General features: G+C 63.8%; 221 protein-coding genes, 2 tRNA genes and 1 other RNA gene (2 of these 224 only partly in view). 118 read left to right on the top strand and 106 right to left on the bottom strand.

Annotated elements, in window-relative coordinates; genetic code table 11:
* The 5 genes from P8Q88_RS02515 to P8Q88_RS02495 form a co-directional block, all read left to right on the top strand.
* Positions 1–778 carry the 3' portion of a F0F1 ATP synthase subunit gamma gene (locus P8Q88_RS02515; RefSeq protein ID WP_278322247.1) on the top strand. 98 nt of this gene lie to the left of the window's left edge, so 778 of the gene's 876 nt are visible here — the last part of the coding sequence; its start codon lies off the left edge, out of view; its stop codon occupies positions 776–778.
* Between the two features lie 10 nt (positions 779–788).
* Entirely contained in the window at positions 789–1,127 is a 339-nt protein-coding gene (locus P8Q88_RS02510) for a hypothetical protein (protein WP_278322246.1), read from the top strand.
* A gap of 34 nt (positions 1,128–1,161) precedes the next feature.
* Positions 1,162–2,619, top strand: coding sequence for a F0F1 ATP synthase subunit beta (gene atpD, locus P8Q88_RS02505; RefSeq protein WP_278322245.1), 1,458 nt, complete (start codon positions 1,162–1,164; stop codon positions 2,617–2,619).
* Positions 2,620–2,621: 2 nt separating this feature from the next.
* Positions 2,622–2,879 (top strand): ATP synthase F1 subunit epsilon, encoded by a 258-nt coding sequence (locus P8Q88_RS02500; protein WP_278322244.1) that lies wholly within the window; start codon positions 2,622–2,624, stop codon positions 2,877–2,879.
* Between the two features lie 161 nt (positions 2,880–3,040).
* Positions 3,041–5,179, top strand: a complete 2,139-nt coding sequence (locus P8Q88_RS02495; RefSeq protein WP_347569001.1) for a prolyl oligopeptidase family serine peptidase — start codon at positions 3,041–3,043, stop codon at positions 5,177–5,179.
* Positions 5,180–5,239: 60 nt separating this feature from the next.
* Here P8Q88_RS02495 and P8Q88_RS02490 read toward each other — a convergent pair whose 3' ends face one another.
* The 3 genes from P8Q88_RS02490 to glmU all read right to left on the bottom strand — a co-directional run bounded on the left by P8Q88_RS02490 (position 5,240) and on the right by glmU (position 7,581).
* Positions 5,240–5,872, bottom strand: coding sequence for an SOUL family heme-binding protein (locus P8Q88_RS02490; protein ID WP_278322243.1), 633 nt, complete (start codon positions 5,870–5,872; stop codon positions 5,240–5,242).
* 66 nt (positions 5,873–5,938) lie between these two features.
* A complete protein-coding gene (locus P8Q88_RS02485) occupies positions 5,939–6,145 on the bottom strand; it encodes a hypothetical protein (RefSeq protein WP_347569000.1) in 207 nt (68 codons plus the stop codon).
* Between the two features lie 68 nt (positions 6,146–6,213).
* Positions 6,214–7,581, bottom strand: a complete 1,368-nt coding sequence (gene glmU, locus P8Q88_RS02480; protein WP_278322242.1) for a bifunctional UDP-N-acetylglucosamine diphosphorylase/glucosamine-1-phosphate N-acetyltransferase GlmU — start codon at positions 7,579–7,581, stop codon at positions 6,214–6,216.
* A 59-nt stretch (positions 7,582–7,640) separates the two neighbouring features.
* Between glmU and P8Q88_RS02475 the strand changes: the two genes are divergently transcribed.
* The 3 genes from P8Q88_RS02475 (at position 7,641) to P8Q88_RS02465 (ending at position 10,601) form a co-directional block, all read left to right on the top strand.
* On the top strand, positions 7,641–8,324 hold the full coding sequence (locus P8Q88_RS02475) for an HAD hydrolase-like protein (protein WP_278322241.1): 684 nt from the start codon (positions 7,641–7,643) through the stop codon (positions 8,322–8,324).
* 134 nt (positions 8,325–8,458) lie between these two features.
* Positions 8,459–9,388, top strand: coding sequence for an SDR family NAD(P)-dependent oxidoreductase (locus P8Q88_RS02470; RefSeq protein ID WP_278322240.1), 930 nt, complete (start codon positions 8,459–8,461; stop codon positions 9,386–9,388).
* 70 nt (positions 9,389–9,458) lie between these two features.
* A complete protein-coding gene (locus P8Q88_RS02465; protein WP_278322239.1) occupies positions 9,459–10,601 on the top strand; it encodes a hypothetical protein in 1,143 nt (380 codons plus the stop codon).
* A gap of 4 nt (positions 10,602–10,605) precedes the next feature.
* On the opposite strand, the gene P8Q88_RS02460 is transcribed toward P8Q88_RS02465, so the two are convergent.
* Genes P8Q88_RS02460 through P8Q88_RS02445 form a run of 4 tightly spaced genes read right to left on the bottom strand, consistent with a single transcriptional unit; the run spans position 10,606 to position 13,600 of the window.
* Positions 10,606–10,956: a DUF2794 domain-containing protein gene (locus P8Q88_RS02460; RefSeq protein ID WP_278322238.1), complete on the bottom strand. Its 351-nt coding sequence runs from the start codon at positions 10,954–10,956 to the stop codon at positions 10,606–10,608.
* Entirely contained in the window at positions 10,956–11,648 is a 693-nt protein-coding gene (epsC, locus tag P8Q88_RS02455; protein ID WP_278322756.1) for a serine O-acetyltransferase EpsC, read from the bottom strand. Before epsC ends, P8Q88_RS02460 begins: the two co-directional genes overlap by 1 nt.
* A gap of 27 nt (positions 11,649–11,675) precedes the next feature.
* The gene (locus tag P8Q88_RS02450; protein ID WP_278322237.1) at positions 11,676–12,287 is read right to left on the bottom strand and encodes a P-loop NTPase family protein; all 612 of its coding nucleotides are present in this window, start codon (positions 12,285–12,287) and stop codon (positions 11,676–11,678) included.
* A 17-nt stretch (positions 12,288–12,304) separates the two neighbouring features.
* A complete protein-coding gene (locus P8Q88_RS02445; RefSeq protein WP_278322236.1) occupies positions 12,305–13,600 on the bottom strand; it encodes a heavy-metal-associated domain-containing protein in 1,296 nt (431 codons plus the stop codon).
* 69 nt (positions 13,601–13,669) lie between these two features.
* Here P8Q88_RS02445 and purM point away from each other — a divergent pair, with 69 nt between their 5' ends.
* The 4 genes from purM to P8Q88_RS02425 are packed head-to-tail and all read left to right on the top strand — an operon-like array spanning position 13,670 to position 17,159.
* The gene (purM, locus tag P8Q88_RS02440) at positions 13,670–14,779 is read left to right on the top strand and encodes a phosphoribosylformylglycinamidine cyclo-ligase (protein WP_278322235.1); all 1,110 of its coding nucleotides are present in this window, start codon (positions 13,670–13,672) and stop codon (positions 14,777–14,779) included.
* A complete protein-coding gene (purN, locus tag P8Q88_RS02435; RefSeq protein ID WP_278322234.1) occupies positions 14,772–15,749 on the top strand; it encodes a phosphoribosylglycinamide formyltransferase in 978 nt (325 codons plus the stop codon). Before purM ends, purN begins: the two co-directional genes overlap by 8 nt.
* A 10-nt stretch (positions 15,750–15,759) precedes the next feature.
* Positions 15,760–15,957, top strand: coding sequence for a hypothetical protein (locus tag P8Q88_RS02430; protein ID WP_278322233.1), 198 nt, complete (start codon positions 15,760–15,762; stop codon positions 15,955–15,957).
* On the top strand, positions 15,954–17,159 hold the full coding sequence (locus P8Q88_RS02425; RefSeq protein WP_278322232.1) for a sulfotransferase family protein: 1,206 nt from the start codon (positions 15,954–15,956) through the stop codon (positions 17,157–17,159). The genes P8Q88_RS02430 and P8Q88_RS02425 overlap by 4 nt, the downstream gene beginning before the upstream one ends.
* Before the next feature lie 16 nt (positions 17,160–17,175).
* On the opposite strand, the gene P8Q88_RS02420 is transcribed toward P8Q88_RS02425, so the two are convergent.
* The 7 genes from P8Q88_RS02420 to P8Q88_RS02390 all read right to left on the bottom strand — a co-directional run bounded on the left by P8Q88_RS02420 (position 17,176) and on the right by P8Q88_RS02390 (position 21,341).
* Positions 17,176–17,571 (bottom strand): nuclear transport factor 2 family protein, encoded by a 396-nt coding sequence (locus tag P8Q88_RS02420; protein WP_278322231.1) that lies wholly within the window; start codon positions 17,569–17,571, stop codon positions 17,176–17,178.
* A 92-nt stretch (positions 17,572–17,663) separates the two neighbouring features.
* Positions 17,664–18,062 carry a nuclear transport factor 2 family protein gene (locus tag P8Q88_RS02415; protein ID WP_278322230.1) on the bottom strand — a complete coding sequence of 133 codons (399 nt, stop codon included), beginning with the start codon at positions 18,060–18,062 and terminating at the stop codon, positions 17,664–17,666.
* A 101-nt stretch (positions 18,063–18,163) separates the two neighbouring features.
* Entirely contained in the window at positions 18,164–18,586 is a 423-nt protein-coding gene (gene ndk / locus P8Q88_RS02410; RefSeq protein WP_278322229.1) for a nucleoside-diphosphate kinase, read from the bottom strand.
* A gap of 91 nt (positions 18,587–18,677) precedes the next feature.
* Complete coding sequence (locus P8Q88_RS02405; protein ID WP_278322228.1) at positions 18,678–19,187, bottom strand: hypothetical protein; 510 nt, start codon at positions 19,185–19,187, stop codon at positions 18,678–18,680.
* Between the two features lie 39 nt (positions 19,188–19,226).
* The gene (locus tag P8Q88_RS02400) at positions 19,227–19,670 is read right to left on the bottom strand and encodes a DNA polymerase III subunit chi (RefSeq protein WP_278322227.1); all 444 of its coding nucleotides are present in this window, start codon (positions 19,668–19,670) and stop codon (positions 19,227–19,229) included.
* Positions 19,671–19,706: 36 nt separating this feature from the next.
* Complete coding sequence (locus P8Q88_RS02395) at positions 19,707–19,859, bottom strand: DUF2256 domain-containing protein (RefSeq protein WP_278322226.1); 153 nt, start codon at positions 19,857–19,859, stop codon at positions 19,707–19,709.
* A 24-nt stretch (positions 19,860–19,883) separates the two neighbouring features.
* Entirely contained in the window at positions 19,884–21,341 is a 1,458-nt protein-coding gene (locus tag P8Q88_RS02390) for a leucyl aminopeptidase (protein WP_278322225.1), read from the bottom strand.
* A 100-nt stretch (positions 21,342–21,441) separates the two neighbouring features.
* Here P8Q88_RS02390 and lptD point away from each other — a divergent pair, with 100 nt between their 5' ends.
* The 4 genes from lptD to rsmA all read left to right on the top strand — a co-directional run bounded on the left by lptD (position 21,442) and on the right by rsmA (position 27,166).
* Positions 21,442–23,844 carry an LPS assembly protein LptD gene (gene lptD / locus P8Q88_RS02385; RefSeq protein ID WP_278322224.1) on the top strand — a complete coding sequence of 801 codons (2,403 nt, stop codon included), beginning with the start codon at positions 21,442–21,444 and terminating at the stop codon, positions 23,842–23,844.
* A gap of 154 nt (positions 23,845–23,998) precedes the next feature.
* Positions 23,999–25,342, top strand: coding sequence for a peptidylprolyl isomerase (locus P8Q88_RS02380; protein WP_278322223.1), 1,344 nt, complete (start codon positions 23,999–24,001; stop codon positions 25,340–25,342).
* Between the two features lie 5 nt (positions 25,343–25,347).
* Positions 25,348–26,352, top strand: coding sequence for a 4-hydroxythreonine-4-phosphate dehydrogenase PdxA (pdxA, locus tag P8Q88_RS02375; protein ID WP_278322222.1), 1,005 nt, complete (start codon positions 25,348–25,350; stop codon positions 26,350–26,352).
* A complete protein-coding gene (gene rsmA, locus P8Q88_RS02370) occupies positions 26,345–27,166 on the top strand; it encodes a 16S rRNA (adenine(1518)-N(6)/adenine(1519)-N(6))-dimethyltransferase RsmA (protein ID WP_278322221.1) in 822 nt (273 codons plus the stop codon). The genes pdxA and rsmA overlap by 8 nt, the downstream gene beginning before the upstream one ends.
* Here rsmA and P8Q88_RS02365 read toward each other — a convergent pair.
* Complete coding sequence (locus P8Q88_RS02365; RefSeq protein ID WP_278322220.1) at positions 27,163–27,771, bottom strand: D-Ala-D-Ala carboxypeptidase family metallohydrolase; 609 nt, start codon at positions 27,769–27,771, stop codon at positions 27,163–27,165. The genes rsmA and P8Q88_RS02365 overlap by 4 nt on opposite strands.
* Before the next feature lie 96 nt (positions 27,772–27,867).
* Complete coding sequence (locus tag P8Q88_RS02360; protein WP_278322219.1) at positions 27,868–29,973, bottom strand: malate synthase G; 2,106 nt, start codon at positions 29,971–29,973, stop codon at positions 27,868–27,870.
* Positions 29,974–30,113: 140 nt separating this feature from the next.
* Between P8Q88_RS02360 and P8Q88_RS02355 the strand changes: the two genes are divergently transcribed.
* The 5 genes from P8Q88_RS02355 to P8Q88_RS02335 all read left to right on the top strand — a co-directional run bounded on the left by P8Q88_RS02355 (position 30,114) and on the right by P8Q88_RS02335 (position 34,483).
* On the top strand, positions 30,114–31,322 hold the full coding sequence (locus tag P8Q88_RS02355; protein WP_278322218.1) for a hydrolase: 1,209 nt from the start codon (positions 30,114–30,116) through the stop codon (positions 31,320–31,322).
* A complete protein-coding gene (astA, locus tag P8Q88_RS02350) occupies positions 31,319–32,335 on the top strand; it encodes an arginine N-succinyltransferase (RefSeq protein WP_278322217.1) in 1,017 nt (338 codons plus the stop codon). The genes P8Q88_RS02355 and astA overlap by 4 nt, the downstream gene beginning before the upstream one ends.
* The gene (locus P8Q88_RS02345; protein WP_278322216.1) at positions 32,332–33,585 is read left to right on the top strand and encodes an N-succinylarginine dihydrolase; all 1,254 of its coding nucleotides are present in this window, start codon (positions 32,332–32,334) and stop codon (positions 33,583–33,585) included. The genes astA and P8Q88_RS02345 overlap by 4 nt, the downstream gene beginning before the upstream one ends.
* Before the next feature lie 149 nt (positions 33,586–33,734).
* Positions 33,735–33,986, top strand: coding sequence for a hypothetical protein (locus P8Q88_RS02340; protein WP_278322215.1), 252 nt, complete (start codon positions 33,735–33,737; stop codon positions 33,984–33,986).
* Between the two features lie 41 nt (positions 33,987–34,027).
* Positions 34,028–34,483 (top strand): GNAT family N-acetyltransferase, encoded by a 456-nt coding sequence (locus P8Q88_RS02335; RefSeq protein ID WP_278322214.1) that lies wholly within the window; start codon positions 34,028–34,030, stop codon positions 34,481–34,483.
* Between the two features lie 46 nt (positions 34,484–34,529).
* Here the strand turns inward: P8Q88_RS02335 and ssrA are convergent.
* Positions 34,530–34,874, bottom strand: a transfer-messenger RNA (tmRNA) gene (ssrA, locus tag P8Q88_RS02330).
* A gap of 50 nt (positions 34,875–34,924) precedes the next feature.
* Positions 34,925–35,392, bottom strand: coding sequence for a large conductance mechanosensitive channel protein MscL (gene mscL, locus P8Q88_RS02325; RefSeq protein ID WP_278322213.1), 468 nt, complete (start codon positions 35,390–35,392; stop codon positions 34,925–34,927).
* A gap of 148 nt (positions 35,393–35,540) precedes the next feature.
* On the opposite strand from mscL, the gene P8Q88_RS02320 reads away from it, so the two are divergent.
* From P8Q88_RS02320 to P8Q88_RS02300, 5 genes are read left to right on the top strand one after another with little or no spacing between them, the layout of a single operon-like run.
* Positions 35,541–36,230 (top strand): LemA family protein, encoded by a 690-nt coding sequence (locus tag P8Q88_RS02320; RefSeq protein ID WP_278322212.1) that lies wholly within the window; start codon positions 35,541–35,543, stop codon positions 36,228–36,230.
* 11 nt (positions 36,231–36,241) lie between these two features.
* On the top strand, positions 36,242–37,051 hold the full coding sequence (locus P8Q88_RS02315) for a TPM domain-containing protein (RefSeq protein ID WP_278322211.1): 810 nt from the start codon (positions 36,242–36,244) through the stop codon (positions 37,049–37,051).
* Entirely contained in the window at positions 37,051–37,728 is a 678-nt protein-coding gene (locus P8Q88_RS02310) for a TPM domain-containing protein (protein WP_278322210.1), read from the top strand. The genes P8Q88_RS02315 and P8Q88_RS02310 overlap by 1 nt, the downstream gene beginning before the upstream one ends.
* Before the next feature lie 11 nt (positions 37,729–37,739).
* Positions 37,740–38,318, top strand: a complete 579-nt coding sequence (locus tag P8Q88_RS02305) for an NUDIX hydrolase (RefSeq protein ID WP_278322209.1) — start codon at positions 37,740–37,742, stop codon at positions 38,316–38,318.
* Positions 38,315–39,097 carry an SDR family oxidoreductase gene (locus tag P8Q88_RS02300; RefSeq protein WP_278322208.1) on the top strand — a complete coding sequence of 261 codons (783 nt, stop codon included), beginning with the start codon at positions 38,315–38,317 and terminating at the stop codon, positions 39,095–39,097. Before P8Q88_RS02305 ends, P8Q88_RS02300 begins: the two co-directional genes overlap by 4 nt.
* A 112-nt stretch (positions 39,098–39,209) precedes the next feature.
* Here P8Q88_RS02300 and P8Q88_RS02295 read toward each other — a convergent pair whose 3' ends face one another.
* The 3 genes from P8Q88_RS02295 to P8Q88_RS02290 are packed head-to-tail and all read right to left on the bottom strand — an operon-like array spanning position 39,210 to position 39,699.
* Positions 39,210–39,431, bottom strand: a complete 222-nt coding sequence (locus P8Q88_RS02295; protein ID WP_278322207.1) for a PspC domain-containing protein — start codon at positions 39,429–39,431, stop codon at positions 39,210–39,212.
* Positions 39,428–39,544: a recombination protein F gene (locus tag P8Q88_RS15045; protein WP_446532525.1), complete on the bottom strand. Its 117-nt coding sequence runs from the start codon at positions 39,542–39,544 to the stop codon at positions 39,428–39,430. Before P8Q88_RS15045 ends, P8Q88_RS02295 begins: the two co-directional genes overlap by 4 nt.
* A 35-nt stretch (positions 39,545–39,579) precedes the next feature.
* Positions 39,580–39,699: a recombination protein F gene (locus tag P8Q88_RS02290; RefSeq protein WP_278322206.1), complete on the bottom strand. Its 120-nt coding sequence runs from the start codon at positions 39,697–39,699 to the stop codon at positions 39,580–39,582.
* A 233-nt stretch (positions 39,700–39,932) separates the two neighbouring features.
* Here P8Q88_RS02290 and recF point away from each other — a divergent pair, with 233 nt between their 5' ends.
* Positions 39,933–41,012: a DNA replication/repair protein RecF gene (recF, locus tag P8Q88_RS02285; protein ID WP_278322755.1), complete on the top strand. Its 1,080-nt coding sequence runs from the start codon at positions 39,933–39,935 to the stop codon at positions 41,010–41,012.
* On the opposite strand, the gene P8Q88_RS02280 is transcribed toward recF, so the two are convergent.
* Complete coding sequence (locus tag P8Q88_RS02280) at positions 41,009–41,710, bottom strand: arylesterase (RefSeq protein WP_278322205.1); 702 nt, start codon at positions 41,708–41,710, stop codon at positions 41,009–41,011. The genes recF and P8Q88_RS02280 overlap by 4 nt on opposite strands.
* Before the next feature lie 47 nt (positions 41,711–41,757).
* Here P8Q88_RS02280 and P8Q88_RS02275 point away from each other — a divergent pair, with 47 nt between their 5' ends.
* Both P8Q88_RS02275 and P8Q88_RS02270 read left to right on the top strand, forming a co-directional pair.
* Positions 41,758–42,447 (top strand): ABC transporter ATP-binding protein, encoded by a 690-nt coding sequence (locus P8Q88_RS02275; RefSeq protein WP_278322204.1) that lies wholly within the window; start codon positions 41,758–41,760, stop codon positions 42,445–42,447.
* Entirely contained in the window at positions 42,444–44,966 is a 2,523-nt protein-coding gene (locus tag P8Q88_RS02270; protein WP_278322203.1) for an ABC transporter permease, read from the top strand. The genes P8Q88_RS02275 and P8Q88_RS02270 overlap by 4 nt, the downstream gene beginning before the upstream one ends.
* A 263-nt stretch (positions 44,967–45,229) precedes the next feature.
* Here P8Q88_RS02270 and P8Q88_RS02265 read toward each other — a convergent pair whose 3' ends face one another.
* Complete coding sequence (locus P8Q88_RS02265) at positions 45,230–47,914, bottom strand: TonB-dependent receptor (protein WP_278322202.1); 2,685 nt, start codon at positions 47,912–47,914, stop codon at positions 45,230–45,232.
* Positions 47,915–48,175: 261 nt separating this feature from the next.
* Between P8Q88_RS02265 and typA the strand changes: the two genes are divergently transcribed.
* Positions 48,176–49,996 carry a translational GTPase TypA gene (typA, locus tag P8Q88_RS02260; protein ID WP_278322201.1) on the top strand — a complete coding sequence of 607 codons (1,821 nt, stop codon included), beginning with the start codon at positions 48,176–48,178 and terminating at the stop codon, positions 49,994–49,996.
* A gap of 16 nt (positions 49,997–50,012) precedes the next feature.
* Here the strand turns inward: typA and budC are convergent, their stop codons facing one another.
* Together budC and P8Q88_RS02250 are read right to left on the bottom strand one after the other, a co-directional pair.
* Positions 50,013–50,804, bottom strand: coding sequence for a meso-2,3-butanediol dehydrogenase (budC, locus tag P8Q88_RS02255; RefSeq protein ID WP_278322200.1), 792 nt, complete (start codon positions 50,802–50,804; stop codon positions 50,013–50,015).
* A gap of 66 nt (positions 50,805–50,870) precedes the next feature.
* Positions 50,871–52,040, bottom strand: coding sequence for a glycosyltransferase (locus tag P8Q88_RS02250; RefSeq protein WP_278322199.1), 1,170 nt, complete (start codon positions 52,038–52,040; stop codon positions 50,871–50,873).
* A gap of 98 nt (positions 52,041–52,138) precedes the next feature.
* On the opposite strand from P8Q88_RS02250, the gene putP reads away from it, so the two are divergent.
* Both putP and P8Q88_RS02240 read left to right on the top strand, forming a co-directional pair.
* Positions 52,139–53,617, top strand: a complete 1,479-nt coding sequence (gene putP, locus P8Q88_RS02245; RefSeq protein ID WP_278322198.1) for a sodium/proline symporter PutP — start codon at positions 52,139–52,141, stop codon at positions 53,615–53,617.
* Between the two features lie 55 nt (positions 53,618–53,672).
* Positions 53,673–54,341 carry an extensin-like domain-containing protein gene (locus tag P8Q88_RS02240; RefSeq protein WP_278322197.1) on the top strand — a complete coding sequence of 223 codons (669 nt, stop codon included), beginning with the start codon at positions 53,673–53,675 and terminating at the stop codon, positions 54,339–54,341.
* Between the two features lie 22 nt (positions 54,342–54,363).
* Here P8Q88_RS02240 and P8Q88_RS02235 read toward each other — a convergent pair whose 3' ends face one another.
* From P8Q88_RS02235 to P8Q88_RS02205, 7 genes are all read right to left on the bottom strand, one after another.
* The gene (locus P8Q88_RS02235; RefSeq protein WP_278322196.1) at positions 54,364–54,993 is read right to left on the bottom strand and encodes a response regulator transcription factor; all 630 of its coding nucleotides are present in this window, start codon (positions 54,991–54,993) and stop codon (positions 54,364–54,366) included.
* A gap of 125 nt (positions 54,994–55,118) precedes the next feature.
* Positions 55,119–55,874, bottom strand: a complete 756-nt coding sequence (locus P8Q88_RS02230) for a proteasome-type protease (protein ID WP_278322195.1) — start codon at positions 55,872–55,874, stop codon at positions 55,119–55,121.
* Between the two features lie 19 nt (positions 55,875–55,893).
* Positions 55,894–56,715, bottom strand: a complete 822-nt coding sequence (locus P8Q88_RS02225) for a transglutaminase family protein (RefSeq protein WP_278322194.1) — start codon at positions 56,713–56,715, stop codon at positions 55,894–55,896.
* Positions 56,715–57,659 carry an alpha-E domain-containing protein gene (locus tag P8Q88_RS02220; protein WP_278322193.1) on the bottom strand — a complete coding sequence of 315 codons (945 nt, stop codon included), beginning with the start codon at positions 57,657–57,659 and terminating at the stop codon, positions 56,715–56,717. Before P8Q88_RS02220 ends, P8Q88_RS02225 begins: the two co-directional genes overlap by 1 nt.
* Positions 57,660–57,675: 16 nt before the next feature.
* Positions 57,676–59,103, bottom strand: coding sequence for a circularly permuted type 2 ATP-grasp protein (locus P8Q88_RS02215; RefSeq protein ID WP_278322192.1), 1,428 nt, complete (start codon positions 59,101–59,103; stop codon positions 57,676–57,678).
* Positions 59,104–59,163: 60 nt separating this feature from the next.
* Positions 59,164–59,931 carry an esterase/lipase family protein gene (locus P8Q88_RS02210; protein ID WP_278322191.1) on the bottom strand — a complete coding sequence of 256 codons (768 nt, stop codon included), beginning with the start codon at positions 59,929–59,931 and terminating at the stop codon, positions 59,164–59,166.
* A 74-nt stretch (positions 59,932–60,005) separates the two neighbouring features.
* The gene (locus P8Q88_RS02205) at positions 60,006–60,539 is read right to left on the bottom strand and encodes a DUF3617 domain-containing protein (protein ID WP_278322190.1); all 534 of its coding nucleotides are present in this window, start codon (positions 60,537–60,539) and stop codon (positions 60,006–60,008) included.
* A 98-nt stretch (positions 60,540–60,637) separates the two neighbouring features.
* Between P8Q88_RS02205 and uvrB the strand changes: the two genes are divergently transcribed.
* Positions 60,638–62,845: an excinuclease ABC subunit UvrB gene (gene uvrB, locus P8Q88_RS02200; RefSeq protein ID WP_278322189.1), complete on the top strand. Its 2,208-nt coding sequence runs from the start codon at positions 60,638–60,640 to the stop codon at positions 62,843–62,845.
* Positions 62,846–62,913: 68 nt separating this feature from the next.
* A complete protein-coding gene (locus P8Q88_RS02195; RefSeq protein ID WP_278322188.1) occupies positions 62,914–63,492 on the top strand; it encodes a hypothetical protein in 579 nt (192 codons plus the stop codon).
* Here P8Q88_RS02195 and P8Q88_RS02190 read toward each other — a convergent pair.
* On the bottom strand, positions 63,449–65,524 hold the full coding sequence (locus tag P8Q88_RS02190) for a protein-disulfide reductase DsbD family protein (RefSeq protein WP_278322187.1): 2,076 nt from the start codon (positions 65,522–65,524) through the stop codon (positions 63,449–63,451). The genes P8Q88_RS02195 and P8Q88_RS02190 overlap by 44 nt on opposite strands.
* Positions 65,525–65,592: 68 nt before the next feature.
* Between P8Q88_RS02190 and P8Q88_RS02185 the strand changes: the two genes are divergently transcribed.
* A complete protein-coding gene (locus P8Q88_RS02185; protein ID WP_278322186.1) occupies positions 65,593–66,816 on the top strand; it encodes an FAD-dependent monooxygenase in 1,224 nt (407 codons plus the stop codon).
* Between the two features lies 1 nt (position 66,817).
* Here the strand turns inward: P8Q88_RS02185 and P8Q88_RS02180 are convergent, their stop codons facing one another.
* The 3 genes from P8Q88_RS02180 to hemC are packed head-to-tail and all read right to left on the bottom strand — an operon-like array spanning position 66,818 to position 69,369.
* On the bottom strand, positions 66,818–67,708 hold the full coding sequence (locus P8Q88_RS02180; protein WP_278322185.1) for an MICOS complex subunit MIC60: 891 nt from the start codon (positions 67,706–67,708) through the stop codon (positions 66,818–66,820).
* A gap of 54 nt (positions 67,709–67,762) precedes the next feature.
* Entirely contained in the window at positions 67,763–68,443 is a 681-nt protein-coding gene (locus P8Q88_RS02175) for a uroporphyrinogen-III synthase (RefSeq protein ID WP_278322184.1), read from the bottom strand.
* Positions 68,440–69,369, bottom strand: coding sequence for a hydroxymethylbilane synthase (gene hemC / locus P8Q88_RS02170; RefSeq protein ID WP_278322183.1), 930 nt, complete (start codon positions 69,367–69,369; stop codon positions 68,440–68,442). The genes P8Q88_RS02175 and hemC overlap by 4 nt, the downstream gene beginning before the upstream one ends.
* Positions 69,370–69,415: 46 nt before the next feature.
* Between hemC and tsaD the strand changes: the two genes are divergently transcribed.
* From tsaD to P8Q88_RS02105, 13 genes are all read left to right on the top strand, one after another.
* Positions 69,416–70,456: a tRNA (adenosine(37)-N6)-threonylcarbamoyltransferase complex transferase subunit TsaD gene (gene tsaD / locus P8Q88_RS02165; RefSeq protein ID WP_278322182.1), complete on the top strand. Its 1,041-nt coding sequence runs from the start codon at positions 69,416–69,418 to the stop codon at positions 70,454–70,456.
* Positions 70,453–71,442 carry an NAD(P)H-dependent glycerol-3-phosphate dehydrogenase gene (locus P8Q88_RS02160; RefSeq protein WP_278322181.1) on the top strand — a complete coding sequence of 330 codons (990 nt, stop codon included), beginning with the start codon at positions 70,453–70,455 and terminating at the stop codon, positions 71,440–71,442. The genes tsaD and P8Q88_RS02160 overlap by 4 nt, the downstream gene beginning before the upstream one ends.
* Positions 71,439–72,941: a lipopolysaccharide biosynthesis protein gene (locus tag P8Q88_RS02155; protein ID WP_278322180.1), complete on the top strand. Its 1,503-nt coding sequence runs from the start codon at positions 71,439–71,441 to the stop codon at positions 72,939–72,941. Before P8Q88_RS02160 ends, P8Q88_RS02155 begins: the two co-directional genes overlap by 4 nt.
* 89 nt (positions 72,942–73,030) lie before the next feature.
* The gene (locus P8Q88_RS02150; protein WP_278322179.1) at positions 73,031–74,758 is read left to right on the top strand and encodes a vWA domain-containing protein; all 1,728 of its coding nucleotides are present in this window, start codon (positions 73,031–73,033) and stop codon (positions 74,756–74,758) included.
* 42 nt (positions 74,759–74,800) lie between these two features.
* On the top strand, positions 74,801–75,541 hold the full coding sequence (locus tag P8Q88_RS02145) for an OmpA family protein (RefSeq protein WP_278322178.1): 741 nt from the start codon (positions 74,801–74,803) through the stop codon (positions 75,539–75,541).
* The gene (locus P8Q88_RS02140) at positions 75,541–75,675 is read left to right on the top strand and encodes a hypothetical protein (RefSeq protein ID WP_278322177.1); all 135 of its coding nucleotides are present in this window, start codon (positions 75,541–75,543) and stop codon (positions 75,673–75,675) included. Before P8Q88_RS02145 ends, P8Q88_RS02140 begins: the two co-directional genes overlap by 1 nt.
* A complete protein-coding gene (locus P8Q88_RS02135; protein WP_278322176.1) occupies positions 75,672–76,172 on the top strand; it encodes a helix-hairpin-helix domain-containing protein in 501 nt (166 codons plus the stop codon). Before P8Q88_RS02140 ends, P8Q88_RS02135 begins: the two co-directional genes overlap by 4 nt.
* A 63-nt stretch (positions 76,173–76,235) precedes the next feature.
* Positions 76,236–76,598 carry a response regulator gene (locus P8Q88_RS02130; protein ID WP_278322175.1) on the top strand — a complete coding sequence of 121 codons (363 nt, stop codon included), beginning with the start codon at positions 76,236–76,238 and terminating at the stop codon, positions 76,596–76,598.
* Between the two features lie 52 nt (positions 76,599–76,650).
* The gene (locus tag P8Q88_RS02125) at positions 76,651–77,100 is read left to right on the top strand and encodes a lasso peptide biosynthesis B2 protein (RefSeq protein ID WP_278322174.1); all 450 of its coding nucleotides are present in this window, start codon (positions 76,651–76,653) and stop codon (positions 77,098–77,100) included.
* Between the two features lie 57 nt (positions 77,101–77,157).
* Complete coding sequence (locus tag P8Q88_RS02120; RefSeq protein WP_278322173.1) at positions 77,158–78,342, top strand: acyl-CoA dehydrogenase; 1,185 nt, start codon at positions 77,158–77,160, stop codon at positions 78,340–78,342.
* A gap of 199 nt (positions 78,343–78,541) precedes the next feature.
* Positions 78,542–79,183: a maleylacetoacetate isomerase gene (maiA, locus tag P8Q88_RS02115; RefSeq protein WP_278322754.1), complete on the top strand. Its 642-nt coding sequence runs from the start codon at positions 78,542–78,544 to the stop codon at positions 79,181–79,183.
* A 13-nt stretch (positions 79,184–79,196) separates the two neighbouring features.
* Positions 79,197–80,207 (top strand): fumarylacetoacetate hydrolase family protein, encoded by a 1,011-nt coding sequence (locus P8Q88_RS02110; RefSeq protein WP_278322172.1) that lies wholly within the window; start codon positions 79,197–79,199, stop codon positions 80,205–80,207.
* 2 nt (positions 80,208–80,209) lie between these two features.
* Entirely contained in the window at positions 80,210–81,346 is a 1,137-nt protein-coding gene (locus P8Q88_RS02105; RefSeq protein WP_278322171.1) for a glycosyltransferase, read from the top strand.
* Here P8Q88_RS02105 and P8Q88_RS02100 read toward each other — a convergent pair.
* The 6 genes from P8Q88_RS02100 to P8Q88_RS02075 all read right to left on the bottom strand — a co-directional run bounded on the left by P8Q88_RS02100 (position 81,324) and on the right by P8Q88_RS02075 (position 88,829).
* A complete protein-coding gene (locus P8Q88_RS02100; protein WP_278322170.1) occupies positions 81,324–82,472 on the bottom strand; it encodes a tetratricopeptide repeat protein in 1,149 nt (382 codons plus the stop codon). The two genes, P8Q88_RS02105 and P8Q88_RS02100, sit on opposite strands and share 23 nt — an antisense overlap.
* Complete coding sequence (locus tag P8Q88_RS02095) at positions 82,469–84,685, bottom strand: GumC family protein (protein WP_278322169.1); 2,217 nt, start codon at positions 84,683–84,685, stop codon at positions 82,469–82,471. Before P8Q88_RS02095 ends, P8Q88_RS02100 begins: the two co-directional genes overlap by 4 nt.
* Positions 84,685–85,395, bottom strand: coding sequence for a polysaccharide biosynthesis/export family protein (locus tag P8Q88_RS02090; RefSeq protein ID WP_278322168.1), 711 nt, complete (start codon positions 85,393–85,395; stop codon positions 84,685–84,687). Before P8Q88_RS02090 ends, P8Q88_RS02095 begins: the two co-directional genes overlap by 1 nt.
* A complete protein-coding gene (locus tag P8Q88_RS02085; protein WP_278322167.1) occupies positions 85,392–86,768 on the bottom strand; it encodes an O-antigen ligase family protein in 1,377 nt (458 codons plus the stop codon). The genes P8Q88_RS02090 and P8Q88_RS02085 overlap by 4 nt, the downstream gene beginning before the upstream one ends.
* 93 nt (positions 86,769–86,861) lie before the next feature.
* The gene (locus P8Q88_RS02080) at positions 86,862–88,025 is read right to left on the bottom strand and encodes an acyl-CoA dehydrogenase family protein (protein WP_278322166.1); all 1,164 of its coding nucleotides are present in this window, start codon (positions 88,023–88,025) and stop codon (positions 86,862–86,864) included.
* Between the two features lie 42 nt (positions 88,026–88,067).
* Positions 88,068–88,829, bottom strand: a complete 762-nt coding sequence (locus tag P8Q88_RS02075; RefSeq protein ID WP_278322165.1) for a crotonase/enoyl-CoA hydratase family protein — start codon at positions 88,827–88,829, stop codon at positions 88,068–88,070.
* A gap of 115 nt (positions 88,830–88,944) precedes the next feature.
* On the opposite strand from P8Q88_RS02075, the gene P8Q88_RS02070 reads away from it, so the two are divergent.
* Entirely contained in the window at positions 88,945–90,213 is a 1,269-nt protein-coding gene (locus tag P8Q88_RS02070) for an acetyl-CoA C-acetyltransferase (RefSeq protein WP_278322164.1), read from the top strand.
* 25 nt (positions 90,214–90,238) lie between these two features.
* Here P8Q88_RS02070 and P8Q88_RS02065 read toward each other — a convergent pair whose 3' ends face one another.
* From P8Q88_RS02065 to P8Q88_RS02055, 3 genes are all read right to left on the bottom strand, one after another.
* On the bottom strand, positions 90,239–91,645 hold the full coding sequence (locus tag P8Q88_RS02065; protein ID WP_278322163.1) for an alpha-amylase family glycosyl hydrolase: 1,407 nt from the start codon (positions 91,643–91,645) through the stop codon (positions 90,239–90,241).
* A complete protein-coding gene (locus tag P8Q88_RS02060) occupies positions 91,638–93,188 on the bottom strand; it encodes an MFS transporter (protein WP_278322162.1) in 1,551 nt (516 codons plus the stop codon). The genes P8Q88_RS02065 and P8Q88_RS02060 overlap by 8 nt, the downstream gene beginning before the upstream one ends.
* Positions 93,189–93,305: 117 nt before the next feature.
* Positions 93,306–94,343 (bottom strand): LacI family DNA-binding transcriptional regulator, encoded by a 1,038-nt coding sequence (locus tag P8Q88_RS02055; protein ID WP_278322161.1) that lies wholly within the window; start codon positions 94,341–94,343, stop codon positions 93,306–93,308.
* A 115-nt stretch (positions 94,344–94,458) separates the two neighbouring features.
* On the opposite strand from P8Q88_RS02055, the gene P8Q88_RS02050 reads away from it, so the two are divergent.
* From P8Q88_RS02050 to P8Q88_RS02015, 8 genes are all read left to right on the top strand, one after another.
* Complete coding sequence (locus tag P8Q88_RS02050) at positions 94,459–95,151, top strand: DUF6445 family protein (protein WP_278322160.1); 693 nt, start codon at positions 94,459–94,461, stop codon at positions 95,149–95,151.
* A gap of 191 nt (positions 95,152–95,342) precedes the next feature.
* Positions 95,343–98,150 (top strand): TonB-dependent receptor, encoded by a 2,808-nt coding sequence (locus P8Q88_RS02045; RefSeq protein ID WP_278322159.1) that lies wholly within the window; start codon positions 95,343–95,345, stop codon positions 98,148–98,150.
* A 118-nt stretch (positions 98,151–98,268) separates the two neighbouring features.
* On the top strand, positions 98,269–99,801 hold the full coding sequence (locus P8Q88_RS02040; RefSeq protein ID WP_278322158.1) for a tryptophan halogenase family protein: 1,533 nt from the start codon (positions 98,269–98,271) through the stop codon (positions 99,799–99,801).
* Entirely contained in the window at positions 99,798–101,627 is a 1,830-nt protein-coding gene (locus tag P8Q88_RS02035; RefSeq protein WP_278322157.1) for an alpha-amylase family glycosyl hydrolase, read from the top strand. Before P8Q88_RS02040 ends, P8Q88_RS02035 begins: the two co-directional genes overlap by 4 nt.
* Positions 101,628–101,644: 17 nt before the next feature.
* Positions 101,645–103,249: an alpha-glucosidase gene (locus tag P8Q88_RS02030; RefSeq protein ID WP_278322753.1), complete on the top strand. Its 1,605-nt coding sequence runs from the start codon at positions 101,645–101,647 to the stop codon at positions 103,247–103,249.
* Positions 103,246–105,276: a glycoside hydrolase family 97 protein gene (locus P8Q88_RS02025; protein WP_278322156.1), complete on the top strand. Its 2,031-nt coding sequence runs from the start codon at positions 103,246–103,248 to the stop codon at positions 105,274–105,276. Before P8Q88_RS02030 ends, P8Q88_RS02025 begins: the two co-directional genes overlap by 4 nt.
* A complete protein-coding gene (locus tag P8Q88_RS02020; protein WP_278322155.1) occupies positions 105,273–106,784 on the top strand; it encodes a tryptophan halogenase family protein in 1,512 nt (503 codons plus the stop codon). Before P8Q88_RS02025 ends, P8Q88_RS02020 begins: the two co-directional genes overlap by 4 nt.
* Before the next feature lie 31 nt (positions 106,785–106,815).
* The gene (locus P8Q88_RS02015) at positions 106,816–107,742 is read left to right on the top strand and encodes a TauD/TfdA family dioxygenase (protein WP_278322154.1); all 927 of its coding nucleotides are present in this window, start codon (positions 106,816–106,818) and stop codon (positions 107,740–107,742) included.
* Here the strand turns inward: P8Q88_RS02015 and P8Q88_RS02010 are convergent.
* Together P8Q88_RS02010 and P8Q88_RS02005 are read right to left on the bottom strand one after the other, a co-directional pair.
* Complete coding sequence (locus P8Q88_RS02010; protein WP_278322153.1) at positions 107,739–108,653, bottom strand: aldo/keto reductase; 915 nt, start codon at positions 108,651–108,653, stop codon at positions 107,739–107,741. The genes P8Q88_RS02015 and P8Q88_RS02010 overlap by 4 nt on opposite strands.
* Complete coding sequence (locus P8Q88_RS02005) at positions 108,650–110,680, bottom strand: alpha-glucosidase (RefSeq protein WP_278322152.1); 2,031 nt, start codon at positions 110,678–110,680, stop codon at positions 108,650–108,652. The genes P8Q88_RS02010 and P8Q88_RS02005 overlap by 4 nt, the downstream gene beginning before the upstream one ends.
* A gap of 117 nt (positions 110,681–110,797) precedes the next feature.
* Between P8Q88_RS02005 and P8Q88_RS02000 the strand changes: the two genes are divergently transcribed.
* Entirely contained in the window at positions 110,798–112,342 is a 1,545-nt protein-coding gene (locus P8Q88_RS02000) for a hypothetical protein (RefSeq protein ID WP_278322151.1), read from the top strand.
* Positions 112,339–112,986 (top strand): TetR family transcriptional regulator, encoded by a 648-nt coding sequence (locus P8Q88_RS01995; protein ID WP_278322150.1) that lies wholly within the window; start codon positions 112,339–112,341, stop codon positions 112,984–112,986. The genes P8Q88_RS02000 and P8Q88_RS01995 overlap by 4 nt, the downstream gene beginning before the upstream one ends.
* Here the strand turns inward: P8Q88_RS01995 and P8Q88_RS01990 are convergent.
* The 4 genes from P8Q88_RS01990 to P8Q88_RS01975 all read right to left on the bottom strand — a co-directional run bounded on the left by P8Q88_RS01990 (position 112,983) and on the right by P8Q88_RS01975 (position 117,420).
* Positions 112,983–115,001 carry a TonB-dependent receptor plug domain-containing protein gene (locus P8Q88_RS01990; RefSeq protein WP_278322149.1) on the bottom strand — a complete coding sequence of 673 codons (2,019 nt, stop codon included), beginning with the start codon at positions 114,999–115,001 and terminating at the stop codon, positions 112,983–112,985. The genes P8Q88_RS01995 and P8Q88_RS01990 overlap by 4 nt on opposite strands.
* 58 nt (positions 115,002–115,059) lie before the next feature.
* Positions 115,060–116,244: a molybdopterin molybdotransferase MoeA gene (locus P8Q88_RS01985; protein WP_278322148.1), complete on the bottom strand. Its 1,185-nt coding sequence runs from the start codon at positions 116,242–116,244 to the stop codon at positions 115,060–115,062.
* Positions 116,245–116,255: 11 nt separating this feature from the next.
* Positions 116,256–117,281 carry a GTP 3',8-cyclase MoaA gene (gene moaA, locus P8Q88_RS01980; protein ID WP_278322147.1) on the bottom strand — a complete coding sequence of 342 codons (1,026 nt, stop codon included), beginning with the start codon at positions 117,279–117,281 and terminating at the stop codon, positions 116,256–116,258.
* A gap of 49 nt (positions 117,282–117,330) precedes the next feature.
* Positions 117,331–117,420, bottom strand: a tRNA-Ser gene (locus P8Q88_RS01975).
* 163 nt (positions 117,421–117,583) lie between these two features.
* Here P8Q88_RS01975 and hspQ point away from each other — a divergent pair.
* Positions 117,584–117,964: a heat shock protein HspQ gene (gene hspQ, locus P8Q88_RS01970; protein ID WP_278322146.1), complete on the top strand. Its 381-nt coding sequence runs from the start codon at positions 117,584–117,586 to the stop codon at positions 117,962–117,964.
* 21 nt (positions 117,965–117,985) lie between these two features.
* Here the strand turns inward: hspQ and P8Q88_RS01965 are convergent, their stop codons facing one another.
* Complete coding sequence (locus P8Q88_RS01965) at positions 117,986–118,885, bottom strand: ABC transporter permease (RefSeq protein ID WP_278322145.1); 900 nt, start codon at positions 118,883–118,885, stop codon at positions 117,986–117,988.
* Positions 118,886–118,956: 71 nt separating this feature from the next.
* Here P8Q88_RS01965 and P8Q88_RS01960 point away from each other — a divergent pair, with 71 nt between their 5' ends.
* Both P8Q88_RS01960 and P8Q88_RS01955 read left to right on the top strand, forming a co-directional pair.
* Positions 118,957–119,640: a GcrA family cell cycle regulator gene (locus tag P8Q88_RS01960; protein ID WP_278322144.1), complete on the top strand. Its 684-nt coding sequence runs from the start codon at positions 118,957–118,959 to the stop codon at positions 119,638–119,640.
* Between the two features lie 82 nt (positions 119,641–119,722).
* On the top strand, positions 119,723–120,244 hold the full coding sequence (locus P8Q88_RS01955) for a DUF1993 domain-containing protein (RefSeq protein WP_278322143.1): 522 nt from the start codon (positions 119,723–119,725) through the stop codon (positions 120,242–120,244).
* Here P8Q88_RS01955 and P8Q88_RS01950 read toward each other — a convergent pair.
* A complete protein-coding gene (locus P8Q88_RS01950; protein ID WP_278322142.1) occupies positions 120,234–120,935 on the bottom strand; it encodes a spermidine synthase family protein in 702 nt (233 codons plus the stop codon). The two genes, P8Q88_RS01955 and P8Q88_RS01950, sit on opposite strands and share 11 nt — an antisense overlap.
* A gap of 94 nt (positions 120,936–121,029) precedes the next feature.
* Between P8Q88_RS01950 and P8Q88_RS01945 the strand changes: the two genes are divergently transcribed.
* Positions 121,030–122,133 carry an NAD(P)-dependent alcohol dehydrogenase gene (locus tag P8Q88_RS01945; protein ID WP_278322141.1) on the top strand — a complete coding sequence of 368 codons (1,104 nt, stop codon included), beginning with the start codon at positions 121,030–121,032 and terminating at the stop codon, positions 122,131–122,133.
* A 70-nt stretch (positions 122,134–122,203) separates the two neighbouring features.
* Here P8Q88_RS01945 and pnp read toward each other — a convergent pair whose 3' ends face one another.
* From pnp to P8Q88_RS01915, 6 genes are all read right to left on the bottom strand, one after another.
* Positions 122,204–124,498, bottom strand: coding sequence for a polyribonucleotide nucleotidyltransferase (gene pnp / locus P8Q88_RS01940; RefSeq protein ID WP_278322140.1), 2,295 nt, complete (start codon positions 124,496–124,498; stop codon positions 122,204–122,206).
* Between the two features lie 230 nt (positions 124,499–124,728).
* Positions 124,729–124,998, bottom strand: a complete 270-nt coding sequence (rpsO, locus tag P8Q88_RS01935; RefSeq protein ID WP_278322139.1) for a 30S ribosomal protein S15 — start codon at positions 124,996–124,998, stop codon at positions 124,729–124,731.
* Between the two features lie 5 nt (positions 124,999–125,003).
* Complete coding sequence (gene truB, locus P8Q88_RS01930) at positions 125,004–126,017, bottom strand: tRNA pseudouridine(55) synthase TruB (protein WP_278322138.1); 1,014 nt, start codon at positions 126,015–126,017, stop codon at positions 125,004–125,006.
* Entirely contained in the window at positions 126,014–126,706 is a 693-nt protein-coding gene (locus P8Q88_RS01925) for a site-2 protease family protein (RefSeq protein WP_278322137.1), read from the bottom strand. Before P8Q88_RS01925 ends, truB begins: the two co-directional genes overlap by 4 nt.
* Positions 126,707–126,711: 5 nt before the next feature.
* Complete coding sequence (locus P8Q88_RS01920; RefSeq protein ID WP_278322136.1) at positions 126,712–127,254, bottom strand: GrpB family protein; 543 nt, start codon at positions 127,252–127,254, stop codon at positions 126,712–126,714.
* A gap of 19 nt (positions 127,255–127,273) precedes the next feature.
* On the bottom strand, positions 127,274–127,852 hold the full coding sequence (locus tag P8Q88_RS01915) for a thymidine kinase (protein WP_278322135.1): 579 nt from the start codon (positions 127,850–127,852) through the stop codon (positions 127,274–127,276).
* A 103-nt stretch (positions 127,853–127,955) separates the two neighbouring features.
* On the opposite strand from P8Q88_RS01915, the gene P8Q88_RS01910 reads away from it, so the two are divergent.
* Positions 127,956–129,602, top strand: coding sequence for an AbgT family transporter (locus P8Q88_RS01910; protein WP_278322134.1), 1,647 nt, complete (start codon positions 127,956–127,958; stop codon positions 129,600–129,602).
* Positions 129,603–129,605: 3 nt separating this feature from the next.
* On the opposite strand, the gene rbfA is transcribed toward P8Q88_RS01910, so the two are convergent.
* The 9 genes from rbfA to pspF all read right to left on the bottom strand — a co-directional run bounded on the left by rbfA (position 129,606) and on the right by pspF (position 138,071).
* Positions 129,606–130,007 (bottom strand): 30S ribosome-binding factor RbfA, encoded by a 402-nt coding sequence (rbfA, locus tag P8Q88_RS01905; protein ID WP_278322133.1) that lies wholly within the window; start codon positions 130,005–130,007, stop codon positions 129,606–129,608.
* Positions 130,007–130,549, bottom strand: a complete 543-nt coding sequence (locus P8Q88_RS01900) for a DUF1697 domain-containing protein (protein WP_278322132.1) — start codon at positions 130,547–130,549, stop codon at positions 130,007–130,009. Before P8Q88_RS01900 ends, rbfA begins: the two co-directional genes overlap by 1 nt.
* On the bottom strand, positions 130,546–130,968 hold the full coding sequence (locus tag P8Q88_RS01895; RefSeq protein WP_347568999.1) for a PaaI family thioesterase: 423 nt from the start codon (positions 130,966–130,968) through the stop codon (positions 130,546–130,548). Before P8Q88_RS01895 ends, P8Q88_RS01900 begins: the two co-directional genes overlap by 4 nt.
* Positions 130,965–133,469 carry a translation initiation factor IF-2 gene (gene infB / locus P8Q88_RS01890; RefSeq protein WP_278322131.1) on the bottom strand — a complete coding sequence of 835 codons (2,505 nt, stop codon included), beginning with the start codon at positions 133,467–133,469 and terminating at the stop codon, positions 130,965–130,967. Before infB ends, P8Q88_RS01895 begins: the two co-directional genes overlap by 4 nt.
* A 58-nt stretch (positions 133,470–133,527) precedes the next feature.
* The gene (locus P8Q88_RS01885; protein ID WP_278322130.1) at positions 133,528–134,247 is read right to left on the bottom strand and encodes a DUF448 domain-containing protein; all 720 of its coding nucleotides are present in this window, start codon (positions 134,245–134,247) and stop codon (positions 133,528–133,530) included.
* Complete coding sequence (gene nusA, locus P8Q88_RS01880) at positions 134,228–135,889, bottom strand: transcription termination factor NusA (protein ID WP_278322129.1); 1,662 nt, start codon at positions 135,887–135,889, stop codon at positions 134,228–134,230. The genes P8Q88_RS01885 and nusA overlap by 20 nt, the downstream gene beginning before the upstream one ends.
* Positions 135,889–136,455, bottom strand: a complete 567-nt coding sequence (gene rimP / locus P8Q88_RS01875) for a ribosome maturation protein RimP (protein WP_278322128.1) — start codon at positions 136,453–136,455, stop codon at positions 135,889–135,891. Before rimP ends, nusA begins: the two co-directional genes overlap by 1 nt.
* Before the next feature lie 164 nt (positions 136,456–136,619).
* Positions 136,620–136,967, bottom strand: coding sequence for a hypothetical protein (locus P8Q88_RS01870; RefSeq protein WP_278322127.1), 348 nt, complete (start codon positions 136,965–136,967; stop codon positions 136,620–136,622).
* Positions 136,968–137,033: 66 nt separating this feature from the next.
* Positions 137,034–138,071: a phage shock protein operon transcriptional activator gene (pspF, locus tag P8Q88_RS01865; protein WP_278322126.1), complete on the bottom strand. Its 1,038-nt coding sequence runs from the start codon at positions 138,069–138,071 to the stop codon at positions 137,034–137,036.
* A gap of 175 nt (positions 138,072–138,246) precedes the next feature.
* Between pspF and P8Q88_RS01860 the strand changes: the two genes are divergently transcribed.
* From P8Q88_RS01860 to P8Q88_RS01795, 14 genes are all read left to right on the top strand, one after another.
* The gene (locus tag P8Q88_RS01860) at positions 138,247–138,399 is read left to right on the top strand and encodes a hypothetical protein (RefSeq protein WP_278322125.1); all 153 of its coding nucleotides are present in this window, start codon (positions 138,247–138,249) and stop codon (positions 138,397–138,399) included.
* A 92-nt stretch (positions 138,400–138,491) separates the two neighbouring features.
* Positions 138,492–139,289, top strand: a complete 798-nt coding sequence (pspA, locus tag P8Q88_RS01855; RefSeq protein WP_446532532.1) for a phage shock protein PspA — start codon at positions 138,492–138,494, stop codon at positions 139,287–139,289.
* A 3-nt stretch (positions 139,290–139,292) separates the two neighbouring features.
* Entirely contained in the window at positions 139,293–139,589 is a 297-nt protein-coding gene (gene pspB / locus P8Q88_RS01850; protein WP_278322123.1) for an envelope stress response membrane protein PspB, read from the top strand.
* Positions 139,586–139,960 carry an envelope stress response membrane protein PspC gene (gene pspC, locus P8Q88_RS01845; RefSeq protein ID WP_278322122.1) on the top strand — a complete coding sequence of 125 codons (375 nt, stop codon included), beginning with the start codon at positions 139,586–139,588 and terminating at the stop codon, positions 139,958–139,960. Before pspB ends, pspC begins: the two co-directional genes overlap by 4 nt.
* A 24-nt stretch (positions 139,961–139,984) precedes the next feature.
* Positions 139,985–140,296 (top strand): hypothetical protein, encoded by a 312-nt coding sequence (locus tag P8Q88_RS01840; protein WP_278322121.1) that lies wholly within the window; start codon positions 139,985–139,987, stop codon positions 140,294–140,296.
* On the top strand, positions 140,293–140,628 hold the full coding sequence (locus P8Q88_RS01835; protein ID WP_278322120.1) for a hypothetical protein: 336 nt from the start codon (positions 140,293–140,295) through the stop codon (positions 140,626–140,628). Before P8Q88_RS01840 ends, P8Q88_RS01835 begins: the two co-directional genes overlap by 4 nt.
* Entirely contained in the window at positions 140,628–140,936 is a 309-nt protein-coding gene (locus tag P8Q88_RS01830) for a hypothetical protein (protein ID WP_278322119.1), read from the top strand. Before P8Q88_RS01835 ends, P8Q88_RS01830 begins: the two co-directional genes overlap by 1 nt.
* The gene (locus tag P8Q88_RS01825) at positions 140,936–141,244 is read left to right on the top strand and encodes a hypothetical protein (RefSeq protein WP_278322118.1); all 309 of its coding nucleotides are present in this window, start codon (positions 140,936–140,938) and stop codon (positions 141,242–141,244) included. The genes P8Q88_RS01830 and P8Q88_RS01825 overlap by 1 nt, the downstream gene beginning before the upstream one ends.
* The gene (locus P8Q88_RS01820; RefSeq protein WP_278322117.1) at positions 141,241–141,567 is read left to right on the top strand and encodes a hypothetical protein; all 327 of its coding nucleotides are present in this window, start codon (positions 141,241–141,243) and stop codon (positions 141,565–141,567) included. Before P8Q88_RS01825 ends, P8Q88_RS01820 begins: the two co-directional genes overlap by 4 nt.
* 17 nt (positions 141,568–141,584) lie before the next feature.
* Positions 141,585–141,818 (top strand): hypothetical protein, encoded by a 234-nt coding sequence (locus P8Q88_RS01815; protein WP_278322751.1) that lies wholly within the window; start codon positions 141,585–141,587, stop codon positions 141,816–141,818.
* Entirely contained in the window at positions 141,815–141,991 is a 177-nt protein-coding gene (locus tag P8Q88_RS01810; RefSeq protein ID WP_278322116.1) for a hypothetical protein, read from the top strand. The genes P8Q88_RS01815 and P8Q88_RS01810 overlap by 4 nt, the downstream gene beginning before the upstream one ends.
* A 49-nt stretch (positions 141,992–142,040) precedes the next feature.
* Positions 142,041–142,448: a SufE family protein gene (locus tag P8Q88_RS01805; RefSeq protein ID WP_278322115.1), complete on the top strand. Its 408-nt coding sequence runs from the start codon at positions 142,041–142,043 to the stop codon at positions 142,446–142,448.
* Position 142,449: 1 nt separating this feature from the next.
* A complete protein-coding gene (locus P8Q88_RS01800) occupies positions 142,450–142,800 on the top strand; it encodes a YbaN family protein (RefSeq protein ID WP_278322114.1) in 351 nt (116 codons plus the stop codon).
* A 72-nt stretch (positions 142,801–142,872) separates the two neighbouring features.
* A complete protein-coding gene (locus P8Q88_RS01795; RefSeq protein WP_067788628.1) occupies positions 142,873–143,031 on the top strand; it encodes a YqaE/Pmp3 family membrane protein in 159 nt (52 codons plus the stop codon).
* 9 nt (positions 143,032–143,040) lie between these two features.
* On the opposite strand, the gene P8Q88_RS01790 is transcribed toward P8Q88_RS01795, so the two are convergent.
* The 4 genes from P8Q88_RS01790 to P8Q88_RS01775 all read right to left on the bottom strand — a co-directional run bounded on the left by P8Q88_RS01790 (position 143,041) and on the right by P8Q88_RS01775 (position 145,179).
* Positions 143,041–143,331 (bottom strand): hypothetical protein, encoded by a 291-nt coding sequence (locus tag P8Q88_RS01790; protein ID WP_278322113.1) that lies wholly within the window; start codon positions 143,329–143,331, stop codon positions 143,041–143,043.
* 124 nt (positions 143,332–143,455) lie between these two features.
* Complete coding sequence (locus P8Q88_RS01785; protein WP_278322112.1) at positions 143,456–143,956, bottom strand: sterol desaturase family protein; 501 nt, start codon at positions 143,954–143,956, stop codon at positions 143,456–143,458.
* On the bottom strand, positions 143,953–144,669 hold the full coding sequence (locus tag P8Q88_RS01780) for a fatty acid desaturase (protein ID WP_278322111.1): 717 nt from the start codon (positions 144,667–144,669) through the stop codon (positions 143,953–143,955). Before P8Q88_RS01780 ends, P8Q88_RS01785 begins: the two co-directional genes overlap by 4 nt.
* Positions 144,670–144,759: 90 nt before the next feature.
* On the bottom strand, positions 144,760–145,179 hold the full coding sequence (locus tag P8Q88_RS01775) for an acyl-CoA thioesterase (RefSeq protein ID WP_278322110.1): 420 nt from the start codon (positions 145,177–145,179) through the stop codon (positions 144,760–144,762).
* An 89-nt stretch (positions 145,180–145,268) separates the two neighbouring features.
* Here P8Q88_RS01775 and leuC point away from each other — a divergent pair, with 89 nt between their 5' ends.
* The 8 genes from leuC to P8Q88_RS01735 all read left to right on the top strand — a co-directional run bounded on the left by leuC (position 145,269) and on the right by P8Q88_RS01735 (position 150,597).
* Positions 145,269–146,720, top strand: a complete 1,452-nt coding sequence (leuC, locus tag P8Q88_RS01770) for a 3-isopropylmalate dehydratase large subunit (RefSeq protein ID WP_278322109.1) — start codon at positions 145,269–145,271, stop codon at positions 146,718–146,720.
* Positions 146,721–146,734: 14 nt separating this feature from the next.
* Complete coding sequence (locus P8Q88_RS01765; protein WP_278322108.1) at positions 146,735–146,890, top strand: isopropylmalate isomerase; 156 nt, start codon at positions 146,735–146,737, stop codon at positions 146,888–146,890.
* A complete protein-coding gene (leuD, locus tag P8Q88_RS01760) occupies positions 146,890–147,495 on the top strand; it encodes a 3-isopropylmalate dehydratase small subunit (protein WP_278322107.1) in 606 nt (201 codons plus the stop codon). The genes P8Q88_RS01765 and leuD overlap by 1 nt, the downstream gene beginning before the upstream one ends.
* Positions 147,492–148,490 (top strand): NADPH:quinone oxidoreductase family protein, encoded by a 999-nt coding sequence (locus P8Q88_RS01755; RefSeq protein WP_278322106.1) that lies wholly within the window; start codon positions 147,492–147,494, stop codon positions 148,488–148,490. The genes leuD and P8Q88_RS01755 overlap by 4 nt, the downstream gene beginning before the upstream one ends.
* Positions 148,491–148,559: 69 nt before the next feature.
* The gene (locus P8Q88_RS01750; RefSeq protein ID WP_278322105.1) at positions 148,560–148,883 is read left to right on the top strand and encodes a DUF1476 domain-containing protein; all 324 of its coding nucleotides are present in this window, start codon (positions 148,560–148,562) and stop codon (positions 148,881–148,883) included.
* A gap of 4 nt (positions 148,884–148,887) precedes the next feature.
* Positions 148,888–149,121 (top strand): BolA/IbaG family iron-sulfur metabolism protein, encoded by a 234-nt coding sequence (locus P8Q88_RS01745; RefSeq protein ID WP_278322104.1) that lies wholly within the window; start codon positions 148,888–148,890, stop codon positions 149,119–149,121.
* A 39-nt stretch (positions 149,122–149,160) separates the two neighbouring features.
* Entirely contained in the window at positions 149,161–149,493 is a 333-nt protein-coding gene (grxD, locus tag P8Q88_RS01740) for a Grx4 family monothiol glutaredoxin (RefSeq protein WP_278322103.1), read from the top strand.
* Positions 149,494–149,814: 321 nt separating this feature from the next.
* Complete coding sequence (locus P8Q88_RS01735) at positions 149,815–150,597, top strand: NUDIX hydrolase (protein ID WP_278322102.1); 783 nt, start codon at positions 149,815–149,817, stop codon at positions 150,595–150,597.
* Between the two features lie 314 nt (positions 150,598–150,911).
* Here P8Q88_RS01735 and P8Q88_RS01730 read toward each other — a convergent pair whose 3' ends face one another.
* The 6 genes from P8Q88_RS01730 to P8Q88_RS01705 all read right to left on the bottom strand — a co-directional run bounded on the left by P8Q88_RS01730 (position 150,912) and on the right by P8Q88_RS01705 (position 157,849).
* Positions 150,912–152,774, bottom strand: a complete 1,863-nt coding sequence (locus P8Q88_RS01730; RefSeq protein ID WP_278322101.1) for a hypothetical protein — start codon at positions 152,772–152,774, stop codon at positions 150,912–150,914.
* Positions 152,771–153,841 (bottom strand): ATP-binding protein, encoded by a 1,071-nt coding sequence (locus tag P8Q88_RS01725; RefSeq protein ID WP_278322100.1) that lies wholly within the window; start codon positions 153,839–153,841, stop codon positions 152,771–152,773. The genes P8Q88_RS01730 and P8Q88_RS01725 overlap by 4 nt, the downstream gene beginning before the upstream one ends.
* 47 nt (positions 153,842–153,888) lie before the next feature.
* On the bottom strand, positions 153,889–156,231 hold the full coding sequence (locus tag P8Q88_RS01720; protein ID WP_278322099.1) for an integrase catalytic domain-containing protein: 2,343 nt from the start codon (positions 156,229–156,231) through the stop codon (positions 153,889–153,891).
* A 337-nt stretch (positions 156,232–156,568) separates the two neighbouring features.
* A complete protein-coding gene (locus P8Q88_RS01715; RefSeq protein ID WP_278322098.1) occupies positions 156,569–157,405 on the bottom strand; it encodes a PDDEXK family nuclease in 837 nt (278 codons plus the stop codon).
* Positions 157,402–157,677, bottom strand: a complete 276-nt coding sequence (locus tag P8Q88_RS01710; protein WP_278322097.1) for a hypothetical protein — start codon at positions 157,675–157,677, stop codon at positions 157,402–157,404. Before P8Q88_RS01710 ends, P8Q88_RS01715 begins: the two co-directional genes overlap by 4 nt.
* A complete protein-coding gene (locus tag P8Q88_RS01705; RefSeq protein ID WP_278322096.1) occupies positions 157,667–157,849 on the bottom strand; it encodes a hypothetical protein in 183 nt (60 codons plus the stop codon). The genes P8Q88_RS01710 and P8Q88_RS01705 overlap by 11 nt, the downstream gene beginning before the upstream one ends.
* A gap of 500 nt (positions 157,850–158,349) precedes the next feature.
* On the opposite strand from P8Q88_RS01705, the gene P8Q88_RS01700 reads away from it, so the two are divergent.
* Complete coding sequence (locus tag P8Q88_RS01700; RefSeq protein WP_278322095.1) at positions 158,350–159,213, top strand: hypothetical protein; 864 nt, start codon at positions 158,350–158,352, stop codon at positions 159,211–159,213.
* Here the strand turns inward: P8Q88_RS01700 and P8Q88_RS01695 are convergent.
* From P8Q88_RS01695 to P8Q88_RS01670, 6 genes are all read right to left on the bottom strand, one after another.
* Positions 159,200–160,219, bottom strand: a complete 1,020-nt coding sequence (locus P8Q88_RS01695) for a hypothetical protein (RefSeq protein WP_278322094.1) — start codon at positions 160,217–160,219, stop codon at positions 159,200–159,202. The genes P8Q88_RS01700 and P8Q88_RS01695 overlap by 14 nt on opposite strands.
* Positions 160,220–160,698: 479 nt before the next feature.
* Complete coding sequence (qatD, locus tag P8Q88_RS01690) at positions 160,699–161,448, bottom strand: Qat anti-phage system TatD family nuclease QatD (RefSeq protein ID WP_278322093.1); 750 nt, start codon at positions 161,446–161,448, stop codon at positions 160,699–160,701.
* Positions 161,445–162,695 carry a Qat anti-phage system QueC-like protein QatC gene (gene qatC / locus P8Q88_RS01685; protein ID WP_278322092.1) on the bottom strand — a complete coding sequence of 417 codons (1,251 nt, stop codon included), beginning with the start codon at positions 162,693–162,695 and terminating at the stop codon, positions 161,445–161,447. Before qatC ends, qatD begins: the two co-directional genes overlap by 4 nt.
* Positions 162,696–162,721: 26 nt before the next feature.
* Positions 162,722–163,288: a Qat anti-phage system associated protein QatB gene (qatB, locus tag P8Q88_RS01680; protein ID WP_278322091.1), complete on the bottom strand. Its 567-nt coding sequence runs from the start codon at positions 163,286–163,288 to the stop codon at positions 162,722–162,724.
* Between the two features lie 332 nt (positions 163,289–163,620).
* Entirely contained in the window at positions 163,621–165,516 is a 1,896-nt protein-coding gene (locus tag P8Q88_RS01675) for a KAP family P-loop NTPase fold protein (protein WP_278322090.1), read from the bottom strand.
* Between the two features lie 178 nt (positions 165,517–165,694).
* Positions 165,695–166,090 carry a MerR family transcriptional regulator gene (locus tag P8Q88_RS01670; protein ID WP_278322089.1) on the bottom strand — a complete coding sequence of 132 codons (396 nt, stop codon included), beginning with the start codon at positions 166,088–166,090 and terminating at the stop codon, positions 165,695–165,697.
* 67 nt (positions 166,091–166,157) lie between these two features.
* Between P8Q88_RS01670 and P8Q88_RS01665 the strand changes: the two genes are divergently transcribed.
* The 8 genes from P8Q88_RS01665 to P8Q88_RS01630 all read left to right on the top strand — a co-directional run bounded on the left by P8Q88_RS01665 (position 166,158) and on the right by P8Q88_RS01630 (position 175,353).
* On the top strand, positions 166,158–166,778 hold the full coding sequence (locus tag P8Q88_RS01665; RefSeq protein ID WP_278322088.1) for a cation efflux transmembrane domain-containing protein: 621 nt from the start codon (positions 166,158–166,160) through the stop codon (positions 166,776–166,778).
* Complete coding sequence (locus P8Q88_RS01660) at positions 166,771–167,154, top strand: DUF3703 domain-containing protein (RefSeq protein ID WP_278322087.1); 384 nt, start codon at positions 166,771–166,773, stop codon at positions 167,152–167,154. Before P8Q88_RS01665 ends, P8Q88_RS01660 begins: the two co-directional genes overlap by 8 nt.
* 487 nt (positions 167,155–167,641) lie before the next feature.
* Positions 167,642–168,895: a TolC family protein gene (locus P8Q88_RS01655; RefSeq protein WP_278322086.1), complete on the top strand. Its 1,254-nt coding sequence runs from the start codon at positions 167,642–167,644 to the stop codon at positions 168,893–168,895.
* Between the two features lie 11 nt (positions 168,896–168,906).
* Positions 168,907–170,052 (top strand): efflux RND transporter periplasmic adaptor subunit, encoded by a 1,146-nt coding sequence (locus P8Q88_RS01650; protein WP_278322085.1) that lies wholly within the window; start codon positions 168,907–168,909, stop codon positions 170,050–170,052.
* A gap of 58 nt (positions 170,053–170,110) precedes the next feature.
* A complete protein-coding gene (locus P8Q88_RS01645; protein ID WP_278322750.1) occupies positions 170,111–173,374 on the top strand; it encodes an efflux RND transporter permease subunit in 3,264 nt (1,087 codons plus the stop codon).
* A gap of 22 nt (positions 173,375–173,396) precedes the next feature.
* Positions 173,397–173,768, top strand: coding sequence for a SpoIIAA family protein (locus tag P8Q88_RS01640; protein ID WP_278322084.1), 372 nt, complete (start codon positions 173,397–173,399; stop codon positions 173,766–173,768).
* On the top strand, positions 173,765–174,397 hold the full coding sequence (locus tag P8Q88_RS01635; RefSeq protein ID WP_278322083.1) for a cation diffusion facilitator family transporter: 633 nt from the start codon (positions 173,765–173,767) through the stop codon (positions 174,395–174,397). Before P8Q88_RS01640 ends, P8Q88_RS01635 begins: the two co-directional genes overlap by 4 nt.
* A 2-nt stretch (positions 174,398–174,399) precedes the next feature.
* Positions 174,400–175,353, top strand: coding sequence for a cation diffusion facilitator family transporter (locus tag P8Q88_RS01630; RefSeq protein WP_278322082.1), 954 nt, complete (start codon positions 174,400–174,402; stop codon positions 175,351–175,353).
* 51 nt (positions 175,354–175,404) lie between these two features.
* On the opposite strand, the gene P8Q88_RS01625 is transcribed toward P8Q88_RS01630, so the two are convergent.
* Positions 175,405–175,680: an ArsR/SmtB family transcription factor gene (locus tag P8Q88_RS01625; RefSeq protein ID WP_123639991.1), complete on the bottom strand. Its 276-nt coding sequence runs from the start codon at positions 175,678–175,680 to the stop codon at positions 175,405–175,407.
* A gap of 138 nt (positions 175,681–175,818) precedes the next feature.
* Here P8Q88_RS01625 and P8Q88_RS01620 point away from each other — a divergent pair, with 138 nt between their 5' ends.
* The 4 genes from P8Q88_RS01620 to P8Q88_RS01605 are packed head-to-tail and all read left to right on the top strand — an operon-like array spanning position 175,819 to position 178,673.
* The gene (locus P8Q88_RS01620) at positions 175,819–176,196 is read left to right on the top strand and encodes a hypothetical protein (protein ID WP_278322081.1); all 378 of its coding nucleotides are present in this window, start codon (positions 175,819–175,821) and stop codon (positions 176,194–176,196) included.
* Positions 176,189–177,061, top strand: a complete 873-nt coding sequence (locus P8Q88_RS01615; RefSeq protein WP_278322080.1) for a 3'-5' exonuclease — start codon at positions 176,189–176,191, stop codon at positions 177,059–177,061. Before P8Q88_RS01620 ends, P8Q88_RS01615 begins: the two co-directional genes overlap by 8 nt.
* 44 nt (positions 177,062–177,105) lie before the next feature.
* The gene (locus P8Q88_RS01610; protein ID WP_278322079.1) at positions 177,106–177,840 is read left to right on the top strand and encodes a hypothetical protein; all 735 of its coding nucleotides are present in this window, start codon (positions 177,106–177,108) and stop codon (positions 177,838–177,840) included.
* Complete coding sequence (locus P8Q88_RS01605; protein ID WP_278322078.1) at positions 177,840–178,673, top strand: hypothetical protein; 834 nt, start codon at positions 177,840–177,842, stop codon at positions 178,671–178,673. Before P8Q88_RS01610 ends, P8Q88_RS01605 begins: the two co-directional genes overlap by 1 nt.
* 191 nt (positions 178,674–178,864) lie before the next feature.
* On the opposite strand, the gene P8Q88_RS01600 is transcribed toward P8Q88_RS01605, so the two are convergent.
* The gene (locus P8Q88_RS01600) at positions 178,865–179,254 is read right to left on the bottom strand and encodes a MerR family transcriptional regulator (protein WP_278322077.1); all 390 of its coding nucleotides are present in this window, start codon (positions 179,252–179,254) and stop codon (positions 178,865–178,867) included.
* A 74-nt stretch (positions 179,255–179,328) separates the two neighbouring features.
* Between P8Q88_RS01600 and P8Q88_RS01595 the strand changes: the two genes are divergently transcribed.
* The 3 genes from P8Q88_RS01595 to P8Q88_RS01585 are packed head-to-tail and all read left to right on the top strand — an operon-like array spanning position 179,329 to position 181,205.
* Complete coding sequence (locus tag P8Q88_RS01595; RefSeq protein ID WP_278322076.1) at positions 179,329–179,676, top strand: mercuric transporter MerT family protein; 348 nt, start codon at positions 179,329–179,331, stop codon at positions 179,674–179,676.
* Positions 179,669–179,881, top strand: a complete 213-nt coding sequence (locus P8Q88_RS01590) for a GDCCVxC domain-containing (seleno)protein (protein ID WP_278322075.1) — start codon at positions 179,669–179,671, stop codon at positions 179,879–179,881. Before P8Q88_RS01595 ends, P8Q88_RS01590 begins: the two co-directional genes overlap by 8 nt.
* Positions 179,874–181,205: a dihydrolipoyl dehydrogenase family protein gene (locus tag P8Q88_RS01585; protein WP_278322074.1), complete on the top strand. Its 1,332-nt coding sequence runs from the start codon at positions 179,874–179,876 to the stop codon at positions 181,203–181,205. Before P8Q88_RS01590 ends, P8Q88_RS01585 begins: the two co-directional genes overlap by 8 nt.
* 802 nt (positions 181,206–182,007) lie before the next feature.
* Here the strand turns inward: P8Q88_RS01585 and P8Q88_RS01580 are convergent.
* Positions 182,008–182,084, bottom strand: a tRNA-Arg gene (locus P8Q88_RS01580).
* A gap of 61 nt (positions 182,085–182,145) precedes the next feature.
* On the opposite strand from P8Q88_RS01580, the gene P8Q88_RS01575 reads away from it, so the two are divergent.
* Complete coding sequence (locus P8Q88_RS01575; RefSeq protein WP_278322073.1) at positions 182,146–182,889, top strand: queuosine precursor transporter; 744 nt, start codon at positions 182,146–182,148, stop codon at positions 182,887–182,889.
* A gap of 57 nt (positions 182,890–182,946) precedes the next feature.
* On the opposite strand, the gene P8Q88_RS01570 is transcribed toward P8Q88_RS01575, so the two are convergent.
* From P8Q88_RS01570 to P8Q88_RS01525, 10 genes are all read right to left on the bottom strand, one after another.
* Positions 182,947–185,868: a TonB-dependent receptor gene (locus P8Q88_RS01570; RefSeq protein ID WP_278322072.1), complete on the bottom strand. Its 2,922-nt coding sequence runs from the start codon at positions 185,866–185,868 to the stop codon at positions 182,947–182,949.
* A 157-nt stretch (positions 185,869–186,025) separates the two neighbouring features.
* Complete coding sequence (gene virB11, locus P8Q88_RS01565) at positions 186,026–187,051, bottom strand: P-type DNA transfer ATPase VirB11 (RefSeq protein ID WP_278322071.1); 1,026 nt, start codon at positions 187,049–187,051, stop codon at positions 186,026–186,028.
* A 10-nt stretch (positions 187,052–187,061) separates the two neighbouring features.
* The gene (locus P8Q88_RS01560; RefSeq protein WP_278322070.1) at positions 187,062–188,198 is read right to left on the bottom strand and encodes a TraB/TrbI/VirB10 family type IV secretion system protein; all 1,137 of its coding nucleotides are present in this window, start codon (positions 188,196–188,198) and stop codon (positions 187,062–187,064) included.
* On the bottom strand, positions 188,198–188,968 hold the full coding sequence (locus tag P8Q88_RS01555) for a TrbG/VirB9 family P-type conjugative transfer protein (RefSeq protein ID WP_278322069.1): 771 nt from the start codon (positions 188,966–188,968) through the stop codon (positions 188,198–188,200). The genes P8Q88_RS01560 and P8Q88_RS01555 overlap by 1 nt, the downstream gene beginning before the upstream one ends.
* Positions 188,968–190,137, bottom strand: coding sequence for a TrbL/VirB6 family protein (locus tag P8Q88_RS01550; RefSeq protein WP_278322068.1), 1,170 nt, complete (start codon positions 190,135–190,137; stop codon positions 188,968–188,970). Before P8Q88_RS01550 ends, P8Q88_RS01555 begins: the two co-directional genes overlap by 1 nt.
* On the bottom strand, positions 190,134–192,572 hold the full coding sequence (locus tag P8Q88_RS01545) for a VirB4 family type IV secretion/conjugal transfer ATPase (RefSeq protein ID WP_278322067.1): 2,439 nt from the start codon (positions 192,570–192,572) through the stop codon (positions 190,134–190,136). The genes P8Q88_RS01550 and P8Q88_RS01545 overlap by 4 nt, the downstream gene beginning before the upstream one ends.
* Positions 192,562–192,846, bottom strand: coding sequence for a VirB3 family type IV secretion system protein (locus P8Q88_RS01540; RefSeq protein ID WP_278322066.1), 285 nt, complete (start codon positions 192,844–192,846; stop codon positions 192,562–192,564). Before P8Q88_RS01540 ends, P8Q88_RS01545 begins: the two co-directional genes overlap by 11 nt.
* Before the next feature lie 2 nt (positions 192,847–192,848).
* Complete coding sequence (locus P8Q88_RS01535) at positions 192,849–193,148, bottom strand: TrbC/VirB2 family type IV secretion system protein (protein ID WP_278322065.1); 300 nt, start codon at positions 193,146–193,148, stop codon at positions 192,849–192,851.
* Between the two features lie 6 nt (positions 193,149–193,154).
* Positions 193,155–193,784, bottom strand: coding sequence for a lytic transglycosylase domain-containing protein (locus P8Q88_RS01530; protein WP_278322064.1), 630 nt, complete (start codon positions 193,782–193,784; stop codon positions 193,155–193,157).
* Positions 193,785–193,939: 155 nt separating this feature from the next.
* Positions 193,940–194,323 carry a hypothetical protein gene (locus P8Q88_RS01525; RefSeq protein WP_278322063.1) on the bottom strand — a complete coding sequence of 128 codons (384 nt, stop codon included), beginning with the start codon at positions 194,321–194,323 and terminating at the stop codon, positions 193,940–193,942.
* A 245-nt stretch (positions 194,324–194,568) separates the two neighbouring features.
* Between P8Q88_RS01525 and P8Q88_RS01520 the strand changes: the two genes are divergently transcribed.
* The gene (locus P8Q88_RS01520) at positions 194,569–196,140 is read left to right on the top strand and encodes a beta-helix domain-containing protein (protein WP_278322062.1); all 1,572 of its coding nucleotides are present in this window, start codon (positions 194,569–194,571) and stop codon (positions 196,138–196,140) included.
* 115 nt (positions 196,141–196,255) lie between these two features.
* Positions 196,256–199,024: a TonB-dependent receptor domain-containing protein gene (locus tag P8Q88_RS01515; RefSeq protein ID WP_278322061.1), complete on the top strand. Its 2,769-nt coding sequence runs from the start codon at positions 196,256–196,258 to the stop codon at positions 199,022–199,024.
* A gap of 61 nt (positions 199,025–199,085) precedes the next feature.
* Here P8Q88_RS01515 and P8Q88_RS01510 read toward each other — a convergent pair whose 3' ends face one another.
* The 7 genes from P8Q88_RS01510 to P8Q88_RS01480 all read right to left on the bottom strand — a co-directional run bounded on the left by P8Q88_RS01510 (position 199,086) and on the right by P8Q88_RS01480 (position 204,956).
* Positions 199,086–199,541, bottom strand: a complete 456-nt coding sequence (locus P8Q88_RS01510) for a CHRD domain-containing protein (protein WP_278322060.1) — start codon at positions 199,539–199,541, stop codon at positions 199,086–199,088.
* A gap of 62 nt (positions 199,542–199,603) precedes the next feature.
* The gene (locus tag P8Q88_RS01505; protein WP_278322059.1) at positions 199,604–200,278 is read right to left on the bottom strand and encodes a response regulator transcription factor; all 675 of its coding nucleotides are present in this window, start codon (positions 200,276–200,278) and stop codon (positions 199,604–199,606) included.
* Positions 200,279–200,382: 104 nt separating this feature from the next.
* Positions 200,383–201,405: an aldo/keto reductase gene (locus P8Q88_RS01500; protein ID WP_278322058.1), complete on the bottom strand. Its 1,023-nt coding sequence runs from the start codon at positions 201,403–201,405 to the stop codon at positions 200,383–200,385.
* Between the two features lie 12 nt (positions 201,406–201,417).
* Positions 201,418–202,155, bottom strand: a complete 738-nt coding sequence (locus tag P8Q88_RS01495; RefSeq protein ID WP_278322057.1) for an SDR family NAD(P)-dependent oxidoreductase — start codon at positions 202,153–202,155, stop codon at positions 201,418–201,420.
* Positions 202,156–202,165: 10 nt separating this feature from the next.
* On the bottom strand, positions 202,166–203,308 hold the full coding sequence (locus P8Q88_RS01490; protein WP_278322056.1) for an acyl-CoA dehydrogenase family protein: 1,143 nt from the start codon (positions 203,306–203,308) through the stop codon (positions 202,166–202,168).
* A gap of 3 nt (positions 203,309–203,311) precedes the next feature.
* Positions 203,312–204,295, bottom strand: a complete 984-nt coding sequence (locus tag P8Q88_RS01485; protein WP_512700430.1) for an NAD(P)H-dependent flavin oxidoreductase — start codon at positions 204,293–204,295, stop codon at positions 203,312–203,314.
* A gap of 52 nt (positions 204,296–204,347) precedes the next feature.
* Positions 204,348–204,956 (bottom strand): flavin reductase family protein, encoded by a 609-nt coding sequence (locus tag P8Q88_RS01480; RefSeq protein ID WP_278322054.1) that lies wholly within the window; start codon positions 204,954–204,956, stop codon positions 204,348–204,350.
* Between the two features lie 216 nt (positions 204,957–205,172).
* Here P8Q88_RS01480 and P8Q88_RS01475 point away from each other — a divergent pair, with 216 nt between their 5' ends.
* The 12 genes from P8Q88_RS01475 to P8Q88_RS01420 all read left to right on the top strand — a co-directional run bounded on the left by P8Q88_RS01475 (position 205,173) and on the right by P8Q88_RS01420 (position 222,531).
* Positions 205,173–208,196, top strand: coding sequence for a TonB-dependent receptor (locus tag P8Q88_RS01475; RefSeq protein ID WP_278322053.1), 3,024 nt, complete (start codon positions 205,173–205,175; stop codon positions 208,194–208,196).
* Positions 208,197–208,308: 112 nt separating this feature from the next.
* Complete coding sequence (locus tag P8Q88_RS01470) at positions 208,309–209,871, top strand: tryptophan halogenase family protein (RefSeq protein WP_278322052.1); 1,563 nt, start codon at positions 208,309–208,311, stop codon at positions 209,869–209,871.
* Positions 209,868–210,587: a SapC family protein gene (locus tag P8Q88_RS01465; protein ID WP_278322051.1), complete on the top strand. Its 720-nt coding sequence runs from the start codon at positions 209,868–209,870 to the stop codon at positions 210,585–210,587. Before P8Q88_RS01470 ends, P8Q88_RS01465 begins: the two co-directional genes overlap by 4 nt.
* On the top strand, positions 210,580–211,611 hold the full coding sequence (locus tag P8Q88_RS01460) for a cupin-like domain-containing protein (RefSeq protein ID WP_278322050.1): 1,032 nt from the start codon (positions 210,580–210,582) through the stop codon (positions 211,609–211,611). Before P8Q88_RS01465 ends, P8Q88_RS01460 begins: the two co-directional genes overlap by 8 nt.
* The gene (locus P8Q88_RS01455; protein ID WP_278322049.1) at positions 211,608–213,110 is read left to right on the top strand and encodes a tryptophan halogenase family protein; all 1,503 of its coding nucleotides are present in this window, start codon (positions 211,608–211,610) and stop codon (positions 213,108–213,110) included. The genes P8Q88_RS01460 and P8Q88_RS01455 overlap by 4 nt, the downstream gene beginning before the upstream one ends.
* A gap of 68 nt (positions 213,111–213,178) precedes the next feature.
* Positions 213,179–214,240 (top strand): LacI family DNA-binding transcriptional regulator, encoded by a 1,062-nt coding sequence (locus P8Q88_RS01450; RefSeq protein ID WP_278322048.1) that lies wholly within the window; start codon positions 213,179–213,181, stop codon positions 214,238–214,240.
* The gene (locus P8Q88_RS01445) at positions 214,227–215,423 is read left to right on the top strand and encodes an MFS transporter (RefSeq protein WP_278322047.1); all 1,197 of its coding nucleotides are present in this window, start codon (positions 214,227–214,229) and stop codon (positions 215,421–215,423) included. The genes P8Q88_RS01450 and P8Q88_RS01445 overlap by 14 nt, the downstream gene beginning before the upstream one ends.
* 81 nt (positions 215,424–215,504) lie before the next feature.
* Positions 215,505–217,874, top strand: coding sequence for a glycoside hydrolase family 3 protein (locus P8Q88_RS01440; protein ID WP_278322046.1), 2,370 nt, complete (start codon positions 215,505–215,507; stop codon positions 217,872–217,874).
* 125 nt (positions 217,875–217,999) lie between these two features.
* Positions 218,000–219,295: a sugar MFS transporter gene (locus tag P8Q88_RS01435; RefSeq protein ID WP_278322045.1), complete on the top strand. Its 1,296-nt coding sequence runs from the start codon at positions 218,000–218,002 to the stop codon at positions 219,293–219,295.
* Between the two features lie 94 nt (positions 219,296–219,389).
* A complete protein-coding gene (locus P8Q88_RS01430; RefSeq protein ID WP_278322749.1) occupies positions 219,390–220,124 on the top strand; it encodes a 3'(2'),5'-bisphosphate nucleotidase CysQ in 735 nt (244 codons plus the stop codon).
* Positions 220,125–220,214: 90 nt separating this feature from the next.
* Positions 220,215–221,426 carry an acyl-CoA dehydrogenase family protein gene (locus tag P8Q88_RS01425; protein ID WP_278322044.1) on the top strand — a complete coding sequence of 404 codons (1,212 nt, stop codon included), beginning with the start codon at positions 220,215–220,217 and terminating at the stop codon, positions 221,424–221,426.
* Positions 221,427–221,460: 34 nt separating this feature from the next.
* Entirely contained in the window at positions 221,461–222,531 is a 1,071-nt protein-coding gene (locus P8Q88_RS01420; protein ID WP_278322043.1) for an acyl-CoA dehydrogenase family protein, read from the top strand.
* Between the two features lie 19 nt (positions 222,532–222,550).
* On the opposite strand, the gene P8Q88_RS01415 is transcribed toward P8Q88_RS01420, so the two are convergent.
* A complete protein-coding gene (locus P8Q88_RS01415) occupies positions 222,551–223,777 on the bottom strand; it encodes a TetR/AcrR family transcriptional regulator (RefSeq protein WP_278322042.1) in 1,227 nt (408 codons plus the stop codon).
* Positions 223,774–225,510 (bottom strand): class I adenylate-forming enzyme family protein, encoded by a 1,737-nt coding sequence (locus P8Q88_RS01410; RefSeq protein ID WP_278322041.1) that lies wholly within the window; start codon positions 225,508–225,510, stop codon positions 223,774–223,776. The genes P8Q88_RS01415 and P8Q88_RS01410 overlap by 4 nt, the downstream gene beginning before the upstream one ends.
* 177 nt (positions 225,511–225,687) lie before the next feature.
* Between P8Q88_RS01410 and P8Q88_RS01405 the strand changes: the two genes are divergently transcribed.
* A protein-coding gene (locus P8Q88_RS01405) for a serine hydrolase domain-containing protein (protein WP_278322040.1) crosses the window boundary here: on the top strand, positions 225,688–226,533 show its 5' portion. It continues 390 nt past the right edge of the window; 846 of the gene's 1,236 nt are visible here — the first part of the coding sequence; its start codon is at positions 225,688–225,690; the stop codon falls past the right edge of the window.

The following is a 226,533-nucleotide window of genomic DNA, read 5'->3' as shown; positions in this document are numbered from 1 at the left end:
TCGTGCGCAGGCGGCTGCCGAAGCCGCGCGCCCCTATGCCGAGCGGCTGTCGGGCGTGATGGCCAGCCTCGCCGGCAAGGTGAGCGGCGACAGCGCACCCAAGCTGCTCAAGGGCACCGGATCGGACAAGCGCCATTTGCTGGTGGTCGTAAACACCGACAAGGGCCTGTGCGGCGGTCTCAATGCCAACATCGTCAAGGCAGCCAAGGCTAAGGCTCGTGCGCTGCTTGCCGAGGGCAAGGACGTGAAGTTCTACCTCGTCGGCAAGAAAGGCCGCGCGCCGATCAAGCGCGACTTCGAGAACCGGATCGAGAAGCATTTCGACACCTCCGACGTCCGCCAGCCCGGCTTCGAGGAAGCCGAAGCGATCGCCGACGACCTGATCGAGCGCTTCGAGAAGGGCGAATTCGACGTTGCGCACCTCGTCTATCCGATTTTCAAGTCGGCCCTGGCGCAGGATCCGACCGTCGATCAGCTGATTCCGGTTCCCTCACCGGAAGGCGAGACCGGCTCGGCCGGCGATGCCGTGGTGGAATATGAGCCGGGCGAGGAGGAAATCCTCGAGGAACTGCTGCCGCGTTACGTCAAGACGCAATTGTTCGGTGCGCTGCTGGAGCGCGAGGCTTCCGAACAGGGCGCCTCGATGACCGCGATGGACAACGCCACGCGCAACGCGGGCGACCTGATCCAGAAGCTCACGATCCAGTACAACCGCAGCCGCCAGGCCGCCATCACCACCGAACTCATCGAGATTATTGCCGGTGCGGAAGCACTGTAAGGACTCCCACGTGAAGAAACTTGCCCTCATCCTCCCGCTGTTCGCCCTCGCCGCCTGTGGTCAGGAAGCCGCCGAAACGCCGGCCCCGGCCGAAACCGTTGCAGCACCGGAGCCGGTCGAATCGCTCGCCGCACCGGACCAGGCCTATTTCACTGAGAAGTACGCCGAACAGTGCCCCGATGCCGAACCCGTCAATACGGCCGTATGCCGCCGCGCCGGCATGGGTTCGCCCGACGTGCTGTGCGAATTCGGCCTCGGTGAAGACGAATATCTGCGCAACAAGGCGACCCTTACTGCCGGCGACGGCGACTGGACCTTCGCCAATCCGGAACAAGTCTGCGTCGGCTAAGGCGCGCAAGAAACCACTAGTCAGGACATAGATCATGGCCACCGCACCCGTACTCAACCAATCGCCCAACGGCACCATCAGCCAGGTCATCGGCGCCGTCGTCGACGTGCAGTTCGAAGGCGAGCTGCCCGCCATCCTCACCGCGCTCGAGACGAAGAACGGCGACAACACGCTGGTCCTCGAAGTCGCGCAACACCTCGGTGAGAACACCGTGCGCACCATCGCGATGGACGGCACCGACGGCCTCACTCGCGGCCAGGAAGTCGTCAACACCGGCGCGCAGATCTCGGTCCCGGTCGGTCCGAAGACGCTCGGCCGCATCATGAACGTCGTCGGCGAACCGATCGACGAGCGCGGCCCGATCGGCGCCGAGCAGACCAGCCCGATCCACGCGGAAGCCCCGCTCTTCGTCGATCAGTCGACCGAAGCGGCCATCCTCGTCACCGGCATCAAGGTCATCGACCTCCTCGCCCCCTACGCAAAGGGCGGCAAGATCGGCCTGTTCGGCGGTGCGGGCGTCGGCAAGACCGTGCTGATCCAGGAACTCATCAACAACATCGCAAAGGGCCATGGCGGCGTGTCCGTCTTTGCCGGTGTGGGTGAACGTACCCGCGAAGGTAACGACCTTTATCACGAGTTTCTCGACGCCGGCGTTATCGCCAAGGACGAAGACGGCAACGCCAAGTCGGACGGGTCGAAGGTGGCCCTCGTCTTCGGCCAGATGAACGAGCCTCCGGGTGCGCGTGCCCGCGTCGCTCTCTCGGGCCTGACCATGGCGGAATACTTCCGCGACGTCGAAGGCCAGGACGTGCTGTTCTTCGTCGACAACATCTTCCGCTTCACGCAGGCGGGTTCGGAAGTGTCGGCCCTGCTCGGCCGTATTCCTTCGGCCGTTGGCTACCAGCCGACGCTCGCCACCGACATGGGCAATCTGCAGGAACGCATCACCTCGACCACCAAGGGTTCGATCACCTCGGTCCAGGCCATCTACGTTCCCGCCGACGACCTTACCGACCCGGCACCGGCAACCTCGTTCGCCCACTTGGACGCAACGACCACGCTGAGCCGCGCGATCTCGGAGCTCGGCATCTACCCGGCCGTTGACCCGCTCGACTCGACCAGCCGCGTGCTCGAACCGCGCGTCGTCGGCCAGGAGCACTACGAGACTGCGCGCCGCGTTCAGGAAACGCTGCAGAAGTACAAGAGTCTGCAGGACATCATCGCCATTCTCGGCATGGACGAACTGTCGGAAGAAGATAAGCTGACCGTGGCCCGCGCCCGCAAGATCCAGCGCTTCCTTTCGCAGCCGTTCCACGTTGCCGAGGTCTTCACCAACATTCCGGGGGTGTTCGTGCAGCTCGAAGACACCATCAAGTCGTTCAAGGCTGTGGTCGACGGTGAATACGACCACCTGCCCGAGAGCGCCTTCTACATGGTCGGCGGCATCGACCAGGCGGTCGAGAAGGCCAAGAAGATGGCGGAAGAAGACTGAGCATGGCGCTGCATTTCGAACTGGTCACGCCGGCGAAGCTGGTCCGGTCCGAGGAGGTCCACATGGTGGTCGTCCCCGGCGCGGAAGGCGAATTCGGCGTGCTCGAAGGCCATGCGCCCTTCATGTCCACCATTCGCGACGGCGCGGTACAGGTCTACAAGACCGAAGGCGGCAGCCCCGAGACCATCGAGGTCCGCGGCGGCTTTGCCGAAGTGGGCGACAAGGGGCTGACGGTTCTCGCCGAACACGTCGAGAGCTGACGCTCCAAGACATCGAATTCGAAGGGCGGCCCGCGGGTCGCCCTTTTTCGTTTACGCGAGCGTCTTTCGTCGACCGGAGTCCGGCTTCTGTCGATAGCCTCCCCTCTTGCGCAGTCCCTGCGTCATGCCCCACAAGGCGTTGATCGCATGGGAGACTGCACTTGAAACTCGTATCCTCGCTCGCCATGGCCGCAGCCATGACGCTAGCCACCACTACGCCCGCCGCCGCGCAGGACGGCGTGCCCGGACCCGACGAAGATCCCTACATCTGGCTCGAGGAAGCCCGCAGCGAGGAAGCGCTTGATTGGGTGCGCTCCGAAAACGACCTGACCATGGCGGCGCTGGCGGCCGATCCGCGGTTCGAGACGCTGAAAGCCGAAGCGCTGGCGATCTACGACAGCGAGGACAAGGTCCCCTATGTCTCGATCCGCCCGGACGGGCTTTACAATTTCTGGCAGGACAAGGACAATCCGCGCGGCCTCGTGCGCCGCACCACGTTGGAAAGCTATCGCACCGACGATCCGCAATGGGAAACCGTGCTGGATGTCGACGCCCTGGCCGAGGCGGAGGGCCGCGAGTGGGTCTACAAGGGCTCGACCTGCCTGCCACCGGCCCAGCGCCTGTGCATGATCGCGCTGAGCGATGGCGGCAAGGATGCTACCATCTTGCGCGAATTCGACATGGCGACGAAAAGCTTCGTCGAGGGCGGTTTCACGCTCGAGAACGAAAGCCAGGGCGGCATCCAGTGGCTCGACGAAAACACGCTGCTGGTCAGCCGCGACTTCGGCGAAGGGTCGCTGACCGACAGCGAGTATCCGCTCAGCACACGCGTCTGGAAGCGCGGCACCAGCATCGATGATGCACCCGAGATCTTCCGTGGCGAGCAGAGCGACGTGTGGTCGGGCGCCAGCCTGTTGCGCGATGGCGATGCCGTCGTCCACGGCTATACCGCCTTCCGCGCGGTCAGCTTCCACGAGACCGAGCATTATTTCCAGAAAGACGGCGAATGGGTCCGGCTGGACATCCCGCTGAGGGCTTCGCCCTACGGGATCGTCGACGACCAACTCCTGTTTTCGACCGATGTGGACTGGGAAACGCAGGACCAGACCTTTCCGGCCGATGCGCTGGTCGCCGTCGATCTGGAGGCATTCAAGGCCGATCCCAACGGCGCTACCAAGACACTTGTCTGGGCCCCGGAAGACCGCCAGACCAAGCGCGGCGCATCGATCACCTCCGATAGCCTCTACGTCACCCTGCTCGACAATGTGCGCGGCAAGGTGATGAAGCTCGACTATGAAGACGGCGCATGGGTGCGCAACGAGGTCGGCCTTCCCGAAAACGCCACCATCGGCATCGCCGCATCGTCCGACGAGCGGGACGAGGTGATGTTCACCGTCACCGACTTCCTCAATCCGACCAGCCTTTATTATCTCGACGGCGAAAGCGGCGAGATGGAAGTGCTGAAGACCGAGCCGGCCTATTTCGACAGCGCCGGCATGGATGTCGAGCAGTTCGAGGCGACCAGCAAGGACGGGACGAAAATCCCCTACTTCGTGGTCAAGCCGGCAGGCATGGAGCTCGACGGAACCAATCCGACGCTGCTGACCGGCTATGGCGGCTTCCAGGTCCCGCGCCTGCCCGCTTATCTCGGTACGACTGGCAAGATGTGGCTGGAGCGCGGCGGGGTCTATATCCTCGGCAACATGCGCGGCGGCGGCGAATTCGGCCCGATGTGGCACCAGACCGCCATCCGCGAGAACAAGCAGCGCACCTGGGACGATTTCATCGCAATCGCCGAGGATGCGATTGCGCGCGGGATTACCACGCCCGACCATCTCGGCATCCAGGGCGGCAGCCAGGGCGGCCTGCTGGTCGGCACGGCCTTTACCCAGCGACCCGACCTGTTCGATGCGGCGATCGTGCAAATCCCGCTGTTCGACATGCTGCGCTACCACGTGATCGGGCGCGGAGCGTCGTGGATCGGCGAATATGGCGACCCGCGCATTCCCGAACAGCGTGAATGGATCGAAGGTTATTCGCCCTATCAGAAGATCGTCGAAGGCGTTGACTATCCGACGCCCTTCCTCTGGGCCTCGACTGCCGATGACCGCACGCATCCGGCGCATGCGCGCAAGGGTGCTGCGAAGCTGAAGGCGCTCGGCCAGCCCTATTACTATTATGAGGAACTGACCGGCGGCCACTCGGGCGGCGTGGACAACGAACAGCGCGCGCAACTGCAGGCGCTGCAATATGTCTATCTGCTGCAACAGCTGGCGGACGACGAACGCAGCGGCGGCTGACGCCACTGGGCCTCGACGCAAAGAAAAGGGGCGGCCGATCGGTCGCCCCTTTTTCAAAAATCATCCGACCGGGATCATGACCTCGTTCCGGCGCATCGGAGGCGGCACCATGGGCGCATCGTAGAAGGCGTATTCGGCCTCGCCGGAGGGCACGAGGCCCTTGGATGCGATCCACCGGCGCAGAGCCGCTTCCTGCTCGCGCAAATCGTCGTTGGTGCCACGCCCGGAGAAGCGGATCGCGGCGATCTTGCGCTCGGGCACCTCCTCCAGCGCGATATCCTGCGGCGGGGTAGGCAGCGTCTCCATCGTGTATTCGGCCGGCATGACAAAGCGCGTGCGCCAGGTGCCGGTACCATCGCCGCCATCCTGCATGACCGGGGCCGTCATGGCGATCTTTTCCGATTGGTCCTGCATGACCGGGCTGGTCATCGCGATCTTCTCGCCCGGCCGGTCTTCGGCGAAGATGTAGGCCGCGAGGCGTTTGAAGCCAGCCTCGAGCGACTTGCGCCGCGCGCCGGTATGCGTGACCTCGGCCACGATCATCGGCTGGTATCGGCGCAACTGGAACTCGCCCTCGTCCATCAGCAGGGTGAATTCCGGCTCGTCGACCGAGCTGCGATATTGCGCATAGACGGCGGCGGCCCCCGCCGTCGCGACTGCGGCGCCGATCGCCGCCACTTTCCAGAAACGCATGATGCCAGCCTCCTTTTCGGCTTTGCCCATCAACGCGTCTGGCGGAGCGCGCGTTCCCCGGCCGCGCTATCTCCCGGTGCGCGTCGGCGCATGGAAGTCAGGCGGCTTGTCCGATACCCATTTGACGAATTTCGCGAGCGCCGCATTTTGCAGCAACGCCTCGCGGTCCTCGCCGATGCGGGCAAGTTCGGCATTGGTGAAGTTGGCGTGGATCGCCCGGTGGCAGATCGGATGGACCGGCACGGTGAAGCGACCCTTTTTCGACTTCGGCACCGGGTGATGCTGCTGGACGCGCCAGCCCAGCTCGCGCTCGCACAGCCAACAAGTCTCGCGGCCCTCGCTCAGCCCTTCTTCTCCGCGGCTTTCTTTTTCTTCATGGTATCGTGAAAGCGATCGGCCCAGCCGGGTTTGACGATTTGCTCGGCGCGCACCATGCGCAGGTCGCCCGCCCCGACATCGCGGCTGACCGCGCTGCCTGCGGCGACAATCGCGTCGTCGCCGATGGTGACAGGCGCGATCAGCGCGCTGTTCGAGCCGATGAAGGCGCGCTCGCCGATCACGGTCTTGTACTTGAAATAACCATCGTAATTGCAGGTGATGGTGCCTGCGCCGATATTCGCACCGGCGCCGATTTCGGCGTCGCCCAAATAGGTGAGATGGCTGGCCTTGGCTCCTTCGCCCAGCGTCGCCTTCTTCATCTCGACGAAATTGCCGACCTTGGCACCCTTCTCCATCACCGCCCCCGGGCGCAGGCGCGCATAGGGGCCGACCTCGCAGCTCTCGCCGACATGCGCGCCCTCGAGATGGCTGAAGGCCCGGATGCGGGCTCCGCTGGCCACGGAGACGCCGGGTCCGAAGACGACATTGGGTTCCACCGTAACATCGGGCGCAAGTTCGGTGTCGTAGCTGAAGAAGACCGTCTCGGGCGCCTTCAGCGTGACACCGTTCTCCATCGCCTCTTCCCGCTTCAGCTCCTGCCACTGCGCCTCGGCGGCGGCGAGTTCCTTGCGGCTGTTGATGCCGACCACTTCATGCGGCCGCTCGGTCCTGACCGCAGCGCAGGTCCGCCCGTCCTTCACCGCCACGTTGACGATGTCGGGGAGGTAGTACTCGCCCTGCGCATTGTCGTTATCGAGCCGGTCGAGCAGCGCGAACAGATCCTGCGCCTTCGCGGCCATCAGCCCCGAATTGCACAGGCGACAGGCCCGCTCGGCCTCATTGGCATCCTTGAACTCGACCATCTTCTCGATCGTCATGTCGGCATGCGTGATAACGCGACCATACTCGCGCGGATCGTCCGGCTCGAAGCCCAGCACGACGACCGCCGGGGCATCGGGCGCATTCAACCGGGCCAGCATCTCGCGCATCGTGTCGGTCTTGATGAAGGGCGCGTCGCCCAGCAACATCAGCACGTCGCCCGAGAAATCGCGCAAGGCTTCCTTCGCCTGTGCCACCGCATGTCCGGTGCCCAGCTGCGGTTCCTGCACCACGCATTCGGCGCGGTCGCACACCTGATCCACCACCTGCTGGCGTTCGTCGCCCACGATCACGATCGTGCGTGCAGGCTCCAGCGTGGATACCGATGCCATCAGATGCTCGATAATCGGGCGGCCCGCGATATTGTGCAGGACCTTGTGCAGCCCGCTCTTGAGGCGGGTGCCCTTGCCCGCGGCAAGGATGATGGCGGCGAAGTCTTTGCTTTGGTTCATGCGCGGGCCATGCCACCAAATGCTTGCGGATTGAAGAACCATCCGCCACCCCGCAATGCATGAGCAATCTGCGCTTCGACATCGTCGGCTTCGACCTCGACGGCACGCTGGTCGAAAGCCACCGCGACCTGGGCGCTGCAGTGAACCATGCGTTGCGGCTGGGCGGCTTCGATCCCGTCCCCGCCGACAGTGCAAGCGACCTGATCGGTGGCGGTGCCAAGATCATGCTGAAGCAGGCGATCGATGCGCAGGGTGGCCTGCCGGATGACGAGTTTCGCCAGCTCTATAAACAGATGCTGGCCTATTATTCGGAACACAATGCCGTGCACACGCGGGCCTATCCGCATGCGGAGGAAGCGCTGGTGGCGCTGGCCGATCGCGGAGCGAAGCTTGCCCTCGTCACCAACAAGTTCGAGGAATTTGCGGTTCAGATCCTGACCAAACTGGGGCTGGCAGGACATTTCTACGCCATCATCGGCGGCAACAGCCTCGGCAAGAATGACAGCGGGACCTATCGCGCGAAGCCCATGCCCGATCCGCTGATCGAGGCGCGGGAACGCGGCGGCGGCGGCAGTTTCGCCTTTGTCGGCGATAGCAGCTATGACGTAAAGGCAGCGCGCGGCGCGCAGGTCCCGGTGATCGGCGCACGCTATGGCTATTGCGACAAGCCGCCCGGGCAATTGGGCGCGGATGCGGAGATCGATTCGCTGGCCGAGCTGGTCTCGGCGCTGGAACGTCTCTGACCGGCAGGCCGTGGTCGCCCTGCCCCTACGGCACGGCGGAATGCCGCGCATACGGTTGCAAGCCCAGGCCAAAAGTGCCACGCCGCACTGCACAATTGACCTTTACGTAAACGAAAAACAGCAGGAGCCACCCCATGAGCATCGATTTCAAGGACAAGGTAGCGATCGTCACCGGCGCCGGCGGCGGTCTGGGCCGCGAATATGCGCTCGAACTCGCCCGCCGCGGCGCGAAGGTCGTCGTGAACGACCTCGGCGGTGCACGCGACGGCACTGGCCATTCCGACATGGCCCTCCAGGTTGTCGAGGAAATCGAGAAGATGGGCGGCGAAGCGATGTCGAACGGCGGCAGCGTCACCGAATTCGACCAGATGGAAAAGATGGTCGCCGACGCCAAGCAGAAGTGGGGCGGCGTGCACATCGTCATCAACAATGCCGGCGTGCTGCGCGACAAGACCTTTGCCAAGATGACGATGGACGACTTCGAATTCGTCGTCGACGTGCACCTCAACGGATCGGCCAATGTCACCAAAGCTGCTTGGGAAACCATGCGCGAGCAGGCCTATGGCCGTATCCTGATGACCGCGTCCTCCACCGGCCTGTTCGGCAATTTCGGTCAGGCGAACTACGGTGCGGCCAAGCTCGGCCTCGCTGGTCTGACCAAGACGCTCCAGCTGGAAGGCGCCAAATACAATATCAAGGTCAACACGATCTCGCCGGTTGCCGGCACGCGCATGACCGAGGACCTCTTCCCCGAAGAGGCGTTCAAGCTGTTCGATCCGGTGAATGTGGTCCCGGCCGCGCTCTTCCTCGTCAGCGAGGATGCGCCGACCAATGCCATCGTCGGCGCGGGCGCAGGCGGTTTCCACTCCGCCTGGACGGTGATGAACGATGCCGTCTGGCTGAAGGACGAAGAGCGCACCGTCGAAGGCTTCGCCGCGAATTGGGACAAGATCAGCGACTTCAGCAACCTCAAGGCGCCGCAGAGCGGCTCCGAACAGTCGGGCGCCATCCTGACCGCGATGCAGAAGGTAACCGGCACCGGCCCGAGCAGCGCCCGCGGCTGACTTCCAGCCGTATTGACGGGGTAACACACTTGGGCCTATTCTCCTCCGATCAATCGGGGAGGATAGGCCTTTGTACAGCCAGGAAGATCTCAATTCGGCCGTCGCGGCCGGCGCGATAAGTGCCGATGCTGCGGAGGCACTTCGCACGCATGTCGCGCAAACGCGCGAGGCCATGCCCGCCGATGCAGAGCATTTTCGGCTGATAACCGGCTTCAACGATATCTTCGTATCGATCGGCGTCATCATCCTGCTCCTGGCAATGGGCGCCATCGGCCAGGCGCTGGCGGGCGGGATCTATCCCGCGCCGCAGATCGCGCGCGAGCAGTGGAGCTACGAGTGGTGGCAGCAGACGCAGCAGCAACGCGCCTGGGCCGAGGGGCTGCAGATGAGCCTTGCCGCCGCCTTCGTCGCGGGCACCGCGTGGCTGCTGGCGGAATTTTTCACCCGCAAGCGGCGCATGGCCCTGCCCAGCATTCTGTTGCTGCTGGCCTTCGTCGGCGGCGTCATGGTCGCGCAGGCGGGCCTCATCATGGGCTGGATCGAGGGCAATGCAGGCGATGACGATACGATCGGCGTGATCCTGCTTGCCGCAGCGGCGCTGCTGACTGCGGTTGCGGCGCTGTTTCACTGGAAACGCTTCATGGTCCCGATCACCATCGCCGCCGGGACCGCTGCGGTCGCGGGCATGGCGATCCTGTTGCTCGTCGCCGTCATCGGGCCGAACAGCGAAAGCCTGGAGAATGTCGTCCTGGGCGTCGTCTTCCTCGTCGGGCTCGTGATCTTCGCCTTCGCGATGCGCTGGGACATGAGCGATACTGCCCGGTCCACGCGGCGCAGCGACGTCGCCTTCTGGCTGCACTTGCTCGCTGCCCCGATGATCGCGCACCCGGTGTTCGCGCTGATCGGCGTGACCGATGGCGACAATATCGGAGCCGGCGCGGCACTGGCCGTGGTGGCCGTCTATATCGTCTTCGGCCTTGTCGCGCTGGCAGTCGATCGCCGCGCGTTGCTCGTGTCGGCGCTGGCCTATGTGCTTATTGCGCTCACCTGGCTGTTCCGCGAATTCGGCGCGGTGGAGCTCAACTTCGCGCTGACTGCGCTGGTCATCGGTTCGGCCTTGCTGACGCTGAGCGCGCTATGGACGCCGATCCGCACAGCGGTGGTCGGCCTGCTTCCGGAAAGCACGCGGGCGAGCCTGCCGGCGACCGCCTGACGCCTCAGTCCTCCACCGCCTTCAGCAGGCGGCGCTCGACGGGCGCAATGACATTGGCGAGCTCGTGCCCGCGCTTGAGCACCTGGCCATGCTCGCCGAACAGCGTCCACATGCCTTGGCGGCCGCGCAGGGAGGGCCGTTTCTCGATCCGCGCCTGCGGCCGCTCCGCCGTGCGGCGAAAGGCGGCAAAGGTCGCCGTGTCCTTGGTGAAATCCATCGCATAGTCGCGCCACTGGCCGGCTGCGACCATTCTGCCGTAGAGGTCGAGGATGCGCATGAGTTCCTCGCGCGCGAAGCCCACCTGATTGGGTTTGCGTCCGGGAAAGGCAACGACCTTGTCGCCGAGATAATTCATCAATCGCCGGTCCCGGTGCGGCGGGGATCAGCCGAGCGTTCGGCGCGCAGGGCGGCAACCTCGTCACGCAGGGCGCGAAGTTCGCCTTCCAGCTTCTCGATGCAGTCGATGCGGTTGCCCTCCGCATCTTCGCACGGCGTGCCGTAGGGGATGAATTCCTTGATCCATTCCTCTGCCGGCACCAGCGTGCTGCGTGCCTTCATGCCGATCATGGTGGCCCCTTCGGGCACGTCGTCCAGCACCACGGCATTCGCCCCGATCCGCGCGCGGCGCCCCACGGTGATCGGCCCGATCACCTGCGCGCCCGACCCGATGATTACGCCATCGCCGATGCTGGGATGCCGCTTGCCGCCCTTGCCATTGGTGGGATTGGTCCCGCCTAGCGTCACATTCTGGTAGATGGTCACGTCATCGCCGATTTCGGCGGTCTCGCCGATCACCGTGAAACCGTGGTCGATGAAGAAATTCCTGCCGATCGTCGCACCCGGATGAATGTCGATCGCGGTGACCATCCGGCTCCAGTGATTGACCAGCCGGGCAAGGAAGAACAGATCGGCTTCGAACAGCCAATGCGCGATGCGATGGTAGAACAGCGCCCAGACGCCCGGATAGGTCAGGATTTCCCAGCGGGTGCGCGGCGCGGGATCGCGCGCTTTCACGCTGTCGAGATAGGCGATCAGCCGTTCGAACATGGCCATTATTCTCCCATCTGTCGGCGATTAAAGCAAGCGGCCCTGCTCCGGCCCCTGAACCGCCTCGAGCGCGTCACGCCAGACAGATAGGGTTGCCGGCACCTTGCGTTCAAGGCTCAGCCGGTCGATTTCGGCCACCACACGCTCGATCGCGGCATAGCTGCGCTCCATTCGCGGCACGAGATAGGCAGGTGCGCCTTCGCCGAGCGCGAGCCCGCGCTGCTCGGCATGGGCAAGCATCAGGTCGGCCTCCATGGCATCGTCGGGCGGGCCGATCTCGAGCTGGAGCGAGGCGCGCAACCGGGTTTTCAGGTCGGGCAGGCCGACATCCCAGCCATCGCCATCGACGACGAGCAACAGGGGCAGGCCATCTTCCTGCGCGCGGTTCCAGCGATGGAACAGCGATGTCTCGTCCTGCGTGTCCGCGCTGTCAATCGCCCCACCCTTGCCGGCATCGACGAACCACCGCGCCATCAGCGATTTCCCCGAACGCGGCGGACCTTTCAGGATTGCGGTCCGGAACGGCCATGTTTCGGGCACAGCCAGAGCTTCGGCCACGGCGTGATTCCCGTCGCCGATCACGATCGCCAGCGGCTTGCCGGAAGCAACTGGAACGAGGGGAAGCGCGATTTGCGACATGCGGACGATCCGCCGGGCTAGCGCGAGATCGAGAGCGCGTTGCTGCCCTGCGTGACGGTAAATCCGCGAGCCCGCAACGCGGCGGCCAGCTCGCCAATCGAACCGGCATAGCTGACCGTCACGACCGAGGTTCCGCCGATCGCGGTGCTGCGAACGCCGGTGCTGCGCACCCCGCTGGCCCCGCGAATGCCGGCCATGGCATCGTCGAAGGCCGGCGCGTCAGGCGTCGCCACCTGGACCGTGTAGAGCGCGACCGAGCCCTCGGGCGGCGGGTTGCGGATCGGCGCGGCAGTGATGGCGTCGCCGCTCTCCGCAGTCGGCTCGGCGGTTTCGGCGGGCCGCTCCGCCTGCTGGCGATTGGCGCGATCCTGCGCCATCAGCGCGCGGCCCAGTTCGATGAGGCGCTGGATCGCCGGATCGGATTCGGGCGATCCCAGATTGAGCGTCGGGTCGGGTCGCAACTTCCCGTCGGCAAGGGCTTGGGTAAAGATACGGTCGAATTGCTGCACCGCGCGGTCGAGCATCGCCGGCAATTCTTCGGGCGACTCTGCGCTCATCGTGAAGCTGTCGAGATAGGTGTTGTCGGGGCCGTAGCGCGCGGTGAAAGTGCCCTCCACCGGTCCGCCCGGGTAGCTGTAGCGCAAGCGGGCGACCGGAACGAGCACGTCGGCCGCACCGAATTGGTCGAGCACGTTGCGCCACCAGACCCGGCTGCGGCGGCCCGTCTGGCCATAGGTCACGATCAGCGAATCGCCGCCAGACCCCACGGGGCGGACATAGTCGATCCGGCTCGACCCAGCTTGGAAACCGGCCCAGGCGCGCTGCCATTCGTTGCGGCGCTCGTAGACGAGGTTCGTGCCGGCCGACATGGTCACGGGCACGAGCAGCATGGGGGCAGAGCGCGACGCAGCACCGCCTTCGCCCAGATAACGCGCTGCGCGCGAGCGATCGAAGATTACGCCGAGCGTAGCGATATAGCGCCGGGGGCCAAGCCGCTCGCGCTCGATCACGATGGCGGACACCAGCCCTTCGATCTGGGAATCGGGCAAATCCGGGCCGTCGATCTTTTCCCACGCCAGCCGCGCCGCCTCGGTCCACGCTTCTTCGCGCGCTTCCTCGCCGCTGTCGGCGCGCACGTCGACCTCGATCCCGGAAACCTCGATATCGCGCGACGCGGCGATGGCCGCGATGCCGCGCTCGCCACCGACCTGCGCCCAGGCCACCACGCCCAGCGCGGCCAGCACGGCAAGGCCAGCCAGCAGCCAGAGCCAGATGCGTCGAGGCGCGGTGCGGAGGGGGAGGGCGTGATCCATCGGGGAAACAGCGCGCCTTTTGCCGAAAGGAATCTGGAAATCCAAGCGCGAATGCGTAAGGCCAGTGCGATGAGCAGCGAAACCGGCGACAAATCGACCTCCTACACCTACGAGCAGGCGGGCGTCTCGATCGAGGCTGGCAATGCGCTGGTCCGCGCGATCGGTCCGCTGGTGAAAGCGACCATGCGGCCCGGCGCCGATGGCGAGATCGGCGGATTCGGCGGGTTTTTCGATCCGAAGGCGGCCGGATACCGCGACCCGTTGCTGGTTGCCGGCAATGACGGGGTCGGCACCAAGCTTAAGCTCGCCATCGACACGGATCGCCACGACACGGTCGGCATCGATCTTGTCGCCATGTGCGTGAACGATCTGATCGTGCAGGGCGCAGAACCGCTGTTCTTCCTCGATTATTTCGCCACCGGCAAGCTGGAGAGCGGCGTCGCAGAGCGGGTGATCGCAGGGATCGCGGACGGCTGCAAACAGGCGGGCTGCGCGCTGATCGGGGGCGAGACCGCGGAAATGCCGGGCATGTATGCCAGCGGGGACTACGATCTTGCGGGGTTCTGCGTCGGTGCAGTCGAACGCGGCGAACAGCTGACCGGCGAGCGTGTGGCGCCCGGCCACGTGTTGCTCGGTCTGGCGAGTTCGGGCGTCCATTCGAACGGCTTTTCGCTGGTGCGTCGTCTGGCTGCGGACAAGAGCTGGAAACTCGATCGCCCCGCCCTGTTCGACCGCGACCGGCTGCTGATCGATACGCTGATCGAGCCGACGCGCATCTATGTGCAGAGCCTGCTGCCGCTCGCGCGCGACGGGTTGATCGACGCCATGGCGCATATCACCGGCGGTGGCCTGCTGGAAAACATTCCGCGCGTCCTGCCTGCAGGGGCGCATGCGGAAGTCGATGCCGATGGCTGGGAGCAGCCGGGCCTGATGGCCTTTCTCCAGGCGCAGGGCAATATCGAGCCGGTCGAAATGGCGCGCACTTTCAATTGCGGCGTGGGCATGGTGCTGGCGGTGGAACCGTCCCATGCGGAACTTGTCCGCACACGGCTGGAGGATGCGGGTGAGCAGGTTCTCCCGGTCGGTCAGATCGTCGAGGGCGAGCGCGGCTGCACAGTCCGCGGCAGAGCCGGAACATGGGCCGCGCGCGAGGACTGGTCGGCGACGCATAATGCCTGAAACTGAGGGCGGAAGGGCGCGCGTCGCCGTCTTCGTGTCCGGCAAGGGCACCAATATGGCGGCCCTCCTTTACGCCAGCCGCCTGCCTGCCTGCCCTTACGAAATCTGCCTTGTCGAAGCGAACGATCCCGATGCCGAGGCGCTCGAGTTGGCGCAGGCGGAGGGGATCGCTACCTTCGCGCTTTCGCACAAGGGCATGCCGCGCGCCGAGCACGACGCGGCAATGGAAGCCGCCGCGAAGGAAGCGGATGCGCAGTATATCGTCCTCGCGGGATACATGCGGATCCTGACCCCCGAGTTCGTCGCGCGCTGGGAGGGGCGGATGCTCAATATCCACCCCTCGCTGCTGCCGAAATACCCCGGCCTCGACACCCATGCACGCGCGATCGCGGCGGGTGACAGCCATGCTGGCGCGACGGTCCACCTCGTCACCGATGAACTCGACGCGGGCGAGGCGCTGGGGCAGGTCGAAGTCGCAATCTGGCGCGGCGATACGCCCGAGACGCTCGCAAGCCGCGTGCGCCTTGCCGAGCACCAGCTCTATCCGCGCGTTCTGGCCGAATATGTCTCGCGCGAGAACGATCCGCAGTATTTGCTGGAAAAGGTTCGCGCGCTTGCCCTCGCCCTGCCTGAAACGCATGAGCGCGAGAGCCATGGCTCGCCCGGCTGGCGGGTGGGGAGCGAGAAAACGGGCAAGTATTTCGCTTATTTCTCCGACCAGCACCACGGCACGCCCCACATTTCGCTGCTGGTGAAATGCAGCAGCATGGACGAGCTCGAAAACCTCGTGGAAGCGCAACCGCATACCTACCACAAGTCGGCCTATTACGGCGCGAGCGGATGGATCGGCGTCATCCTCAACCGTCCAGGCGTGGAATGGGACGATATTGCGGCATGGTTGCAACGCAGTTGGGGGCAGGTTGCCCCGCCGCGGATCAGAAACCTTTGCGATGCTGCAGATGCCTTCTAAGGTCCCGCCCATGGGTCGCTCTGCAGTTTTTTATGTTCTCGCCGCCATCGGGCTGGTGATCGTCGCCAGCAATGCCGACGATATCGAGGGTCGCAATTCCGAAGCCAGCATGACCGAAACGCTGCTGGTGATCGGCGGCGTACTGCTGTTCGTGCTCGTCGCCCGCGCTCTTATCGCGCGTTTCCATGCCCGAAAGGGGCGCGGATGAGCGCACCACCGCGCGAACATCCCTTCGCCCGTTCGCGCTGGGCGGAACGGGCCGGTGCGGCGATGGCCCGGATGTGGAAGCATGGCCTCACCACCAGGCCCGAACTCGACCCCGAAGCCCTGTGGGCGATCGGCGCGCAAGGCTTCGACGAGAGCGACGAAACCTCGATTCGGTCGAGCGAGGACGTCGCCGATTTCCGCCTCCGACTGGAGCGGCTGTGCCAGGCCCTGCGCGAGGAGGCGGCGCTCAATCCGATGGGCCACGCGATGGCCTATGGCCAGCTCATCGCGGCCATTCGCAAGCGCCACGCGCTGGGCCGATTCTGGAACGATAATCCGGACATCGCGACCCGCCCGATCGCAGCCCCGATCCTCGTGGTCGGCCAGATGCGCAGCGGCACGACGCGCGTACAGCGCCTGCTTGCGGCCGACCCCCGCCATGCGGGCACGCGGTTTTGCAACAGCCACCACCCGGTCCCCCCCGCGGTCGATCTGCGGCCCCTGCGCGCCCGCGCCGCCCTGGCCCTGGCGCGGCGCATCAATCCCTGGCTCGACACGATGCATCCCTTCGGCGCGACCCGCACCGACGAGGAAATCGGCTGGCTCGCCGCGTCGCTCTCGCCGGCGACATTCGAAGCGCAATGGCGCATCCCCTCCTTCGTCGGCTTCAGCAGGGGGCGCGATGCCGGGCCGATCTATCGCGAATTCGTGCGCATCCTTCACACCGATGCCCATACGATGGGCGACGCCGATCGCCCGCGCGTGCTCAAATGCCCGCAGTTCGCGGAGGATATTGAGACTATCGCACCGCTACTGCCCGGTGCGAAGCTGGTCAGGTGCCGCCGCCCGAGTGCAGATATTCTCAGCAGCAGCGTCTCGATGACCGCGAGCCAGATGGCCTTCCAGACCGACCGGCACGACCTAGACTGGCTCACGCAGACCTGGCGCGAGACGATCGCGCTGCGTGCCGCCACCATGGAGCGGGCTTTTGCAGCCTTTCCCGGTGCAGTGGCCGAGGTGGATTTCGCCGCGCTCAATGCCGATTGGCGCGCAGCGATGGCCAGGGTGTACGATGCGCTCGACATTCCGCTCACGCCGACGGCCCTCTCGGCGATGGAGGCGGAGCATGCCAAGGCGCAGGACGATCCGCATGCGCACCATGCCGCGCAGATCAGGGAGTTCCCGTCCCCCGCCTTGTCCTGACCGCTCGCGGCCAAGCTCAGTAGTGATATGCCTCGGGTGCCAGCGCCCGCGCCAGCAGGCGCGGTTCTCCGTCGCAATAGGACTGGAATTCCGCGACCTCGCCCTGCACGATTTTCGCACGCCAGAGCCGGTCCTTCGCCACCAACGGGTCGCGCGCGGTGGTCGTGCCGCTCATCAGCACTTCCTCGCCAACGACGGTGTAGCTTGTGATTGCGAGGTGGAAGCCGGGCTCCGCTTCGAAGAAGCGCCGGGTCGTTTCGGCGCAGGTTTCTCGCCCATCGATCCGGGCGCCGGAGCTGTCGATGAACACGCAGTCGGCAGCAAGGCACGCCTGCACCCCGGCGCAGTCATGGGCATTAAAGGCGGCGATGAGGTTGCGCGCCAGTCGTTTGCGTTTGCCTCGCTGGAACATGATGACATCCCCACCGGGCCGGAAGAAGGTCCCGACCATTCGCAATAATCCGGCCGACAGCGCACTGTTGAGTGCCGATACGCTGCCCACATTCAATTGTTCTGCAGCGCGTGAAACTTGGTCACCGTCATGTGCTGGTCGCTGCGGGTGATCTCGATCCGGCTGACCCTTTCGCCATCGAAGGCCAGACGCCAGCATGCCGGCCCGCTGAGCGCGCGGTTGGTGCTATGGACCATTCCGCTGATCAGGATTCCGTCAGCGTTCTCGATTGCGGCTTTCACCTCGATCTGAGGCTGCCCCGCGCGCGTGCGAAACTCGCGGTCGCTGGCAATGAAGGCATCGACCCCGGAGATCTGCCGTCCGACCGCATCGGTCACTTCAACCTGTGGTGAGAGCAGGCGGCGCACCGCGTTGTAATCGAGAGCGTTAAGCGCGCTCACGAGGTCATTGACGACATCGGACCGGCGACGCCGGTCGTGCCGCTGCAGCATGAACCCTCCCAAAAACATGGCGGGTCCGTGTACCACGCACACGGACCCGTCACAATGCTTTGATTTTCAACGAATTATGATCAGCTTTGCCGATCGTTTATTCAGCCGACGATTTCGTTCTCGTCGAAGAAATAATCGATTTCGATCTTGGCATTTTCATCGCTGTCGGACCCGTGGACCGAATTGGCCTCGATGCTCTCGGCGAAAGTCTTGCGAATCGTACCTTCATCGGCATCGGCCGGGTTGGTCGCGCCCATGATGTCGCGATTGCGCTTCACTGCGTCTTCGCCCTCGAGCACCTGGACCACGACCGGCCCGCTGGTCATGAATTCAACCAGCTCGCCGAAGAAGGGGCGTTCCTTGTGGACGGCATAGAAGCCTTCGGCTTGCTCCTTGGTCATTTTAATGCGCTTGGAAGCGACGACGCGCAGGCCGGCTTCTTCCAGCATCTTGGTGACTGCGCCGGTCAGGTTGCGGCGGGTGGCATCGGGCTTGATGATCGAAAAGGTGCGGGTAACCGCCATGGAAAATTCCTTCGAGATGCAGGGGGTGAAGATTGCGCGCGCCGATAGCGCCGCGCGCCCGCCGCGGCAAGTAACCTTTGCGACCGCCCCCTCAGTCGATACCGCTTGCAATGGAGAGGTGGGCTTTCGTGGTTTCCCCCTCGCGCACGGCGAGCAGGGCCAGCGTATCGCCATCGGGCCGCTTGCCTGCGATGATGCGCGTTGGCCCGGCATCCAGCCTCACATCGATTGCGAATTGCGCCGCCTCTCCTTCGGCGCGGTAGAATTCGACGAGTCGCTCGGGCGGATCGGGGCTGGTGAAGTCGAGCGACAGCAGCACGCCCTCGTCACGTTCGACGCGCGTATTGTTCAGGACCTCGGCTGCGGGATAGAGCGAGAAGCCGGGCGGCAATAGCACGGGCACATCCCTGCCCGACCGCATGGTTGTGACGCTGCCGTCGTCCTCTTCATAGCGGGCGAAGGTTTCGCCGGTGGCCTGATCGATCTCGTAGCTTCCCCGGGGCTCGGCTGCCCTGGCTTGCGCATCGGCGTCCTCGCCATCCTGCGAACAGGCGGCGAGAACCAACGGAAAAACAAGCGAAACGATGAGCGAGCGAGTCATTACCCGACTGACGGGCGGACGCGCTGCCGGTTCCGACAATTATCGCCCTTCGCGCCAGCCGCCTTGCTCGGATTGCTTGAAAATGCGGTTGTCGATCGTGTCCTGCGCGGCGAAGCGCCGCCACAGATCGGCCGCCGCATCGCGCCCTTCGGGATCGAACAGGAGCATCACGCGGTCGAATGCTGTGGCTTCCTCGCGCCACGCGCCATCTGCGATGATCGCCATCCGCGCGCCATTCGCCGCCTCGCAACGGCCGGACAGCAGGATCGGCTGGCGCTCGGCATGGTCGCCATCGGCCATGCCATTGGCGAGGAAGCTGGCCCCGCCCTGTTCCCACAGGATCCGCGACAGTGCCTCGCGCTGTTGGGGGTCGCTCGCGACGATCAGCAGCCGTTCGCCAGCCTGGATCACCTTGCGCGCGAGCCTGGCGACCGTGACGTCGACCGGGTCGCGACTGAGCTGGTAGAAATCCACGCGGGTCATGTGTCGTCCTATCGCGGCACTAGCCGAGCACGGCAATCAGGCATCCGCAGTCTTGTTGCGGCGGCAGCGTTCGGAGCAGTACTTCACTTCGTCCCAGTCGCGTGCCCATTTCTTTCGCCACGCAAATTCGAGCCCGCAGGTCAGGCAGGTCTTGGTTGGGAGGTCACCCTTGCGGCGCATTTTCGCCATGGCGAGCAACCTCCCTTCGCATCCTCAGCCTTCGAGGTTTTCCGCGACAAAGCGGTCGATCAGGCGCACGCCATATCCGGTCGCGCCCTTGCCCCAGGTCTGGCCGGGCTTGTCCGACCACACCATGCCCGCCACGTCGACATGCGCCCAGGGCGTATCCTTGGCGATGAAGCGCTGCAGGAATTGTGCGGCGGTGATAGAGCCGGCACCCTTCCCGCCGATGTTCTTCATGTCGGCAATCGGGCTGTCGATCAGCTTGTCGTAAGCCGCGCCCAGGGGCAGGCGCCAGTTCTTGTCGCCCGTCGCAATACCGGCATCGTAAAGCTGGCCGGCCAGCTCGTCATTGTTCGAGAAGACGCCGGCATATTCATTGCCGAGCGAGATGATGATCGCACCGGTCAGCGTGGCGAAATCGACGATGCGGCTGGGCTGGAATTCCTCCTGCGTCCAGTGCAGCGCATCGGCCAGCACCAACCGCCCCTCGGCATCGGTATTGAGCACCTCGATCGTCTGGCCGGACATGGAGGTCACGACGTCGCCCGGGCGCTGTGCCTTGCCATCGGGCATGTTCTCGACGAGGCCCATGACGCCTACGATATTGGCCTTCGCCTTGCGGCCGACCAGCGCGAGCATGGCGCCCGCCACCGCGCCTGCGCCGCCCATGTCCCATTTCATGTCCTCCATGCCCGGGCCCGGCTTGATGCTGATGCCGCCGGTATCGAAGGTCACGCCCTTGCCTACGAAAGCTACCGGGGCCTCGCTGCCGCCGCCGTTCCAGCGAATGGCGAGCAGGCGCGATTCGCGCTCCGAACCGAGCCCCACGCCTAGCAGCGAGCCCATGCCGAGCTTTTCCATCTCAGCCTCATCGAGGACGACGATTTCGGCATCGGTATCCTTGAATCGCTCGCGACAGCGTTCGACGAAGCTTTCGGGATAGATGATGTTGGCCGGCTCGGTCACGAGCTCGCGCGTAAATTCGATACCCGTCGCCAGATGCGCCATCTCGTCCCAGGCCGCCTCGCCGCCGTCGGGCGCATTGACTACCGTGACTGTATCGAGCGTGATCTTCTGCTCATCCTTCATCCGCGTGCGATAGATGTCATAGCGCCAGTTGCGCAGCCTGAGGCCGAGCAGCACGCTGGCCGCCTCGCTGGCGGACAGACCGCTGTCCGCAAGGTCGAGCACGACCTCGCTCTCACCGCTCGTCTGATATTGCGCGGCGATCGCCGCACCGGCCTTTTCGAGATTGGCGCTGCGCGCCTCGTCGTTGCGGTCGCCCGCCCCCGCCAGAGCGAGGCGCAGGACCCGCCCGTCGCGCTCGACGAAGCCGTCGAACAATTGTCCGGCCGTCCCTTTGAAACGCGCAGCTTCCGCACCTTCGCGAACAGCTTTTTCGAGCGACGGCGGCAACTTGCCCTTGTCGACGACTTGCGCGATGAGGCGCGCCGATTGCGGACGGGACTGGCTGAACTGGATGAGCATGGGTTCTCCCGAAGAATTTACTGAAGGGGTCGGACACTCGCCCGCTATGCCCCAAAGGATGGCGATTGCGATTAGGCGTGGGCGGTGCGATAGGCAAGGCATGGTCCCGCCCGCCGAGACAGCTATCGAAGCCAGCCGGCTGGCGTTGCGGACCATGGCCGCGGCGACTGCGCTTGCGCTGGCGAGCCCCGTGGCGGCGCAACAGGTGGGCGACGACGTGGGATCGGTCGAAGACCCGCAGGGCGATCCCGGCGATCCGCAGCCTGATGCGCCTTCCGTCTCGACCGCGCCCGTACCTGGGCCCGAGGCATCCGAGCCGCCTGACCTTAGCGATCCCTTTCCCGAAATCGGCCCGCCGCCGACGCCGACCGGCAGCGATGGTCTGGACGCAGCCGGCAATCGCGAGATTGCCTTCGAGGCCGACATTCTCCGCTACGATTCGGATGCCGACATCGTCACGGCAAGCGGCAATGTCGTACTGCGCAGCGGCGACCGTTCGCTGCGTGCCGATTCGGTCAGCTGGAGCAGGCGCACCGGCGTGATCCTGGCTGACGGCCGCGTCCGCTTCGTGGACGAGAACGGCAACCAGCTGTTCTCAGAGCGGATCGAACTGACCGACGAGTTCGAGGCGGGCGCGATGGAGAACTTGTTACTCGCGCTGCGCCAGGGCGGGAGGCTCGCTGCCAACCGGGGTCTGCGCGAAAGCGACGGAACGATCGCTCTGGAACAGGCCGCCTATTCGGGCTGCGCCGTCGTCACGCCCGAAGGCTGCGACAAGGAGCCGAGCTGGCGGATCACGGCAGAGCGCGTGATTTACGATCCCTCCGAGCGCCGCATCCGCTTTCGCGGCGCCTATCTCGAGTTGTTCGGCGCGCGCATCCTCCCGCTGCCCGGCCTTGCCGTGCGCACCGATGGCGGCGCGGTATCGGGCGTCCTCGTGCCCGACCTGCGCTTTTCGGAAAGCAACGGGGTCGAAGTGTCGGGGAGCTATTACATCCGGCTGGCAGACAACAAAGACCTGACGCTTTCCGGCTTCGTCTACACCGACGCGCCGCCGATGGTTTCGGGCCAGTGGCGGCACCTGACCGACCGTGGCGCCTATCAGGTCACCGGCTATGCCACCAAAAGCCGCCGGATTTCCGACTTCACCGGCGAGGCGACGACAAGCGAGAGCGATTTTCGCGGCTACCTCTTCGCCAACGGTACCTTCCAGTTCGATCCGCAGTGGAGCCTCACCGCCTCCATCCGCCGCGCTACCGACCGCACGTTCCTGCGCCGCTACGATATCAGCCGCGACGACCGGCTGCGCTCGACCGTCAATCTGGAGCGGATCAGCGACAGCAGCTATTTCTCGGTCGCCGGCTGGGCCACGCAGACGCTGCGGCTGAACCAGCCGCAGGGCGAGGTTCCGATTGCGCTGCCGGTGATCGACTACCGCAAGCGGCTCGACGATCCCGTGTTCGGTGGTCGGCTGGAACTGCAGGCCAATACGCTGGCGATCATGCGCGATGTCGGCCAGGATACCCAGCGGGCCTTTGCCAGGGCGCAATGGGACCTCAGCCGCGTCACCGCGCTGGGGCAGGTCGTGACGCTGACCGGCCTGGTGCGCGGCGATGTCTATCATTCGGACGAGAACTTCCTCACGGACACTGCGATCTATCGCGGCAATCCGGGCTGGGAGGCGCGCGGCGTCGCGCTTGGCGCAGTCGACGTCCAGTGGCCGCTGGTCGGACAGCTATTCGGTGGCGAGCAGGTCCTGACACCACGTGTCCAGTTCGTCGCGACCCCGGCGATCAAGAACCTCGCCATTCCCAACGAGGATGCACGCGCGATCGATCTCGAGGACTCGAACCTCTTCGCTCTCAATCGCTTCCCCGGCTACGACCGGATCGAGGACGGGGCGCGCGTCACTTACGGCTTCGATTGGAAACTGCGCGTTCCCGACTGGGAAGTGCTGACGACGCTGGGCCAGTCATATCGGCTGGACAAGGACCCGGACATCCTTCCCGATGGGACCGGCCTGTCCGAACGCTTCTCCGATTTCGTCGGGCGGACCGAGGTGCGCTATCGCAATTTCGTGAAGTTCACCCACCGCTATCGGCTGGACAAGGACAATTTCGCGATCCGCCGCAACGAGATCGACGCGACCGTCGGATCACGGCGCACCTATGTCGAATTGGGCTATGTCCGCCTCAATCGCGACATCACCGAAGTCGAGGATTTGCAGGATCGCGAGGAATTGCGCGGCGCGGTCCGCGTGGCCTTCGCCAATTACTGGTCGCTGTTCGGCTCGGGCGTATTTAATCTTACCAATCGCGAAGAGGATCCCAGCCTTTCGTCCGACGGGTTCGAGCCGATCCGCACCCGGCTGGGCGTGGCCTATGCCGATGACTGTCTCGAAATGGGGCTGACCTGGCGGCGGGACTACGAAACCGCGGGCGATGCGCGGCGCGGCAACACGTTCCAGGTCTTCTTCAACCTGAAAAATCTGGGTTTCCGCTAGGCGCTGCGTGTTGGCAGCCTGCGAAAAAGGGGCTATCCGCCGCTCCCACAATCGTGGGGCAGATCAACCAGCAATCAGCTACGGTTAAGCCGCGATGCGGCAACGGCCCCGATATGGACTGGCGCCTGGCACGCGCTGCAAATGGGTTTTTCACGTGATCGCACACCGCTTTTCCAAGTTTCTTTCTCTCGCAGCCGCTGCCGGCCTCGCCATGTCGCCGGTCGCCATGCAGGCGCAGACCGCGCAGCCGAGCGCCGACCCGCTCGGCCTGCCAGCCGATGTCAATCTGCTCGCCACGTCGAACCCCAATATCCGCACGGCGACGGCGGTGGTGAACGGCTTCGTCATCACCGGCACCGATGTCGACCAGCGCGCTGCGCTGCTTGTCGCAGCCAACGAACAGCAGCTGGGCGACGAGGAATTGCAGCGCGTCAAGATGCAGGTGCTGCGCAATCTGATCGACGAAACGCTCCAGATCCAAGCCGCCGAAACGCAGGAGATCGAGATTTCGCAGGCGGAGATCGACCAGACCTACGCCCGCGTTGCCGGCGAGAATTTTGGTCAGAATCTCGACGCCATGGACGAGTATCTGCGTTCGATCGGATCTTCGCCGCAGTCGCTGAAGCGCCAGATCCACGGCGAGCTGGCCTGGAGCCGCTTGCTGCGCCGCAATTTCGCGCCCTTCGTGAACGTCTCCGCCGAGGAGGTGAACGACCTCATCAAGCGGCTTGAGGCCAATCGCGGGACCGACGAATACCGTCTGGGCGAAATCTTCCTCTCCGCGACGCCTGAGACCGCTCCGCAGGCCATGGCCAATGCGCAGCAGATCGTATCGCAGCTGCGGCAGGGCGGCAGCTTCGTTGCCTATGCCCGCCAGTTCTCGCAGGCCTCGACCGCCGCGGTGGGCGGTGACCTTGGCTGGATCTCTTTGCCGCAGCTCAAGAACCCGCAGCTCGAAACCGTGGTGCGTGAAATGAGCCCCGGCCAGCTCGTCGGTCCGCTGGAGATCCCGGGCGGCTACTGGATCGGTCTGCTGATCGACAAGCGCCAGGTGCTGATGGCCGATCCGCGCGACGCGCAGCTTTCGCTGAAGCAGATCGCGCTCGATTTCACCGGCGTTCCCGAAGCCGAGCGCACCCCGCGGCTCGAGGCCTTTCTTGCGGGCGTGCAGCAGTTGCGCGGGTGCGGCGATGCCGAGGCCGGCGGTGCGGCGCTGGGAGCAACCGTGGTCACCAACGACCAGATCGCCGCGCGCGCCCTGCCCGAACAGCTTCAGCAGATCGTGCTGAACCTGCAATTGGGCCAGGTGACCCCGCCCTTCGGTTCCTTCGAAGAAGGCGTGCGTGTGCTGATGCTGTGCGGCCGCGACGATCCGCAGGCGGCAAGCGGCCCGGATTTCGAAACGATCATGGGTCAGCTTGAAGAAGAGCGCATCCAGCGCCGCGCGCAGCGTTACCTGCGCGACCTGCGCAACGACGCCTATATCGAGTATAACTGACACCGATGACGGCCCCCCTCGCCGTGTCGATTGGCGATCCGGCGGGGATCGGGCCGGAAATCATCGCGGAAAGCTGGGCGCGGCGCCGGGAAACCGGTCTCGCGCCCTTTTTCGTGGTCGGCGGCGCCAACGTGCTGGCGGCTGCGGCGAAGGCACGCGATCTTTCGGTCCCGGTAGAGCCGATCGAAGACCCCGCCGAAGCCGCGGCGGTTTTCAGCCACGCGCTGCCTGTCCTCGGGCAGGAAGACAGCGACTATACGCCGGGAAAGCCCGAGACGCGCGGCGCGGCCCTCGCGCTGCATTCGCTGGCCGAGGCTACGCGCTGCGCGCTGTTGGAAATGGCGTCGGCCGTGGTGACGGCTCCCATCGCAAAGGCGCAGTTGGCGCAGGTCGGCTTCGAATATCCCGGCCAGACCGAATTTCTCGCCGATGTCTGCGGGCTGGAACGCGAGGACGCGGTGATGATGCTTGCCGGGCCGAGCCTGCGCGCCGTGCCGCTCACCGTGCATTGCGCGCTGGCGGAAGTGCCGAACCGCCTTTCCCAAGGCCTGATCGAGCACCGTGCGCGCATCGTTTCCCGCGCATTGCGGCGCGACTTCGGAATTGACGCGCCGCGCCTCGCAGTCTGCGGCCTTAATCCCCATGCGGGCGAAGGCGGCCGGTTTGGCGACGAGGAGGCGCGGATCATCGCGCCCGCCATCGAAACGCTGCGCGCCGAAGGGCTAGACGTCACCGGCCCGCATCCCGCCGATGCGCTGTTCACCCCGCGCGCGCGGCAGACCTACGATGCGGCGCTGGCCATGTACCACGACCAGGCGCTGGTTCCGCTGAAGGCGCTCGATTTCGACGAGGGGGTCAATGTCACGCTCGGCCTTCCCATCGTGCGCACCAGCCCGGATCATGGCACCGCCTTCGATATTGCCGGCAAGGGCATAGCCAATCCCGGCGCGATGATTGCCGCGCTGAGGATGGCGGGCGCAATGGCCGCGCGGCGTGCCAGTCATGGCTGACCTTCCGCCCCTGCGCGAGGTCATCGCGCGCCACGGTCTCAGTGCATCGAAGGCGCTTGGCCAAAACTTCCTGTTCGACGAGCAATTGCTCGACCGGATCGCCGCGGTCCCCGGCGACCTTGCGGGCAAGCAAGTGCTCGAAGTCGGCCCCGGTCCCGGCGGGCTCACTCGTGCGCTGCTGCGCGCCGGAGCGCGCGTCACCGCGATCGAGATGGATACGCGCTGCCTCCCCGCGCTCGCCGAACTGGGCGAGGCGTTCCCCGGCCAGCTTGCCGTCGTGCAGGGCGATGCCCTGAAGATCGATCATGCCGAGCTGATGGGCGGCGAGCCCTTCGCCGTGTTGTCCAACCTGCCCTATAATGTCGGCACCGCGCTGTTCGTGCGCTGGCTGGGCGGCGAGCAGTGGCCGCCGCTGTGGACCAGCCTCACGCTGATGTTCCAGCAGGAAGTCGCCCAGCGGATCGTCGCGCAGCCGGGTGGCTCGGCCTATGGGCGGCTGGCGGTCCTCGCCCAATGGCGCGCGAGCGCGAAGCTGGCGATGAAGGTCCACCGCAGCGCCTTTACCCCGCCGCCCAAGGTCATGAGCGCCATCGTTCATGTCGAACCCGCCGCCATGCCCGAGGGCGTCAGCGCCCGCCTGCTCGAACGCCTCACCGAAGCCGCGTTCGGCCAGCGCCGCAAGATGCTCCGGCAAAGTCTCAAAGGCGTGCCCGGAGCAGTCGATGCGCTGGAAAGCCTCGGCATTGACCCGCAACGCCGCGCGGAGACGGTGACGGTCGAGGAATTTGTGAAGCTGGCGCGCCAGCTCGGCTAGTCGCAGGGGCTGCTCGCCGACGTATAACTACGCCCCCAGCTGCGATACCCTTCGCCATCGATATGGAAACGGCCACCGGCGTAGTCCGGCTCGGCAGGATCGAAATACGCGCCGAGGCCCATCCGGCTTCCCGGCCCCGCGCGATCCTGCATGGCACAAAGCTCCTGGTAGAATTCGGCTCCACGACGCCTGTCTTCGGTGGCGAGGTCCAGTGCCGAGAACTCGAGATGGTTGCTGCGGCTGGCACCGCGCGCACACTGGTTTAGCGCCGGCGTGCGATAGGAGGACAGGACCTGCACCTGTCCGACCGCAGGTTCGACCTCGTCCCGGACGAGCCTCAGCGCTGGCAAAGCGTTCTGCCATAGGTCGCTGGGCGGAACGCGAAATATCGGCGAATCACACCGCTGCGCGTAATGCGCGTCGATCCGTGTGAGCTGCCAGGCAGGCACTATCCCCGAGACTTCGTTCTCCAGCAAGAATCGCTCGAAATCCCGAAATTCTTCCTGCCGCTGCGGGTCTTCTGCGAGCCAGCCATCGAACGCCGTCTTCGATGTCGGCGACAGAAAGGTCCCGGCACACGAACCAAATCCGGCGCACGTTCCCATAAGAGAAGTCCCAGCGCGAGCAGGAGCACGAACCACAGGAGTTTCGATGCGAAAGACTGGAGCATGTTGTATCAACGCAGCGAAACCGTGCCGGTTTTAACCTGCCTTCTTCTGCCTCCGCCAAGCGTGCAGCAGCGGTTCGGTATAGCCGCTCGGTTGCTCCACGCCCTTGAAGATCAGGTCCTTCGCCGCGCTGAAAGCCGCGCCGTCTTCGTTCTCAAGCAGCGGTTCGTAGAAAGAGTCGTCGGCGTTCTGTTCGTCCACCTTGGCGGCCATGCGGCGCAGGCTGTCCATGACCTGATCTTCCGAGATCACGCCGTGCAGCAGCCAGTTGGCGATGTGCTGCGAACTGATGCGCAGCGTCGCGCGGTCTTCCATCAGGCCGACGTCATTGATGTCGGGCACCTTGGAACAGCCGACGCCTTGGTCGATCCAGCGCACCACATAGCCGAGCAGGCCCTGGCAGTTGTTGTCCAATTCTTCGCGGATTTCCTCGTCGGACCAGTTCACGCCATCGGCCAGCGGGATCGTCAGCAACTCGTCCAGCCTGGCGGCATCGGGCAGGCCCTTCTGGATCTCGAACACGTCCTCGCGGTGATAGTGGATCGCATGGAGCGTTGCCGCGGTCGGGCTCGGCACCCATGCGGTGTTGGCGCCCGCGCGCAGATGTCCGATCTTCTCGATCATCATCTGGCCCATCAGGTCGGGCGCGGCCCACATGCCCTTGCCGATCTGCGCGCGGCCGGCGAGGCCATGCGCCAGGCCGATGCCGACATTGCGCGCTTCGTAGGCTTTCAGCCATGCGGAATTCTTCATCTCGCCCTTGCGCATCATCGGCCCGGCCCGCATCGAGGTGTGGATCTCGTCCCCCGTTCGGTCGAGGAAGCCGGTATTGATGAAGACGATCCGGTCCTTCACCGCGTGGATACAGGCGGCGAGGTTGGCGCTGGTCCGCCGCTCCTCGTCCATCACGCCGACCTTGATCGTGTGGCGCGGCAGGTCGAGCAGGTCCTCGACCGCGTCGAACAGATCGTTGGTGAAGGCGCATTCCTCCGGCCCGTGCATCTTGGGCTTCACGATATAGATCGAACCGCAGCGCGAATTGCCGAACTTGCCGAGGCCTTCCACGTCATGCGCGCCGATCGCCGAGGTGACGACCGCGTCCATGATGCCCTCAGGAATTTCCTCACCCTGCCAGCGCATGGCCGGATTGGTCATCAAATGCCCGACATTGCGCACGAACATCAGGCTGCGGCCGGGAAGATCGTGCATCGCACCGTCGGGGCCCTTGAAGCGCTTGTCGCCGGCAAGTGTGCGGGTCATCGTCTGCCCGCCCTTCTCGAAGCTCTCCTCTAGATCGCCGCGCATCACGCCCAGCCAATTGCGATAGGCGACCAGCTTGTCCTCGGCATCGACTGCTGCGACCGAATCCTCGCAATCCGCAATCGTTGTCAGCGCGGCTTCGAGCACGATATCCGATATACTCGCCCGGTCGGTCCGCCCGACGGGGTGATCCCGGTCGAACTGGACCTCGATATGAAGGCCATTGTTGCGGAACAGTCGGCCGTGATCGGTCTCACCGACGTACTGGTCCTCGTCTGCAAGGGGGATCCCGTTCTCGCGGATGCCGTCGATGGTGAGCTCCGCCCAGCTCCCCGAGGCAAGCGGCACCGCCTCATCGAGAAACCTGCGGCCCTCGGCGATCACCGCAGCACCGCGCTCTTCGTCATAACCGCCGGGCTTCGCGGGCGGCGCATCGAGCGCGTCGGTGCCATAGAACGCGTCGTAAAGGCTGCCCCAGCGTGCGTTCGCGGCATTCAGCAGGAAGCGGGCATTGAGGATCGGCACCACCAATTGCGGCCCGGCCATCGTCGCAATTTCGGGATCGACGTTCTCGGTGCCGATGGTGAAATCGCCCGGTTCCGGCACGAGATAGCCGATGTCTTCGAGAAACGCGCGGTAGGCAGCGGCGTCATGCGGCTGGCCAGCGCGTTCAACGTGCCAGGCATCGATCTTCGCCTGCAAGTCCTCGCGCTTTTCTAGCAACGCGGCGTTGCGGGGCGCAAATTCGCGCAGCAATCCGGCGAGGCCCGGCCAGAATGCCTCTGCGTCGCGCCCTAGCGGAGAGAGCACTTCGTTATCGATAAAGATGGACAACTGCGGATCGACTTCGATCCCGGCGCGCGTCACATATTCTGTCATGAAACTCCTCGTGGCACATGCAAATGGCAATGTTGGTCCCGGGGAGGAGTTCGTTCCCCTTACCAAGCATCCGCGGCTTTGCAAGGCCGGAGCAGGCGCGGGGGTGGACTTGGGCCAAAGGGAGACTAGAGACCGTGCCAATGAAACCAGACAGCCCGCCGCAAGCCTTTCTCGAAGCCGTAGACGCAGACACCATGCTGCGCGAGGTGCAGGAGTGGGCAGCAATCAATACAGGGACCGGCAATCTGGATGGCCTCGCGACGATGGCAAGCAAGCTTGCCGACGCCTTCAGCCAGCTTCCGGGCGAGGTCGAGCTGGTCGAGCCGGCGACTGTTACGGCCATCTCTCCAGAGGGGCGAGAGTTCGAAAAACCGCACGGCCGGCATATGGTCCTGCGCGTACGCCCGGACGCGGAACGGCGCTTCGTCCTGACCGGCCACATGGACACGGTGTTTCCCGCCGACCACCCGTTTCAGGACGTCAGCTGGCTCGATGATACCACCATCAACGGCCCGGGCACTGCTGACATGAAAGGTGGCCTCGACGTCATCCTCCATGCGCTGAAACTCTTTGAGTCCACGACGGACGCAGCTCGTGTAGGTTACGATGTGATGGTCAATGCGGACGAAGAGACCGGCAGCCTTGCCAGTCGCGGTCTCATCGAGGAACTGGCGCGCGGCAAATACGCCGCTCTGACCTACGAGCCGAGTGCGCTGCCTGACGGCACGCTCGCCCATGCGCGCGGCGGCACCGGCAATTACTCGATCACCATCACTGGCAAGTCCGCCCATGCCGGACGCAACCCACAGGACGGGCGCAACGCGATCGTCGCAGCGAGCGACCTCGTCCTGCGCGTGAAGAGCCTCGAGGCCGATGACATCACCGTCAATCCGGCCAAGATCGATGGCGGCGCGGCGAACAATGTCGTCCCCGACCTCGCCATCCTGCGATTCAATATCCGCCCCAAGTCCACCGACGCGATGAACCGCTTCGACGGTGAACTCGACGCGATCCTTCGCCTCATCGAAACCGAGCACGAGGTCGGCGTCCACCGCCATGGCGGCGTCACTCGCCCGCCCAAGCCGGTCGATGCGAAAGCCCAGCGGCTGTTCGACCTCGTGAAAGCCTGCGGTGCCGAGCTTGGCCAGAACATCGGCTGGAAACCTACGGGCGGCGTATGCGACGGCAATAATATCGCCGCCACTGGCGTTCCGGTCGTCGACACCATGGGCGTGCGCGGCGGGGCGATCCACTCGCCCGACGAGTTCATGATCGTGCCCAGCCTGCGCGAGCGCGCCGCGCTTTCGGCCCTCGTCCTTACGAAACTGTCCACCGGAGACCATTTGTGAGCTTTCGGCTGCGCGCCGCGCATATCGACGATCTTGAGCATCTCTACGAGATGGCGAAGCTCACCGGCGGTGGTTTCACCAATCTGCCGCCGGACCGTGCCGCGCTGACCAAGAAACTCGAGCGCGCCGATGCCGCTTTCTCGCGCACCGAGGACACGCTGGGCGACGATGTCTTCACCCTCGTGCTTGAGAACACCGAAACCGGCCAGGTCCGCGGCACGTGCCAGCTGTTCACGCAGGTCGGCCAGCAATGGCCGTTCTACTCCTACCGTCTGAATACCCTGACGCAGCACAGCCAGGAACTGGATCGAACGGTGCGGGCCGAGTTGCTCAGCCTCGTCACCGATCTCGAGGGGTCGAGCGAGGTCGGCGGCCTGTTCCTCCACCCGGGCGAGCGGGCTGGCGGCCTTGGCCTACTGCTGGCGCGCAGCCGCTATCTGTTCATCGCCATGCACCGGGCACGCTTTGCCGACCGCATCCTTGCCGAATTGCGCGGCGTCATCGACGATCGCGGCGGCTCGCCCTTCTGGGACGGGGTCGCAGGCCGCTTCTTCGGGATGACCTTCCAGGAAGCCGACTATTTCAATGCCATCAACGGCAACCAGTTCATTGCCGATTTGATGCCCAAGCACCCCGTCTATGTCGCGATGCTGAATTCCGAGGCACGCAAGGTAATCGGCGTGCCCCATCCCACCGGGCGTGCGGCGATGCGGATGCTGGAAAAAGAAGGTTTCGCGTTCGAAGGCTATCTCGACATCTTCGACGGTGGCCCCACGATGACTGCCCGTACCGACCAGGTGAACAGCATCCGCGAGGCACGCCGGGCGACGATATCGGCGACCGACCTCGAAGGGGGCGAGCGCGCCCTTGTGGCGACCGGCCATCTCGGCAGCTTCCGCAGCGCCTATGGCAAGCGTATTTTAAATGAAGACGGTAGCATCGCCATCGATACCGCCTGTGCCGACGCCCTGGATGTGAGCGCCGGCGATGACGTCTGGAGCGTGGCGCGATGAGCGGACTCGTCGAGATAAATTTCGACGGCATTGTCGGACCCAGTCACAATTACGCGGGTCTCAGCCTCGGGAATATTGCCAGCGCCAGCCACAAGGGCGACCCCTCCTACCCCCGCGCGGCGGCCCTGCAGGGGATCGCGAAGATGCGCGGCAATATGGAGCGCGGCCTGGCACAGGGCTATCTGCTTCCCCTGCCCCGCCCGAATTTCTCCCTGCTGGAGCGGCTGGGAATCGACGAGCACACAGACCGGGCGCTGCTTGCCGCGGCATGGTCGGCCAGTTCGATGTGGACCGCCAACGCGGCCACGGTCAGCCCAGCGCCCGATACGGCGGACGGGCGCTGCCACCTCACCCCGGCCAACCTCGTGACCATGCTTCACCGTGGGCAGGAATGGCGCGACACAAAGGCGCAATTGAAGATCGCTTTCGGCAACCAAGACCATTTCGCAGTCCACGATGCCATTCCACCCAGCTTCGGCGACGAGGGTGCGGCGAACCACATGCGCTTTTGTGAAGGGCATGGCAGCAGGGGGGTCGAGGTATTCGTCTATGGCCGTCCCGGCGGCCGTTTCCCGGCCCGCCAGCATGAACAGGCCAGCCGGGCGGTCGCGCGCCTCCATGGGCTCGACCCCGATGCCTGCGTCTTCATCGAACAGAACCCGGAAGCGATCGAGGCAGGCGCATTTCACAACGACGTGGTCGCGGTCGCCAACGAGCGAGTCCTGTTCACCCACGAACGCGCCTTTGCGGATCAACAGGGCGCCTATGACGCCATCCGCGCAGCTTTTCCCGCATTGGAAGTGGTCGAAGTGCCGGACAGCGCAGTCAGCCTGGCCGAAGCGATCAAGACTTACCTGTTCAACGCGCAGCTGCTCACGCTGCCTTCGGGCGAGATGGCGTTAGTCGTTCCAAGCGAGTGCCAGGAAAGTGCCGCCGTCTGGAGCTGGTGCGAGCATATGCTCGCGAGCAACGGGCCGATCCGCAAGGTCATCCCAGTGGATGTCCGCCAGTCGATGGCCAATGGCGGTGGCCCCGCCTGCCTGCGCCTTCGCGTCGTGGCCGATCCGGCAACTGTCGATGCCCGGTTCCTGCTGGACGAGGCGAAGGCCGAACGGATCGAGGCCGTGATCGCCGACACCTGGCCCGAACAGATCGACCCCGCCGATATCGGCAATGCCACGCTGGCAAAGACAGTGATCGAGGCGCGCGAGGCCCTCTTGTCTGTCCTGTCGCTCGGCGAATTGGCCTGATTCTACACGCAGAAGCGTGGTTAACGCGCTGGACACCGATCGTCGGGGCAGCTTACACTTGACTTGAAATTAACCATCGCAAAGCGCGGGCCATCGTGAACGGCACGGGATTTGCAGACTGTATTGCGATAACAAAGAATGGGTAAGGCGTGCTGAAAAAGGTGAAAAGGCTGTTTGTGATCAAGACGCGCTTCGAGGCGTATCTGATCATTTTCGCCCTCGCCCTTGGCGCGATGACCCGCGGCGCGAACTACACGCTCGAATATCCCGGCATTGGCGGCTATCTCCTGTTCGCCGCAACCGCGGGCGCCGTCTTTCTCGGCGGCGCGAAGATCCTCGACGCGATCCGGTACGAGCAGGAGGCGGCGAAGGCCAAACTGGACGAGGCCGAGCGAGGCTGAGCCAAGTTTGCTCCTAGAGTTGCTTTAGGTAGACTTTCGGAGTGATCGAACTCCGCCCCATTCGGGAAGACGAACTCGCCGTCGCATCCGCGCTTTGCCTGCGATCGAAAGCGCATTGGGGCTATAACGATAATTTCATGCGAAAATGCGCGGACGAGCTGACGCTTTCATCGCGGGATCTTGCGGATGGCGAAATCGTGGTGGCCGTGATCGACCGACGCCTGCTGGGCGTGGTCCAGATCACGACTGCCGATGATGTCTGCCATCTCGAAAAACTGTTCGTCGCGCCGGAGGCTATGGGGCAAGGCATAGGGGAAAGGCTGTTCGAGTGGGCCTCGGCAAGGGCTCTTGCATGTGAGGCCAGAAAGATGATCATCGAAGCGGATCCGGATGCCGTGCCCTTCTATGCAAGGATGGGCTGCCGAGAGAGCGGCACAGTGGCATCGGGCTCGATACCGGGCCGCAGCTTGCCTCGTCTTGTTTTGCCGCTTTATTGAAAGATGATCGGTGGGGGTTTCTGTTGCTAGCTACCCCCGGAGCCCCGGAATCCGCTTCTGTTGCCCGGTGGGTCCAACCGCGCTTTAGCTTTGTAAATTCAGGGCGTTAGCCCGTCACATTACGCAGCGAGAGCGAGTGCTTCGTTATCGTTGGCACTTGTGTGTTGTGAACAGTTTCACGGGATACTCAGCCCGGGCGAAAACACCGTCTTTCAGCACACGTCGATCCTAGTTCGGCCCCGTCAAAAACCGCGAATTTCCCGCGGATTATGGTGGAGCCGCCGGGTACTGCCCCCGGGTCCGTTGTACCTATTGCACGGCGCAATTTATCGCCATAGCCCGCCGAAGCGGGCAGCCCCCATATAGGCGCTGCCCGCTTAATGTGAAGTGAAAGCATGGCAACAGGGCGCTAATCGCGCGCGCCATGGCATCCGGCCGGCCTCAGCCCATCGGTCCGTTTTCCGGCGCATAATCGGGTCGCGAAGCGCGCAATTCGTCGCGGATTTCGATGAGGATTTCCGTCTCGGTCGGGCCGCTCGGCGCGGCCTCTTCCTTCTCCACGAATTCTGCAGTCGCCTTTTTGGCATAGCGCACCAGCAGGAAGATGATGAAGGCCAGGATCAGGAAATTGATGATCGCCGTGATGAAGGCGCCATAGCCGATCATGGCGGCGCCCGCTTCCTTCAGCGCGGCATAGTCGCTGGTCGAGCCGTCATAGCCTTCCGGCGTGGACAGCAGGATGAAGTAGTTCGAAAAATCGACTCCACCAAAAATCGCTCCGACGATCGGCATGATCACTTCGTCGGTCAGCGATGTCACGATCGCGCCGAATGCGGCACCGATGATGACCGCGACCGCGAGTTCCATCACGTTGCCCTTGGCAATGAATTCCTTGAAATCTGACAGCACCGGCAATCCCTTCTTAACCATCCGACCCAGCCCGTTTCCTGCCACACAGCCTTTTTTGCGACAAGCGCGTGTTAATCTTGAACGCCAGCCGAGGTGTGCTATTCTGCTAAGGCAGTCACCCCCCATCTTTACCAAAGGACGCTCCCCCATGACCCGTTTCGCCGCTCTTCGAACCTCGATCGTGGCTGCGGCCGCGCTTGCGCTGTCTGCTTGCGGCATCAATTCGGTCCCCGCGGCGGAAGAAAACGCCAAGGCCAAGTGGGCCGATGTGGAAGCCGCCTTCCAGGAACGCGCCAACCTCATCCCGAATCTGGAACAGATCGTGATGTCCTCTGCCGAGCAGGAGCGCGAGACACTCAACCAGGTCATCGAAGCGCGTGCCTCGGCGACCCGACCGGAAGTCCAGGTCAGCGGCGACGATCTGACGAACCCGCAAGCGATGCAGCAGTATCAGCAGGCGCAGAACACGCTTGGTGGCGCGCTGTCCCGCCTGCTCGTCTCGGTCGAGCGCTACCCCGAACTGCGCAGCCAGGAGAACTTCGGCCGTTTCATGACCCAGATCGAAGGGCAGGAAAACCGCATCCGCGTGGCGATCCGCGACTATAACGAGGCGGTGCGCCAGTATAACACGACCATCCGCACCTTCCCCGACACGATCGGCGCGAACATCATTCACGGTGCAGAACCGATGGTACCCTATGAAGCCGTCAGCGAAGGCGCCGAAGTCGCGCCCGAGCTGAACATGCGCGCGGGCGGCGGCAGCGCCCCTGCCGATACGGCGGCCAGCGGTGCCAACGACAACACCAACGAGCCTGCCGACGCCGCAGCCGCCAACTGAGCGGTCCTGCCATGCAGGCCGTTCTGCGCTTTGTCCTGATCTGTGTCGCCGCGCTGGGCCTCGCCCTGCCCGCGGTGGCGCAGGATTTCCCCGAACGCGGCACGGCGCCGGTCGTCGACAATGCGGACATTATCGATCCGGCGACCGAGGCGGAACTGACCGCGAAGCTCGACGCGTTCGAAGAGGCCAATCAGCGCCAGTTCGTCATCGTCACGCTCGATAGCCTGCAGGGTTACGACATTGCGGATTACGGATACCGGCTCGGCCGCGAATGGGGGATCGGCGATGCGGAACGCAATGACGGGATCATCCTTCTGGTCGCGCCGAACGAAAGAAAGATGCGAATCGAAGTCGGCTACGGGCTCGAGGGCGTCATCCCGGACGGCCTTGCGTTCGAATATATCGAGGGCATGAAGGATTACTTCCGCGCGGGTGATTTCTCCGGCGGCATTTCGTGGGCCGCCGACCAGATCATCCGCCAGCTCGAACTGCCGCCCGAGGAGGCTGCGCGCGTGGCGCAGGAAGCCAGCGAAAGCCGCGAAAGCGAAGGCGGTTTCCCGCTGGGCGCGCTGGTCTGGCTCGCCTTCATATTCTTCTTTTTCATCCTGCCGATGTTCGGTCGCGGGCGCCGCCGCCGGTATCGCAGCGGCATGGGCGGCGCGGTCGGCGACATCATATTGTGGGAGGCCGGCAAGGCGATTGCCCGCGGCCTCACGGATGGCGATGGTGGCGGCTGGGGCGGCGGAGGCGGCTTCGGCGGAGGCGGCTTTTCCGGCGGCGGCGGCAGCTTTGGGGGCGGCGGCGCCTCCGGGGGGTGGTGATGGCACGCTATCTGAACGATGCGCAACACCGGATTGTCAGCGATGCGGTCGGACAGGCGGAGAGCACTACCTCAGGTGAAATCGTGACCGTATTGGCCGACCGATCCGACGGATATAGCGACGTCGTACTGGTCTGGGCCGCAGCGGTCGGTTTTTCGGTGATGAGCCTCTTTGCCGTCCTGCCGAAGCCGTTCATGGACCTGTGGGACAGGCTGATCGGCGGCTGGATGCACGAATGGACAACCGGCGAGCTGGCCAGCATGACCATCGCTTTGGGCCTTCTTGGTTTCGCTCTCACCTGGCTGCTGGTGTCATGGGACCCGCTGCGCTTCGCGCTCACGCCCTCGCCCGCCAAGCAGTCGCGTGTCCGCGCCGCAGCGGTGAAGCATTTCAAGGTCGGTGCCGAACGCCGGACGCATGGTCGCACCGGGGTACTGCTCTATCTTTCGATGCAGGAACATCGCGCGGAAATCGTTGCCGACGAACCGATCGCCGCCATTGTTCCGGCCGAAGTCTGGGGCGAGGCGATGGCCGATATGCTCGTCGAAATCAGGCAGGGTCGGCTTGCCGAGGGGCTGGCCGCCGGAGTGCGCGATGTCGGCAAGGTCCTTGCCGAGCATTTCCCGCGCGGCGACCATGACGAGAACGAGTTGCCGGACCGCCTCATCGAGGTCTAAGCCAGCGAGCGATGACCGATCCAATCGAGATTCCGGGCCGCGACCCGGATGCCGACCTACCCGAAGAAACGATGTGGGAAGGCCGCTTCGTCACCGCCAAGAGGCGCGGACGCTGGGAATACGCCAGCCGGTCGCGCGGGATCAGGGCCGCGGCGATCGTGGCCATCGACGACGACGACCGCGTGATCCTCGTGTCGCAATACCGCGTGCCGCTGGGGCGGATCTGCCTTGAAATTCCGGCCGGCCTGATCGGCGACCAGGACGGCGAGGAAGATGAAGATGCCATGACCGCGGCCATCCGCGAGCTGGAAGAGGAAACCGGCTATCGTGCCGCGCGAATGGAGTCTCTCGGCGACTTCTATTCCTCGCCTGGCATGGTCAGCGAAAGCTTCAGCCTGCTGCGCGCGCATGACCTGACCAGGGCGAGCGAAGGCGGCGGGACTGACAGCGAGGACATCGTGGTCCATCACGTGCCTCGCCCCGAGTTGCCGGAATTCGTTGCTCGCTGGCGAGCGATGGGTCACGGTGTCGACGTGCGGATTGCGATGCTGATGGCATCGCTCGACGGATTTCTGGGAGAGAATGGATGAGCGGCAGGTGTGAAGGCAAGCTGGCCCTGGTGACAGGCGCCGCGCAGGGGCTGGGTCGTGCGCATGCGACCCGTCTGGCCGAGGAAGGCGCGCGGGTGCTGTGTACCGACATCAATGGCGAGGGTGCGGAGGAAACGGCGCGCCTCATCAACGGCAGGCTGGGCGATGGCACAGCCTATGGCGTCCGGCACGACGTGACCGATCCCGACCAGTGGGAGGCGGCCGTCGACGCGGCTCGCGACCATCTCGGCGGCCTTAATGTATTGGTCAACAATGCCGGTATCGGCGTTGGCGGGAACATTGAAACCTGCAAGTTCGAAGACTGGAAGCGCTGCTTCGCAATCAATGTCGATTCAATTTTTCACGGCTGCCAGAAAGCGTTGCCGCTGATGCGCGAGCACGCGCCGGGATCGATCGTCAATATCTCCAGTATCGCCGGGCTGATCGCGAGCGATACCATGCCCGCCTACAACTCCTCCAAGGCGGCTGTGTGGATGCTGACCAAGTCGATCGCGCTGCACTGTGCGAAGAACAATATGCAGATCCGCTGCAACTCGGTGCATCCGACCTTTGTCGATACACCAATCCTCGACGGGACGGCCAAGAACCATAACATCGACAAGGATGTGCTGATGGAGAAGCTCGCGCGACAGATTCCGCTGAAATTCGTCGGCGAGCCGAATGATATCGCCAATGCGGTGGTCTATCTCGCCAGCGACGAGAGCCGCTTCATGACCGGTGCCGAGCTCAAACTGGACGGCGGCATTTCCGCAATGTGAGGCCGCGAGGGGGGGCCGGAATCAAGAGAGGGGCCAGATGGCCCCTCCCGGTTTTCTCGAATTGTGGGCACGGCCGACACGAAAACCGGGTCGGTCGGCGCGGGGGCCGTGCTCAGTCTGCGATCAATGCGATCGCGAGGTAGATCAGGATAAAGCTGCCGAAACCGAGCAGCGTTCCTGCGACGAAGCCCAGGCGAACCCAGAGTGCGTCGATGCCGAAATAGTCGGCGATGCCGGAGCAAACGCCCATCAGCTTGCCGTTGCCGCGATCGAGAGCGAAGCTCTTGGCGGGGCGGACGGCGGGGTCGGTATTGCGGAATTTTACGTCGTTCATGCGATCAGTCCATTGGGCGAAGCGGGGATGATGGCCGTGGCGAAGAAGATCGCCGAGAGGGCCAGCGAGAAAGCAGCTGCGAAGAGCTTGCTTGAGTTTTCCGAGTTAAACATGATTTCCTTCCTTGTTGATCGAGTTGCGGCTTGCGTCAGGCGACGAAGATGGCGGGGCTTGCGGGGACAATGGCCATCGCCATGCTGACGGCCGAAACGGCGATAGCGAAAACGGCGGCGAGGGCGCGGTTGCTGGCATAATCGAAAGCGGACATTTGGTGGTCTCCTTGAACCTTGGCTTGTTGTTTCCCCCGGACCTTCCGGGTTGCCCACCACTCTGCATGGGGTGTGCCAAACTCGAAAAGCGGGAGAATTCCGACAGTTTCTGCTGAACGGTCAGCCGGCGCGCCGTTCATGGTTCCGAAAGATTGGGATTTTTTGCCAACTTTTAGAATTGACCGTTTCGTGTGGCGGCATGACGCTCATCACGCTATCGCTCTGCCCAGCCATGGCGCTCGATCGCATTGCCCTCTCCAGTTTCCGAAACCACGCCGCGACCGAGCTTTCGGGCACGGCCCAGTTCAATCTGCTGGTGGGAGAAAACGGGGCTGGGAAGACGAATGTCCTGGAGGCAATCTCGCTGCTCGCCCCGGGTCGCGGCCTCAGGCGTGCTGCCCTCGCCGATATGGTCTGCAACAACAGCAAAAGCGGCTTCACGGTCGCAGCCGATCTCGGAGAGGACGGGAAAACCGTGCGCCTCGGCACCTGGTGCGAGAGTGACCATCCCGGCCGGCGCAAGGTTCGCATCAACGGCGCCGACGCCAATGCCACGGCACTTGGCGAATGGCTCGCGATCACCTGGCTCACGCCCGCAATGGATGGACTGTTTACCGGACCGGCCGCAGAACGGCGCCGCTTCGTCGACCGCATGGCGCTCGCGCTCTACCCGGCACATGCAAGCCACGCCGGCCGTTACGAAGCCGCCCTGCGCGAACGCAATCGCCTGCTGTCCGACCGGCGCGAGCCCGAAAGCGGCTGGCTCGACGCGATCGAGGCGCAGATGGTCCAACACGGCGGCGCACTTATGGCGGGGCGCGCGCGGCTGGTCGAAACGCTAATGATCCGCCTTGCCGCCATGCCGGCCGAACCGTTTGCGCGCCCCGCCCTGACCTATGTGCCCGGTGCTCCGGAGCACGAGGGTGGCCTCTCGCAGGCGCTCTATGAGAACCGCGGCCGGGATCGCGCGGCACAGCGCACGCTGATCGGTCCGCATCGCGACGAACTGGACGTGGTGCATGCGGCGAAGCGAGTGCCCGCGGCGCAAAGCTCGACCGGCGAGCAAAAGGCGATGCTGGTTGCGATCACGCTCGCTCACGCCGGCCTCGCGGCGCAGGGGCGCGCGAGCCTCTTGCTGCTCGACGAGGTCGCCGCCCATCTCGATCCGGTGCGCCGGGCCGCGTTGTTCGACCAGCTCCGGGGCAGCGGCGCGCAGGTCTGGATTACCGGCACCGAAGCCTCACCATTCGATACGATCGCCAGCGAAGCCGCCACCTGGCGGATCGAGGGCGGCCAGGCGACACGGCTCTAGCTTGCAGGCGGCAGCGCCGCAGCCACCTCGTCTGCCGTATCCTCCACAAGAGCTTCGATACCCTCCACTGTCGGGTGGATGCGGTCGGACTGGAACAGCTCGGGTTGCTGGTAAATCGCCTCCAGCCAGAACGGAATGAGCTGCACATCATATTCGCGCGCCAGTTCGCTATAAAGCCCGTCGAAATCGGCCTGATAGTCAGGCCCGTAATTCGGTGGCGCACGCATGCCCATCAACAGGACAGGGATACCGCGAGCCTGCAACTCGCCCAGCATCTGTTCGAAACTCGCCCGCGTCTGATCGGGCGATAGGCCGCGCAGCATGTCGTTCCCGCCAAGTTCGAGGATGACGAGATCGGGGGTTTCCGCCTGCGCATCGAGCGTAAAGGCCAGCCGCTGCGCCCCCGCCTGGCTCGTATCGCCCGAAACGCCCGCATTGGCGATCCGCGCATTGATGCCCTGTGCTCGCAATGCATCCTCGAGCAGCGCGGGATAGCTGTTTTGCTCGCCCACCCCATAGCCTGCGAAAAGGCTGTCCCCGAAGGCGAGAATCCGCCGCTCCGGTCCCTCGACCGCGATATCTGGCCGCGCCGTGGATTGCGCCGTCGGCTGATCCTCCACCACGGCTTCCCCGGCCTGGGAGCCGCAAGCTGCCAGCGAAAGCGCCAGCATCGGGATCGACAAATGATATAGCCGCATCGGCAAGTTTCCTTGTGCAACCTGTGTCCCCATGCCATCGCAGCGCCGTGACGACATCTCAAGCCGCTATTTCCGCCCGCAACCTGACACTCACACTCGGCAGCGACGCCGCGCCGGTGGAAATCCTGCGCGGGATCGACCTCGATATCGGCAAGGGAGAGACCGTTGCACTTCTCGGCCCGTCCGGATCGGGCAAGAGCTCGCTGATGGCGGTGCTGTCCGGCCTGGAGCGCGCGAGCGGCGGCACGCTGAAGGTCGCCGGTCAGGACTTCGCCTCGATGGACGAAGATGCGTTGGCCCATGCGCGGCGCGGAGCCATCGGCATCGTGTTACAGGCCTTTCACCTGTTGCCGACCATGACCGCGCTCGAGAATGTTGCGACGCCCATGGAACTGGCGGGCGAAGAGAATGCGCACGCGCGCGCCACGGCCGAACTCGAGGCAGTCGGCCTCGGCCACAGGCTGAGCCACTATCCGCAGCAGCTTTCCGGTGGCGAGCAACAGCGCGTCGCCATCGCCCGCGCGATCGCTCCGCGCCCGGAATTGATCTTCGCCGACGAGCCGACCGGTAATCTCGATGCGGCGACCGGACACGAGATTGTCGAACTGCTGTTCCGCCGGCGCGAGGAAACGGGCGCCACCCTGCTCGTCATTACGCACGACCCCGAACTGGCCGAACACTGCGAGCGGGTGCTTACGCTGGGTGACGGACGCATCGCGACCGATACCGCCGCATGAGTACGACCGCGATGAGTTGGGGCACCGCATGGCGCATCGCCCGGCGCGATCTCAATGCGCGGTTCCGCGGTCTTCGCCTGCTGCTGGTCTGCCTGTTTCTTGGGACCGGAGCCCTCGCCGCCATCGGCACGCTGACCGCCGCGATCGAGCGTGAACTCGAAGCGAACGGCCGGCAATTCCTCGGTGGAGATTTGCAGATCGAGCTGTGGCAGCGTTCACTGAACGATGAAGAGCGTGCGGCGCTCGAGAGCTATGGCACCGTGTCCGCCGGTACACGCATGCAGGCGATGGCCCGCAATGGCGATCAGGCAGCCCCCATCGAATTGAAAGCGATCGACGCCGCCTATCCGCTTTACGGCGAGCTGGTGCTCGAAGATGGTCGCACCGTCGGACAGCCTGCCGAGAACGAGGCCTGGTTATCGCCCGGCGCAGCCGAGCGGCTGGGCGTGAGCGTGGGCGAAACCATCATGATCGGCACGCAGGCCGTCGAAGTGGGCGGTCTGATCGCTGATGAGCCCGACCGCCTCGGAGAAGGTTTCCAGCTTGGCCCGACGATCATTGTCGCCGACGATCTGCCCCAGCGCGCCGGACTGATTGCGCCGGGTTCGATGTACGAATCCAAGACCCGTGTGCGCTTCGACAGCACCCGCGACCCCGAGGATGTGAGCGAAGCGTTGCGCGATACTTACCCTGATGCGGGTTTCGACATCGACACGGCCGACCGGGCCGCACCGGGTACCGACCGGTTCGTCGACCGCATGGGGGAATTTCTGACCCTCGTCGGGCTGGCCGCACTCGTGATCGCCGGTATCGGTATCGGAGGTGGCGTCACAAGCTATTTCGACGCGCGGCGGCAAGGGATCGCCACGCTCAAAATTCTCGGTGCCAGCAGCCGCGACATTGCGCGAATCTACGCGCTCCAGATCGCTGCAGCGGCGCTTGCGGGCAGCCTTGCCGGAATTGTCGCAGGCATTGTTATCGTCCCGCTGCTCGCACGCGCGCTCGAGGGGCTGTTGCCCGTCTCGTCAGGCTTCATCGTCGCACCCGGCCCGCTTCTGCTGGCGCTCGCCTATGGCCTGCTGGTGGCGCTGGTCTTTGCCGCGCCGCCGCTGTTGCGCGCGCGCAATTTCCCGGCAATGGCGCTGATGCGGGCCCGGGTGGCTCCGCTGGCGCGCGATCGCCTGGCGGTGTCGGTCGTCGGGGGCGGCCTTGCCGCGATCGTGGCCCTCGCCCTGTTGACAGCCGAACAACCGCTGCTGTCGGGTGGCTTCCTGGCCGGCGCGGCGGTGCTGCTCGGCCTGCTCGCCCTGCTAGGCTTCGCCATTCGCAAACTGGCGGCCGCCCTGCCGCGACCGCGCGACCCGATCGCGCGCAACGCTCTCGCCAATCTTCATCGCCCCGGCAGCGCGACCGGAGCGCTAGTGACGGCGCTCGGCTTCGGCCTCTCCGCATTCGTCCTTCTCGCCGCGGTCCAGTCCGCGATCGACGGCAATATCGAAAGCCGCGTGCCGCAGCAGGCGCCCGACTACTTCGTGCTCGACATTCCCCGCGATCGCGTGGACGAATTCGAGACCCTGGTGCGGCAGGCCGATCCGCAGGCCGATTGGCGCACCGTCCCGGCCCTGCGCGGATCGGTGCTCGCTTTCGGACCGCAAGGCGCCATGACCCGCACGTCGGAGCTTGAGGAAATTCCCGATGGCGCCTGGCCCCTGCGCGGGGAGCGCGGCATTACCTATGCCGGCAGCGTGCCCGCCGGCAACGTCGTGACGGAGGGGGAATGGTGGGGACCGATGTACGCAGGCGAACCGCTTGTATCCATCGACGAGGAATTCGCCGCGGCAGCCGACCTCGAGATCGGCGACATGCTGACTTTCGGCGTGCTTGGGGTGGAAAAGCAGGCGCGCATCGCCAGCTTCCGCCGGATCGACTGGGAGAGCATGGGGTTCAACTACGTTTTCGTCCTCAGCCCCAATGCGCTGGCGGATGTGCCACACAATCTCGCAGCGACGATCGAGCTTTCGGAAGGCGAGCCGACCGCACCCCTGCTGCAAGCACTTGTCGCCGGTTTCCCGTCCGCTTCGGTCATCGAGGTCGGCGGCGTGCTGGGTCAGGCGCGGACGATTCTCGAGCAGGTCGGGTTGGCGACACTTGCGGCGGCGAGCGTCGCGGTTCTTGCCGGCTTAGCCGTTTTGCTTGGCGCGATTGCCGCGGCACGCGCTGCGCGGACCTATGACACGGTGGTCTTGCGCGTGCTCGGCGCGGACCGTGGCCAGATCCTCCGCATGCAGCTGATCGAATATGTCGTTCTCGCCGGGGCGCTTGCACTGGTCGCCCTGGCCGTGGGCAGCTTTGCGGGCTGGTTGGTGGTGACCCAGCTGTTCGAATTCGACTGGCTTCCCGATTGGGGTGAAATTCTCGCGGTTCTGGGCCTAGGCCTTGCGATCGTGCTCGCCTTTGCAGTCGGCGCCTCGCTACCGCTGCTCCGCGCAAAACCGGCGCAGGCTTTGCGGGCACTCTAGATTATCAGAACCGATAAAAGGACCCCATGTCTGCGCTCACGGGGTCATAGGACGCATGCCGGGTGAAGATCGTCCCGTTCATGCCGAGGGTTCGTTGTAGCACCATCGCAAGAGATTTTCTGAAATTATCAAATCTCGTCCCAATTCAGGACCTTCGTAATCAGGGCAGCTATTGACTCAGCACGGTGGTCCATTCGACGAAAGCAAGAAAAAGGGGGCCCAAGAGCCCCCTCTCCCCTGTCTTGCAGTGTTTTCGACGACGATCAGAAACGATACTTCGCGGCTACGCCGTAGGTCCGCGGCTGGTTCGGATAACCCGAGATCGAGCCCGTTTGTGCCACCGAGTCGAAGATCGTCGTGATGTAGCGATCGTCGAGCAGGTTGCGGCCCCACACTGTCAGGTCGAGACCGAAACCGAAGGAATAGGTCGCACTGGCCGAAAGCTCGTCCACCTGACGGCGGAACGGCCGAGCGGCAGCAAAGGCGGCTTCCTGCGAGGCCGGATTACGCGGATCGAAGAAGGCCGGGAGGCCGTCCGCGATCTGAACAGGCGCTTCGTGATAGAAGTTAGTGTTCAGGATGATCCGGTCGCCATTGGCGTTGATTTCCTTGTCGTACTGGGCGCCGATTGCCATCGTGAACTCGGAAATACCTGCCACTTCCGCGCCCGACAGATTGCCGATCGAGCTGTTGGGGAAGTCCACATATTCGGGTTCGAGATAGGTGAAGGCAGCCAGCACGCTGAAGGAATCCGATACGCGCACGACGCTGTCGAACTCGATGCCGAAGGTCTCCTGCAGACCCGCATTGGCAAGCGCGAAGCCGGTGCCGGTGAACAGGTTCGTCTGGAAACCCTCGATCCGCTGGTTGAAGAAGGTCAGGTTGGCCGAGAGAATGTCCCAGTTCCCCTTCAGGCCCAGTTCGTAGACTTCGGTTTCTTCGGGGCCGGCAAAGCGCGAACCCGGGCGGAGATTGACGGGTGCAATGCCCGCGCCGCGAACTGCCGCGAGGTCGGATGCCAGCGGGCGGCTGTCACGCGACAGGTTGAAGGAGCTCGCCTTGAAGCCGGTTGCGTAGGACGCATAGATGTTCAGGAATGGCGAGATGTCGTAGGCGAGACGCGCGGTGTAGCTCCAGTCGCTATCGTCCGTCTGGCCATCTTCAACGCTGTTGGGAACGTTGAGGAAAGGCGGCAGGAACTGCAGCGGCTGCAACGCCAGCAGCGGATTGACCGCCGGGTTATTCTGGTTTGCATCCGCAAACGCCTGCACGCCAGCCGAAACCTGACCGAATGCGGCCGGATTGCCGGCTGCGAACGCACCGATTTCAGCCTGTGTCGCCGGACGGCCGAGGCCAAGCAGCGTGCCGACCTGCGTCGCCAGACCTTGCGCGAAGATCGCGCGGTTGCCCGACTGGACGAGATCGATGCCCGAGAACACGTCGCTCGACACGACATTGGTCGAGATTTCCTTGCTGTCGTCGGTGTAGTTCGCGCCCAGCGTCAGCACCAGACCGTCGACGATTTCGAAATCGACCTGGCCGAAAATCGACAGTGCCTCGTTGCTCAGTGTGTAGGCTTCATTGAGGCCCTGGCCTGCCGCAAAGAACTGGCCGGCATAGTTCTGGCCATTGAGCGCCGACAGCGTGCCTTCAAGCTGCTGGACCGCGAAATCGTTGGGCGGGCTGGTGACCGGACCGCCGATCAGGATGTTCGCATATTCGCGGAAATCCTCGCCGTAGATCAGGCGGTTCTGCTGATCGATGTCCTCGTTGAAGTAAAAAGCGCCCAGCAGGAAATCGATTCGGTCGGCGATATTGCCGGCGACGCGGAGCTCCTGCGTGAAGGTTTCGAGGCCGACATCGGCGAAGTTGCTGCCGATGAGATCCGCGCTGGTGAAATCCGAGTCCTGATCGGTGATGGCGCGCGATTCGCGATAGGCGGTGATCGAGGTCAGCGTAAAATCGCCGATCTCGAAACCGAGTTCGCCCGAAACGCCCCAGTTTTCGATGTCATTGGTCGAATCGAAATTGTTGTAGATCACATCCGCGAAGGGATCGTTCGGGTTCGGAATCTGTCCGCCGAGCGCGAGGATCGCATTGCTCGCCGGGCTGCGCTGGAGATTGACGGCGCCGCAGCAGATTTCGTCGATCTTGTCATAGTCGCCGATCAGCCGTGCGGTGAACGGGCCGCCATTGTCGAACAGCAGCTGGCCGCGCGTGAACCAGCGGTCACGCTCGTTGCTGTCATTACCGGTCGCGAGGTCGGACAGATATCCGTCGCGCTTGTTGATGCCGCCCGCGAGGCTGAAGGCCAGGCTATCGGCGATCGGGCCGGTGACGAGGCCCTTGGCGACGATTGCGTCGTAATTGCCATAGCTGATCTCGGCCGTGCCGCCGAATTCGAATTCCGGCTCCTTGGTAACGATCGAGATGACGCCGGCGCTGGCGTTCTTGCCGAAGAGGGTCGACTGCGGACCGCGCAGGACCTCGACACGCTGGACATCGGGAAGGTCGGTAATCTGCGAAGCGGTACGGCTGCGGTAGACGCCATCAACGAACACGCCGACCGAGGGTTCGATACCGGCGTTGTTCGCGCCGTTGCCGAAGCCGCGGATGAGAAAGTTGGTATTGGCCGAGCTCTGCAGCTGGTTGACGCGCAGCGAGGGCACCTGCGTCTGCAGATCCTTGAGATCGCGGATCTGCGCGCGCTCGATCGTCTCGGCTGTGGTCACGCTGACGGCGACGGGCACTTCCTGCAGGGTCTGCTGGCGCTTGGTCGCGGTAACAACGATGACATTGCCGACTTCGGTTTCCGGTTCGACTTCGCCGATTTCTGCGTCGTCGCCGACGTCCTGCGCCGCGGCGGCGTTCGGCAAGACAAGCGCGGCGGCGCCAGCCAGAAGCGCGGTACGAACGGTCGCAGTACGGCCGAATGTAGTGAATTTCATGAAAGTTCCTCTTCTCTCAAGACGCATTTGCGGTCTGCTGCGCAGTCCCCAAAATCACGCGAGCCGGGCGGCGAATATTCGTATGCATGCGTAACCTCAAGCATTTAGCAGGCGGCAAGTTGGCGGGATTCCGCCAGTGTGCCTTTCACATCACACTGCAAATTCTTGCCGCGTTGCAGCATCTGCGCTAGGGCGCGCGCGAATTGCCGGATCCGGGTACAGGCCCGCCGGCGACTGCCAAACTTACGAAAGCATACAACCATGTCCCGCGACCTGCGCAACGTGGCGATCATCGCCCACGTCGACCACGGCAAGACCACCCTTGTCGACCAGCTTTTCCGCCAGTCCGGCACCTTCCGCGAGAACCAGCGCGTGGAAGAGCGCGCGATGGACTCAAACGACCTGGAAAAGGAACGCGGGATCACGATTCTTGCCAAGTGCACCAGCGTCGAATGGAACGGCACGCGCATCAATATCGTCGATACGCCGGGCCACGCCGACTTCGGTGCCGAGGTCGAGCGTATCCTGAGCATGGTCGACGGCGTCATCCTGCTGGTCGATTCCGCCGAAGGCCCGATGCCGCAGACCAAGTTCGTCACCGGCAAAGCGCTGGGCCTGGGCCTGCGCCCGATCGTGGTCGTCAACAAGATCGACCGCGGCGACGCCCGCCCGCAGGAAGTGCTCGACGAGGTGTTCGATCTCTTCGCCTCGCTCGACGCAAATGACGAGCAGCTCGACTTCCCGAGCCTGTGGGCCTCAGGCCGCGATGGCTATGCGAGCGAGGACGAGACGGCGCGCGACGGCAATCTGGAGCCACTGTTCAAACTGATCGTCGACCACGTGCCGCCGCCGGGCCTCGACACCGAGGCGCCGTTCAGCTTCCTCGCCACCCTGCTCGACCGCGACAATTTCATGGGCCGCGTGCTGACCGGCCGCGTCCAGTCCGGCACGATCAACATCAACGATCCGATCCACGCTCTCGATAGCGAAGGCAATGTGATCGAGGTCGGCCGTGCGACCAAGCTGATGAGCTTCGACGGTCTCGACCGCGTGCCGGTCGAAACAGCGTCAGCGGGCGACATCATCGCGCTGGCGGGCCTCGAAAAGGCGACCGTGTCGAACACTATTGCCGATCCGAGCGTGAAGACGCCGATCGAAGCACAGCCGATCGATCCGCCGACGCTGGCGATGCAGTTCTCGGTCAACGACAGCCCGCTCGCGGGCCGCGAAGGCAGCAAGGTCACCAGCCGCATGATCCGCGACCGCCTCTACCGCGAGGCGGAAACCAACGTCGCCATCCGCATCACCGAAAGCGCGGACAAGGACAGCTTCGAAGTCGCCGGTCGCGGCGAACTGCAGCTCGGCGTCCTCATCGAGACGATGCGCCGCGAAGGCTTCGAACTCGGCATCAGCCGCCCGCGCGTGCTGTTCCGTGAGGAAAACGGCCAGCGCATGGAGCCGTTCGAAACCGTCGTCATCGACGTCGACGACGAACACTCTGGTACCGTCGTCGAGAAGATGCAGCGCCGCAAGGCAGAGCTCACCGAAATGCGCCCCTCGGGCCAGGGCAAGACCCGCATCACCTTCTCCGCTCCCTCGCGCGGCCTCATCGGCTACCACGGCGAATTCCTGTCCGATACGCGCGGCACGGGCATCATGAATCGCCTGTTCGAGAAGTATGATACGTATCGCGGCCCGATCGAAGGTCGCCAGAACGGCGTGTTGATCTCGATGGTTCCGGGTGAAGCCGTACCCTATGCGCTCAACGCGCTGGAGGATCGCGGCGAGTTGTTCATCCGTGGTGGGGCGAAGATCTACGAAGGCATGATCATCGGCGAGAACGCCAAGCCGGACGATCTCGAAGTGAACCCGATGAAGTCGAAACAGCTGACGAACTTCCGTTCGACCGGCAAGGACGACGCTATCCGCCTCACCCCGCCGCGCGTCATGACGCTGGAACAGGCGATCGCCTATATCGACGACGACGAGATGGTCGAGGTGACACCGGAAAGCATCCGCCTGCGCAAGGCGATCCTCGACCCGCATGAGCGCAAGCGCGCCAAGCGCGCGGCGCAGGGTTAGGAAAGCGCCGGGGCGATTATTCGTCCTGATACGCCATGAAATTGGGCTGGCCGTTGCTGGCGGAAACCCCGCCATCGACGGCCAGGTTCACGCCCGTCACGAAGCGCGCATCGTCGCTGGCAAGGAACAGCACCGGCCCGGCGATGTCGTCGGGCTCGGCAATCCGCCCCAGTGGCATGCGCCGCATGAACGCTTTAACCAGATCGTCGTTATCGGTGATGCCGCCGGTCATCTCCGAACGGGTGATCGACGGATTGACCGCGTTGACCCTGATGCCCTTGCGGCCGAGCTGCAGGGCCAGCGAACGCGTGAGATTGGTCACCGCGCCCTTTGACGCGTTATAGATGGGCAGCGTCCAGTCGCCACCTGTGCCGGACACGCTGGACGTGTTGATTATCGAGCCCCTGGTCTTGGCAAGATGTGGGATGGCCTCCCGGCAGAGATAGAGCACGCCCTTCACATTGATGTCGATGACCTTGTCGATATCCTCGTCGCTCGCGTCGGCAAGCATGCCGAAGGCACCGACACCGGCATTGTTGACCAGCACGTCAAGTCCGCCGAACCGCTCGACAGCCTTTGCGACCAACTGTTTGGCAAAATCGCTCTTCCCGACATCGCCATCGACGATCAGCGTTCGATCTTCGTCCAGATCCTTCGCAACATTCTCCAGGTCCTCGCGGCTGCGAGAATTGAGGACGACATTCGCGCCTTCGGCGGCGAAGCGCCGCGCGATGCCCTCGCCGATGCCGGACGAAGAGCCGGTCACTATCACGGTCTTTCCCTGAAAACGGCTGAAGTGGTCGCCCATGCTTGCTCTCCTGCTGCAGTGTCGTGGTAGCAATGGACGAGGCGAGCGAAGGTGCCCGCCTACGCTTCAGGCCTCAGACGACGCGTCAGTGATCAGATCTGCCGCATCGATGATCTTCCGGGCCGCCGCTTCCGCGCTATAGGGCCCAATTGTGGCGAGGCATGCTTGGGCGACCGTTTCCCTGTCGGCAAACCGCGTTTGCGCCAGCGCGAGGGCGCGGGCGACGGCAACCGGATCGCCGCTTGGGATGACGAGGCCGCACGGGGCCCCTTCAACGAGCTCCGGAACGCAGCCACAGCGGTCGGATACGATGACCGGGCAACCGTAGTGGAGTGCCTCGTTGACCACGAGGCCCCACGGCTCACTGTGACTCGGCAACACCAGCACATCGGCACCGAGATACTCGTCGACCAGCGCATCATCCTGCAGCGAACCCACGAAGTGGAGCGCATCCCCAGCACCGGACGCCTGCGCCAAATGCCTTAATCGCTTCTCCTCCGGGCCAGCACCGACGATGCGCAAGTTGGCGGCCGGATAGGACGCTTGGTATTCTGCAAAGCCTTCAATCAGCACATCAACCCGCTTTTCCGGCGATAGGCGGCCGACGTAGAGAACTGTCTGTGTTGCAGGATCGCGTCGCTCCTGCCGGAGCCGGGGTATCTCGCGCAGATCGTAATCCGGCGGGAGATAGGCCGCCTGCGGTCGCAGCAAAGCACGGTTCGGCGACACGCCTAGCGAAATGGCATTGGCTCTAGCCCGCTCGCCATAGGACAAGGTCCAGGGTACCAGGCTGAAGAACAACCGCTTGGCCAGGTGACGCATGAGGCTGGGCGGCTTGTCGAGCCGGGTGGAATCGAAAAATACCGCTCGCTTTCGCCCACGTAGGGCGAGGATCACGGCCTGAATCCAATATTCTGGTCGATCCACGCCGGCGATGAAGGTGATGTCGGCTTCGGTTTGCCACGCTCGCCGAGCAACATCGCGGTATAGTTGCAGCCGCGAAATCTCATCGTAGTGGGAACGGTAGAGGATTTCGTGTGGATAGGGGATCTGCTCGGTTCGCGTGTCGGACAGCGCCGCACGCTGGCTATCGGTGAGAGCGATCTGCGTGATATGCACGATATCGCCCCGCCCTGTCGCCAGCGAAGCGAGTGCCGAGAATACACCCGCCTTGTATCGCGACCATGCGAGATTGTGCCAGACTTCCAGCTTCACCCGTTCCATCCCCTTGCGCATGGTGCTGCGCCCTCGCCTGCCTGCACTTTTGACGCTGCGCAAGGCGCGCTTTCGAGAGGGTGTGGCCAGAGCCGGTTGCATTTGTTACCTGCCCGCGCATGCAAACCGGAACACTCGTCAGCCTTGCCCTCTATTTCGTTTTGATGATCGCGATCGGCCTGTGGGCCTGGAAGCGGTCGACCGACACCAGCGAGGGCTATCTCCTCGCTGGACGCAATCTGCACCCCGCGGTTGCGGCGCTGTCAGCCGGTGCATCCGACATGAGCGGCTGGCTCCTCCTAGGCTTGCCCGGCGCGCTATATGCCAGCGGGCTGGTCGAAGCGTGGATAGGTATCGGCCTGTTCGTCGGCGCCCTCGTCAACTGGATCGTGGTTGCCCCGCGCTTGCGCGAACAGACCGAGAGTTATGGCAATGCGCTGACCATTCCGGAATTTCTCGCCAATCGGTTCCCCGAAAAGGCCGTGGCGCTGCGCGTCGCCAGCGCATTGATCGTGGTCGTGTTCTTCGCGGTATACACGGCGGCCGGCCTCGTCGGCGGGGGGCTGCTGTTCGAAACGAGCTTTGCAGGCGTGCTGCCCGATGCCGGGATGAGCGACTACATGATGGGCATCTGGATCACCGCTCTGGTGGTGCTCGCCTATACCATGGTCGGCGGCTTTCTCGCCGTCAGCCTGACCGACTTCGTACAAGGATGCATCATGGTCGTCGCCTTGGTGCTGATGCCGCTGGTCGTCATGTTCGGCGCGGGCGGTGAAGCCGGGGGTTCGCTGACCGAGGTACCGGTCGAAGGCTTTCTCAGCCTGACGCAGGGATTGACTGTTCTGGGCTTCATCAGCGCGGTCACCTGGGGCTTCGGCTATTTCGGTCAGCCACACATCATCGTGCGCTTCATGGCGATCGACACGGTCGAGAAAGTGAGGACGGCGCGCAATATCGGCATGACCTGGATGGGCGTCGCGCTGCTCGGTTCGATCGGCATCGGCATCGCGGGCCGCGCCTATGTGGAGCGCAACGGACTCGCGATCGACAATCCCGAGACCATCTTCATCGTGCTGGCGAACCTCCTGTTCCATCCCGTCATAACAGGCTTCCTGCTGGCCGCGCTGCTGGCCGCGATCATGTCCACCATCAGTTCGCAATTGCTGGTCGCTTCATCGTCACTTACCGAGGATTTCTACAAGCTCTTCTTCCGCAAGCAGGCGAGCGAGCGGGAGAGCGTGAACGTCGGCCGCATCTGTGTCGCGCTGGTCGCGCTGGCGGCCATCGTGATTGCCAGCGATCCCGAAAGCCAGGTCCTCGGCCTCGTATCCAACGCCTGGGCGGGTTTCGGCGCAGCCTTTGGTCCATTGATCATCCTGTCGCTGACCTGGGACCGCATGACCGGCGCCGGCGCACTCGCCGGGCTTGTCACGGGCGCAGGCGTGGTGATGGCGTGGATCGCGCTCGGCTGGAATGCGGCCCTGCCTGGCTTCGATGGCGGTCTTTACGAGATCGTACCCGGCTTCCTCGCCGCCTGGCTCGCGATTGTCGTGGTAAGCAAGGCGACTGCCGGCAAACCCGTAGCCAGCACCGCCTGACCCGCAAATCGCCAGGTTAGCATTACGTTAACCATGTTTCGCGATACTCGCAGGCATGCGTTCGCATCCTGCCATACTCTCTCCTCTCCTCCTGTTGGTGGCAGGATGCGGCGCTGTTCCCGATAGTCAGACGACCCGCCGCGCGCCCGCGCAGGCCGCAATGCCCAGCATCGCGCAAGCAGGGCCGCAGGCGCGCCAGTGCCACGCCGAACTCGGCAAGACGGGCAGCCTGTTCGCCGCCCTGCCCGATCGTTTCTACGGTGCCGGATGTTCCAATCTCAACACCGTCAGGCTGGATGGAATCGGCGGCGACGACACCAGCTTCGCCGTAACCAATCTCGGACCGCTTGCCTGTCCGGCAGCCAATACGCTGGCCGGCTGGGCTCGCTACGGGGTGGATCGCGCGGCACGCCAGATCCTTGGCAGCCCGCTGGCGCGGATCGAGACATTCGGAAGCTATTCCTGCCGCAATGTTGCCGGGACCGGTCGGCGGTCCGCGCATGCCCGCGCGGAAGCGATCGACGTTTCGGGCTTCGTGCTCGCAAACGGCCAGCGCATATCGGTGAAGGACGGCTGGAACGCCTCGCGGCGCGAACGCGAATTCCTGCGGACGGTGCATGAAAGTGCCTGCAAGCGGTTCGGGACCGTGCTCGGCCCAGATTACAACGCCGCCCATGCCGACCACTTGCATCTGGAATTCGGCCAGGGGTCCTATTGCCGCTGAGGATCGCGCAAGTCGGGCGCGATCAGCGGGCCCGCACTCGCGCGCTACCGTCGAGTTGTGCCTCGAGCCGCAGCCGCACCGCCTGGCTCGGATGATCGGCCCCCAGCTTCGCCATCATGTTGGCACGATGGATTTCGACCGTCCGCGGACTGATTTCGAGTTCCCGCGCAATCATCTTGTTGCTGCAGCCCTCGGCCAGCCAGTCGAGCACTTCGCGTTCGCGGGGTGACAGGGCGGAGATGCGATTGCGCGCCTCGGCGGTCTTGCGCCGGCTTTCGGCGTAGGCATCCGCCTCGCTGCCGATCCGGGCAATGGCCGTCGAAAAGCGCTCGCGCTCCAGCGGCAGCCGCAGATAATCGAGCGCACCGGCCTTGATGGCTTCCACCACGCAGGTCGGGCGCGGATCAAAGGACGTACCGACGACCGGCAGCCACTTGCCGATGATCGACATCGCACGCAGCACTCGCGCCACCCCACCTTCGGCCGGGTCGTCGAACGCGAGCACGATGCCATGTTCCGGCGGCCGCTCGGTCAACTCACCGATGCTGGCATAGACTTCGCAATGATGGCCGAGCGTGAAGCCCAGGTGGGATTGTTCGGCGCGGGAGCGGCTGGAGCCGCCGACGATGTGAAGAGACTGGCGCTGTTCCATGCACAAATGCATGACGCAATTCGCAAAATCGCGTAATTCGGGTTACTACCTATTCGGAGTGTTACGAATGTAGAAAGGGGCGAAAAAGCCCTATCGTCGAGGGGCGCAAAGCCTCCGTTTTGGACCTAGTCCTGACCGGTTCCGCGATAGAAACTGTAATCGGGTAGCGAATGAAAGGCATGTTTCAGTGCGTCGCCCCATCCTGACGAGATAGCCTGGAAGTAGGGATCGTCCTGATTCACGCGGTGTTCGTGCTTGGGTTCGTAAGTATCCCGCGCGATGACCTGCAAATCCAGCGGCAGGCCCACCGAAAGGTTTGCCTTCAGGGTCGAATCGAAGCTTACCATCAGCAGCTTGACCCCATCCTCGAGGCTCATCTCGCGGTCGTAACCGCGGATGATGATCGGGCGGCCATACTTGGTCTCGCCAATCTGGAAAAACGGCGTGTCGAGGCTGGCCTCGATGAAATTGCCCTCCGGATAGACCATGAACAGGCGCGGCTCCATGCCCTTGATCTGACCAGCGACGATTACCGAGGCAGTAAATTTGCCCTGACCGCGCGGGCCATTCGCCCCCTGCCGCTCGGCGATGGTCGCGCGCAGCAGACGGCCGATTTGCGTTGCTACCTTGAACATGGAAGGCGACTTGAGAAGGATGTTGTCGCGATCCTCGGGCTCCTTCGTTCGTTCCTCCAGCATGCTTACCACGGCCTGGGTAGTGGCGAGATTCCCGGCGGTCATCACGGTGATGATACGCTCGCCCGGCACCTGCCAGGTGAACATCTTCCGAAACACCGAAATATTGTCGACGCCCGAATTGGTCCGCGTGTCGCTCATCAGGACGAGGCCCTTGTCGAGCACCATTCCCACGCAATAGGTCATAAATTCCGCTTCCCGGCGATTACTGCTGCTGGGGCATTTGCTGCTGTTCGACCGCTACGTCCACCTCCAATACGGTCGAGGTGCTTCCGAAGCTGATGCCCGTCACTGGCGCAGCATCGCGATAGTCGCGTCCCGTGGCCACCCGGACATAGCGCGCATCGGGGCTGATGCCGTTGGATATGTCAAAGCCGACCCAGCCGAGCCCCTCGACATGAGCTTCGGCCCAGGCATGGCCAGCCTCCTGCTCGACGCGATCATTCATCATCAGATAGCCGCTGACATAGCGCGCCGGAATGCCGAGCGCTCGGGCCGCGCCGATAAAGATATGAGCATGATCCTGGCACACGCCCTGCCCGGCGGCGAAGGCTTCCTCGGCACTGGTCCGCGAATTAGTGGTACCCGTGCGATATTCGACCTGCTCGAGAATTGTCGCGGACAGGCGATGCAGTCGGTCGAGTCCGTCCTCATCCTCGTGCTGAATCTCTTTCAGCAGCTTGCGTATGCCCGGCCCGGGACGAGTGAGCGCCGTCTGCCCATGAAAGCTCCACAAGGGCAAATGGCCTGCATGGCGGCCGATAACCCCGGCATGGTCGTGCGTATCGACCTTGCCGTGGCAGGTTACGCGCACTTCCTGCGCCCCGCTCTCGACTGCCACCAGCGTCGTCGTGTTGTGGTGCTGATCCTCGTAAGTCAGTTCGGGGATCGCGTTCTCGTATTCCATCTCCCATTCGAGAATTTCCTGTCCCTGCGTCTCCTTGGGCGTCAGGCGAAGGCGCTGGAGAGCGTGGACGACGGGGGTCTCGAAGCGATAGCGGGTGGTATGGCGAATAGAGAGGCGCATTAGGCAAGGAACCGATAATCTTGCGCGATGGCATTGCCGATCGCAGCGTTGCGGGACATGAAATCGATCAGAAATTCGTGCAGCCCCTGGTCGAATACCTGGTCGATGGTCATGTCGGAAAGGTGCATGTCGGCCTCGCGCATCAGCGCATTGCTGTCCCCTTCGCCACCATGAAGCCGCGCCAGAGCCGCCAGGTTCTTGCGCAATTCGGCGTGGCAGAAGGCAAGGCTGCGCGGGAAGCAATCGTCGAGGATTAGAAATTCACAGATCCCGCGGGCATCGATCTGGCCGGCGTTGAGCCAGCGATAGGCGCGATCGCCCGAAACGGAGCGCAACACCTGATCCCACTGGCCGGTATCGAGGCTGGAGCCGACATAGGAAAGCGAAGGCAGCAGCAGGTAGTATTTGATGTCGAGAATGCGCGCCACGCTGTCGCCGCGTTCGATATAGGCGCCGGCCTGGGCGAAGTGATATCCCTCGTCCCGCAGCATGGAACCTTCCATCGCGCCATGCGCCAGCGTGCCCGCCCGGCGGATCGTCGCGACGGTGTCGAGCACGCGGTTTTCGGGCACCGGGCGCTTGAGCTGGTCCTTGATCTGAAGCCAGTTCTCGTTGATCGCCTCCCACAATTCGCCGCTGATGGCATTGCGTGCAAGACGCGCATTCTGGCGCACCTGCCCGAACATCGAGAGGATCGAGGCCGGGTTGTCCTTGTCCCGCAGCATGTAGTTCCATGTCTGCATGCCGGTGTAGCTGCCGTGTTTCGCCTCATAGCCGGGCTGCTGTCCGGCGGTGGCGATGACCGAGCGCCATTCCTCTTCCGCGGTCACTAGATCGCGCGTCAGCGCCATGCGCAAGCCGGCATCGAGCAGGCGCGCGGTATTTTCTGCCCGCTCGAGATAGCGGAACATCCAGAAGAGGCCGTTGGCGGTACGACCTAGCATGACGGGTCCCCTGCCATCAGTCCTTGAGCACCCATGTATCCTTGGTGCCGCCGCCCTGGCTCGAATTCACGACCAGCGAACCCTCTTTCAGCGCAACGCGGGTCAACCCGCCAGGAGTGATGTCCACCTTGTCCGGCGAAACGAGGACGAACGGGCGCAAGTCCACGTGGCGCGGCGCGAGCCCCTTCTTGGTGAAGATCGGACACGTCGACAGCGATAGCGTGGGTTGGGCGATATAGTTCTCGGGCTTGTCGACCAGCTTCTTGCGGAATTCGTCGAGCTCCTTTTTCGAGGCCGCCGGCCCGATCAGCATGCCATAGCCGCCCGAACCATGGACCTCCTTGACCACCAGCTCCTCGAGGTTGTCGAGCACGTATTTCAGCGTGTCCTCGTCAGCGCAGCGATGCGTCTCGACATTGGGCAGCAACGGTTTCTCGCCGGTGTAGAATTCGACGATCTCGGGCATGAAGGAATAGATCGCCTTGTCGTCGGCGACGCCGGTGCCCGGCGCATTGGCGATGGTCACCCCGCCCGCGCGATAGACGTCCATGATTCCCGGCACGCCAAGCACGCTGTCCTCGTTGAACGTCAGGGGGTCGAGAAATTCGTCGTCCACCCGGCGATAGATCACGTCGAGCGGCTGGAACCCGCTGGTCGTCCGCATCGCGACGCGGCCGTTCATTACTCTGAGATCGCTGCCTTCGATCAGTTCCGCGCCCATCTGGTCGGCGAGAAAGGCATGTTCGAAATAGGCGGAATTGTAGATGCCAGGCGTCAGCACGGCGACGGTCGGCTTGCCTTCCGTGCAGTCTGGCGCGCAGGCGGCGAGGCTCTTGGCGAGCCGGCGCGGATAGTCCGACACCTGTTCGACGGGAACACGCATGAAGAGCTCTGGAAACATCGCCATCATCGTCTCGCGATTTTCCAGCATGTAGCTGACACCCGACGGGGTGCGGGCGTTGTCTTCGAGAACGTAGAACTCGTCGGGCCCGGTTCGCACCAAGTCGATACCGACGATGTGGGTATAGACCCCACCGGGCGGGGTGAACCCGACCATATGCGGTAGCCACGCGGCATTGTTGCGGAACAGGCGTTCGGGAATGCGGCCTGCGCGTATGATCTCCTGCCGATGGTAAAGGTCGTGCATGAAGGCGTTGAGCGCCGACACGCGCTGCTCGATACCACGGGTCAGCTTGCGCCATTCGGCGGCGGTGATAATCCGCGGCACCATGTCGAACGGGATTAGCCGTTCTTCGGCCTCATCCTCGCCATAGACATTGAAGGTGATACCGGTCTTGCGGAAATTGGTCTCCGCCTCGGCGTGCTTGCGTTTCAACAGACTGGTCTTCTGCTCTTCGAACCAGTCGCAATATTTGTCGTAGGCATCGCGCACCCCACCTTCGGCGCGGTGCATTTCGTCGAAGAATTCGGCGTTGCCTGTCATGGTCCCCCGGAGAACGGCCGCGGCGATTGGAATCCCGCCGCCCTACAGGGATAGAAGCCTTCAGCCCCGGTCAAGTTCCGCGAGGACCGCAGCCATCGCTTCATTGGTCATCACGAGACCCATGTGCGAACAGCGCACCGCGACCGTGCGATCGCGTTCGCCGGGCTTCCCGCAGGCCGAGCGCGGATGCACCACGCCGTCGCACGGGCTCCAGATGGCGACCGTTTCCACCGGCGGCTTTTCGGCCACGACAGTATCGATTTCAGGCTCGTCTACCCGGTGGCCCGCGATCGCCTGGTAGGCGCGCCAGCCGTTGTTCGCGCGCGGGCTGCCGGAAAAGGGCGACCCCATCGTGACGACCTTGGCCACCTTGTCGGGATGCTTCTTGGCCAGTTCGCGCGCCATCACCCCGCCGAGGCTCCAGCCGATCAGCACGATTGGCTCGCCATGCCGCCCATGCAAGGCGACGAGGCGCTTCTCGACGCGCTCGAAGCGGTCCGCCGTAGCGCCCAGATTGTAGCCGAGGCCCCAACGCTTGGCGACGTGGCCCGCTTCCTCCAGCCGCCGCGCCATCCAGCGCATGCGGATGGGATGGGCGCCGAAGCCGGGAAGCAGCATGACCGTTTTCGGATGCCGCGCGGGCGCGATCTCCAGACGCTCGCGCAACCGGCGTCGCAGCGGCTCGAGCGGCCAGAGAAATTCGCGCAGCAAGAGCTTCAGCCGCGGGCCGCGGGCATCGTCGGGGCACGGCTCCTTCGCCAATGCCCAGCGGCGCGCAATCTCCTCGCGGCTGGGCAAGCTGGTGTCTTTGAACGGTAACGTTGCCATCACCGCGTCATAATGCGCGAAGTGTCTTAACGTGCCCCGAATGTCATGTTGTCATGTGCGTGTCAGGCGACCGATCAGGCCGGGCAATCGCCAATGCGTTCGTGGCTGGTCTTCATGACCATCCGGCCCTCGCCCTGCCCGGCGACATTGCCGACCATGGTCATCGTCATTTCGGAAGAGGTCCGACCGCCCGTGCCCTGCATGGTCATCCGCATCGTGCCCTGCCCATCGCCGGTACAAGTCATGGCAGCGTCGATCGCGCTGCCGTTCACGTCGAACTTTTCGAATGTGCAGTTGGAATCCTGCGATTCCCGCGCCATTTCCTCGAAACCGCGATCGGCTTCCTCCTGCGTCAGGCAATACTCGAAGCTATTGTCCATCATGCCGCGCATCAGCTCGACCGCCTGCGGCGGGGCGCCCGGCGCCTCGAGCTCGACCAGCTCGCTCGTCGCGCGATATTGTCCGGCCTCGGGCTTCACCATCTCTTCCGCCTTTTCAGCGACCTCGGCGCTGGTGATCTCGCCGTCGCCATCGGCGTCCGCGCTCGTGCCGCCACCGCAGCCAGCCAGGCCGAGCGCTGCGGCACCGGCAATCAGGACAGTTCGCATCTTTTCATCTCCCGCTTTCTTTCTCCAACGCTAGCAGCCGCGCCTGCCAACGCAAAGCGGCGTTGATCAGGACGGCCCCGTTCCCCATATGTGCGCGCATGAGCGAACACGACACCGGTCTCGTCATCCGCCGCGGCCTTGAAGAGCCCGACACCACGGGCGAATTCGTCCCTCACAAACCCGCTCGGCCAGAGAAATCGATGGGCGGCAAGCCCTTCAAGCTGGTGTCGGACTATACCCCCGCGGGCGACCAGCCCACCGCCATCGCCGAGCTGGTGAAGGCGGCGCGCGAAGGCGAACGCACCCAGACACTCCTCGGCGTCACCGGTAGCGGCAAGACTTTCACCATGGCCAAGGTGATCGAGGAATTGCAGCGCCCCGCGCTGATCCTCGCCCCCAACAAGATCCTCGCCGCGCAGCTCTATGGCGAGTTCAAGAGCTTCTTCCCGGAAAACGCGGTCGAGTATTTCGTCAGCTATTACGATTACTACCAGCCCGAAGCCTACGTGCCCCGGTCCGACACCTACATCGAGAAGGAAAGCTCGGTGAACGAGGCGATCGACCGGATGCGCCATTCGGCCACGCGCGCACTACTGGAACGCGACGACGTGATCATCGTGGCCTCGGTTTCGTGCCTCTACGGTATCGGCTCTGTCGAGACCTATTCGGCCATGATTTTCGACATCAAGAAGGATACGCAAGTCGACCAGCGCGAGCTGATCCGCAAGCTCGTCGCGCTCCAGTACAAGCGCAACGATGCCGCCTTCGCGCGCGGCAATTTCCGTGTGCGCGGCGACAATCTGGAGATCTTCCCGAGCCACTACGAAGACATGGCCTGGCGCATTTCGTTCTTCGGCGACGAGATCGAGGAAATCAGCGAATTCGACCCCCTCACCGGCAAGACAGGCGCGAGCCTCGACAAGGTGCGCGTCTATGCAAACTCGCACTACGTCACGCCCGGCCCGACGATGAAACAGGCTTCCGAGGCGATCAAGTTCGAGCTGCAGGAACGCCTCAAGGAACTGCACGAGGAAGGCCGCCTGCTGGAGGCCCAACGTCTGGAGCAACGTACCAATTTCGATCTCGAGATGATCGCCGCCACCGGTTCTTGCGCGGGGATCGAGAATTACAGCCGCTTCCTCACTGGCCGCCTCCCCGGCGAACCGCCGCCCACACTGTTTGAATACCTCCCCGAGAACGCCCTTCTGTTCGTCGACGAGAGCCACCAGACGGTGCCGCAGGTCGGCGCGATGGCGCGCGGGGACCATCGTCGCAAGATCACTCTGGCCGAATACGGCTTCCGCTTGCCGAGCTGCATCGACAACCGCCCGCTGCGTTTCAACGAATGGGACGCGATGCGCCCGCAGACCTTCTGCGTGTCCGCCACGCCCGGCACGTGGGAAATGGAGCAGACCGGCGGCGTCTTTGCCGAACAGGTCATCCGGCCGACTGGCCTCATCGATCCGCCGGTAGAGATCAAGCCGGTGGAGGATCAGGTCCAGGATTGCATCGAGGAATGCAAGAAGACCGCCAGGATGGGCTATCGCACACTGGTCACCACGCTGACCAAGCGGATGGCGGAAGACCTCACCGAATTCATGCACGAAGCGGGCGTGAAGGTGCGCTACATGCACTCCGACGTGGAGACGCTCGAACGTATCGAGCTGATCCGGGACCTGCGCCTTGGCGTCTACGATGTGCTGGTGGGTATCAACCTGCTGCGCGAAGGCCTCGACATTCCCGAATGCGGGCTGGTGTGCATCCTCGACGCGGACAAGGAAGGCTTCCTGCGCAGCGAAACCAGCCTGGTCCAGACCATCGGGCGCGCCGCGCGGAACGTGGAAGGCCGCGTGATCCTCTATGCGGACCGGATCACCGGCAGCATGGAGCGCGCAATGGCGGAAACCGATCGCCGCCGCGAAAAACAGAAGGCGTATAACGAAGAACACGGCATCACGCCCACAACCATCAAGCGCAATATTGCCGACATCGTCGCGCACACCGCAGCGCAAGACGGTGTCACCGTCGACACTGGCGACGACGAACGCAACAACCTCGTCGGCCACAATCTACGCGCCTATATCGAGGATCTCGAAAAGCGCATGCGTACCGCGGCTGCCGATCTCGAATTCGAGGAAGCGGGCCGCCTGCGCGACGAAATCCGCCGGCTGGAGAATGACGAACTCGGCCTGCCTGAAGGCGAGCACAAGGCTCCCAGAGTCGGTCGCAGCGACGCCGGACGTCCCGGCACGCGCAAGACCCGGTACGGCAAGACGCGGTACAAGCGCATGGGCGGAAAGCCCTGATCGATCGTGTCGGGGATAAGCGGCGCGCCCCCTTGCCCGCCCGCGTGAAACTATCGAACAGGCTGCCGATGCGTGTCGCCATCCTTCCCTGCCTGATGCTGGCGATTGCCGCCTGTCAGCCGCCCGCTTCGGACGAATATTCCGAACGCTCGCGCATCGCGCCGCGCGCCGAAGGGCCGTCCGAACCGATCGCATCCCCAGATACTGCGGGCGCGGTGTGGGCGGCAGCCGAAAATACCGATCGCCTATTGTACGGCAAGCCCGGTGAGCGACCGCTCTTCGCGCTTGAATGCGTCGATCAGGGTGGCCTGCCGCTGATCGCCTTTACCCGGTTCGCCAAGGCGGATGCGGGCGCGAAAGCGATCCTCGCGCTGATTGGCAATGGCCATGTCTCGCGCCTCAAGATCGATGCCACCGAACGCGGCGATATATGGCGATGGGAAGGCGCGACAGAAGCTGCCGATCCCGCGCTCGACGTGCTGACCGGTCCGCGGCAGGTAGAAGCGACTGTACCGGGAGCCGGCAGCCTGATCCTTAATCCCAGCGCCGTTCCGGGCGAGTTGGTCGAGCGCTGCCGAGCCGCGGCTTTGCCCGACCCCGAGCCTATTGCGACGCCCGAGCCCTTGCTTCCAGAAGATCCGGCGTAAGGACCTGCGGCAATTGCTCGGCATCGCTGCCGGGCGCGTACCACAGATAGAGCGGTACGCCCGCCGCCCCCTGCCGCGTAAGCATGCGCGAAATCTCCTCATCCCGGCGCGTCCAGTCGGCCCGCATCGCGATTACGCCGGCTTCCTCGAAAGCGGCGCGTGTGCTCTCCCGTTCGATCGCCACGCTCTCATTCACCTTGCAGGTTACGCACCAGTCGGCGGTGAACCAGACGAACACCGGTTGCCCCGTCGCCCGCGCCGAGGCCAGTTCCGCATCAGAAAAGGGAACGGGATCGAGAATGCTTTCACTCGCCCGCGCCTGCGATTGCGGTGTCGGCAGCAAGGCGAACCCCAGGCTCAGCACGGCAAGCAAGGATAGCGCGACAAGGCCCGGTCCCGCCCGTCCGCGACGCTGAAAGAGTCCGACCAGCGCCAGTCCGGCAAGGCACAAGAGCGCCAGCACGCTGACGAGCGCCAGAAACTCCCATCCCCCGAGCCGCCACACGAGCCATGCGAGCGCCAGCGCGGTCAGTCCCATCGGTAGCGCCATCCAGCGGCGGAAGCGCTCCATCCAAGGCCCCGGCTGCGGCAGGCGGCGGCGCAGGCCGGGCACGAAACCGATCAGCAGGAACGGCAAGGCAAGCCCCAGCCCGAGCGCAAGGAACACGAGCAGCCCGTCGAGCGGCGGGATGACCAGCGCCGCGCCGAGCGCCAGTGCCATGAATGGTCCGGTGCACGGCGTCGCAACGAAGGCCGCCAGCAACCCGGTCGCAAAGGATCCCCCGCGTGAAGGGCCGCGCCCGGAGACGGCAAGGCCGGGCACCTCGAACAGGCCAAGGAAATTCGCTGTTATCGCGAGCGCCAAAAAGAGCAGCGCGACGACGACCACCGGTTCCTGCAGCTGGAAGGCCCAGCCGATTTGCTCCCCCGCGGATCGGAGCGCGAGGATCGTCAGGCCAAGCGCGCCGCACGCCATCATCACCCCGGCGGTATAGGCCAAGGCATCGGTCCGGGCCGCGCGCTCGGCGCCGCCGGCCTTGGCCAGCGCCAGTGCCTTGAGGCTGAGGATCGGGAATACGCAGGGCATGATGTTGAGCAACAACCCGCCTGCCAGCGCCGCCAGCAGCAATTGCCACAAAGTGGGCGTGGCCGCGCCGCGGATCGGCTTGACACCTTCCAGCGGGACATCCGCCGCCTGCGCGGCGAAGCGTACCCCGCGCCCGGTTCCGAGGTCGAGAATGCCCTCGATCCGAGCCGCGCTTTCAGCGGACCCGGCGTTTGTCCCGGGCAGGGAACGCAAGGGGATCTCCGCCACCAACAGATCGCCTTCGCGGATGAAGGTCTGGACCCCGGTATAGGCAACCGCGCGGCCGGCCCCGATTTCGTCGGTCTCGACGAAGACATGTGCATCGCCCAGCGCGCTTGCAGCCGGCAGGGGTATGCCGATCCGCAGGCGGTCCCCGGCGAACTCGAAGCCTGCCGCGCTGCCGAGCGGCGGGACTATGTCGGCGCGCCAGTCGTCGATCCGCGCAGGTGTGATGCGGCCGGGATTGAGAGTCACATCGGCCGTTTGCGGGACGCAGATCGTGTCGGTGCAGGCAAGATAGTCGACCTTCGCCGACAGAGGCTCGAGCGCCGACACATCGATACCGGCGGGAATCGCGACTTCGTAGAGGACGGCATATTCGCCCTCGTAAATATGGTTCATCAGGTCGCCGATCACGAGGCGGCTGGGCAGAGGATAGAGCGCCGCTCCGAACCATTCGTCTGGCCACGACCAGTCGACCTGCATGCCGAGGCCCGCATCACCGGGATTGGACCAGTATCCATGCCATTCGGGTGCTCGCGGCGTGAAATGCAGGGCGACGGTCATCTTCGTAGTCCCACCTTCGCCCGCCTGCTGGCGATCGGCGAATAGTTCGACTGCGATGTCGTTCGGCCCGCCAAGCTGCGATTGCGCCAGCGCGGGGCTCGCGGAAAGCGCGGCCAGCGCCATCAGCAAGACTGCCAGAAGGCGGCGCAAACCGGTCATAGTCCTTGCTTCGTCCACGGATGCGCATCTAGGGGCATGACAGGGCATTCGCAACGAGGCGCATCAAGGTGACACAAGCAGACGAAACCCGCGACCTCCTGATCCTCGGCGGAGGACTGGTCGGCATGACGCTGGCACTGGCTGCGGCGAGCAAGGGCATTTCGAGCCATCTCGTGGATCGCGCCGATCCTGCCGATTTGACAGCCGAGGGTTTCGACGGACGGGCCTCGGCAATCTCGACTGCGAGCTGGCGCCTGTTCCGCAGGATCGGTCTTGAGAAGACGCTCGAACCGCATGGCTGCGACATCGCTGCGATCGCGGTGCTGGACCAGATGAAGCGCGGTCGGCTCGATTTCAGGCCCGAACCGCATGAGGGCACGCTGGGCCGCATGTTCGCCAATCGCCAGCTTCGCCTCGCCCTGCATGAAGCCGCGCGACAAGAACCGCTGATCGCCTGGCACGCGCCGGTCGAGGTGGTGAAGCGAACGCGCGGCGAATTCGGCGTTTCCGCGACGCTGGGGGATGGCACGGTGCTCAAGGCCGCGCTGATGGTGGGCGCCGAGGGACGCGGTTCGCCTTCACGTGAGGATGCCGGGCTCAAGATGGCCGCCTGGGATTACAGCCACCGGGCAATCATTTCCGGCCTCCGACACAGCCGGTCGCATGACAATGTGGCGTGGGAAATCTTCTATCCCGAAGGCCCCTTCGCCCTCCTCCCCATGCTGGACGGGCCCGACGGCGCGCATCGTAGCGCGCTGGTCTGGACGGTGGACGAAAAGGATGCGGCAGCGGTCCTCAAACTGTCCGACCGCGCATTTCTCGCCGAAGTGCAGAAACGCATGGGCGACCTGCTCGGCGAGTTGTCGCTCAATAGCGGGCGCTCGTCCTATCCCCTCAGCTTCCAGCATACCGCCAGGATCGTCGACGACCGGTTGGCACTGGTCGGGGACAGTGCGCACGGCATGCACCCGATTGCCGGGCAGGGGCTTAATCTTGGCCTGCGCGATGTGGGCGCGCTAGTCGAAGTGCTGGACGAGGCACTGCGGCTCGGCCTCGATCTCGGCGACCGGCAGGTGTTGAAGAAATACGAGGAATGGCGCGCGCTGGACGGGTTGATGGTGATGGGCGCAACCGACGGCCTGACCCGAATATTCGGCGTGCCGGGCAAGGCTGCGAGTGCCGTGCGGCGCGCCGGCATGGCGGGCATCCAGCGCTCGGGCTGGCTCAAGCGTTTCTTCATGGACGAGGCGCGCGGCATTTCCGGCGACTTGCCCGAGATGCTGAAGGCCTGATCTATTCCTCGACCGGGCTGGGCTGTTCGATGCGATTGCCCGCCCCGTCGCGCAACCGGCGCGGTTCGAGCACGGCGGCCGTCTCGATCAGGTCGAGAGCCTGCTGCATCGCTGCATAGCGTTCCGCGTCGCGCAGCCAGCTCTGCGCATTGCTGACCCCCGGCAGGTTACGCACTTCCGCAATCGCCGCTTCGGTTCGTCCGCTTTCGAGGAACAGGCGCGCCCGTTCCAGGCGCCGTTGGGGCTGCGGGGATGGCGCGCTCTCGCTGCGGATGACGAAAAGCTGCGATAGTTCTTCCTGCAATCGCGCGAAGCCGGTTTCCCGCGAGGGTTCCGCGAGGCGCGGTGCCAGCCCTTCCAACCGGGCGATCAACACGTCGAGCGTCACCGGATTGCGGCTCGCACGGATCAGCGTGTCGACCGCATTGGGCATGGCGTCGCCGAAGCGCAGGCGAAGCTGGTCGGCGAGAAAACCGAGTTCCGCGCCTTTTTCCAGCGCGCGGCGCGTAGCGAAGGCGATAAGCAGTCCTTCGGCTCGTGCTGCGTTCCCCGCCGCCGCTTGTGCCTGCAGGTCGAGCCGCGCAAGGCGTTGTTCGGCAGCGGCAAGGCGCTGATCGATCCCGCCTTGCTGTTCCTCTACCCGCGCAACTGCCCGCTCCGCCGCCTGGCTGGAGGTGGCCGTCGGGCTGGGCGTGGGCGAAGCTGGTATCGCACTGGCCAGCGAGGTGGCCCGCGCCTCGGGCTCAGCCACCGTCGTAGCCTCGCCCTCGTCCTGCATCTTGTAGACAACGTAGCCAGCCAGAGCGCCGCCAAGCAGGAAGGAGGCGACGACGGCTGCCAGCACGGGCTTGACCGACGGCCCCTTGCGCAAGGTGCTGTTGAATTCTTTCATCGACTTCCGTTCTGCGACCCGTGCACCCTGTATTCTCCGGGCGACCCATCCCTGTCAGGCGGAATCTTGGCACAAAGATCTGGCCAAGGCCAGTAGCTGCGCATCGTCGGGCGCCTTTGCGATGTGGACGGATTGCCAGCCACTGCCGACCATCTCGGCCACGCGCGGACCGATCGCCGCAATTGCGATCGGGGAGCGGTCTATGCCGAGCCGGTCGATTTCGGACGCGAACCGCGTCGCCGCGGCACCCGAATGGAGAGCCACGACCGCATCGGTGCGGAGCTTTTCCGCGTCAGCCACCTCCTCGGGCACTGCGTGGTAGACAGTGCGCGTCTCCAGCGTAATGCCCTCGGGCGCGGTCAGCGCGACGCGGTCTTCCCCTGCCAGCCGCAGCAGGCGCAGGGTCCGGCCCGCAAGCCGGTCGAGCAGCGATTGCAGGCCGCCACGACCGATCTGGCCGACCAGCATGCCAGCTGCGCGCACCGCGTCTGCCGTTGCCTCGCCCACGACATGGACAGGCAGGCGGGCATAGCGTTCGAGCGCCTCGCCGCCATGACGCAAGGCGTTGGCGCTGCCGATCAGCAGGCCGTCGAACGCGTCACTTTCCGGCGGGTCCCAGGCCACTGGCTCGATCGAGAACAATGGGCCGCCGATGACCTCCATCCCCATCTCGCGTGCGGTCTCGGCGGAAACGCCGAAACCCGGTTCGGGCCGCAGCAGCATCAGCGGCTTCATGCCGGACCTTCGAACAGCGCGCGGGTGGCGGGCGAGGCCGCCGCGAGCAAGCGCCGTGCAAGGTCGCGCGGGGCATCGGAATCGCCGGCGGCAAATCGCGCCTCGTCGGCGATCCGCTCGCTTCCATCACTGCTGAAAATCGCTGCGGAAAGATGCAACTTTTCGCCCTCGGTCCGGGTCAGCGCCGCGATCGGGCTGCTGCAGCCACCGCCGAGCCCTGCTAGTAGATGGCGTTCGGCGAGCACCTCCGCGTGGCTCGGCCCATGGTCGATTGCCGCGAGAAGCTCACGCGTTCGCATGTCTTCCCTGCGACATTCGAGGCCGATCGCGCCCTGTGCCGGAGCGGGCAGCCACTCTTCCGGATCGAGCCGGACACCGATTTCGCCCTCGCCCAGCCGATCGAGTCCGGCCGCTGCAAGGAAGGTTGCATCCGCCTCGCCCGCTTCAAGCTTGGCCATCCGCGTCGCAACGTTTCCGCGAATGCTTGCAACCTTGAGATCGGGCCGCCGGTGGAGCAATTGCGCTGCCCGTCGCGGAGCGCTCGTGCCGACGAGCGCGCCTTGCGGGATCGCATCGATTGAAATCGCCCCCAGCAGCCGATCGGCCTTGTCCGCGCGCGGCAGGATGGCGGCGATATGGAGTTCGGCAGGCCGGATGGTTTCGACATCCTTCATCGAATGGACCGCCGCGTCGATCCGCCCCTCGGCCAGCCAGAAATCGAGCTCGCGCGTCCACAGCGCCTTGCCGCCGATCTCGGCCAGCGGGCGATCCTGGATGCGGTCGCCGCTGGCGACCACGGGCACGAGTTCGACAGCGTCATCGTCCCAGCCATGCGCCGCGCAGAGCCGCATGCGCGTTTCGCGAGCCTGCGCCATGGCGAGCGGTGACTGACGGGTTCCGAGACGGATGATGGGCATGTCGGGCATAGCGGTATGCTTGCCCTAGCGAGCGATCCCGCTAAGGGAAAGCGCGATGGTACTCGTGCTCGGCATAGAAAGCTCCTGCGACGAAACCGCCGCCGCACTGGTCGATGGCGAACGCCGGATCGTGGCGCAGCGCATCGCATCGCAGAATGCGGAGCACGCGCCGTATGGCGGTGTGGTGCCCGAAATCGCCGCCCGCGCCCATGCCGAACGGCTCGCCCCGATGATCGCAGGCGTGCTGGCCGATGCCGAGGTCACTCTCGACGATTGCGATGCGATTGCCGCAACCGCAGGCCCGGGGCTGATCGGCGGTGTGATGGTCGGGCTGGTAAGCGCCAAGGCGCTGGCCATGGCGAGTGACACGCCGCTGATCGCGGTCAATCACCTTGAAGGCCACGCGCTCAGCCCGCGCCTCGCCGATGCGAATATCGCCTTCCCCTACGCCCTGCTGCTCGTCTCCGGCGGCCATTGCCAGATTTTGCGAGTCGATGGCGTGGGCGCATACCGCCGCCTCGCCACCACGATCGACGACGCGCTGGGCGAGGCTTTCGACAAGACTGCGAAAATACTCGGACTCGGCTTTCCCGGCGGCCCCGCGTTGGAGCGTGAGGCGCTGTCGGGCGACCCGCAGGCAGTGCCCCTGCCCCGGCCCATGGTCGGCAGCGGCGAACCGCATTTCTCGTTCGCCGGGCTCAAGAGCGCCGTGCTGCGCGCCCATGAAAGCGGACAGTACCGGCGCGAGGATATCGCGGCGAGTTTCCAGCAGGCGGCAGTCGATTGCATAACCGATCGGTTGCACATCGCTCTCGCCGACATGGAAAAGGTCGAGACGCTGGTGGTAGCCGGCGGCGTCGCAGCCAATGCGACCGTGCGCGCCGCGCTCGAACGGCTGGCGACCGACCAGGGCATGCGCTTCGCCGCCCCGCCGCCGAAGCTATGCACGGACAATGCCGCAATGATCGCTTGGGCCGGGATCGAACGGTTGCGCATGGACGGCTTTGCGCCCGACCCGCTTGACCTCGCCGCGCGACCGCGCTGGCCGCTCGACCCGGAAGCGCAGCCGGTGCGCGGCGCGGGAGTGAAGGCATGAGGGTAGGCGTGCTCGGCGCGGGTGCCTGGGGAACGGCGCTCGCCCAGATGCTGGCGAGCGATGGCCGCGACGTCCTGCTGTGGGCGCGCGAGGAGGAGCTGGTCGAAGAAATCAATCGCTCGCATACCAACTCCCTGTTCCTTCCCTCCGCCACGCTCCTGCCCACCGTGCGCGCGACCGACGATCTTGGCGCGATGGCGGCTCTCGATATCCTGCTGGTCGTCACGCCCGCCCAGCACATGGGCAGCGTCCTTGGGGCGATGCGCCAGCATCCCGCCGATCTCGTGCTCTGTTCCAAGGGTATCGAAGCCAGCACGGGCCGGTTGATGAACGACGTGGCCCGCGATGCGGCCCCGGGCAATGCCATCGCAGTCCTGAGCGGTCCGACCTTCGCGCATGAAGTGGTCGAAGGGCTCCCCACCGCTGTAACCCTCGCCTGTTCGGGCGGGGAGGAGCAGTGGGATCGCCTCTCGCCCGTGATCGCGCGCCCGGCCTTCCGTCCGTATTATTCGGACGACGTGACCGGCGCGGAAATCGGCGGGGCGGTGAAGAATGTCCTGGCCATCGCCTGCGGTGTGGTCGACGGGCTCGGCCTCGGCCAGAACGCGCGCGCCGCGCTGATTGCGCGTGGCTATGCCGAAATGCTCAGGTTCGGAGAAGCGCTGGGGGCCCGTGCGGAAACGCTCGCGGGCCTCTGCGGCCTCGGCGACCTCGTGCTGACCTGCTCCTCCACCTCAAGCCGAAACTTCTCGCTCGGCAAGGCGCTGGGCGAAGGGCAGAGGGCTGGAGACCTGATGGCCGACCGGCATACGGTGGCCGAGGGTGCGCATACGGCGCCGGTACTCGTTGAACTTGCCGCGCGCCATGGCGTCCCCATGCCGATCGTCGCCGCGGTTCATGGCCTGATCCAGGGCGACGATCCGCGAGAGACAGTCTCGGCGCTGCTGGCGCGGCCGCTGCGCGCCGAACAGGGCGGTGCCGGGTGACAGCCGCGCAGTCCGACGAGGACCTGAACGCCCTTGCCAAGGGCGGGCGGCAGAATTTCTTCGGCTTTTTGCTTCGGCTGCTCGCGCGCCTGCCCTTCCTGTTCATTGCCGGCCGGCTCTACGGGCCGGAGGCCCTGGGCGTTTTCGCCTCCGCACTGGTCGTGGTCGAGCTGGTCGCGCTGGTCTGCGCGATGGGGGAGAAGCGTGGCCTGGCCCAGCGCCTGTCCGATGGCGAGGGGACACATCCGGCCAACCTCGTGTTCGACGGGATGCTGCTGGCGCTGATTTTCTCCGGCATCGCCGCAACGTTCTTCTGGTTCGTGCCCGCCCCGCTCTTTCCCAGTGGGCAATATACCGAGCTCGATAGGCTGATCGTCTTCGCCATTCCCGGCTATGCGCTGACCGAGATCGTCCTCGCCGCACAGGCATACAGATACGATATCGCCACCACGGTCCGCGCTCGCGCGGTGGTGGAGCCATGGACCATCTCGATCATGGCCGGCGTGTTCTATTTGCTACCGGAGTTTCGGGATTCCGGCCTGTCGCTCGCCTATCTCGTATCGATCTATGCCGGGCTCGCCACCGGCTTGTGGTCGTTCCTGCGCAGCTACGGACTGCCGCGCGGCTGGCGGATCGAGGTGCGCTACATGGCCAGAATGACGGCGCGCGCTCTCCCCCTTGCCACCGCGGATGCGATCGAATGGGGTACGCGGCGGCTCGATATCTTCATCCTCGGCCTGTTCGCCGCGCCTAGCGCGGTCGGCGTCTATTACATCGCCCAGCAGGTCGCGAGCCTGCCACAAAAGCTCAAAACCAGTTTCGAACCGATCCTCGGCCCGGTCATCACCAAGAACCTCAAGACGAAGAATTACGAGGCGATCGCCAGGCAGGTCTGCCAGGTGGGCTTCTGGATCATCGCCATGCAAGCCGGCATCGCGCTGGCGCTTGGCGTACCGGGCGAAGCGGTCATGGGCCTGGTCGGGCCGGAATTCGTGGGCGGCACGGGCGCGCTGGCCTTCCTCCTGATGGCCGAGGTCGTGGCAGCGACGGCCGTCGTCTCCGAGGCCGTGCTGATCTATGTCGCGCGGGTGAAGAATCTCTGGATTTCCGTCGGCACGATCGTGTTGCAAGGCGTGCTGACCGTCGTGCTGATCGAGGCGATGGTGGCGGGCGGTTATGGCGAACCGTTCAAGGCCGCCGCCGCGGCAATCGCCCTCGCGCTGGCGCTGGGAACGGCGAGCCTGGTGAAGGCGATCCTTCTGTCACGCATCCTGGGCCATTCGATCAACAATTTCCGCTGGGCGCTGGTCTATGCGACCGCGCCCGCGGTGGTGGTCGGGTGGCTGGCGACGCAATTACCCGAATGGGCCGAGCTGGCCTTCGGCGTGCCCGCTATCCTGCTGGTGTACGGCTGGGTGATCTGGCGACGCGGCTTCGGCCCCGAAGACCGGGTTCTGTTTCGCCGCAATATCGACAAGCCGGCGGACGAAGCCTCCTGAAGGCTCGGCTCGTCGCCCGCACAACACGTTCAGTCGGCATTAACGCCCGGATCATGTAACTCTGTATCCCGAGAAAAGGGAGACTGCCGATGCGTAAGATGGCGCTTGTTGCGAGCTGCGCGCTCGCCATTGTGATTACCGGGTGCTCCGCGAGCCAGGACGAGGGGATCGTCCTTACCGGATCGAAGGCTTCGCCCAATGCCGACCGCTCGGCGCCCCCACCGCCCCCGCCACCGCCGCCGCCGGCAGCAAGCCAGGCGATCACGGTCACCGGCGCACGCATCCAGAACGGAGTCGTGGCGGAATCAGCCTCGCCGATGCCGGTCATTACCGCGGACGAGTATATCGATCCGGCAACGGGCGAGACGGTGCTCGTCGACAGCAGCTACCGCTATTTTCCGCCGGTATTCGTGCCCGCAGAGCCCAACCGCGACCGGTATGACGGTGAAGAGGTCTCTTCGGTCAAACTCGTCGCGAACGAGCCGGTGTCCACCTTCTCGGTCGATGTCGACACCGGCGCATACACCAATGCCCGTCGCTTCATTTCCGAAGGCCAGATGCCGCCTGAAGACGCGGTGCGGACCGAAGAATTCGTCAATTATTTCCGCTACGATTACGCGCGGCCACGCGACCGCGACATTCCATTCACGGTCAATACCGATGTCGCGGTCAGCCCGTGGAACGCCGAAAGCCGGCTCGTACGGATCGGCCTTGCCGGGTACGAAATGCCGGCGCAGGACCGCCCCCCTGCGAACCTCGTGTTCCTGCTCGACGTGTCGGGGTCGATGGCCAGTCCAGACAAGCTGCCGCTGGTCAAGACCGCGATGCGCCAGCTCGCCGGGCAGCTGACCGAGCGCGACAAGGTGTCGATCGTGGTTTACGCCGGCGCCGCGGGCCTTGTGCTCGAGCCGACCAACGACGCGCGTAAGATCAAGGACGCGCTCGACCTGCTGGAGGCCGGCGGCTCAACCGCCGGCGGCGCGGGGATCGAGCTCGCCTATCGCGTGGCCGAGGCCAATCGCATCGAGGGCGGCGTCAACCGCGTTATCCTCGCGACCGATGGCGACTTCAATGTCGGCACATCGGACCAGGATGCGCTGGTCGAGCTGATCGAGAAGAAACGCGAAACCGGCGTGACGCTGTCGGTGCTCGGTTTCGGACGCGGAAATCTGAACGACGCGATGATGGAGCAGGTCGCCAACAACGGGAATGGCAATTATTCCTACATCGACAGCGCGCTGGAAGCCCGCAAGGTGCTGGGCGACGAGATGGGCGCGACGCTCTTCACCATCGCCAAGGACGTGAAAATCCAGGTCGAATTCAATCCTGCCGTCATCAGCCAGTATCGCCTCGTAGGTTATGAGAACCGTATCCTGCGTGAAGAGGATTTCGACAATGACGCGGTCGATGCCGGCGATATCGGCGCAGGCCACCAGGTGACCGCGCTCTACGAAGTCGTGCCCGCAGGCGCGAAAGGGTGGATCGGCCAGCGCCGCTACGAGGACAAGGTGGACAGCCGCGCCCACGACCTTGCGGCGGAAGCGGCCTTCATCAAGCTGCGCTACAAGCAGCCCGACGGCGAAAAGAGTTCGCTGATTACCTACACTCTGCCTGCCAGCGCGCTGCGGACCACTGCGCTGCCCGGGGGCGATTTCGCCTTTGCCAGCGCGGTCGCTGCCTTCGGGCAGAAGCTGCGCGGCGATCCGATGCTGGCGAGCTTTGGCTATGGCCAGATCGCCGGGCTGGCCGGCAACCCGCGAGATTATTGGCGGCAGGAATTCGTCCAGCTGGTGAAGACGGCCGAAGCAATCGACTGACCGGCTTGGCAGGCGGGTCGCTGGGCGGCTAAGGGCTGGCCCATGTCGATCCGCCCCTCCCTTGCCATCCTTGCAGGTGCCGTCGTCGTCGCGGCCGGCGGCTATGCCTATGGTGCCAGCACGGCAGGCGGCTTTGTTGCGGGATTGGAGGATGACGCGGCGCAGGCCATCGCCGAGGCCGGTGGAAGCGGGGTTTCCGCCCGCTTCGCAAACCGGAACGGATCGCCCACCCGCCATCCGCTGTTGAGCGGCGGAGAGAAGCTCGACGAGCAGACCCGCGCCCGCGTTGCCGAGGCCGTGTCCTCGGTCGCAGGCGTCGGCGGCGTCGTCTGGAGCGATGGCACGGTTCGCGCTGAAAGCGATGCGCCCAGTTTCGAGCCGCTGCATTGCCAAGAGGATGTCGATGGCCTGCTGCGCAGCCGGTCGATCCGCTTCGAAGAAGCTTCGAGCGCCCTGCTCCCTGCGAGCGGCGTGCTCCTCGACGAGGTCGCGGATGCGCTGCGCCCGTGCCTCGGCGCAATCATCTCGATCACCGGCCACACCGACAAGTCCGGCACCGAACCCGGCAACCTTGCGCTCAGCATGGAGCGAGCCCGCGCGGTGCGCGAGGCGCTGGTGCGGCGCGGCATCCCGCGGGACGGCCTGCGCGCACGCGGCGTTGGATCGTCCGAGCCGGTAGAAGGGCTCGCGCCGGGGGACCCGGCCAATCGCCGGATCGAATTCGCCGTCATCCGCACCGAACCGCTGCGCCCCACCCCCGTCGACACGCCGGGAGCCCGCTGATGCCCGTATGGTTTGAAGTCATCGTGCTGATGCTGGTCGGGTATTTCGCCGGCATCGGGATCGGCTGGGGCCTCTGGGGCCGCGCCGCGGTCACCGGCAGCAAGGCAGATCTTGAACAGAAGGACCGTCCATGACCGACCTACTCCAGGCTTATTGGCCCGCCATCGTCATTGCGCTCGTCGTCGGGCTGGTCATCGCGTGGTATATCTTCCACGCTTCGCGGCGCACCCGCGTGACAGGCGCGAGCAAGGACGTGCTCGACGAAGGTGCCGAACGAGCCCAGCGCAACACTGCGCTGATCGACAGCGCGCCTGCGGCCACACCGATGCAACCGGCGGCGGCGCCCCCGGTCGAGGCCGCCCCCGCCGCGACCACCGCTACGGCATCTGCGGGCGACGACCTCACGCGGATCAAGGGCGTCGGGCCAAAGCTTGCAACGATGCTGCGCGATCAGGGCGTGACCAGCTTTGCGCAAATTGCCGCATGGGACGAAGCGGAAATCGACCGCGTCGATGCTACGCTGGGCCGCTTCGAAGGCCGCATCCGCCGCGACGACTGGGTCGGACAGGCACAGTTGCTGAAGGACGACGACGAGGCGGGCTTCGCGGCAAAATACGGCCGGCTTTCCTGATCGAGGAACGAATCCTCACCGGGCCTGTTGATCGTTAGGGTCGATGGTCAGGAGAGGCATTTCATGGGACAGCAATTGCGCGTGCTCGTCGCGGAGGACGAGTATATCATCGGCGAAGACCTTTGCCGCACGGTCGAAGAGGCGGGATATCAGGTCGAAGGGCCCTATGCCGACATCCAGTCGACCATGCTCGCCTATCAGAAGCACAAGCCCGACCTCGCCATTCTCGACGTCGAACTGGGCGACGGCATCGTATATCCGCTGGCCGAGCAGATGATGGCGGAGAACGTGCCCGTGATCTTCCATTCGGGGCGGCTCACGCCTTCCGAAGTCGCCAACCGCTTTCCCAAGGCGACGGCCGTCGCCAAGCCGATGCCACCGGCAGAACTGATCGCGCAGGTCAACACCGCGCTGCATAATTCATAGCATCGCGAAACGCCCGCTTACGGCCGGTCCAGCTCGTGATATCCTGCCTGCCATGGGCAAGTTTCGAACTTTTCTGGCGCTCGACAGCAGTGACCGCGGGGCCACTCTCGAAGCGCTCTGCGGACTTGCCGCAGCACAGGCCCGCGTTCGCCTGATCGCTCCGCGCAAGTGGCGCACGCATTTCGGCCCCATCGCCGGCCAAACCGGCATCGACACGATCCCGCAAGAGCAGCTGGAGCCTGTCCGCCGCGTGCGCATGGCGATCACACGTGCCGCGCGCAACTTGCCCACCGATCCCAATTGCCTGCCCCAGGCGCTGGCCGCGCGGCGCATGCTGCAGCGGCGCGGGATTGATTCCTCGCTCTTCCTGGGGGTGGAGCGCGATCCGGCGGGCCAGTCGCATTTCCATGCCTGGCTCAAGGTGGGTCCCGAATGGGTGACCGGCATGTGCGACGAGGCGCGCTACGTCCTCCTGCGTGAGGGTGATAGCGCGGCGGCCTGACCCCTTGCGGAGCCTCGACAAGCCTGCCATCGGCTTGGGCGAACCAAAGGAGTTATCATGGCCGGAATGGTGCCGTTCGACTGGCAGGACCCGTTCAATCTCGAGGACCAGCTGACCGAAGAAGAGCGGATGATCCGCGACGCCGCGCGTGGCTTTGCGCAAGACGAGCTGCAACCGCGCGTGACCGATGCCTATCGCGAGGAAACAGACGCCCCCGAGCTCTTCCCCCTGATGGGCAAGGCAGGTTTGCTGGGCGCGACCGTGCCTGAAGAATATGGCGGAGCGGGCGCCAGCTACGTCGCCTATGGCCTGATTGCCCGCGAGATCGAGCGGGTCGACAGCGGCTATCGCTCGATGGCCAGCGTGCAATCGAGCCTCGTCATGTATCCGATCCACGCCTATGGTTCGGAAGAGCAGCGAAAGAAATACCTTCCCGGTCTTGCAAGTGGCGAATTGATCGGCTGCTTCGGCCTGACCGAACCCGATGCCGGCAGCGATCCGGCAGGCATGAAAACCGTCGCCAAGAAAACCGATGGCGGCTACGTGATCTCCGGCTCCAAGACGTGGATTTCGAATTCGCCTTTCGCCGACGTATTCGTCGTCTGGGCGAAGAGCGAGGAGCATGGCGGCGGCATTCGCGGCTTTGTCCTCGAAAAGGGCATGAAGGGCCTGTCCGCCCCCAAGATCGCTGGCAAGCTGAGCCTGCGCGCCTCCACCACAGGCATGATCGTGATGGACGAGGTCGAGGTGGGCGAGGACGCGCTGCTTCCCGACGTCCAGAGCCTCAAGGGTCCCTTCGGCTGCCTCAACCGCGCACGCTACGGCATCAGCTGGGGCGCAATGGGCGCTGCAGAGTTCTGTATGCATGCCGCACGGCAATACGGCCTCGACCGCGAGCAGTTCGGCGTTCCGCTCGCCAGCAAGCAGTTGTTCCAGCTCAAGCTGGCCGACATGATGACCGACATCGCGCTCGGGCTGCAAGGCAGCTTGCGTGTCGGACGGCTCATGGACGAGGGCAAGTTCGCACCGGACATGATCTCGATCGTGAAGCGCAACAATGTCGGCAAGGCGCTCGACATCGCGCGCAAGGCCCGCGACATGCACGGCGGCAACGGCATTTCCGAAGAGTATCAGGTCATCCGCCACATGGTGAACCTCGAGACGGTCAACACCTATGAAGGCACGCATGACGTTCACGCGCTGATCCTTGGACGGGCGATCACGGGCATTGCCGCCTTCTGATGGTGCCGATCTATCGCGTGCTGTCCTACACTGCCCGGCTGTGCGATAGCGTTCGGATGACCAGCGCCCGCGTCCTTTCCGAAGTCACTTTTGCCGTGTCCAGTGGCAGTCAGGTTTTTTCGCGCCTGGACCGTGTAACATGCGGTCCAAGTCGTGAACTCGCCCTCGGCAGCTCCAACTGGAAGGCGATCGCGCCATGATCCGCCTCCACGGCTATTACCGCAGCTCCACCAGCTATCGCCTGCGCATCGCGCTGGAGTTGAAGGGGCTGGAGTTCGAATACGTGCCGGTGAACCTGCTGGAGAGCGAACAGAAAGGCGCCGCCTTCACCAGCCGCAACCCCTTCGGATCGGTCCCCCTGCTGGAAGTCGACGGCAAGGATTACGTCCAGTCGATGGCGCAGATCGAATGGCTGGACGAGGCTTTCGCAGACCGACCGCTTCTGCCTTCGGATGTGCATGACCGGTATGTCGCGCGCGAGCTGGCCTACGCCATTGCTACCGAATTGCACGCGCCGCTGAACCTGCCGGTACTCAAGTATCTCGCCAACGAATACGGGAAGTCGCAAGACGAAATCGGTGTCTGGTACCGCCACTGGCTGGCGCGGACGCTCGATCCGCTGGAAGCGCGGCTGGCCCAGCTCGATACCCGTGATTTCCTGTTCGACCGCCCCGGCTTTTTCGAAGTCTGCCTGCTACCGCAGGTCTACAATGCGCAGCGCTTCGGCTTCGATTTTGGCGACAAGCCGCACATCACCCGGATCGAACAGGCCTGCCTTGCATTGCCAGTATTCCAGCGCGCCCATCCGGATGCGCAACCCGACAATCCCGAACGTAAATAAGAGAGGACCACCCATGAAACTCGCCACGCTCAAGGACGGCACTCGCGACGGCAAGCTGGTGGTCGTCTCGAAGGACCTCACCCGCTATTGCGCCGCCGACAATATCGCGCCGACCCTGCAGGCGGCGCTGGACGATTGGGAGCAGATCGCGCCCAAGCTGGAAGCGCTTTATACCGATGTCGAGCACCAGACCGTGCCGTGCGAGCGCTTCCATGAGCGCGAGGCGCATTCGCCGCTGCCGCGTGCCTATCAGTGGGCCGACGGCTCGGCCTACATCAATCACGTGGAACTGGTGCGCAAGGCGCGCGGTGCCGAAGTGCCCGAGAGCTTCTATCACGATCCGCTGATGTACCAGGGCGGCAGCGATGGCTTTCTGCCCCCGCGCGACGACATTCCGCTGAAGGACACCAGCTGGGGCTGCGACATGGAGGGCGAAATTGCCGTCATCACCGATGACGTGCCGATGGGCGTCACAAGCGACCAGGCCGCCGACCACATCAAGCTGGTCATGCTGGTCAACGACGTGTCCTTGCGAGGCCTGATCCCGGGCGAGTTGGCCAAAGGGTTCGGCTTCTTCCAGTCGAAGCCCGCGAGCGCCTTCTCACCCGTAGCCGTCACGCCCGACGAGCTCGGCGATGCCTGGAAGGGCAGCGTCATCCATTTGCCGCTGATGGTGGATTACAACGGCGAGCCGTTCGGCCGCGCCAATGCCGGCGTCGATGCGACCTTCAGCCTCGCCGATCTGGTCGCCCACGCTGCGAAGACTCGCGAGCTTGGTGCGGGCACGATCATCGGCTCGGGCACTGTCTCCAATCAGGGGCCCGATGGCGATCCGGGCAAGCCGGTGGCCGAAGGGGGCCTCGGCTATAGCTGCATCGCCGAAATCCGCATGATTGAGACCATTGCGGACGGTGAGGCAAAGACGCGCTTCATGGCGCCGGGCGACACGGTCCGCGTCGAGATGCGCGATGCCGACGGGCACTCGATTTTCGGCGCGATAGAACAGACGGTCGTCGAGGCCTGACCATGGCGCCCCTGGCGGGCAAGCGCATCGGGTTGCTGACCGCCCACGCCAGCCGCGCCAATGGCGGAGTATTCGAGGCCCTCGTCGGGCAGGTTGACGTCTTGCGCAAGCTGGGGGCGCAGCCGGTGGTTTTCGCCCTGGCTGACGAGCATCACCCAGAGGACGCCTGGCGGCTCGATGGCGCGGAGATCCATCTTGCATCCCTGGTCGGTCCAACCCAGCCCGGATTCGCCCCCGCGCTCCCCGGCCTGCTTCGGCAAGCTTCGCTGGACCTGCTGCATCTGCACGGGATCTGGCACTATGTCAGCCATGCCGCCGGCCAGTGGGCAAACGCCAGCGGAAGGCCACTAGTCGTCAGCCCGCATGGTATGCTCGATCCTTGGATTACCGAACGCAATCGGTGGAAGAAGGACCTCGCCCGGCTTGCCTGGGAGCAACGCGCATGGGGCGCGGCGACGGCGTTTCACGCGCTGACGGACGCCGAAGCGGCCGATATCCGGCAAGAGACCGGCTGCGAACAAAGCGCGGTCATTCCCAACCCTGCTCCGCCCGCGTCGCCCTTGGCTGACCGCATGCCGCCGCCGATGGCTCTCTATCTCGGACGCATCCATCCGAAGAAGAACCTGATCGCGCTACTGGAAGGATGGCTCGCCGCACGACCGGACCTGCCACCCGACGCGACGCTGACGATTGCCGGCTGGGGAGACGCCGAGGGCGTCGCGGCGCTCGAACGCTTCCTCGGCTCGCACGGTCCATCCATCCAGTTCGTTGGCCCCATGTTCGGCTCGCAAAAGGCCGCGCTCCTCGATGTGGCGCGCTTCACGATCCTTCCGTCGCTTAGCGAAGGTCTGCCGATGGCGATCCTTGAGAGCTGGGCCGCAGGTGTGCCAACCCTCATGAGCGCTGCATGCCATCTCCCCCAAGGTTTTGCAGCGGGGGCCGCAGTCGATAGCGGGACCGAATCCGGCTCGATCGCGCGAGCCCTAGTCAGCGGTTTCACCATGGGGGAGGATCGATGGCTGGCGATGTCCGGTGCCGCGCAGGCTCTGGCCACCGGGCCCTTTGCCCCCCATAGCATAGCGCGCTCGTGGGATGGCTTTTACCGCGAGTTGATCGCTAGTTCGCCTGCGCCATCGTAATGCGATCGATGACCACACGCTCTTTCCCGGGGCGCAGCCACAGGCTCAGCACCGCATCGTCGCAGTCGGGAGCTTCGAGACGCTGGCCTTCGCGATCGAGCCGCTGCCGGCCCGGTCGGGGGCGCGAAGGCGTGGTGCAACCAAGCGCCGCGATAAGGCGCTGGCCGCCGGGGCCGTCGACCTTTGCCTTCACTATATAGGCTCCCGCCTCCGGCATGACCGGCTGCGCCATCACCAGCCGCGTTACGCTCGCCCGATTGTCCACTTCTACGCGGGCCTCTCCAGCTGACAGGCGCGTCACTCGCAAGTCGCCGGTACGAAACCTCCGCCAACCGATCGCCGCTGCTGGCGTCTCGGCTCCAAAGTTTTCCAACTCGGGATCGGCTATCAGCCCGGCAGGGGTGGCGGCGGGGCAGTGGCCGGCCGCGACAAGTTCTGCTTCCGCGCGAAAATTGCGGCGCGCCAATTCGCGGATCATCGCGAGCGTCGCATCGCAGCCCAAGGCCGCGATGCCGCTGTCGCGCTGTCCCAAGATCTGGGCGCGGCTACGCAAGCGGTCAGAACTGGCTGCGGAATCCTCCAGGTATACCTGAGCCCAGCGCGGACTGCTCGAGAGGCGCTGCACAAGCGCCTCACGGCCTTGTTGCGATGTCTCGAGCTGTGCCAGCATATCCTGGGTAATCGCATTGCCACGGGCCGTCCGCAGAACCGCATCGAGCCGACCCACCGCAGCAGCGAAGTCGCCACGATCGAGTTCGCGTGAAAAGAAGTGGATCTGGGCCATCGGATCGCGACGACTGATCCGTTCTGCCACAGCCAGCGTGGCATCGGCGCTGCCGCCCTCGCCCAGCAGGATCTGTGAAGACCCCAGGAAAGACAGCCCTCGTGGGTCTAGCGGATCATGCTTGATCGCCACAGTCGCATGTTCAGCTGCGGCGGAATACTTGCCTTCGCTGAGCGCTTTAGCGGCCAGACGCTTCGCTGCACCGACCTGCATATCCTGCGGAACAAAGCGGACGAAAGAATGGCGGGTTTCGCTGATCCGATCGAACCCGCTGACGAGAACCAGCATGACGAACACGAGGGTCACGATCGTCGCGACCACCTGAAAACTTTCGCGCCTCATGCCGCGGTGCTGCGTTCGCGGCTCGCATACTGATAATAATCGTAGCCGTAATAGGCCGAATACCGATTGCCCGATCGCGTGGGATCAAACTTGGTCAACACTGCTCCGAGGAGGACCGGCTTCATCGATCGGAGGCGGCGCAAGGCTGCCTTGAGCGAACCGCTCCGCCCTCGCTCGGCTTCAACGACGAACACCGTACCATCGGCCATCGACGCGATCATCGGCGCATCGGCAAGTCCCAGCACGGGCGGGCCGTCGACGACGACAACGTCGTGGCTCTGTGCGAAGTGCTCGAGCAATTGTGCCATGCGCGGCGACGACAGAAGCTCCGACGGACTTGGCGGCAAGGGGCCAGCAGGAAGCAGATCGATCTTGCGCCCTTTAACCTTCGAGACTGCGCTCATCGGGTCGTCCTGCGATACCAGCAGGTCGGTTAGCCCGCGATCGCCTTGCAGACCCAGCAGACCATGCAAGGCCGGACGTCTCAGGTCGGCATCGATAAGCAGCGGTCGCATCCCGATCCGCGCAAAGCCTTCGGCGATAGCGAGGCTGGTCGTGCTCTTCCCTTCGTGAGCCTGCGCGCTGGTGACAGCAACGATCTTGGGCAAGCCCTGAGGAGTGGAGTAAAGAAGTGCCCCGCGCAGCGAGTTGTAAGCCTCGGCGATCGGCGATTTTGGCTCGTCCAGGGCGTCGAGCGGCGCGCTGTCCTCGGCTCGTGGCACAACGCCGAGCAGCGCGAGATCCAGCTTCTCCTCAATGTCTTCAGGCGTGTGGATCACATCGTCCAGCTGATCGCGCAGGAAGACCGCCATGCCTGCCAAACCAAGTCCGATCAGCAGGCCAAGGGCCAGATTGCGCGGAACATTGGGCGACGATGGCGCCGCCGGTGGTTCGGCTCTGTCAATAATCGCGACGTTGCTTGACGCGATGCCCGCGGAGGCATTCAGTTCGCGATACCGCTGAAGCAGGCCGTCATAGATCGAACGCGCGGTATCTGCCTGACGCGCAAGGACGTTGTACCTCACCGACTGGTCCTGTTCGGCGAGCGAGGCGCCGCGTGCTCGGCTGACCTGTCCATCGAGCTGGCCTTCTGCGGACTGCGCGGCGCGATATTCGGCACGGATTGACTCGCGTACCTGGCGCGCGGTCGCTTCCAGTTGGCGAGAGATCGCGGACAGGTCGGCCTCGAGCCTGGCGATGGCCGGGTGGTTGCCCAGATAGCGATCGCGGGCCGTCTGCAGCTCGCTTTCCAGTTCGGCGCGCCGCGTCATCAGGGACTGGACGGTGGGATTGTTGAGCACCGGCTGCGATGCGAGGAGCGGTGTACCCTGGATTGCCTCCCAGCGCGATTGCGCCGCGATCCGGTCGGCCCGGGCCTCGATCGCCGCATCGTTCAGCTGGATCAGGCTCGACGCCGTAACGGTGCCGGCCAAGCGATCGCGCCCGTCGGTCGAGAGCGCATCATAGGTGCGGATGAGCCCGACACTCTTCGCATAGTCATTGAGATCCCGCTCCGAGTCCTCGAGATCGACGCGCGCCTCCTCGAGCTGTTCGGCCACGAAATCGCGAGCGTATGACGTGCTGTCGAACCGGCGCTGCAGATTGGCCTGGATGAATTCTTCGGCAAAGGCGTTCGCGATCAGAGCCGAAAGCGCCGCATCGGTCGAGGTGAAGCTGATCCGCGCCACGCGTGTCGCCCGTGGCAGATCAATCGACAGATTGGCTCGCAGCAGATCGAGCACGAGCGAGCGATCCTGGTTCTGGTTACCTGCGAGGGCGGATGCGGGCACCTCCATCGCGGCGAAGAACCGCTCGCTGGTACCTAATTCGAGACGGTCGGCCACCCGCTCAGCCAGACCGCGGCTCTGCAGCACGTCGAGCTGCGTGTTGAGGAAGCGGTCGATGTCCCAATCCGACGGAGCAGCCACATTGGCGCCTTCGAACTGACTGCCAAGGACCTCGTCGCTCTGGTCGTTGATTTGGACACTGGTTTCCGCGGTATAGCGCGGCGTGTCGAGCAAGGTGGAGATAAGCGCCAGCACGACGACAGCGCCAACGATAGCGAGCGCCATCCACATATGTCGGCGCAATGCGGCTATTGCCTGTCGGATATTGGCGCTTATCGGATTGGTCCCGGCAGCAAGATAGGCCGACTGGTAGCGTCCGTTGGGCTGGAAGGGCGGCGAGCCAGGAAGGGCGGGTTCCACGCTCATCAGAACGGCCTGAAAATTCCCAGGACCGGCAGCGCCCGCACCGCATCGAGAAACGCGCCGCGTGTGCTGGAGAAGCCGACGACGACGGTATCTCCCGGCATCAGCGCCACGTCGGGCATCCGACCCCCGCGAATGGCCGACGCGTCGAACCGGCCCGCCAGGCGCTGATTGCCGGCGGTCCTGAATATCATGACCTCATCGAGCTTCGCCTTCTCCGTCGGACTGCGCGCAAGTGCCAGCGCGGTAAGCAAGGTCTGCCCTTCGACGAATGGATAGACTCCGGGCAAAGCCACCTCGCCCTCCACCGCGATGGTCCGCGCCTGCGCTTTTTTCACGAAAACGGTGACGCGCGGATCGCGAACATATTCGGCAGCGTAGGCTGCTTCCACCGTGTTGGCGAGCTCGGTCGCCGTCAGGCCGCGTGCCGTGACGTCGCCAATCAACGGCAGGCTTACGACACCGGCATTGTCGACTACGATATCCTCGACGCTGAGTTCGGGTTCGTCATAGACACGAACTGAAAGGATATCGCCTGGCTGCAAGGCATATCGCTGCACGTCAGCGGCGCTCGGCGGCAATGCAATCGCGTCATAACCGGCCTGACCAGCGGGAACCACCGGATCTGCGCCTTTCTGGCAGCCGCTCAACACCACTGCACAGCACAACCCAACCATGGCCATGCCCGTCTTGGTGGCGCTCTTGTGCCTCATGCCGTCCCGTCCATCGTGCGACCCGGAGCTTCGCCCCGCGCTAGCGCGCCGAGCAGGCCTACTGCCACCCCGGCCAGACTGGCTAATGCCATGGTTCGCAGCGGATAATCAACCACGCTATGGAGCGCGATCACCAGCAAAACGCCCGCTGCAAACAGAGTTTGGCTGCGCTGTTCGGGTGAGGCGAACCATGCCCCGCGCATCAGGAGGAAGACAGCGACCGCGGCGCATAGCAGAACGCCGGTGCCGGGAAGTCCAGCTTCGATCAGGAACTCGAGATAGTCATTGTGCGCGCGATTGGGAAACAGCTCGTCGATCGTCGAAAATCGTTCGAACGGCAGGAATGCGCGGGTGAAGCTCCCCAGCCCGGATCCGAAAGGCCAATAGGCTGCGCTTGCCGATAGGGCATCCTGCCACAAGTCCACGCGCGTATCACGCCCCGCATCGAAGCGTTCGAGCAGCGTCGACAGGCGGGCATTTCCCGAAGACACTATCGCGACAAGGCTCATCGTGGCGATTGCGCCCGCGAGGAGGGCAAATGCTGTCGACAGCTTTCGCGCAGCCCCGCCCGATCGCAGGATCGCGAATTGCACGAGCAGAACGACCGGCAGAAGAGCGATCCCGGTCCGTGATCCGGTCAGAACGACCGCTGCCAGGAGGAACAGCTGCAGGATTGTCGCAAAGCCGACATCGCCTTTCAGAAGCGGGCGCCGGCGGGCAATCCCGGCAACCCAGGCCGTCAGCGCGAGCATGCCGATCAGCAGGAAATCGACCGCCGCATTGCGGTTGGCATAGAATGCCGTGAGCCAGGTATCATGGCTGATTTCATAAAGCCGGAACCTTCCGGGCCCGCTCGCCATCTGGAGTACACCGAGGGCGGCCCCGGCAAGGGCGAGGACCGCAATCGTGAGTAGGAGGAAGCGCCGGTCGCGTGTGCTCAGGGTCGCGGTGGCGATCATGATGCCGACCGCCGGGACGAGGGCAAGCAGCGATCCCAGTGTCGCGAAGGGTGCGATGGACAGCGGGCGCCACGCATCTGCCGCACCGACGATGCCAAGCGCGTCGCGCGTCAATTCTCGCGCTGGAAGGGCCTGCCACAATGCTGGCGGCAGGGGGATCAGGTGCACAAGCGGAAGAGCGAGGATAGCACCGGCCAGCACTACGAGCGAGCGGGGCACGTAAGCATCTGCGGGCGCAGCGGGTTGGGCCCACCAGGCCCATGCGAGCACAGCCCCCGCAAACGCCAATTGCACGAGAACTTCCGCGATGGCGCTGGGCGAACCGCCACCACCGAGGACGAGGGCGGCGGCAAGGTAGGTCGCAACCACCACACCCCGCCGCGTTTCCGGCAAGCGATGCCGCAAGCTTCGCATGGCCCTTCCCTCTTTCACGCCCGAGAAGGGGCCTTACGCCGTGCGGGCCGCATCGGGAAAGCGCCGCATCGCGCGCTATCCCCCGCAACCTGACTACATCGAACGGGCGATGACCATCTTCATGACCTCGTTGGAGCCGCCGAATATCCGGGTGATGCGGCTGTCGCGGTACATGCGCGCGATGGGATAATCGTTGATGTAGCCCGCCCCGCCATGGAACTGGAGGCACTTGTCCACCACCTCGCCCTGCAGCTCGGTGACCCAATACTTGGCCATGCAGGCAGTCGGCACATCGAGTTCGCCCTTGAGGTGCTTCGCGATACAATCGTTGACGAAGACCCGCGCCGCCGTGCCGCGCGCCTTGAGGTCGGCCATCACGAATTGCGTGTTCTGGAAGTCCCAGATCGTCTGGCCGAAAGCCTTGCGGTTCTTGACGAAATCCATCGTGGTTTCCAGTGCGCGCTCGATCCCGGTCATCGCGCCCATGGCGATGATCAGACGTTCCTGGGGCAGCTCGCCCATCAGCTGGTAGAAACCCTTGCCTTCTTCACCGCCAAGCACGTTTTCCGCCGGCACGAAGACATCGTCGAAGAACAGCTCCGACGTATCGGCTGCATCCATTCCGACCTTGTCGAGCTTCTTGCCGCGCTGGAAGCCATCCGCCCCTTCGGTTTCCAGGAGCATCAGCGAAATGCCCTTGGCGCGTTCGTTCGGGTCTGTCTTGGCGACGACGATAATGAAGTCTGCCGTCTGGCCGTTCGAGATGTAAGTTTTGGCCCCATTGATGCGGTAGCCGTTGCCGTCCTTGAGCGCGGTGGTCGTGATGCTCTGGAGGTCGGAGCCGACGCCAGGCTCGGTCATTGCGATGGCGCTGACGAGTTCACCGGTAACGAGCTTCGGGAGGTATTTCTTCTTTTGCTCCTCCGTGCCGTGACGCACGAGATATGGCAGGATGACCGTGTTATGCAGGCTCGCGGCGAAACCCTCGACGCCGTGCTTTGCCTGCTGGTCGATCACCACCATGTCGTGGCGAAAATCGCCACCGTGCCCGCCATACTCCTCCGGCACCGACACGCCGAGAAGGCCCGCCTCACCCGCCTCGTTCCAGAATTCGCGTTCTACCTGGCCGTTCTCGCGCCATTTCAGGACGCGTTTTTCGGGGGCATGCTGCTGATAGAACTTGCCGACGGCATCGGCGAAGATGGAAATTTCCTCGTCTTCCATGAAGGCGGGCTGGGGTACGTCGATAACGGACATTTCGTGTGATCCTCTCTCGTATTCTGTCGCGGCGCCGGGCGCTTACTTGCCCTTCCAGTCGGGCTTGCGCTTCTCGGCGAATGCCGCGGCTCCCTCGCGCGCATCCTCGCTGACGAAGACCGGCGCGATCAGTTGCGTCTGCCGCGTATAGCGCTCGTCCATCGGCCATGCGCGAGATTCGCGAATGATCTGCTTGGAGACCTTTACCGCAAGCGGGCCGTTGGCGACGATGCTGGCTGCGAGCTCCTTTGCCCCTTCAAGAGCGGAGCCGTCGGTCACCCGGTTGATGAGGCCCAGTTCGTATGCGCGCGCAGCGTCGATGAAATCGCCGGTCAGCGCCAGTTCCATGGCGATCCGCTCGGGGATCTGGTCGGGGAGCATCATCACGCCCCCTGCTGCCGCGACGAGGCCGCGCTTCACTTCGGGAATGCCGAATTTCGCACCGCTGTTGGCCACGACCAGATCGCACGCAATCATCAATTCGAGGCCACCGGCCAGAGCATAGCCGTCAACCGCCGCAATCAGCGGCTTGGCCGGCGGCGCCTGAACCACGCCGCCGAAACCGCGGCCTTCGACGACCGGGCTCTCTCCGCGCAGGAAGCCCTTGAGGTCCATGCCCGAACAGAACGTGCCACCTGCGCCGGTCAGGATGCCGACACGCAGATCGTCCTCGCTGTCGAGCCGGTCCATCGCTGCGGCAACCCCTTCGGCCGCGGCCTTGGTCATGGCGTTCTTGGCATCCGGGCGATTGATCGTGACGATCAGAATGCCGTCCTCGACTTGGGTCAGGACTTCCTCGGACATGCGGGCTCTCTCCATTGCAAACTGAAACTTGTCTTGCGCCCTTGCTGCGGGAGGCTTACGCAAACGTCAACCGGCAATCGCCGCAACAATCGACAAGCCGAGAGGAGTCCACGCCATGGCCGAAGCCTATATCATCGATGCCGTCCGCACCCCCCGCGGGATCGGGAAACAGGGTAAGGGCGCGCTTGCCCATATGCATCCGCAGCATCTCGCCGCGACCTGCCTGAAGGCCATCAAGGACCGCAACGACCTCGACACCAAAACGGTAGACGATGTGATCTGGTCGGTCAGCACGCAGGACGGCATGCAGGCGGGCGACATGGGCCGCATGGCCGCGCTGGACGCGGGCTACGACATCACCTCGTCCGGCACGACGCTCGACCGCTTCTGCGGCGGCGGCATTACCTCGGTTGCGCTGGCCGCGGCGCAGGTGATGAGCGGCATGGAAGATTGCGTGGTCGCCGGCGGCACCGAGATGATGAGTCTCACCGCGCAGATGTCGAAGGACAAGATGGCCGCCGGGCTGAAACCGCCGATGATGGGCAGCTATAACGAGCGGCTGCAGGCTAGCCATCCGCAGAGCCACCAGGGCGTATGCGGCGATGCCATCGCCACGATGGAAGGCTTCACACGCGAGGAGCTGGACGAAGTCGGCTATCGCAGCCAGCAGCGCGCCGCCAAGGCAATCGAGGAAGGCCGCTTCGACAAGTCGGTCGTCCCGGTAAAGGACGACGAAGGCAATGTCGTGCTCGACACGGAAGAATACCCGCGTCCGCAGACGACACGCGAAGGACTGGCCGAGCTGGAACCTGCTTTCGCCAAGATCGCCAACGTCCCGCTCGACAAGAACGGCACGACCTTTGCCGGGCTGGTCAATGCGAAATATCCCGATCTCGAGATCAAGCACTTCCACCATGCCGGCAACAGCTCCGGCGTGGTCGACGGCGCTGCCGCCGTGCTGGTGGCGAGCAAGGATTATGCGCAGAAGCACGGCCTCAAGCCGCGTGCGCGCATCGTCGCAACCGCGAATATGGGTGACGATCCCACGCTGATGCTGAATGCCCCGGTCCCGGCAGCAAAGAAGGTGCTGGAAAAGGCCGGCCTGACCAAGGACGACATCGACCTTTACGAAATCAACGAGGCTTTCGCTGTGGTGGCGGCAAAGTTCGTGCGCGATCTCGAGCTCGATTGGGACAAGGTCAATGTCAACGGCGGCTCGATCGCGCTCGGCCACCCGATCGGTGCGACCGGCTCGATCCTCATCGGCACGATGATCGACGAGCTGGAGCGGCAGGACAAGCGCTACGGCCTCGTCACCATGTGCGCGGCAGGCGGCATGGCCCCGGCGATCATCATCGAACGGGTCGACGATTTCGTCGATTGATAGACGCAGGCGGTGGCGGGGGGAATTACTCGTCGCCGCTCGCCAGCAGGCGCCAGCCCCATGCGGGCAGCTCGATCTGCTCGCCCTCGCGGATCGTGACCTCTCGTCCGAGCGGAAACTCGCCATAGGTGCCGGCGGGTAGGCCACTCGTCAGGGTCGCGCTGACTGGCCTGTCGCTCATGTTGAACAGGCCGAGGACCTTGTTGCCGTCCGTCTGCCTTACCCACGAGAGCAATTGCTCGGGCGCTGAGTTCTCGACCTTGTGCATGCGTGCGCCCCACTGCCCGTTGTCGAGCGCAGGATTGCTCTTGCGGAAGTCCACCAGCTGTTCGAGCAGCGTCCCGTAAACGCAGCCGCGGCCCTGGCTCCAGTCGATCGCATCCTTCTCGAAGAACTCGAGCCGCTTGGCGTTGCAGGCTTCCATGCCATTGTGGATCAGTGGCAACCCTTCGCCGGTGAAGGACAGCGCCGTCATCGCGTAGAGCGCCTCGCCGTAATTTTCGTAGATCGTGCCTTCCCACGCGTTGCTGTCGTGGTTCTCGATATAGGTCATGCGCATGGCCTCTTCGGGCCACAGGCTCTCGTTCTCGGCATAATAGCCGTAGAAGCTGGTGGCGTTGCCCTTGCCCTGTGCGACGTTCTTGGTCGTGTTGTGCCAGTCCCAGGCATAGGTCGCGTCAAAGGCCTTGTGATGGAACGCGGTTTCCTGGACCTCGCCCAGCATGAAGACCGGGCGAATGGCGGTCAGGCGGTCGCGCATGATGTTCCAGAAATCGAGCGGAACGTAACCGGCGACATCGGCACGATAGCCGTCGACGTCGAATTCGCGGACCCAATATTCCATCGCCTCGCCGACATGCTCGCGCACGCCGGGCTGCGACCAGTCGAGATCGATGATGTCGGACCAGTCCCACCACGGCGTCGGGCGGAAGTCGCCCTTCCAGTCCTTTTCGTACCAGTCCGGATGCTGACGGGCGAGGTCATTGTCCCACGCTGTGTGATTTGCGACGAGGTCGAGAATGACCTTGAACCCCTGAGCGTGCGCAGCATCGACGAAGGCGCGGAAGTCCTCCTTCGTGCCGAACTCGGGGTTCACATCGTAATAGTCCTTCACCGAATAAGGACTGCCGAGGCCGCCCTTGCGATTGACCTCTCCGATCGGGTGGATCGGCATCAGCCAGAGGATGTCGACGCCAAGCGCCTTCAGTCGAGGTAGCTGCTCCTGCGCGGCGGCGAAGGTGCCTTCCTCGGTAAATTGACGCGTGTTGATCTGGTAAAGCACCGCCTTGCGCGACCACTCGGGATGCTCGATCTCAACCACGCTTTGCGGCTGCCAGGGCGAGGCGGCATGGTCGTCGGCAAGAGCGGGTGCAGCCCCTGTGCCGGTGATCAGAAGGGAGAGCGCGGCGGCGCCTGCGAGAAGCTTATGCATGGGCTGTCTCCTGAGGGTTTTCGCCGGGCACTTCGACCCGGAGCATGGCGAAGGCGGCGAGCGCCCAGCTGGCGGCGGCGAACAGCATGGTCCAGATGGGCTCGCCAGGGAAAAACGCCTTCATCACACTGCCCATGACGGTGGCCACCAGCAGCTGCGGTACGACGATGAAGATATTAAAAAGCCCCATATAGATGCCGAGCTTGGCTTGAGGCAGGCTGCTGGCGAGGATCGCATAGGGCATGGCGAGGATCGAGGCCCAGGCGATACCCTTGAGGATCTCGCATACGATCAGCAATGTCGGATCGCGCAGCACGAAATAACCGAGGAAACCCGTCGCGCCGAGCAACAGGCAGGTCATGTGCGTTTTCGCCTTGCCGAGCTTGCGGCTCATGGCCGGCAGAAGCGCGAGCGCGGCCACTGCGGCGACCCCGTTCTGGACGGTGTAGATCAGGTTCCACCAATTCGCGCCTTCGTTATAGGCGGCGGTAGTTGGATCGGCGCTGCCATAGAAATATTGGGAGACGATCGGGCCTGAATAGATCCACATGATGAAGAGCGCGGACCAGCTGAAGAACTGGACCAGGGCGAGCCGCTTCATCGTGTCCGGCATGCCCGAGAAATCGCCAACGATGCTCGACAGCATGTTGGCCGAGCGGCCCTGCCTGGCCATCGAAATGGCGATGGCGCTGAGGACACCATAGGTCGCAAGCAGGCCGCCGAGCAGGTAGATTTCCTTCTCCAGCCCGAGCGGAGCGACCAGCAATGCGACCACTGCGCCCGCTGCCATCCAGAGCAGCGCGCTGCCATAGCTTTTGGCGGCAAGCGCGCGGACCGGGGCACCTGCCTCGACCGCGCGCTCGGCTTCGAAGCGCGCCATTTCCTCAGGGGAATATTCGCGCGTGGTCACCACCGTCCAGCCGATGGCGCAGAACAGCGCGACCGCACCTGCCCAGAAGCTCCAGCGCACGGTATCCGGGATCTGTCCGGCGGGCGCGACATTGCTCACACCGAACTGTTCGAGCAGCCATGGGAAGATTGCAGCGACCACCGCGCCCGCGCCGATGAACGCCGTCTGCACCGCATAGCCGGTCGCATGCTGCGATCTGTCGAGCATGTCGCCCACGAAGGCGCGGAAGGGCTCCATCGCAATATTCAGGCTCGCATCGAGCACCCACAACAGGGCGGCAGCAAACAGCAGCGGCGCGGCGAACACCGGCGCCAGCGGCATCAGGAAGAGCGAGATCGCAGCCAGCAATGCACCGGTCATGAAATAAGGCCGACGCCTGCCGAAGCGGTTCCACGTCTTGTCAGACAGGTGGCCGATGATCGGCTGCACGATCAGTCCGGTCAGCGGAGCCGCGACCCATAGCGCAGGCAGATCGTCCAGCGAGGCACCAACGGTCTGGAAAATCCGGCTCATGTTCGAATTCTGCAGCACGAAGCCGATCTGGATGCCGAAAAAGCCGAAGCTGATATTGGCAAGCCCGCCCCAGCCCATATGCGGCTTGCGTGCGGCGTCCACCATCGGTGTCGTGGCCATAGATACGATTCCTCAGTCCCTTGCGCGCGGATCTTCGCGTCCGCTCGACAATTCTGCGTAAGACGGTTGCATGACCGACCTTCTGCGCCAAGCACGTATACGAATACGCAAGCGCGTTTAGCCGACGGCGCTCGACCCGCGAATGACGAGCTTTCCCGGCAGCTTGCGCGGCGGCAAGTCGCGATCCTCGATCTGTGCGATCAGTGTTTCCACCAGCGCCTGCCCCGCACCGCCGATATCCTGCATGATCGTGGTCAATGGCGGCGTGGTGAGGCTCGCGGCCGGAATATCGTCGAAACCGACGACTGCCACATCGCGCGGGACGCTGCGGCCGGTTTCGACCAGCGCGCGCATCGCGCCAATCGCAATCAGATCGCTGGCGGCAAAGATGGCGTCGAATTGCCTGCCGCTTGCGATCAACGCCTGGGCCGCGCAATGGCCGGCCTCCTCGGTCGTGATCGCATCATATTGCAGCTTGTGATCAGGTTCGATCCCTGCTTCACGCAAGGCTTCGCACAAGCCTGCGTACCGACCTGCGAATTCGGGATAATGCTCGTCCGCATGACCGATGAAGGCGACCGCCCGGCGACCGCTTTCCGCAAGGTGCCGCCCTGCGAGCACTCCCGCCGCGTAATTGTCGGTTCCCACCGTAACGCCGCTGCTGTCCGACGAAACCGAACCCCAGCGGGCGAAATGGGTGCCCTGTTGCTCAAGCTGGTCCAGGCGCTTTCGATAGACGGTGTAGTCGCCATAGCCGAGCAGGATCAGGCCGTCTGCGCGATGGCTGTCCTGATACTGGACGTGCCAGTCATCCTCCATACGCTGGAAGGAAATCAGCAGGTCGAGCCCGCGATCGGCACAGGCCCGGGTGATCGAACCCAGCATGGCCAGGAAGAAGGGATTGATCATGCTTTCGTCGGGCGTGGGATCCTCGAAGAACAGCAGGGCAATCGTGTTCGACCGCTGGGAGCGGAGCGAGGAGGCATTCTTGTCGACCGTGTAATTGAGGTCACGAGCAATCTGCTTGATGCGTTCGCGGGTCTGGGCGCTGACCGAACGGTCCCCCCGCAGCGCGCGGCTGACGGTCGGCTGTGAAACCCCCGCCGCGTAGGCGATATCGAAGCTGGTCGGCCGACCCGTCGGCTTGCGACCCATCTCTCTCCTCCCGGCCCGCGCTGGCGGGCCTTGGCAGGGACCTTAGCAAAGCGGCGGCGCATGGCAATCGCAGGTGGTTCCCAATCCTGCAGTTTTGCGCCTATGCGTGGCGCAAATGTCCAGCCCGCTTTCCCTTGCCACCAATGCCCGAGCAAGCACATCGCAGTTCGGGCGGGAGGCGCAGTCGCTACTGACGGTCGAGAATGCGCTGCCGGACCCCCAAAGGGTGGTCGAGATCGCGGCTCGCCACAAGTTTGCTCGCCACGGTGAATTCTACCCCGGGATGCGGGCACCGGTGTCCGAGGCGATCGCAATGCCGCTGGTCGTGCCGCTGCTGGACCAGATTGAGAGGGTCTTCGAATTGGCGCGCCCGCCGCTCTATCATGAATGCTATCTCAGCCTGGTCACCATACCCCCGGCCGAGCTCGCCCCGATCCAGCGCTTACCGCATTTCGATGGAACCGAGCGCGAGCGTATCGCAGTGCTGCTCTATCTCGACCGGTCCGAGCGTGGCGGTACCGGCTTCTATAGGCAACGCTCCACCGGGTTCGAGAGTGTCGGTAGCGAGCGGTTCGAGCTTTATCGATCGCGGCTGGAAGAGGGAATTTCGAGGCACGGATTGCCCGACGCACAATATATTTCTGGCGATACCGACCTTTTCGAACGCATCCACCGTGTCGAAGGGGTCTTCAACACGATGATCCTGTATCGCGGCAACACGCTTCATTGCGCTGACTTGCCGGCCGATTTCGCGCCCGATACCGATCCGCAGACCGGCCGCCTCACCCTCAATCTCTTTCTTGCCTGAGCGACGCATAATCTTGTGACATTTCGGCGACTGAAAGGGCGCCAAAGCGGTATGCGTATACGTATGCTGTCTTCCTGAGACCGCGCATTCCAACCTATCCAGACGATGAACAGGCAGGCCGTGTGCCGCCTGTGGGGATTAGGATTCGGTCCGGGACTGCATAAAAATCCGGACCCGTTGGGAGAGCATACATGGCATTTCGCAAGTCTCTTGCCGGGGGCATCAGTACCGGCGCCATTTCGATCGCACTCGCCGCGCTCGCGACCCCTGCCATTGCGCAGGACGCCACGCTGGAGCCAGGCGAGGATACCGCTGACGAGCAGGCCGAAGACAACGTCATCGTCGTCGAGGGCTATCGCCAGTCGCTGGAAACCGCGGTGGGCCTGAAGCGCAACACGCCGGTCATCGCGGAAGCATTCAGCTCGGAAGACATCGGCAAGCTGCCCGACGTCTCGATTGCCGAAACGCTGGGCCGTCTGCCTGGCCTTGCGGTGCAGCGTGTCGACGGTCGCGCCCAGAGCCTTTCGGTTCGCGGCCTGGGGCCCGACTATTCGAACTCGCTGCTGAACGGTCGCCAACTCGTCTCCTCGGGCGACAACCGCGCCGTGGAATACGACCAGTACCCAGCCGAATTGATCGACCAGGGCGTGATCTACAAGGTCCCCTATGCCGGTCTCATCGGTCAGGGGCTTGCCGGCACGGTCGATCTGCGCACGATCCGTCCGCTGTCGAAGGGCGAGCGGATCGTCTCGCTGTCGGGCCGCCTCGAATTTAACGAGGACGGTTCTCTCAATCCGGACATCGAAGGCTGGGGCTATCGCGCCACCGGCACTTATGTCGACCAGTTCGCCGACGATACGCTGGGCGTTGCACTGGGCGTCGCCTACCAGTCCAGCCCGAGCCAGGTCGAGCGCTTCAACGCCTGGGGCTATCCTGACGATAGCGGCCAGATCGTGCTCGGCGGCATGAAGCCGTTCGCGCGCTCGGTCGATCTTGATCGCCTTGGAGCGTTTGGCACTGTCGAGTGGCAGCCGACGCCCGAGTGGACCGGAACGCTCGACGTTTTCTATGCCGACTACCGTGAACGCATTCCGCAGCGCGGCATCGAGTTTCCGCTCAATCCAGGCTGGGGTGCCGGCACAACCATCGAATCGACCAGCGGTGGTGACTTTCCCGACAGCGTGACCTTCTCCAACGTCCAGCCGGTGGTCCGCAACGATTATGACCGCAAGGACGTCGAAACCTTCGCGGTGGGTTACAATGCCCGCTACGAGAATGACGACGTCATCCTAATGGCCGACGTTGCATATTCGCGTGCCGACCGCCGCTTGCAGCAGATTGAAAGCTATTCAGGCCTCAATTTCGCCGCACAAACCGGCCCCGGCTTCAATATGGGCGACGTGGTAACCTACACGCGCAATTCAGGAGGCTTCCCGTTTCAGTTCACCAATCAGGTGGACTATTCGGATACGAACCTGATCCAGCTGACCGACCCGCGCGGCTGGGGTGGCGGGCGCGGCATCGTGCAGGCCGGCTTCATCAACGACACGACCACGGACGACGAATTGTGGACCATGCGCGGTGAAGTCGTCGGCAAGGTGGAGGATGATACGATCAAGAGCCTTGTGGCCGGTTTTTCCTACGATCATCGCCAGAAATCGCGCGACATCACGCAGAACTTCCTCAGTCTCGCCGGACCCAATGGCGCGTTCATCGCGGATGGTGCCACCACCCGTGCGCCGATCCCCGAAAGCGCGCTGCTCGACCCGATCGCCAGCCTGGGCTTCCTCGGCTTCGGCCCGCAGGTCGCTTACGATCCGTTCGCGCTGCTGAATGACGGGACCTATATCCTAACCAGCATCGAGAGCTCCGATCTGCCCTATCCGGGCGACTGGACGGTGACGGAGGATGTCTACACCGGCTATCTGCGGATGGACATCGATACCATGCTTGGATCGCTGCCGGTCACCGGTAACATGGGCGTGCAGGCAGTCTTCACGCAGCAAAGCTCTGCCGGCTTCGATTCCGATGGCGGTGTTGGCGCCAGCGCCATCCCGGTGTTCGAGACGGAAGACTATTCACACATCCTGCCGAGCATGACTCTCAACTTCGAGATCGCGCCGGACATGAAACTGCGCTTCGGCGCGGCGCGGACGCTGTCGCGTGCCCGGATGGACTACCTCAGCGCGTCGTCCAACGCCGGCGTCAGCGATGTCGTCGATATCGAGACCGGATCGATCTTCAGCGGCGGAGGCGGCAACCCGCGCCTGCGGCCCTATATCGCCAACGGCTTCGACCTGTCTTACGAATGGTACTTCGGCGGCGCCGGATATTTCGCAATTGCCGGTTACCACAAATGGCTGGACGATTTCGTGAACCCGAATGCATCGGTGGTCCGCGACTTCAGCTATTTGCGCCCAATCCTGTCGCCGCAGCAGCGCGCTTTCGCTGATGCGACCACTTATCTCGGACTGGTGAGCGCGCCGGACAACCGGGCCGACGGCTACATCCGCGGGATCGAAGCGAGCCTCTCGCTGCCGTTCTCTACGTTCACAAGTGGCTTCGCTTCCGGCTTCGGCTTCCAGACCAGCGTTTCGTACACCGACAGCGAACTGACCATCTATCCGCTGGAGGACGATCCCTTCGAAACCGACGTCCCTGGCCTCTCCAAATGGGTCGTGAACTCGACGGTCTACTACGAGAATAGCGGTTTCGAAGCGCGTCTGAGCCATCGCTATCGTACCGAATTCCTGGCAGAATTCCCCGGCATCTCGGCCAGCCGCGCACAGCGCTTGACCTATCCGGAATCGATCTTCGATGCCCAGATCGGCTATCGTTTCGAGGACGGCACTTCGCTGGAAGGTCTGTCGGTCACTCTGCAGGCACTGAACCTCACCAACGAGCCGTTCATCAACTACACCGACGGCGACCGTCAGTTCATCATCGATTACGAAGAATACGGTCGCACTTACCTGGTCGGGGCGTCTTACCGCTTCTGATCAGAGACTGACTTGCGGGGCGGCCATCTCCTCCCGGTCGCCCCGCCCCCATTTGCCTGCCCAGCCATCGCCCTGCCATGGCATGGCGGACGCATGAGCCAAGGGGATCGAGTCGATCATGTCCGACGCACCTAGAGAGAAACGCGCCATCAAGCGCTTCGTCATCGCCGGCGGCGGGACCGCCGGATGGATGGCGGCGGCCGCGCTGGCGCGCTTCGTGCCGCCCGGCACCGCGATCGAACTGGTGGAGAGCGACGCGATCGGCACGGTCGGCGTCGGCGAGGCGACGATCCCGCAAATCCACCTCTTCAACGGCGCACTGGGCCTGGACGAGGCGGAATTCGTCCGCGAGACGAAGGGCAGCTTCAAGCTCGGCATCGAGTTCGATGGCTGGCACCGCGAAGGCGAGAGCTACATGCACGCCTTCGGAACAGTCGGCCGGGGTGCGGGCCTGCTACCTTTCCAGCATTACTGGTTGCGCGCGAAACAGCTTGGTTTCGCCAAGCCGCTGATGCGCTATTCGCTTAACGAGCTGGCAGCGCGCACCATGCGCATGCAGCGCGGCAGGCGCGCTCCGGGCGCACCTGAGATGCCCTATGCCTACCATTTCGACGCCGGGCTCTATGCGGCCTATCTGCGTCGTTTTGCCGAGGCACGCGGCGTCACCCGCCACGAAGGGAAGATCGAGCGCGTTGCGCAGGACGGCACTTCCGGCAACATCACCGCTCTCCACCTCAACGGCGACCGTAGGATCGAAGGTGATTTCTTCATCGACTGCACTGGCTTTCGCGGCCTGCTGATCGAACAGGCGCTCGAGACCGGCTACGAGGAGTGGACACAGTGGCTGCGCTGCGACCGGGCAATGGCGGTCCCGTGCGCCAATGGCGGCGATTTCACGCCGTATACAAAGGCGATCGCGCGCAGGGCGGGTTGGCAGTGGCGCATTCCTCTCCAGCATCGCATCGGCAACGGCCTCGTCTATTCGACCGCGCATATGAGCGACGGTGAAGCGGCGGACACATTGCTCGCCAATCTCGATGGCGAACCGCTCGCCGAACCGCGAACGATCCCTTTCACAACCGGCGTCCGGCGCAAGATGTGGCACAAGAACTGCCTCGCGGTCGGCTTGTCGGCCGGTTTCCTCGAGCCGATGGAATCGACCTCGATCCATCTTATCCAGGCGAGCATCAGCCGCTTCCTCAGCGTTCTTCCGGCTGCGGAACCCGATCCGGCGATCGTCGACTGGTTCAACGCCCAGTGCAATTTCGAATGGTCGCGCATCCGCGATTTCCTGATCCTCCACTACACCGCCAATGCGCGCGAGGGGGAGCCGTTCTGGGACGGGGTGCGCAGTATGGACTTGCCCGACACGCTGACCGCCAAATTGGAGCAATGGCGTGCAACCGGTCTCATCCATCGCGAGCACGAAGAGCTGTTCACCGAGGTGGGCTGGTTCCAGGTGCTGGTCGGCCAGGGTGTCGCGGCTCGGGGCTACAATCCGCTGGCCGATATCCTGCCTGAAAACGAGCTGCGTAGCCTGCTCGACGGGACCGAAGCGGGGTTGGTCGAAGAAGTACGGCAGATGCCGCGGCACCTCGATTTCCTTCAGTCAATGATGACGTCTGCCTCCACACAGGGAGTACCCGCATGATCCGCCTCGCCCTCCCTCTCCTGGCCCTCGGCATGAGTGCCTGCGCACACGCACAGTCGCCAGCTCCCGGCGGTAGGTCCGATTTCCGCGAGCGTGAGCCGTCGGAGGAAATTGTCTATTTTGTCCTCCCCGATCGTTTCGAAAATGGCGATCCATCCAACGATACGGGCGACTTCACGGGAGGGCGGCTCGAGACCGGCTTCGACCCGACCGCCAAGGGATTCTTCCACGGCGGTGATCTGAAAGGTCTTACCCAGCGTCTCGACTATCTCGAGAGGCTTGGCGTCACGGCGATCTGGTTCGCCCCGATCTTCCAGAACAAGCCTGTCCAGGGCCCGCCGGGCGAGGAAAGTGCGGGCTATCATGGATATTGGGTGACCGACTTCACCCGCCCCGACGGCCATTTCGGCACACGCGAGGAATTCAAGGCCTTCGTCGACGCGGCGCATGCGCGCGGGATGAAAGTCTACATGGACATCATCACCAACCACACCGCCGACGTCATCACCTATGCCGACGGGCCGGAAACCAATTTCGAATATCGCAGCAAGGGCGACTATCCCTACTCGACGGTCGGTGACGTGTCCGGCGAGCGGATCAATCCCGGCTTCATCGGCGACGAGGACAGCAGCGAGGAAAACTTCGCCAAGCTGGTGAACCCGAATTTCGCCTACACACCGGTCGTTCCCGATGCCGAGAAGGACGTCAAAGTCCCTGCCTGGCTCAACGATCCGATCTATTACCACAATCGCGGCAACAGCAGCTTTACCGGCGAGGACAGCCGCTTCGGCGACTTCTCCGGGCTCGACGACCTCTTCACCGAGCATCCGCGCGTGCGCGAGGGGATGATCGAAATCTTTTCCGCCTGGGTGCGCGATTTCAGTGTCGACGGCTTCCGGATCGACACGGCACGCCATGTCGATCCCGGCTTTTGGCAGGAATTTGTGCCCGCGCTGGAAGAGGTCGCGGAAGAAGAAGGCATCCCGAATTTTCACATGTTCGGCGAGGTCTACAAGGACATCCCTCAGAACGGCTACATCGCGGAATACACGCGCCGCGACAAATTGCCTTCGGTGCTCGATTTCGCGTTTCAGGCGGCCATGCGCGAATTGCTGGGCCGCGATCAGGGCACGGTGGTGCTCGCGCACATGTTCGACGGCGATGTGCTGTATGAAGGAGGTGAGGAAGCGGCGCTCGGTCTGCCGACCTTCCTCGGCAATCACGACATGGGCCGGTTCTCGACGCTCATAAAATGGGACAAGCCGGATATCTCGCAGGAGGAGTTGCTGGCCCGGGTCATGCTGGGCCATGCGATGATGCTGAGTCTGCGCGGCAGCCCGGTGATCTACTATGGCGACGAGCAGGGCTTCGTCGGCGATGGCAACGACCAGCTGGCGCGCGAGGACATGTTCCCCTCGCAAACGGCGGTCTACAATGACAACGATCTCATCGGCACCGATGCCACTACCGCCACGAGCAATTTCGACGAGAACCACCCGCTCTTCCGCCTGATCGCGGAATTCTCGGAAGTCCGAAAGGCACATCCCGCCCTGACGCGCGGCAGGCAGGTCATTCGCCATTACGAACAGGAAGCCGGTATTTTCGCTGCCAGCCGCTTCGATCCGGATGACGGAACCGAATATCTGGCCGTATTCAATACGACCGGGGCGCAGCGCAGCGCGAATGTAGTACTCGACTACAAGGCGCGGGAGCTGGAAACGCTTGCGGGCGCCTGTCCCTCTGCCGTAACGGTGCCGGGCAGCGCGGCCTTCACCCTGCCCGCCTTCGGCTGGGCGCTGTGCCGCGTGTCGGAGACCGCCGAGTGAATCGTCACGAACCCTCGATGCGGGCCGAAGCCGCGAGCGCCGCGCTGCCATGGTGGAAGGGCGCAGCGATCTACCAGATCTATCCGCGCAGCTTTCAGGATTCCAATGGCGACGGCATCGGCGACCTTCCGGGCATCACCCAGCGCCTGCCGCATGTCGCATCACTCGGCGTCGATGCCATCTGGATCTCGCCCTTCTTCGTCTCGCCGATGAAGGACTTCGGCTATGACGTCGCCGATTATTGCGACGTCGATCCGATCTTCGGCACGCTGGCCGATTTCGACGCGCTGGTCGCGCGCGCGCATGAGCTCGGCCTCAAGGTGCTCATCGACCAGGTCTATTCGCACACTTCTGACGAACATCCGTGGTTTGCGGAAAGTCGCTCCGACAGAACCAATCCGAAACACGACTGGTTTGTCTGGGCCGATGCCAAGCCCGACGGGTCGCCGCCTTCGAACTGGCAGTCCGTGTTCGGGGGGCCCGCGTGGACCTGGGACGCACGGCGGGGGCAATATTACCTGCACAATTTCCTCAGCAGCCAGCCGCAGCTGAACCTTCACAATCCGCAGGCGCAACAAGCCGTGCTTGACGTTATGCGGTTCTGGCTGGAGCGCGGCGTCGACGGCTTTCGCATCGATGCGCTCAACTTCGCGATGCATGACCCGGAGCTGCGCGATAATCCGCCGGCCCCCGCGACCGACAGGCAGCGCACCCGGCCGTTCGATTTCCAGCTGAAGAAATACAACCAGAGCCACCCGGACATCCCGGCTTTCATCGAACGCATCCGGGCGCTGACTGACGAGTTCGACGGTGTGTTCACCGTCGCCGAGGTGGGCGGGGACGAGGCCGAGCGCGAGATGAAAGCCTTCACAGAAGGGGATGCACGCCTCAATTCCGCCTATGGCTTCAATTTCCTCTATGCCGACAAACTGACGGCGGGCGCGATCTGCGCCGCGCTGGCGCAGTGGCCCGACGAACGCGGCACCGGCTGGCCGAGCTGGGCATTCGAAAACCACGATGCGCCGCGCGCCGTCAGCCGCTGGTGGAGCGCGGGCGAGCGCGATGCAGCGGCCCGGATGAAGGCGCTCCTGCTGGCGTCCCTGCGCGGCAATATCATCCTATATTACGGCGAAGAACTGGGCCTCACCCAAGTCGAAATTCCCTTCGAGCAGCTGCACGATCCCGAAGCGATCGCCAATTGGCCACTGACCCTGAGCCGCGACGGGGCACGCACGCCAATGCCGTGGTCGACTTCGGCGCCGAATGCCGGCTTCACTTCGGGTGAGCCTTGGCTCCCTGTCGGCGAGGAAAACGCCAGACGCGCCGTCGATGGGCAGGAAGATCGCGCTGATTCCCTGTTGAATCATACCCGCGCGATGCTCGCCCTGCGCAACGCCAATCCCGCGCTGCACCACGGATCGGTGGCGCGGTGCGAGACGCTCGATGGCATCTTCCTCATCGAACGACAGGCGCCGGGGCAAACGATCCGCTGCCTGTTCAACCTCGGCGCCGAAGGCGCACCCATTCCGCACGACCTTGGGCAGGGGCACGTCCTCGCCACCGTCAATAACGCTACCGCAGAGATACTTCCGCCCTATGGCGCAATGGTGATAGAGCTATGAAATCGATTTCGATCCTTTCCGGTATCGCCCTGTTCTTCGCTGCTCCGGCAGCATTGGCCGAGGAGATTGTCACCTCGCCCGACGGCGGATTGACCGTGACAGTCGACGTGAACGGAGAGGGCCGCCCCTTCTACCGTGTGGAGAAGGATGGCAATCCGGTGCTGACGGAAAGCCGTCTCGGTCTTCTTTTGTCAGATCAGGACAAGCTCGACCGCCGCCTCGCCATCGTCGGGGCCGCACGCGACAGTCATGACGAGACGTGGGAACAGCCGTGGGGCGAACAGCGCTTCGTGCGCGATCACCACAATGAACTTACGGTGCGTTTCGAGGAGGACAGCGACGAGAAACGCAAGTTCGGCGTCGTCTTCCGCGTTTTCGACGATGCGGTCGCCTTCCGCTATGTGTTCGATGACACAAGCCTTGGCGAGACGTTGCGGGTTGCGGAGGAATTGACCGAGTTCAATCTCGCGCAGGACGGCACCGCCTGGTGGATCCCGGGCGGCGAGTGGAACCGCTACGAGTATCTTTACGAAGAGACGCCGATCTCGGCCGTATCGCTCGCGCATACGCCGCTGACCTTCCGGATGGAGAACGGCACGCATGTCGCGCTGCATGAGGCGGCGCTGGTCGATTATGCCGGCATGTGGGTGAAGCGGACGACGGGAACAAATTTCCGCGCAACGCTGGCTCCCACGGGGAGCACGCCGGCACGCGCTGTCCGCGATATTCCCTTCGCAACGCCGTGGCGCACGATCCGCATCTCCGACGATGCCGCCGGACTTGCCGAGAGCCTCGTCGAACTCAATCTCAACGAACCCAACAAGCTGGGCGACGTCAGCTGGTTCACCCCGCACAAATATGTCGGCGTCTGGTGGTCGCTGCACCTCGACGAAGAGACGTGGGGCTCCGGTCCGAAACACGGCGCGACGACCGAGAACGTGAAGCGCTACATCGACTTCGCGGCAGAGAACGGCTTCGACGGCGTGCTGGTCGAGGGCTGGAACATCGGCTGGGATGGTAACTGGTTTTTCAATGGCGCGGATTTCAGCTTCACCGAATCCTATCCGGACTACGACTTCGAGGAACTGGCCCGCTATGCCGCCCAAAAGGGCGTGCCGATCGTTGGCCACCATGAGACCAGCGGCGATGTCGGCAATTACGAAAGCCAGCTCGAAGCGGGCCTGGATCTCATGGCCGAGCGCGGGGTGAAGACGATCAAGAGCGGTTACGTCACCGATGCCTGCAATCTGCGCTATGTCCATCCCGATGGCCGCGAGACGCGGGAATGCACCGAAAGCCAGGTAATGCAGCGGCACCACCTGAAGGTCGTGACCGAGGCGGCCAAGCGGCAGATCGCAATGAACCCGCACGAACCCGTCAAGGATACCGGCCTGCGCCGCACCTATCCCAACTGGGTCAGCCGCGAGGGCGCACGCGGCATGGAGTTCGCTGCCTGGGGCGTGCCGACCAACGGGCCGAGCCACGTGCCGACGCTGGTCTTCACCCGCATGCTGTCGGGTCCGATGGACTATACGCCGGGTGTCCTCAGCCTGCAGGGCCGCGGCCAGCCGCTCGAAATGACGATGGCGCGCGCGCTCGCCGAGTATGTGCTGATCTATTCGCCGATCCAGATGGTCGCCGACCTGCCAGAGCATTACGCCGAGCACCCCGAGCCCTTCCAGTTCATCAAGGACGTTCCGGCAGATTGGGTCGAAAGCCGCATTCTCGATGCAGCGATCGGAGAATACGTCGTTACCGCGCGCAAGGATCGTAACAGCGAGGAATGGTTCGTCGGCGGCGGGGCCGACGCGCAGGGCCGCGATACCTCGGTTTCGCTGGATTTCCTTGAAGGCGGCCAAACGTACCGGGCCGAAATCTATCGCGATGCGCCGACCTCGGACTATCGCGGCGATGCGCGGTTCGAGATCGTGATCGAGGATCGCACCGTTACCGCCACCGACACGCTCGACCTGCGCATGGCGCCGGGTGGCGGGTTTGCGATCAGGCTGATACCGCTCGGCGGGTGACCACCCGCACCCCTCCCCGCGCCGTCGTACTCGGCGGCGGCAGCGCCGGCTGGATGACGGCTTGTTTGCTACATCACGAATGGGGCGCGCGCGGCGGATCGGTAACTGTGGTGGAAAGCCCCGAGATGGGGATCATCGGCGTCGGCGAGGGCTCGACGCCCCAACTGAAGGCTTTCTTCGACCATCTCGGCATCGAGGAAGCCGAATGGATGGCCGCGTGCGATGCCACCTACAAGCTCGGTATCCGCTTCACCGGATGGAGCGAGCGGCCGGGGTTCGAGAGCTATTTTCACCCATTCCCCGCGCCGATCGACCTGCACAGCGAACCAGGCTTCCTGCACAATTGCATGCTCGCGCGGCGGGGCTTCGACGTTCCCGCCCATCCGGACGACTGGTTCATCGCCGAAACGCTGGCCGAAGCAAGCAAGGCGCCGCATCCGGGCGAGGCGTTTCCCTTCCCGCCGAGCTACGGCTATCATTTCGACGCCTACAAGCTCGGCGCATTCCTGCGCGAGTGGGCGGTTGCGCGCGGGCTGGATCACCGGCCGCTCAAGGTCGTGGATGTCGAACTCGATCAGGCGGGTGACGTTGCTGCGTTGCTGTGCGAGGGTGGGGAACGGGTCGACGGCGATGCTTTCGTCGACTGCTCCGGTTTCGGCTCGCTGATCGCCCAGCAAAAACTCGGCACGCAATTCCTGCCTTTCGCCGAAAACCTCTTCAATGATCGCGCGGTAGTGATCCCGACCCCGCATCGCGACGCGATAAAGCCGCAGACAGACGCCATCGCCATGCGTGCGGGCTGGCGCTGGTCGATCCCGCTGACCAGCCGGGTCGGCAACGGCTATGTGTATTCTTCGCGCTACCTGTCAGACGACGAGGCCGAAGCGGAGCTGCGGCAGGCCGTTGGCATGGAGGATGAAGGGGACGCCCGTTTCCTCCGGATGCGCGTGGGACGGGTGAAGGACAGCTGGACCCGGAACTGCCTCGCGGTCGGTCTTTCGCAAGGCTTTCTCGAACCGCTCGAGGCAACCGCACTGCATATCGTGATCGTAACCGCACTGGATTTCGCGCGCGCTTTCGAGAGTGGCGACTTTACCGCGCGCAACCGCGAGGAGTTCAATCGCCGGATCGCCGCGAAATACGAAGGCATCCGCGACTACATCGTGGCGCATTATCGCCTGAACCAGCGCAGCGACACGCAGTACTGGCGCGACAATGCAGCCAATCATGCGCTGTCGAACAATCTCAAGGCGCTGGTAACCGGCTGGTTCACGCACGAGGATATCGGCCAGCTCAATGCACAGCAGCATGGCGGCAAGCCGCACTATTCCAGCATGAGCTGGCATTGCCTGCTTGCCGGCTATGGCACCTTTCCGCCACCGGCGAAGATGCAAGCGCCGCCGCCCGGACTGGCGGTGGCCGACCGCGAGGAAACCCGTGCCATGTTGGTCGCCTGTTCGCGCAACTTTCCGGAATACGCGCCGGTCCAGTTCCAGCGGGGCCATTGACCGCCATGGCGACGCGCCTAAGGCTCCGGTCATGATTGCCCTCCGCCCTCCCGATACGTTCCCCGCCGTGGTCACCGGCGATGGTCCCGCCGCAGCTCACGTCGCGGCGAACAAGAGCGAGATCGATGCAGCGCTGGCAAGCGAAGGCGCGGTGCTGCTGCGTGGTTTCGAGGCATCCGATGGGCAAGCCTTTGACGCCGCGGTCGAGGCCTATGGCGAGAAGGCCTTTACCTATGACGAGTCGCTTTCCAACGCGGTACGGGTGAACGTTACCCCGCGCGTTTTCACTGCCAACGAAGCTCCGCCCGAGGCCGGAATATACCTGCATCACGAAATGGCGCAGACGCCGATCTTCCCGTCGAAACTGTTCTTCTTCTGCGAGATCGCGGCCGAAACCGGTGGCGAAACCCCGCTATGCCGGTCCGACTGCGTGGTCGAAGCGCTGTCGGAGCGGGCTTCAGGGTTCGTGGACAGGCTCGAAAGGCTCGGCGTGCGGTATCGCCACACCATGCCGGGCGAGAACGATGCCCAGTCGGGACAGGGACGTAGCTGGAAATCGACCCTGAGCGCAGAAACGCGCGAAGCTGCGGAAGTGAAGCTGGCTTCGCTCGGGTACGAATGGCGCTGGCTAGACAATGGCGCGCTTGCCGTCACCACGCCGGTCCTGCCGGCAATCCGCAAGCTTCCCGATGGAAGCCGCAGCTTTTTCAATCAGCTGATCGCGGCTTGGCGCGGGTGGGCCGCCGATGAGGGTGGAAGCGTCCGCCCGGTCGCCTATGGCGATGGCAGCGCGATCGATCCCGACGACATGGCGCTCGCGGTCGAATTGGGTGAAGCGCTGTCCTACAACCTCGCCTGGCAACCGGGCGACATCGCCTTGGTGGACAACCACCGTGTGATGCACGGCCGCCGGCCCTTTACCGGCCGGCGTCGCGTGCTTGCTTCGCTGATCGCCTAGGGCAGCGGTTCCCCGCGCGCAGCGGTCAGCACCGCATACCATTGCTGGCGAGTCCAGCGAACATCGCGCAGCCGCGCCAGTTCCGCGATGCGATCCGCATTCTGGCTGCCGGCAATAGGGACCGGGTGGGCAGGATGGGCGGCGATCCAGCTCATCGCGGCGAGCGCGCGGCTGACGCCCTGCTCATGCGCCACGTCATCCAGCGCGGCAGCGACTTCATGCTCACGCGAAGTGTTCGGCGCTGCGATCCGACCGCCACCGAGGGGGGACCATGCCAGGACCGTCATCCGATCACGCAGCGCATGCTCGAGTTGGCCGTCCTCCAGCGGTCCCAGGTGGAGTGCCGACAATTCGGGCTGGGTCGACACCAGCGGAATGTCGAGGAAGTGGCGTAGCGCGTCGATCTGCGACGGCGTGAAATTCGACACGCCGACCGCCCCGACCTTACCGCTGCGCACCGCGTCTTCCAGCGTGCGGGCCAATTCCTCAGGGTGGGTCAGCACGTCGGGGCGATGGACCTGCCACAGCTCGACATGATCGACCTGCAAGCGCGAAAGCGAGGCGTCGATGGCCGAAGCGAGATAGGCTGGCGAGCTGTCATAGGGCACACCCACCACGATCCCACCCTTCGTCGCCAGCACCAGCCGTTCGCGCAGGCCCGGGGTGGACGCGAAGACCTGGCCCAGCAGTGCCTCCGCCGATCCCCAGCCCGGTCCGTCGACGCCGTAGATATCGGCCGTGTCGAACAGGGTTATACCTGCCTCGAGCGCGGTCTCGACCAGCCGCGTCGCCTCCTGGACGCTCCTACCGGCGAAGCGCCACATTCCCCAGGCCGCGGCACTGATGTGCGGCCCTTCCTCGCCCAACGGGCGGGTTTCGGGCGGCAGGGGTAGGAAGTGATCATCGCTCATTCCGGAGGGTCTTTCGTGGTGAAATGTGTACCCAGCCCTCGGAAAAAATCCGCACGGGCGCAACCCTTGCGAACGAATACCGGCGGCAGGCCGAAAGGCGCCGCTACCGTGACCTTGGCGCCACCGACGAAAGGCTCGCCGCTCCACAGGTGCTGCCAATCGTCGCCTGCCGGCAGGTAGCAGGGCCAGTATCTCGCTCCGCTTTCGAGCACCGGCGCCAGAAGCAGGTCCGGGCCATAAAGATACTGCCGTTCTATCCTTCGCGCCTGCAGGTCATCCCAGTAATGCAGAAAAAGCGGACGCTGAAGCGGGAGGCCGGTTCTGGCGGCCTCCTCGCAAAGGTTGCTGGTATATGGTGCCATCGCTGCGTGCAGGCGAGTCATACGCGCGAAATGCGCCAGCAATTCGGGCGTGCTGTCGACCTGAAGATTCTCGTTCGGTCGGTTCCCTTCATGGGTACGCATGACTGGCGTGAATGCGGCCAATTCCGCCCACCGCATGACCAATTCGGAGCTCCGGACATTGCCGAACAGGCTGGTGTATCCGCCGATATCACTGTGATGACAGGGATTGCCGACAAGCCCGGCGGAAAGCGCGGCGACCACGGTCGTTCCGATGCCGTCATGGAAGGAGAAGTCGACTGATTGGTCCCCGGCCCACAAAAGCGGGCAGTATGCCTGCGAACCGCTGTGCCCGGCGCGCATGAAAAAGACCGCCTCGCCGGCTTTGTCTCGCCTCTTCACGGCTTCGGCATTGGTCCGCGCCCACAGCATGGGCCAGCGGTTGTGCGCCAGCATCGCATCGCTGCCATCGGCCAGCGTGGCATCGGTGGGCAGATACTCCCCAAAGTCAGCCATCCATCCCGCGATCCCGATATCGAGCATCTCCCGCCCGATGATACGTTCAGCGAACCAGTCCGCCGCAGCGCCATTCGTCAGATCGACGTGGCCGCAGGTGAAGCCGCCGAAATCGGTGATGCAAGCCCCCTCGCCCGTGTGGTCGCGGACGAGAAAGCCTTTCTCCTCAGCCTCGTGATAAAATTCGCCATCTGTGGCGAGATAGGGGTTCACATAGGCGAGGAAGCGAATGCCCCTTTCCCGCAAATCGGCGATGCGCGCCGCGAGGTTGGGAAAGCGGTCCTCGCTTGCCTTCCAGTCCCAGAACAGGCGCCGGCCGAAGTCGGTCTGGCGGATCCCCGCCCAGTCCTCGCACCACAATCCCGTGACTGCTGCACCCGCAGCAATGATCGCGTCGAGCCGCGCAAAGCTGCGCTCGCCATCCTTCAAGCCGATGATCGCGCCGGATAATGCCCAGTCCGGCAGCGAGGGCGGGTGCCGGAAATATTCCGCAAGAGCCGAGACCAGGTCGAGCATGGTTTCCGCGGAAAAGAATTCGACGCGGCACGGCGCGTCGAAACATCGGACCTGATGCGCGTCGACCAGGGTGAAATCGGCGTGGACATAAGCCGGACTATCGACATGCCACGCGAACAGACGCGAAGACAGGAACGTCGGCTGCGGATAGTTGGTGGTCCAATAGTCGCCGGCTCTCAGCGGCGTTTCCTCCATGTGTCGCGCCAGGGGTCCAGTCGGATCGCGGCCCACTCCCGGCTCGCCGACCCACAGGGGGAAGGCTCGACCGCGCAAGTCGAGATAGGAAAACTGCTCGCCGCCGCCCCAGACACTCTCGTCCTCCAGCGCATGAAGCGACAATTCCACATAGCGAAATTCATCCCTCGCCGGTTGGACCGTCAAGGCGTCGCCAGCGAAATGCGCACGGGCGAGAACTTCCCCATTTCTATCGAGGAATCGGATGGCGTCACCCATCACATGCGCCGCGTCAGCAGCCACCCATTCGACCTGCTCGGCCAAGCGATAATGGCCGAGGTGGCTCTCAACCTCCAGCGCACCGCGGCCGAGGCGAAGACATGGCCTCTGAGAGGTATGCACAAGGACGAGGCGGCCGACGAACCAGACCTCGACGCCGTGCTCGGTTTCGCGAAGATCGAAGCCTGTCACGTTGGTCATATTGCAGAGCGCGCCGACACTGGCGAGCGGATAAGCTGCGGCCTTAATGCGATGAGGGCACTTGACCTGTCAAACGTGCCTTTGAAATAAAGGTTTGAACAAATTGAGGAGCCGTTGGTGGCCACACTAGATCAATGTCCTGCAAATACTCCCGTCCTTGTCGGCGTGGGCCAATTGACCGATCACTGGCAAGGGGGCGACGCTGCAGATGCGCCCTCACCGCAGGATCTGCGCCGCGACGCGGCAGCACTCGCCCTTGCCGACAGCGGCGCTGCAGACGCACTTCGCGTGGCTATCGACCGGATCGTCGCGGTACGCACCACGCCGGACTCCATTCCCGGCGCACCTCAGCCCTTCGGTCGGTGCGAAAATCCGCCGGCAACCGTTGCGGCCGACCTCGGCATCACCGACACCGACAACATCTATTCCGAACTCGGCGGAAACCAGCCGCAGGAACTGGTCAACGAAATCGCCGCGGCCCTCCACGCCGACGAGACCCGTGCGACACTTCTGGTGGGAGCAGAATCGACCCGTGCCTTAAAGGCCGCCGTCCGCGCCGGGTTGCAGCTTGACTGGAGCCGTTCGGCCTCCGGTCCGCAGACCGATCGCGGCTATGGCGGGCCTTTGCTCTCGGCTTACGAAATCCGCAACGGCCTTGGCGCACCCACCCAGACCTATCCTGCCTTCGAACATGCCCTGCGCCACCGACTAGGCAATAGTCGCGACCAGCATGTGGCGTTGATGAGCGAGCTGTGGGCGGGCTTCTCACAGATTGCCGCAGCAAATCCGCACTCGCAATTTCCGCGGGAACGCAGCGAGACTTTCCTTTCGACGCCGAGTGCGGAAAATTATCCGGTCGCCGACCCCTATCTCAAATGGCACGTCGCTCAGGATGCAGTGAATCAGGCGGCGGCGGTGGTGATGACCACTGTCGGCGAGGCCCGGCGACTTGGTATCGATCCTGTCAAATGGGTGTTTCTGCATGGCCATGCAGAGGCCAAGGACGGCTTCGTGACACAGCGACAGGACCTGTCGCGCTCGCTGCCGATCGAAAAAGTATTGCGCCTCGCCCTGGAAACCAGCGGCAAGCACGCTGCGGACATCGCCCTGTTCGACATCTATAGCTGCTTCCCCTGCGCGGTCTTGCTGGCGACCGAGGCACTCGGGATCGACTGGCGCACGCGCCCTGTCACGGTAACGGGCGGACTCCCGTTCTTCGGCGGGCCCGGTAACAATTACTCGCTTCACGCCATTGCCACCATGACCGAGCGGCTGCGCGAAAATCCGGGCGATTTCGGCCTGATCCTCGCCAATGGAGGATTTCTCTCGAAGGAGGCCGCTGGCGTGTACTCGACGCAAGCGCCGGCGGACTGGAAGCCTGTCTCGAGCGATCCGATCCAGCGTGAAATCAATGCTCAGCTTCTCGGTGAACCGGTGGACGAGGCGTGCGAGATGGAAGTCTCGACCTTCACCGTCGTCTACCAGAAAGGCGTTCCGACCCGTGGTTATGTGATTGGCGACGCGCCGCAGGGACGATGCCTTGCCCGGATCGAGAAGGGCGACGCTGGCACGTTAAGCGCTCTGCTGGCCGACGACCCTGTCGGCAAACGTGCCCTGATAAAGCGCGTGGACGACACGAACATTATCGGGACACTTCGATGACCGCGCCCGCCGCGCGTGGCCGAACCCGCGAGAGGATTATCGAAGCCGCGCGCGAACTCATGAGCGAGAAGGACATTCTCGAGGTTTCGATCTCGGAAATCACGCGCCGCGCCGGGACTAATATCGCGTCGGTTAGCTACCATTTCGGCGGGCGCGAAGGGCTGATGGTGTCGATCGCCCGGTCCGATGCCGAATTCGCGATCGGCGAACTGGACAAGCTGATCGCCTCATCCATGAGTCCTCCCGACAAGATCGCGCACCATGTCGCGGGCATCGTACGCGCGTATTATAGGCGGCCCTACCTCCATCGCCTGCTGCACAAGCTGATCCGCGAGGGATCGCGCGAAGCGGCCACGCTCGTGACTGGCTTCTTCAGTCGCCCGGTCGCCGACGCGCGCCGAACGATCATCCAGCAGGGCATCGCGCAGGGCCTGTTCCGTGAGGTGGAGCCCGAACTCATAGGCTATGCGATCGAGGGCGCTTGCGGTCATATCTTCACCTCCGCTGCCTCGCGCGACGCTTTGCTCGGCACCGGCGTGCTGGACGAAGCGCTCGTCGAGCGGTTCGCGCACAGCACCGCCGAGTTGATCGTCCACGGCCTGCTTGCGCCCGGAGTGAACCGCGAGTCGCCCGAAACGGGCTAAAAGCCGAGCCGAACGCCTGCCCAAAGGGTTCGCGGCGCGCCGAGGTCGATCGAACCGGCCTGATCGCGGGTGACGACGGCCTCGTCGGTCAAATTCTCGCCTCTCACTATCAGCGCAACGCCACTACCCACCGAGACCTGCGCAAAAGCGCCCAACGTCGTTGCAGGCGGAAGCCGGTTCTGTTCGAGATCATCTTCGAATTGTGCCCCGACATGGCGAACGTTCAGCGATAGCAACCAATCGGTTGCGGGACGCCACGCAACGCTTGCACCGCCGGCCCATCGCGGCGTCTGTGCCGGCCGATTTCCGTCAAGAGCCAAGGCAGTACCCGAGCCCTTCGCTGCGGCATCGGTAAAGGCCAGCGCAGCGTCGAGCGTGACGCGACCAAACCGCAGCGCGGCCTCCGCCTCGATGCCGCGCGCCTGAATGGCATCGATATTGCGCCGCTGTCGAAGGTTTTGCGCCAGGGTGACGTTCGCAATTGCATCCTTCGCGCGATTATCGAACGCGGTCACTCCGACAGAAAAATCCTCCGAAGGGGCGTAATCAAAACCGATCTCGAACCCTTCAAGGCGCTCGTTCTCCAAGGCTGCATTCGCCTGCGTCACAACGGGAAACACCACGAAGGGACGATAGAGCTCGTTGAGCGTAGGCAGTCTCAGTCCGCTATAGGCCGCTGCGCGAAAGCGAGCTCCGCCGCCAAGGCGGTAGAGAGCGCCGGCGCGAAAGGAAGTCTCCCAACCGGCACGGTCGGGAAAGCGGTCGTCCACGGTCAGGCCGCCCGACCCATCGAGTTCTGCAAAGAAGCCTTCTCGGATCGTGAAGCGGTCGAGACGGACGCCGCCGGTCAACGTCAGCGCGCCGAGCAGGACATCGTTTTCCACGAACAGGCCGAGATCGGTGTTCACGCCCCCGGCATTGCGCCGCGCCGTCACCTGACCGCTAAAGGCGTTGATCGCTGTTTCGTAAAGTTCGCCCTCGCTCCTGCGATAATCGAGGCCAACGCGCAGAAGATTGCGCTCACCCGTCGGCGGGCGAAGCTCGATCTTTCCGCCAAGACCGGTCGAAGGCGTGTTGCGTTGGTCGAGGACAGGCACGAAGCGCGTCGAGCTGATCACCCGATTTGCGAAATTGCGGGCCTGCACATAGCCGAGCACGTCGAACTGCCAGGCCCCCCGGCCGACGATCCGCAGACTTGCATCCTGGCCCTCGCTCAGGCTGTCCGCGCCTTCAAAACGCAGGGTGCGTTCATCGCGATAGACGAGGCCGCGCGCCTGCAGCTCCACCGTGTCGGAGAGCGGCGCCACGCCGCGTATTTGCGCCGAATAGCCGTCAAAACCGGCACGCACGCTCGCCGGTACGCGGTCGCCGACTGGGGTTGTGAAAAAGCCCTGGCCGCGATCCCAACGGCCCGACACGACACCGAAGCCCGCACCTAGAGGGGCAGCGAGGGTGGCGCTCGTTTCCGTTTCGCCGCGGTCATTGGCGAGCAACTGCGCGTCGAACGTCCCGAGAGTTTCCAGCCCGGCACTCTCGAGTTCGATAGTGCCTGCCAGCGCACCGGCCCCGAAGGGACCGGATCCTCCTCCGCGAGTCACGCGGATTTGTTGCAGCCGCTCGGGTGCGAGCGCGCTGAAGGGGATGTAACCGAAGAAGGGGTCGGCCATCGGCACGCCATCCAGCAGGACGAGCGCCCGGCTGGTGGCGTTTCCGCCCAGAGCGCGAAGCGTGGCGCCCTGCGCCGAAGGGTTGGCCGAGCGGCTGTCGGAACGGCGAAACTGTTGAAAGCCCGCGACGGCGGCCAGCGCGTCTTCGATCCGCCCGGACCCGGTTGAGACCAATGTCTCGCGGGAGATGATCTGCGTCGCATAAGCCGGTTCGGAAGGGGTTTCTTCCAGCCCCTCCCCGGTGACAACAATGACGGTAGCTTCGTCTTCAGTCTCCTGCGCACCAAGGGTTTGGGGAATGAGGCTCGCCGCAGCAATGCCCGCGTAGGTGACCAGATACCGGTTCATGCTTGCACGCTTGATACGAAGCGCTGTCTGCGGTCAACCGTCAGGAAGGAGGTTCGGCCTAGAACGGCAGGGCGTAAACGAGCTCACCCCGAAGGCGAGCGCCCGCTTCGGCCTGGCAACGGATCAGCCAGTCGGCCTGGGCCAAGGGCGACTGCGCTCCGCTGAGCTGATTGGTCAGCGGCACCAGCCCCTCACTGGTCGCCCGAGCGCGGACGAAAGTCTCGCGGCTTCCGGTTGCAGCCAATTCGCTGCCGAGACACATGGGTAGAAATTGCAGCTCGGCCCCAGCCGTGCCGCCTTGAAGGCAGGCGAGAAGCGGCTTCAGGAAGAGCCGGGCAGTCACCATCGCGGATGTGGGATTGCCTGGCAGGCCGAGCACGCAGCACCCCCTTGCCATGCCAAACCACACCGGACGACCGGGACGGATCGGCAAGCGCGAGAAAATTTCCTCAAGCCCGTGCTTTGCAAACATTGGCCGTGCCAGATCATATGCGCCAACCGAAGCGCCGCCGGTCACCACCACGCAATCCGCCTGCGCGAGCGCGTCGCCAGCGAAGCGCGTGAGGCCTTCGATCTCGTCCCCGCCCCGCACCACGGACACGACCTGCGCACCGGCAGCCCTGGCGAGCGCGGCGACGCCGAAACTTGCGCTGTCGGCTTGCGTCGCTTCACCGGCTGCGGCCTGGCCCGGGGGGACCAGTTCATCGCCGGTCGCAATGATCGCCACCCGCGGACGGCGCGAGACCTCGCATTCCGAGTGATCTGCGGCCGCAGCTGCCACCATCGCCTGTGGTGTGAGGCGCCGACCCGCTTCCACGAGCACATCGCCCTTCCGGAAATCGCTGCCAGCCGTACGGACATGGCTTGAAGGCCCGAAACCCTCTCGAAACCGCACGCGGTTGCCTTCGATCTCGGCATATTCCTGCATGATGACGCAATCGGCTCCGGCGGGAAGGAAGGCGCCGGTGAAAATCCGCATCGCTTCGGAGGGCTTCAGCTCGACCGAAGGAAGTTCGCCGGCTCGCACCTCGCCCACGCAGGGCAGCCATTCCCCTGTCGCGATAGTCGCGGCAGACACTGCATAGCCGTCCATGATGGAGCAGTCGCGACGTGGCGCATCGTAGCGAGCCGCCAGCGGGGCAGCGAGCCAGCGACCCGCCGCATCGTCGAGCGCCACGGTCTCCGGCCCGAGCGGAGTTATCGCCCGTTCGATCATCGCGATCGCTTCGTCAAAGGTCGGCATGTCGCTCGCGCTCAACCGCCAATCGAGGCGAGATGCGGGGTGGCACCACTATCGCCTTCATGAAGCCGATGCCCCTGGCGTTTCATCGGCATTGCCTTGCAGATCGTCGCGACAAGCTCATCACCTTGCGCATCGTCTTGCAATAGCGGTCGCAGATCGATGCCGCCGTCGCCGAACAGGCACAGATGAAGTTTGCCCCGGCTCGAAAGGCGCAGGCGATTGCAGCTGTCACAAAACCCCTCGGAGTAGGGCGCGATCAGGCCGATCGTTCCTGCATGATCGGGATGGGCGTAATCGGTAGAGGGACCGGCGCCCGGTTCGCGCGGCCGGGCAACCCAGCCCTCACGCACCAATCTTGTCCGCACCATTTCGGCGGGGCGTGCATCACGCGAATGAAGCGCGACATTATCGTTGGTGCGCATCAGCTCGATAAAGCGCCACGCGACCGGCCGCCCGGAAACGAAGGCCCGGATACGCGCCCATTCCGCATCGTCCAGGTCGCCCATGAGCACGCTATTGACCTTCACTGCAGCGAAACCCAGCGTCAGCGCTCGGTCGATACCCGTGACGATCTGGTCCAGCCGGTCATGGCCGGTGATCCGTGCAAACCGCTCCGGCTCCAGCGTGTCGATACTGACGTTGATGGCGTCGATGCCCGCCGCGCGCCAGGCCTGCGCCTCGCGCGCAAGGCGGTACCCATTGGTCGTCATCGCCACGCGCCGTATGCCAGGCACCTCTGCAACTGCCTGCGTTATGGCAATAAAGTCGCTATGTACCGTCGGCTCGCCCCCGGTGAGGCGGACCTTCCACAAGCCCAGACGCGCGAAGGCCGTGACGGCCCGCACCATCTCGGCTGAGGACAACTCTTCGGTCAGTCCCCTGCGCTTTTCGAAGCCGTTCGGCAGACAGTAGGTACAGCGAAAATTGCAGCGCTCGGTCAACGACAGTCGCAGGTAGGAAAAGCGGCGTGCAAACCCGTCCTCAAGCCCGGCGAGGGACGCAGTCGGCTGCAACGAGGGGGATTCGGTCCGCGACACCAGACCATGCTAGGCGTTATGTGCCCTGAAATCTACCGATCACGCTGGGTGGCGGAGAGGGAGGGATTCGAACCCTCGATAGGCTTGCACCTATACTGCATTTCGAGTGCAGCGCATTCGACCACTCTGCCACCTCTCCGCATGCCGGGTGTGCTTCATGGGCCGCGGGGCCCCGGTCGAAGCGAGGCGCGCCGATTAGCGAAGCTGCCGCCCCTTGCCAAGCCCTTTCGCGCGCGAAATCCGGGGATGGTGGGGGCGGCAATCTTGTTTCCGGCCACGATTACCCCATATCCTTGGAATTCATGGAACGCGCACAGTTTTTCTCCGCCCAGGCCGGTCGCACGATCGAGGCACCCCGACGCATCAAGACCCGCTTCGCCATAGGTGATGTGGTCAAGCACAAGGTGTTCGATTTCCGCGGCGTGATTTTCGATATCGATCCGGTCTTCGCGAATTCGGAAGAGTGGTACGATGCGATCCCCGAGGAGATCCGGCCCGACCGCGACCAGCCGTTCTACCACCTCCTCGCCGAGAGCGACGAGAACACGTATGTCGCCTATGTCAGCCAGCAGAATCTGCTAAATGACGCTGCCGGTGGCCCCGTCGAGCATCCGGACGTCCATGCCTATTTCCAGCAGTTCGAAAGCGGCCGCTATCGCATGCGGCGCAGCCTGACCCACTGATCGCGGCCGCCCGGCCCCGGGTCAGTTCTTGATCTTCCAGCCCGATTTCAGCAGCCGGTAGGCGATTGCCGCCAGCGCGATATTGACCGCGAGCAGCCCGAGCGCAGACCATGCGACGGCGCGATCCGGACCGATATCGCTTTCGCCCAGAAAACCGTAGCGAAAGCCCGAGATCACGTAAAAGAACGGGTTCGCCCGGCTCACCGCCTGGAAGGCGGGCGCAAGCCGGTCGATGATGTAAAACGTGCCGGAGAGCATCGCCAGCGGCGAAATCACGAAATTTGTGACCGCGGCGTTATGATCGAATTTCTCCGCCCAGATCGAAGCCATGAGACCGAGTGTGGCGAGCATGATCGCGCCCATCAGTCCGAACCAGGCCACTGCCCACGGATGGGCCATCGCCAGACTCACGCCGGGATAGAGGAGCATGGCGGCAGCCACGACAAATCCGACTGCGATGGCGCGGGTCACGGCTGCCCCGACGATGCCTGCCATCAGTTCCCCTTCGGACAGCGGCGGCATGAGCAGGTCGATGATGGTCCCCTGGATCTTGCCGGACAGAAGCGAAAAGCTGGAATTGGCGAATGAATTCTGCATCATCGCCATGGCGATCAGGCCCGGCGCGACGAAGGTCGGGAAGTTTACGCCAAGGACCTCGCGACCACCACGGCCCAAAGCGACCGAAAAGATCACGAGAAACAGCAGCGTGGTTACCGCCGGCGCCCAGATTGTCTGGGTCTGCACCTTGAGAAACCGCCGAACCTCCTTAATATAGAGGCTCCACAATCCCACGCGGTTGATGCCGGTGATGACCGGTTTGCCGCGCTCGGGAAAATTGCCTGCTCCCGGGCCCTCGCCCTCGACGAAACTGGCGTCAGCATGCTTGGCGCCCGAGGGGGCAGGATTGACTTGATCGGCCATGGCTGCGCGCCTACGGCCACGACCTGCGTCTTGGCAAGCGCAAGACGACACGAATGATACAGGATTCGCGAATGAGCTGGACCGACGAACGGATCGCAACACTCAAGAAGATGTGGGAAGGCGGATCGACCGCCAGCCAGATCGCCGATGAGCTTGGCGGTGTGAGCCGCAATGCTGTGATCGGAAAGGCGCATCGTCTCGGCCTCAAGTCGCGTCCTTCGCCGGTCAAGGCCAATGAAAAGAAGAAGGCTGCGAGCCCGCCCAAGGCGACTGCCAAGCCCGCCCCCAAGTCCGCCCCCAAGTCCGCGCCAAAACCGGCGGCAAAAGCCACCGCGCCCGCTCGGCCGGCAGCAAAACCTGCACCAAAGCCGGAAGCTGCCGTTCCTTCGCAGCCCCTGCCCGACAAGCGGCCCGATCTGCCGAAGATCGTCTCGGTCGGACCGGGCGGCTTTTTACGCCAGGGCCCCGGCGATCAGCAGGCACCGATCCCGCCCGCTCCGCCGCGCCGCCTGGTGCCCGCCAAGCCCGATCCCTCGATCGCCGACAAGACCAGCCTGCTCGACCTGTCGGACAAGGTATGCCGCTGGCCGATGGGCCATCCGGGCGAACCCGATTTCCATTTCTGCGGCGAGGCCGTGAACCCGGGCTTTCCCTATTGCGTCGAGCATTGCGGCCGGGCCTATCAGGCACAGCTGCCGCGCGGCGCGCGCCGCCCGCCTCCGCCATTGCCCTTCGGCGGACCTCGCGTCCGCTAAACCTGGAATGTGGAGGCCCGGCAGTCGCACGACCGCCGGGCCTTTTCATTCTGGATGATTGTCACTCACGGGAGAGAGAACCATGCCCCTGTCACTCCACGCCGCCTACGTCCCCAGCGCCCTCCAGATGCTCGGCACCGCGCGCCATCTCGTCGACACGGCGGAGAAATGGTGCGGCGAGAACAATCATTCGGAAGCCGATCTTGTCACCTCCTGCCTGCATGAAGATATGCTGCCCTTCAGCTACCAGATCAAATCGGTCGCTGAGCACACGCAAGGGTCGATCGAAGGCCTGCGGGAGGGCGTCTATTCGCCTGACCTCACTCCGCCGCCGATGACCTTCGATGCGCTGCGCGAAAAGCTCACCGCCGCTCTCGATGCCATGAATGGTCTTACCGAAGAAGAGATGGAGAGCTTTATCGGCCAGCCGATGCGCTTCGAATTCAAGGGAAACCGCATGGACTTCACGGCGGAGGATTTCCTCCTCAGCTTCAGCCAGCCGAACTTCTATTTCCACTGCGCGACCGGGTACGACATCTTGCGCATGAAGGGCGTGCCCGTCGGCAAGCGCGACTTCCTCGGCCGCCTACGGATCAAGAGCTAGCGAGGAATCTTGAGCGCTTCCGCGCGAACCAGATCGTGTGGCGCGGCCCCTTGTTATTGGGCCGCGCCCGGACCTCGCGCACCTCGACGTCGAAGCCCGCATCCTTCAGCTTGCGGGTAAACTTGTGGTCGGGCGCGGCGGACCAGACGGACAGCACGCCGCCGGGCTTCAGTGCATCGCGGGCCTTCGCAAGACCCGTGGCGCTGTAAATGCGGTAATTGGCATCCCGCACGATCCCGTCGGGGCCATTGTCGACGTCGAGCAGGATGGCATCGTACTTCTCGCTGGTCCCGTCATTGGCATCGTCGATCAGCGCTGCAACGTCGCACAGGACAATCTCTCCACGCGGATCGGCAAGGCTTTCGCCGGTAAGATGCGCCAACGGTCCCTTCGCCCAATCGAGGATTTCGGGAACGATTTCCGCGACCGTCACCGAAGCGTCTTCAGGCAGCTGATCGAGTGCCGCGCGGTAGGTGAACCCCATGCCATAACCGCCGATCAGCACGCGCGGCCGCGCGGCCTCGAGCTCTCCAAGCGTGAGGACGGCCAGCTGCTCTTCCGAGAATTGCATCCGTGTCCCCATCAGCTCGTCACGACCGAGCATGATGATGAAGTCATGTCCGTGGCTGACGAGAGTGAGGGTCTCGCCATCGGGCACTTCGGCGGTGGCTATGGTCTCGCGGGGCAGCATGCCGCTGCCCTTAGCGCCTTGGCACGCTCGATGCACGCCGGAACATCCCGGTGCCTGAGAGCATATAGGATGGGCCACTACAGGAGCCGTCTGCATGTCTACCAAAGCCCGCATTGCTGTCGTCAAAGAGGCAGGATCGAATTTTGAGATGGTCGAAGGATCCATCGCCGAACCCGGACCGCATGAAGTCCTGATCGAGGTCGTTGCGGCAGGTGTGTGTCATACCGATCTTGCCGTGCAGAATGGTGACCTGCCGACCAATTTTCCGGTCGTCCTGGGCCATGAGGGATCTGGCCGGGTCATGGCGGTGGGGGGACATGTCGAAGGTCTTGCGCCGGGCGACAATGTCGTTCTGTCTTACGGTTCCTGCGGGCATTGCCGCCCGTGCCAGGAAGGCGACCCGGCCTATTGCGCCGATTTCGAAGCGCTCAACTTCATGAACAAACGGCAGGGCAGCGACGATCCGGTATATGCCGATGGCCCGAACGCTGCCTTCTTCCAGCAGTCGAGCTTCGCGACCCATGCAATCGCGCACCAGCGCAATGTCGTGAAGATCGACGGCGATATCGATATCTCGCTGCTCGGGCCGCTGGGCTGCGGCATCCAGACCGGCGCGGGTGCCGTCCTGCGCACCGCGCAACCTCCCGCCGGGTCGGCCCTGCTTGTTTCGGGCGTTGGCAGCGTGGGCATGTCGGCGGTCATGGCCGCAAAGCTTGCCGGATGCCGCACCATCATAGCGGTTGACATGAACGAGGACCGATTGGCGCTTGCGCAAGAACTCGGCGCAACTCATTCGATCAAGGTTTCCAAGGAAACGGACGTCGCGGAAAAGGTACGCGAGATCGTTGCCGAGGGTGTCGATTACGCCATCGAGTGCAGCGGAAATGCGAAGGCTGCCCGTTCTGCGTGGAGCAGTCTGGCCAAGCGAGGGACCCTGGTGGTGGTCGGCGCGCCGCCTTCCGGCACCGACTACAGTTTCGACGCCAACGAACAGATTCTGAGCGGTCGCAAGATCGTTGGCTGCGTCGAAGGCGATGCGAAGGTGAAGCAGTTCATCCCGACGCTCGTCGAGCTATATCGGCAAGGCCGCTTTCCGTTCGATCGGCTGGTGGAGCGATACCCCTTCGAGAAGATCAACGACGCCGTCGCCGACCTTCATGATGGCAGGGTGCTGAAGCCGATTCTCGAGATGGGCTAGATCGACCGGAACCAATGAAAAGGGGGCCGCCGGATCTGCCGGCAGCCCCCTTTCTTGTACTTTCGAAGGATCAGTCCTTCAGGAAGTCGGGCACGTGGGCTTCGCCGCCCCCGTCGTTATTGCCGCCGCGATCACCGCCGCGATTCCCGCCGCGAGGACCCCCACGACCACCGCGGCGATCACCGCCACGGCCGCCACCGCCGCCCCGCGGGCCACGGTCACCGCGCGGTTCGCGCGGCGGGCGGGTATCTTCCAGCTCTTCGCCGGTTTCCTGGTCGACGACGCGCATCGACAGGCGGACCTTGCCACGCTGGTCGATCTCGAGGACCTTGACCTTCACTTCCTGGCCTTCCGACACGACGTCGGTCGGCTTCTCGACGCGCTCGTTCTTCATTTCGCTGACGTGGACGAGACCGTCCTTGCCGCCCATGAAGTTCACGAATGCGCCGAAGTCGACGATGTTGACAACCTTGCCGTTGTAGATCTTGCCGACTTCCGCCTCTTCGACGATGCCTTCGATCCACTTGCGGGCCGCTTCGATCTCGTCGGCATTCGAGGAGCTGATCTTGATCACGCCCTCGTCGTCGATGTCGACCTTGGCACCGGTTTCGGCAACGATCTCGCGGATCACCTTGCCGCCCGTACCGATCACGTCGCGGATCTTCGATTTGTCGATCTGCATGGTCTCGATACGCGGAGCGTGCTTGGAGACTTCGCCGCGGGCCGAACCCAGGGCCTTCTGCATTTCGCCGAGGATGTGCGCGCGACCGGCCTTGGCCTGTTCCAGCGCGGTCTTCATGATTTCCTGCGTGATGCCGGCAACCTTGATGTCCATCTGGAGCGAGGTGATGCCTGCTTCCGAACCAGCCACCTTGAAGTCCATGTCGCCGAGGTGATCTTCATCACCCAGGATGTCCGAAAGGACCGTGAAGTCCTCGCCTTCGAGGATCAGGCCCATGGCGATGCCCGAGACCGGACGTTCGATCGGAACGCCGGCGTCCATCATGCTGAGGCAGCCACCGCAAACGGTCGCCATCGAGGACGAGCCGTTGGACTCGGTGATGTCGGACAGGATGCGGATGGTGTAGGGGAAGTCCTCATGCGCAGGCAGCACCGGGTGCAGCGCACGCCATGCGAGCTTGCCGTGGCCGGTTTCGCGGCGGCTGGTGAAGCCGAAGCGACCCACTTCGCCGACCGAATAGGGCGGGAAGTTGTAGTGCAGCATGAAGTGGTTGTACGACAGGCCTTCGAGACCATCGATCATCTGCTCGGCATCCTTGGTGCCCAGCGTGGTGGTGCAGATCGCCTGCGTCTCACCGCGCGTGAACAGCGCCGAACCGTGCGTACGCGGCAGCAGGCCGACCATCGCCTCGATCGGGCGGACTTCGTCGGTCTTGCGCCCGTCGATACGCTGGCCATCCTTGAGGATCGCCTTGCGCACGATGTCGCTTTCCAGCTTCTTCACGAGCTTCAGGCGGCCCATGTATTCCGCCGGATCGCTTTCGGCGAGGTCGGCATAGTGATCGCGCGCCTTTTCACGGGCGGCGTTCACGGCATCCTGGCGAGCCGACTTGTCGGTGATCTTGTACGCAGCGGCGAGGTCGTCGCCGATGACGCCGCGCAGTTCCTCGAGCGTGGCGGACTTGTCCTCCACCTTGTCGAGATCCCACGGATCCTTGGCGGCCTGTTCGGCCAGATCGATGATCGCACCGATGACCTTGCGGCTTTCCTCATGCGCGAACATGACGGCGCCGAGCATTTCCTCTTCGGTCAGCTCCTTGGCCTCGGATTCGACCATCATCACCGCGTCCTGCGTGGCGGCGACGACCAAGTCGAGGCGACCTTCTTCGTCGAGCGCGGTCTGCAGGCTCGGGTTCAGTTCGTATCCGCCATTGCGGAAACCGACGCGTGCGGCGCCGATCGGGCCCATGAAGGGCACGCCCGAGATAGTCAGCGCAGCCGAAGCGGCGATCATCGCGACGATATCGGGTTCGGTCTCGCCGTCATAGGACAGGACCTGCGCGATGACGTTGATTTCGTTGTAGAAGCCTTCCGGGAAGAGCGGCCGCACGGGGCGGTCGATCAGGCGGGAAGTCAGCGTTTCCTTCTCCGTCGCGCGGCCTTCGCGCTTGAAGAAGCCGCCCGGGATACGGCCCGCAGCGGAGAATTTTTCCTGGTAGTGAACGGTCAGAGGGAAGAAGTCCTGTCCTTCCTTGACGCTCTTGGCGGCGGTCACGGCGCACAGCACCACGGTTTCGCCATAGGTGGCCAGCACGGCACCGTCAGCCTGACGGGCGATCTGACCGGTTTCGAGGGTGAGGGTCTTTCCGCCCCACTCGATCGATACGGTTTTCTTGTCGAACATGTATTTTCCTTGATGACCCGCGGAGCCATATTGCCGCGCGGGGCCTACTGTGCCGGGTATTCCGTCCCGGTCCGGTTCGAGGCTTTTCCCGCCTCCATTGTGCGAGCCCGCGCCGGATTGCGCGGAGGCCGCTTTTCGGTCGGATCGCGAACCCTGAAACCGGGCCCACTTTTCGTGCGATCCTTCCAGATAAACAAAGGGGCGGCCTGAGCCGCCCCTTCGAGAAACTCTTACTTGCGAAGACCCAGCTTCTGGATCAGCGCATTGTACCGCTCGACGTCCTTCTTCTTGAGATAGGCGAGCAGGTTACGACGCTTGTTGACCATCATCAGGAGGCCGCGACGCGAGTGGTTGTCCTTGTGGTTGGACTTGAAGTGCTCGGTCAGGTTGCGGATGCGCTCGGTCAGGATGGCGACCTGCACTTCCGGCGAACCGGTATCGCCCTTGGCGACGGCGTTGTCCTTGATGATCTCAGCTTTTTTCTCGGCGGTAACCGACATTCAATTTACTCCGCGACATCCGGTAGATTGAAGCCCCGCACGACTTTCGCCGAGCCTCCGCTGAGTTCCACCAGCGCCACCGGCACATCGTGCAGTGTGGCAAGGTGGAGCCCGTCGGCCCATTCTCCATGAACGGGGGGCAGATCCGACAATACTCGGCCCTGGCGGACCGCCTGCGCGCTTGTCGGGTCGAGGGGTAGGACCGGGATGTCGTCCAGTCCGGCCTCCAGCGGCAGGAGAAGGTTTTCGATGGGCGCGCCCTTAGCGATTTCCTCCAGCTTGTCCAGCGAAATCGCCCGTTCCTCGCGGAACGGCCCGGCCTTGATGCGCCTGAGATAGGTGACATGGCCCACAGTTCCAAGCGCGTGCGCGATATCCCGTGCCAGCGAACGGATGTACGTGCCTTTCGAGACATGCGCGACAAGGGTGACGCTGTCGGCCAGTTCCAGCGGTGCCTGCGGATCATACGGATCGGGTCGCCCGGCGGTGGTGGCGAAGGCGCTGCGCAGCGGGGCATCCACGCGATCGCCCACGAAGCGAAGATCGTGGATCGTCACGTGCCGCGTCTTCATTTCGACGTCCTCGCCTGCACGCGCCCGGTCGTATGCCCGTTTCCCGTCAACCTTCACGGCCGAATAGGCGGGCGGAACCTGCTCGATCCCGCCGGTGAAATGCTCGAGCACGGCGGCAATCGCGGCCATGGGAGGGCGGCGGTCGGTGCGTTCGACGACCTCGCCCTCGGCATCGAGCGTATCGGTCTGTTCGCCGAACTGGATGGTGAAGGCATAGATCTTGTCGGAATCGAGCATGCGCCCGGCCAGCTTGGTCGCTTCCCCCAGCGCGATCGGCAGCACGCCTTCAGCCAGCGGGTCGAGCGTGCCGCCATGGCCCACCTTCGTTTTCGCATAGCCACCCTGTCGCAACACACGCTTGACCACGCCGACGGCCTGCGTGGAGCCAAGCCCGCGCGGCTTGTCGAGGATGAGCCAGCCGTGGGGAGCGGGACGCGTCTCGGTCATCCGCCGACTGCGCTCGCAATCGTGTCGGCAACCGAAAAGAAGATTCCGCTGATCCATTCGACCGGTGGCAGGATCGTGTTCTCGATCCAGCGTGCGTCGGGAAAGGCCCAGGTTGCGGCAATCAGAACGACGAAAAACAGCATGCCCATCGCCTGCAGCTTCTGCCACTGGTTTGCCCAGCGTCGCGGCATCAGCCCGCCGACGATATGCGAGCCATCGAAGGGCGGTATGGGGAGCAGGTTGAAGAAGGCGAGGAAGGCGTTGATCAGCAGGAAGGCGCCGAATGCGGTCAGGGCCCATTCGGGCAGTTGCGTGCCCCAATTGGCCGCCAGTCCGGCCGCCACGCCGATTACCAGCGCCCCGATGAGCGCAAGCAGGATATTCGTTCCCGGCCCTGCAGCCGCAACGGCCATCATCCCATAGCGCGGATTGTTCAGACGCCGGGCATTCACCGGCACCGGCTTCGCCCAGCCGAAGATCGGCCCGCCGAACAGCGCCAGCGCGCCGGGCACGATGATCGTTCCGATGGGATCGACATGCCGGATCGGGTTGAGGCTGAGGCGGCGCTGCTCTTTAGCGGTCGGATCGCCAAGCATCAGAGCCGTCCAGCCATGAGCGACCTCGTGGAAGACGATGGCGACAATCAGGCAGGGCACCAGCACTGCCGCGAGGATGAGGGTTTCGGTCATGTCGGCTAGATGGTGGTCCGGGAGCCCGGGTTAAAGGCGCTGCCGCTCGCATTCGCCCCGTACCACTCGAGTGCCAGCATCTCGGTCGCCTGAACGAATTGCGCCTTGCCCGCGATATAGGCGTCCATTCCGCGCCAATCGGCGAGAGCGCGCTGTTTCAGCCTGGAATAGTTTTGCGCGACGTCGGGATTTTCCAGCAGGAAATCGCGAAAGGCGAGATGGCGGATGGCACCAGGGGAGCCTTTCAGAAAGCCGTGGACATGGACCAGCCGAATGCCGGTCTTGCTGGACTTGCGAAAATAGCGCCGCCCCGCGATGCCGAATTCGCCCATGACCTCGTAGCCCAGCCCTTCCATCGCCGATGTCGCCGCATCCAGATGATCGAGCGCCTGCGCTTCGACGAGGATATCGATGATGGGCTTCGCGAGAATGCCCGGAACGGCAGTGCTGCCGATGTGGTGGATACATGTTGCGGAAACTGCCAGCGCGCGCGCCAATGTGGCACGTTCACGCTCGAACACCCCTGCCCATCGCGGGTCGTGCGGCATTGGAACCTCCTGCTCCATTCTACCCCGCCAGCGCTTCGCGAAAATGCTTGCGGCACATGGCGACATAGCGATCGTTGCCGCCGATCTCGGTCTGCGCGCCCTGGCTTACCGCCTTGCCGTGTTCGTCGACCCTCAGGTTCATCGTGGCCTTGCGACCGCAATCGCACACCGCCTTCATCTCCACCAGCTTGTCCGCCAGGCCGAGCAGGGCTGCGGAGCCGGGGAACAGCTCGCCCTGGAAGTCGGTCCGCAGGCCGTAGCAGAGCACGGGAATGCCGGCGTCATCGGCCAGCCGCGCAAGCTGCCAGACCTGCTCGCGCCTCAGAAATTGCGCCTCGTCCACCAGCACGCAGGCGATCGGGTCTTCTCCATGATCGGCCAGCACGCGGGCTTCGATATCAGTGTCGTGCTCGAATCTGTGCGCATCGCTGGCGAGGCCGATGCGGCTGGATATGGCACCGAAGCCGGGTCGATCGTCGAGCGCGGCCGTCCACAGCGACACCCGCATTCCGCGCTCGCCATAATTGAAAGCGGTCTGCAGCAGCGTGGAGCTTTTTCCCGCATTCATGCTCGCATAATAGAAATAGAGCTTCGCCATCGCCACGCTCTAGCCTCGGCAGGAGAGCCTGTTAAGGAGGACGTCAGACACGATCGGGGATGGTCGCACGGACCACCAGGAACGCGATTACGGGGATCAGGCAGTGGCGACAGCGGCGGCAAGCACACAGGACGGCATTCTGGGGTGGGTCGAGCGGACCGGCAACAAATTGCCCGATCCGGTCTTCATCTTCTTCTACCTGATCCTTGCGCTAGTGGCGGTCTCGATCCTGGCGGCGGTCTCGGGCGTGTCGGCACTGCACCCCACCGCGATCGACGAAGCGACGGGCACGGCCCAGCGGATCGAGGCGGTCAGCCTGCTGTCGCCCGAGAACATCCAGCGGCTGTGGGTCGAGATGCCCACGACCTTTACCCACTTCCACCCGCTGGGATATGTGCTGGTCGTGATGCTGGGTGCGGGCGTCGCCGAACGGTCCGGCTTTTTCGCGGCCGGCATGTCGAAAGCTGTCAAGAGCGCGCCCAAGGCGCTGCTCACACCGGTCGTTGCGCTGGTGGCCATGCTCGGCAATCATGCCGCCGATGCAGGTTACGTGGTTCTCATCCCGCTCGCCGGCATACTCTTCGCCGCTGCGGGACGCCATCCGCTGGCAGGGATAGCCGCGGCCTTCGCTGGCGTGTCGGGCGGCTTCTCGGCCAATGTCTCGCCCGGCCAGCTCGATGCACTGCTGTTCGGCATTACCCAGGAAGCGGTGGAGGTCAGCGCACTCGACCCGGCCTGGACCGCGAATATCGCGGGCAACTGGTTCTTCATCAGCGCAATGACCTTCCTGTTCCTGCCGATCATCTGGTACGTCACCGACAAGATCATCGAACCCCGCCTCGGCCCGTGGAAGGGCGGCGCGACCGCCGGCTTGCAGGCCGACGATATGAGCCCCGACCCGGCCGAGGAATCCGGCGAGCTTGCCTCCAAGGGCCTGCGCCATGCGGGGCTGGCGGCGCTGTTCGTGGTCGGACTCTGGCTGCTGATGGTGTTCGCGCCCGGCACTCCGCTGGTCGACGAGGCGGCGTGTGAAGCGGTGCCGGCTGCGGATTGTTCGATCCACACCCAGCTCGCGCCGCTCTATCGCAGCCTCGTGGCGGCGTTCTTCCTGCTCTTCCTGCTGACCGGCTGGGCCTATGGCCGTGCGACCGGCAAGATCAAATCGCACCGCGACCTCGTGGAAATGATGGCCGAGAGCATGAAGGACATGGGCTATTACCTCGTCCTCGCCTTCGCTGCGGCGCATTTCGTGGCGATGTTCGGCTGGTCGAACCTCGGCCTGATCAGCGCGGTGCATGGTGCGGCGGCGATCCAGTCGACCGGCCTGCCGCTGCCGCTGGTGCTCGGCCTGATGGTCCTGTTCACCGGTCTGCTGAACCTGTTCGTGGGTTCGGCGAGCGCCAAATGGGCGCTGCTCGCGCCGATCCTCGTGCCGATGCTCATGTTGCTCGGCATCAGCCCGGAAGGCGCGACGGCAGCCTATCGCGTGGGCGACAGCGCGACCAACATCATCACTCCGCTGATGGTCTACTTCCCGCTGATCCTGGTCTTCGCGCAACGCTGGCAGAAGGATTTCGGCCTCGGCAGCCTGACTGCGATGATGATCCCCTACTCGATCTGGCTGCTGGTCTCGGGCACGGTGCTGATCGTGCTGTGGTTCTACCTCGGCATCCCGCTGGGACCGGACGCGCCGGTAGGCTACGCGCTGCCGGAGATGGCAACGCCGGCAGCCCCCGCGATCATGGAGTAGCCGCTACTCTTCGTCGTCGAGATCGCGGGCGACCTTGGGGTCGTTCAGCAGCCGCTCGATCCGGTCCGCCTCGTCGAAGCTCTCGTCCGGCTGGAACGACAGCTTCGGCGCGAACTTCAGGCCCAGCCGCTTGGCGACTTCCTTCTGGAAGAAGGCGGTATTCGTGCGCAGCGCCTTGAGCACCTGCGCCTCGTCCTGCCCCAAGAGCGGTTTCACATAGGCCTTCGCATTGCGCAGGTCGGGCGTCATCCGCACCTCGGTGACGGAGATGTTCGAGGCGCGCAGCACATCATCATGCGCCTCGCCGCGCGCGAGTAGTTCGGACAGGATATGCCGCACCCGTTCGCCCACCTTGAGGACGCGGACCGACTGCTGTTCGGGGGTGGAATGCTGGTGCTTTGCCATCAGGCGAACTCTTCCATTTTCGCAAGTATTCGTTTGAGCGACGTCATGTTGCGCGCCGTGCCCCGGCAGCCGAGGCGTTTTTCGATGAAGCGTCCGGTCAGGTCCGACACGCCGACGCCGTCTACGTAGTCGAGATAGAGCACGCGGTCGCCCAATGCGAGCCGGTCGGCGCCGCGATCGCGATGTGCCTGCAGCAGGGCTTCGAACCCACCTTGGTCCGGCTCGCGTGGCAGGAAGATGCTGTGGACCATCTTGTCCGACCCGTCGCCGTGGAAGGGGTTGTCCTCAATGGCCGAGCGCACCTCGGCCAGGGTCCTGACGACGACGAAGCCTGCAATGCCGAACTCGCGCTGGATGACGGTGGCGATGCGGGCGGCAAGGTCTACCTCGCTTTCATCGCTCGACAGGATGACGTTTCCGCTCGCAGCGACTGTCTCGACCTGGTCGAAGCCATCGGCCGCCAGTCGCTCGCGCAGATCGGCCATTTTCACCCGGTTGCCGCCGACATTGATGCTACCGAGCAGCGCGAGCCGCGTGGTCACGCCTCGCTTCCCGGCCTCGGCGTGGGGATCGCGGTGCTGGTCGAACGCGCAAGCAGATTGCCGTCCTCGTCGAATAATTCGCCTTCAAGGAAGATCACCCGCCGCCCGCGCCGGATGACGCGGCCCTTGCCGACCAGCGGCCCGGCCATGACCGGGCGGAGCAGCGTCATGGTGATGTCGAGATTGAGCGGCGCCTCCGCATGGTCGGTCGCCCAGACATGCGCCCAGCCCATCACTTCGTCGAGGAAGCCCGCGACCAGTCCGCCCTGCACGCTGCCGCGCGGGGTAATGAAACTGTCCGGGGCATTGAAGCGGAGCGTGATCTCCTCACGCTCCGCATCGAAGCTGTCGAATTCCACGCCCATGAGGTCGGCATGCGCCGCCCCCCGGTTATGTGGTCTCTCGGTATTCGCGCTCACAGCGTGCGTTCACGCTCCTCGACCTCGAACACCTCGAGCTGATCGCCCGGCTGGATGTCGTTGGTGTCGGCAAGGACCACACCGCATTCGAGACCTGCGCGGACTTCGTCCACGTCGTCCTTGAAACGGCGCAGCGAGGCGATCGTGGTGGCCGAGACGATGACGTCGTCCCGCGTGAGGCGTGCGTGCAGCCCCTTGCGGATGACGCCTTCCTCGACCAGCAGGCCGGCCGCCTTGTCCTTCTTGCCCGAGCGGAACACTTCCTTGACCGCGGCACGGCCGACGACGTTCTCGATCCGCTCCGGACCCAGCTCGCCTGCCATCTCCTTCGCGATTTCCTCGGTCAGGTGATAGATGACGTCGTAATACTTCATCTCCACACCGTCGCGCTTCACCAGTTCACGGGCCTTGGCATTCGGGCGCACGTTGAAGCCGATGATCGGCGCGTTGGACGCGGCCGCCAGCTGCACATCGCTTTCGGTGATCGCACCCACGCCTGCGTGCAGCACGCGGACCTTGATCAGGTCGTTGCCGAGATTGTGCAGCGCGGTCGTGATCGCTTCGACCGAACCCTGCACATCGGCCTTCACCAGCACGGGGAATTCGACGAGGTCCGATGCGAGGTTATTGAACATCGTATCGAAGCTGGTCGGCGCCAGCGCGGTGCGCTTCTCGGTTGCCTTTTCCTGGCGGTATTCGGCCACTTCGCGGGCGCGCTGCTCGTTCTCGACCACTGTCAGCACATCGCCTGCGCTCGGCACGCCGCCGAGGCCGAGGACCTCGACCGGCATGGAGGGTCCGGCTTTCTTGATCTGCTTGCCGTGATCGTCGACGATCGCGCGGACACGGCCGCTCTGCGTGCCGACCACGAAGGTGTTGCCCCGCTCCAGCGTGCCGCGCGTGATGAGCACGGTCGCCACCGGGCCGCGGCCCTTGTCGAGCTGGGCTTCGATAACGGTTGCTTCCGCCATACGGTCGGGATTGGCCCTGAGTTCGAGCAGTTCGGCCTGCAGCGCGATCTTTTCGAGCAGCTCGTCCAGGCCGGTCTTCTCCTTGGCGGAGATTTCCACATCCTGCACATCGCCAGACATCTTCTCCACGATGACCTCGTGTTCGAGCAGGCGGTTGCGGATGTTGTCCGGATTGGCTTCGGGCTTGTCCATCTTGTTGATCGCAACGATCATCGGGACGCCGGCGGCCTTGGTGTGATTGATGGCCTCGATCGTCTGCGGCATGATGCCGTCGTCGGCAGCCACAACCAGCACGACGATGTCGGTCACATTGGCACCGCGCTGGCGCATTTCGGTGAAAGCGGCGTGGCCCGGCGTATCGAGGAAGGTGATGGCGTCGCCACCCTTCGTCTTTACCTGGTAGCTGCCGATATGCTGCGTGATGCCGCCGGCTTCGCCCTTGACGACATTGGCGCCGCGAAGCGCGTCGAGCAGGCTGGTCTTACCGTGATCGACATGGCCCATGATGGTGACGACCGGCGGACGCGGCTTCAGCGTCTCTTCCGGATCGACATCCTCTTCGGCCTGAATGTCCACATCGGCTTCGGACACCTTCTCGATATTGTGGCCGAACTGCTCGACCAGCAGTTCCGCAGTATCCTGGTCGATCGTCTGGTTGACGGTGACCATCATGTCGAGATTGAACAGCTCCTTCACCAGGTCGGCGCCCTTCTCGCCCATGCGCTTGGCCAGTTCGCCGACGGTAATCGCTTCGGGGACCACCACGTCGCGGACCTGCTTCTCGCGTGGCTTGTTGGAGCCGCCGCCCTGCATGCGGCGTTCCTTCTCGCGAGCACGCTTGAGCGCGGCGAGGCTGCGGGCACGACGACCCTCGTCCTCGTTGAGAGCCTTCTTGACGGATAGCTTGCCCGAACGGCGCTTGTCCGGCTTTTCCGCGCCGCGGGCGGGTTTATCTTCCTTCTTCTTGCGCTCGGGCTTCTTCGGCTCGGGACGCGCGACCGGCGTGAACCGGCGCGGCGCGGGGGCCGGAGTGTCGGTGTCGGTATCCTCGGCGGGCGCTTCCTCGGCCGGTTCTTCCTTCGGTTTCTTGGCGTCTTCCTTGGCCTTCTTCGCGGCCTCGGCCTCTGCCTTCTTGTTTTCCTCGGCGCGCTTCTTCTCGTCCTCGGCAGCCTGCTTGGCTTCGCTTTCCTCGCGCTTGCGCGCTTCCTCGGTCAGGCGCAGACGCTCTTCCTCGGCCTCGCGCTGGAGGCGGGCTACGCGTTCCTGAGGGGTCTCGCCCGCGGGCGCCTTTTTCGGCGCCGGCTTTTTCGCCGCGGGTGCGGGAGCCGGCGCGGGTGCCGGAGCCGGTTCGGGTACCGGAGCGGGCGCAGGCGCTGCTGCCTCACCCGGTTTCACGAGCTTGCGGCGGCGCTTGACCTCGACCGCAACCTTGTTGGTGCGGCCGTGGCTGAAGGTCTGCTTGACCTCGCCAGGCTGCGCACCCTTCAGGGTCAGCGGTTTACGGGCCGGTTTCTTGTCGTCGTCGCTCATTCTAGCTCGTTTCTCTTCGTTCAATCGTTCAAATCGTCATCCGGCATGCGCGGCCCGGTCAGGCCTCCGCGCGCCTGTGTTCGGCGGGCACATCGTGCCCCATGTAAAGCATGAGGCGCACAAGGGGCTTGAGCACTCGCGCGGCTGCAGCATCATCGGCCAGCGCCAGATGAACGACATTGTCGCGGCCCAATGCCACAGACAATGCGTCGCGGTCCAGTGGCAGGATAAGTCCCCGCTCGCCCGATCCTTCCATCTCGCGTCCGACGCGCCATGCCTGGTCGAGCTTCTTGCGCCCGTCCTCGCTCGCATCGCTCGCATGGCACAGCAGCGCCACGCCCCCTGCCCGCGCCGTTTCGGCAATGCGCTGGGTGCCCAACATAAGGTGCCCGACGCGCATTTCGAGCCCCAGCCGGTCGAGGACGACGCGGGTCAGCGCATCTTCCACCATCTGTGGCAGCTCTTCGGGGATCTCGAGGTCGCCGGTCTTGAAGGCGCGCGCCAGGCCCGCCTTCAACTTGCCATTGCCTTGCGCAGTCTCGATCGCTGCGCGCTCGCTGCACACCCAGGCCCCGCGACCCGGCGCCTTTTCCTGCGCATCGGGCAGGACAAGACCCGACGGCGAGACGGCCAGCCGCAGCAAGGTTTGCCGCGGCTGCGTTTCACCCGTCAGGATGCATCGGCGTTCCGGGCAGGCCTTGCCGGGCTCGGAAGCGTTCCGTGCCTTGGGCGTGTCGGCGATGTCGGACGTCAGGCGCTCATTGGGTGGAGTCCGCATCGGCGGCCTCCTGGGTTGCGGTATCGTCGGCGGGCGCCGCTGCAGGCTCCTCGTCGTCGAACCAGTGCGCGCGGGCAGCCATGATAATCTCGTTGCCCTGTTCTTCGCTCAGGCCGTATTCGCCAAGCACACCGCCCTTGTCCTGCTCGCGCACCGAGGGGCGGCGCATGGGCGGACCATCGGCGTTGTTGCGGCGACGCGGGGCTTCGCGCTTTTTCTGGATAAGTTCGTCGGTCGCCAGATCGGCGAGGTCGTCCAGCGTCTTGATCCCGGCCTTGCCGAGCGTGACCAGCATGGCTTCGGTCAGGTGCGGCAATTCGGCGAGATCGTCCTCGACACCAAGCTCGCGGCGGGCCTCGCGATGCGCGGCTTCCTGGCGCTCGATCGCTTCCTGCGCGCGGCTCTGAAGTTCCTCGGCGAGTTCCTCGTCGAAGCCTTCGATCGAGGCGAGTTCCTCGAGCTCGACATAGGCGACTTCCTCGAGCTCGGCGAAGCCTTCGGCGACGAGCAGCTGCGAGAGTGTTTCGTCGACGTCGAGCTCTTCTTCGAACATCTTGGAGCGCTCGGCAAATTCCTTGCTGCGCTTCTCCGAGGCTTCTTCCTCGGTCATGATGTCGATCTGGTTGCCGGTCAGCTGGCTGGCGAGACGCACGTTCTGGCCGCGGCGGCCGATGGCGAGGCTGAGCTGGTCATCGGGCACGACGACTTCGATGCGTCCCTCTTCCTCGTCGAGCACGACGCGGCTGACGGTGGCCGGCTGCAGCGCGTTGACGATAAAGGTCGCGCCGTCTTCCGACCAGGGGATGATGTCGATCTTCTCGCCCTGCAGTTCCTGCACGACGGCCTGAACGCGGCTGCCCTTCATGCCGACGCAGGCGCCGACCGGATCGATGCTGCTGTCGTGGCTGATGACGCCGATCTTGGCGCGGCTGCCCGGATCGCGGGCGGCGGCCTTGATCTCGATGATGCCGTCGTAGATTTCGGGCACTTCCTGCGCGAACAGCTTGCGCATGAAATCGGGATGCGCGCGGCTGAGGAAGATCTGCGGGCCGCGATTGTTGCGTTCCACCTTGGTGATCAGCGCGCGGACACGCTCGCCGACACGGGCGGCTTCGCGCGGGATCTGCTGATCGCGGCGGATGACGCCTTCGGCGCGGCCCAGGTTCACGATCACATGGCCGAATTCGACCGACTTGATGACCCCGGTGATGACTTCGCCGGCGCGGTCCTTGAATTCCTCGAACTGGCGCTCGCGCTCGGCGTCGCGGACCTTCTGGAAGATCACCTGCTTGGCCGACTGCGCGTCGATGCGGCCGAGATCGACCGGCGGCAGCGGATCGACGATGAAGTCGCCGATCTTGGCATCGTCCTGCAGCTTCTGCGCCTGCTTCAGGTCGACCTGCTTGAAGTAGTCCTCGACCTCTTCGACGACCTCGACGACACGCCACAGGCGCAGGTCGCCGGTCTGCGGATCGAGCTTGGCGCGAATGTCGTTCTCCGCGCCATAGCGGTTGCGGGCGGACTTCTGGATCGCCTCTTCCATCGCTTCGATCACGATGGCCTTGTCGATCATCTTTTCCGATGCGACCGCATTGGCGATCGCGAGGAGTTCAGCCTTGTTGGCGGAAATGGCACTGGCCATCAGTCGTCTGCCTTTTCTTCTTCAGTTTCGACGATTTCGTCGGCACCGCTCGTATCGAGCGGCTGGGTGGCGGCAATGAGCGCGTCGGTCAAGACGAGCTTTGCCGAATGAATCTGCTTGCGGTCGAGCTTTACATCGCCCGCTTTCGCGTCGGCGATCACGACCTCCTCGCCCTCGATGCCCTTCAGTTCGCCCTTGTAGTTGCGCTGGCCCTCGTAGCCCTTGACCATGCTGATCTTGGCTTCGTGACCGGCCCAGTTGGCGAAATCCTTGGCGCGGGTCAGCGGGCGGTCGATGCCCGGCGAACTCACCTCGAGGTGGTAGGCGCCGTCGATCAACACCTCGCCCTGCTCCTCCAGCTCGTCGATCCTTTCGGATATGCGCCGCGAGAGAGCCGCGCACTGATCGATGACGAGCTGCCCGGTCGCCGGATCCTCGGCCATGATCTGCAGGGCCTCGCCTCCGTCACCGGCTTCCGACGGCATCATTTTCACGCGCACGAGGTCGAAACCCAGCGCCTTCGCCTCGGGTTCGATTACTTCGGTAAGGCGCGTGATGTCGGCCATTCGGTCTCCGGTTACAGGACATCTGCGACAATTCGGTGGCTCAAGTGGCTATTGGCCGGCCCCTCGCGGCGCCAGCCCCTTCAGTGTCGCGACAATGTCGGGATGGGCTGGCAAATAGGACCCGCCCCCGGAAATTGCAATCGAAATGTTGGTGGGCGGGAAAGCTAGCGAGCGCAGACCGCATCGCGCTTTCGGTCGAGGCGTGCGATCCGGTCACTCTGGCGGTCGAGCCTGTTGGCTTCCACCGCGCGGTTCCACGCATCCTCTACGGCGCGCGTCGCGATTTCGCATTCGGCCGCGCGCCTCGCAGCCAGCGCATCCCGAATGTCGGCGCCGCCAATGGCCTGCGTCCCGCTTTCGACCGGAGAAGCGCGTCCGAAGTTGTCTCTCGCGTTCGCGTAGGCGAAGTAACCGGAGACAAATGACAAAGCCATCGACCCGAGGACGAAAGCCCATACGATCCGCGTAAAGCTGAAGGTCAGCTTCTCCACCGTTTCGGTAAATTCGTTCAACACGGCCGCCCCCTCGATGCGCCCGACCCACCTTATACTGAGGGAGCGAAGGAAACGTAAATTCCGCTACGCCTGCTCTTCCATCAGGCCATGCTTCTTGATGCAGTGCCGCAGCTGGTCGTAGCTCAGGCCCAGCGCTTTCGCAGTCTGCCGCTGGTTCCAGCGATGCTTGACGAGCGCATGCTCGACGATCGTACGCTCGTGATCATCGACCGCCTGGCGCAGATCGTCGACATGCTCCAGGTCAAGCGCTGGCTGGACCGGCCCCGCGTGGCCATTCGCGGCAGGAGCTGCAGCCTTGTCGGACGCGCGCGGCATGGAAACCGGCTTCCACGGGCTGTCGAAGGGATCGAACACGACATGGCCGACCGGCTCGTGCCAGTCGTCCCAGCGATAGATCGCGCGCTCGACCACGTTGCGCAATTCGCGCACATTGCCCGGCCAGTCGTGCTTCGTCATCTCCTCGCGAACGTGCGGGGCGAAGCCGGGCCATCCTTCCCAGCCCAGTTCGGCAGCCATGCGCCGGCCGAAATAATCTGCCAGCACGTCGATATCCCCCTCGCGCACGCGCAGCGGCGGAAGGGTAATCACCTCGAAGCTGAGCCGGTCGAGCAGGTCGGCGCGAAATTCGCCGCGCGCGGCCTTTTCCGGAAGGTCTTCGTTCGTCGCAGCGACGATCCTCACGTCCACCCGAACCGGACGGCTCGACCCGATCCGGGTAACCTCGCCATATTCGACGGCGCGCAACAGTCGCTCCTGTGCGCCCATCGACAGCGTGCCCAGTTCGTCGAGAAATAGCGTGCCCTTGTCGGCTTCCTCGAACCTGCCGACCCGTTGTTTGGTAGCACCGGTAAAGGCCCCCGCCTCGTGCCCGAAGAGCTCCGCTTCGATAAGCGTTTCGGGAAGCGCGGCGCAGTTCATGACGACCAGCGGTTCGTCCCAACGGGTGGAAAGGCGATGCAGACGTTCGGCGATCAGCTCCTTGCCAGTCCCGCGTTCGCCGATGACGAGGACGGGTCGCCGCATGGGGGCCGCACGGCTGGCTCGCTCCACCGCGTCGAGAAAGGCGCCAGACTGGCCAATGAACTGGTTTTCCCTTTCCATGACCAAGATATAGGGTTTTACACCAAGGGTTGGCAACAGAAACCAACCTCAGGGGGAAACCCTTCGCCAAAAATCCCTGAATTCCTGAATTTTCCCATTTGGCACGCCGCTTGCTGAACAGGAGACAACAGCAATTCGAACCGATCACGAAGGTTCACAAGGGAGGTAACCCACCATGTACGATCGCAGCTTCTTCCGGACACAACTCGGTCAGGCAGCAATCGCCAGCATCGTCGCGATGTCGGCATTCGTCATGCTGAGCTCGCAGATCACGGTAACGACGCCGGTCACGGCGATCGCCGCCATCGAGCAAGTGGAAATCGCATGACCCTACCCCCCGATCACGATCCCCTCGGTCCGGAGCGTCAAACCCCCGACAGTCCCCAGGACGCTTCGGACCGTTCCAACGGCCGGCCCCGCTTGTCGCGCATCGAGGAAGAGGTAGAACGGCTGCGTCGTTCCCCCACCCCGACCCGCGACGGTGGGCGGGCCAAGGGATCGGACTTTTTTTCTAGTGGAGCACCATTGATGGGCATTTTCAGCCGCACCCGCGATATCATCGCCGCCAATTTCAACGACATGCTCGACAAGGCGGACGACCCCCAGAAGATGATCCGCATGATCATCCTCGAAATGGAGGAGACGCTGGTCGAGGTCCGGGCGAGTGCCGCGCGCACGATCGCCGACCAGAAGGAAATGCACCGTCACACGGTCAAGCTCGACAAGCTGCAGGCCGATTGGGGCGAGAAAGCCCAGCTGGCGCTTTCCAAGGACCGCGAGGATCTCGCCCGCGCCGCGCTCGTCGAAAAGAAGAAAGCGGCGGACATGTCCGATCAGCTCAAGCAGGAAATCGCCGTGCTCGACGATGCGCTGCGGGCCTATGAGCAGGACATCCAGAAGCTGCAGAACCGCCTGCGCGAAGCGCGCAGCCGCCAGACCGCCATCGCTGCCCGGCTCGAAAGCGCGGAAAACCGCGTGAAGCTGCGCAGCCTGATGACCAACGAACGCGTGGACGATGCGCTCAATCGCTTCGACCAGCTGGAACGCCGCGTCGACTATGCCGAAGGCCGCGCCGATGCGCTGCAGATTGCCGACGGCAACAAGAGCCCGAACCTCGCCGACGAGATCGCCGCGCTGGAAGGCGCCGACGCGATCGACGACGAGCTCGAAGAAATGAAAAAGGCGCTCGGCAAGGATAGCGCCCCCAAGGAGGACTGACCCGTGGAAGAAATCATCATCATACCTGCCCTTTTCATCGGGCTGCCCTGGTTGGTCCTGCACTACATCACGAAATGGAAGACCGCTGCGACCATCACGACCGACGACGAAGCGCTGCTGGAGGAACTCTACAGCCTCGCCAAGCGCCTCGATGACCGGATGGACACGGTCGAGCGCCTGGTCGCCAGCGACAATCCCGACTTCAAGCCGGCCCGCCTTGTCCATGACAGCGAAGCCGACAACCAGCAGCTGCGCGAACTCGAACAGCTGATCGCCGAGAAAAAAGGAGCAGCCCAGTGAACAGCCCCCGCACCACTCTCTATCGCGACAAGCAGAACGCGAAGTTCATGGGCGTGCTGTCGGGCATCGCGGACTATACCGGGGTCAATGCCCTGTGGGTCCGGCTCGGCTTCATCATCCTCGCCATCAGCATGGGCTGGCCGATCCTCGCCTATTTCGTCGCCGGCATCCTGCTGAACAAGAAGCCGCCGCATCTCTATACCGATCATGACGAGAGCAAATACTGGCAGCGCGTACGGCAGAACCCGAAGCGGACCGCGCGGGAAATCCGCAGCCGGATGAAGGACATCGATCGCCGCCTGGCCGACGTGGAGACCTTCTATGTCACCAGCAACCCGCGCCTGAACGCCGAAATCGAACGCCTGCGCTAAGCACGCCTGCCAAGGGGAGATACAATGGAAGGCATACTCGCACTGATGATCCCGCTGGCGCCCTTCATCATGGTCGTCGCCATCGTGTGGATCGCCAACCAGCGCAAGCTGGAAGAGAAGCGCCTCAACGCCACGGCCTCGCAGAGCGCCGAGGAGGCCGCCCGCCACGCGACCCAGGTCGCCGAACTGGAGCAACGCGTCCAGGTGCTGGAGCGGATCGTGACCGACAAGGGGTACGATGTCGCCGCCCAGATCGAGGCACTGCGCGATACGAAGGCGCACGAACCTGACAGCGGCGTGCCGCTCGACATCAAGCGACAGGAGAAGGCAGGATGAGCTGGGAAACCGCATTCTTCATCATCGGTATCGTTATCGCCTGTAACGTCGGCTGGCTCGTCAACAACTGGATCCGCGCGAAGCACGGCTATCCGCTCGAAGACGAGTGGGGCGGCAAGACCGAGCGCGGCGACAGCGCCGAGACCAAGGCCCTCAAGGCCGAGAACCGCCAGTTGCACGAGAAGCTCGATACGATGCAGGACCGCATGGTCGTGTTGGAAAAGATCGTCACCGACCGCGGCTATTCGCTGCACGACGAGATCGAAGCTCTGCGCGACCGCAGCCCGGATAGCGGCGTGCCGCTCGAGATGCGCACTCAGGAGAAAGCGTAATGGAATTCATCACCGAAAGCGCTGTCATCGGCGGGGTGATCGCCATGTCGCTGGCCTGGGTCGCCAACACCTGGATCCGCGTGAAGAACGGCTATCCGCTGGAGAACAGCTGGGGCAAAGCGATCTATCCCAAGAACGACCAGGCGGTCGAACGGGTCAAATTGCTGACGCAGGAGAATGCCGAACTACGCGCCGAGCTGGGCTCGATGAAGGACCGGCTGGCCAATGTCGAACGCATCGTCACCGATAGCGGCTATCACCTCACCAGCGAAATCGATCGCCTGCGCGACAAGCGGGAGGCCAACTGATGGACCCCGACCTGATGCTGATCTTCGGCTTCATCCTTGTCGTCCTGTCGATCGTGTTCCCCTTCGCCTATTTCATCAACAAGCGCGAACACATGTACAAGGAGCGCAAGCTGGAGCTCGTGGCGCGGGCGGAAGAGGCCAAGGCCGAACAGATGCGCTATTCCAACGGCGACTATAGCAAGATGGAGGAGCGTGTCCGTGTGCTGGAGCGCATTGCGACCGACAGCAACCACACGCTCGCATCGCAAATCGAAGAGCTGCGCGCCCTCGACCGGATCGAGGTGGGCAAGCCGGAGGTGACACGATGAGCTGGCCGCTGGCAGTCGTACTGATCGTCATGATGATCGTGATCGGCAAGGTAATGGCCGCAAAATATCGCGCGCAGGGTGGGATCATTACCGATCGTAAGGGCAATCAACATTGGATCGGCCCCGGTGCGGGTTCGATCGACACGGAAGATCGCGTGCAGACGCAGCGCGAAGTCGAGGAACTGCGCGAGCGGATCAAGACACTCGAGAAAATCGCCACAGATGGTCATTCACTCGACGCGGTCGAAACGCGGCGCATATCGGCCGAGATCGAAGCCCTGCGCGACCGCAAGGACGAGCTGGACGACCAACACAAGGGTTGAAGGAGGACATGAGGGAAATGTTCGAACCATCGATCATCATTGCCGGGGCGAGCCTTGTGGGGCTCGTCATCGTGGCCGCCGCAATGTTGCGCGGCTGGCACGGCTGGCTCGAATTCAAGCGCAGCGAGCTCGAACGCGCACGGCCGGGTCGCGAGGAAGGCTCTCCGATGGGGGCCGCGCGCATCGAGATCGCCGATCTCAAGGAGCGGATCCGCAAGCTCGAGGCAATCGCCAGCGGGGTTGATCTGTGACGGTTGTCCGAACCGATGCGGCCCGCGCCGGAATCGGCTTGGGCAGCGCAATCGCGGTCGCAATCAGCTGGAGCCAGCACCAGTCGATCCTCTGGGCAATCCTTCAGGGCTTCTTCGGATGGTTCTACGTCGTCTACTACGCGTTCACCCGACCGGGCGGCCTGTCGGGCTGAGCGCGAGCGCAATTTACGCGCGCCGCCCGCGCGGCTAAGGCGCCTGCCTATGCGCAACCTTTCCGATATCTCAGAAGAATACAGCTTCCTTGAAGGCGATGAACGCTATCGCCTGCTCATCGAACTCGGTCGCGAACTCGATCCCATGCCGGACGCTTTGAAGACCGATGCGACCCTTGTTCGCGGATGTTCGGCAGCGGTCTGGGTCTACCCCACCGGCGATGCCGCCCGGCTGCATTTTCTTGCCGACAGCAACGCCGCGATCACCAAGGGGATCGTCGCGCTGGTGATCAGCGCCGTGCAGGACAAGCCCGCCGCCGATGTCGCAGCAATGGACATTACCGCCGAACTCGAGCCGTTCGATCTAAAGAACCAGCTATCGAGCAACCGGACACAGGGCGTACCCAATATGATCGCCCTGGTGAAGGAACACGCTGCGCGGATCGCACAGGGGTAGAATGAAACGGCCGATCTATCGCGGCCTCGGGCTGCTGAGTGTCGGATTAGCGGCAGTCGGCGCCTTTCTGCCGATCATGCCGACGGTGCCGTTCCTGTTGCTGGCGGTGTATTTCTTCGCGCGCAGCAACCCGGAATGGGAGCAGAAGATACTCGACCACCCGCACTGGGGGCCGCAGGTGCAGGACTGGCGCGAACGGCGGGCGATCAGCCGCCGGGCCAAGACCATGGCGATCGGTGCGATGGCGACCGGCGCGGTCTTCACCTGGTACACGCTGGGTCATCCATGGTACTGGATTTCGATCGCAATTTTCGTGATCTGCGGCGGCTGGATTGCGACGCGAAACGAGTAGCGACGGGAACCGCGCCATCAGCAAGTCGTTGAGAAAGCATACGATGGGAGGGTGAACGAAAGGACACTCTTGATGGCAATTCTTATTCTGATCGCGACCATTCTTCTGCCCCCGCTTGGCGTTGCGGCAAAGCATGGTCTGGGGACCACGACACTTATCAATCTCGTGTTGACGCTGCTCGGCTTCATTCCCGGCCTGATCCACGGCCTCTACGTAAATTACGCCCGCTAAGCAGAGGCATCAGAACAGCATCCCGGAGGCCGGGACCGTTTCGACGGTCTCGGCCTCCTGCGTTTGGCTTGCCCCCTGTTCGCGGTGCATCTCGAAAGTCCCGCTCAGGTCCAGCAGGCTCCACACGCCTGTGACCACCAGCCCGTCGGCCGACAGCTGCCCGACATAGTCGACAGGATTTTCGTAGCCCTGCGGCGGATGAGGATAGATTTTCGTGAAATCGACCGCACGGGCACTGCGGATACCCGACAGTTTGGCGCCGACGGTCGATCCAGGGCGAAAGATGTCGGGTTCGATCATCGAGCCGGAAAAGCGCCCGCTGCTTTCTTCGATGCGGGCATGAAAGGGTGTCTTCGCCTGCCCGCCGGGATAGCTGAAACTTCCGTCCCAGTCGCCGGTTAGGTCGAGCGGATCGGCTATGGGATCAGGCCCCGGCGCTTTCGCGTACCACGGCCTCGCCCGCTTCGCGCTGACGCTTCAATTCCGCCTTCAGCTTTGCCGGATCGCGCGCGAAGACGAAGCCGAAGCTCACTCCGCCCTCTTTCCCGATTGTCGCATGGTGCAGTTTGTGGGCCTGCACCAGCCGCTTGGCGTAGCCGCGTTTGGGCACCCAGCGCCAATAGCGCTGATGGACCAGCCCGTCGTGCACCAGGGTGTAGATCACGCCATAGCAGGTGATTCCGAAAGCCACCCACCAGAGCAGGTCCGACCAGATATAGCCGATAGCGAACATCGCGAAGACGATCGTGCCGAAGGTGACTGCATAGAGGTCGTTTTTCTCGAGGAGATTGTCATGCGGTTCGTGATGGTCGCGGTGCCAACCCCAGCCCCAACCATGCATGATGTATTTGTGCGCCCACCACGCAAACAGCTCCATGCCGAGGATCGACAGGAACACGGTCAGCAGGATTGCACCGGTACTCATGCTTGCATCTCTTCGCGGGCCATGGCCTTGCGCGCCGCCGGGAGCCTCCACCAGGGGACATGCGGCGCACGATGATGCTCGTGATGATAGCCGAAATGGAAGCAGCTGGCGAGTGAGGCCAGCGTGCCGAAATCGTCGCTACGCGCATTGTGCCGGTCGGCAAACTCATCGCCGCGGTGGCGATGGGGGCGGTACGTGCCGAAATAGAAGAGTTGCATCGAAGACCCGATCGCCGGCGCGCCATAGAGCAGGACGATCTTTTCCACCGGCACGCCGAGGACCAGCCAGTATGTCGTCACGACCGTGCTGACGAAGGCAACCGACTGCCAGCCGAAATAGCGCCGCAGGAACGTGGCGTACCACGGCCAGAAACGGGTCGGGTGGGCGGCGCTGAAGTCCGGATCCGTTGCGGTCCCTGGGGCATTGTGATGGGCGAAATGCGCATCGCGCATCCGGCTCCACGCGAACCCTGCGTAGATGAAAAGCAGGAAACCGCCTATGACATCGTTGATACGGCCGCCACCTGGAACCAGCGATCCGTGCATCGCATCGTGGCTGGCGATGAACAGGCCCACCGACAACCAGCATTGGACGAGCGCGATCGCCAGCGCGGCAGGAAGCGTGCTCCAGCCAAGAGCGAATACGAACATGGCATAAAGGTGGATCGACAGCCACGCGGCGAAGATCGCCGCGGTCAAGGCAAGGCCGGTCAACGCCTGGCGCGCGTGCGCATGATTTTGAAGTTTGCCGGAAACTCGACCCATCACCGCGATATAGGTGCAGCGTACGACGAGTGCAAAACCCTATTCGCCGGAAGGGCGGCGGGTCGTGAGGCCGAAAAACTTCTCTGCGACCTCGCGGCTGATCCGCGCCGGGCGATGCGTCTCGCTGTCGAGGCAGCACCACATGCTCTGCACTTCGGCCAGCACATCCTCGCCGCGCTTGATCACCGTGTTGTAGAAGCTGCGCGCGCCCTTGATCTTCTCCAGCACGGTTTCGGCGATGACATCGTCGTCGAGGAACGCCGGGCGGCGATAGGTAATCTCGTGCTTCAGCGCGACCCACGCCTTGCTCGCCACTTCCTCGGCCGGCGCCAGCTTTTGCCAGTGGGCCAGGACCGTGTCCTGCACCCAGTTGAGGTAGCGCGCATTGTTCACGTGCCCCATGAAATCGATGTCGTCGGGTACGACCTTGATCGGAAAGGCGAATGGCTTTGCTGACATGAGTGTCAATAAAGCAGAGAAAGGTTAAGTTTGGAAGACTCTGGATTTGCCTTTTTGCGCTCGTGACATTCGTGCCGCAATTTCACGCCATGGCCAGCAAACCGCGCACGCTCTACGAAAAGATCTGGGACGCCCACGTTGTCGAACGCCGGGACGACGGGACCTGCATCCTCTATATCGACCGGCATCTGGTGCACGAAGTCACGAGTCCCCAGGCGTTCGAGGCACTGCGGCTTGCCGGGCGCAAGGTGCGCCGTCCCGATCTGACCCTTGCCGTCCCCGACCACAATCTTCCGACGACGCCGCGCATCGATAGGCAGGGCAACCGCCTGCCTATCGAGGATCCCCAGAGTGCCGCCCAGCTTGCCGCGCTGGAAGCCAATGCCCCCGCATTCGGGATCGATTATATCGACGCGGTCGCACCTGAGCAGGGGATCGTTCATGTCGTCGGCCCGGAACAGGGCTTCTCGCTGCCCGGCGCCACCATCGTATGTGGTGACAGCCATACGGCGGCGCATGGCGGGATCGGCGCGCTCGCCTTCGGCATCGGCACCAGCGAGGTCGAGCACGTCCTCGCAACGCAAACGCTGCAATTGCGGCAGTCGAAATCGATGGAGGTGCGGGTAGAGGGCGAACTCGGCCCTGGCATCACGCCCAAGGATCTGATCCTCCACATCATCGGCGTAATCGGCACTGCCGGCGGAACGGGCCATGTCATCGAATATCGCGGCCCGGTGTTCGAGCGCATGAGCGTCGAGGGTCGGCTGACCGTATGCAACATGAGCATCGAAGGCGGTGCACGCGCGGGATTGATTGCACCGGACGACACGGTTTTCGCCTATCTGAAGGGCAGACCCTATGCTCCGCGCGGCGAGGCGTGGGACAAGGCGGTGGCGTGGTGGAAAGGCCTGCGCACCGACGAGGACGCACACTTCGACAAGAGCGTCGTCATCGATGCCGCCGAGGTCGAACCCACCGTCAGCTGGGGCACCAGCCCGGAGGACGTTGTCGCCGTGGGCGGTGTGGTCCCTGCGCCGCACAGCTTCACCGATCCCTCGAAACAGGCCGCCGCCCGCAAGAGCCTCGACTACATGGGCCTCGAAGCCGGCCAGCGGATCGAGGATATCGCGATCGAAAACGTGTTCATCGGCAGCTGCACCAACAGCCGTATTGAAGACCTGCGCGCTGCAGCCGAAGTGCTCAAGGGCCGCACCAAGGCTCCGAATGTGCGCTGGGCGATCGCTGTCCCCGGTTCGGGACTGGTCAAGCGTCAGGCCGAGGAGGAAGGGCTCGACCGGATCTTCACCGACGCCGGTTTCGAATGGCGCGAACCCGGCTGCTCTGCCTGTCTTGCCATGAATCCCGACAAGGTTCCGCCGGGTGAACGCTGCGCATCGACCAGCAATCGCAATTTCGTGGGCCGCCAGGGGCCGGGATCGCGCACGCATCTCGTCAGCCCCGCCATGGCCGCCGCCGCCGCTGTCACCGGGCGACTGGCCGATGTCCGCACGCTCGCCCCTTGCCAAGCCGAAGCCAGCTGACCATTGATCACGACATGACAAACAAGCTCAAGATCGCCGGTGCCATCGGCTCCGCCGCCATTGCCGCTGCGCTGCTCTATGCCGGCAAGCGCAGCTCGGACAAGACCACTATGAACAAGCCCAAGCGGCCCGCGCCGATCCCTTCGGGCGAGAACCCGGAGACAGATTGATGGATACCGTATCGACGATCGAAGGCCGCGCGATTCCGCTTGGGCTCAAGAATGTCGATACGGACGTCATCATTCCCGCGCACTGGCTCAAGACAGTGAGCCGGGAAGGCCTCGGCAAGGGTGCATTCGAGACGATCCGCGAGACGCCCGGCAACCCGTTCGACGTGGAGGATTTTGCCGGCGCACCGATCCTCATCGCCGGTGACAATTTCGGTTGCGGATCGAGCCGCGAGCACGCCGCATGGGCGCTGCTCGATCTGGGCATACGAGCGGTGGTCGCGCCAAGCTTCTCGGACATCTTTGCGGGCAATGCCTTCAAGAACGGCATTCTGACGGTCGAATTGCCACAGGATCAGGTCGATCGCCTGCTTGAGATCGCACAGGATCATCCCGTAACGATCGATCTGGAGAACCAGACCGTCACGACGCCCTTTCAGGACCGCTTCGCATTCGAAATCGATCCGTTTCGCAAGCATTGCCTGCTGGAGGGGCTGGACGAAATCGGCCTTACGCTCGAGAGCGGCAAGGCGATTGAAAAACATGAAGAACAGCGCGCGCTGGCCCTTCCCTGGCTCGACGCGCCGCAAAGGAGAGATGCAGCATGAAAGCAGTCCTGTCGAAAGAAACCGGCGGCCCCGAATCCCTCGTCGTCGAGGATATCGCAGAGCCCAGCCCGGGTAAGGGACAGGTCCTGATCAAGGTCGCCGCCTGCGCGATCAACTTCCCCGACACGCTGATTATCCGCGACATGTACCAGTTCAAGCCGCCCCGCCCCTTCGCTCCGGGCGGCGAGATCTCCGGCACGATCGAGGCGCTTGGCGAAGGCGTCGAGGGCTTTGCAGTCGGCGACCGGGTCATCTGCGGCGTCGGCAACGGCGGCTTGCAGGAAAAGGTCGCGGTGGATGCCGCGCGCCTGTTCAAGGTCCCCGAAGGGATCGACCTGGTGCAGGCCAGCGCGCTCCTGATGACCTATGGCACGACCATTCACGGCCTCAAGGACCGCGGCGACATCAAGGAAGGCGAAACCGTCCTCGTGCTCGGCGCAGCCGGCGGCGTGGGCCTCTCTGCGGTCGAACTCGCCAAGGCTTACGGCTGCCGTGTGGTCGCAGCCGTCTCGACCGAGGAGAAAGGCGAGGTCGCGAGAAAGGCTGGCGCAGACGAGGTGGTGATCTATCCCCGCGCGCCTTTCGACAAGGACACTTCCAAACAGCTTGCCAACGACTTCAAGGCGGCGGTCGGCGATGGCGGTGCCGATATTGTCTACGACATCGTCGGGGGCGACTATTCCGAACCCGCGCTGCGCTCGATCGCGTGGGAAGGCCGTTTTCTCGTTATCGGTTTCCCCGCCGGGATCGCCAAAATGCCGCTCAACCTGACCCTATTGAAAAGCTGCGATATTCGCGGCGTCTTCTGGGGCGCATTCACCGCGCGCGAGCCGAAGAAGAACAACGAAAACATCGCGGAACTGTTCGACCTGTGGAAGGCGGGCAAGATCAATCCGATGGTCAGCGAGATCTACCCCATCGAACGCGCGCACGAGGCGATCGCCAAGCTGGAAAATCGCGGCGCAATCGGAAAACTCGTCGTGACCATGGACTAGCGCCCTTGCGGGTGGGGTGGGCCGCGCCTATTCCCCCCGCAAGTTCTATTCATTCCCGAGGGACACGACATGACCGACTTCAAGGATCGCGAACGCGGCGAGGAATCCAAGTTCGCCTTCGACCAGGAAACCGCCTTCAAGATCGCGGCGCGCCGAAATCGGCTGGTGGGCGAATGGGCCGCGGGCCTCATGGGTCTGACCGAAGAAGAAACCGATGCGTACAAAAAAGCGGTGGTCCAGGCCGACTTCGAGGAAGCCGGCGACGAGGATGTGATCCGCAAGCTGCTTGGCGATCTCACGGCCGCCGATTGCGATGTCAGCGAGGCCGACATTCGCGCCAAGTTGGAAGAATGCGCGGTCGAGGCGCGCCGTCAATATATGAGCGAGAGCTGATCCGATGCCGATGGCGGCACAGGATATCGTCGATGCAATCACCGAGGCGCTTCCGGGCGCGGAGGTCGAAATGCGCGATCTTGCCGGTGACAACGATCACTGGGCGGCCAAGGTGACCGCACCGCAATTCGCGGGCAAGAGCCGCGTGCAGCAGCACAAGATGGTCTATGAGGCATTGGGTGGCCGCATGGGCGGCGAACTGCACGCCTTGCAACTGACCACCCAAGCCCCCACCTGATTCCACGATCAGTTTTCAGAAAACAAAGGACGGGCCACTATGTCCGACACCAATACCCGCATCGCCGATCTCGTCGGCTCGAACGACGTCGTGCTTTTCATGAAAGGCACCCCGCTATTCCCGCAATGCGGCTTCTCCAGCCGCGCGGTGGCAATCCTGGACCATTGCGGCGTTGCGTATGAAAGCGTCGACGTGCTGCAGGACATGGAAATCCGCCAGGGCATCAAGACCTATTCCGACTGGCCGACCATTCCCCAGCTGTATGTGAAGGGAGAATTCGTGGGCGGCAGCGACATCATGATGGAAATGTTCGAAGCCGGCGAATTGCAGACCATGATGGACGAAAAGCAGGTCGCCAAAGCCGCATCCTGAGGATACGTGGCCGCGCATGCGGCACCCTTTTGCTAACTACTGTCGCCAGAACGGGAAAGGCCCGCCCGGTGGGACAACCGGGCGGGCCTTGTGTTACGCCGAAGCACGCTCTTGAAGACTTGGGACGGGCGTGCTCCGCGGAGACTTAATCAGTGACGACTAGCGGTATGCAGAAGGCGTGCCAAAATCGACCGGGCCAGCATTGCTGGTCAACCCGATGGTTAATGCCACCCTGCCGGATTTTGCGTTTGTAAAACTTTCCGACAGCCCGCCGTGATCCGCCGCTTGGCAAGCCCGGCAGGACAGGCCAAACAGTCCCGCATGGACACCACTTCCGACCAATCGAGCGATGGCATTCCGGCCGCAACCGTAGTCATCTTTCGCGATGGGCCAGAAGACAGCCCGCCCGAAATCCTGATGACGGTCCGCTCGCGCGAAATGGTGTTCGCAGGTGGCATGGCTGTCTTTCCCGGGGGCAGAGTCGATCCCGCCGACTTCGAACTGGGCGCGCAGATCGGTGGTCCACTCGATCCCGAAGAAGCCGCGCACCAGATCGCCGTCGTTCGCGAGACGCTGGAAGAGACCGGTCTCGCCATCGGTCTGTCGGGCGATATCGACGCGGCAAAAGCACGCGCGGCGCGCGATTTCCTGCAGCAGACCGGTCATCTTGCGCCCGTCCTCGACCACTTCGACTGGCAACTCGACTTGACCCAGCTTACACCTTTCGCGCGGTGGTTCCCGAAGAACGAGCGCATTCCGCGGGTCTACGACACGCGCTTCTACCTTGCGGATCTCGGCACCGGTGCAGTCGAAATCGAAGCCGACCTGTCGGAAAACACCCACCTGTTCTGGACGAGTGCGCAGGATGCGCTCGCTTCCGCCGAGCGCGGCGACATCAAGATCATCTTCCCGACCCGCCGCAATCTCGAACGCCTTGCCCTGTTCGGGAGTTACGCCGAAGCCAAGGCGCAGGCGGAGGCAATCCCAGTCCGGACCATCACGCCTTACATGGGCGAGCGCGGAGGCCGAACCTGGCTCGAAATCGGTGAGGACCTTGGCTATCCGGTCACCGGCGAGCCGTTGGAAGACGTTGCGCGCGGATAGACCGCATTCAGTGATGGAATGGCGCGCCCGGCAGGACTACTCCGCCGCTACGCGGCTCCGTCATCTACGCGCCTGCGGCGCTACGATTCCGAACGATGCTCAAGCCTTTAGGGCCCGCCAACCCATCCTGTGGATGGATGTGCGGTCGCGTTAACAGTGCACCGCGTTCCTGATTAAGCGAGTATTTGCATCTCAAGGATTTGCGGTAGCTTGCACCTATCCTGACGTGGATACGCAACCTTTGCACCTTCGCGCAATCCGGCGCGGCACAATCTAGCTAGCCGAAAACTAGCACTGGGGTCACGGAACCTATCTTATATAAGAAACTTGGCAACGGCGGATGCTCGGCAGAAGCCGGCCGGGCCGAGATAGGGCACTCCTGACAGCAGCGCATCGCGATATGCTTTCTGCACGCTGACATTGCGCCGCAGGCCGAGTTCGGCCGACGTGATGTGTCGACTACCCAAGCTCATGACATCTGCCATCGGAAGGCACTTGGCTCGTTCCCCCTGTCTTGTGGGGACGTCCGCGAACAGTTCCGTCACTTCATGAGGACCGACATTGAGTATTTCGCCGGCATCGGCTTTGGAGAGCAGGTCCGAGAACGCGATCCTGTTCGGTGTATTCCTTACCGCACCCAACCCTTCGATGATCGACAGATCCTTTCGGCTGATGAAGATTCGCCGGACCGGGGTTTTCGCGCCCGGCTCGATCCGACACGGAAGGGATCCATCAAGCAGCTTGCCGAAGATGGCGCCCCAAGGCTTCGGCTTTCCGCCGATGACCTTGATGGCGGTGGAAAGCGGGATCAGCTTGTCCTCTGCTGCGAGGACCGCAGCTCGATCGAGACGACCCAGCACCGCATCGATCGACGCTGCAGTCACTTGCGGTATGCCATACCTTGCGAGGAAAAAGGGATGGTGGAGAAGTTCGAGGAGACCAGTTTCGACCAACTGCTCGGCGCCATTGCGCGACATTCCCAGCTTCCAGGCCAGGGAGTCGACGCCCAGCCGCGAGGATATGCCCTTCGCGATGTTTTCGATCTCGTGCCGATCGAACATGGGCTGAAGCCTGCCCATTTCATCGAGAACAAGCCTGGCGCTTAGAACTTTGGCCCGGCGCAATTGCGCGACCTCGGCGGTCCCCATTCCCAAGATCCTCCCGACCGTCTTTATCGGGAGAATTCCCTGCGCGATCTCTTCCGCTTTTTCCCCTCTCAGGTCGAATTCGTTGCGAAGATCACCGATGATCCCTGCGAGCGCTGCCGAGACAACACTGGACTGACCGGTCTTCAGGAAGCGGATGGTCTCGCCGCTGTTGCCGTCGCGGTGCCTCTCCGCGCGGCCTGCGACCTTCGGCGTGACGAGGTCCGAGAAGCCCTGGGGCCAGTTCCGCATCATCTTCCAGCTCGCGGCCACCGCCTTTGCGAGACCGAGAGGATCGGCGTCCTGGAGACGATTGCGAAGTGCACGCAGCGAGGGATCGACCACCGGCAGAAGGCGAAGAAGAAGATCGATGGCCACCTGACCGTCATTCAATGCGATTGCGGCAGGAAGCGAGGAAAGTGCAGAGACACGTCTCGTTGGACTGAACAGATCAGCGACGGTGCGAAGCTGTGCGACCAGATCGACAGGGATTTCCGCCGTCTCCGAAGCGGTCAGATCGCTCATGCAGAACTCGCAGCTGTCGATACCCAGAGTGTGTCTCCAGCCCAGCGCCCTGCCTTCGCAGTCCTCGCTCCCACATCGGTCCAGAAGAATCTGGCCGGTCTCGAGGCAGCAGGGGAACAAACGGATGTTCCAGAGCGCTCGGTGATAGGGTGCCGCGCGAAGAGCGGCAGGTGCGAACCGACGACGTTTCTTCTCTATCAGCGTGGCCGGGAGGATCAGCCCGTTGAACATCGTGAAGCCGCGGTTGCCCGCTCCGGCCCCGATATTCGGCATCGCCCGCTTGAGCAGGTCGTCGGGATCGACCTCCATTTCCGCAGCGAGGGCACGGATGTCCTTCTCGTCCGCCGCCGCCGCCGTCTGGACATGCCCCCATTCGACCCCCGCAACGCGGGTGACGTCCAGCATCCGCTCGATCCATGCATCAGCCGCCCAGCGCGCAACCGCACCATTGAAAGACTCATCGTCGTAGAAACTGAATTGGTCTTCGGAGGAACCGAGCGGCTTCATCCCTCGCCCTCGTCGTTGACCGGCTCAGCGTTCTCGGCTCCGTCGAGCTCCTTGTCTGCGGATCGCTCTTCTCTTGCCTGCGTGAATGGGTTGTATCCGATGCGCCCGTTGGCGATGGCCCAGTCATCGACGGCATCGGAAAGATCCTGTCGGGTGATCACCCTTTGACCCTCGCGCGTGATCGCGATGACGGCGGTCTCGATGATTCGGCTGAACTGGCCGATGAGTCCGTTGGAGGCTTCGAGCAACAGCTGCGCCGTGTCCGCATCGCCGAGACCGGATTTCAGATCGATGATATCGGCATCGACCAGCGCCTGATCGAAGCCCTCGGCGAACGCCATGAATTCGGCGCTGTCGGTGATCCAACGCAGCCTCGGCATTTTCACGGGCGAGTCGAGCCTGTTCTTGAGGTCCGGACAGGACGCGAAGACATCTTCTGCGGTGGTCTTTCCGAGGAAGGCGCACGCACAATCGCCGTCGTCGACGATGTCGAGGAGTTTCCCGGCGATCACCGGACTGATCGTAGGACGACGACCTGCTCGTTGGAATTCGTCCAGTATGAGGAGGCACACGCCCCTCTTGCGGATGGCCTGTCTCGCTCGATCCCACCGCTTCTCGCCGGAAAGGCTGTTCGGTCGCTTTTCTCCGCAGCCGCGCAGGATGTCGGCCGCGAGCGAGCCGACCGTGCCGTCGGTATCGAGTTTGGCATAGACCACGGGGATGGTTCCTGGTCCGGCGTCCAAGCTACCCATGACCTTCTTGACGTAGTTCCTCGCCCCTGAACTCTTGCCGGAGAAGCTGTCGGCGAGGATGGGCACGGCGGGTTGCGGCAGCCCAGCGTTTCTCAGTTCGACCGCACCACACCAGGCCTCATCGAGCGCATCCTCGAGATCCTGTTGGGCCGCGAACGGGAGGTGGATCGCCCGCACGGCAACGCGGCGTGTCGCTATGAGCTTCCGCAGCTGCGCCTTCGCATCTCTTTCGGTGATGGCAGAAGCGAGAGTCTCGATTGCGGCTTCATCGTGGTCGGGATCGTCCCGGTAATCTTCATCCATGTGAGAGGACATGATAATCTCCTGATGTCCCCGCCCGCTCGCGCGGGCGGGGTGAAGGTTCAACCGCGTGCCCGACGACGGCGGTTCGGCGTCACGATCTGATCCTGCTGCGGCGCGCCCTTCGCGCCGTCACCGGCCTGCCCGCCTCTGCGGCGATCGTTGCGCGCCTTGCGCTGCTTGGGCAGCCCGGACTTGTCGGGCCTGTCGGCGAGGATCTCCGCGTCGAGGTTGGTCAGAGCCGACACGTCGTGCGCGATGAAGTCGTCCGTGGTGACGGTCTTCGAGTAGTCGGTGTCCAGGCTGACGAGATTGCCGGTGATGGCCCGCACGCGCGGGATGTCGTAGAGCTGCGCCAGTGTCTTCCGTTCCCTGGCACGGGCGCCCGGCGCGATGGCCCGGATGGCCTCGATTCGCCGCGCGCGGGCGGCGAGGCGCTCGGCCTCGGTGTTGAAGCCGCGGGGCGCCATCTCCCCGTCCAACTCGGACAGGCGACGCAGTCCGTTCTCGCTCTCCGTCTCCACGCCGTTGCCCTTCTTCCTCTTCGAACGCTTGGGCGCGCTCGATTCCGGGGGAGCGGTGGCTTCGCGCCTCGCGAGATCGACCAGGTCCTTGTGGAACCAGAGCGGCATTCCGTCAGCGTAGGTTTCGTCCTGGCACTTGAGTTCGACGTAGCTCCGCGTGGTCTTGTCCCACGCGTGGATGACGGCGATGTTCTCGGGGTCGAACTTGATCTTGGTGTGGACCACCGCGTCCACACGCGCCTGGCGACGGGGTTCGAACCGGAGATTGTTGTCGATCAGGCGCGCGCAACCTTCCTGGGAGAAGTAGCGCAGGCCGTCGAAGATCCTGACGCCGCTCTTCGTGACCTTGACGTTGAGCTTGGTATCGTAGGTCTCCAGAGTGAAGCGGCGCACGTCCCCCATCACGTCGATGCCGTGCTTGTTGGCCGACCGCTGGAAGACGAGCGCCGGCTGCTGGTTCCTGAGGCCATCGTGGGGTTCGGTGTGGTATTCGGCGACCGCCTTGTTCGCGAGCGCTTCCATCTCGTTCGGCGTCGCGACGGCCAGTTCCTCGCCATCATGCTCCGTGCGCCGATTGTAGTCGATGGTCATCGAATGTCCGGGCAGGTTCTCCAGCATCTTCTCCTGGACGGTCTTGATCGCTCGCTCCCCGATGGCGCGGTAGCGCGGCCGCCTGACCGGACAGAAGCGGACCGAGAACGAACCGCTCTTGGCCGCGTCCTCGAGACCGTGGCTGGTGAATTCCGCTGCGTTGTCGAGGATCAGCTCTCCGGGCTTTCCGCAGATCCGCTTCAGGATCGGGTAACGCTCCGCTTCCACCGGGGGCGGCTTCTTGGGGAGGTTCATCCGGCGCAGGGTCTCACAGACCGTCCAGTAGCTCGGCGACCGGAAGGTGATGACCCATGCGAGGATCGCGCGGCTGTGCACGTCGAAGGCGAAGGTGATCCACGGACGCCCCCCGACTATGTCACGCTCGGGATCGATGACCAGGAAGGCATCGAGCCGAGTGTGATCGATGATGACCTTTTCGAGGATGCGGCTAGCAGTGAGCGGTCTGCCGCCGCCACGCATGGTGTTCTCCATGGCCTTCTCGCCGTCCTTGGCCTCGACCGTCTCGGAGCCCTCCACCTTGATGCAGTCCCGGCGGAACGTGTCGTAGCTGAAGATCGGATAGGGCTTTTCGGGCTTGGGGTAGAGTAACGACTTCCCTTCATTGACCTCCTTCAGCTCCGTGGCGGCTCTCGCGTAGAGGGCGGTCATGGGGCCGCGCGTCGATTTCCGCTCCAGCGCGTGCTTCATTCGGATCTCCAGCGGCACGTCTTCGTCGTGGGGTGTGCGGGGGACCTTGCCGCCGAGACGCACGAGGAGATACGGCGGCCGGTTTCCCGGTTCGCCCCGTTCGGCCCGCCAGCGCTTGATCGTGGCCGGGTGGTCGTGCTTGCCGAATTCCTCCTGGAGTTCGGGCGTCCAGAGCTTCTCCAGCGCCTTCTCGATGGCCCCTATCCCGTTCTTCACGCCGTTGTCGTCGAGCAGGACCACCTGGGCGAGCGTCTTGCGGATCCCGGGATCGATCGCTTCCAGGTCGGACATGTCCCATTCGGCCGTCGCAGCCAGTGCACGAGATGCGACAACATTTTCGGGCAGGACGATCTCCAGGCGGCCTTCGCGCAGGAGGTCATCGTAGTCGTCCTCGGTCGGTAGGGCAGTGCCATGCTTCACATCGGGAACCACGAAGGGTTGACCCGTGTGGCAGTCGAGCATCGCGAGCCGTCCGGGGATCGTCCGGGTCGGTCGCTGATGCGGACGCCCGTCGATGTTGATGAGCGTGCCGACCGGGAGGTTGTAGGGCGGCAGCTGGCTGTTCATGGGGATGCGGCTCATTCGTTTTCTCCTTGTGAAGAGGGCGTGCGTCGGCCTTCGGCCGACCGCAGGCACGGTCCCGGTTTTGCCGGGCCTGCGATCCCGGAAGGGAGGACGCTGACCGTCCTCCTATTTCGTGATGCGCGCCGCCGATTCGGCGGAGATCGTCAGGTCATTCGAGACAGAACCCGAGGATCTTTCGGGACCAGCTATCCATCACGACGATGGCGCGCGGAATGCCGGGGCGCCCACGGTCATCGAGGACCCGGAGCTTCGGCCTTGCACGCATCGTCATGATGGCAGCAGCATTGGACGGTTCACCTTGATGCTGAGTGGAATGCTTCATCTATTAGCTCCGTTAATGGATGCGCAGCGGAGTGCGGTTGGTGAGGAAATCATGCAGTTCGATGTCGATCCTGCGGCGAATGGTGAGGCCCTGAATAATGGCCGCCCCTCGCGCGGGACAGGTCGGTTCGATGATGTTCGCGAGTTCGCCGTATGTGGTCTCGGTTCCGTTACGCAGCGCGAAGTCCTCGAACCGTCTCATGTGCTCCGGACCGATGGTGACGAACCGACGCGAAGCGAAGAGTTCGACGTTGTCGCGGTGGTGCCGGTTGATGGCGATCTCGTCGGCCATCACCAGACGGAAACGCCAACCGATCCGACGACAGATCTCACGCGCTCCTGCGAGCTTGAGGCGATAGCGCGGATCCTCGAGCTGCCTCTCGTCCTTCTTGATCTCCCACAGCTCTTCGGGAGCATCGAACCGACTGACGTGGATATCGGCATACCATTCGAACCATTCGTCACCGATCGGGAAGCGCAGGAGACACGGCTCGCTCTGCGCCCATTCGACCGAGAAATCGCATTCGAGCGCCATCAGCGCCTGGCGTTGCGTTTCCCCTTCCCAGTGCTGAAGGCGCCTCCTCTTCAAGCTCGGCCACCACCCGTTCTCGTGGGCCAGATTGCCGGCGAAGGTCCGGAGCGATCCGCCGTCCCGTTCCACGATCATCTCTCCCATGCTGATGAGGCGTTCGTCACCTTTCAGTGCCGCCTCCCCGTCGGAGACGAGGAGTGTGCGATCGGGGATGATCGTGTCGTCGCGGAGTTCCCGATCCAGTTCGAGCCCGTGCACCACCTTCTGCGAAAGCGGTATTCGGATCCTGTCCGGGTGAGTGTCGAAGGGAGAGCTCACAGATTGTCTCCCGAAGCACCGGGCCCGGTATGCGGGACACCCCGGTAGGAACGCGGGCGCCATGCCGGAAGGCGGCTGGCGGCGGGTGAAGGAAGGGCATGGCGATCGCGCATGCGCGGAAGACTGCTGTAGCCTGCATCATGACGGGCGGTCTTCTGCTCACCGATGATCGTCGGCTGCTCGGAGGCTCCTCCGGTGTCGTGCTTCATCATGCTCGCGGTCGCGGAGCGACGATCCTGATCGTCGAGATCGTCGGTATGGTCACGATCCATGGCCAAGGCTCCTCTCATTGAGTTTCCGGACAAGGGAATAGATCGTCGCACGGTCCATCGCGGGATCCTCCCAGCATTCGGTGGACAGCCACGCGACGATGCCGACGAGGACCTCACGCTCGTTGGGAGGCTGGCACCCATCACGATCGCCCGCTTGGTTCGGCTCCCTCATCGGCATGCCCGATCGCGTGACATCGTCGCTGCTCCGTCGGCGTCCGCGGAGCGGGTCGGCGAGCGCCGTCAAGGGCTTTCTCGAACAGGACAAACGGATCATCGAAATCACTCTCTTAAAACTAGACATCTGCCCATGTATGGTCGGCGATCAGGAAAGTCAATCCGATAATAGTAGACATCTCTCTGGCTGATGGTTAACGTTTGCCCATGTCGACAGAGAGCATGCGTGAAGAGGATGAGGATCGGCTCTTGCGCGCGGTATGGCCTGACGGGATCCCGCAACGGGATCGCGTTATTCTCGACGGCCTTTTGCCGGATCGTCGAGCGGAGGTGGTCGCAAGGCTGAACGCAGTATGGCGAGCTCAGAATGGTGAGCCACTCGCCCCGCTCGCTGAGGGCATCGGCCTTGGTCGGGCTGCCTTCTACAATCTGAGGCAGGCTTGGCAGGAAAGGTCACTCGAGGGCATCATCCCCAATGCGCGGCGAAAGCCGCGCAGGATGAAGAGTGCTCTGGATTCTCCACTTCGCGCATTGGCACGATCACTCATCATCGAAGATGGGATGACGAGCAGGAACCTCGACATCGCCCGTAAACTGATCGAAGATCCGGTGGGAAACGAGGAGATCGTCGGCAAGACCGAACAGATACGACTCCAGTGGGCTGAACGGCTCGTTCGTCATGAGCGGCGGACCTTGTCCCGGGATAGCGAGTATCTACGCAATAACTTCGCCCGACGCCTGGTGATCGACTTGACCGCCGTCTCGATACTGCTGGCAGGCAATGATCAGCTTGCCGTAGTTGCGGTCGTGCTCGATGCCGGGAGTGGACTTGTCCTCGGAAGCGCTCTGAATCGGCTGGAAACCGCTGTTGAGATTGAACGCGCTGCTGTCGAGGAAGCCCGCAGGTTCGTTACTCGCAACAAGGTCGATGGTCCCCTCGAACCCGGGCAAGCATGCGACCTCGACTTCATGCTCCCTCCGGGAACGACGGGAAGCGAGGATTCCCGGGAGCTTCGCGAAGTTACTCGCAAGCTCGATCTCCGCCGCCCAGGCACTTACGGCTTCGGGCAGGAGCTGGTTCAGCTGATCGGCCCCCGCATAGGTCGCATGCCGCTCGCACCACGCAAGACGCTGTCAATCGCTGCCGACCCAGCCGTATTGCGCCGTAAGGTTGTCGAGCTGGATCCGTCGCAGGCTGGTGCCTACTGGGATCGGGAGGTTCTGCGGCACAACGAACCTGTCTTGGCAGCGTTACAGGCTGCCGATATCTTGGGCTCGGGGGTTCGCGAAGGTCGGATGACTGCTGTCCTGTCAGCCGTCGACGGTCTTCTGCTCGATATCGGAGATGCTATCGATGGCTGAGCAAGCATAGTGTGCTGCGTAGCTGTGTCAGGCGATGCTGAGCGATGCCCCCAAGGATCCCTGTCCTCTGCTCCAGGCCAAGCCTGGTCGATACGAGCTTCTCGCCTTCCTCAGGCGTTAGCGGCTCGAAGGCCGTGTGGCCCCGCATTTTCCTCCGGTCCCCCTCGACCTCGACCAGACGGGGTCGGAAGGTGATCCCATTGGCCAACCGTCCGAAGATGGTCGCCGTGCAGCGACCGTGACCGTATGGTCCTGGTCGATATGTGGAGACCATGATCCCGGCATTGCGGAGCGGACCGCACAGATCGTCCCACTGTCCATCGGTTGTCGTCGGGATCACGATACGAGCGGTATCGGCCTTGTTCGACATCCGCGGCGAGGCAGGCAGGCATCGCATGATTGCCTTGGCGATGTCGGCCACGGTCGGCTTTCCCGCTGAGAGCGTCAAACCGCACAGGGTCGCATCGCTTGTGTCGAACATCATCGTGGCCGTCGGTCTTGACGTCGCGTCACCGCGGAAGGCGATAGGCAAGTCGAGCACGGTGTGCTCAACGATGAGGTCCCCGAGCGCGGTGATCTCGGCCGACAGGCGCGGAGCGCTGTTTGCAATGACATATCGCTTGATCCTTTCGGCACCCGGAAATTCGACATCGTCCAGCGCGCCCCTTTCGATCACCGCTTTCACGATCTCGTCGGGCGCACTGTCCGGCATTGCCGAGATCGTCTTGTCGATCAGCTGCACCTGACCCGGTTCGAGATCGACGGTCCGTTTGCGCGGGCGCGATTGTCCGGACAGTCGCTGTGGATCGCGAAGGTTCCGCCAGGCTTTCACCAGGTTGTAGAACTGCGCGGTCCCGAGACCCAGGTCGCGCGCGAGTTCTTGTGCGTGGGCGCGTCCGGGTTCCCTCTCGAACTTCCTGATCGCCTGTAATCGCCGCCTTACGACCGGACGCAGCTCTGGCGCGATTCCAGAAAGATCGACATCCGGAAGGTCATTGTTGTTCATGTTTTGTTCCTTCTTAATTGAGGTTGATGGTTGAGTCATTGTCGTTGGTTGCGGGTAGCGCGGACATGCCGGCCCCAATCCGCGATGAGCCTCTCTGCTCTGCGACGCAGTCCAAATCGGGGAATGCGGAGTTTTCCTTCAGCCTCGATGCTGCGACCATTCGCGCTAGTTCACCCGGCAGGGCAGAACCTCTTCGTGACGCGCGGCTGCGGCTGGACCCAGGCCGAGGGCGGACCTGTCGAACGGATCTGCTAGGGAGACGCGGTTCGTGTCCAGCCTGGCGTCCGGCATTGGCACGGTGCGACCGACACCACCCACATGACCCACCTCGCCATCACCGGTCGGACCGGTGGGAGCAACGTCGAGTGGGGCGAATCCGTCAGCGACGGACAGGATCTCGCCGGTTTGGACGAGCATTGACAACAACAAGAGTTGAAAGCGATTGAGGGCGCTCTGAAGCGTCTCGGTTCACATGCCGATTACACGGGGGAGAGTTCCGGCTCGATCTGGACTGCTCTGCGGAGATTGTCTGCGACGAGTTTGCCCAGCTCGATCCGATCGATACCTCGGACCTCTTCGAGTCCGGCCAGGCAATCATAGGCCTGCCAAGGCATGAGTGGATCATCGCCAACGCGCGTGAATGGTGCGTCGGTTTCCGTGAGGACCCGGTCCAGGGGCATCGCCGAAGCGAGCTCGCGTCCTCTTTTGGATCGAAGCATGGCCGGACCGATGGAGAACCAGCATCCCAGGCTAACGGCACGTTCCAATTCCCGCGTCGTCCCGCTGAACCAGTGCAGTATGGGGGTCCCGGCTCCCGGGTGCAGATCCAACGCATCCAGCACCCTTGAAGCGGCCCCTCGCGAATGGATGCTTATCAAGCGGCCGCCAAGGCGTGAGCACTCCGAAAGGATCCTTTCGAACACCTTGACCTGCAGCTCTAGCGATTGCCGATGGGCCGGGCTTCCGTCGAGCCCGATCTCGCCGACATATCGCGTTTCCGGTAGCAGGCCGCAGAGGAGCGCTACTTCCTGATGGCGTTGTGCGACGACCTCGGGGTGGAGCCCGAGCGCGACCCGCACCCGCTTGCGATCACCGACGAGCTTCGTGGTGCCACGCCAAGCCTTGGGAGTGGTCGTTACGGCAAGCACGTAAGTGCCTCTGGCATCGATGCCATCGAGCACTGCACGGGGGTCGGGATAGAGGTCGAGATGGCAATGGAAATCGATCATGGAACACGTAGGCTCGCGTGCAGCGCTGCGAGTTCGGCGATACCACGGTCGACAACGTCCCGATAGCGCTGGACCTTGCCGAGCAGTTGACTGTTCATGGCGCCCCCGATGAGTTCGTCGATGCCGCTGGCGCGCACCGTCTCGATCGCGATGGCAACCGAACGCACATCGTCGAACCGTGCGTGTTTGCTGTCATTCAGGCTCAAGTCCTCGTATTTGTATCCCTTCGTCGTGTCGTCGGGATTGCCCCAGGCGAGGTAGGCACCCCGCCTCACCTGACATGGCACGCAACGTCCGCAATGCTGAAACCCGGTTCTCGAATAGCGTCCGCAACTGGTAGAGGCCCCGGCCAAGCCGGAAAGAAGACCTTGGTCTGCGCAACCGACGAGCATTTCGCCTTTCGTGGCGGTCTCGTAGGGATTGTTAAGATTGATGCGCAGCCCGACGTCATCGAGTGTATCCTGGATCAAGCGCAGGAAATACGGATGCGTGGTCCTCGTGCTGAGGGATCCGGTGCGCATGGGCGTCAGAGGCACGTTCTGACTGATGAAGCCATTCTCGGGGATTCGCAATTCGACAGGGGATCCGTCACGGTGCTTCGCGAGACAGGTGGCGGCCAGAACGCCAAAGCCGAGGAATGCGAGTGAACGCGCACGTTGCGAGCGCTCCGAGCGGTCGGGAGGCCGGGCATGGTGGTTCACTTGGAGGTGCAGGCTCGTCGACGATATCGACTGCGCGAACCACTTCTGGGTGTCGGAGTCGCCCTTGGCGATCTGACTGACGAACAGCGGCGTGCGGCCTTCGTTCACGACATCGATCGCACCCACCAGGCTGTCCATGCCGCCGGACAGTAGGCAGACGAGATCTTCAGAGCGCACCCGTTCCTTGCCGCGACCAGGCGGAACGATGCCGTGCCCTACGAACTCGAGCGACCAGATGTCACCCGACAAGAATCGAAGTGCTTCGGTCAGGCGTCCGCGCTGCGTTTTCCAGAGGTCGGGATTCGTTACCGCCACAGTGAGCTCGATCTCACGCGTCCAGCCGTCCGGGCTGCGTTCGCGCGATACCGCTTCGTCTGCCGCCACCGCGGCAAGCGCGAAGGATGTGAAATCCCATGCCAGCGTCGAGGGACGCAAGCCTTGCCGTCTCAAACGGCCTGGCACCAGGTCTCCGACGCGCCCTCTCGAGCCGATACGCGAATTGGAATAGAGGTCGAACCGGACATCCGAACCGGGCAGGTCGGCCATGTCCTCGGGAAGGCAAGAGATGGTTGTCATAGGTCGGCATCGTCCTCGAATACCTCGAAGGTCTGCTGGATGGCATTGTTCGAGATGCGCTCGATGGCTGCCCTACCGACCGTTCCCGCCTTGGCACGCTCGGTCGCATATTCGGCTGCGACGACTTCGCGCACGTAATCCTTCATCTCCTGTAACCTCTCCAGGCCTTCCCCTTTGGTGGGGGCCTTGTCGATGACCGCCTTGCCGACGTCGAGCTCGATCCTGTGCGCGACGTCATGACCGAGGAGCGAAGCCGTTACCTGGTCGATCTGTGCAGGTGTGAGGCTCGTGAGGTCCGGGTTCTGTGCCAGGACCTCCGATAGAGCGCGCGCCGCGGAATCCCGCGTGGCCTCCGCGTCCTGAGTCCCATCGATTGGCCTGATCGCATCAATCAGCGCATCGACCGCCTGATCCGGCGGCAGGCCGGCGAGTGTTTGTGCGTCGATGCCCAGATCTGGCGGGAGAGGAGCGCCGGAGGAAAGCGAAGTCAGTGCGGAATGGAGGCTGCTGGCCGTCCGGGATGACCCACCGAGGCGCCGTGCCGCGTTCCGGCTTCCGCCCATCCCGCCTCTCGAATAGTGACCTAGGCCACGCTTCAGATGGCGTTCCCGATCCGACCCTCCGCCGGCGAATTTACCGAGCGAAGTTCGAGTCCCGCGCCAACGACCGGGTGGTGATGGATCTGGTGGAGGCGGCTGTTGCTGAGGACTCTGAGGCGGGTTCGGGTTCCCCTGCCCGGGAGGCGTGCCCGGGCCGCCCGGCGGGGACTGGGGATTGGGCTGCGCGTTCGGAGGTGTCTGCTGGGGCGCTGGCCTCGGGGGATCATCTACCCAAGGCGGCACGATGGGGATATCGGGCCCCGAACCAGGCCCCTTGCTTGATGCAGACGTTCCCATTAGCGCTCTCCCTTCATCGCTGCCTGGATCGCCTTGTGCGCAGCACCTCTCATGTCTTCACGGGCGTTGAGCGAGGTAAGCACTTGCTTTCCCCATTCGGTGTTCGCCAGACGTGGGACCAGCGCTGGCTTGACCTGGCTGGTTGGCACCTCGGCGAAGAACGCGACGACAAGGGATGCGGAAGCCGAGGATGTGTTGGCGAGTGTCTGCATGGCATTGAGGATGTTCGGCGTTCCCCACGAAGTTTCCTGGCGGGCCTTGAGGAGGACCGCATCGGTGACATGCGCTATTTCCTGCGTGGATAGATTGGCGACCTCCTCGTTCACGGTCGTGCTGGCCGAATTCATCTTGAGGAGCATGTCGAGCACGCTCTTGGCATCCGATGACAGCTCGTCTGCTCGCGATATGATCGGATGCGTTTCCCTACTGACGTAAAGGGCACCGCGCAGATCGCGGTCGGCAAGGGTTGGATCGAGGGCGAGCCAGTTGGAATGGAAGGGGTCGTTCCAGGGCTTCTCCAGGGGCGCATCGCCCTCGCCCCGAACATTCTTCTCCTTGTCGGCAAGCAAGGTTGGGTGTCCGTCTTCCGCTTCGTTCACGGCCCTCAGCACCTCGGCGTATGCGTCCTTGTCACCGCACCGTTCGAACAGGAGCAGCTTGACCAGGACCTCTTCGTCGACGTTCACTTCCTGTATCCGCGCCATAGCCATCCGCATCGAGAGCGTGTTGAGGAACCGCTTGATCAGCCTGGGATTGCCTTGGATCTTGGGTGACGTTGTGAGGATCGGTGCGATACGCTCGGCGAGCGCGAGCCTGTTGATGAGCCCTGGTGGACATTCCCCGATCTGTTCGAGCATGAACGCCTTGTCGACGCGCTCCCCCTCCCACGAGCGTCCCAGTCGTTTGCAGACCGCTTCTCGCATTTCCTCCTTTGTGTCGTCGTCGAGGTCCACTTCGTTCTCGACGAACAGCATCATCAGATATGCCCGCACTTCCTGCGTTCCCAAGGGGGGAACGCGGATGGGGAGTTGAATGAGCTTGTCGAAGTAATTGGTGACAAGATCATCGTCGAGTTCGGCCCCATCGAAATGCGAGCGCACAGCCTGACGGATCATGCCCTCGTCGGCTGCTATGACGAAAGCGGTATGCTTGAGGAACAGGAACAGCCGCATGGCTTCGAGCGTCGCGATGGCGGTCTTGGGCAGGCAGCGGTCGAGATCGTCGATGAGAACGACCAGTGTGATGCCAAGCTCTTCGAGGGTCGCTTCAAGATCATCCCGAAACGCCTGAATGGCCTTTCGAGGTGTTTCTTCGGCTGGTTCGGTCCCCTCCCCGTCTTTCTCCTCGTCGATGAGAGATTTCCCGGCCGAGATGCCCTCTGCAACGAAATCCTTCGCCCCCTTGACGTCCTCGCCGGTGACGCTGCCGTCCGTCAGGCCGCTCAATGCTGCCATGCCGCCCGCCACGAAGGGGGTCATCGTCCCCATGGTGAAGTAGTCTACCGCCGCCGAGCCCGCGAGGCCCAGGAGGCGCAACTTCTTCACTCGCTTGAGCAGCCCTTTGGCCTTTTCCAGCACAGGCTTGGCGAGTGCGTCCTTCTTCTCGATCGCCTGCTCGACCACCGCCGCTGTGATCGCTTCCATGAGCGCGGCTCGTGCGTCGTCATAGTTCTGATAGAGCCAGGCGTTGAACTCGACGAACCGGACGTCGATCTCGTCCCGTCCCTCGAGCGAGTTTCGCAACAGCTTCATCATGGAGGATTTGCCGACGCCCCAGTCGCCGGAAATACCCATAGAAAGCGGCTCTCCGCGAGCGCCGACAATTCTCTCAGCCGCGATTTCAGCAACCTGCGAGAAATTGACTAGATCGCGGACTGTTTCATTATCTGACCACACTTCCGGAAATGCCCCCCAAGGCTGCCACGTTCCTACGGCTTAGACTGACCGTCAAGTCGGCGCCCCTGCACAACCCGTGATGATCTTATTGAACGCAGGGACTTATCCACGCTTAATGGGACTGATCCGTATCGCTACAGGAACGAATACGAGCATTCTTGGAACATCGACTCGTCATCTATCTGAGGGGGCGCGCTAGGCTTTCGACGATTCGACACTCGCCGATACGGTTCGCTTCGCATGATCGCAGCATAAGCCGCAGCTCATCCCGCAGTGAGGAGAGATCTAGGATCTTCTGTTCCACCTCCTCCAGCTGCTCACGAACAAGTTCATCGACTACTTGGCACGGGTTGTCGACGCGATCGGATAGCGCAAGCAGTTCGCGCACCTGCGCCATGCTGAAGCCGAGCTGGCGCGCGCGTCGAACGAATGTAAGCGCTGCCAAGTGATTGTCCGAATAGTCGCGGTAATTGCTGTCCGTGCGATCCGCAGCCGGCAATATGCCTTCTCGTTCATAATAGCGGATCGTCTCCGCCTTTGTGCCGGTGGCTATCGCAAGTTCGCCGATACGCATCGCTTGACCTTGTAGTTGCTACAAGGTGCATATGTTCTTGCGACTCGAACCTTTCAAGGAGAGTGGGATGGCGAAGTCCTGCTGCCAGACCCCGGAATGCCACACCGCCGCGCGCAACGATCCGCGCTGGCGCCGTGTCCTATGGGTCGCACTGATTGCGAATGCGGCCATGTTCGTGGTGGAGATGGTGGCCGGTGTCGCTGCTGATTCCCGTTCGCTCCAGGCCGATGCTCTCGATTTCTTCGGCGACGCCGCGAACTACGCGATCAGTCTCGGCGTTGCCGGGATGGCGCTCGCATGGCGGGCCAGAGCTGCCGTGGTGAAGGCAGCGACCATGCTGGCGTTCGGCATCTGGGTGATCGGCTATGCGATCTATGGATTGATGGCGGGTGCCGATCCGGAGGCGGCAACGATGGGAGTGGTCGGCACGCTGGCTCTGGCGACCAACGTGATCGTCGCGCTCATGCTCTTCCGGTTCCGCGAAGGCGATGCGAATATGCGGTCGGTATGGATCTGCTCACGTAACGATGCCATCGGCAATATTGCGGTTCTGGGCGCCGCGCTCGGCGTATTCGGAACGGGACAGGCGTGGCCGGATCTGCTCGTCGCCTCGATCATAGCCGGGCTAGCGCTGTGGGGCAGCATCGAGGTGTTCGGGCAGGCACGTCAGGAACTGGGTCATGGATAGCGGCGCTATTTCCAGCAGGGATGCCTTCCTCGCTGAGGAATACCGACGCGCAGCAAAGGCTTCGGATGAGCAGAATTTCGAGGAAGCCTGGCACCATCTCGAGCGGGCCCACGTGGTTGCCCAGGATCGCTTGGGGCCGCACTGCGTCTCTCATTGGCGTATGCTACAACTTGCTAGGAAGACGCATGATTGGCGTGAGGTTCGGGGCCAGATATTCCGGCTTTTCCTTGCTCCCATAGGTAACATCACCGGCAGACTTCCCATCGGAAACAATGGTCGTTCGAATGTAAGCGCATTCGCCCGGATGGACATAGAGCCGGAGATCAGTCGTGTGCTTGGTCAATCACCAGCTCAAAACATTCGCGAGTCGAAGTAAATCGATGGTATTGTTATGAAATCACATTCCATCTGGCGAGATTGTTCTTTCGCGGTAAAGCCGCCAGTGCTATCGGGCCACCGATGACCCGGCTCTTCGCCCGCTCCCTCTTGCTGCAGCTGATCACGCTGTGCGCCGCATTCGGTGTCCTGTGGGCTCCGGTAGCGGAAGCGGCCGAATGCGCGGGAGAGCCTTCGGTAGCATCTCAGCTTGAGCAGCATGATGAAACTGGTGGTGACGACCTTGGGCCGGAGAAGCACGGTGCCTGTGCGCATGGCCATTGCCATCATGCATCGCAGGCCGTCGGGCGGTCTTCTGACTTCTTTGCGTTAGGCTCGGTCAGGAGCGTCCTACAGGCTGGTCACCAGCCCTCGTTTGCATCCAATCTGACCGAACTGGCAACACCCCCTCCTCGCGCCTGACGTTTGCCGCGCGTCGGACCTGTTTTCCGACGCCGAACTGAACGTCAGTAGAGGAATACCCATCCATGTTCGCCATATTGGGGCGAGCAGCCCCCGTCTGGGGGCTGATACTCGCCCTGTCCACGGGACCTGCCAGCGCGCAGGACCCGCGTGTCGTCACGCTCGACGACGCCCTTGAACTCAGCGGGGTCGCCGCTGAGGCCGATACCGCCACCACCAATCCTCGCCTCGTGGGCCCCCGCGCGGAAACAGACGCGGCGGTTGCGCTTGTCGACCAGGCTCGCCTGAGCCCGAACCCCGAAGTCTCGTTCGACGTCGAGAACGTCGCCGGAAGCGGTGCATTCTCGGGACTCCGGTCCACAGAATATACGCTCTCCGTCGGCCAGCGTCTCGAGCTCGGCGGCAAGCGATCCGCTCGGATCGGAGCAGCCGAAGCCCAGGCCGAACTGGCATCTCTCAGGGCTGACCTGACCACGGTCGAACTGGGACGACTGGTGCGCGAGCGATATCTCGCAGCTGCTGGAGCGGCGGCGCGGGTCGAACTTGCCGAAGATGTCGTGGCGCGTAACGAGGAACTGGCTCGCATTGCCGGTGTCCTTGTGGAGGTCGGCCGCGAGCCGCCTCTGCGCGCGTTGAGGGCGGATGCGGCCCTTGCCGAAGCGCGCGCGAGCCTGGTTGAGGCAGAGGCGGAGAGCCTGTCGGCTCGAACAGCGCTCGCAACTCTATGGGCCGGCGGCGAAGCGCCGCTCGTTCCGGCGCAATTTCCGGATATCCTTCCGCCCGCTTCGCTTATGTCCGAGGCGCAGGAAAGCCTCGCCTACAGGGTCGCCCGCGCCGAGAGCATGGCTGCTGCGGCGGAGATCGAGCGGCAGCGGAGCCTGCGTATACCCGATCCGACGATCTCGGCGGGCGTGAGGCGCTTCGAGGAAAGCGGCGATAATGCCTTCCTCGTCGGCGTTTCGATCCCGCTTCCTTTCCGGGACCGGAACCAGGGCAACATCGCCGCTGCCGAGGCTTTGTTGCGTGCCGCGAACGCTCGCGAAGCCGTGGCACTCGCGGATTACGAGCAGGCGGTCGCCACGGCCCGCGCGAGGTATCTCGGGGCCGAAGCGCGCGTCGAGACCCTGTCGCAGACATCGCTGCCACAGGCGGAGGAGGCGCTGCGTCTCGTCCGCATCGGATATCGCAACGGACGCTTTCCCCTGATCGAAGTTCTCGCTGCAGCAGAGGCACGCGACACGATCCGCGAGGCGCTCATCGCCGCCCGCGAACAGAGGGGCCTGGCCGCAACCGAACTGATCGGGCTGGCCGCACAATGAAGGATACACCCATGAGACGCAGAAAGCTGGCGATCCTCGTCGGCATCGTGATCGCGATCGGCGCGCTGACGCTGATGTTCTGGCCGACCGCCGAGATGGACGACCATGCGCAGGAGGAAGCTGAGGCGGAAACACCTGAGGGGGTGGTCAAGCTGAGCGATGAGCAGATCGGCGAGGCCGGGATACAGCTGGCAGCTGTGCGGGCTGGAGCTGCTGTAGAACTCGTCTTTCCGGCAACGGTCGCGGCGAGTCCGACGGCTTCCGCACGTATCGATGCTCGCGCCTCGGGTGTCGTCCGCTCCGTCGGCAAGACGCTGGGCGACTATGTGGCACGCGGTGAGACCGTCGCCCGCATCGAAAGCGCGGATGCAGCTGCTCTCGCATCGCAGCTCAGCGCGGCGCGCGCCCGGGTGACGGAGCTGTCCGCCGCCTACGATCGCGAACGGCGCCTGTTCGAGGCGAATGTGACGGCCCGGCAGGATCTGGAGGCCGCACAGGCCAATCTCAGCGTGGCACGCTCGGAACTGCAACGGGCGCAGTCCGCGGTAGCCGCAGCCGGCGTCAGCGGCGACGGGCGTTCGCTGGCAGTCACCTCTCCCCTGGCTGGCAGGATCACCGCGGCACCGATCGTGCTCGGGGCCTTCGTCGATGCCGGCGAGGAACTCTACCGCGTGGTCGATCCCAACGGACTTCAGATCGAGGTGGCACTGCCCTCTGCCGAGTCCTCCCGCATCCAGCCTGGCGACGAGGCCGTGCTGCTCATCGGTGACGGTCGGGAAATCGGCGCCCGGGTGCGTTCGGTGACGCCTTCGCTCGATCCGGAGAGCCGCAGTGCGACTGCGGTCCTGTCGCTCTCGCGTGGTGTGCCGGGGCTTCAGCCGGGTGCCTTTCTTCAGGCGCGCATCAGGCCCTCGGGTGAGATCGACCGCGATCGGATCGCGGTGCCGGAGGACGCTATCCAGGTCGTTGAGGGACGCGACGTGGTCTTCGTCCGGACGAAGACCGGCTTCCAGGCGCGCGAGGTCGAAGTCGGAACCAGGTCCGCAGGCCAGGTGACGATCCTCTCCGGTCTCGAGGAGGGATGGCGGATCGCCGTAGGCAACGCCTTCCTGCTCAAGGCCGAACTCGGGAAGGAGGGTGCCGAACATGGGCACTGAGACAGGACCAGCACCAATCGCGGAGTCCCACCCCGATGCGGGCAGCCATCGCCACGGTCTGATCGGGGCGATCCTCGACATCGCCGTGCGGTTCCGCTGGGCGGTGATCGTCCTTACCGTCTTCGCAGCGATCTACGGGGCCATGAACCTTCTGCGACTTCCGATCGATGCTGTGCCGGACATCACAAACACGCAGGTGCAGATCAATACCAGCGCGCCTGCGCTCTCTCCCTCGCAGGTGGAGACGCAGGTGACCTTCCCCATCGAGACCGGGCTTGCCGGGATCGAGGGGCTGGAAATGACCCGCTCGATCTCGCGCAACGGTTTCAGCCAGGTCACCGCGATCTTCGAGGAAGGCACCGACATCTACTTCGCGCGCAGCCAAGTGAACGAACGGCTTGCCCCGATCGGTGCGTCGCTCCCGGAAGGAGCGGAACCCACGATGGGACCGATCTCGACCGGTCTCGGCGAAGTGCTCATGTATACGATCGAATACGAGTATCCTGGAGGTCGCGGCGCACCGGTAGGCACCAGGAACGGCTGGCAGTCGGACGGGAGCTTCATCACCGAGCGTGGTGAACGTCTCGACACCGAGGTCGCCAAGGCAGCCTACCTGCGCACGGTCCAGGATTGGGTCGTGGCTCCGTTGATGCGCTCCATTGACGGCGTTGCCGGGGTGGATTCGATCGGCGGTTACGAGAAGCAGTTCCTCGTCCAGCCCGATCCCGCCCGTCTCACCGGCTATGGTCTGTCATTCGACTCCCTGATCGATGCTCTCGAAGCGGCGAACCTCGCTGAAGGTGCCAACTTCGTCGATCGTGCCGGAGAGGCTTTGCTCGTCCGCGTCGATGCGCGCCTTGGGGGCACACAGGACATCGAACAGGCAGTGGTGGCAACCCGCGAGGGCGTTCCGATCCGGATCGGGGATGTCGCCGCGGTGCGCATCGGCGGCGATCTGCGAACCGGTGCTGCCTCGCTCAATGGCGAGGAGGCGGTCGTGGGCACGGTCCTCATGCGCAGCGGCGAGAACAGCCGCACCGTGGCTGCCGCCTCGGCCGAGCGACTGGAAGAAGTCCGCGCCTCGCTCCCTGCCGGAGTGGTCGCCGAGATCGTCTACAACCGCTCGTCGCTCGTCGATGCGACCATCGCCACGGTCGAGAAGAACCTCGTTGAAGGTGCGCTGCTGGTGATCGCAGTCCTGTTCCTCATGCTCGGCAATATCCGTGCTGCAATCATCGCCGCATTGGTCATTCCGATATCCATGCTGATGGCCGCCGTGGGAATGAACAGGCTTGGTGTCTCGGGCAACCTGATGAGCCTCGGGGCACTGGACTTCGGGCTTATCGTCGATGGTGCCGTTATCATCGTCGAAAACAGCGTCGCGCGGCTCGCCGCCAGGCAGCACCGCGAAGGCAGATTGCTCAGCCTCGGCGAACGGCTGACGGAGACACGGCTGGCTGCACAGGAGATGATCAAGCCGACCGTCTACGGTCAGGCGATCATCCTGTTGGTCTACGCGCCGCTTCTCACCTTCACGGGGGTCGAGGGCAAGACGTTCTCGCCCATGGCCATCACGGTCATGCTGGCACTCGCCTCCGCCTTCGTGCTGTCCCTGACCTTCGTGCCGGCGATGATCGCGGTGCTTCTCAATCGCAAGCTGACCGAGAAGGAGGTCAAGCCCGTTCGGATGGCGAAGGAACGCTATGGCCCGGCATTGCGCCGCGCCATTGCTCGTCCCTGGCCGGTGATAGGAGCGGGCGCCGGGCTTTTCGCCGTAGCGGCCCTCGTGTTCACCTTCCTCGGCAGCGAGTTCACACCGCAGCTGGATGAGCGCGACATCGCGGTTCAGTCGCTGCGGATACCGTCGACATCCCTCGAACGGTCGCTTGCCATGCAGAGACAGGTGGAGGACAAGCTCGAGACCTTCCCGCAAGTCGAGCTGGTTTTCTCGCGCACCGGCACGGCCGAGGTCGCAAGCGATCCGATGCCGCCGAACGCGTCCGACGCCTACGTGATCCTGAAGCCGCGCGAAGAGTGGCCCGACCCCGATCTGTCGAAGGACGAACTCGTCGCACAGATGGAGGAGTCGCTCAGTGGTCTGGTCGGCAACCTCTACGAGTTCAGCCAACCCATCGAACTGCGCTTCAACGAGCTGATTGCGGGTGTTCGCGGCGACGTGGCGGTCAAGCTCTACGGCGATGACCTGACCGCGCTGACCCGGTCAGCCGGAGAAGTGGCCGAGGTGCTGCGCGGCGTCGAGGGTGCTGCCGACGTCAAGGTCCAGCAGGTCACTGGCTTTCCCACGCTCGACATCGCCTTCGATCGCCCGACGATCGCCCGATACGGTCTGACCGTGGAGGAGGTCGCACAATCAGTGGCCATCGCGCTGGGTGGTCGCCCGGCGGGACTGGTATTCGAGGGGGACCGCCGTTTCGATGTCGTCGTGCGGCTCGAGGATGCGACCCGGGACGATTTCGATCAGCTCGGCGCTCTGCCCATAGTCCTCGAAAGCGGGGTCACGGTCCCGCTTCGCACGCTGGCGGATTTCCAGGTGGTCGATGGTCTCGCCGAGGTTCGCCGGGAGCAGGGTCGCCGATTGGTGATCGTGTCGGCGAACGTGCGCGAACGCGATCTCGGGTCGTTTGTCGAGGAGGCCCGGGCAGGCGTCTCCGAAAGCGTCGAACTGCCGGCTGCCTCCTTCATCGAATGGGGCGGGCAATACCAGAACCTCCAGGCCGCGCAGGCGAGGCTCGCCCTCGTCGTTCCGGTCTGCTTCGCACTGGTGCTGCTGCTCCTGTTCATGGCGCTCGGCGGTTGGGTTCCGGCATTGGCGGTGTTCAGTGCGATTCCGATGGCGTTGGCAGGCGGGGTCTTCGCACTCGCCTTGCGCGGGATGCCGTTCTCGGTGTCCGCCGCAGTTGGCTTCATCGCCCTATCGGGCGTCGCGGTATTGAACGGGCTCGTGATGATGACCGCGATACGCCAGCGCCTCGACAAGGGAATGCCTCTCGATGAGGCGATCTGCGATGGTGCATTGGCGAGACTGCGACCGGTGCTGATGACAGCGTTGGTGGCCTCGCTCGGTTTCGTGCCTATGGCCCTTGCAACCGGCACCGGCGCGGAAGTCCAGCGTCCGCTGGCAACGGTCGTGATCGGCGGATTGATTACTGCGACCGCGCTTACGCTCTTCGTCCTGCCCGCCATCGCGCGGCTCGTGCTCAATCGATCGGACGATGAGCGCAACTGGCGCGAGAAGTGGTGGGATCGCCTGCGTCGGAATGTGACCAGCGACGAGCAGCGCGAGCTGACGGACATCGCATGATGGTCCCGGAAAGGAGGATACGATGTTGAAGATAGACGAAGAGAAGGGACTGCTGCGGATACGCGCGAGTGGCCAACTCGAAAGCTCGGACTACGATGACTTCGTGCCTCGGTTCGAACAGCTTGTCGGGCGAAAGCCCGGCAAGCTGCCGATGGTAATCGAACTCGCGTCCGATTTTGCAGGCTGGGATCTGCCCGGAATATGGCGCGACCTCAAGTTCGACGCGCATCATCAGGACAGCTTTGGCAGGATCGCCATCGTCGGCGATGCGAAATGGGAGGAATGGGGCACCAGGCTCTCCGATCCTCTCATCGGCGCCGAAATGAAGTTCTTCAAGCCTTCCCAGCACCAGGTTGCCGAGAACTGGGGCCGATCCGGGGAGGACACGGCATGAGTGGCGACCATGATATCGATCTCGGTTCGGCCGGGAAGCGCCGGACGCTGTGGATCGTGCTCTGGCTGAACGTTGCGATCGCGATCGGGTTCTTCGTCGTCGGCTACTTCGCGGACTCGAACGCGCTCTTGGCGAACGGGCTCGACAACTCGTCCGACGCGATAGTCTATGCGCTCAGCCTGCTCGCGCTGGCCCGCTCGCGCATCTGGCAGCGTGGTGCGGCGCGGTTCTCCGGGGTCATGCTCTTGGTATTCGCGGCAGGTGTCATTGCCGATGCCGTGCGTCGGTTCGTGGAAGGCTCGGAGCCAGGTGGATTCATGATGCTCGCGATGGCAGCAGTCGCAGCCGTGGTGAATCTGATCTGCCTGCGGATGCTTCAGCGGACGGAGGACAAGGACGTCAGCATGCGCGCAGCGACGACCTTCAGCTTCAATGATTTCATTGCCAATGGCGGGATCATCATCGCGGGGATCGTCGTGATGCTCACCGGCGCTAATTGGCCCGACCTGGTGGTAGGCGTCGCTGTGGCATGCATTGCCCTTTATGGCGGCATCCAGATCCTGCGCGATGCCCACATGGACATTCATGACGAGGAAGGGAGCGAGCATCGGAAGGGGGATCAGTTCTGAACATGAGCAATCATCACACACATGGTGGGCATGGCGGCCACAGCCACGGCGAGGAGAACCTGAGCGATCGCCAGCTAATCTTCGCGGTCGCGATCAACGTCCTGCTTACGCTCGCTCAGATCGTCGGCGGGATAGTATCGGGTTCGCTGGCTCTCATTGCCGACGCCCTTCACAACTTCAGTGACGCCGCCTCGCTCGGCCTCGCGTGGTTCGCCCGTAGGATCGGCAGGCGTCCCGCCGACAGACGGATGACGTTCGGTTATGCGCAAGGCGAGGTCGTCGCTGCGCTCATCAACCTGACGACGCTGCTCATCATCGGCTTCTATCTGCTCGTCGAAGCGGTCAACCGCTTCGCCGATCCGCAACCCATCGAAGGATGGACGGTGATCGCCGTTGCGGGCGTGGCATTGGTGATCGATCTGGTGACCGTTGTCATCACCCACCGCGGCGCCAAGGACAGCATCAACATGAAGGCGGCGTTCCTGCACAATGTGTCCGATGCCATGGCCTCTGTCGGGGTGATCGTCGCCGGGGTCTTGATCCTGCTATACGATCTCTACGTGGCCGATCTGGTCATCACGGTCATCATCGCTGCTTATGTGATCTGGCAGGGACTATCGTTGATGCCGCGCACGGTCCGCCTGCTGATGGGTGCGGTGCCTGATGACGTCGAGCTGCAAGAAATCATGGACGAACTCGAGGCGATCGATGGGGTCGAGAGCATCCACCATCTGCATGTCTGGAACCTGGGAGAGCACCGCCGCGCCCTCGAAGTGCATATCCTGCCGTCCCATTCGTCTCTCGAACGGTTCGAAGACCTGAAGCGAACGGTGCGGCTGCGCGTCTCGTCCCGGTTCGGCATCGAGCATGCGACGCTGGAAGCTTGCCTCGCAACGGACTGCGATGAGGGACTGATAGCCCAAGCCGGGCATTCCGGACGCGTTTCCGAGGATTGAACTCGCACGTGAAAAGCACGGGCGGCCGGAACCTATCTGTCCGATGCGGTATTACTTGGCGGCTTCGGAGAGGAAGGTCGCCAGCCTCTGCACGGCTCCTCGCTCTGCCCTGTAGGTGACTGAGCGCCCTTCCTTCGTCGAAGAGACCAGCCCCGCGTTTCGCAATACCGATAGGTGCACCGAGGTGTTGTTGGGCATGGTGTCGGTCTGCTCGGCAACCTCGCTGGACGTGATGCCGTTGGCCGCTCGCGCTATGGCCAGGAATATCTCCAACCGGGTTGGCTGGGCCAAGGCACTGAGTTTCGCGACGGCATCCATCTTTTCCATTCTCCTGCAGATAGCGTCAGTGATCCCTACCGACAAGTTAATTCAATACTTCATTACCTATTGAAGTATTTTCTGTTCATGCTATGTGCCATCCACGAGGCACCGGAGGGTCCGGTGCAGAGCGTGGGGAGCGGTGCGATGAGCGATACCGCAGAATTTGAATTCGAACCTTATTTCGAGCAGCGCGCCGAGGACTGGGCACTCGATCCGCTCGAGGACGAAAGCGGCGGCATGTTGGCTGTTCACCGTGTCGCGCTCGTTCGGATCGCATGCGTGGCTGCAGAGACCGGGGCGCGAATGCAGCGGGACGGCTTGGCGGAGGATCCGATCGGCTGGATGGTCTCGCCGCTCGAGCTCTTCGAAGGCCGTGCGCCGATCGAAGCCTGCATGGAGCGCGACGCCTGTTCGAAGGCGATCCTTCTTCACGGCTTGGGTCTCGGCCTCGACGCTGATCCAGCGGTGATCGATCGATTGCTATTCGACCATTCGGCATCCTCGGAGAGCGGACGTGGTTGAACCGGCGCAGTCCGACATTCGCCAGCTCCGCCGCGTCGATCTTCGCGTGGGTGAAACAGGGTTTGGGGATCCGGACGATCCCCAACGTGTCGCTGCCGTCTTGGATGTGGAGACCACCGGGCTCGATCTCGAAAGCGACAGGGTCATCGAACTGGCGGTGCGACGCTTCAGGTATGATCCCGGCGGGCACATTACCGAGATCGGCCGGGCGTGGTGCTGGCGCGAGGATCCCGGCGTTCCGCTGCCCGAGGATGTGATCCGTATCACCGGCATCACGGATCAGGACCTGATCGGCCGGAGGATCGACGACCGGGTCGCGGCCGATATCATTTCGTCCGCCGACGTCGTCATCGCCCACAACGCGGCGTTCGACCGCCCCATGGTGGAGAAGCGCCTTACGGACCTGCCGACCAAGCGATGGGCTTGCTCGTGCGTGGAGATCGACTGGGCCGCCGCTGGATTCGAAGGCAGGTCGCTCGGCTGGCTCTGTGCACAGGCCGGTTGGTTCTACGATGCGCACCGAGCGCAGGGGGATGTCGACGCGCTCATCCAGCTTCTGCGGCACGAGCGGACCGATGGGCACCCGCTGCTCTACGAGCTCGATGGGACCTCGTCGTGCGACAGCTTCGTCATCGAAGCGGTCGGCTCGGCCTTCTCGACCAAGGATGCTCTGCGGATGCGCGGCTACCGATGGGACCCGAAGGGGCAGGTCTGGTGGCGTGAGGTCATGGATTTCCGCCTCTTGGACGAACAGGCTTGGTTGGCCCGTGAGGTCTACGCGAGCGGAAAGGGAGCACGAGCCCTCGGGCCGCGGCTGACGCGTCAGGATGCCTACAGCCGATACCGTCGCAACGGCCTCGATTGATCGACTGATCCATGTCCTCACGAACCAGCGCAGGAGAAGCGAAGATGGCGAGGAAGCCCACCGGACGAAAGAAAGCAGGCAAGCAGGTCGTGACGGCGGAGTTGCCGGACGGATTGGTGAATGAGGCGCCGGTCACCTACCCGGTGGCGGACACCAGCATCACCGCGCTGCAGGTCTATCACAATCCCGATCGACGTCCTTCGGGTGACGGGCCTTGGAACGACGAGGCCGATAAGGTCGCGTGGGTCGATGCGGAGACGGGCCTCGGCTGTATCATGCTCCGTCAGAAGAACGGGACCATCTCGGGCTATGTGGGGGTCGGCCCGGAGCATCCACTCTTCGGGTTCGAGGCGGATGCGGTGCCGGTCGGCGTTTCCAACGCGGTGCACGGGGGCGTGACATACGGCAAGGCCTGTGAGGTCAATCGCTTTGCGCGCGTGGCTTGGGGGAAGCCGCGCAAGGAGCGCTACACAGTATGCCACGTGAACAGGGTCAGGTTGGTGCAGGAATATCGCACAGTGCAGACCTCCGAGGACGAGTTCCACGAGGACCTGTGGTGGCTGGGCTTCGACACCGCCCACCCCGGCGATCTCGTTCCCAACGGTCGATATGGCGAAGGTCGAAGGGGCGATGTCTACCGTGACCAGGCCTTTGTCTACGCGAACTGCATCGAACTGGCGCGCAAGTTGAAATCGCTGACCGAGAAGAGTTCGGACAGGGCTACGCCGACCCGCGAGCCACTCGGCCTTCCGGCTCCTGCCGAACGCAAGGGTGAGTGATGGTCAGCTCGTTTCACCCTTCCGGTGCCGGTAAGGAACGCTACGGCGATGATCGGCATCCCGATCTGCCCTGGGGATACTGGATGGTTTCGAGCGGATCGGTGCCGGGAGAACCACCCCTAATCGATGAGGACGGCCGTGAGTGGGGATCGGTGCGCGAGGCATTCTGGATCGATCGCCTCGGACTGCCCTCGATCCATTCCGGCTGGATGAACGGGATCATGGAATTCATGGCGAGCTACCTCGCTATTGCCGACGGCCGCTTCGTAGCACCGGAGGAGCGGGTCCGTGATATCTTTCTTGGTGATGGTCACCTCGATCAGTTCTTCAGAGCCTACCTACTCGCAGCTGGGCTAGTGAACGACACGGACGGAAGGCCGACACCTGAAGGGCGCTCTGTGCTGCTGATGCTGATTGCCACGCGAGCGAGCGAGGATGCTGCGGAAGATGTCGGTCTTGACTGGATTATCGCGAACCGCACGGTAGCGGGTCATTCCGAACGCAGTAAGGCGGCCGACCAGATCGCAAGGCGAGAGCGCGTCGCCGCGCGCATGGCGCATCGCTTCGCGACCGATACGATCGGCAATGATCCGGTGGTAAAACTGATCGGCTTGCGGATCACCCGGGAGGTCCCGGTGCGCAGCACCCTGTGGACGATGACCTGGTCTGATGGCGACCGTCTCGCGCGTGACCAGTTCTACCTCTGGCTGCTCGAACGCATCGATCGCTGGGATGATTGGAGCGAGCTGGTGACGCGGGACGGCGCGCGTGCCCTGACCGAGCATTTCATGAAACTCGCGTTTTGCGATCGTCTTTCCTTCGCTTCGACTTGACCGGGATCTCGACCGGACCAATCCACATCAAGGGTTTTGCCGCTCACACACTTTGAACTCCATGCAAATTATAGGCAGGAACTGCCTAGTCCGCATCTCGCGACCGCTCGATGTGCGCGCAAGGTCCGAATTTGGGGTGGGAAACCCTCAGTTTGAGTCGCTTGTCGTTGGACCATAACTGGCGGTTCGCTTCAGCCCTTACCAGTTAGGCTCTCTACCACTGGGCATCGGTCATGATCGCTCGCGCCGCACTGTTCGACCAATGTAGCGAGTGCAAGTTCCATGCGTTCGAGGTCTGCTAGCTTGGCGCGAACGTTTGAAAGGTGCTGTTCGGCGATAAATTGCACGCGGTTGCAATTTGAGTGCGGTCGGGGCGCTAGATCGAGCAACGCTTGCACCTCTTCTAGTGAAAAGCCGAGTTCGCGTGCACGCCTGATGAAGCGGAGACGGTCAACATCCGCCGGACCATAGTCGCGGTAGGCGCCCTTGCGCGGCGGCGGTTCGATCACGCCGATCCGTTCGTAATACCGTATCGTTTCAATATTGCATCCGGTTCGCTTCGACACTTCACCGATTTTCATACGAATCCTCTTGAGTCTGTAGTGGCTACAGACACTAGATATGACTGCAACTGGAATTTTCAAAAGGACATCCAATGCACAAGCTCGGCACTTGGTGGAACGGATTGGCGACAGGCGGTGGCATATTCGCAGCATTTGGTGCTGCGGCTTGCTGTGCGCTTCCTTTAGGGCTCGCGTCTGTTGGCTTGGGTTCGGCGTGGCTTGGCAGTGTCACACCGGTCGTAGCCCCTTATCGAACACCACTTCTTATTCTCGCATCGGTCCTGCTTCTCGCGGCGGCCCTCCGGCTAATTTGGCAATTTCGTAAGGCGCGGGCCTGCCCAACAGATGCGACATGCGGATCACCGAGCTATCGGGCCTTGACCGCCGTCGGGATTGCCATCGGTGCGGCCTTGCTGATGGGAGCTTTCTTCTATGACTGAACCGATCCTGGTGTCCCGCCTGCGTTGCCCGGAATGCGGCCACGAAAAGGACGAGGAGATGCCGACCAACGCCTGCATGTTCTTCTATAATTGCTCGAACTGCGGCGCGCGCCTCCAGCCGGCCCAAGGCGACTGCTGCGTATTTTGTTCCTACGGCACGGTCCCCTGCCCTCCAATCCAAGAAGGAAATTGTTGCAATGGCTGAGAGGTTTGACTTCGTTGCGATCGGTTCGGGAACCGCTGCGCAGGTCGCTGTCCATCGCATGGCCGACGCAGGGAAGCGATGCGCAGTTATCGATTATCGACCTTATGGCGGCACTTGCGCGCTGCGCGGGTGTGATCCGAAAAAGATGATGGTCAGTGGCGAGGAGGCGCTCGCGGCCTTTCGTCAAATGGAGGGTAAGGGGATCGATGGCTCTGTTTCGATAGACTGGAGCGATCTTCAAGCCTTCAAGCGCAGCTTCACCGATCCTGTCCCGGAAAAGCAAAAAGCGCGATATGAGCGCAAGGGCGTTGCGACGTTGCACGGTATGGCACGTTTCGTCGGTCCTGATCGGATCGAGGTCGGCGGCGAGGAGTTGCGGTTTTCGCACGCACTGATCGCAACCGGAGCGATACCCCGATCACTGGGAATCCACGGCGAGGAATTGCTGACGCACAGCGACGCCTTTCTTGAGCTGGATACCCTTCCCGACCGGATCGTATTTGTCGGCGGCGGGTATATAGCGGCGGAATTTGCCCACCTTGCCGCGCGCGCCGGAGCCAAAGTAACGATCGTGCAGCGCGGCCGTATTTTGAAGGCATTCGATCCGGACATTGTCGATTGGCTGCTGCCAAGCTTCGATGATCTTGGGATTGAGATTGTAGATGCGGAAGTCAGCAGCGTGACCGATAGCGGTGGAGCTCTCATGGTGCACGCTGGCGACCGCACTATTGAGGCAGAGCTGGCAGTGCATGCGGCGGGGAGAGTGCCCGCAATCGGCGAACTCGACCTGGAAGCCGGTGAGATAGCGCGCGATCAAACGGGCTTGTTGCTTACTCCGCAGCTTCGCAGCCAAAGCAACGCCAAGGTGTTCGCCGCCGGTGATGCTGCGGCGAGCGGCCCGCCGTTAACGCCCGTTTCCAGCCACGATGCGAAAGTCGTGGTGGAAAATATCCTCGAAGATAGCGGGTTAACACCGAACTACCAGGGCGTGCCGAGCGCGCTCTTCACCGAGCCACCAGCAGCAAGGGTAGGGATGCTGGAAAGCGAAGCGCGCGAGGCCGGTTTGGATTTTGCAGTAAATGCGGGTTCACACCCGAACTGGTTTTCGGCACGCCGTCTCAACGCGAAGATTTATGGACACAAGGTTCTAGTTGAGAGCGGCTCCGACCGCATTTTAGGCGCTCACCTAGTTGGTCCGGACGCTGACGAACTTATCAATATTTTCGGCCTCGCCATCCGGCATGGGCTGACCGCAAACGATATTCAATCGACGATGTTCGCTTACCCGACTGCTGCATCGGATGCTGGGTATATGGTGGGCTGACGTCCGCAGATGTGGATTAGGAAACGAACCTTCTACCAAGGTAAGCAGTTCGAGCGCCGCTGATGTAACCGAGACGGGCCGCGACGCATGGCTAAGCCACTCTAGTGCAAGAATGAAGGGGTCTTGGTGCAATCTAATAGCTTGCAGTGCTCGTGCAATCGATGAGAGCCGTATGCATTTCCCGGTTGCCGGCGGGCCCTATTCGCATGACGTTCAGCAAATGAAAGATCTCGATCCGCCGTAGTTGCGTTAGGTCTAGTTCGCCGGAAATCACTTTGGCCTTGGCGGCAGTCATCCGGAGGATGACTCCCGACTATCGGACAATGCACTCGGTGGGATGGTCGAGTAACTCGAACATCCGATCCAGCTCGATCGGAACCGACTGAGGCTCTGGCCAGATCCCGTTGGCATGCGGCACGACGAAGGGAAGGCGCTAGCTAAAGCAGGTTGGCAGCGTTGATTGCCCAGGAAATTCAGGATTACGTGGCCAAAGGGCCTAAGGAAAGTCCATCCTCAAGCGGAACTTCACTCGACCGTGCTCGAGCGGCTGGCCGGCGGCCCCGTCACTGAGCACGGCATGCCTCGGAGCTACTGCCCCTCGCAGTTGCGCGATCATCATCTGGCGAAGAAGCATTTTTCACCGCCCGCGCCTAAGGCCCGTTGAGAACGTCCAAGGGTGATAGCCCCTCAGGTTTACTGGAGGCAGGGTAAGATTGAACCAACAATCGACCGCGCGAAGGAAGGTGATGCGGTGCATCGATCTGCGTCGACGGTTCAACGTAAATGCAACCGCACAATGGATTGGCGCGCCCGGCAGGACTCGAACCTGCTGCCTCAAGATTAGAAGTCTCGCGCTCTATCCAGATGAGCTACGGGCGCGCGTGCGGATTGCCATAACGCCGCTTTCGCGCAGCGCCAATCGGCTCTAGGCAGCTTTGCCATGGAAAATCTCGACCGACCGGTCCCGGCGGGCCAGCCGACCAACTTCCGCTATTACGATCTCGTGATGGCGGCCTTCGTCACCATCCTGCTGCTGTCGAACCTGATCGGAGCGTCGAAGCCGAGCTATGTGGTGCTGCCGGGCATCGGCGAATGGTCCTTCGGTGCCGGCGTGCTGTTCTTCCCCGTCAGCTACATCATCGGCGACATACTGACCGAGAGCTACGGCTATGCCCGCGCGCGACGAGTGATCTGGACCGGCTTTGCAGCCCTGCTGTTCATGGCTTTCATGGCCTGGGTGGTCGTCCAGCTCCCCCCTGCCGAGGGCTGGCCGGGGCAGGATGCCTATGAGTTCGTCTTCGGCAATAGCTGGCGGATCGTGATCGCTTCGATGGTCGCTTTCTGGGCTGGCGAATTCGCCAACAGCTTCGTGCTCGCCAAGATGAAGGTATGGACACAGGGCCGCTACCTGTGGATGCGAACGATCGGTTCGACCGTAGTCGGCCAGGGCCTCGACAGCCTGATCGTCTATCCGCTCGCCTTCTACGGGCTGGCGGGTTGGCCGATCGAATTGCTGTGGCAGGTCGTGCTGTCGCAGTGGCTTATCAAGACGGCATGGGAAGCGTTGCTGACGCCCGTGACTTATGCGGTCGTCGGAGCGCTGAAGCGTGCCGAGGGCACGGAAATCTTCGATACCGATACCGACTTCTCGCCCTTCGCGACCTCACAGCAGCGCACGAAATAAAGAGGGGCGACCCTCGCATGGATCGCCCCTCCTCCCCCTTTTATCCCGAAAGGTCGGTTAGAACTTCGCTCCAATGGCCACGCCATAGCGACGCGGGTCGAGAGTGAAGATGTTCGTGAAGTTCCCCGAACTGGCGTCGGTTACGTATAGACCGGTCACCGAGTCGCTGTCGAAGATGTTCTGCACGAACCCACGCACGAACCAGCGATCGTTCGGCCCGTTCAACTGGATCTGGGCGTTGGCCTGTACGAACGGTTCGATCCGGTTGACCCCACCATTGAACACATTGCCGTATTGCGTTCCTGTGAAAGCGAGGTCGAAGCGCGGGACAAGCGACATGCCGTTGTCGAATTCGGCGGTGTATTGCGCACCGACCGACGCCTTGAACTCCGGAGCTTGCGGTAGCTTGTTGCCGCGCAGGTTCTTCTCGACGCCCGGGCTCAGGACATTTACGCCGCCGAAGAGGCCGCCGATCGCCGTGGCTTGATCGGCCAGGACCGAACAGATCGAGAAGGCGCCGGTCGAGGCGATACCGCCATCGGCCGGAAACGCACCTGGAGCCTGCAGACCAAGGCCACCGTTGACCGCGGCGACGAAAGCGTTGGCGCCCGCGCCGGTCACGGCACACAACGCACCATTCGAGATATCCTTGATGATGACAGCGTCGGGATCGCCGCCACCGGGATCGCGCGGATCGCTGAAGAACTGGTCGCCCGCCACCTCTGCGTTGAGATAGCTCAGGTTCATGTTGACCAGCCAGTTGTAGCTGGGCCGCAGGATCGTTTCGAGCTCGACACCCCAGATGTTGGCATCGATCGTGTCGTTGACCGACGTCCGGGCGACAATACGGCTTAGCTGCAAGTCCTTGTATTTATAGTAGAAGCCAGTCAGATTCACCTGCGCTGCGCCATCGAGGAAGATATTTTTCGAACCGATTTCGAAGGCATCGATGCTCTCGGAATTGAAGCTCTCCGGCACTGCGAAGATCGGCGAAAGCGGCGGGTTGATACCCCCCGATTTATAGCCGCGCGAGTAAGAGAAATAGAGGCTGTTATCCGGGGTGATCGCGTAATCGAGCACCGCGCGCCCCGTGATGGCGTCGAACGACACGTCGCGTTCCTGCAACAACTGGTTACCGGGGACGCTGGCATCGGCATCGAAACTGCCGACGAACGGCGAATCGAACGGGTCGCCGCCTCCGAACGGATTCAGGAAGCTTGCCAACGTGGTGCGTGCAGCGACCGATTTCGTATCGTCATTGTAACGCAGGCCGCCGGTGAACGTCAGCTTGTCCGTGATGTCGAAATAGACTTCCGCGAACACACCGAAGCTCTCCAGTTTGAAGTCGGTGGTGTTGTTGCGATACATCGACGTCGCGAGATAGGATGGCGGCAGCCCGTTGGCGAAGGCGGAAAACGTCCCGAGAATGGCGGTCGCGTAATCGAGGCCGAACGAGTTCACATAATAGCTGTTCTCGCTGACTTCCGTTTCGGCATAGATACCGCCGACGAGGAAGTTGAACGGTCCGTCGAAGTCGCTCGTAAGAATGGCCTCTGCCGACCATGATGTCTGATCCTGGTTGGACCTGTCGAACGACAGCGGCACATCGCTACAGATTGCGTTGCCTTCGAAGACGCCGCGGTTTCCGTCGTCATTGTCCGACGTGCAGAGCTGGCCGTTGGGTCCATTAGGAATGAGCGCATCGGCAATGGGAGCGAAATAAGCATTCGATCCCGGGATGAAGGCCGGTGCCGGAAGCCCGGTCGGGATCCCGTTGGCAGCCAGAAACGCCAAGGTGTTCAGCCCGGTTGCATATCCCGTACGATCGAGGATACCGAGGTTGTAATCCTGGCGGGAATCGACCGTCGTTTCCTGATAAATTCCTGTCAGCGAGAGGTTCATCGCGCCGATGTTCTGATCGAGATGCGCCTGCAACTGAAGCTCATCGGCGAAGTATTCGGGCGTGAAGGCCGTGTTGACCGTGCGGACATCGTTTGGTTCGTCGAAGTTCGCGTATCCGTCCGGCCCGTAGACACTGCCGAGGGCGAGCCCTTCCGGAATGCCCTGGATGCGGAACAGTTCGACCGAAGTAAGGACAGTCGCGAGGGTCGAGTTCGCGTTCGTGCTGTCGAAATCCCGGCGATTGTTCAGGCAGCCAAGCACGCCGGTCGGGTCGCGCTGGCAGGTCTGTTTCTGGATGCGAAGGCGATCGTCATCCTCGCGGAAATAGTACCCCATGAGATCGATCGTCGTGCTGTCGGTCGGCTCGAAGCGCAGCGATCCGCGCACCGCATACATATCGCGACCGTCGATGTCCGAATTGTCGAAAAGATTATCGGTAAACCCATCGCGGTTGAGGTAGAAACCAGCCACGCGAAGGCCGAGCGCATCGCCAATGGGCACATTGACCATGCCCCTCGCCTTGATGCTGTTGTAATTGCCGTATTCGAATTCGGCAGCGCCTCGGAAAACACCCAGTTCCGGCTTGGCCGTGACGACGTTGACCACGCCCGAGGTCGCATTGCGACCGAACAACGTGCCTTGCGGACCGCGCAGAATCTCGACGCGTTCGAGATCGAAATACTCGGTCTCGAACAGGCGCGTACCGAAAAGCGGCGACCCGTTCACATGGATCGCAGTCGCGCTGTCGCAAGTTACGCCGACGCACAGGTCGCCGATACCGCGGATCGTGAAGCTCGATGCGGTGAAGTTCGACTTGGTGAACGAGACGTTCGGCAAGGTAAGCTGAAGGTCGGCAGCATTTTCGATCTGCTGCGCTTCGAGCGCCTCGGCATCGAATGCGCTGACCGCGATCGGCACTTCCTGCAGGCTCTGCGCCTGGCGCTGTGCGGTCACAACGATGACGTTCTGGTTGAGACCCGGGTTCTCCAGATCGTCTTCGGTCGCCTCCTGTGCGAATGCCGGAAATGAAATCGCGCTCGCGCAGATGCCCGCGAGCAAGGTAGCCCTCACCCTCATATACCCACTCCTCTCCATGGACCGTCTGTGCAGTCTCGGAAGGGAAGCTATCAGACATTCGCATGCGCGCAAGCCCCACGCAGGAATGTTGCGCGTTAAGCGTGACTATTTTGCCGAGTGTTGCACAGACGCGTATCCCAATAGAGGGCTAGCTGGTTCAGGTGAGCGTGTGGCTCTCCGCAATCTGCACGATGCCGCGCTTGCCCTCCTCGTTGCGGCCAAGCTGCACGATCACGTCGATCACACTGGCTGCATAAGCGATCGTATCGCTTCGAGTCAGGCCGATGCCGGTCTGCATCACCATCAGCGACAACTGTTCCAGCGCCCCGCGCAAGCTGTTGGCGTGAATGGTGGAAAAGCTGCCTGGATGGCCGGTGTTGATCGCGCGCAGGAAGCTGACGCTTTCCGCGCCGCGCAATTCGCCGAGCACGATGCGATCGGGGCGCAGGCGCAAGGCCGCCTGCAGCAATTCGTTGGCGGTGACCTTCGCCTCCCCCAGCTCGCCCTTCACCGCGACGAGGCCCACGCCGTTCTCGCCGGGCAGCTTCAGTTCGGGCGTATCCTCGACCAGCACCACGCGCTCGTGACGGGGAATCTCGCCGAGCATCGCGTTGAGGAACGTCGTTTTCCCCGTGCTGGTGCCACCCGAAACGAGAATCGTGCGCCGCTGGCGAATGGCTTCGCGCAGGAAGGGAACGGGTTCGGCCTGCGGATCGGGCATGGCACCACGCGTCGGCGGCGTCAGCGGGCCGGTGTCGTAGGCATCGAGCGGCAGGTCGAGCCGGCGGTGACGGCGGATGGCCATCGCCCAGTGCTTGCGCGCGGCCGGCGGCCCGCAGAACTGGATGCGCGCGCCATCGGGCAAGGTCGCGCCCAGCAGGGGATGCTCGCGATTGATGCCCTGATGGCTGACGCGCGCGACCTGTTCGGCGAGGCGCTGCACCAGCCGGTCGTCGATATCCGGACGGGAGACCTTTTGCATTCCGCCAAGAGCGGCGTCCTCCACCCAGACCTCGCCGGGGCGATTGACCAGAATTTCGGTCACCGTGTCCCGCTCCAGCCACTCGCGAAACGGGGCGAGATAGGCGTCGAGATAGACGCTCCGCTCCCCGTGGAGGTCGACCGGTAGCGCCTCGTCATCCGGCCGGTCATCCGGGGTGAAGGGATGGATGTCCGCGCTCACCGGATCGGCTTCAGTTGACCGAGGAGAAATCGAGATCGCGGCTGGTGAAAATGCGGATCGGCGCACCGATGCCGACGCGAACCGTGGGGCCGCGCTGGCCATCCTGCTGCGCTGCGGTGGCGGCGGCCGACTGGCTCGCACTGCCGACCAGAAGCCCGCCGGCACCACCGGTGGCGACCGAACCGAGTCCGCCGACCACGCTCAGCAGCATGGCCGAACCGAACCGCTTGAAGAAGCCGTTGCCGGAAACCTTTCCTGCCAACCCGGTCGTACCGTCGAACCCGATCGCGGGGGAGGCGAGATTGACCGATGCGCCGTCGGGCCGGATCAGGCGGGTCCAGATGACATAGGCGCGTTTCTGGCCGTTCTGGAGGCCGGACTGGTATTGTCCGATCAGGCGCGACGACCGCGGGACGAGGACGCGCGTGCCATCGAAGCTGCGCACGTCCTGGCTGACGACGGCGCGCACGAAGCCCGGCACGTTGGTGTCGATCGCGGTCTCGAGAACCGCTGGGATGAGCGTACCCTGGGTCACCGTAGTCGACGGATTGGTCATCGCGCTGGCGCGGGCCGGCGCACCGCCGACGCCGCCGATGCGGCTGGCGAAATCGGACGCGGAATTGCCCGTCGCGGCCTCGCCGCCGGCAGTCGCAGTAGCGGCTTCGGGGTCAAGCACTGCAAGGCCCGCAGGTGCTGCGCCTGCATCGAAAACGACCGTGGGGCTGGCGAAACGGTTGGCGGCTGCGGCGGCATCGGGCGAGGCGGCATAGACCGGTTGCGGGCCCGGCGGCGAGACTTCGACTTGCGGCGAAACGATTTCCGCCGGGACCACGGGTGTAACAGCCTCCGGCGGAACGGCCGGGATCGCCTCGACCGGGGCCGCCTGCTGGCCGCCGATGCTCTCGGGCTCGGCAACGCGCGCGGCGTTCATGCTCCAGAGCGTCACGATGCCCAAGCCCGCAACGACGGCGATCCCGGCCACAAGGCCAAGCGCGTCGGACTTGCCTGCCGGCCGGGCGACCGCAGGGTGGGCGTTGCGTTGGGCAAGATCGATGATTTCGGCGTCGACGTCGTCGCGCGGGTCGATGTCGTTGGCGACGGCTTCGGAACCGGCCTTCTTTTCGGGCAGGCGCATGGCGAGACGCATCAGTCGTTCCCCTTCTGGGCAAGCGCGGCACTGGAACGGGCGGAAACGGGCTGCGCGGCGCGTTCGGGTCCGGTGTTCACCAGCTCGGCACGATTTTCGCCCGAGCGCAGGATCAGCGTGCGCGGGACGCCGTCAACGACGATCGTGTCGCCGCGGACGGTGAAATTGATCGGCCCTTCGACACCTTGCGCATTGGCGACGAGGATCGCCGGCACCTGCTTGCCCTGCGGCCAGCTGAGGAAGGTCGCGTCGCCATCGTCGAAAGTGTTTTCCGGCAGCAGCTCGGGATCCCCCGAACCGCTCCAGGCGAAATTGAGATCGGACGGATCGACGACTGCGAAGGGATCGCGCGCTGCCTGCCGTTCGATGGCATCGGCCTGCGCCATCTGCGGTTCCTCTGGCTCGTCAGGATAGTCGAACCGCAGCACGTAGAGCGGTTTGGCCGACGGGCTGGCGACAAGATCGAAAAGGTAAGTCCGCTTGGAAGTGATGACCGTGAGATTGGTCGATGCGCGCGGCGCAAGCGGCTTCACGAACAGGATGTCCGCCCGCTTGTTCGGGGTCACCTGCCAAGCCTGCGAGTCCCCAATCGCGACGTTTTCGATCGTTTCATCGTCACCGAAAACGATCGAGGCCTGAACGGTCACCTTGCCGTCGATGCGAACAATCTTGGCCTCGTCATAGAACACCTCGACCAGCCGCGAATCCTTCGCGGCAGCGGGCGCGGCCAGCATGGCCAGGGCGAGCGCGGGAATGAGCGCGCGGTTCATCAGCGTTTCTCCACGGAACGGTCGAGGGCCTTGGGCGGGGCGGGCTTGAAGCGGCTGCCGATCCCCATTGCCCGGGATGGCCCGGAAGTAAGCGGCGCGACCTGACCATTGCCTGAAGCGGTCGCGAATACCTTGGTTGTGCGCTGGGTCGTTGCCGCATTCGCGCCGGCATCATTGGCGGCGGCAGCCGTCGGCACGGCGGACACGTCGATCCGGCGCGCCTGCGAGCTCGCGGCATTGGCTGCTTGGGCACTGGCCAGCGCCGGCGCAGGTGCGGCTTGCGGCGTTGGAGTAGCGGCGGCGCGCTCATCACGGTCGGAAGCAAGGCCAAACACCGTCCAGCCGGCAACCATTGCTCCTGCGACCTTGAGCACCAACACCATGAGCGCGACATGCACCGCCCCCACCATGAAGAACGCCATCGCTGCCTGCGGATTGACCTGCCCCGGTGTCGCCACGAGTGCGCCGAGAATGGGCACGGCGAGTTCGAGCATGATCGAGCCGCCAAGCACGGCAAAGAGCGGTGCCAGCGCACACAGCGTCAGGCCCTTGATCCAGCCGGTGAACAGGCCGCGCGTGCCATTGAACAGGGCCATGACGACAAAGATCGGGCCCAGCGCGACCAGCACGCCCAGCGCAATCTTGGTCGTGACCAGCAGGCCGACAGTGCCGAGCATGAACAGCATGGCGCCGAGCCACATCATGCCCTCGGGCGAGAAGGCCGCAAAATCCTCGTTCCCGCCACTGACTTCCTGGATGGCAAGGAACACCACGTCGATCTTCTGTGCGAAGACCTCGGTCGCGCTCCCGCGCGCGCCAGTGAGGATGCCGGCGAGATAGTCCGGCGTGCCGATGGCGAGATTCCAGACCACGCTCTGATAGGCGACCCAGCTGGTCGCAAAGGTCAGAACCAGGCCCAGCGTCATCATTCGCGGCACCAGCGCGCGAACACCGACATTGGTGCGACCCGTGAGCAGCGCGAAGCCGAACAGCGCGATGAACAGTGTCAGCACGATGGTCAGCGTCGTCGTCAGGGCACCGCCCGAGGCGAACAGGCGACCGAAGGCAGCCGCGGCCGTTTCGCCCGCGACGCAGTCGACGCCTTTCAGCGCCCCGGCAACGCCGTTGCCGACCCCTTCGGCGGCCTTCTGGCAGGTTGCGCTCGTCATTCTGCCGCCAGATCGAGGTTCAGTTCCTCGACCAGCTCGCTGTCATTGGCACCGCCCGGCCATTTCGTGCCGGTGAGCGCGGGGAACCAGTCCGCCGGAGCGTCGCCCAGCGCCTCGCGCAGAACGTCGAGACGGCGGACCGAGCTTTCGCGGCCCGACAGCAGCGTCAGCACTTCGGGCGCGCCGGACAAATCGAGCCGCACGACGACGCTGGCGTCGGGCTGGCGCACGAGGAAACAGCGGCTGTGCGCCGGCAGCGTGCGGATCAGCGCAAGCTCATGCTCCGTCAGCCCGAAGCCGTCGCAATAATCCTCCGGCCGGGCACGGCTGTTGGGCATGAATACCATGGTCGCGGTCTGCTCGACCAGCGCGGTGGAAATGCGGCTCTCCAGCGCATCGCGCGCCGACTGCGTGGCGAAGCCGACCAGTGCATTGCGTTTCCGCAAAGTCTTGAGCCAGTCGCGAATGCGCGCGGCGAAGACCTCGTCGTCGAGCGCCTTCCAGCCCTCGTCGATCAGGATCATGGTCGGCTTGCCGTCAAGCCGTTCCTCGATCCGGTGGAAGAGGTACATCATAGTCGGGGTGCGCAGGCGCGGGTTCTCGAGCAGCGCGGTCATGTCGAAGCCGAGCACGCGTGCCGTCAGGTCGAGCCGGTCGTCGGCATTGTCGAACAGCCAGGCATGCTCGCCGGCGTTGATCCACGCGCTCAGACGGTCTGCCAGATCGCCAGGCTGCGGTCGGCGACTGCCGGACAGCAGTTCGCGGAAGTGGCGCAGCCGGCGCAGCGACGCGTCATTGGCATAGGCTGCGTCCACCGCACCAGCGATGGTCTGTTCCTCTTCAGGGCCCTCGGCCTTCAGCAATACGCCCAACCAGTCGCGCAGGAAGGCCTTGTTGATCGGCGTATCGGGCAGCGCGAGCGGGTTGAACCCGGTCGGCTCGCCCGCACGGATGCTGTCGTAGCGCCCGCCGATGCCGCGCACGAACAGTTCCGCGCCGCGGTCCTTGTCGAACAGGATGGTGCGCGGTTTGAACTTCTGGGCCTGCGCGGCGAGGAAATTCATCACCACCGTCTTGCCCGAACCGCTCGGCCCGATGACCGAGAAATTGCCAAGATCGCCGTGGTGGAAGTTGAAGAAGAACGGCGTCGCACTGGTCGTTTCCAGCAAGGTGACCGCATCACCCCAGTGATTGCCTTCGGCCTGACCCAGTGCGAAGCCGTGCAGCGACCCAAAGCTGGCCATGTTGGCGCTGGAAATCAGCGCGCGGCGCACGAGGTAGCCTTCGTTGCCCGGGAACTGGCCCCAAAATGCCGGTTCGAGATTGGTATCCTCGCGCACTGCGATGGCGCCGGTATCGGCCAGCGCGGCGGCGCAGGCAGCCATTGCGTCGTCGAGCCGGCCTAGATCGCGTTCCTTGACCATGACCGTGAGGTGATGATCGCCGAAGCCGACCGCGCCATTGCCCAGCGCATCGCGCGCGGCGAGCATGTCGGCGCGCTCCGCCGCGGCTTCTTCGTCGGCGCTCTTCAGGCGGCGAATGGCCAGATCCATGCGCTCGCGCGCAGTCTGCCGCTCGGTCGGGGCATAGCTTTCGCTCACCACCATTTCGAAGGGCAGCCGCAGCAGGCTGTCGAGCAATCCCGGGCTGGTTGCTTCGGGATAGTCCTTCAACCCAAGCATGGCGGCGAAATCGGGCGAACCCGAGCCGCGCATTTCCATGGCATCGAGCCCGAAGCTGACGCGGCGATAGGGCAGCATGTGGCCGATATCGACATCGTCCGCGGGCTTCCTCACCGGGCGCATCTCGCCATTGTAGAGCGCCGAAAGCAGCTCCAGCATTTCCGAATTGGTATTGCCCTGCGGGCCGACATAGTCGGTCAGCGGCGTTGCGCCATAGGCTTGCAGAGCAGCGACAAGGCCCTGCGATGCGGCGCGCAAGGACCGCAGATCCTTCGGATCCGCTTCGACCTGCTCGCGGCCCTTGCGCTTCAAACCCTTGCTGACGCGCTCGACCAGGCCAGCCTTGCCGCGGGCCGGGCGCCGGATCAGCGTAATGAACTGGTCGTTGACGAACAGCTGGCCGGATCCCAGCCGCTCACGCCAGCGCGTGTCGATATGGCGGCTGATCGGGTCGGGAAACGACGCCTCGAGATCGACCGAGACACGGCGCCGGATGACGTGATGATAGAGCACGAAACGCGCATCGAGCGTGCTGCGCAGAACCACTTCCCGGGTCGCGGCATGGGCGTTGAGCGCCTCGCTGTCCTCGGTTTCGAACAGCAGGCCGGGCACCTGGATCGCGGTCATAACGGACCCGTCACGCAACAGCAGCGTGCTATCGTCGATCAATCGGGCATAGGGCAGCCGGTCGCCGGCCCGCGCCTCCTTCGAGCCCCAGGCGGCAGCGCCCTTCCACTTGTCCTTATGCGGCATAGGAGTTGCACCCCCAGTGCTTGTAGTTCTTCACGCGGGGGCATTTCGACACCTTGGTGATCCACAGGTCGAAGATGCGCGGTTCGCGCAGGCAGGCGAAATAGCCGATGCCGTGCATCACCGCGAACACCACCAGCGCCAGCCAGCTGCCGGTGATCAGGAACGCCTCCGTCGTCACCATGCCGTTGATGATGAAGTAGTTATACGTCACCCCCGCGAACATCTGCGGGCGCGTCAATGCGCGGTGGACGGGATGGCGGACGAGTGCGGTCATGGTCAGGCGGCGACGCCCTGGATGCCGGCCACGATCGAGGCCGCGCCGAAGAGAATGAAGACGCCGATGATAACGGTCGCCCCGAAGCGCCAATTGAGGCGTCCGGTCAGCATCATGAAGCCGACGGCGGCAACGGCCATGACCGCGACTGCCGTGGCAACGTTGCCGAGCAGGGTTCCCTGCAACCAGCCGAGCGCGGCGACGACCGGGCCCGACCCTGCCGGATCGGTGGTCTGCGCCAGCGCGGGGCTGGACATCGCCAGAAAGGCCAGGGCGGCCGGGATCGAAAACTTGGACTTCAAGCGAAATTACTCCCGTGAGTGGTTGGCGAGGCGACCCATGATGGCCGCCACGTAAAGCTGCGTTTCGCGAATGCGGGGAATGCCGCCTGCGCGCATGACCCGTCCGGGCCCCGCGTTGTAGGCGGCAAGCGCTTTCTCGATATCGCCATCGAACCGGTCGAGTTGCTCGCGCAGATAGCGCGCCCCACCTTCCAGATTGGCGAAAGGATCGTTCGGATCGACGCCCAGATCGCGTGCCGTGCCGGGCATCAGCTGGGCGAGGCCGCGGGCCCCGACCGGCGAAACGGCGTTGGCGCGCCAGCGGCTCTCCTGCCAGACCATCGCCTCGATCAGCGCCGGGCTGAGATCGTAACGCGCGGCGAGCTCGGCCACCTTTGCCTGGTAGGTCACGGGCACGAGCGCGCCCGGGGCATGCGGATCGGCGATGGCGATTTCGGGAACGAAAATCTCGGCCGGGACTTCAACGATGGCAGCATCAGATGCGCTTTGGGCCGGCGCAGCAGGTAGGGCGGTGCCCCCGCCGGCTATCCAGCGTGCTCCGTCAGCGTCGATCTCAATGACATCCGCCTTCACATTCGTGGCGGAGAGCGCTCCGAGGACCAACCCCGAGACGAGCGCCAAGCGTGCGAGAATCATTGCACCCTCCGTCCGATCCCACTGGCCTTAGTACATGACAAAGGGGTGACAGAAAGCTGAATGCTGGAAATTTCGTCGCATGTAAGCAACGTCCGCCCACAAAAAACCCGCGCTTCCTGTGGGAAACGCGGGCTGCAAGGGGTTCGCTGTAAGGATCAGCGCATCGACATCGCGTAATAGCGGGCGAATTCGCCCTTATCTAGCGATGCGAGGGCGCGGCGGGCAAGACGGCGGGAATCGATCCATTCGCCGCTGGCCGTTTCCAGTTCCACGCTCGTGCTGGCATTGGCGGCGGCCTCGAAATCGGCCCTCGCCTCGTTGAAGCGACCCAAACGGGCCAGCGCGATGCCGTGATTGATCAGGCGGGCGGGATCGTCGGCAGCGAGTTTGCCGCAGTTTTCGATCGCTTCCGCAGCAGCGCGGTCCTGCCCGGAGACCAGTTCCTCATAGCCGACATCGTAATCGGTTTCTGGCGCCGCCACGACGGCTACCGGACCCTGGGCCACCATGGCGAAGGCGAGACTGGCAATGAGCGACATAAAGCATCTCCCAACTGTTCTGTTGGGCAATGAATAGGTCGCGGAGCCGTGGACTGCAACAAAACTGAAACATTGTCATATTTCTGCAATCAGCACCGCCGCGGCCAAAGCTGTTGATACTGCAACATAACGGTCACGAAGCGACACATACTGTCACGAACGGCTCCTAGCTGGCGATTCGCGATCAACGAATTCGCGCTTCGACAGACTTTCCGATTCATTCGGTTTTTGAGGGGACCGTACCCGTGACCACTTTCCATCGTTCGCTCGTCCTTGGCTGTAGCGCGCTGGCCCTTGCCAGCTGCGGAGCCGACGAGATCGTCTCGCCGGGCACCGGCGGCAACATCACCATCAACAATCCGTCCGCGCCGGCGCCCTCGCCGACCCCGACACCCACGCCGACGTCCTCGCTGGTGACACCGGCCGCAGGTTGTCCGACGATTTCCGATCCGACCGGCCTGACCGACAGCGGAACCATCTCCGGCCCGACCGGCGAATATCGCGTCTGCACCCTGCCCGCGCGGTTCACCGCCAGCTCCACCCTCCCCTATATCGAGGGTCTCCTTTACCGCATGAACGGTCGCGTCGACGTGGGCGAGGATGGCGGCCCGAGTGACACCGGTGCCGATACCGACGTGCAGCTGACCATTGAGCCGGGCGCGATCATCTATGCCTCGGGCGCCAGCTTCCTCAACGTCAATCGCGGCAATACCATCCAGGCGAACGGCACCGCCGAACGCCCGATCATCTTCACCAGCCGCGACAATGTGCAGGGCCTCAACACCGACAATTCCGCCGGCCAGTGGGGCGGGGTCGTCCTGTCGGGTCGCGCACCGGTCACCGACTGCATCGCACCGGGCGCAACCCCGGGCACGACGGCCTGCGAACGCCAGGTCGAAGGCGCGGCCCAGCCCGCCCTGTTCGGTGGCGCGACGGGTGACGACAGCTCGGGCAGCATGAAATTCGTCCAGATTCGCTATTCGGGCTTCGTCCTGTCGGGCGACAACGAACTGCAGTCGCTTACCACGGGCGGCGTCGGTAGCGGCACCACGCTGGAAAACATCATGAGCTTCAACAGCTCCGACGACGGCGTCGAATTCTTCGGCGGCCGGGTGAACGTGAAGCGCCTGATCGTGGTCGGCGCGGAAGACGACAGCATCGATACCGACACCGGTGTGAAGGCGAACATGCAGTTCGTCATCGCGGTCCAGCGCCCGGGCGTCGGTGACACCATCATCGAAGCCGACTCGACCAACGGCCTTGAAGAGCAGACCCCGCGCCAGAACACGCGCATTTCCAACGCCACTTTCATCCACAATGGCGGTGACCAGGATCAGGCCATCCGCATCCGCGGCTTCGCCGACTACACCATCGTCAACTCGATCCTCGTCGACGCGACCGGCGGCACGCCCTGCCTGCGCATCGACGGGACGGAGACGCTCGATCGCACCAGCGGTCCGGATGAAGCCGGCCCGGTGGCGTTCAACTCCTTCGTGCTCGATTGTGCGACGGACTTCCGCGACAGCTCGGGCGGGGTGACGGCGGCCGATATCCAGGCCCGCTACGAAGCTGGTTCGAACAACAACGCCAACTTCACCAACACGCTGACAATGACCTTCCTCAATGGGTCCAACGAAGCGGGCGTCGCCGTTTTCGATCCGACCGCACTGTCGAGCTTCTTCGTCGAGCCGGAGCAGATCGGCGCAGTCTATCCCAGCATTTCCGACTGGGTCGAAGGCTGGACCTGCAATTCGGCGACGGTGAGCTTCGACGGCGACGTTACCAACTGCACCAGCCTGCCGGTCTACGACTCGTAAGCAGGACACGGTTCGCGGGGCACGGTCCGTTCGTGCCCCGCGAGCCCTCACCCGATTGGAGCGCGCGCGCTCCCACCGAATTCTACAGGACCTGATAATGAGGGGGTCTCGAACCATGTCGACCGGCAAGCAGCTCGCTTCGCTGCTCCTGCTCACCACCGCGCTGTGCGTACCCGGCGCGGCTCTTGCGCAGGATGCTGCGCCCGGTACCGGTGCCGAAGGCGTCCCGGCCGAGGAGGATCCGGCAACCGACGCCCTGCTCGCCGAGCAGGTCGAAGGCGTGGACGACACGCCGCAGGAAGACGACACGCCGCAGGAAGAAGAGTTCGAGGAGCCCGAGGTATCGGTGCCGGGCGGCGCGATCGTTGTCACCGGACGCCGGCGGCAGGATGTGACCCGCGCGTCGACTCAGGTCGTTTCGGTGCTCGACACCGCAGCCATCGCCAGGACCGGCGAGGGCGACATCGCCGGCGCGCTGACCCGCGTGACCGGTCTTTCGACGGTCGGCAACGGCCTCGTCTTCGTGCGCGGCCTGGGCGATCGCTATTCGCTCGCCCTGCTCAACGGCCTGCCGCTGCCCTCGCCCCAGCCATTGAGCCGCGTGGTCCCGCTCGACATTTTCCCGACCAGCGTGGTCGCCTCCAGCCTCGTCCAGAAGACCTACTCCGCCAACTACCCCGGCGAATTCGGCGGCGGCGTGATCAACCTCACCACCCGCGCGATTCCGCAGGAAAGTTTCCTCACGATCAGCGGCGGGCTGAGCGGCGACACGGAGACCACTGGCGGCGTCGGCTACACCTATTTCGGTTCGAGCTACGACTGGTTCGGCTTCGACGACGGACGCCGTACCATTCGCCCGGAACTGCAGAATTATCTCGACAGCGGCCTGCCCATCAACAGCCCCGATGTCGATCAGGAAGCGATCCTGCTCGAGCTGGGCGATCCCAATCTGATCCTGCTGCAGAGCAACAGCGGCCTGCCCGTCAATGTCTCGGCCGGCATCACCGGCGGCACCAGCTTCGACGTGTTCGGAGACGGCCAGTTCGGCGTCATCGCCACCGCCTCGATCAGCAACAAGTGGCGCAACCGCTTCATCACGCAACAGACCGCGGTTGGCGAGGAGCTCAATCTCGACAGCGACGGCAACGAATTCGTCACCGACAACCGCATTCTGGTGAACGGCCTGCTGGGCTTCGGGCTGGAGGTGGGCGAGCACCGCTTCCGCTTCACCAATCTCTTCATCCGCGATTCGCTCAAGCAGGCATCGCTGGCCGAAACCTTCGATTTCCAGAGCGACGACACCGACCTCGTTCAGAACACCGCCTGGTACGAACGCCAGCTGTTCGATACGCAGTTCACCGGCGAACTCGATTTCGGCGACCTCAATGTCGACCTGCGAGCAGGCTATGCCCAGACGCAGCGCGAGGCACCGTATGAGTGGACCTTCACCTATACGCGCACGGACAACCCGAACGATCCGCTGGGCAACATCTTCCTCAACACGCTCGACGGGCAGCGCGGCAGCGCGATCGTCGCCTTTTCCGACCTCACCGAAGACCTCTATTACGGCGGCCTCGACGTCAGCTATCAGCTGACTGACTGGCTCGGCGTGACCATCGGCGGCGCCTACACCGATACGCAGCGCTTCTCCTCGCGCCGCGAGTTCGATTTGCGCGCCCAGGGCGATTTCCCCGATGTGTTCGGTGCTTTCCGGCCCGATGCGCTGCTAGGAGATTCGCTGATCGAGTTCGGCTTCGATCGCGAAGCGCAGGACGCCGCGATGATCGGCCCCTTCGGCTTCACAATCTTCGACACGACGGGTTCCGATCCTGCCTTCGAGGCAGGACTGGATATCAGGGCCGGCTACATCCAGAGCCGGGTCCAGCCGGTAGACGGTGTCTCGCTCGATCTGGGCGTGCGCTACGAGGATGCGGTGCAGCAGGTCATCCCGCTCGGCCTCGACGGGACGCCCAGCGGCTCGGCCAGCAGCTCGCTGCTCGAGAACGACTATTTCCTGCCCGCGGGTACGCTGACCTGGGAAATTTCCGACAGCCTGCAGGCGCGCTTCAACGCTTCGAAGACGATCGCGCGGCCGCAGTTCCGCGAGCTGATCTTCCAGACCTATTTCGATCCCGAAACCAACCGCCAGTTCAACGGCAACCCGCAGTTGGTCGACAGCGAGCTGACCAATTACGAGGCGCGCCTCGAATATTACTGGGGTTCGCAAAGCCGGGTCAGCCTCGCGGGCTTCTACAAGGATATCGAGCGCCCGATCGAGGTCTTCTCCAGCTTCTCCGACAACGAGCAGATCAGCGGCTTCGCCAATGCGCCGGCCGCCACGCTCTACGGCGCGGAATTCGAGCTGCAGTGGAACAAGGATCTCTATACGCTGGGCGGGGACTGGTGGGAGAGCAAGCGCCTGGTGGCGGTGGCGAACTACACCTACACCCAGTCGGAACTGAAAGTAACCGACGACGATATTGCGCAGGTCTTCCCGTCCGCACCCCAGCCGGCGACCAACTTCTTCCGCGATGGCGTTCCGCTGACCGGGCAGAGCGACCATCTGGTCAACCTGCAGCTTGGCCTGGAGGATCTCGACCGGCTGAGTCAGGCCACAATCCTGCTGAGCTATGCCAGCGAGCGCGTCATCAGCCGCGGGACCAGCAATTTGCCCGACATCATCGAGAATCCCGGCCTGCGCCTCGATTTCGTGGTGCGGCAAGGCTTCGAACTGGCGGGCAAGGAACTGGAGCTCAAGCTCGAGGCGCGCAACCTGACCGGGCGCGACTACGAAGAATTCCAGACCAATGGCGATACCCGCATCGACATCAACAGCTACGATGTCGGCACCAGCTTCAGCGTTTCACTGTCCGCTGAATTCTAGGGCTCTCGAAAGCCTTCTTCCCGAAAAGGGCCGTCCGCAAGGGCGGCCCTTTTTTCATCGGTCAGCGCCGCAATTGGCCCCGGATTGCGCCACCGGGATGATCCGCGGTGTGGACATTCACGTAGAAGGCGGCGGGATTGGCGCGGATGGCATCGATCGTATCGTCATCGGCCGAGGCACAGCCGCTGACCTCGCCAGAGGTGGGCGCTTCCAGAGTCACCACCGGCGGCCCGGCGACACCTGCGGCACCGCTGTGGATATGCGCCGCGGTTGCGGGAGAAATGCCGGTTACGGCGATCTCGTAGCACACCTGGTTGACCACATCGTCGACCAGCGAAATCTCGGCGGTGCCGCTGCCATCGGGATCGCCAGCTGCGCCGACTTCCGCTGCACCGGTCAAGGCGGCGGTGTAGGTTGGACTCAGGCTTTCGGCGACCGGTTCGGCAATCGTCTCGCATCCGGCCAGGGCCAGAGCCGCGATGGCTATCGGTGAAGCTTTCGCAAGCTGATATAGCATTGTTCTCTCCTATCGTATGCCTTGTCGACCGATAGGAGCAGCGATGGTTCCGCGATTCCCGATCAATGCGAATCGTAAACGTAGCCCAGCGACCGCACGGTCCGCACCCTTTCGCCTGCGCCGGCGTTGCGCAGGGCCTTGCGCAGGCGGCCGATCCAGACATCCACCGTGCGTTCGTCGATGGGCGGCTCCTGCTTGCCCAGCGCCTCGATCAGGTCCGGGCGGGTGAGCACCCGGTCCGGGTTTTGCGCGAAGAACCGCAGCAAGCGGAATTCATTGGGCCGCAGGTCGAGCGCATGGCCCGCCCAGCGCGCCTGCAATGCCGCCGCATCAATGGTCAGTTCGCCCAATTCCAGCCGCTCGGCAACGCCGGGCTGCGAGCCGCCAGACTGCAGCGCCATCACCCGGTCGAGCACCTTCGTGCGGTCGAGCGGGCCGACCACGTAATCGTCTGCCCCCGCCTTCAGCGCGCGGCGCTTGTCGTCGGGCTCGTCCTCTTCCAGCACGACGGTGATATGCGCATCGTGGGTCCGCGGATCTGCGCGCAGACGACGGCACATTTCGAGGCCGGAGAGATCGTCCATGACCCAATCGACGAAGGCGCACACCGGCCCCTCCACAACGCGGTGCGGTCCATCGGCATAGAGGCGACCAAAGGCATAGCGGGTTTCGCCATGCATGAAGTCTTCGAGTTGTTCGCCCAACCGGCCGGTCAGGAAGATATTGATGGCTTGCACGCGGTTCTCGTCCCACCCTGTCGGGCAAGCGATGGCGCGGGCATGTGACGTGATTGTGACCGCGCGCGACAGCCGTGTAACACTTTGCGATGGCGGCGGTTTGCCTATCCGTCCTTCAGCGTCAAAGACCAGTTGCGCGGCGCGGTGGAGGCGACGCCGACCGGCATTTTCGGCACATAGGGTTTTTCCAGCCGCGCGACCTCGTCCTCGGTCAGGTCGAGCGTCATGGCCTCGACCGCCGCGGCGATATGCCCCTCTTTCGTCGCGCCGATGATCGGAGCGGTGATCCCCTTGGCGAAATGCCATGCGAGCGCCACCGTCGCCCGGGAAGTGCCGCGCGCCTCGGCGATTTCGCCGACCGTCTCGACGATCTCGCGATCGGCTTCGGGCGTCTGCGTGTAAAGCATCTTGCCGAAACCGTCAGTCTCGCTGCGGACGGTGCTTTCGTCCCATGCACGGGCGAGCTTGCCGCGCGCCAGCGGGCTCCACGGAATGAGGCTCACGCCCTGGTCGCGGCACAGCGGGATCATCTCGCGCTCCTCCTCGCGGTGGAGCAGGTTCACGTGGTTCTGCATCGAGATGAAGCGCGTCCAGCCATTGGCGCGCGCCACCTCCTGCGCCTTGGCGAATTGCCACGCGGCCATGCTGGAGGCGCCGATATAGCGCGCCTTTCCCGCCTTCACGATGTCGTGCAGCGCCTCCATCGTTTCCTCGATCGGCGTGTGATCGTCCCAGCGGTGGATCTGGAAGAGGTCGACATAGTCCATGTTAAGCCGCGTGAGGCTGTCGTCGATCGCCTGCATCAGGCTCTTGCGCGACAGACCGCCCGCATTGGGCGCCTGGCGCCACGGCAGGAAGGCCTTGGTCGCCAGCACGATCTCATCGCGCTTGGCGAACTCGGGAATCAGCTTGCCGACCACTTCCTCCGATGCGCCCATCGAATACATGTTCGCCGTGTCGAAGAAATTGATCCCCGCCTCCACCGCCTCGCGGATAAAGGGGCGGCTCTCGTCCTCGGACAGCACCCAGTCGCCGTGCCAGCCGCGGCTGGTGTCGCCATAGCTCATGCAGCCGAGGCACAGGCGCGAAACCTTGAGGCCGCTGGGGCCGAGATTGACGTATTCCAACTGTCGTTCCTCCTAGGAGAGAGTCATGCCGCCATCGACGCGGATTGTTTGGCCGACGACGTAATCCGCCAGTGGCGAGGCAAGATAAAGCGCCGCGCCCGCCATGTCCGCAGGCGTCCCCATTCGTCCGGCGGGAATGCGCGCGATCGCCCCGGCGGTACGCTGTTCATTGTCGGTCGTGACCTTGGTCAGCTTGGTCGGCACGAGACCCGGTGCGATACCGTTGACGCGGATACCCTCCGCTGCCCAGGCCTGCGCGAGGCTGCCGACGAGGCTCACCGCGCCCGCCTTGCTCGCGGCATAGGCCGGATTGCCGATCATCGCATGGAAGGCGCCGACCGAGCTGACCACGATAAGCGACCCGCCGCCGTCGGCCAGCTTCGCCCGAACCGCGCGGGCGCAATCCATCAGCGAGTCGAGATTAACCGTCATCACGGCGTCCCACCCCTCGCGTTCGAATTCCTCGCGGCGATAGCGGACGATGCCCTGGCACAGGACGACGACATCGAGCCGGTCGGGCAGATCGAACCCTGCAATTCCATCGCGGTCCGACACATCGAGCGGATGAAACTCGAGGCCGGTTAGATCACTCCCCTCCTCAGCGGAGTAGTCGTCCGCAGAGCCGCGCGTGCCGGTGACATGAACCACCGCCCCGCGCTCGCGAAAGCCGTGCGCGATGCCGTTGCCGATTCCGCTCGTGCCGCCGATGACGAGCACGGTCTTGCCGGAATAGTCGAGCGGATCGGTCATGCAGCCCTCCTCAGATCGAGCGCGAGATCACTTCCTTCATGATCTCGTTCGTGCCGCCGAAAATGCGGGTGACGCGGGCGTCGCGCCACAGGCGGGCGATCGCGTATTCGTTCATGTAGCCCGCCCCGCCATGCAGTTGCAGCGCGGCGTCGCAGACTTCCCATTGCAGGTCGGTGTGCCACAGCTTGGCCGCGCTGGCCTCGTCGGTGGTCAGCTCGCCCGCAAGGTGCTTCTTGATCGCCCAGTCGAGATGCGCCCAGCCAACCTGCAGCTTGGCTTTCAGATCGGCCAGCGTGAACTTGGTGTTCTGGAATTCGAACACCGTCTTACCGAAAGCCTTGCGGTCCTTGGTGAACTTCACCGCCTCGTCGAACGCGCGCTGCGCCCCGGCCTGCGCGCCCACCGCGATACCGAGACGTTCCTGCGGCAGCTCCTCCATCAGGTGGATGAAGCCGCGTCCTTCGCCGCCGAGCAGATTGGTCATCGGCACGCGGCAGTCGTTGAAGAACAGCTCCGACGTATCGGCCGAATGCTGGCCGATCTTGTCGAGATTGCGCCCGCGCTCGAAGCCCGGCGTATCGGCGTCGACCAGCACCAGGCTGGTGCCCTTGGCGCCCTGCGTCGGATCGGTCTTGGCGACCACGATCACGCAATCCGCATTCTGACCATTGGTGATGTAAGTTTTGGACCCGTTCACCACGAGGTGATTGCCGTCCTTCACCGCCGTAGTGCGAATGCCCTGCAGGTCGCTGCCCGCACCCGGCTCGGTCATGGCGATGGCTGTGATGATATCGCCCGATACCATGCCGGGGAGATACTTCTCGCGCTGTTCGTCGGTACCGAGCCGCTCGAAGTAATTTGCCGTGATATCGTTCTGCAGCGTGAAACCGGCCGAGGATCCGAGATAGCTCAGTTCCTCGGTAATCACGCAATTGAAGCCGAAATCGAGGCCGAGGCCGCCGTTCTCTTCCTTTACCGTGGGGCACAGCATGCCGGCGTCGCCCAGCGCCTTCCACGCCTCGCGCCCGACGATGCCCTCGGCCTCGTGCTGGTCCAGATGCGGCGTCATGTGCTCCGCAAAGACCTTGCGCACGGTGTCGCGGAATGCTTCGTGATCCTCGTTATAGGCGGTGCGATAGCTGGTATCGAGCATGGCTCATGCTCCCTGGAAACGCGCGAGGCGCTGGCTGATGATCTCGTCCGCCTCGGCCATGATGCGGTCGATCAGTTCCTTGCAGGTCGGGATATCGTCGATCAGCCCAGCGACCATGCCGCAGGACCATGCGCCTGCATCCATGTCGCCTTCGGTCATGATGCGCGGATAGACGCCCGCGACCTGTTCGATGATATCCTCGAACTTGAGGTCCGCGCCCTTCTCTTTCTCGATCTGGAGCAGTTCCTCGACCGCGTCGTTGGTCATCACCCGCTCGGTATTGCGCAGCGGGCGCATGACGAGGCGGGTGTCGAGTTCGCTGGCGGCGACGATTGCCTTTTTCACATTCTCGTGCACCGGCGCTTCCTTCGTCGCGATGAAGCGCGTGCCCATGTTCATGCCTTCCGCACCCATTGCGAGGCTGGCGACGAGGCTGCGCCCGTCTGCCATGCCGCCGCTGGCGACGAAGGGGATTTCGAGCTCATCCGCCGCGCGGGGCAGCAGGATCATGTTGGGAATGTCGTCTTCGCCCGGGTGCCCGCCGCATTCGAAACCGTCGACCGACACCGCATCGCAGCCAATCGACTGCGCCTTGAGGCTGTGGCGCACGCTGGTGCATTTGTGGATTACCTTGACCCCGGCGTCCTTGAAAAAGGGCAGCACCTGTTGCGGATTGTTGCCCGCGGTCTCCACCACCTTGACCCCGCCGTCGATGATCGCCTTGACCAGACCCGGATAATCGGGCGCGTTGACCGTCGGCAGGAAGGTCAGGTTCACGCCGAAGGGTTTGTCAGTCATGTCCTTACACTTGGCGATCTCGTCGGCGAGCTTCTCGGGCGTTCCGAGCGTCAGACCCGTGATGATGCCGAGGCCGCCCGCATTAGACACCGCCGCCGCCATTTCCGCGAAGCCGACATAATGCATGCCGCCCTGGATGATCGGGTGTTCGATGCCGAACATTTCGGTGATGCGGGTTTTCATGGGCAGCCTCTCCTCACAGTTGCTTTTCGCAACCGGTATCGGCGGGGAGGCCGAGAGTCTAGCGCTTCGCGAGCGCCTCGAGCGCGGCGAGGAGATCGGTACCACGCTGCGTCAGTGCGAGCTCGCTGCCGACCTTCTCCGCCAGGCCCTCGCGTTCGAGGTCCTCGCCATCGGGCGCGCGCATCACCCGGCCATAGCGCCCGCCATGATAGATCAGCGGCTCGGTGTCGCGCCGGTCGAACTCGATGACTTCGCCAAGAAAGATCGCGTGGTCGCCGCCTTCGTATTCGAAGCGGGCGCGGCAGCCGAAGCGGGCGGCATAGCCCTCGATCAGCGGCGCACCTTCGGGGCCGTCGCCTCCGTCCAGCCCGGCGAACTTGTCGCTGCCGGGCCTGGCGAAGCGATCGGACATCGGCTGCTGATCGGCGGCCAGCACATGGACAGCCCAGGTCTCCGCATCGCGGAACACCGGCAGGGTGCGCGATTGCAGCGACAGGCTCCACAACACCATCGGCGGATCGAGGCTGACCGAATTGAAGCTGTTCGCGGTCAGGCCGAAGGGCTGCCCTTCCTCGTCACGCGCGGTCACGATCGTGACGCCGGTCACAAAGCTGCCCAAGGCGTCGCGAAAGGCTTGTGCGTCGAACATCGCGCTCTCGGTAGTCACGGGCCGCGGCAAGGGCAACAGCGGTGTTGCAAACCTCTCCGCCCAGCTTGTCTGGGAGGCACATCCACGCATGCAACATGATTGCAACACAGCGGCAGTTCTATGACAGCTCCGCATCCGCAGCGATTGACGAAGTGAACGTTATCAAATAGGTGAACGTTCACATTATGGTGACCGATGCGCGACAAGTGCATGGTTTTGGGAGGAGAATCACCGATGAAATTTACGCCTAAGCGCTCGCTCGTCACGTATCTGGCCGGCGCATCGGCAGTTGCGATGGGCGCGGCTGCGGTCCCCGCCATGGCGCAGGACGAGACGGCACAGGAAACCCGCGACGGCGACGAAGGCGAAGTCGTGGTCGACGAGGGCAACGTCATCGTTGTTTCCGGTATCCGCGCCAGCCTTCAGGATGCGATGAACATCAAGCGCGACGCCATCGGCGTCGTCGATGCGATCTCGGCCGAAGACATCGGTAAGTTCCCCGACACCAACCTCGCGGAATCGCTGCAGCGCATCACCGGCGTGTCGATCGACCGCCAGAGCGGTGAAGGCTCGACCGTTACCGTTCGCGGCTTCGGCCCCGACTTCAACCTCGTTGTCGTCAACGGCCGCCAGATGCCGACCTCCACGCTGGGCGACGGCTTCTCCGCCCCCTCCTCGCGCAGCTTCGACTTCGGCAACCTCGCTTCCGAAGGCGTCGCGGGCGTCGAAGTCTACAAGTCGGGCCGCGCTTCGCTGCCGACTGGCGGCATCGGCTCGGTCATCAACATCAAGCTCCCGCGCCCGCTGGACCGCCCCGGCTTCCAGGGGAGCATCGGCGTGAAAGGCGTCTACGACACGTCGCGCTTCAGCGGCTTCGACGTCACCCCGGAAGTCTCCGGCATCGTGTCGAAGACCTGGAACGACGACACGGTCGGCATCCTGATCGCCGGCTCCTACCAGAAGCGCAAGGGCAGCCAGGCGCAGTTCGTCACCGGCAACTGGCGCCCGGGCTACACCGGCGCGGAAAACAACTGGGGTACGCTGGCCCAGCCGGGCGATCCGCGGTTCGACAATATCGAGAACCGTCCGGGCCCGGACGATGTCTACCAGGTGCCGCAGAGCGTCGCCTACGACTTCTTCAACTTCGAGCGTGAGCGCATCAACGGCCAGGCCGTGCTGCAGTACAAGCCGAGCGACACCGTTACGCTGACTGCCGATTACCTGTTCTCGCAGAACACCTTCGACAGCCAGCAGGACAGCATCGGCATCTGGTTCAACCACGGCGATACCTCGAGCGCCTGGACCGACGGCCCCGCGGCCGGTGCGCTGTTCTATGCCGAGCGCTTCGGCCCCGGCCCCGATGGCCCCGACGGCCCCGGCATCGGCAAGGACCTCGCCATCACCGGCGCGGTCGGCGCGAACCGCAGCGTCAACCACTCGATCGGCGGCAACATCGCTTTCGAAGGGGACAGCGGGTTCCGTGCCGAACTCGACGCGCATTATTCGACGGCGGAATCCAAGCCGACTTCGCCTTTCGGCAGCGGCATCGCCGTCGGTACGGCGATCTTCGGTGTGGAATCGCAGGTGGTCGACTACACCAGCGAAATGCCGGTCATCTCGGTCGAGATGTATCCCGGTGCCGAAATCGACGCCCCGAACATCCGTCCGGCCGGCAACGCCTTCCGTAACGCGTTCTTCCGCGACGAGATTACCGAAGTGACTTTCCGGGGTGGTTACGACTTCGACGCGTCGTTCATCGACAGCCTCGACTTCGGCGTGACTTATCTCGAGAACAAGGTCCGCAGCGCATTCGGTGTCATCCAGAACGACACCTGGGGCGGTACGCTGTCGCGTGCCGACACGCCCGACGACCTGTTTAGCGAGCGTGACCTGTCTTCCGACCTTGCAGGTGTGGACGGCAGTAACGATCCGGCGATCATCCCGACCTACTTCCGGATCGACACCGAAGGTCTGATCGGCCTGCTCGACGATCGCCTCGGTATCTGCGCGCGCGCTCAGGAACCGGGTACCTGCCTTGCACCGTACGATACCGACCGGCGGATCACCGAAACCACGCTGGCACCGTATCTTCAATCCTTCCACGACTTCGACCTCGGCACGATGCGCGCCACCCTGCGCCTCGGCCTGCGTTGGGAAGAAACGAAGGTGGAATCGGCTGCCCTCACCCCGATCCCGGTCGGAACGGTCCAGGTGGCCGCCAACGAGATCAGCGTGATCAACGCTCCCGATGCTGACTTCACCAGCCTCACCGGCAGGTATGACAACTGGCTGCCAGCGGTCGATTTCAGCCTCGAGCCGGTTCAGGATGTCGTGGTCCGTGCCTCGTACAGCCACACCATCACGCGACCGACCTACAACAACCTGCAGGGCGGCATCACCGTGGCCCAGCCGCTGCGCGTCGGCGCCGGCGGTAGCCAGGCGAGCGCGGGCAACCCCGGGCTACTGCCGTTCAAGTCGAAGAACATCGACCTGTCGGCCGAGTGGTATTACGATGTCGCCAGCTATGTGTCGGTGGGCTTCTTCGACAAGCGGGTGAGCAACTTCATCGGTAGCGGCACGACGCAGACTCCGCTGTTCAACCTGCCCGACCCCTCGCAGGGCGCGGCGGCCAACGCAGCGCGCAATGCCCTGGGCCAGGATGCGACCTTCGAACAGATCGTCGCCTGGGTACAGGACAATCGTCCGGCCAGCTACGATCCGAACGTCGGCACCGCCGGCGGGATCATCGGCCAGCCGGGCGATCCGGAGGTGATTTTCACCTTCACGCAGCCCTTCAACAGCGACCAGAGCGCGCATCTGTGGGGCTGGGAATTCGCCGTCCAGCACAATTTCTGGGACACCGGCTTCGGCGCGATCCTGAACTACACGATCGTGAACAGCGACACGGCCTATGACGTGACCCTGCCGTGGACCGTGACCCAGTTCGCCGTCACCGGCGTGAGCGACAGCGCCAACGCGGTTCTGTTCTATGACAAGAACGGCCTTCAGGCCCGTGTTGCCTACAACTGGCGTGACAAGTTCCTCGCCGGCTTCGACCAGGATCCGTACTTCATCGACGAGTACGGACAGCTCGATGCCAGCGCGAGCTACGAGTTCGACAACGGCCTCTCGATCTTCGCCGAAGGGATCAACATCCTGAACGATGATCGCAATGGCTTCCGTCGCAACGAACTGGCGAAGTTCTTCGTGGCACCGGGCTATGCCCGTTACGCCGCCGGGGTGCGCTTCACCTGGTAACCGACGCGGACGGCTCCTCGCCGCCCTACGGCCCGACGAGAGAGCCGCGCTGCCCCAAGCAGTGCGGCTCTTCTCTTTCATGGCAGCGAGATATGCCGCTATGGTACATGCAATGACCGACCGGATCGAACAGCTTGTCATCGTCGGCGGCGGGACCGCCGGGTGGCTGGCCGCCTGCGTGATGGCGGCGCGTCGGCCGGAGCTGGCCGTCACGCTGGTCGAAGCGCCCGATATTCCGACCATCGGCGTGGGCGAAGGCAGCTGGCCAACCCTGCGCGAGACGCTGCGCACGATCGGCATCGCCGAAGAAGACTTCCTGCGCGAATGCGACGGGTCCTTCAAGCAGGGTTCGCGCTTCGATGGGTGGACCACGGGAGAGGATGGCGACAGCTACCTTCATCCGTTCACGCCCCCGCCCCTGGCATCGTCTGTGCGCGACATGATCGCGCTTCTGGCAGGATGGCGGGAAGTCGCGCCCGACGCGCCTTTTGCCGTGGCCATGACACCGCAGGCCGTCGCCTGCGCCCGCGATCTCGCGCCGCGCCAGCGCGCAATGCCCGGTTTCGCCGGAGCACTGAACTATGGCTATCACCTCGATGCGGGGAAATTCGCCAACCTGCTGAAACGCCATGCGACCACGCGCCTCCGCGTCAGGCATATCAGCGACCGGGTTGCCGGAGTTATCGGCACGCCGGAGAAGATCGAGGCCCTCGACCTCGCCCAGACAGGCCGACTAAATGGTCATTTCTTCATCGACTGCAGCGGGTCGCGCGCGATCGTGATCGGCGGCCATATGGGCGCTGGCTGGATCGACCGGTCCGACGTTTCGCTCAACGACAGCGCGCTGGCAGTACAGGTTCCGGTGCCAACCGAAAGCCCGATCGCCTCGCAAACCATCGGTACCGCGCATGAGGCGGGCTGGCTGTGGGACATCGCCCTGCCCCGCCGCCGCGGCATCGGCTGCGTCTATTCCTCGAAATTCCTCGCCGACGACCGCGCAGAGGCCATTCTGCGCGATTATATCGGTGCAGCGGTTCCGGACGCAGACCTTGCCAGCCTATCACCGCGTAAGCTCAGCTTCGCGACCGGTTATCGCGGGCAGTTCTGGAAGGGCAATTGCCTCGCCGTAGGCCAGTCGGCCGGGTTCATCGAGCCGCTTGAAGCTTCCGCCATCGTGATGGTGGAACTCTCGCTAAAAGCGCTCGCGGACAACTTCCCCGCGACCGAAGCGACACTCGCGATCCATGCCGACCGATTCAACGCGTTGTTCCGGTACCGCTGGGAGCGGATCGTCGATTTCCTCAAGCTGCATTACGTGCTCAGCCGGCGGAGCGAACCCTACTGGCTGGCCCAGCGCGATCCGGCGGTCGTGCCGCAGCGTCTCGCCGACCAGTTGGCCCTGTGGCGGGAACAGCCGCCCTCCGCCTGGGATTTCCCCCAAGTGGATGAAGTCTTTTCTGCGGCGAGCCAGCAATACGTCCTCTACGGCATGGGCTTCCCCGTGCCCGAGCCCGCCGGCGAGGGCGCGACGCAACAGGCGCTATCCAGACTTGCCGAGGTACGCGAAAGGTCTCGCGCGCTGGCAGCCGCGCTGCCGACCAACCGCAGCTATATTGACGCATTGACGAACCCGCCGGCCGATGCGGCCGCGCACGGAGAACTGGCCCGATCATGACCAACCACGCGATCCTCAACACCGGCGACCACGGCGATCTTCGCGTGCACACGCATGCCGATGCCGCGCTGGGCGATGCCGCGATGGCCGCGCTCGCCGTGCCGGCCGAGTTCCGCCGGTTGCAGGGCGAATATCCTATCCTGTTCAAGCGTGACGCCGAAAGCGGCGCGTTCTCGGCTCTCGCCCTCCTCGGATTCGAGAATGGCGAAAACCTGTTCCTGCAAGGCGATCGCTGGGACGCGGGTTATCGCCCGATGTCGATGGCGATCCAGCCCTTCCTCATCGGCCGCTCCGAATCCGGTGAGGGACAGGGCCAGGTGCATGTCGACCTCGACCATCCGCGCATTTCGACGAGTGGCGAGGGGACGCGTGTGTTCGACGAGGACGGCAAGCCCACACCCTATCTCGAACGCATCGCAGAAATGCTCGGCGTGCTCGACGAAAGCTATCGCAGCAGCGGCGACTTCTTCGCTGCGCTGGAGCGCTACGAACTGCTCGAGCCCTTCACGCTCGAGGTGCCGCTGTCCGATGGCAGCAAGAATTCGCTGGTCGGCTTTCACATCGTTGACGAGGCAAAGCTGCGCACGCTCGACGGCGACGCATTGGCCGACCTGCATGGTAACGGCCACCTGTTCCCTATCTTCATGGCGATGGCCTCGCTCTCGCAATTGTCCGGCCTGATCGCGCGCAAGGATGCCAAGCAAGCCCGTGGCTGACGCCGACCCTCCCGTCTTTGCCTCGATGAAACGAGTCGAGGAGCGCGCGGCCGACGATGCCGCGGCATTGTCCGCTTTGCTCGACGAGGTGGAGGGGCCCTTCGTCGTGCGCGGGCTGGTGAAGGACTGGCCACTGGTCCGGGCGGGTCTCGAAAGCGGGCGCGCGGCCCGTAAGTATCTACTCGACAAAGCGTGTGCGGCGCCCTTCACCGTCACCATCGGCCAGCCGGGCCGCGACGGGCGACTGTTTTACGACGACGATTTCGGCATGAACTTCCGCACCGCACGCGGCAAGCTGGCCGACATCTTCCGCGGGTTCGACGAGAACGAAGGCCGCAAGGACGCGCCTGCGATCTACCTCACCTCGGTGGACATGGGCACTTTCTTCGACGGTCTTGTGGAGGACAACCCATCGCCCGTGCGCGACCGGAAGCCCTCGGAGCGAATCTGGATCGGCACCGACACGCGGGTCGCGGCGCATAACGACTTCCCCCGCAACCTCGCCTGCTGCGCGGTCGGACGCCGCCGCTTCACGATCTTCCCGCCGGAGCAGTTCGCAAACCTCTATCTCGGTCCGCTGGAGAACACGCCCGCAGGGCGGCCGGTCAGCATGGTCGACATGCATCGGCCCGACCTTGAGGCCTATCCGCGCTTCGCCGAGGCACTGGAGCATGCGCAGGTCGTCGAGCTGGAGCCTGGCGATGCGGTCTACATTCCCTCGATGTGGTGGCACCACGTAGAGGGGCTCAGCGAATTCAACATCCTCGTGAACTATTGGTGGCGCGAGACGCCGTCCTACCTCGCCCAGCCGCAGGATGCGCTGAATCATGCGATCCTCGCCATCCGCGACCTCCCCGGAGAAGACCGCGAGATCTGGCGCAAACTGTTCGAACATTACGTCTTCGATGCCGGTGACGCCGTGACCGGTCACATCCCGGCAAAGGCACGCGGCATCCTTGCCCCGCTGACGCCGGAAACGGCCAGTCAGCTCCGCACCTACCTGCTGAGGACCCTCAACCGATGACCAGCCAGCCCCCCCGTAGACGCATTGTCATCGCCGGCGGCGGTACGGCCGGCTGGATGGCCGCCGCCGCCATCGCCCGCACGATGGGTGAGGCGGTGGAGCTGACACTGGTGGAATCGGACGTGATCGGGACGGTCGGCGTAGGCGAGGCGACGATCCCGCCGCTCGTCACCTTCAACAACATCCTCGGCATTCCCGAGAACGATTTCATGCGCGAGACGCAGGCGACGTTCAAGCTGGGCATCGAGTTCGAGAACTGGCGCGTCGACGGAGAGAAATACTTCCACAGCTTCGGCTCTACCGGACGCGATCACTGGACCGCAGGCTTCCAGCATTTCTGGATGGAAGGGTGCGAGCGCGGCCATACCGAAAGCTACGACGATTACTGCCTGGAGCTGCAGGCGGCCTACAAGAACAAGTTCGCACACCTGCCCGACAACCGGATCAATTACGCCTTCCACCTCGATGCGTCGCGCTATGCCGCTTTCTTGCGGCGGCTGGCGGAGGATGCAGGCTGCACACGCATCGAAGGCAAGATCGCGCAGGTGCAGCTCGATGGCGAGAAGGGCGATATCGCCGCGCTGCTGCTTGACAACGGGCAGCGGATCGAGGGCGATCTCTTCCTCGATTGCACCGGCTTCCGGGCGCTGCTGATCGAAGGCGCGCTGCATGTCGGCTATGACGACTGGCGGCATTATCTTCCCTGCGATTCCGCCATTGCCGTGCAGACGAAGCTGACGCGGCCGGCTGTCCCCTACACCCGCGCCATCGCGCATGATGCCGGCTGGCAGTGGCGCATCCCGCTGCAGCATCGCGGCGGCAACGGGATCGTCTATTGCAGCCGCTATTTGTCGCAGGACGAAGCGCGCGAGCGGCTGATGACCACGCTGGAGGGTGAGCCGATCACCGAACCGCGGGCCATCCCCTTCATCACCGGCGCGCGGCGCAAGCAATGGCACCGCAACTGCATCGCCGTCGGCCTGTCGGGCGGCTTCCTCGAGCCGCTCGAATCAACCAGCATCCATTTGATCCAGCGCGCTATCCTCCGCTTGCTGCGGATGATGCCGGCGGGCGAAGTCAGCGAACGCGACGTGGCAGAATTCAACGACCAGCAGCTGACAGACATGATCCAGGTCCGCGATTTCCTGATCCTGCATTACAAGGCCACTGACCGGCGCGACAGCCAGTTCTGGCGGCAATGCGCGGCGATGGAGATCCCCGAATCGCTGCATCAGAAGATCGAATTGTTTCGCGAAACGGGTCGGGTTTTCCGCAAGAACGAGGAGCTGTTCGTGGAAAACAGCTGGATCCAGGTCATGCTGGGCCAGGGAATAACGCCACGGGCGCACCACCCGATCGCCCGCAAGATGCCGGACGACGAGTTGGCCAAATTCCTCACAGGACTTCGCGAACATGTCGCCAGGACCGTGGAGAGCCTGCCGGAACATCACGCTTATGTGGCACAATATTGCGGTGCGAAAGAGGCCGAGGCAGCTTAAAGCGGGGCTGGCCAGCCCGAGGCGTCGGGCACAACGGAACGTATCGAGTTGGGGGTTGAAGAGTAACGATGGCGCGGCGCCGACAGGCAGTGACGATCAAGCACGTAGCAGCCGATGCAGGGGTTTCCCTGCAGACGGTAAGCCGCGTCATCAACAACGAGCCCAACGTTCGCCCGGAAATGAAGCGGCGGGTTCAGGACAGCATCGACAAGCTCGGCTATGTCCCCTCGATCGCGGCCCAGCGCATGAGCGGGTCGCGATCCTATCTGATCCTGGCGATCAACGACCGGGAACGCACCATCGCGGACTGGCAGGCCAGGCTCGGCACCGACTGGGTCGACCAGATGCTGCTCGGCGGCATGCTCGCGAGCGGCGAGCGGGGCTATCGTATGCTGGTGGAGCTGGTCGATACGCATAACGACCATGTCGAACGGGAGCTGTCGGCGGCCATCGCCGCCCTGCAGCCCGATGGTGTCATCCTGACGCCGCCCCACTCCGAGAATCCGCTAATCACCGGCCTGCTTGCCAACCGCAACATACCCTTTGCTCGCATCGGCTCGAAAGAGGCCGGGCCAGGTATCGCGATGACGATGGGCGACGAGCACCTCGCCGCGATCGCCACGGACCATCTGATCGAGCTGGGCCACCGGCGAATCGGCTTCATTGCCGGGCCGGACGATTACAGCCTCGCAGACTGGCGCATCGACGGCTGGCGCAGTGCGATGGCCAGAGCGGGCTTCGATACCGAGGGACTGTGTCAGCGTGGCGATTTCGGTTTCGACAGCGGGCTGACCGCCGCTCGCACCCTCCTCGAACTGCCAGACCCGCCGACGGCGATCATCGCCAGCAGCGACCAGATGGCCGTCGCCACTCTCGAGGTCGCACGGGCGAGGGGTCTCTCGGTCCCCGACGATCTTTCGCTAATCAGCTTCGACAATACGCCAATCGTACGGTTTACTGAGCCGCCGATGACCGCGCTCGACCAGCCGATCGCGGCGACGACCGCCAAGGCGGTAGAACTGCTGATCGACGGGAAACCGCGAACCGGAGAAGAAGAGCCGGTCGTGATGGAAGGCAGCCTCGTGGTGCGGGGATCGACTGGTCGGGCGCCGTTGCGTGCCGTCGGCTGAAGCGGACCAGCCCGAGGCGCTGCAGTCGGCCCGGTTCCTCTGGCTCTATGCGCTGGCAGCCGCCGGTGGCGCGGTCGCCTATGTGCCCTTCCTCACTATCCTGCTGCCGGAGCGGATCGCCGTATTCGCCGGGCAGGAAAAGGTGGAGACGCTGGCCTATGGCGCCTTCGCCGGAGCCATAGCGGCAAGCCTTGCCAATATCGGGTTCGGCTGGGCGAGCGACCGCACCGCCTCGCGTAGGCCGTGGATTTACACCGGACTTGTGCTGTCGAGCGTCCTGCTCGTCGCGATGCGCGAAGTCGACAGCCTCTCGACACTGCTGGTCATGCTGGTGTGCTGGCAGGTCGCGCTCAACATGATGCTCGGCCCGCTGTCGGCCTGGGCGGGCGACCTTGTCCCCGACGCACAGAAGGGCTTTCTCGGTGGCCTGCTGGCCTTCGCCCCGGCGCTCGGAGCCCTGTCGGCTGCTATCGTCACTATTCCCGGACTTGCTCAAGCCGACATGCGGCTTGTCATCGTCGCCCTGCTGGTGGCGGCCATGGTCCTGCCGGTCATGGTGGTCGGCAAGCCGCGCCCCATGCCGCAGCTGATGGAAACGGACGCTGCGCCGGGGCCCCGCCCCGCCGACAGTCGCGTCACGATAGCCCGCATGTGGCTGGCGCGGCTGCTGGTCCAGATTGCCGAGGCCGCACTGTTCGCTTTCCTCCTGTTCTGGTTCCGCAGCATCGACGGGGCTGTGACGGACAACGACACGGCTTTGGTGTTCGCCATCGTTCTGGGGCTCTCCGTTCCGCTGGCGCTGTACGCGGGGCGCTGGTCGGATAGGGGCAACCGGCCTTTCCGCCCCCTCACCTTGGGCGCGGGTCTTGGTACTGTGGGCCTCGTCGCAATGGCAGCAGCGGACGATCTTTCGACCGGGATCGCAGGGTATATCCTCTTTGGCTTGGCCACGAGCGTCTTTCTCGCCCTGCATTCCGCCCAGACTTTGCGTGTGCTGCCCAGGCCGCGCACGCGGGGACGCGATCTCGGCCTTTTCAACCTCACCAATACCGTTCCCTCGCTGATCATGCCCTGGCTTACACTCGCGCTGGTTCCCGTATTGGGCTTCTCAGCGCTGTTCCTGCTGCTTGCCGTGCTGTGCGCGATGGCCGGGGTCATCCTGTGGACGATCCAGCGCCGCTAGCCGCTTGACCTACCATCGGCTCCGTGGCACCTCGTTTGGGAACGTTCTCAAAAGGAATTTGGGGACACGGGGAGATAGCGAATGAAGCGTTGGGTCTGGGCCGGAGCGGCAGCATGTGCTCTGGCGGGTTGCACACAGGTTTCCGAGGTCGAACGGCCCGCCGTGGCCGCCGCGCCAGCAAGTGAGGACGCGGCGATCGCCGACATCGTGTCACGTATGAGCCTGGAGCGGAAAGTCGCCCAGCTGATCCAGCCGCAGATCAATTCCTTCACCGCTGAGGACATGGCGCGCTATCGTTTCGGCAGCTATCTCAACGGCGGCAATGGCGGCCCCTATGGCGATGAATTCGCGCCGCCGTCCGAATGGCTGCGCCTCGCAGATGAAATGTTCGTGGCCTCCACCCAGCCCCTGCCCGATGGCGAGCCGGTGATCCCGACCATGTGGGGCACCGACGCCGTGCACGGGCATACCAACGTGATCGGCGCGACCATCTTCCCGCACAATATCGGCCTCGGCGCGACGCGCGATGCCGACCTGCTGCGCCGCATCGGCCGTGCGACCGCGCGCGAGATCGAGGCCACCGGGATCGACTGGAATTTCTCGCCCACCGTCGCGGTTGCGCGCGACGATCGCTGGGGACGGACCTACGAAAGCTATTCCGAGGACCCGCAAATCGTCGCCCCGCTCGGCGTGGCACTGGTCGAAGGCTTGCAAGGCATTCCGGGCGAGGACGACTTTCTTGGCGACGGGCGCGTGATCGCCACGGCCAAGCACTTCTTCGGCGACGGCGGCACCACGCAGGGCATCGATACGGGCGATGTGAACGGCGACATTGATGCGCTGAAGGCCATTCACGCCGTGCCCTATCCGCCAGCCATCGATGCCGGCGTGCAGGTCGTCATGGCCAGCTTCAATTCGATCAACGGCGTCAAGATGCACGGCAACGAGGCGCTGCTGACCGGGGTGCTGCGCGACGAGATGGGCTTCGACGGGGTCGTCGTGGGCGACTGGAACGGCCACGGCCAGGTCAAGGGTTGCACCGTCACCGATTGTGCGCAGTCGCTGAAGGCCGGTCTCGATATCTACATGGTGCCCGACGACTGGAAGGGCCTGATGGATACGCTGATCGCGCAGGTGCGCGACGGCACCATCCCGATGGCGACGCTCGACCGCGCGGTGACGCGGATCCTGCGCGTCAAGATGCGTGCCGGGCTGCTCGATGCCGATGTCGCCAGGCCGTCGGAGCGCGGGCTTGGCCGTGACCTCTCGGTCATCGGGTCCGCCGAACACCGCGCAATCGCCCGTGAGGCGGTCGCGAAGTCGCAGGTCATCCTGAAGAACAGCGGCGTGCTGCCACTCAAGCAGGGCTCGAATATCCTCATCGCAGGCGAGGCTGCCGACCAGGTATGGCGCGCCGCAGGCGGCTGGACGCTGAGCTGGCAGGGCGGTCCCGACCTGACCGAAGACTATTTCCCCGGCGCGACCTCCATCCGCGACGGTATCGAACAGGCCGCGCGCGAGGCGGGCGGCGCGGCCACTTATTCAGCTGACGGCAGCTATGCCGATGCGCCGGATGTCGCCGTCGTCGTGTTCGGCGAGGAAGCCTATGCCGAGTTCTACGGTGACCGGAAGACGCTGGTATTCCGCGACGAAGAAGGGCTGGAACTCCTCCGCAAGTTCGATGAAGCAGGCATTCCGACGGTCGCAGTGTTCCTCTCGGGGCGCCCCTTGTGGATGAACCGCGAGATTAATGCGGCCGATGCCTTCGTGGCCAGCTGGCTGCCGGGCGGCGAAGGCGCGGGCGTTGCTGACATATTGTTCGGCAAGCGCGAGGCGACGGGCAAATTGTCCTTCAGCTGGCCGGCGGACTGCGGCGGCAAGCCGGTTAACGGCTCCGATGGCGCATTGTTCAATGTCGGCTACGGGCTGGGACTGACGCAGCCCTCCAGTTTGGCCACCTTGTCCGAAGACTGCGCCTATCTCGACGAAGCGCCCTCGGCGGACTGGTTCGCCAGCGGACGGCTCGCTGGCGACGTCGAGGCGACGGCCGGCGGCGTTGCGCTGGTCGGCCTGCGCGGCAATGCGGGCGGTATCGCCGCCCGGGGCATCGACCGTTTGCGGCAGGAGGATGCGCGCGAAATCGAGTTCTCGCCCGGCGCATCGCTCCGGCTCAGTGGCCCCGCTTCCGAAGGCGCCGCCTATCGCATCGCCTATTCGCTGCCTGCCGCGCCGACCGCGCCGGTCACGATCCAGGTCGGCGACACCGTGCTCGACGTGACCGACGAATTCCGCGTCGGCGGGGGCAAGGGATGGCGTGAAATGGTGCTGACGCAAAGCTGCATCGCAAATTTGGGCGATAGCATCACGATCACGTCGGAAGGGCCGCTGACCATGCAGATCGCCGGTATCGCGCGGCAGGATATGCCCGAGGGCGCTGACTGCTCGTTCTGAGGGCGCAGCCCGGGCGGGAAACTGTGAATTCGTATTTGCTCTGGAATGCTCGCTGAATGTAGCGCAGGCAGCAGATTGGGATGACACGGCACCTGCGAGTGCCGTGCTTGGGAGGAAAGAACACCATGGCACTTGCACCCGACGTTGCGTCGAGCACCGATCCGAACCCGATCGAGGACGAGGGCACGCATATCGACGCGCCCGGCCTCCAGTATTTCGTCTTCGGCCTGTTCTTCATCTTCGGCGGGATCACCTCCCTCAACGACGTGATCATTCCGAAGCTGAAGGAACTGTTCACTCTGAGCTGGACCGAGGCGATGCTGGTGCAGTTCTGCTTCTTCGCCGCCTATGCGATCATCGGCATCCCGGGGGCCAAGCTGGTCAAGAAGATCGGCTACATGCGCGGCGCAGTCGCCGGCCTCGTCACCATGATGGCGGGCTGCCTGCTGTTCATCCCGGCGAGCCAGACCGCGACCTATGCGTTGTTCCTCGGCGCGCTGTTCATTCTCGCCAGCGGGGTGGTGATCGTGCAGGTCGTCGCAAATCCCCTGATCAGCCTGCTTGGGCCGGCCAAGACCACCCATAGCCGGCTGACGTTTGCGCAGGCATTCAACTCGCTCGGCACCACGATTTTCCCGATCGTCGGGGCGGCGGTGATCCTCGGCAGCCTTGCCACGGTGACCGCTGACCAGCTGTCCGGCGCCGAGCTACTAGCCTACCGCCAGGCCGAAAGCGAAGCGATCTGGCAGGGGTATCTCGGCCTCGCCGCGATGATTGGCGTGGTCGCCTTCGTGGTCTGGATGTTCCGCAACCGCCTGGAGGGCGAGAAGCACGAAGCGTCGCAGGGCCTTGCCGGTCTCGATCTCCTGAAGCGCAGTCGCTTCGGCTACGGTGCGCTGTGCATCTTCCTTTATGTCGGCGCGGAAGTCTCGATCGGGTCGGTCATCATCAACTACCTGTCCGAATCGCGCGTGCTGGGCCAACCGGAAAGCGTGATCGGATGGATGATCGGCCTTTACTGGGGCGGCGCGATGGTCGGGCGCTTCATCGGATCATATTTCCTGCGCATCTTCAGCCCGGGCAAGATCCTCGCTTTCAATGCTACCGGCGCCATCCTGCTGATCCTGCTCTCGACCAGCAGCATGGGCGAGATCGCGGCGTACAGCCTGCTCGCAGTCGGCCTCATGAATTCGATCATGTTCCCGACCATCTTCTCGCTTGCCTGCGAAAAGCTGGGGCCGCGTGCGGCCGATGGTTCGGGCATCATCAACGTCGCTATCTGCGGCGGCGCGATCGTGCCGCTGCTTTACGGTGTCGTGGCCGATGCGACCGGTGGCAATCTTGCCGCGGCCATGGTCATCCCGATCGTCTGCTACGCGATCATCGCCGGCTTCGGGGTCTTCGCCCGCCGCCCTGCCTGATTTCGCACCTGCACAAATTCGGGGGTTCGCAAGGCAGGCTCGCTCTGCCATGCGAGCTGCCGACGATTTTCCAGCCGAGGACGAAACCGCCACCATGACCGATGCAGAACTCGCCGCCCATCTGGCCGAGGTGGCCGGCAAAATCCTCATCGAAGTACGGGAAAGCGGCATGTTCGAGGGCAAGAGCCTCGGCAAGGCTGGCGATGAAACGGCCAACCAGTTCCTCTGCCATGCCCTGCGCCAGCAGCGGCCCGACGACGGACTCCTGTCCGAAGAAGAGAAGGACAATGCCACGCGGCTCGGCATGGAGCGCGTATGGATCGTCGATCCGGTCGACGGTACGCGCGAATATGGCGAGAAGCGCACCGACTGGGCAGTGCATGTGGCCCTCTGCGTGAACGGCAAGCCGGAGATCGGTGCGGTGGCCCTGCCCGGCCTCGATCTGGTCCTGCGCAGCGATGCACCGATCGACATCCCACCCGCTGCGGCAAAGCCACGCATGGTCGTCAGTCGCACGCGCCCTGCGGCCGAAGCCGTTTCGGTCGCGGAAACCATCGGCGCCGACCTCGTGGGCATGGGCTCGGCCGGCGCGAAGGCCATGGCCGTGGTGCGCGGCGAGGCCGAGATTTACCTCCACACCGGCGGGCAGTACGAATGGGACAGCGCAGCCCCTGCCGCCGTCGCTCTCGCCCACGGCCTCCACGCCAGCCGGGTCGATGGCAGCCCGCTGACCTACAACCAGGCCGCAACCTATATGCCGGACCTACTGATCTGTCGCCCCGAATGGGCCGAGCGGGTGCTGGACGAAGTGGCACGCCTCGCCAAATAGGCACGGCAGGCAGGCCGCCCTGCCCTAGCGGATTTTCGCTTTCTTCCTATTTGCGGTATGCGACTCGCCGCAAAGAGAGAGGACAGCGCCATGGCTACACAGCTCGACACCCGCCCCCAGACAGACGAGGATGCCTTCCGCGCGGAAGTGCAGCAATTCCTCGCCGACAATTTCCCGGCCGAACTCAAGGGCCAGAACAATGCGCTGGCCGGTGTCGACGGGCCGACCGACGAAACGCCTGCGCAGAAGAAATGGCGCGAGGCCATGGGCGCGCGCGGCTGGGGTACGCCGACCTGGCCCAAGGAGTACGGCGGCGGCGGCCTGACCAAGGCGCAGGCGAAAATCCTCGAACAGGAAATGGGCAAGGCCGGAGCCTATAATCCTATCGGCGGAATGGGCGTCATGATGTTCGGCCCGACGCTGCTGGAATACGGCAGCGAGGAGCAGAAGCAGGAGCATATCCCGCCGATCTGTCGCGGCGAAGTGCGCTGGTGCCAGGGCTACAGCGAACCCAATGCCGGTTCCGACCTCGCCAATTTGCAGACCTTCGCCGAGGACAAGGGCGATCACTATCTCGTCAACGGCCAGAAGACCTGGACCAGCGGCGGCCAGTGGGCTGACAAGTGCTTCGCCATCGTTCGCACGGACAAGAGCGACAAGCACAAGGGCATCAGCTTCATGCTGATCGACATGGACTCGCCCGGCGTGGAAGTCCGCCCGATCACGATGATCAGCGGCACGAGCCCGTTTTGCGAAACCTTCTTCACCGATGTGAAGGTGCCGAAAGACAATCTCGTGGGCGAGGAAGGCCAGGGCTGGACCATCGGCAAGCGCCTGCTCCAGCACGAGCGCACCAATATCTCGGGCGGAGGCAGCCTGGCCCGTTTGATGGGTCAGAGCCTCGGCGAGATCGCCAAGAAGTACCAGCCGACCGGCGAGGACGGCGAGCTGGCCGATGCCGTGTTGCGCGACAAGATCGCCGATTTCGAAATCCGCTGGAACAGCTTCCTCCTTACCGCGCGTCGCGCCGTCGAGGAAAGCAAGGCGCAGGGCGGCGTGTCGGAGATCAGCTCGGTGCTGAAGAAGCTCGGCACCAAGCTCAGTCAGGAACGCAGCGAATTGCTGATCGAGATCCGCGGGCTTCAGGGCCTCGGCTGGGAAGGCGACGGCTTCCGCGACAGCGAGCTCGAAGCGGTACGTGGCTGGCTCTTTGGCAAGGCCACGACGATCTACGGCGGCTCGACCGAAATTCAGAACAACATCATCGCCAAGCGCGTGCTCGGCATGCTGGATCATCAGTAAGTTTCGGCACCAATAAGGCGAGAGGACAAAGACAATGGCAGTTCTCAACGAAGAACAGGAAATGCTGCGCGACATGGCGCGCGAGTGGACCGTCAACGAAAGCCCGGTCACCGAATTTCGCAAGGTCCGCGCCAGCGGCGAGCCGGAGGCGTTCAATCGCGATGCCTACGCAACAATGGCAGAGATGGGCTGGGCCGGGGTCATCATCCCCGAAGAACACGGCGGATCAGACTTCGGCTTCATGTCGGCGGGCCTCGTGGTCGAAGAACTCGGCAAGACGCTGACCGCCAGCCCGCTGGTAATGACCACGGTTGCGGCCAGCGCAATCATGCTCGGCGGCAGCGACGAGCAAAAGGCCAAGTGGCTGCCGAAGCTGGCCAGTGGCGAAGCCATTGCGACACTGGCCGTGGATGAGAGCCCGACCCACGATCCGTCGACAATCGAAACGAGTGTCTCGGGCGGCAAGCTTTCGGGAACCAAGGCTTTCGTCCACGAGGCGCATGGTGCCGACCTGTTCGTGGTCGCTGCGACCGACGGGCTTTACCTTGTCGAAAAGGGCAACGGCGTGTCGCTTGCCACCCGCAAGCTGACCGATCAGCGCAGCCATGCCGATGTCACTTTCGATGGCGCGGCGGCGGACAAGCTGGCCAATGGCGGCGACGGGCTGCTGGACGACGTACTCGACCGCGCACGGGTTCTGGTGGCAGCCGAAATGCTTGGCATGGCGCAGCAGGTGTTCGACGACACGCTCGCCTATCTGAAGCAGCGCGTGCAGTTCAACCAGGTGCTCGCCAGCTTCCAGGCGCTTCAGCACCGCATGGCCGACCTGTTCGCCGATCTCGCGCAAATGCGATCAGCTGTCGAGGCGGGCCTGCAAGCCGTCGATGCAGGTTTCGGCGTCGCGCGCGCGGCGACCATCGCCAAGGCAGAGGCCAACCGCGTGCTACACACCATCTCAAACGAGGGTATCCAGCTGCACGGCGGCATTGGCATGACGGACGAATACGACGTCGGCTTCTACCTGAAGCGCGCCCGAGTGCTGGAAGCGAGCTTCGGTTCGCGCAGCTGGCTAAAGAAGCGCTTCGCCAAGCTGTCGAGCTATTGATGCGGCGGCGGGCTCGCGTTCAGCGCGGGTCCGCCAGCATGCCTTCCGACAATACTCTCAAATAGGTTCGGGTTGCCGCGTCGCGATCTTCGAATCGTTCTGCCCAATGGTGCGCGTCATAGGCGGAATTGACTGTCGACATGATCACCTGACCTGCAATCAGCGGGTCGATCGGGCGCACCGAGCCATCGGCGATGCCATCGATCAGCATGCCCGCAAAGCGGCGAGCCAGCCGGTTCGATCTCGTGACCACGTCCTCCTTGTGATCCGCCTCCAGCGCCTGGAGCGCCGTGGTGCGCAGCAGTGGTGTCGCATCGAAGAATTGCAGATCGACCAGTTCGCGCATCACGCTCGCGATCCGTGTCCAGTAATCGCCCCCCAGCCCCAGACCGGCCATCTGCACCGCGGACAGGCGGTCGTAGCTCTGCTGGAAACAGGCGAGGACCAGATCATCCTTCGCCTGGTGGTGGTGATAGAAGCTGCCCTTGGTGACATTCAGGCTTTCCGCGATCCGGTTGACCGAGGCGCCGCGATAGCCGAGCCGGTTGATCATCACCGTCGCCGCACGCAGGAATGCTTCGTTCTGGCCGCCCTCCTCGCCTTCGCCCGTACGCCAGTCGCCCCCGAGGTCCTGCGGTGCAAAGCGCCCGCGCTCGGATGGCAGGCCACTGGCGAGCACGTCAAACAGCCGCTCCTCGATCCGGTCGAAATCGCGCACTGAATAGCGCAGCGACCAAACCGGCCACCACATCATCGCCTCGAGAAGGATATGCGCCCGTGCAGAAAACAGCGCGCGCTGGGCGTTGCCGCTCCATTCGCCGAAGAAGCGCCGCACGACGCCGACGACGCGCAGGTAATGCGCCATCAGCGTGTCATAGGACTCCGGTTCGAGGGTGCGAATTTCCGACAGCGCGGTCGTCAATCCGCGCTCGCCTGCGCGAATGCGTTTGCGCAGCGCGATCTGACTGGCGATGAAGTGTCGCAGCCGCGCCGCAGGATCGGGTTGATCGAGCGCCGCCTGCGCAATCTCCTCCATCAGCGTCAGAGTCTCATCATAGACTGCGACGACCAGCTGCTCCTTGCGCGGGAAATAATAGGTCACGCTCGTGGCGTTAAGCCCGATCGCCCGGGCGACTTCTGCCAGTGTCGTCGCCTGGACCCCAACCTCGTTGATCAGCACCGAGGCGGCATGGATGATCGCCTCGCGCTTTTCGTCGAACTTGCGGGTGGAAGCTGGCGAGCTCATATGAAGAATGCTCCCAGGTCGCGTTTCAGGATCTTGCCGTTGGCGTTGCGCGGTAGCGTGTCCTCGACGAGCGCCACGCGCACCGGCACCTTGAACTTGGCGAGCCTGGCGGCGACCCATTCGCGCAATTCCTCTTCGCTTGCGGACATGCCGGGGGCGAGGTGGACGACGGCCGCAGGCTCCTCGCCCAGCGTCCTGTGCGGAATGCCGATCAGCGCCGCATCGGTCACCGCGGGGTGGTCGTAGAGCACGTTCTCGACCTCGGAGGAGTAGATGTTTTCGCCGCCGCGGATGATCATGTCCTTGGCCCGATCGACGATATAGCAAAAGCCGTCCTCGTCGAGCTTCGCAAGGTCGCCAGTGCGCACCCAGCCGTCGATAAAGGTTTCGGCCGTCGCCTCGGGACGGTTCCAATAGCCCTTCACCACCATCGGCCCACGCGCCCACAGTTCGCCGACTTCCCCGGCAGGCAGTTCGCGCAACCCGTCTTCCGCCATGATCTTCAGATCGGCCACGGGCACCGGCGGGCCGCAGCTTTCCGGACGATTGAGGTAGTCCTCCGAGTTGTTGCCAGTGACCGTCGCCATGGTCTCGGTCATGCCCCAACCGTTGTGCGGCAGCGCGCCGAAGGTTTCGTAGATCTTGCGGACCAGTTCGGGCGCGGCAGGGGCGCCGCCGTAGGAAATGGTCTCGAGGCTGGAGAGGTCGAATTTGTCACGCTGGGGATGCTCGATGAGCTGCCAGGCGATCGTCGGGACGCCCCCCGTCGTGTTGACCCCCTCGCGCTCGATCAGGCCGAAAGCCTCCACCGGGTCCCATTTATGCATCATCACGATCGTATGGCCAGCGACCACCGCGCCCATCAGCCCCGCGGAGCAAGCAGTGACATGGAACAGTGGAATGACCAGCAGCGTGACTTTCTGCACCGGTGCCGGGGGCTCGTCCCCGCGGCGCAGGGCCGCCATGGCGATGCTCCACCCGCCCGACAGGATATTGGTTGCCAGATTGCGATGGGTACCCAGTGCGCCCTTCGGCTGGCCGGTGGTACCGCTGGTGTAGAAGATGGTCGCTTCGTCGTCTGGCGCGATATCGACCTCGGGCAGCTCCGCGTCCGGAAGTCGGGCGAAGGTGTTGGGCGTGCCTATTACGTTCTCGAGCCGCTCAGCCGCTGCAGGATCGGCATCGCAGCGGGATACGAAGACCGTCTCGAGGTCGGGCATCTCTGCACGGTACTCCGCGATCCGGTCCCACCGCTCGGCATCGCATACCAGCAGCTTCGATCCCGAATTGGCGAGGCCGAAGGCTAGCTCCGGCCCGGTCCACCACGCATTCAGCGGCACGCAAATCGCGCCGATGCAGGTCGCTGCGAAGAACGCCACCGGCCACTCGGGCAGATTGCGCATCGCCAGCGCGACCCGGTCGCCCTTCTCGACGCCCTGCGCGCGAAACTCCGCGGCCAACCGCGCGACGGCACGGAACCACGCATCATACGTGACCCGCTCATCTTCGTAGATCGTGAACAAGCGATCGCCATGCGTGCGCCCGATCTCGGCGATGGCGCGCAGGTTCGGGGGCGCGTTCTTCCAGACCCGCGTCGGGACGCCGCGAATATCGACCGAGCCCATTTCGAAGCGCTGACCCGGCGCGGTAAGTCGTCCGGTCGCGTCATCCCGGCTCATCGCAGGCCAGCCCGCAGGCGTGGTCCAGCCGATCGCGGTCGCGAGATCGTTCATTGCATCCCTCTCGTTCGCCGCGTCTTATGCGCGACTCCCTCTCCAGGATCTCTTTCTAGACCTGCCTTTCCCTTCGAAGCAAGCAGGGTTCGAAGCTCAGGTATGAGGGTGGCAAGAGAGAACAGAATCGCTATGCGGGCAAAACGGAAACATAGGTATGCACGAGAGGAGAGGCGCATGTTCGACCTGGCCGAGGCCGGTTCGCTGGGGTTCGATGCCGAAAGGCTGGAGCGGATACCCGCCTTCCTGAAGCAGACCTATATCGACAATGGCCGCCTGCCCAATGCCCAGCTGGTGGTCGCGCGCGGCGGGCAGCCAGTGCATTACACGCGGCTGGGCTCGATGGGCGAAGACGGGCGCGAATTGCCAGACGACGCCTTGTTCCGCATCGCCAGCATGACCAAGCCGGTGACCTCGATCGCCTTCATGCAACTGGTTGAACAGTGCATGGTCGCGCTGGAAGAACCCGTCACCAGGATCTTCCCCGAGTTCGCCGACCTGAAAATCTATGCTGGCGGCGGCGGCTCGATCCCTTTCGCCCCGGGCGCGCCTGCCCACCCGATGCGCTTCGTCGACCTGCTCACGCACATGTCGGGCCTCACTTACGGCCTGCAGAACCGCAACAATATCGACGCGGTCTATCGCGAACACAATTTCGATTTCGCTCGCGACCATCTGGACAGCGACGAGTTCATCGCGCGGCTCGCCGAACTCCCGCTCGAATTCGGGCCGGGACAGGGATGGAACTATTCGGTGTCGACCGACGTGCTCGGCATCGCGGTGGAGCGCATTAGCGGACTACGGCTGGGCGAATATTTCGAGAAGCACGTTTTCTCACCCCTTGGCATGAGCGATACGCGCTTCGGCGTCAGGGAAGCCGACCTCGATCGGTTGGTGGATGCCTATGCCTACCGCCCGGGCCAGTCGCCACGGATGATCAGCGCTGGCAGGACCAGCAAGCTTGCGAAGCCCGGCACCTTCGACAGCGGCGGCGGCGGGCTGGTCGGCTCGATCGCCGACTAT

This window comes from Qipengyuania marincola, from assembly GCF_029688625.1.
In the GTDB taxonomy this organism is placed as follows: Bacteria; Pseudomonadota; Alphaproteobacteria; order Sphingomonadales; family Sphingomonadaceae; genus Qipengyuania.
The sequence above is the reverse complement of the archived record's forward strand: the minus strand, read 5'-3'. Positions and strand labels throughout refer to the sequence as shown.

Coding starts and splice junctions, on each gene's coding strand:
- atpD (WP_278322245.1), top strand. CDS start 1,162: ATGGCCACCGCACCCGTACTCAACCAATCGCCCAACGGCACCATCAGC.
- P8Q88_RS02500 (WP_278322244.1), top strand. CDS start 2,622: ATGGCGCTGCATTTCGAACTGGTCACGCCGGCGAAGCTGGTCCGGTCC.
- P8Q88_RS02490 (WP_278322243.1), bottom strand. CDS start 5,872: ATGCGTTTCTGGAAAGTGGCGGCGATCGGCGCCGCAGTCGCGACGGCG.
- glmU (WP_278322242.1), bottom strand. CDS start 7,581: ATGAACCAAAGCAAAGACTTCGCCGCCATCATCCTTGCCGCGGGCAAG.
- P8Q88_RS02475 (WP_278322241.1), top strand. CDS start 7,641: ATGAGCAATCTGCGCTTCGACATCGTCGGCTTCGACCTCGACGGCACG.
- P8Q88_RS02470 (WP_278322240.1), top strand. CDS start 8,459: ATGAGCATCGATTTCAAGGACAAGGTAGCGATCGTCACCGGCGCCGGC.
- P8Q88_RS02460 (WP_278322238.1), bottom strand. CDS start 10,956: ATGAATTATCTCGGCGACAAGGTCGTTGCCTTTCCCGGACGCAAACCC.
- epsC (WP_278322756.1), bottom strand. CDS start 11,648: ATGTTCGAACGGCTGATCGCCTATCTCGACAGCGTGAAAGCGCGCGAT.
- P8Q88_RS02450 (WP_278322237.1), bottom strand. CDS start 12,287: ATGTCGCAAATCGCGCTTCCCCTCGTTCCAGTTGCTTCCGGCAAGCCG.
- P8Q88_RS02445 (WP_278322236.1), bottom strand. CDS start 13,600: ATGGATCACGCCCTCCCCCTCCGCACCGCGCCTCGACGCATCTGGCTC.
- purM (WP_278322235.1), top strand. CDS start 13,670: ATGAGCAGCGAAACCGGCGACAAATCGACCTCCTACACCTACGAGCAG.
- purN (WP_278322234.1), top strand. CDS start 14,772: ATGCCTGAAACTGAGGGCGGAAGGGCGCGCGTCGCCGTCTTCGTGTCC.
- P8Q88_RS02430 (WP_278322233.1), top strand. CDS start 15,760: ATGGGTCGCTCTGCAGTTTTTTATGTTCTCGCCGCCATCGGGCTGGTG.
- P8Q88_RS02425 (WP_278322232.1), top strand. CDS start 15,954: ATGAGCGCACCACCGCGCGAACATCCCTTCGCCCGTTCGCGCTGGGCG.
- P8Q88_RS02420 (WP_278322231.1), bottom strand. CDS start 17,571: ATGTTCCAGCGAGGCAAACGCAAACGACTGGCGCGCAACCTCATCGCC.
- P8Q88_RS02415 (WP_278322230.1), bottom strand. CDS start 18,062: ATGCTGCAGCGGCACGACCGGCGTCGCCGGTCCGATGTCGTCAATGAC.
- ndk (WP_278322229.1), bottom strand. CDS start 18,586: ATGGCGGTTACCCGCACCTTTTCGATCATCAAGCCCGATGCCACCCGC.
- P8Q88_RS02405 (WP_278322228.1), bottom strand. CDS start 19,187: ATGACTCGCTCGCTCATCGTTTCGCTTGTTTTTCCGTTGGTTCTCGCC.
- P8Q88_RS02400 (WP_278322227.1), bottom strand. CDS start 19,670: ATGACCCGCGTGGATTTCTACCAGCTCAGTCGCGACCCGGTCGACGTC.
- P8Q88_RS02395 (WP_278322226.1), bottom strand. CDS start 19,859: ATGGCGAAAATGCGCCGCAAGGGTGACCTCCCAACCAAGACCTGCCTG.
- P8Q88_RS02390 (WP_278322225.1), bottom strand. CDS start 21,341: ATGCTCATCCAGTTCAGCCAGTCCCGTCCGCAATCGGCGCGCCTCATC.
- lptD (WP_278322224.1), top strand. CDS start 21,442: ATGGTCCCGCCCGCCGAGACAGCTATCGAAGCCAGCCGGCTGGCGTTG.
- pdxA (WP_278322222.1), top strand. CDS start 25,348: ATGACGGCCCCCCTCGCCGTGTCGATTGGCGATCCGGCGGGGATCGGG.
- rsmA (WP_278322221.1), top strand. CDS start 26,345: ATGGCTGACCTTCCGCCCCTGCGCGAGGTCATCGCGCGCCACGGTCTC.
- P8Q88_RS02365 (WP_278322220.1), bottom strand. CDS start 27,771: ATGGGAACGTGCGCCGGATTTGGTTCGTGTGCCGGGACCTTTCTGTCG.
- P8Q88_RS02360 (WP_278322219.1), bottom strand. CDS start 29,973: ATGACAGAATATGTGACGCGCGCCGGGATCGAAGTCGATCCGCAGTTG.
- P8Q88_RS02355 (WP_278322218.1), top strand. CDS start 30,114: ATGAAACCAGACAGCCCGCCGCAAGCCTTTCTCGAAGCCGTAGACGCA.
- P8Q88_RS02345 (WP_278322216.1), top strand. CDS start 32,332: ATGAGCGGACTCGTCGAGATAAATTTCGACGGCATTGTCGGACCCAGT.
- P8Q88_RS02320 (WP_278322212.1), top strand. CDS start 35,541: ATGACCCGTTTCGCCGCTCTTCGAACCTCGATCGTGGCTGCGGCCGCG.
- P8Q88_RS02315 (WP_278322211.1), top strand. CDS start 36,242: ATGCAGGCCGTTCTGCGCTTTGTCCTGATCTGTGTCGCCGCGCTGGGC.
- P8Q88_RS02310 (WP_278322210.1), top strand. CDS start 37,051: ATGGCACGCTATCTGAACGATGCGCAACACCGGATTGTCAGCGATGCG.
- P8Q88_RS02305 (WP_278322209.1), top strand. CDS start 37,740: ATGACCGATCCAATCGAGATTCCGGGCCGCGACCCGGATGCCGACCTA.
- P8Q88_RS02300 (WP_278322208.1), top strand. CDS start 38,315: ATGAGCGGCAGGTGTGAAGGCAAGCTGGCCCTGGTGACAGGCGCCGCG.
- P8Q88_RS02295 (WP_278322207.1), bottom strand. CDS start 39,431: ATGAACGACGTAAAATTCCGCAATACCGACCCCGCCGTCCGCCCCGCC.
- P8Q88_RS15045 (WP_446532525.1), bottom strand. CDS start 39,544: ATGTTTAACTCGGAAAACTCAAGCAAGCTCTTCGCAGCTGCTTTCTCG.
- P8Q88_RS02290 (WP_278322206.1), bottom strand. CDS start 39,699: ATGTCCGCTTTCGATTATGCCAGCAACCGCGCCCTCGCCGCCGTTTTC.
- recF (WP_278322755.1), top strand. CDS start 39,933: ATGGCGCTCGATCGCATTGCCCTCTCCAGTTTCCGAAACCACGCCGCG.
- P8Q88_RS02280 (WP_278322205.1), bottom strand. CDS start 41,710: ATGCGGCTATATCATTTGTCGATCCCGATGCTGGCGCTTTCGCTGGCA.
- P8Q88_RS02270 (WP_278322203.1), top strand. CDS start 42,444: ATGAGTACGACCGCGATGAGTTGGGGCACCGCATGGCGCATCGCCCGG.
- P8Q88_RS02265 (WP_278322202.1), bottom strand. CDS start 47,914: ATGAAATTCACTACATTCGGCCGTACTGCGACCGTTCGTACCGCGCTT.
- typA (WP_278322201.1), top strand. CDS start 48,176: ATGTCCCGCGACCTGCGCAACGTGGCGATCATCGCCCACGTCGACCAC.
- budC (WP_278322200.1), bottom strand. CDS start 50,804: ATGGGCGACCACTTCAGCCGTTTTCAGGGAAAGACCGTGATAGTGACC.
- P8Q88_RS02250 (WP_278322199.1), bottom strand. CDS start 52,040: ATGCGCAAGGGGATGGAACGGGTGAAGCTGGAAGTCTGGCACAATCTC.
- putP (WP_278322198.1), top strand. CDS start 52,139: ATGCAAACCGGAACACTCGTCAGCCTTGCCCTCTATTTCGTTTTGATG.
- P8Q88_RS02240 (WP_278322197.1), top strand. CDS start 53,673: ATGCGTTCGCATCCTGCCATACTCTCTCCTCTCCTCCTGTTGGTGGCA.
- P8Q88_RS02235 (WP_278322196.1), bottom strand. CDS start 54,993: ATGGAACAGCGCCAGTCTCTTCACATCGTCGGCGGCTCCAGCCGCTCC.
- P8Q88_RS02230 (WP_278322195.1), bottom strand. CDS start 55,874: ATGACCTATTGCGTGGGAATGGTGCTCGACAAGGGCCTCGTCCTGATG.
- P8Q88_RS02225 (WP_278322194.1), bottom strand. CDS start 56,715: ATGCGCCTCTCTATTCGCCATACCACCCGCTATCGCTTCGAGACCCCC.
- P8Q88_RS02220 (WP_278322193.1), bottom strand. CDS start 57,659: ATGCTAGGTCGTACCGCCAACGGCCTCTTCTGGATGTTCCGCTATCTC.
- P8Q88_RS02215 (WP_278322192.1), bottom strand. CDS start 59,103: ATGACAGGCAACGCCGAATTCTTCGACGAAATGCACCGCGCCGAAGGT.
- P8Q88_RS02210 (WP_278322191.1), bottom strand. CDS start 59,931: ATGGCAACGTTACCGTTCAAAGACACCAGCTTGCCCAGCCGCGAGGAG.
- P8Q88_RS02205 (WP_278322190.1), bottom strand. CDS start 60,539: ATGCGAACTGTCCTGATTGCCGGTGCCGCAGCGCTCGGCCTGGCTGGC.
- uvrB (WP_278322189.1), top strand. CDS start 60,638: ATGAGCGAACACGACACCGGTCTCGTCATCCGCCGCGGCCTTGAAGAG.
- P8Q88_RS02195 (WP_278322188.1), top strand. CDS start 62,914: ATGCGTGTCGCCATCCTTCCCTGCCTGATGCTGGCGATTGCCGCCTGT.
- P8Q88_RS02190 (WP_278322187.1), bottom strand. CDS start 65,524: ATGACCGGTTTGCGCCGCCTTCTGGCAGTCTTGCTGATGGCGCTGGCC.
- P8Q88_RS02180 (WP_278322185.1), bottom strand. CDS start 67,708: ATGAAAGAATTCAACAGCACCTTGCGCAAGGGGCCGTCGGTCAAGCCC.
- P8Q88_RS02175 (WP_278322184.1), bottom strand. CDS start 68,443: ATGAAGCCGCTGATGCTGCTGCGGCCCGAACCGGGTTTCGGCGTTTCC.
- hemC (WP_278322183.1), bottom strand. CDS start 69,369: ATGCCCGACATGCCCATCATCCGTCTCGGAACCCGTCAGTCACCGCTC.
- tsaD (WP_278322182.1), top strand. CDS start 69,416: ATGGTACTCGTGCTCGGCATAGAAAGCTCCTGCGACGAAACCGCCGCC.
- P8Q88_RS02160 (WP_278322181.1), top strand. CDS start 70,453: ATGAGGGTAGGCGTGCTCGGCGCGGGTGCCTGGGGAACGGCGCTCGCC.
- P8Q88_RS02150 (WP_278322179.1), top strand. CDS start 73,031: ATGCGTAAGATGGCGCTTGTTGCGAGCTGCGCGCTCGCCATTGTGATT.
- P8Q88_RS02145 (WP_278322178.1), top strand. CDS start 74,801: ATGTCGATCCGCCCCTCCCTTGCCATCCTTGCAGGTGCCGTCGTCGTC.
- P8Q88_RS02140 (WP_278322177.1), top strand. CDS start 75,541: ATGCCCGTATGGTTTGAAGTCATCGTGCTGATGCTGGTCGGGTATTTC.
- P8Q88_RS02135 (WP_278322176.1), top strand. CDS start 75,672: ATGACCGACCTACTCCAGGCTTATTGGCCCGCCATCGTCATTGCGCTC.
- P8Q88_RS02130 (WP_278322175.1), top strand. CDS start 76,236: ATGGGACAGCAATTGCGCGTGCTCGTCGCGGAGGACGAGTATATCATC.
- P8Q88_RS02125 (WP_278322174.1), top strand. CDS start 76,651: ATGGGCAAGTTTCGAACTTTTCTGGCGCTCGACAGCAGTGACCGCGGG.
- P8Q88_RS02120 (WP_278322173.1), top strand. CDS start 77,158: ATGGCCGGAATGGTGCCGTTCGACTGGCAGGACCCGTTCAATCTCGAG.
- P8Q88_RS02110 (WP_278322172.1), top strand. CDS start 79,197: ATGAAACTCGCCACGCTCAAGGACGGCACTCGCGACGGCAAGCTGGTG.
- P8Q88_RS02105 (WP_278322171.1), top strand. CDS start 80,210: ATGGCGCCCCTGGCGGGCAAGCGCATCGGGTTGCTGACCGCCCACGCC.
- P8Q88_RS02100 (WP_278322170.1), bottom strand. CDS start 82,472: ATGAGGCGCGAAAGTTTTCAGGTGGTCGCGACGATCGTGACCCTCGTG.
- P8Q88_RS02095 (WP_278322169.1), bottom strand. CDS start 84,685: ATGAGCGTGGAACCCGCCCTTCCTGGCTCGCCGCCCTTCCAGCCCAAC.
- P8Q88_RS02090 (WP_278322168.1), bottom strand. CDS start 85,395: ATGAGGCACAAGAGCGCCACCAAGACGGGCATGGCCATGGTTGGGTTG.
- P8Q88_RS02085 (WP_278322167.1), bottom strand. CDS start 86,768: ATGCGAAGCTTGCGGCATCGCTTGCCGGAAACGCGGCGGGGTGTGGTG.
- P8Q88_RS02080 (WP_278322166.1), bottom strand. CDS start 88,025: ATGTCCGTTATCGACGTACCCCAGCCCGCCTTCATGGAAGACGAGGAA.
- P8Q88_RS02075 (WP_278322165.1), bottom strand. CDS start 88,829: ATGTCCGAGGAAGTCCTGACCCAAGTCGAGGACGGCATTCTGATCGTC.
- P8Q88_RS02070 (WP_278322164.1), top strand. CDS start 88,945: ATGGCCGAAGCCTATATCATCGATGCCGTCCGCACCCCCCGCGGGATC.
- P8Q88_RS02065 (WP_278322163.1), bottom strand. CDS start 91,645: ATGCATAAGCTTCTCGCAGGCGCCGCCGCGCTCTCCCTTCTGATCACC.
- P8Q88_RS02060 (WP_278322162.1), bottom strand. CDS start 93,188: ATGGCCACGACACCGATGGTGGACGCCGCACGCAAGCCGCATATGGGC.
- P8Q88_RS02055 (WP_278322161.1), bottom strand. CDS start 94,343: ATGGGTCGCAAGCCGACGGGTCGGCCGACCAGCTTCGATATCGCCTAC.
- P8Q88_RS02050 (WP_278322160.1), top strand. CDS start 94,459: ATGTCCAGCCCGCTTTCCCTTGCCACCAATGCCCGAGCAAGCACATCG.
- P8Q88_RS02045 (WP_278322159.1), top strand. CDS start 95,343: ATGGCATTTCGCAAGTCTCTTGCCGGGGGCATCAGTACCGGCGCCATT.
- P8Q88_RS02040 (WP_278322158.1), top strand. CDS start 98,269: ATGTCCGACGCACCTAGAGAGAAACGCGCCATCAAGCGCTTCGTCATC.
- P8Q88_RS02035 (WP_278322157.1), top strand. CDS start 99,798: ATGATCCGCCTCGCCCTCCCTCTCCTGGCCCTCGGCATGAGTGCCTGC.
- P8Q88_RS02030 (WP_278322753.1), top strand. CDS start 101,645: ATGCGGGCCGAAGCCGCGAGCGCCGCGCTGCCATGGTGGAAGGGCGCA.
- P8Q88_RS02025 (WP_278322156.1), top strand. CDS start 103,246: ATGAAATCGATTTCGATCCTTTCCGGTATCGCCCTGTTCTTCGCTGCT.
- P8Q88_RS02015 (WP_278322154.1), top strand. CDS start 106,816: ATGATTGCCCTCCGCCCTCCCGATACGTTCCCCGCCGTGGTCACCGGC.
- P8Q88_RS02010 (WP_278322153.1), bottom strand. CDS start 108,653: ATGAGCGATGATCACTTCCTACCCCTGCCGCCCGAAACCCGCCCGTTG.
- P8Q88_RS02005 (WP_278322152.1), bottom strand. CDS start 110,680: ATGACCAACGTGACAGGCTTCGATCTTCGCGAAACCGAGCACGGCGTC.
- P8Q88_RS01995 (WP_278322150.1), top strand. CDS start 112,339: ATGACCGCGCCCGCCGCGCGTGGCCGAACCCGCGAGAGGATTATCGAA.
- P8Q88_RS01990 (WP_278322149.1), bottom strand. CDS start 115,001: ATGAACCGGTATCTGGTCACCTACGCGGGCATTGCTGCGGCGAGCCTC.
- P8Q88_RS01985 (WP_278322148.1), bottom strand. CDS start 116,244: ATGCCGACCTTTGACGAAGCGATCGCGATGATCGAACGGGCGATAACT.
- hspQ (WP_278322146.1), top strand. CDS start 117,584: ATGGAACGCGCACAGTTTTTCTCCGCCCAGGCCGGTCGCACGATCGAG.
- P8Q88_RS01965 (WP_278322145.1), bottom strand. CDS start 118,885: ATGGCCGATCAAGTCAATCCTGCCCCCTCGGGCGCCAAGCATGCTGAC.
- P8Q88_RS01960 (WP_278322144.1), top strand. CDS start 118,957: ATGAGCTGGACCGACGAACGGATCGCAACACTCAAGAAGATGTGGGAA.
- P8Q88_RS01955 (WP_278322143.1), top strand. CDS start 119,723: ATGCCCCTGTCACTCCACGCCGCCTACGTCCCCAGCGCCCTCCAGATG.
- P8Q88_RS01950 (WP_278322142.1), bottom strand. CDS start 120,935: ATGCTGCCCCGCGAGACCATAGCCACCGCCGAAGTGCCCGATGGCGAG.
- P8Q88_RS01945 (WP_278322141.1), top strand. CDS start 121,030: ATGTCTACCAAAGCCCGCATTGCTGTCGTCAAAGAGGCAGGATCGAAT.
- pnp (WP_278322140.1), bottom strand. CDS start 124,498: ATGTTCGACAAGAAAACCGTATCGATCGAGTGGGGCGGAAAGACCCTC.
- rpsO (WP_278322139.1), bottom strand. CDS start 124,998: ATGTCGGTTACCGCCGAGAAAAAAGCTGAGATCATCAAGGACAACGCC.
- truB (WP_278322138.1), bottom strand. CDS start 126,017: ATGACCGAGACGCGTCCCGCTCCCCACGGCTGGCTCATCCTCGACAAG.
- P8Q88_RS01925 (WP_278322137.1), bottom strand. CDS start 126,706: ATGACCGAAACCCTCATCCTCGCGGCAGTGCTGGTGCCCTGCCTGATT.
- P8Q88_RS01920 (WP_278322136.1), bottom strand. CDS start 127,254: ATGCCGCACGACCCGCGATGGGCAGGGGTGTTCGAGCGTGAACGTGCC.
- P8Q88_RS01915 (WP_278322135.1), bottom strand. CDS start 127,852: ATGGCGAAGCTCTATTTCTATTATGCGAGCATGAATGCGGGAAAAAGC.
- rbfA (WP_278322133.1), bottom strand. CDS start 130,007: ATGGCAAAGCACCAGCATTCCACCCCCGAACAGCAGTCGGTCCGCGTC.
- infB (WP_278322131.1), bottom strand. CDS start 133,469: ATGAGCGACGACGACAAGAAACCGGCCCGTAAACCGCTGACCCTGAAG.
- P8Q88_RS01885 (WP_278322130.1), bottom strand. CDS start 134,247: ATGCGGACTCCACCCAATGAGCGCCTGACGTCCGACATCGCCGACACG.
- nusA (WP_278322129.1), bottom strand. CDS start 135,889: ATGGCCAGTGCCATTTCCGCCAACAAGGCTGAACTCCTCGCGATCGCC.
- rimP (WP_278322128.1), bottom strand. CDS start 136,455: ATGGCCGACATCACGCGCCTTACCGAAGTAATCGAACCCGAGGCGAAG.
- pspF (WP_278322126.1), bottom strand. CDS start 138,071: ATGGAAAGGGAAAACCAGTTCATTGGCCAGTCTGGCGCCTTTCTCGAC.
- P8Q88_RS01860 (WP_278322125.1), top strand. CDS start 138,247: ATGTACGATCGCAGCTTCTTCCGGACACAACTCGGTCAGGCAGCAATC.
- P8Q88_RS01840 (WP_278322121.1), top strand. CDS start 139,985: ATGGAAGGCATACTCGCACTGATGATCCCGCTGGCGCCCTTCATCATG.
- P8Q88_RS01835 (WP_278322120.1), top strand. CDS start 140,293: ATGAGCTGGGAAACCGCATTCTTCATCATCGGTATCGTTATCGCCTGT.
- P8Q88_RS01830 (WP_278322119.1), top strand. CDS start 140,628: ATGGAATTCATCACCGAAAGCGCTGTCATCGGCGGGGTGATCGCCATG.
- P8Q88_RS01825 (WP_278322118.1), top strand. CDS start 140,936: ATGGACCCCGACCTGATGCTGATCTTCGGCTTCATCCTTGTCGTCCTG.
- P8Q88_RS01820 (WP_278322117.1), top strand. CDS start 141,241: ATGAGCTGGCCGCTGGCAGTCGTACTGATCGTCATGATGATCGTGATC.
- P8Q88_RS01815 (WP_278322751.1), top strand. CDS start 141,585: ATGTTCGAACCATCGATCATCATTGCCGGGGCGAGCCTTGTGGGGCTC.
- P8Q88_RS01805 (WP_278322115.1), top strand. CDS start 142,041: ATGCGCAACCTTTCCGATATCTCAGAAGAATACAGCTTCCTTGAAGGC.
- P8Q88_RS01800 (WP_278322114.1), top strand. CDS start 142,450: ATGAAACGGCCGATCTATCGCGGCCTCGGGCTGCTGAGTGTCGGATTA.
- P8Q88_RS01795 (WP_067788628.1), top strand. CDS start 142,873: ATGGCAATTCTTATTCTGATCGCGACCATTCTTCTGCCCCCGCTTGGC.
- P8Q88_RS01790 (WP_278322113.1), bottom strand. CDS start 143,331: ATGATCGAACCCGACATCTTTCGCCCTGGATCGACCGTCGGCGCCAAA.
- P8Q88_RS01785 (WP_278322112.1), bottom strand. CDS start 143,956: ATGAGTACCGGTGCAATCCTGCTGACCGTGTTCCTGTCGATCCTCGGC.
- P8Q88_RS01775 (WP_278322110.1), bottom strand. CDS start 145,179: ATGTCAGCAAAGCCATTCGCCTTTCCGATCAAGGTCGTACCCGACGAC.
- leuC (WP_278322109.1), top strand. CDS start 145,269: ATGGCCAGCAAACCGCGCACGCTCTACGAAAAGATCTGGGACGCCCAC.
- P8Q88_RS01765 (WP_278322108.1), top strand. CDS start 146,735: ATGACAAACAAGCTCAAGATCGCCGGTGCCATCGGCTCCGCCGCCATT.
- leuD (WP_278322107.1), top strand. CDS start 146,890: ATGGATACCGTATCGACGATCGAAGGCCGCGCGATTCCGCTTGGGCTC.
- P8Q88_RS01755 (WP_278322106.1), top strand. CDS start 147,492: ATGAAAGCAGTCCTGTCGAAAGAAACCGGCGGCCCCGAATCCCTCGTC.
- P8Q88_RS01750 (WP_278322105.1), top strand. CDS start 148,560: ATGACCGACTTCAAGGATCGCGAACGCGGCGAGGAATCCAAGTTCGCC.
- P8Q88_RS01745 (WP_278322104.1), top strand. CDS start 148,888: ATGCCGATGGCGGCACAGGATATCGTCGATGCAATCACCGAGGCGCTT.
- grxD (WP_278322103.1), top strand. CDS start 149,161: ATGTCCGACACCAATACCCGCATCGCCGATCTCGTCGGCTCGAACGAC.
- P8Q88_RS01735 (WP_278322102.1), top strand. CDS start 149,815: ATGGACACCACTTCCGACCAATCGAGCGATGGCATTCCGGCCGCAACC.
- P8Q88_RS01730 (WP_278322101.1), bottom strand. CDS start 152,774: ATGAAGCCGCTCGGTTCCTCCGAAGACCAATTCAGTTTCTACGACGAT.
- P8Q88_RS01725 (WP_278322100.1), bottom strand. CDS start 153,841: ATGTCCTCTCACATGGATGAAGATTACCGGGACGATCCCGACCACGAT.
- P8Q88_RS01720 (WP_278322099.1), bottom strand. CDS start 156,231: ATGAGCCGCATCCCCATGAACAGCCAGCTGCCGCCCTACAACCTCCCG.
- P8Q88_RS01710 (WP_278322097.1), bottom strand. CDS start 157,677: ATGGATCGTGACCATACCGACGATCTCGACGATCAGGATCGTCGCTCC.
- P8Q88_RS01705 (WP_278322096.1), bottom strand. CDS start 157,849: ATGAGGGAGCCGAACCAAGCGGGCGATCGTGATGGGTGCCAGCCTCCC.
- P8Q88_RS01700 (WP_278322095.1), top strand. CDS start 158,350: ATGAAGAGTGCTCTGGATTCTCCACTTCGCGCATTGGCACGATCACTC.
- P8Q88_RS01695 (WP_278322094.1), bottom strand. CDS start 160,219: ATGAACAACAATGACCTTCCGGATGTCGATCTTTCTGGAATCGCGCCA.
- qatD (WP_278322093.1), bottom strand. CDS start 161,448: ATGATCGATTTCCATTGCCATCTCGACCTCTATCCCGACCCCCGTGCA.
- qatC (WP_278322092.1), bottom strand. CDS start 162,695: ATGGCCGACCTGCCCGGTTCGGATGTCCGGTTCGACCTCTATTCCAAT.
- qatB (WP_278322091.1), bottom strand. CDS start 163,288: ATGGGCGGAAGCCGGAACGCGGCACGGCGCCTCGGTGGGTCATCCCGG.
- P8Q88_RS01670 (WP_278322089.1), bottom strand. CDS start 166,090: ATGCGTATCGGCGAACTTGCGATAGCCACCGGCACAAAGGCGGAGACG.
- P8Q88_RS01665 (WP_278322088.1), top strand. CDS start 166,158: ATGGCGAAGTCCTGCTGCCAGACCCCGGAATGCCACACCGCCGCGCGC.
- P8Q88_RS01660 (WP_278322087.1), top strand. CDS start 166,771: ATGGATAGCGGCGCTATTTCCAGCAGGGATGCCTTCCTCGCTGAGGAA.
- P8Q88_RS01655 (WP_278322086.1), top strand. CDS start 167,642: ATGTTCGCCATATTGGGGCGAGCAGCCCCCGTCTGGGGGCTGATACTC.
- P8Q88_RS01650 (WP_278322085.1), top strand. CDS start 168,907: ATGAGACGCAGAAAGCTGGCGATCCTCGTCGGCATCGTGATCGCGATC.
- P8Q88_RS01640 (WP_278322084.1), top strand. CDS start 173,397: ATGTTGAAGATAGACGAAGAGAAGGGACTGCTGCGGATACGCGCGAGT.
- P8Q88_RS01635 (WP_278322083.1), top strand. CDS start 173,765: ATGAGTGGCGACCATGATATCGATCTCGGTTCGGCCGGGAAGCGCCGG.
- P8Q88_RS01630 (WP_278322082.1), top strand. CDS start 174,400: ATGAGCAATCATCACACACATGGTGGGCATGGCGGCCACAGCCACGGC.
- P8Q88_RS01625 (WP_123639991.1), bottom strand. CDS start 175,680: ATGGAAAAGATGGATGCCGTCGCGAAACTCAGTGCCTTGGCCCAGCCA.
- P8Q88_RS01620 (WP_278322081.1), top strand. CDS start 175,819: ATGAGCGATACCGCAGAATTTGAATTCGAACCTTATTTCGAGCAGCGC.
- P8Q88_RS01610 (WP_278322079.1), top strand. CDS start 177,106: ATGGCGAGGAAGCCCACCGGACGAAAGAAAGCAGGCAAGCAGGTCGTG.
- P8Q88_RS01605 (WP_278322078.1), top strand. CDS start 177,840: ATGGTCAGCTCGTTTCACCCTTCCGGTGCCGGTAAGGAACGCTACGGC.
- P8Q88_RS01600 (WP_278322077.1), bottom strand. CDS start 179,254: ATGAAAATCGGTGAAGTGTCGAAGCGAACCGGATGCAATATTGAAACG.
- P8Q88_RS01595 (WP_278322076.1), top strand. CDS start 179,329: ATGCACAAGCTCGGCACTTGGTGGAACGGATTGGCGACAGGCGGTGGC.
- P8Q88_RS01590 (WP_278322075.1), top strand. CDS start 179,669: ATGACTGAACCGATCCTGGTGTCCCGCCTGCGTTGCCCGGAATGCGGC.
- P8Q88_RS01585 (WP_278322074.1), top strand. CDS start 179,874: ATGGCTGAGAGGTTTGACTTCGTTGCGATCGGTTCGGGAACCGCTGCG.
- P8Q88_RS01575 (WP_278322073.1), top strand. CDS start 182,146: ATGGAAAATCTCGACCGACCGGTCCCGGCGGGCCAGCCGACCAACTTC.
- P8Q88_RS01570 (WP_278322072.1), bottom strand. CDS start 185,868: ATGAGGGTGAGGGCTACCTTGCTCGCGGGCATCTGCGCGAGCGCGATT.
- P8Q88_RS01560 (WP_278322070.1), bottom strand. CDS start 188,198: ATGCGTCTCGCCATGCGCCTGCCCGAAAAGAAGGCCGGTTCCGAAGCC.
- P8Q88_RS01555 (WP_278322069.1), bottom strand. CDS start 188,968: ATGAACCGCGCGCTCATTCCCGCGCTCGCCCTGGCCATGCTGGCCGCG.
- P8Q88_RS01550 (WP_278322068.1), bottom strand. CDS start 190,137: ATGACGAGCGCAACCTGCCAGAAGGCCGCCGAAGGGGTCGGCAACGGC.
- P8Q88_RS01545 (WP_278322067.1), bottom strand. CDS start 192,572: ATGCCGCATAAGGACAAGTGGAAGGGCGCTGCCGCCTGGGGCTCGAAG.
- P8Q88_RS01540 (WP_278322066.1), bottom strand. CDS start 192,846: ATGACCGCACTCGTCCGCCATCCCGTCCACCGCGCATTGACGCGCCCG.
- P8Q88_RS01530 (WP_278322064.1), bottom strand. CDS start 193,784: ATGATTCTCGCACGCTTGGCGCTCGTCTCGGGGTTGGTCCTCGGAGCG.
- P8Q88_RS01525 (WP_278322063.1), bottom strand. CDS start 194,323: ATGTCGCTCATTGCCAGTCTCGCCTTCGCCATGGTGGCCCAGGGTCCG.
- P8Q88_RS01515 (WP_278322061.1), top strand. CDS start 196,256: ATGTCGACCGGCAAGCAGCTCGCTTCGCTGCTCCTGCTCACCACCGCG.
- P8Q88_RS01510 (WP_278322060.1), bottom strand. CDS start 199,541: ATGCTATATCAGCTTGCGAAAGCTTCACCGATAGCCATCGCGGCTCTG.
- P8Q88_RS01495 (WP_278322057.1), bottom strand. CDS start 202,155: ATGACCGATCCGCTCGACTATTCCGGCAAGACCGTGCTCGTCATCGGC.
- P8Q88_RS01490 (WP_278322056.1), bottom strand. CDS start 203,308: ATGCTCGATACCAGCTATCGCACCGCCTATAACGAGGATCACGAAGCA.
- P8Q88_RS01475 (WP_278322053.1), top strand. CDS start 205,173: ATGAAATTTACGCCTAAGCGCTCGCTCGTCACGTATCTGGCCGGCGCA.
- P8Q88_RS01470 (WP_278322052.1), top strand. CDS start 208,309: ATGACCGACCGGATCGAACAGCTTGTCATCGTCGGCGGCGGGACCGCC.
- P8Q88_RS01465 (WP_278322051.1), top strand. CDS start 209,868: ATGACCAACCACGCGATCCTCAACACCGGCGACCACGGCGATCTTCGC.
- P8Q88_RS01455 (WP_278322049.1), top strand. CDS start 211,608: ATGACCAGCCAGCCCCCCCGTAGACGCATTGTCATCGCCGGCGGCGGT.
- P8Q88_RS01450 (WP_278322048.1), top strand. CDS start 213,179: ATGGCGCGGCGCCGACAGGCAGTGACGATCAAGCACGTAGCAGCCGAT.
- P8Q88_RS01440 (WP_278322046.1), top strand. CDS start 215,505: ATGAAGCGTTGGGTCTGGGCCGGAGCGGCAGCATGTGCTCTGGCGGGT.
- P8Q88_RS01435 (WP_278322045.1), top strand. CDS start 218,000: ATGGCACTTGCACCCGACGTTGCGTCGAGCACCGATCCGAACCCGATC.
- P8Q88_RS01430 (WP_278322749.1), top strand. CDS start 219,390: ATGACCGATGCAGAACTCGCCGCCCATCTGGCCGAGGTGGCCGGCAAA.
- P8Q88_RS01425 (WP_278322044.1), top strand. CDS start 220,215: ATGGCTACACAGCTCGACACCCGCCCCCAGACAGACGAGGATGCCTTC.
- P8Q88_RS01420 (WP_278322043.1), top strand. CDS start 221,461: ATGGCAGTTCTCAACGAAGAACAGGAAATGCTGCGCGACATGGCGCGC.
- P8Q88_RS01415 (WP_278322042.1), bottom strand. CDS start 223,777: ATGAGCTCGCCAGCTTCCACCCGCAAGTTCGACGAAAAGCGCGAGGCG.
- P8Q88_RS01410 (WP_278322041.1), bottom strand. CDS start 225,510: ATGAACGATCTCGCGACCGCGATCGGCTGGACCACGCCTGCGGGCTGG.